Annotated in this window: 170 protein-coding genes and 1 tRNA gene (1 of these 171 cut by a window edge); 67 read left to right on the forward strand and 104 right to left on the reverse strand. The window is 40.2% G+C overall.

From position 1 onward, the window contains the following. Positions 1–1,417: 1,417 nt before the first annotated feature. Complete coding sequence (locus M2408_RS24395) at positions 1,418–2,440, forward strand: LacI family DNA-binding transcriptional regulator (RefSeq protein WP_259187194.1); 1,023 nt, start codon at positions 1,418–1,420, stop codon at positions 2,438–2,440. A gap of 139 nt (positions 2,441–2,579) precedes the next feature. On the opposite strand, the gene uxuA is transcribed toward M2408_RS24395, so the two are convergent. The 9 genes from uxuA to ettA form a co-directional block, all read right to left on the reverse strand. After that, complete coding sequence (gene uxuA, locus M2408_RS24400) at positions 2,580–3,740, reverse strand: mannonate dehydratase (RefSeq protein ID WP_259187195.1); 1,161 nt, start codon at positions 3,738–3,740, stop codon at positions 2,580–2,582. A gap of 12 nt (positions 3,741–3,752) precedes the next feature. After that, a complete protein-coding gene (locus M2408_RS24405) occupies positions 3,753–4,571 on the reverse strand; it encodes an SDR family oxidoreductase (RefSeq protein ID WP_120259989.1) in 819 nt (272 codons plus the stop codon). A 106-nt stretch (positions 4,572–4,677) separates the two neighbouring features. Further along, positions 4,678–4,839: a cbb3-type cytochrome oxidase assembly protein CcoS gene (gene ccoS / locus M2408_RS24410; RefSeq protein WP_120259988.1), complete on the reverse strand. Its 162-nt coding sequence runs from the start codon at positions 4,837–4,839 to the stop codon at positions 4,678–4,680. Positions 4,840–4,844: 5 nt separating this feature from the next. Further along, positions 4,845–7,238, reverse strand: coding sequence for a heavy metal translocating P-type ATPase metal-binding domain-containing protein (locus M2408_RS24415; RefSeq protein ID WP_259187196.1), 2,394 nt, complete (start codon positions 7,236–7,238; stop codon positions 4,845–4,847). 8 nt (positions 7,239–7,246) lie between these two features. Continuing rightward, on the reverse strand, positions 7,247–8,617 hold the full coding sequence (hemN, locus tag M2408_RS24420) for an oxygen-independent coproporphyrinogen III oxidase (protein ID WP_259187197.1): 1,371 nt from the start codon (positions 8,615–8,617) through the stop codon (positions 7,247–7,249). Then, a complete protein-coding gene (locus M2408_RS24425; protein ID WP_120259985.1) occupies positions 8,614–9,033 on the reverse strand; it encodes a lactate dehydrogenase in 420 nt (139 codons plus the stop codon). Before M2408_RS24425 ends, hemN begins: the two co-directional genes overlap by 4 nt. A gap of 215 nt (positions 9,034–9,248) precedes the next feature. Next, complete coding sequence (locus tag M2408_RS24430) at positions 9,249–10,316, reverse strand: response regulator (protein ID WP_259187198.1); 1,068 nt, start codon at positions 10,314–10,316, stop codon at positions 9,249–9,251. Between the two features lie 126 nt (positions 10,317–10,442). Beyond that, the gene (locus M2408_RS24435; RefSeq protein WP_120260039.1) at positions 10,443–11,627 is read right to left on the reverse strand and encodes a PAS domain-containing sensor histidine kinase; all 1,185 of its coding nucleotides are present in this window, start codon (positions 11,625–11,627) and stop codon (positions 10,443–10,445) included. 8 nt (positions 11,628–11,635) lie between these two features. Next, entirely contained in the window at positions 11,636–13,318 is a 1,683-nt protein-coding gene (ettA, locus tag M2408_RS24440; RefSeq protein WP_121127395.1) for an energy-dependent translational throttle protein EttA, read from the reverse strand. Positions 13,319–13,503: 185 nt separating this feature from the next. Between ettA and M2408_RS24445 the strand changes: the two genes are divergently transcribed. Further along, positions 13,504–16,029 (forward strand): ATP-dependent Clp protease ATP-binding subunit, encoded by a 2,526-nt coding sequence (locus M2408_RS24445; RefSeq protein ID WP_259187199.1) that lies wholly within the window; start codon positions 13,504–13,506, stop codon positions 16,027–16,029. A gap of 136 nt (positions 16,030–16,165) precedes the next feature. Next, positions 16,166–16,588 (forward strand): hypothetical protein, encoded by a 423-nt coding sequence (locus tag M2408_RS24450; RefSeq protein WP_259187200.1) that lies wholly within the window; start codon positions 16,166–16,168, stop codon positions 16,586–16,588. 71 nt (positions 16,589–16,659) lie between these two features. Here M2408_RS24450 and recN read toward each other — a convergent pair whose 3' ends face one another. After that, a complete protein-coding gene (gene recN, locus M2408_RS24455; protein WP_259187201.1) occupies positions 16,660–18,321 on the reverse strand; it encodes a DNA repair protein RecN in 1,662 nt (553 codons plus the stop codon). Positions 18,322–18,774: 453 nt separating this feature from the next. Here recN and M2408_RS24460 point away from each other — a divergent pair, with 453 nt between their 5' ends. Continuing rightward, the gene (locus M2408_RS24460) at positions 18,775–19,389 is read left to right on the forward strand and encodes a SprT-like domain-containing protein (RefSeq protein WP_259187202.1); all 615 of its coding nucleotides are present in this window, start codon (positions 18,775–18,777) and stop codon (positions 19,387–19,389) included. A 67-nt stretch (positions 19,390–19,456) separates the two neighbouring features. Next, positions 19,457–19,870, forward strand: a complete 414-nt coding sequence (locus M2408_RS24465; RefSeq protein WP_104385601.1) for a hypothetical protein — start codon at positions 19,457–19,459, stop codon at positions 19,868–19,870. A gap of 270 nt (positions 19,871–20,140) precedes the next feature. Here M2408_RS24465 and M2408_RS24470 read toward each other — a convergent pair whose 3' ends face one another. Both M2408_RS24470 and M2408_RS24475 read right to left on the reverse strand, forming a co-directional pair. Beyond that, the gene (locus tag M2408_RS24470; protein WP_077438329.1) at positions 20,141–20,401 is read right to left on the reverse strand and encodes a hypothetical protein; all 261 of its coding nucleotides are present in this window, start codon (positions 20,399–20,401) and stop codon (positions 20,141–20,143) included. A 381-nt stretch (positions 20,402–20,782) separates the two neighbouring features. Further along, complete coding sequence (locus M2408_RS24475; protein ID WP_259187203.1) at positions 20,783–21,796, reverse strand: YhcG family protein; 1,014 nt, start codon at positions 21,794–21,796, stop codon at positions 20,783–20,785. Positions 21,797–22,072: 276 nt separating this feature from the next. On the opposite strand from M2408_RS24475, the gene M2408_RS24480 reads away from it, so the two are divergent. From M2408_RS24480 to M2408_RS24500, 5 genes are all read left to right on the forward strand, one after another. Beyond that, positions 22,073–22,675 carry an SMI1/KNR4 family protein gene (locus tag M2408_RS24480; protein ID WP_259187204.1) on the forward strand — a complete coding sequence of 201 codons (603 nt, stop codon included), beginning with the start codon at positions 22,073–22,075 and terminating at the stop codon, positions 22,673–22,675. A 107-nt stretch (positions 22,676–22,782) separates the two neighbouring features. Then, positions 22,783–23,337 carry a hypothetical protein gene (locus M2408_RS24485; protein ID WP_259187205.1) on the forward strand — a complete coding sequence of 185 codons (555 nt, stop codon included), beginning with the start codon at positions 22,783–22,785 and terminating at the stop codon, positions 23,335–23,337. Between the two features lie 176 nt (positions 23,338–23,513). Then, complete coding sequence (locus M2408_RS24490; RefSeq protein WP_259187206.1) at positions 23,514–24,179, forward strand: hypothetical protein; 666 nt, start codon at positions 23,514–23,516, stop codon at positions 24,177–24,179. Positions 24,180–24,313: 134 nt separating this feature from the next. Then, positions 24,314–25,135 carry a hypothetical protein gene (locus M2408_RS24495; RefSeq protein ID WP_259187207.1) on the forward strand — a complete coding sequence of 274 codons (822 nt, stop codon included), beginning with the start codon at positions 24,314–24,316 and terminating at the stop codon, positions 25,133–25,135. 417 nt (positions 25,136–25,552) lie between these two features. Next, positions 25,553–26,407: a DUF695 domain-containing protein gene (locus tag M2408_RS24500; RefSeq protein WP_259187208.1), complete on the forward strand. Its 855-nt coding sequence runs from the start codon at positions 25,553–25,555 to the stop codon at positions 26,405–26,407. 25 nt (positions 26,408–26,432) lie between these two features. Here M2408_RS24500 and M2408_RS24505 read toward each other — a convergent pair whose 3' ends face one another. Together M2408_RS24505 and M2408_RS24510 are read right to left on the reverse strand one after the other, a co-directional pair. Next, positions 26,433–28,643 carry a TlpA disulfide reductase family protein gene (locus M2408_RS24505; protein WP_259187209.1) on the reverse strand — a complete coding sequence of 737 codons (2,211 nt, stop codon included), beginning with the start codon at positions 28,641–28,643 and terminating at the stop codon, positions 26,433–26,435. Positions 28,644–28,740: 97 nt separating this feature from the next. After that, positions 28,741–29,706, reverse strand: coding sequence for a helix-turn-helix transcriptional regulator (locus M2408_RS24510; RefSeq protein ID WP_259187210.1), 966 nt, complete (start codon positions 29,704–29,706; stop codon positions 28,741–28,743). 112 nt (positions 29,707–29,818) lie between these two features. Between M2408_RS24510 and M2408_RS24515 the strand changes: the two genes are divergently transcribed. The 4 genes from M2408_RS24515 (at position 29,819) to M2408_RS24530 (ending at position 36,850) form a co-directional block, all read left to right on the forward strand. After that, the gene (locus tag M2408_RS24515) at positions 29,819–32,128 is read left to right on the forward strand and encodes a TonB-dependent receptor (protein WP_259187211.1); all 2,310 of its coding nucleotides are present in this window, start codon (positions 29,819–29,821) and stop codon (positions 32,126–32,128) included. Between the two features lie 6 nt (positions 32,129–32,134). Next, positions 32,135–33,295, forward strand: coding sequence for a PepSY domain-containing protein (locus M2408_RS24520; RefSeq protein WP_259187212.1), 1,161 nt, complete (start codon positions 32,135–32,137; stop codon positions 33,293–33,295). A 542-nt stretch (positions 33,296–33,837) separates the two neighbouring features. Beyond that, positions 33,838–35,355 (forward strand): TROVE domain-containing protein, encoded by a 1,518-nt coding sequence (locus tag M2408_RS24525; protein ID WP_259187213.1) that lies wholly within the window; start codon positions 33,838–33,840, stop codon positions 35,353–35,355. 967 nt (positions 35,356–36,322) lie between these two features. After that, entirely contained in the window at positions 36,323–36,850 is a 528-nt protein-coding gene (locus M2408_RS24530) for a hypothetical protein (RefSeq protein WP_259187214.1), read from the forward strand. 72 nt (positions 36,851–36,922) lie between these two features. Here the strand turns inward: M2408_RS24530 and M2408_RS24535 are convergent, their stop codons facing one another. Further along, a complete protein-coding gene (locus M2408_RS24535; protein WP_259187215.1) occupies positions 36,923–39,274 on the reverse strand; it encodes a BamA/TamA family outer membrane protein in 2,352 nt (783 codons plus the stop codon). Positions 39,275–39,282: 8 nt separating this feature from the next. Between M2408_RS24535 and M2408_RS24540 the strand changes: the two genes are divergently transcribed. Next, complete coding sequence (locus tag M2408_RS24540) at positions 39,283–40,032, forward strand: RNA methyltransferase (protein ID WP_259187216.1); 750 nt, start codon at positions 39,283–39,285, stop codon at positions 40,030–40,032. 22 nt (positions 40,033–40,054) lie between these two features. Here the strand turns inward: M2408_RS24540 and M2408_RS24545 are convergent, their stop codons facing one another. Continuing rightward, entirely contained in the window at positions 40,055–40,438 is a 384-nt protein-coding gene (locus M2408_RS24545) for a VOC family protein (RefSeq protein WP_259187217.1), read from the reverse strand. A gap of 263 nt (positions 40,439–40,701) precedes the next feature. Here M2408_RS24545 and M2408_RS24550 point away from each other — a divergent pair, with 263 nt between their 5' ends. The 5 genes from M2408_RS24550 to M2408_RS24570 all read left to right on the forward strand — a co-directional run bounded on the left by M2408_RS24550 (position 40,702) and on the right by M2408_RS24570 (position 47,057). Then, positions 40,702–41,865, forward strand: a complete 1,164-nt coding sequence (locus tag M2408_RS24550; RefSeq protein WP_259187218.1) for an MFS transporter — start codon at positions 40,702–40,704, stop codon at positions 41,863–41,865. A 151-nt stretch (positions 41,866–42,016) separates the two neighbouring features. Next, positions 42,017–42,931 (forward strand): hypothetical protein, encoded by a 915-nt coding sequence (locus tag M2408_RS24555; RefSeq protein ID WP_259187219.1) that lies wholly within the window; start codon positions 42,017–42,019, stop codon positions 42,929–42,931. Then, a complete protein-coding gene (locus tag M2408_RS24560) occupies positions 42,928–43,605 on the forward strand; it encodes an ATP-binding cassette domain-containing protein (protein ID WP_259187220.1) in 678 nt (225 codons plus the stop codon). The genes M2408_RS24555 and M2408_RS24560 overlap by 4 nt, the downstream gene beginning before the upstream one ends. 27 nt (positions 43,606–43,632) lie before the next feature. Further along, positions 43,633–44,181, forward strand: a complete 549-nt coding sequence (locus tag M2408_RS24565; RefSeq protein ID WP_259187221.1) for a GNAT family N-acetyltransferase — start codon at positions 43,633–43,635, stop codon at positions 44,179–44,181. Between the two features lie 143 nt (positions 44,182–44,324). After that, positions 44,325–47,057, forward strand: a complete 2,733-nt coding sequence (locus M2408_RS24570) for a DNA gyrase/topoisomerase IV subunit A (protein ID WP_259187222.1) — start codon at positions 44,325–44,327, stop codon at positions 47,055–47,057. 187 nt (positions 47,058–47,244) lie between these two features. On the opposite strand, the gene msrA is transcribed toward M2408_RS24570, so the two are convergent. Further along, entirely contained in the window at positions 47,245–47,760 is a 516-nt protein-coding gene (gene msrA, locus M2408_RS24575; RefSeq protein ID WP_120259952.1) for a peptide-methionine (S)-S-oxide reductase MsrA, read from the reverse strand. Between the two features lie 273 nt (positions 47,761–48,033). Then, the gene (locus M2408_RS24580) at positions 48,034–49,062 is read right to left on the reverse strand and encodes a N(4)-(beta-N-acetylglucosaminyl)-L-asparaginase (protein WP_259187223.1); all 1,029 of its coding nucleotides are present in this window, start codon (positions 49,060–49,062) and stop codon (positions 48,034–48,036) included. 538 nt (positions 49,063–49,600) lie between these two features. Here M2408_RS24580 and M2408_RS24585 point away from each other — a divergent pair. From M2408_RS24585 to M2408_RS24600, 4 genes are all read left to right on the forward strand, one after another. After that, the gene (locus M2408_RS24585) at positions 49,601–50,827 is read left to right on the forward strand and encodes a C40 family peptidase (protein ID WP_259187224.1); all 1,227 of its coding nucleotides are present in this window, start codon (positions 49,601–49,603) and stop codon (positions 50,825–50,827) included. Positions 50,828–50,833: 6 nt separating this feature from the next. Then, positions 50,834–51,889, forward strand: coding sequence for a dipeptide epimerase (locus M2408_RS24590; RefSeq protein ID WP_259187225.1), 1,056 nt, complete (start codon positions 50,834–50,836; stop codon positions 51,887–51,889). 125 nt (positions 51,890–52,014) lie between these two features. Continuing rightward, the gene (locus tag M2408_RS24595) at positions 52,015–55,221 is read left to right on the forward strand and encodes a TonB-dependent receptor (RefSeq protein ID WP_259187226.1); all 3,207 of its coding nucleotides are present in this window, start codon (positions 52,015–52,017) and stop codon (positions 55,219–55,221) included. A gap of 18 nt (positions 55,222–55,239) precedes the next feature. Further along, complete coding sequence (locus tag M2408_RS24600; protein ID WP_259187227.1) at positions 55,240–56,709, forward strand: RagB/SusD family nutrient uptake outer membrane protein; 1,470 nt, start codon at positions 55,240–55,242, stop codon at positions 56,707–56,709. A gap of 75 nt (positions 56,710–56,784) precedes the next feature. Here the strand turns inward: M2408_RS24600 and M2408_RS24605 are convergent, their stop codons facing one another. The 8 genes from M2408_RS24605 to alaS all read right to left on the reverse strand — a co-directional run bounded on the left by M2408_RS24605 (position 56,785) and on the right by alaS (position 70,997). After that, positions 56,785–58,374: a RagB/SusD family nutrient uptake outer membrane protein gene (locus M2408_RS24605; RefSeq protein WP_259187228.1), complete on the reverse strand. Its 1,590-nt coding sequence runs from the start codon at positions 58,372–58,374 to the stop codon at positions 56,785–56,787. A 111-nt stretch (positions 58,375–58,485) separates the two neighbouring features. Then, positions 58,486–61,785 (reverse strand): SusC/RagA family TonB-linked outer membrane protein, encoded by a 3,300-nt coding sequence (locus M2408_RS24610; protein ID WP_259187229.1) that lies wholly within the window; start codon positions 61,783–61,785, stop codon positions 58,486–58,488. A 255-nt stretch (positions 61,786–62,040) separates the two neighbouring features. Further along, complete coding sequence (locus M2408_RS24615) at positions 62,041–63,444, reverse strand: M14 family zinc carboxypeptidase (protein ID WP_259187230.1); 1,404 nt, start codon at positions 63,442–63,444, stop codon at positions 62,041–62,043. A 1-nt stretch (position 63,445) separates the two neighbouring features. Next, entirely contained in the window at positions 63,446–64,501 is a 1,056-nt protein-coding gene (locus M2408_RS24620; RefSeq protein WP_259187231.1) for an LD-carboxypeptidase, read from the reverse strand. A gap of 11 nt (positions 64,502–64,512) precedes the next feature. Further along, positions 64,513–65,850, reverse strand: coding sequence for a dihydroorotase (locus tag M2408_RS24625; RefSeq protein WP_259187232.1), 1,338 nt, complete (start codon positions 65,848–65,850; stop codon positions 64,513–64,515). 370 nt (positions 65,851–66,220) lie between these two features. Then, positions 66,221–66,916 (reverse strand): response regulator transcription factor, encoded by a 696-nt coding sequence (locus M2408_RS24630; RefSeq protein WP_120259941.1) that lies wholly within the window; start codon positions 66,914–66,916, stop codon positions 66,221–66,223. A 102-nt stretch (positions 66,917–67,018) separates the two neighbouring features. After that, complete coding sequence (locus M2408_RS24635; RefSeq protein ID WP_259187233.1) at positions 67,019–68,116, reverse strand: TlpA disulfide reductase family protein; 1,098 nt, start codon at positions 68,114–68,116, stop codon at positions 67,019–67,021. Positions 68,117–68,381: 265 nt separating this feature from the next. Then, positions 68,382–70,997, reverse strand: coding sequence for an alanine--tRNA ligase (gene alaS / locus M2408_RS24640; protein ID WP_259187234.1), 2,616 nt, complete (start codon positions 70,995–70,997; stop codon positions 68,382–68,384). 412 nt (positions 70,998–71,409) lie between these two features. On the opposite strand from alaS, the gene M2408_RS24645 reads away from it, so the two are divergent. From M2408_RS24645 to M2408_RS24670, 6 genes are all read left to right on the forward strand, one after another. Continuing rightward, entirely contained in the window at positions 71,410–72,258 is an 849-nt protein-coding gene (locus M2408_RS24645; protein WP_259187235.1) for a universal stress protein, read from the forward strand. Positions 72,259–72,271: 13 nt separating this feature from the next. Continuing rightward, entirely contained in the window at positions 72,272–73,114 is an 843-nt protein-coding gene (locus M2408_RS24650; protein WP_259187236.1) for a universal stress protein, read from the forward strand. 90 nt (positions 73,115–73,204) lie between these two features. Beyond that, positions 73,205–74,542, forward strand: coding sequence for an OmpA family protein (locus M2408_RS24655; protein ID WP_259187237.1), 1,338 nt, complete (start codon positions 73,205–73,207; stop codon positions 74,540–74,542). Positions 74,543–74,686: 144 nt separating this feature from the next. Beyond that, a complete protein-coding gene (locus tag M2408_RS24660) occupies positions 74,687–76,012 on the forward strand; it encodes an OmpA family protein (RefSeq protein ID WP_259187238.1) in 1,326 nt (441 codons plus the stop codon). Positions 76,013–76,380: 368 nt separating this feature from the next. After that, positions 76,381–78,252, forward strand: coding sequence for a DEAD/DEAH box helicase (locus M2408_RS24665; RefSeq protein ID WP_120259928.1), 1,872 nt, complete (start codon positions 76,381–76,383; stop codon positions 78,250–78,252). A gap of 214 nt (positions 78,253–78,466) precedes the next feature. Beyond that, positions 78,467–80,230: a long-chain fatty acid--CoA ligase gene (locus M2408_RS24670; RefSeq protein ID WP_259187239.1), complete on the forward strand. Its 1,764-nt coding sequence runs from the start codon at positions 78,467–78,469 to the stop codon at positions 80,228–80,230. 229 nt (positions 80,231–80,459) lie between these two features. On the opposite strand, the gene rlmB is transcribed toward M2408_RS24670, so the two are convergent. Next, complete coding sequence (gene rlmB / locus M2408_RS24675; RefSeq protein ID WP_409049497.1) at positions 80,460–81,254, reverse strand: 23S rRNA (guanosine(2251)-2'-O)-methyltransferase RlmB; 795 nt, start codon at positions 81,252–81,254, stop codon at positions 80,460–80,462. A gap of 73 nt (positions 81,255–81,327) precedes the next feature. After that, positions 81,328–83,184, reverse strand: coding sequence for a DNA polymerase III subunit gamma/tau (locus M2408_RS24680; RefSeq protein WP_259187240.1), 1,857 nt, complete (start codon positions 83,182–83,184; stop codon positions 81,328–81,330). A 341-nt stretch (positions 83,185–83,525) separates the two neighbouring features. On the opposite strand from M2408_RS24680, the gene M2408_RS24685 reads away from it, so the two are divergent. After that, positions 83,526–84,725, forward strand: a complete 1,200-nt coding sequence (locus M2408_RS24685; RefSeq protein WP_259187241.1) for a hypothetical protein — start codon at positions 83,526–83,528, stop codon at positions 84,723–84,725. A gap of 112 nt (positions 84,726–84,837) precedes the next feature. On the opposite strand, the gene M2408_RS24690 is transcribed toward M2408_RS24685, so the two are convergent. The 3 genes from M2408_RS24690 to M2408_RS24700 all read right to left on the reverse strand — a co-directional run bounded on the left by M2408_RS24690 (position 84,838) and on the right by M2408_RS24700 (position 89,790). Continuing rightward, positions 84,838–85,269 carry a hypothetical protein gene (locus M2408_RS24690; protein WP_259187242.1) on the reverse strand — a complete coding sequence of 144 codons (432 nt, stop codon included), beginning with the start codon at positions 85,267–85,269 and terminating at the stop codon, positions 84,838–84,840. A gap of 107 nt (positions 85,270–85,376) precedes the next feature. Then, positions 85,377–86,834, reverse strand: coding sequence for a hypothetical protein (locus M2408_RS24695; RefSeq protein WP_259187243.1), 1,458 nt, complete (start codon positions 86,832–86,834; stop codon positions 85,377–85,379). 157 nt (positions 86,835–86,991) lie between these two features. Beyond that, positions 86,992–89,790: a TonB-dependent receptor gene (locus tag M2408_RS24700; protein ID WP_259187244.1), complete on the reverse strand. Its 2,799-nt coding sequence runs from the start codon at positions 89,788–89,790 to the stop codon at positions 86,992–86,994. 406 nt (positions 89,791–90,196) lie between these two features. Between M2408_RS24700 and M2408_RS24705 the strand changes: the two genes are divergently transcribed. From M2408_RS24705 to M2408_RS24715, 3 genes are all read left to right on the forward strand, one after another. After that, the gene (locus tag M2408_RS24705) at positions 90,197–90,838 is read left to right on the forward strand and encodes an ABC transporter ATP-binding protein (protein ID WP_259187245.1); all 642 of its coding nucleotides are present in this window, start codon (positions 90,197–90,199) and stop codon (positions 90,836–90,838) included. Between the two features lie 46 nt (positions 90,839–90,884). Next, the gene (locus M2408_RS24710; RefSeq protein ID WP_259187246.1) at positions 90,885–92,282 is read left to right on the forward strand and encodes an FtsX-like permease family protein; all 1,398 of its coding nucleotides are present in this window, start codon (positions 90,885–90,887) and stop codon (positions 92,280–92,282) included. Between the two features lie 107 nt (positions 92,283–92,389). Beyond that, positions 92,390–92,863, forward strand: coding sequence for a hypothetical protein (locus M2408_RS24715; RefSeq protein WP_259187247.1), 474 nt, complete (start codon positions 92,390–92,392; stop codon positions 92,861–92,863). A gap of 79 nt (positions 92,864–92,942) precedes the next feature. Here M2408_RS24715 and M2408_RS24720 read toward each other — a convergent pair whose 3' ends face one another. From M2408_RS24720 to M2408_RS24760, 9 genes are all read right to left on the reverse strand, one after another. After that, positions 92,943–93,656 carry a 16S rRNA (uracil(1498)-N(3))-methyltransferase gene (locus M2408_RS24720; protein ID WP_257092223.1) on the reverse strand — a complete coding sequence of 238 codons (714 nt, stop codon included), beginning with the start codon at positions 93,654–93,656 and terminating at the stop codon, positions 92,943–92,945. Between the two features lie 18 nt (positions 93,657–93,674). Then, on the reverse strand, positions 93,675–94,988 hold the full coding sequence (locus M2408_RS24725; RefSeq protein WP_120259916.1) for a hemolysin family protein: 1,314 nt from the start codon (positions 94,986–94,988) through the stop codon (positions 93,675–93,677). An 8-nt stretch (positions 94,989–94,996) separates the two neighbouring features. Next, positions 94,997–95,539, reverse strand: coding sequence for an inorganic diphosphatase (locus M2408_RS24730; RefSeq protein ID WP_120259915.1), 543 nt, complete (start codon positions 95,537–95,539; stop codon positions 94,997–94,999). Positions 95,540–95,547: 8 nt separating this feature from the next. Continuing rightward, positions 95,548–96,198, reverse strand: a complete 651-nt coding sequence (locus M2408_RS24735; protein WP_120259914.1) for a DedA family protein — start codon at positions 96,196–96,198, stop codon at positions 95,548–95,550. Positions 96,199–96,338: 140 nt separating this feature from the next. After that, positions 96,339–96,755, reverse strand: a complete 417-nt coding sequence (locus M2408_RS24740; RefSeq protein WP_108635710.1) for an HIT family protein — start codon at positions 96,753–96,755, stop codon at positions 96,339–96,341. A 283-nt stretch (positions 96,756–97,038) separates the two neighbouring features. Continuing rightward, the gene (greA, locus tag M2408_RS24745) at positions 97,039–97,512 is read right to left on the reverse strand and encodes a transcription elongation factor GreA (RefSeq protein ID WP_108635709.1); all 474 of its coding nucleotides are present in this window, start codon (positions 97,510–97,512) and stop codon (positions 97,039–97,041) included. Positions 97,513–97,656: 144 nt separating this feature from the next. After that, a complete protein-coding gene (locus M2408_RS24750) occupies positions 97,657–98,355 on the reverse strand; it encodes a response regulator transcription factor (protein ID WP_077438378.1) in 699 nt (232 codons plus the stop codon). A 15-nt stretch (positions 98,356–98,370) separates the two neighbouring features. Beyond that, complete coding sequence (locus tag M2408_RS24755) at positions 98,371–100,029, reverse strand: sensor histidine kinase KdpD (protein WP_259187248.1); 1,659 nt, start codon at positions 100,027–100,029, stop codon at positions 98,371–98,373. A gap of 9 nt (positions 100,030–100,038) precedes the next feature. Further along, entirely contained in the window at positions 100,039–101,880 is a 1,842-nt protein-coding gene (locus M2408_RS24760; RefSeq protein WP_259187249.1) for a S9 family peptidase, read from the reverse strand. Positions 101,881–102,063: 183 nt separating this feature from the next. On the opposite strand from M2408_RS24760, the gene M2408_RS24765 reads away from it, so the two are divergent. Next, positions 102,064–102,354, forward strand: coding sequence for a DUF4286 family protein (locus tag M2408_RS24765; RefSeq protein WP_120259911.1), 291 nt, complete (start codon positions 102,064–102,066; stop codon positions 102,352–102,354). A gap of 50 nt (positions 102,355–102,404) precedes the next feature. On the opposite strand, the gene M2408_RS24770 is transcribed toward M2408_RS24765, so the two are convergent. The 6 genes from M2408_RS24770 to M2408_RS24795 form a co-directional block, all read right to left on the reverse strand. After that, entirely contained in the window at positions 102,405–102,812 is a 408-nt protein-coding gene (locus M2408_RS24770) for a DUF983 domain-containing protein (protein ID WP_259187250.1), read from the reverse strand. Between the two features lie 30 nt (positions 102,813–102,842). Further along, on the reverse strand, positions 102,843–103,106 hold the full coding sequence (locus M2408_RS24775; RefSeq protein ID WP_259187251.1) for a hypothetical protein: 264 nt from the start codon (positions 103,104–103,106) through the stop codon (positions 102,843–102,845). Between the two features lie 27 nt (positions 103,107–103,133). Then, entirely contained in the window at positions 103,134–103,835 is a 702-nt protein-coding gene (locus M2408_RS24780) for an RluA family pseudouridine synthase (protein ID WP_259187252.1), read from the reverse strand. 117 nt (positions 103,836–103,952) lie between these two features. Continuing rightward, on the reverse strand, positions 103,953–104,957 hold the full coding sequence (locus tag M2408_RS24785; protein WP_259187253.1) for an MlaD family protein: 1,005 nt from the start codon (positions 104,955–104,957) through the stop codon (positions 103,953–103,955). Positions 104,958–104,962: 5 nt separating this feature from the next. Continuing rightward, complete coding sequence (locus M2408_RS24790) at positions 104,963–105,736, reverse strand: ABC transporter ATP-binding protein (protein ID WP_259187254.1); 774 nt, start codon at positions 105,734–105,736, stop codon at positions 104,963–104,965. Positions 105,737–105,742: 6 nt separating this feature from the next. Next, the gene (locus tag M2408_RS24795) at positions 105,743–106,501 is read right to left on the reverse strand and encodes an ABC transporter permease (RefSeq protein WP_077438387.1); all 759 of its coding nucleotides are present in this window, start codon (positions 106,499–106,501) and stop codon (positions 105,743–105,745) included. Between the two features lie 256 nt (positions 106,502–106,757). On the opposite strand from M2408_RS24795, the gene M2408_RS24800 reads away from it, so the two are divergent. The 3 genes from M2408_RS24800 to M2408_RS24810 all read left to right on the forward strand — a co-directional run bounded on the left by M2408_RS24800 (position 106,758) and on the right by M2408_RS24810 (position 110,515). Next, a complete protein-coding gene (locus M2408_RS24800) occupies positions 106,758–108,347 on the forward strand; it encodes a DUF6600 domain-containing protein (RefSeq protein ID WP_259187255.1) in 1,590 nt (529 codons plus the stop codon). 292 nt (positions 108,348–108,639) lie between these two features. Next, on the forward strand, positions 108,640–109,821 hold the full coding sequence (gene pncB / locus M2408_RS24805) for a nicotinate phosphoribosyltransferase (RefSeq protein WP_259187256.1): 1,182 nt from the start codon (positions 108,640–108,642) through the stop codon (positions 109,819–109,821). Continuing rightward, positions 109,808–110,515, forward strand: a complete 708-nt coding sequence (locus M2408_RS24810; protein WP_259187257.1) for a bifunctional 2-polyprenyl-6-hydroxyphenol methylase/3-demethylubiquinol 3-O-methyltransferase UbiG — start codon at positions 109,808–109,810, stop codon at positions 110,513–110,515. Before pncB ends, M2408_RS24810 begins: the two co-directional genes overlap by 14 nt. A gap of 122 nt (positions 110,516–110,637) precedes the next feature. On the opposite strand, the gene M2408_RS24815 is transcribed toward M2408_RS24810, so the two are convergent. The 8 genes from M2408_RS24815 to M2408_RS24850 form a co-directional block, all read right to left on the reverse strand. Continuing rightward, positions 110,638–111,519, reverse strand: coding sequence for a DUF4097 domain-containing protein (locus tag M2408_RS24815; RefSeq protein ID WP_259187258.1), 882 nt, complete (start codon positions 111,517–111,519; stop codon positions 110,638–110,640). A gap of 147 nt (positions 111,520–111,666) precedes the next feature. Continuing rightward, entirely contained in the window at positions 111,667–112,488 is an 822-nt protein-coding gene (locus M2408_RS24820) for a HEAT repeat domain-containing protein (RefSeq protein ID WP_259187259.1), read from the reverse strand. Further along, positions 112,478–113,035: an RNA polymerase sigma factor gene (locus M2408_RS24825; RefSeq protein ID WP_257092241.1), complete on the reverse strand. Its 558-nt coding sequence runs from the start codon at positions 113,033–113,035 to the stop codon at positions 112,478–112,480. The genes M2408_RS24820 and M2408_RS24825 overlap by 11 nt, the downstream gene beginning before the upstream one ends. A 240-nt stretch (positions 113,036–113,275) precedes the next feature. Further along, complete coding sequence (locus M2408_RS24830; RefSeq protein ID WP_259187260.1) at positions 113,276–113,758, reverse strand: hypothetical protein; 483 nt, start codon at positions 113,756–113,758, stop codon at positions 113,276–113,278. A gap of 70 nt (positions 113,759–113,828) precedes the next feature. Continuing rightward, positions 113,829–115,424, reverse strand: a complete 1,596-nt coding sequence (locus tag M2408_RS24835) for a SusD/RagB family nutrient-binding outer membrane lipoprotein (RefSeq protein WP_259187261.1) — start codon at positions 115,422–115,424, stop codon at positions 113,829–113,831. A 12-nt stretch (positions 115,425–115,436) separates the two neighbouring features. Further along, complete coding sequence (locus M2408_RS24840; protein WP_259187262.1) at positions 115,437–118,778, reverse strand: SusC/RagA family TonB-linked outer membrane protein; 3,342 nt, start codon at positions 118,776–118,778, stop codon at positions 115,437–115,439. Positions 118,779–118,881: 103 nt separating this feature from the next. Then, positions 118,882–119,985: a FecR family protein gene (locus M2408_RS24845; RefSeq protein ID WP_259187263.1), complete on the reverse strand. Its 1,104-nt coding sequence runs from the start codon at positions 119,983–119,985 to the stop codon at positions 118,882–118,884. 182 nt (positions 119,986–120,167) lie between these two features. Continuing rightward, positions 120,168–120,725: an RNA polymerase sigma factor gene (locus M2408_RS24850; RefSeq protein WP_120259897.1), complete on the reverse strand. Its 558-nt coding sequence runs from the start codon at positions 120,723–120,725 to the stop codon at positions 120,168–120,170. Positions 120,726–120,832: 107 nt separating this feature from the next. Here M2408_RS24850 and M2408_RS24855 point away from each other — a divergent pair, with 107 nt between their 5' ends. From M2408_RS24855 to M2408_RS24870, 4 genes are all read left to right on the forward strand, one after another. Next, a complete protein-coding gene (locus M2408_RS24855; protein WP_259187264.1) occupies positions 120,833–121,972 on the forward strand; it encodes a hypothetical protein in 1,140 nt (379 codons plus the stop codon). A gap of 110 nt (positions 121,973–122,082) precedes the next feature. Further along, the gene (locus M2408_RS24860) at positions 122,083–122,601 is read left to right on the forward strand and encodes an NADPH-dependent FMN reductase (protein WP_223584701.1); all 519 of its coding nucleotides are present in this window, start codon (positions 122,083–122,085) and stop codon (positions 122,599–122,601) included. Between the two features lie 86 nt (positions 122,602–122,687). Then, positions 122,688–122,909: a VF530 family DNA-binding protein gene (locus tag M2408_RS24865; protein WP_223584702.1), complete on the forward strand. Its 222-nt coding sequence runs from the start codon at positions 122,688–122,690 to the stop codon at positions 122,907–122,909. A gap of 54 nt (positions 122,910–122,963) precedes the next feature. Then, positions 122,964–123,416, forward strand: coding sequence for a KTSC domain-containing protein (locus M2408_RS24870; protein WP_259187265.1), 453 nt, complete (start codon positions 122,964–122,966; stop codon positions 123,414–123,416). 156 nt (positions 123,417–123,572) lie between these two features. Here M2408_RS24870 and M2408_RS24875 read toward each other — a convergent pair whose 3' ends face one another. The 3 genes from M2408_RS24875 to M2408_RS24885 are packed head-to-tail and all read right to left on the reverse strand — an operon-like array spanning position 123,573 to position 126,959. Beyond that, a complete protein-coding gene (locus M2408_RS24875; RefSeq protein WP_259187266.1) occupies positions 123,573–125,300 on the reverse strand; it encodes a carboxypeptidase-like regulatory domain-containing protein in 1,728 nt (575 codons plus the stop codon). Between the two features lies 1 nt (position 125,301). Next, complete coding sequence (locus M2408_RS24880; protein ID WP_259187267.1) at positions 125,302–126,429, reverse strand: FecR family protein; 1,128 nt, start codon at positions 126,427–126,429, stop codon at positions 125,302–125,304. Beyond that, positions 126,426–126,959: an RNA polymerase sigma-70 factor gene (locus tag M2408_RS24885; protein ID WP_120259890.1), complete on the reverse strand. Its 534-nt coding sequence runs from the start codon at positions 126,957–126,959 to the stop codon at positions 126,426–126,428. The genes M2408_RS24880 and M2408_RS24885 overlap by 4 nt, the downstream gene beginning before the upstream one ends. Before the next feature lie 443 nt (positions 126,960–127,402). Between M2408_RS24885 and M2408_RS24890 the strand changes: the two genes are divergently transcribed. Further along, a complete protein-coding gene (locus tag M2408_RS24890) occupies positions 127,403–127,966 on the forward strand; it encodes a porin family protein (protein WP_259187268.1) in 564 nt (187 codons plus the stop codon). A 253-nt stretch (positions 127,967–128,219) separates the two neighbouring features. Next, positions 128,220–128,293 (forward strand) — tRNA-Pro (locus M2408_RS24895). Between the two features lie 102 nt (positions 128,294–128,395). Here the strand turns inward: M2408_RS24895 and M2408_RS24900 are convergent. The 10 genes from M2408_RS24900 to M2408_RS24945 all read right to left on the reverse strand — a co-directional run bounded on the left by M2408_RS24900 (position 128,396) and on the right by M2408_RS24945 (position 149,936). Further along, on the reverse strand, positions 128,396–130,258 hold the full coding sequence (locus tag M2408_RS24900; protein ID WP_259187269.1) for a hypothetical protein: 1,863 nt from the start codon (positions 130,256–130,258) through the stop codon (positions 128,396–128,398). Positions 130,259–130,368: 110 nt separating this feature from the next. After that, complete coding sequence (locus M2408_RS24905; protein WP_259187270.1) at positions 130,369–133,431, reverse strand: DUF5107 domain-containing protein; 3,063 nt, start codon at positions 133,429–133,431, stop codon at positions 130,369–130,371. 139 nt (positions 133,432–133,570) lie between these two features. After that, on the reverse strand, positions 133,571–136,579 hold the full coding sequence (locus tag M2408_RS24910) for a glycoside hydrolase domain-containing protein (protein WP_259187271.1): 3,009 nt from the start codon (positions 136,577–136,579) through the stop codon (positions 133,571–133,573). A gap of 135 nt (positions 136,580–136,714) precedes the next feature. Next, positions 136,715–138,196, reverse strand: a complete 1,482-nt coding sequence (locus tag M2408_RS24915; protein ID WP_259187272.1) for an aryl-sulfate sulfotransferase — start codon at positions 138,194–138,196, stop codon at positions 136,715–136,717. Between the two features lie 29 nt (positions 138,197–138,225). Next, positions 138,226–139,788 carry a RagB/SusD family nutrient uptake outer membrane protein gene (locus M2408_RS24920; protein WP_259187273.1) on the reverse strand — a complete coding sequence of 521 codons (1,563 nt, stop codon included), beginning with the start codon at positions 139,786–139,788 and terminating at the stop codon, positions 138,226–138,228. A gap of 27 nt (positions 139,789–139,815) precedes the next feature. Next, the gene (locus tag M2408_RS24925; protein ID WP_259187274.1) at positions 139,816–142,914 is read right to left on the reverse strand and encodes a TonB-dependent receptor; all 3,099 of its coding nucleotides are present in this window, start codon (positions 142,912–142,914) and stop codon (positions 139,816–139,818) included. Between the two features lie 4 nt (positions 142,915–142,918). Then, positions 142,919–143,953: a FecR family protein gene (locus M2408_RS24930; RefSeq protein ID WP_259187275.1), complete on the reverse strand. Its 1,035-nt coding sequence runs from the start codon at positions 143,951–143,953 to the stop codon at positions 142,919–142,921. 64 nt (positions 143,954–144,017) lie between these two features. Beyond that, the gene (locus M2408_RS24935; RefSeq protein ID WP_259187276.1) at positions 144,018–144,545 is read right to left on the reverse strand and encodes an RNA polymerase sigma factor; all 528 of its coding nucleotides are present in this window, start codon (positions 144,543–144,545) and stop codon (positions 144,018–144,020) included. A 792-nt stretch (positions 144,546–145,337) separates the two neighbouring features. Next, positions 145,338–146,909 carry a RagB/SusD family nutrient uptake outer membrane protein gene (locus M2408_RS24940; RefSeq protein ID WP_259187277.1) on the reverse strand — a complete coding sequence of 524 codons (1,572 nt, stop codon included), beginning with the start codon at positions 146,907–146,909 and terminating at the stop codon, positions 145,338–145,340. A 42-nt stretch (positions 146,910–146,951) separates the two neighbouring features. Continuing rightward, positions 146,952–149,936 (reverse strand): SusC/RagA family TonB-linked outer membrane protein, encoded by a 2,985-nt coding sequence (locus M2408_RS24945; RefSeq protein ID WP_259187278.1) that lies wholly within the window; start codon positions 149,934–149,936, stop codon positions 146,952–146,954. Between the two features lie 443 nt (positions 149,937–150,379). On the opposite strand from M2408_RS24945, the gene M2408_RS24950 reads away from it, so the two are divergent. Beyond that, complete coding sequence (locus M2408_RS24950) at positions 150,380–154,345, forward strand: hybrid sensor histidine kinase/response regulator transcription factor (RefSeq protein WP_259187279.1); 3,966 nt, start codon at positions 150,380–150,382, stop codon at positions 154,343–154,345. Positions 154,346–154,567: 222 nt separating this feature from the next. On the opposite strand, the gene M2408_RS24955 is transcribed toward M2408_RS24950, so the two are convergent. The 8 genes from M2408_RS24955 to M2408_RS24990 all read right to left on the reverse strand — a co-directional run bounded on the left by M2408_RS24955 (position 154,568) and on the right by M2408_RS24990 (position 168,355). Further along, complete coding sequence (locus M2408_RS24955; protein WP_259187280.1) at positions 154,568–156,406, reverse strand: alpha-L-fucosidase; 1,839 nt, start codon at positions 156,404–156,406, stop codon at positions 154,568–154,570. A 260-nt stretch (positions 156,407–156,666) separates the two neighbouring features. Beyond that, positions 156,667–158,175, reverse strand: a complete 1,509-nt coding sequence (locus M2408_RS24960; protein WP_259187281.1) for a glycoside hydrolase family 32 protein — start codon at positions 158,173–158,175, stop codon at positions 156,667–156,669. Positions 158,176–158,239: 64 nt separating this feature from the next. Next, positions 158,240–159,844: a glycoside hydrolase family 32 protein gene (locus M2408_RS24965; RefSeq protein ID WP_259187282.1), complete on the reverse strand. Its 1,605-nt coding sequence runs from the start codon at positions 159,842–159,844 to the stop codon at positions 158,240–158,242. A 43-nt stretch (positions 159,845–159,887) separates the two neighbouring features. Next, a complete protein-coding gene (locus M2408_RS24970; RefSeq protein ID WP_259187283.1) occupies positions 159,888–161,000 on the reverse strand; it encodes a hypothetical protein in 1,113 nt (370 codons plus the stop codon). A 25-nt stretch (positions 161,001–161,025) separates the two neighbouring features. Further along, positions 161,026–162,708, reverse strand: a complete 1,683-nt coding sequence (locus M2408_RS24975) for a RagB/SusD family nutrient uptake outer membrane protein (RefSeq protein ID WP_259187284.1) — start codon at positions 162,706–162,708, stop codon at positions 161,026–161,028. A gap of 102 nt (positions 162,709–162,810) precedes the next feature. Then, complete coding sequence (locus M2408_RS24980; RefSeq protein WP_259187285.1) at positions 162,811–165,936, reverse strand: TonB-dependent receptor; 3,126 nt, start codon at positions 165,934–165,936, stop codon at positions 162,811–162,813. Between the two features lie 88 nt (positions 165,937–166,024). After that, positions 166,025–166,981 carry a carbohydrate kinase gene (locus tag M2408_RS24985; protein ID WP_259187286.1) on the reverse strand — a complete coding sequence of 319 codons (957 nt, stop codon included), beginning with the start codon at positions 166,979–166,981 and terminating at the stop codon, positions 166,025–166,027. Positions 166,982–167,032: 51 nt separating this feature from the next. Next, the gene (locus M2408_RS24990; RefSeq protein ID WP_259187287.1) at positions 167,033–168,355 is read right to left on the reverse strand and encodes a sugar porter family MFS transporter; all 1,323 of its coding nucleotides are present in this window, start codon (positions 168,353–168,355) and stop codon (positions 167,033–167,035) included. Positions 168,356–168,647: 292 nt separating this feature from the next. Here M2408_RS24990 and M2408_RS24995 point away from each other — a divergent pair, with 292 nt between their 5' ends. From M2408_RS24995 to M2408_RS25025, 7 genes are all read left to right on the forward strand, one after another. Further along, positions 168,648–171,398 carry a substrate-binding domain-containing protein gene (locus tag M2408_RS24995; RefSeq protein ID WP_259187288.1) on the forward strand — a complete coding sequence of 917 codons (2,751 nt, stop codon included), beginning with the start codon at positions 168,648–168,650 and terminating at the stop codon, positions 171,396–171,398. A gap of 117 nt (positions 171,399–171,515) precedes the next feature. After that, entirely contained in the window at positions 171,516–172,085 is a 570-nt protein-coding gene (locus M2408_RS25000) for an RNA polymerase sigma factor (protein WP_259187289.1), read from the forward strand. A gap of 71 nt (positions 172,086–172,156) precedes the next feature. Next, positions 172,157–173,329: a FecR family protein gene (locus M2408_RS25005; protein WP_259187290.1), complete on the forward strand. Its 1,173-nt coding sequence runs from the start codon at positions 172,157–172,159 to the stop codon at positions 173,327–173,329. A gap of 71 nt (positions 173,330–173,400) precedes the next feature. Beyond that, a complete protein-coding gene (locus M2408_RS25010) occupies positions 173,401–176,829 on the forward strand; it encodes a SusC/RagA family TonB-linked outer membrane protein (protein ID WP_259187291.1) in 3,429 nt (1,142 codons plus the stop codon). Positions 176,830–176,841: 12 nt separating this feature from the next. Next, positions 176,842–178,218, forward strand: coding sequence for a RagB/SusD family nutrient uptake outer membrane protein (locus M2408_RS25015; protein ID WP_259187292.1), 1,377 nt, complete (start codon positions 176,842–176,844; stop codon positions 178,216–178,218). Positions 178,219–178,263: 45 nt separating this feature from the next. Next, positions 178,264–179,361: a TlpA disulfide reductase family protein gene (locus M2408_RS25020; protein WP_259187293.1), complete on the forward strand. Its 1,098-nt coding sequence runs from the start codon at positions 178,264–178,266 to the stop codon at positions 179,359–179,361. After that, the gene (locus M2408_RS25025; RefSeq protein ID WP_259187294.1) at positions 179,348–180,502 is read left to right on the forward strand and encodes a TlpA disulfide reductase family protein; all 1,155 of its coding nucleotides are present in this window, start codon (positions 179,348–179,350) and stop codon (positions 180,500–180,502) included. Before M2408_RS25020 ends, M2408_RS25025 begins: the two co-directional genes overlap by 14 nt. A 72-nt stretch (positions 180,503–180,574) precedes the next feature. Here the strand turns inward: M2408_RS25025 and M2408_RS25030 are convergent, their stop codons facing one another. The 5 genes from M2408_RS25030 to M2408_RS25050 form a co-directional block, all read right to left on the reverse strand. Next, positions 180,575–181,345, reverse strand: coding sequence for an ABC transporter permease (locus M2408_RS25030; protein WP_259187295.1), 771 nt, complete (start codon positions 181,343–181,345; stop codon positions 180,575–180,577). A gap of 1 nt (position 181,346) precedes the next feature. Continuing rightward, on the reverse strand, positions 181,347–182,243 hold the full coding sequence (locus tag M2408_RS25035; protein ID WP_259187296.1) for an ABC transporter ATP-binding protein: 897 nt from the start codon (positions 182,241–182,243) through the stop codon (positions 181,347–181,349). Beyond that, a complete protein-coding gene (locus tag M2408_RS25040; RefSeq protein ID WP_259187297.1) occupies positions 182,243–183,520 on the reverse strand; it encodes an erythromycin esterase family protein in 1,278 nt (425 codons plus the stop codon). The genes M2408_RS25035 and M2408_RS25040 overlap by 1 nt, the downstream gene beginning before the upstream one ends. Positions 183,521–183,749: 229 nt before the next feature. Next, complete coding sequence (locus tag M2408_RS25045) at positions 183,750–185,366, reverse strand: RagB/SusD family nutrient uptake outer membrane protein (RefSeq protein WP_259187298.1); 1,617 nt, start codon at positions 185,364–185,366, stop codon at positions 183,750–183,752. A 9-nt stretch (positions 185,367–185,375) separates the two neighbouring features. After that, positions 185,376–188,489 carry a TonB-dependent receptor gene (locus tag M2408_RS25050; protein ID WP_259187299.1) on the reverse strand — a complete coding sequence of 1,038 codons (3,114 nt, stop codon included), beginning with the start codon at positions 188,487–188,489 and terminating at the stop codon, positions 185,376–185,378. Between the two features lie 436 nt (positions 188,490–188,925). Between M2408_RS25050 and M2408_RS25055 the strand changes: the two genes are divergently transcribed. Continuing rightward, positions 188,926–191,409 carry a glycoside hydrolase family 95 protein gene (locus tag M2408_RS25055; RefSeq protein ID WP_259187300.1) on the forward strand — a complete coding sequence of 828 codons (2,484 nt, stop codon included), beginning with the start codon at positions 188,926–188,928 and terminating at the stop codon, positions 191,407–191,409. Between the two features lie 73 nt (positions 191,410–191,482). On the opposite strand, the gene M2408_RS25060 is transcribed toward M2408_RS25055, so the two are convergent. Further along, positions 191,483–193,738, reverse strand: a complete 2,256-nt coding sequence (locus tag M2408_RS25060; protein WP_259187302.1) for a GH92 family glycosyl hydrolase — start codon at positions 193,736–193,738, stop codon at positions 191,483–191,485. 169 nt (positions 193,739–193,907) lie between these two features. On the opposite strand from M2408_RS25060, the gene M2408_RS25065 reads away from it, so the two are divergent. From M2408_RS25065 to M2408_RS25075, 3 genes are all read left to right on the forward strand, one after another. Beyond that, on the forward strand, positions 193,908–195,740 hold the full coding sequence (locus tag M2408_RS25065; protein WP_310447690.1) for a hypothetical protein: 1,833 nt from the start codon (positions 193,908–193,910) through the stop codon (positions 195,738–195,740). A gap of 24 nt (positions 195,741–195,764) precedes the next feature. Continuing rightward, positions 195,765–197,351 (forward strand): sulfatase, encoded by a 1,587-nt coding sequence (locus tag M2408_RS25070; RefSeq protein WP_259187303.1) that lies wholly within the window; start codon positions 195,765–195,767, stop codon positions 197,349–197,351. A 328-nt stretch (positions 197,352–197,679) separates the two neighbouring features. Beyond that, the gene (locus M2408_RS25075) at positions 197,680–198,804 is read left to right on the forward strand and encodes an MBL fold metallo-hydrolase (protein ID WP_259187304.1); all 1,125 of its coding nucleotides are present in this window, start codon (positions 197,680–197,682) and stop codon (positions 198,802–198,804) included. Here M2408_RS25075 and M2408_RS25080 read toward each other — a convergent pair whose 3' ends face one another. Genes M2408_RS25080 through M2408_RS25095 form a run of 4 tightly spaced genes read right to left on the reverse strand, consistent with a single transcriptional unit; the run spans position 198,805 to position 202,345 of the window. Beyond that, positions 198,805–199,620: an AraC family transcriptional regulator gene (locus tag M2408_RS25080; RefSeq protein WP_259187306.1), complete on the reverse strand. Its 816-nt coding sequence runs from the start codon at positions 199,618–199,620 to the stop codon at positions 198,805–198,807. A gap of 27 nt (positions 199,621–199,647) precedes the next feature. Then, positions 199,648–200,232 (reverse strand): Crp/Fnr family transcriptional regulator, encoded by a 585-nt coding sequence (locus M2408_RS25085; RefSeq protein ID WP_259187307.1) that lies wholly within the window; start codon positions 200,230–200,232, stop codon positions 199,648–199,650. A 15-nt stretch (positions 200,233–200,247) separates the two neighbouring features. Then, complete coding sequence (locus M2408_RS25090; RefSeq protein WP_259187308.1) at positions 200,248–200,958, reverse strand: response regulator transcription factor; 711 nt, start codon at positions 200,956–200,958, stop codon at positions 200,248–200,250. Continuing rightward, the gene (locus M2408_RS25095; protein ID WP_259187309.1) at positions 200,927–202,345 is read right to left on the reverse strand and encodes a sensor histidine kinase KdpD; all 1,419 of its coding nucleotides are present in this window, start codon (positions 202,343–202,345) and stop codon (positions 200,927–200,929) included. Before M2408_RS25095 ends, M2408_RS25090 begins: the two co-directional genes overlap by 32 nt. Positions 202,346–202,475: 130 nt before the next feature. On the opposite strand from M2408_RS25095, the gene M2408_RS25100 reads away from it, so the two are divergent. After that, positions 202,476–203,885, forward strand: coding sequence for an alpha-L-fucosidase (locus M2408_RS25100; RefSeq protein ID WP_259187310.1), 1,410 nt, complete (start codon positions 202,476–202,478; stop codon positions 203,883–203,885). A 179-nt stretch (positions 203,886–204,064) separates the two neighbouring features. Here the strand turns inward: M2408_RS25100 and M2408_RS25105 are convergent, their stop codons facing one another. Then, positions 204,065–204,277 carry a hypothetical protein gene (locus M2408_RS25105; protein WP_259187311.1) on the reverse strand — a complete coding sequence of 71 codons (213 nt, stop codon included), beginning with the start codon at positions 204,275–204,277 and terminating at the stop codon, positions 204,065–204,067. Positions 204,278–204,369: 92 nt separating this feature from the next. On the opposite strand from M2408_RS25105, the gene M2408_RS25110 reads away from it, so the two are divergent. Together M2408_RS25110 and M2408_RS25115 are read left to right on the forward strand one after the other, a co-directional pair. Beyond that, on the forward strand, positions 204,370–205,221 hold the full coding sequence (locus M2408_RS25110; RefSeq protein WP_259187312.1) for an SDR family NAD(P)-dependent oxidoreductase: 852 nt from the start codon (positions 204,370–204,372) through the stop codon (positions 205,219–205,221). A 69-nt stretch (positions 205,222–205,290) separates the two neighbouring features. Continuing rightward, positions 205,291–206,205, forward strand: coding sequence for an AraC family transcriptional regulator (locus M2408_RS25115; RefSeq protein WP_259187313.1), 915 nt, complete (start codon positions 205,291–205,293; stop codon positions 206,203–206,205). 110 nt (positions 206,206–206,315) lie between these two features. On the opposite strand, the gene M2408_RS25120 is transcribed toward M2408_RS25115, so the two are convergent. The 5 genes from M2408_RS25120 to M2408_RS25140 form a co-directional block, all read right to left on the reverse strand. Beyond that, the gene (locus M2408_RS25120; protein ID WP_259187314.1) at positions 206,316–206,843 is read right to left on the reverse strand and encodes a hypothetical protein; all 528 of its coding nucleotides are present in this window, start codon (positions 206,841–206,843) and stop codon (positions 206,316–206,318) included. A gap of 108 nt (positions 206,844–206,951) precedes the next feature. Then, positions 206,952–207,353, reverse strand: a complete 402-nt coding sequence (locus M2408_RS25125) for a hypothetical protein (RefSeq protein WP_259187315.1) — start codon at positions 207,351–207,353, stop codon at positions 206,952–206,954. Between the two features lie 196 nt (positions 207,354–207,549). Continuing rightward, positions 207,550–208,095: a hypothetical protein gene (locus M2408_RS25130; protein ID WP_259187316.1), complete on the reverse strand. Its 546-nt coding sequence runs from the start codon at positions 208,093–208,095 to the stop codon at positions 207,550–207,552. Positions 208,096–208,113: 18 nt separating this feature from the next. Beyond that, positions 208,114–208,566, reverse strand: a complete 453-nt coding sequence (locus M2408_RS25135) for a hypothetical protein (protein ID WP_259187317.1) — start codon at positions 208,564–208,566, stop codon at positions 208,114–208,116. Between the two features lie 167 nt (positions 208,567–208,733). Continuing rightward, the gene (locus M2408_RS25140) at positions 208,734–209,297 is read right to left on the reverse strand and encodes a DUF4468 domain-containing protein (RefSeq protein WP_259187318.1); all 564 of its coding nucleotides are present in this window, start codon (positions 209,295–209,297) and stop codon (positions 208,734–208,736) included. Positions 209,298–209,609: 312 nt separating this feature from the next. Between M2408_RS25140 and M2408_RS25145 the strand changes: the two genes are divergently transcribed. From M2408_RS25145 to M2408_RS25160, 4 genes are all read left to right on the forward strand, one after another. Further along, positions 209,610–210,245: a helix-turn-helix domain-containing protein gene (locus tag M2408_RS25145; protein WP_259187319.1), complete on the forward strand. Its 636-nt coding sequence runs from the start codon at positions 209,610–209,612 to the stop codon at positions 210,243–210,245. Between the two features lie 96 nt (positions 210,246–210,341). Further along, positions 210,342–211,547: a serine hydrolase gene (locus M2408_RS25150; protein WP_259187320.1), complete on the forward strand. Its 1,206-nt coding sequence runs from the start codon at positions 210,342–210,344 to the stop codon at positions 211,545–211,547. A 197-nt stretch (positions 211,548–211,744) separates the two neighbouring features. Next, positions 211,745–211,882, forward strand: a complete 138-nt coding sequence (locus M2408_RS25155) for a hypothetical protein (protein ID WP_259187321.1) — start codon at positions 211,745–211,747, stop codon at positions 211,880–211,882. Beyond that, a complete protein-coding gene (locus tag M2408_RS25160; protein ID WP_259187322.1) occupies positions 211,872–213,035 on the forward strand; it encodes a metallophosphoesterase in 1,164 nt (387 codons plus the stop codon). The genes M2408_RS25155 and M2408_RS25160 overlap by 11 nt, the downstream gene beginning before the upstream one ends. 106 nt (positions 213,036–213,141) lie before the next feature. Here the strand turns inward: M2408_RS25160 and M2408_RS25165 are convergent, their stop codons facing one another. From M2408_RS25165 to M2408_RS25220, 12 genes are all read right to left on the reverse strand, one after another. Beyond that, entirely contained in the window at positions 213,142–213,738 is a 597-nt protein-coding gene (locus tag M2408_RS25165; RefSeq protein WP_259187323.1) for a hypothetical protein, read from the reverse strand. Between the two features lie 287 nt (positions 213,739–214,025). Continuing rightward, positions 214,026–214,751 carry a hypothetical protein gene (locus M2408_RS25170; RefSeq protein ID WP_259187324.1) on the reverse strand — a complete coding sequence of 242 codons (726 nt, stop codon included), beginning with the start codon at positions 214,749–214,751 and terminating at the stop codon, positions 214,026–214,028. A gap of 9 nt (positions 214,752–214,760) precedes the next feature. Continuing rightward, entirely contained in the window at positions 214,761–215,774 is a 1,014-nt protein-coding gene (locus M2408_RS25175) for a hypothetical protein (protein ID WP_259187325.1), read from the reverse strand. Positions 215,775–216,013: 239 nt separating this feature from the next. After that, positions 216,014–216,283, reverse strand: a complete 270-nt coding sequence (locus M2408_RS25180) for a hypothetical protein (RefSeq protein ID WP_259187326.1) — start codon at positions 216,281–216,283, stop codon at positions 216,014–216,016. Positions 216,284–216,371: 88 nt separating this feature from the next. Then, on the reverse strand, positions 216,372–218,828 hold the full coding sequence (locus M2408_RS25185) for a hypothetical protein (RefSeq protein WP_259187327.1): 2,457 nt from the start codon (positions 218,826–218,828) through the stop codon (positions 216,372–216,374). 501 nt (positions 218,829–219,329) lie between these two features. Further along, positions 219,330–222,425, reverse strand: coding sequence for an efflux RND transporter permease subunit (locus M2408_RS25190; protein ID WP_259187328.1), 3,096 nt, complete (start codon positions 222,423–222,425; stop codon positions 219,330–219,332). A 1-nt stretch (position 222,426) separates the two neighbouring features. After that, entirely contained in the window at positions 222,427–223,533 is a 1,107-nt protein-coding gene (locus tag M2408_RS25195) for an efflux RND transporter periplasmic adaptor subunit (protein WP_259187330.1), read from the reverse strand. Beyond that, positions 223,533–224,804 carry a TolC family protein gene (locus M2408_RS25200; protein WP_259187331.1) on the reverse strand — a complete coding sequence of 424 codons (1,272 nt, stop codon included), beginning with the start codon at positions 224,802–224,804 and terminating at the stop codon, positions 223,533–223,535. The genes M2408_RS25195 and M2408_RS25200 overlap by 1 nt, the downstream gene beginning before the upstream one ends. A 90-nt stretch (positions 224,805–224,894) precedes the next feature. Further along, positions 224,895–226,241, reverse strand: a complete 1,347-nt coding sequence (locus M2408_RS25205; RefSeq protein ID WP_259187332.1) for a sensor histidine kinase KdpD — start codon at positions 226,239–226,241, stop codon at positions 224,895–224,897. 2 nt (positions 226,242–226,243) lie between these two features. Further along, on the reverse strand, positions 226,244–226,930 hold the full coding sequence (locus M2408_RS25210) for a response regulator transcription factor (RefSeq protein ID WP_259187333.1): 687 nt from the start codon (positions 226,928–226,930) through the stop codon (positions 226,244–226,246). A gap of 213 nt (positions 226,931–227,143) precedes the next feature. Then, positions 227,144–227,641: a DinB family protein gene (locus M2408_RS25215; RefSeq protein WP_259187334.1), complete on the reverse strand. Its 498-nt coding sequence runs from the start codon at positions 227,639–227,641 to the stop codon at positions 227,144–227,146. 15 nt (positions 227,642–227,656) lie between these two features. Then, the gene (locus M2408_RS25220) at positions 227,657–228,049 is read right to left on the reverse strand and encodes a hypothetical protein (RefSeq protein WP_259187335.1); all 393 of its coding nucleotides are present in this window, start codon (positions 228,047–228,049) and stop codon (positions 227,657–227,659) included. Between the two features lie 169 nt (positions 228,050–228,218). Here M2408_RS25220 and M2408_RS25225 point away from each other — a divergent pair, with 169 nt between their 5' ends. The 4 genes from M2408_RS25225 (at position 228,219) to M2408_RS25240 (ending at position 230,302) form a co-directional block, all read left to right on the forward strand. Then, positions 228,219–228,422 carry a type II toxin-antitoxin system Y4mF family antitoxin gene (locus M2408_RS25225; RefSeq protein WP_108635610.1) on the forward strand — a complete coding sequence of 68 codons (204 nt, stop codon included), beginning with the start codon at positions 228,219–228,221 and terminating at the stop codon, positions 228,420–228,422. Then, on the forward strand, positions 228,422–228,757 hold the full coding sequence (locus tag M2408_RS25230; RefSeq protein WP_259187336.1) for a HipA N-terminal domain-containing protein: 336 nt from the start codon (positions 228,422–228,424) through the stop codon (positions 228,755–228,757). Before M2408_RS25225 ends, M2408_RS25230 begins: the two co-directional genes overlap by 1 nt. Beyond that, entirely contained in the window at positions 228,750–229,676 is a 927-nt protein-coding gene (locus M2408_RS25235; protein ID WP_259187337.1) for a HipA domain-containing protein, read from the forward strand. The genes M2408_RS25230 and M2408_RS25235 overlap by 8 nt, the downstream gene beginning before the upstream one ends. A gap of 164 nt (positions 229,677–229,840) precedes the next feature. Beyond that, positions 229,841–230,302, forward strand: coding sequence for a PepSY-like domain-containing protein (locus tag M2408_RS25240; protein ID WP_259187338.1), 462 nt, complete (start codon positions 229,841–229,843; stop codon positions 230,300–230,302). Between the two features lie 176 nt (positions 230,303–230,478). Here the strand turns inward: M2408_RS25240 and M2408_RS25245 are convergent, their stop codons facing one another. Then, on the reverse strand, positions 230,479–230,686 hold the end of the coding sequence (locus M2408_RS25245; protein WP_259187339.1) for a hypothetical protein. It continues 329 nt past the right edge of the window; 208 of the gene's 537 nt are visible here — the last part of the coding sequence; its start codon lies off the right edge, out of view; its stop codon occupies positions 230,479–230,481.

Below are 230,686 nucleotides of genomic sequence, written 5' to 3' on the forward strand. Positions count from 1 at the left end.
TTTTTCATTGGTCACCCCTTTCGAAGTAACCGCCCCTCCCTTGCGGAGTGGTGCAAAGATAGGGAGTTTTTATAATCACTTCCAAGTCTTTTGTTTTATTTTCTTTCAATATATCCGTAACTCACTGTAACGTTGGTGGATTGTTTTTATCCGGATGAGCTCCGGAAGACAAAAAAGGCCGGCTATGGTCGGATCTGCGACGCAAAGACGGCTGAGGCACACGTGTGGATACCCAACGCCGCAAAGCGGATAGAAACCGCGGCCTCATGGAAAAAGGAAACCCGGGTCAACAAAAGGCCGGTTATAGGAGGATCTGCAGCACAAAGGTGGCGGTAACGGAACGGTGGAACTGCCATGACCGCTGCTGGGCAGCTTCCCTGCTGCCGCTCCCGAGCAGGGATAGCAGCACAGGGTCCGGTATTTATAGCAGTACCCTGCAACTATAATGGAGCAGGGCAGATCGTTATAAAGCGACTGTCCAGGCCACAAGCAGGAAGCAACAGTATCAATAGGACTTAACAGTGGATCTCATGGACAACCCGAGGAAATCCGGCAACACAGAAAACTCCACACTGCAACGGCAGGAGATCCGCCAGATTGCTTATCAACTGTTCCTGTATTAATAGGGATATAACCGGGGGTTTACAGGGGGTTTACAGGGGTATAACAGGGGTAGATCTCTGTTATACCCCTGTTATATCCCAGTTAATACCTAACCATAACTTTTTTAGGTATAAATAAGATAGGAAGCAGCTCCAACGAAGACCTGGAGTGGGTATTGACAACAAGCTATCGTTTCAGATCAGGTTGGCCAAAATGTTCAGCTCCGTCAATATTCGGAAAGCCATCAATTAGTAGAGCAGCTGGGAACCCGATATCGGGGGAATAGGATAACAACAGTCTGCCGCAATCAGTCGGAAAAGGGCTTCGCAAAAAAGAGAGAAAAATTCACGGTCTACCAACAGAAAACATGTTGCTACGAATAACAGCGGTTCCCCTAGTGAAGACACCTCAGGACTCCACCCTGCCTCAGTCGGGACAGTTTCGGAATGAATCCGTACTGCTTCCGTGGTAAGTCCGTGGTGAGTCCGAGTCTAACACGCTAGAACAGCAGTAGCAGCCCGGACTTACATTGCTCAAATCTGCACTCAGACTCGCATAAAGTCCGATTCGGTCCCGAACAGTTCTCGGACCACAATCGAAAAAAACTCCAAAATAGGCAAAACACTTGGACTCATTGGCTGGAAATGCAGTTTTTTAAAATAAAAGCATTCAAAAAATTGCATTTGTTAAACATAAAAACACTATAAACCCGACTATATTATTGTTACAACACAAACCTTTGATAATTATCAAAAACAAGTGGTTTGTCTTTTTTTTTATGTAGATTTATCTTCTTATAACAATCTCCAAAGTGATGAGCAGAACTACCCTGAAAGATATAGCCTTAGAACTCAACATTTCTGTTTCGACAGTTTCCAAAGCACTATCAGACAGCTACGAAATCAGTGAAGCAACTAAAAAAATGGTTCAGGAGTACGCTAAAAAACACAATTTCCATCCCAATAAGTTGGCACGAAGTTTAAAAATCGGAAAATCAAATACCATTGGAGTCATTGTTTCCAATATCAGTAATACATTCGTATCTCAGATTCTCGATGGAATTCAGATCGCTTCCCAGCAAACCATCTACGATGTTATCTTTATGCAAAGTAGAGAGGATGAACGCGTAGAAAAGAATTGTATAGATGTTTTAAGAATGCGAGGCATAGATGGGCTAATGATAGCCCCTGTATCTTCTGGGTCAAATATTGAGGAGCTTAAAGACCTCATTAAAGCTAAAATACCTGTCGTTATCTTTGACCGCATCAATCACAAATTGGATACATTCAAAGTCGGAGTCAATAATTTTCAAGGAGCCTACAACGCTACCCAACACCTTCTTCAACAAGGGAAAAAGAATATATTACATATCACAGGAAAGAACCTAGGTGTTGCCGAAGAACGTTTAAGTGGTTTTAAAGCAGCTCTATCTGATGCGGGCATACCTTTTAATGAAAAGCACTACATCGAATGTAGCTTTAACAGCACAATTGATTTAGACAAGAGTATAAGAGAAATTATAATCAAAGAGTATATTGACCATAAAAATATCGATGCAATTTTCGGTGCAACGGATGTCATCACGACAAGAACATTAGGTATTTTAGCAGAACTTCGGATTGAAGTTCCGACGGAAGTTGCCGTCATTGGATTTTCCAATACACAAATTGCAGCTTCATTAAACCCTGCACTGTCAACTGTCGTACAACCCGCAACTGAAATCGGTGAAATAGCAACCAAAAAACTGATTGATACCATTAATCAGACAAGACCAATTCACGAATTTGAAACCATTGAACTTCCGACACAGCTTGTCATAAGAAAATCTTCATTATAATCCCTTCCCTTTTACATCGAGGGAAAAGAACAAAAAAATACAGTCGGAAAATATCGCTTATGCTATTATCTCCCGACTGTATTTTTTATACTATAACTTTCTCATCAGCGAAAGTAATCACTAAAATTATTACAATAGATTACTCACCAGTAATACCATATTCCAATCCTCGTAATTCAGCTAAACCTCTTAATCGGCCAATAGCAGAATAACCAGGGTTTGTCACCTTGTTAAGATCATCCAGCATCTGATGTCCGTGATCAGGTCTAAATGGAATAGCAGTAGATCGCAACTGGTTTTCGGCAACCAAAATCCGCATAATTTTATACATATTCACATCTCCATCCAAATGATCTGCTTCATAGAAACTACCAATGGTATCTTTCTTAACATTCCGCAAATGGACAAAGTTTACCCGCGCCTTTACCTGCTCTAATATCCTCGGTAAATCATTGGTCTGGCTAGCTCCTAAAGAACCTGTACAAAAACAGATACCATTGAATTGTTGCGGCACTTCACGCAAGATATAGCCAAGGTCTTCACCATTGCTAGCAATACGTGGCAAACCTAAAATCGGATAAGGTGGGTCATCCGGATGGATCGTCATACAGATGCCGTTTGCTTCACATACCGCAGCAATTTCGTTTAGAAAGTAGACTAGATTTCTACGCAAGCCATCCCTTCCAATATGTTTATATGTATCAATACTGGCTTTTAAAGCATCCAATTCTACATTTTTTTCTCCTGGAATCCCCATCAGTACGACATTGGCCAAGCTATCTTTTTGTTGTTCGGAAATTTCACCAAAGCGCTTCGTTGCTCTTTTGACAATATTTTCTGAATAGTCTTTTTCGGCATCCGTTCGTTTTAAAATAAAGATATCAAAAAGCGCAAGGTCAATCCAGTCAAAGTAAAGGGCCTTTGAGCCATCTGCCATCACCAGATCCAATTGCGTTCTGGTCCAATCCAGCACAGGCATAAAATTGTAACAGACTGTTTTAATACCGCATTCCGCAAGATTAGCTAATGTCTGGTTATACTTGGCGATATATTCATCAACTCGAGGTCCTTTTGTTTTAATTTCTTCATGAACCGTTACGCTCTCTACCACCGACCAAACCAAACCCGCATCTTCAATAATACGTTTTCGCTCCTGGATATCGGCAAGAGGCCAAACCTCGCCATGGGGAATATGATGTAGCGCTGTAACGATACCCGTCGCGCCTGCCTGTTTAACATCCTGCAAGGATACTGGATCGTTGGGACCATACCAACGCCATGTTTGCTCTAATTTATTCATCTTAAAATCTCGTTAAACGCCGCACCATGCATTAAAACCACCATCTACAAAGACTGTCTCACCAGTTACAAAAGCTGATGCATCGCTCAATAAATAGATTAAAGTTCCTTTCAATTCCCGTGGATCTCCCAATCGATTATAAGGTGTCCCGCTAAGTATCCGCTTGGTACGTTCGCTATAGCTACCATCTGGATTTATCAATAGATTTTTGTTTTGTTTGGTCAGGAAAACACCCGGAGCAATTGCATTGACACGAACTTGATCACCATAACGTTGTGCAAGTTCCGTTGCCATCCATTTTGTATAACCATCAATACCGTGTTTAGCAACTGTATATCCTAATACCCGTGTGAAAGGCCGGCTTGCTGTCAAGGAGGAGATATTTACGATGGCTCCTTTTCCGCTTTCTGCAATTACACGACCAATGATATGTGTTGGGATAATTGTTCCATAGAGGTTTAGTTCGATCGCTTTAATCGTGTCTTGAATATTACTTGCAAATAGATCTTGGTCAGCTCCTATTGTCGCGCCCGGAATATTTCCACCAACTGCGTTCACCAGAGCGTCTATTCGCCCCCATTTATCAAGGATTTCATCCTTTGCTCTACTGACATCCTGTTCGTCCATGATATCAACCTCTACAAATATGGCCTCCCCGCCTAGAGATTCTACTTGCTGTACACGTTCTTTTCCGATCTGCTCGTTACGTCCAAGAATAGCAACTTTTGCCTCTGCTTCAGCTAACGCTTCCACAAATGCCTCACCAAGAATCCCCGTACCACCTGTGATCACGACAACCTTATCTTTTAATGAAAATGGATTATTACTCATGTATTTCTATTTCAAATTGGTATTTATCCCCAATTTTATTGATAATAACCTTAATTACAAAAAAAAGTAATTAATTTAATTACGATAACGTTTTAGTTATTTCAATTTATTTTTCCACTTCTTCCGTTGTTTCATCATCAAACAGAATTCTTACTGAAGGGGTATAGGTATCATCATGCTGTCCAGATTTATTCGCCCAAAAAAAAGCGCATAAAAACACCAAAGCTAATAAGACACTACAACCGATTAGAATATACATAATTTCCATAACAACTAGAGTTTATGACGTTTTGCATACCATCTTGTCATTAAGCTGGTAAATGAGATAATTGTAACTGTACTTATGGGCATCAAAATTGCAGCAAATAAGGGCGACATAATCCCTTGAATAGCAAAGCTCAACCCGATTATATTATAGAGCAAGGATATCCCAAAGCTCATATGGATTACCTTTACAGCATCTTTACTGAAAGCAAAGAAATCTGATAATTTTGAAAATGATTCGCCATCTAAAATAGCATCACATCCAGGTGAAAAGTTATTGATATCATCACTGACAGCAATCCCCAAATCGGCTTTACGCAATGCTCCTGCATCATTCAATCCATCCCCGATCATACAGACATGTTTTCCCGCCTGCTGAAATTTCTGAATGCGTCCCAGTTTTTCCATTGGAGATTGGTTAAACATCAAGCATGCTTCCGAAGGAAAAATCAATTTTAACGCATCCAGGCGTCGGTCATTATCTCCCGATATCAGATGCAGGTTGTAATGAGGTCTGAAATCTTCAATCAATGCCGACAGGCCGGCTCTCCATGCCTGTTCCATGGTAAAATATCCTTTCAGCTCATCACCGATGTGTATGAATACGACAGCTCCGTCGGTCTTGATATTTCCTATGTTCAAAAAATTAGCGCTGCCAATTTTGACGACTAAACCTCCAATTACTGCCTCCATCCCCTTTCCCGGAAACTCTTTAAAATTTCGTACAGGGATATCTGAGCAGACATCCAGCCATTTCACAATCTCTCGGCTCAATGGATGACTAGAATTTCGACATACCGCATTGACCAACTTTCTTTCATTTGTGGTAAGTGTTCCCTCAAAATAAATTGAGGTTGCTTTAGGCGACGAAATAGTCCCGGTTTTATCGAAAACAAGGATATCTATTGTTGCCATCTGCTCGATTGCCGCTGTATTTTTGACATAGAACTTGTTTCTATCGAAAATACTTAATGCCGCAGACAGGGTAAATGGAGAGCTCAACGCCAATGCACAAGGACATGCGATAATCAGCACTGCCGTAAAAGCTCCCCATGCCCTATTGGCGCTACCATCCACAGCCCAATACAGCGCTGCAAAAAAAGCGATCGCCAATAAAACAACAGTAAAATATTTACTTATAAAGTTCACAAAAGTCTGAAAGTGCTTATCGTAATCTTTATAGTTTTCATTATTCCATAATTTGGTCAGATACGACTGTGAAATCGGCTTTATGACTTCCAATTCGATTGCCTCACCAGTCTGACGCCCCCCAGCGTAAATAATTTCCCCTAGGGTTTTGCTTACAGGACTTGATTCGCCGGTCACAAAGCTAAAGTCAATCGCCGCATCACCTTTTAATAATATAGCATCCGCCGGGATAATCTCATTGTTGCGAACAAGAATACGGTCACCGATATGAACATCGGCCAATTGCACAGGTTTGTCTCCCTCTTCAGTAAGCACAGTTACCGCAACGGGGAAATAGCTCCGATAATCCCTTTCAAAAGAAATATGATAATAGGTCCGCTGCTGCACCCATTTTCCGATCAGAATAAAGAACACCAAACTACATAAAGTATCTGTAAAACCAGCTCCAGTCTGCGTTATTACTTCGAAAGCCGAACGTAAAAACAGGACCAAAATACCCAAGGCCAAAGGGACGTCCAGATTCAACCTTTTTTGTTTCAAACTGACATACGCGGACTTAAAGTAATCTGAAGCACAATACAACAAAACCGGCAACCCAAAAGCTAAATTGATATAACCGAAAAAACTTGCATACTCCTTTTCAAATGCTCCCATACCAAAGTAGTCCGGAAAACTAAATAACATCGAATTTCCGAAACAGAATCCTGCTACTGCAATCTTGGCAACCAAGGGATTCAGATTATTCTTATTTCCCTCTTTAACAACATCCTGCAGCGTAATTTTTGGATCGTAACCAATATTAGCTAATAGATATACTAAATCTTTGAGCGGAAGTAAAGTATGATTAAAAGTGATACTAGCTTGTTTTTTCATAAAGTCCACGCGGGACTGTAGCACGTTTGGGTTTAATTTATAGAGATTTTCCAACAGCCAAATACATGAGCTACAATGGATAGCAGGAATATAAAAGGTAATGATAGTCATCTTATCATCCTTAAAATCCACTAATTTAGCCGCAATCTGCGGCTCATCCAAATACGAAAAATCCACTTGTTTTTCTTTATTGGATTTCCCAGGATGCTGATTATAACGGTAGTATTGTTGCATCCCCCCATTGTGCAAAACCTGATAGACCGTTTGACATCCGAGGCAGCAAAAATCATGATCATCGAGATGGTAACCTGTTTCATCGATCTTGTCTCCACAGTGGTAGCATTTCTCTATTTGTTGTACTTTTTCCTTTGTTACCGCCATATCCCCAATTAAATTGCTTCACTAAATAACTGCATTTTTGTACGCAGCTTCAAAAAACGTTGATCAAAGGCCATACAGATATTCCGTAGAAATGAACGTCCGATCGCAGTGCATCGAATCAGATCTCCTTCTATGCTGACTAAGCCATCTTGGACTAATGTTGACAATTCTTCTTTAATCTGCTCAGTTAAATCCGATGTGGGATCCAATTGTACTTTACCTTTACACATCATATCAAGGATGTAACGTCTTATGACCAGATCTTCTGCATTAAGTATATGTCCTTTCACTACAGGCAATACACCTGATGCGATCAGCTTATGATATTCTTCAACTGTTTTTACATTTTGTGCGAAACCACCCCAGGCATCGCTGATCGAGGACACACCAATCCCAATTAATAAGGGGTTAAACCGATCCGCATACCCCATAAAATTACGGTGCAAGCGTTCCTCTTGGAAAGCCAAATAAAGTTCATCCTCTTTTTTTGCAAAATGGTCCATCCCGATATCTGCGTAGCCTTGTGCCAGGATCAGCTTTTTCCCAAGATTATAAAGTGCTAGTTTGGCAGTACCCTTTGGCAGATCCGCCTCCGTATAATGCCGCTGCCCGGGTTTTAACCAAGGGACATGGGCATAGCTATAAAAAGATATCCGATCTGGCTTGAGCAGCATGGATTTTTCAATGGTATCCTGTACAGATGCTTGAGTCTGCTTCGGCAATCCGTAGATCAAATCGAAATTAATGGATTCAAAACCGATCTTTCTTGCATTCAACATCACCGCTTCCACTTCTTCAAAGGTCTGCTGTCTATTGATCATAAACTGCACCAAAGGGTCAAAATCCTGTATCCCTAAGCTGAGACGACGGAAACCTAGGTCAAAAAGAATCTGTAAGTGTTCGGTTGTGGTATTAGCAGGGTGCGCTTCAAATGAAAAAGAGCGATCTGCTGTGACATCGACATGCTCAAGAATCCCCTCTATCAACAATTTCAGGTTCTCGGCTTGAAAAAATGTCGGTGTACCGCCACCCAAATGTATTTCTGACACGAGCGGTCTTTCACCTTTGAAAACAGCCAGATACATCTCCCACTCCTTTAGGAGAGCAGCAATGTAAGGCAGTTCAACCTGATGATTTTTTGTGATACGCGTATTACAGCCACAGTAGGTGCATAGGCTTTCGCAAAAAGGAAGATGTATATACAGACTTAATCCCTTATCTTTTGACTGTTTGAAAGTACGGTATACCTGATCCGTCCAAGCATCAGTAGAAAATGTTTTATCGTCCCAAAATGGAACAGTTGGATAACTGGTGTACCGTGGTGCTGCGATATTATATTTCTGCACTAGCTCCGCCATAGTCTTGTCTTGTGTACTCATTGAAAATTATTTTTTGCGCAGTCATTTAAACAACAACACGCTTTACCCACACATTTTTCCATCCCCCAGAGATTGAGATTCCGAACAGTCTGTTCTGCCAGTCCTTTTGGGCTTTGATCCTCAAAAGGTGCATTCGCAATCTGAATACTTAGAGCGCCTGCCTTCACCAAATCGATATGGGATGTTTCTTTACTTCTAGTCATGATCTTATTGATCCCTAATTCCTTCAAATTAAGTAGCATTTTATCATCCAAAATATCTCCTCCAGAGATGACAATCGCATCCTTTCCGCGCGCATAATTTTGCGTTTCGGCATTTAATCCGTTTGAAATCAAGGTGAGATCATGCTGTTTCGCATTGGCCAATGCCCAAAACTCTTTTTCAAATGACCTCACATTATATACAACTACTTTCATTTTGAATTCTACAATCAACCACGTATAAGTTTATCCTAAAAACAAAATTAGCTCATAGCTCAGCCTAAAAACATGATACAAGACCATATCCGACAATGATATATATCACAATTACACAAAAAGGGTGTGTCCGAATTCTTCGAACACACCCTTTTTGTATTGATATTTATGAACCGTAAGCCCCAAAGCTCACGCAATATTTACTTGTTTACTTGTTACTGTTTTACATCCCTCAAATTTTTGATCGAGTTGATAAAAATCTTTCCCTTTTCCTTCGAGATCAGCTTTTCCTCCTTAAAATCAGAAAGCATACGTGAAACCGTTTCATTTGCCGTCCCGGCTATCGAAGCAATACCATCTCTGGTAATATCAATTGTACAGGCATTGACCTCATTGATATTAATTCCGCTTTTTTCAGCTACACTGATCAGCGCATTGGCCACACGTTTACGGACAGAATGATAGGCAAAACCCAACAGTTGTTCTTCTTTTTCACGAAGGTCGACAGAAAGCAATTTGATAAATTTGCTTGCTATAGCTGGCTTTTTCCACAAAAGTTCCAAAAAGGCGTCTTTCGGGATTAAAATAACCTCGCTCGGTTCAACAGCCTCTGCATAATCTTCATAGTTCTCATTCAACAACACGGAAGCATAACCAAAATAATTTCCTTCGATATAAATTCCAGTTGACAACTCGCGTCCATCTTTGTACGATTTAAAGCTTCGGATCTGCCCCGATTTGACATAATAGACATAAGTAGGTGAATCGTCTTTCTCAAAGATTGACTGTTTCTTCTTTACCGTTTTCACTCGCGAGTTGGCGAGCAATTCCTGTAGCAATAAAACTTGCTCCTCTTCACTCAGATTTAGATCAGCGTCTTCAGGCGTATCAGCGGATAACTGCTCATGCTTTTTGAGACGAACCTCAATCGCATTCATCAGTTCCACATCGTCAAAAGGTTTGGTCAGGTAATCATCAGCCCCCATCTCCATTGCCTTGCGCATATCTGCACGTTCGGCTTTGGCAGTCAGAAAAATAAAAGGAATTTTTGAAGTACTTTCTATTTTGCTCAACATAAATAGTACACCATAACCATCCAATTCGGGCATCATGATATCACAGAGAATTAAATCCGGAATATGCCGGGTTGCCAAATCAACTCCTATCCGACCATTCTCCGCTGTAATAACATCATACCGTCCTGTCAACTCCAAAATCTCTGTTGTCCCCTCTCTAATGTCAATATTATCCTCAATAATTAGAATCGTCTTTTTATTTTTCATCTTATTTATCCTTCAATGGCTGATGAGAGCTCGCCTGTTTATCTTCAATGGGTCCTCTAATGCCTTGCATTTATTTCATAAGTTCATTAGCACAGATTTTCTCCACTGCTAAGGTTAAGCTTACGCCTATTCAAAACTAACTTTAAATGATGTTCCTTTGTGTACCTCCGATACAAACTCCATTTTACCCTGCATAAGTTCAATATATCTTTTCACGATATTCAACCCTAATCCCGTACCCGGAATATTCCCCGTGTTATGCGCTCTGAAAAAAGGCTCAAACAAATGCACCTGATCTTCTTCAGGAATACCGATACCGTTATCTTTGACTGAAATCGAACAGCCATCGTCATCAATACAGGTTGTAAATTCAATTAATGTATCTTCGCCCGAGTATTTGATTGCATTAGAAATCAAATTCACCAAAGCATTTTTCAATAAATTCTGATCCAAAGAAAAATGTCCGATCTCACCGGTATGCTGGTACACAATATGCTGGTTTTTCTTACAGATCAATTGCATTTCCTCTGTAATCTCCTCAGCCAGTTCCACCAAATTAATGTACTGCTTGTTCATGACTACAATACCCGCCTCCAGTTTTTCCAATGAGAGAAAATCGTTCAAAATACTGGTCAATAGCTGCACCGCACCTTTGATCTTGTTGGTGTGTTTAATTATACTCGCCTTATCATCGGGGCGATCCGCATATTTTTCAATCAGCGAAGCCGACAATTGAACGGAACTTAAAGGTGTGCGAAACTCATGTGAAGCCATGGAAACAAAACGCGATTTAAGCTGGTTAAGTTCAATTTCTTTCTCCAAAGATTTAGAGACCTCTGCCTTTGCTTTTTCCAGTTCCGAAACCATCGATATTAGATCACGGGTTCGCTCACTGACTTTATGCTCCAATTCGGCTGCATGCTGTTTTAGCATATCCTCAGCAGCCTTCTCGCGTGAAAGATCATGGATAAATCCTGTAAAAATATTTTTATCCTTAAGCCAAACTTCGCTGACCGCAAGCCGGAACGGAAATGTTTTCCCATTCTTCTTTAATCCCATCACCTCGCGACCGATCCCGATAATTTTCTTATGACCTGTCGTTTGATAATTATGGATATAATTATCGTGATTCCCCCGATCAGGCTCAGGCATTAACATTGAAACATTATGTCCTATAACTTCTTCGGCATTATAACCAAACAATTCTAAGGCAGCAGGGTTAATGCTTTCCACATTCCCCCTGTTGTCAATGGTGATAATTCCATCAATTGCATGGTCTATTATAGCCGCCAGAAGCCTTCCGCCTTCCATGATCATCGTTATTTCACCAATTTTTTGTATTTGATACGATGTGGAGTCACATCACCCAAACGTTTCTTGCGGTTCTCCTCGTATTCGGTATAGTTACCTTCAAAGAAATACACTTGAGAATCACCTTCAAAAGCAAGAATATGCGTACAGATACGGTCCAAGAACCATCTATCGTGGGAGATCACCACAGCACAACCGCCAAAATTCTCCAAACCTTCCTCTAACGCACGCAATGTATTGACGTCAATATCATTGGTCGGCTCATCGAGTAAAAGTACATTTGAACCTTCTTTCAATGTGATCGCCAGATGGACACGATTACGCTCTCCACCAGAAAGTACACCGACTTTCTTTTGTTGATCTGCACCGTTAAAGTTGAATTTGGATACGTATGCCCTGGAATTCACTGAGCGATTACCTAAGATCATATTATCATTACCACCGGTGATATTTTCCCAAACAGATTTTTCAGGATCCAGATCATGGTGCATCTGATCGACATAACCCAATTTGACCGTCTCGCCTACTTTGAACGAACCCGTATCTGGTGTCTCCTGGCCTGTGATCAAGCGGAATAAAGTTGTTTTACCCGCACCATTTGGCCCGATAATACCAACGATACCGGCCGGGGGCAACATGAAACTTAAATTTTCAAATAAGATACGGTCACCATAAGCCTTGGAAATATCTGTTGCTTCAATAACAGAGTTACCCAAGCGTGGTCCTGGAGGAATAAACAACTCTAATTTTTCTTCACGTTCTTTGGTTTCCTCAGAAGCTAATTTTTCATAGTTATGAAGCCGAGCTTTAGATTTGGCATGACGGGCTTTTGGAGCCATACGTACCCATTCCAACTCACGCTCCAAAGTTTTCTGACGTTTGGTTTCCTGCTTTTCTTCCTGTGCCAGACGTTTAGCTTTTTGATCTAACCACGAAGAATAGTTTCCTTTCCAAGGAATCCCTTCACCACGATCAAGTTCTAAGATCCATCCTGCGACGTTATCCAAGAAGTAACGGTCGTGGGTTACGGCAATGACAGTTCCTTTATACTGTTTCAAGTGTTGTTCTAACCAGTCAATAGACTCTGCATCCAAGTGGTTGGTCGGCTCATCAAGCAATAACACATCTGGTTCTTGTAATAATAAGCGACATAATGCTACACGTCTGCGCTCACCACCTGACAAATTGGCAATTTTGGCATCAGGTTCTGGGCAACGTAATGCGTCCATTGCTCTATCCAATTTGGAATCGATTTCCCAAGCATTTGTTGCGTCAATTTTATCTTGTAATTCACCTTGTCTTGCCAACAATTTATCCATTTCATCTGGATTTTCGTAGACCTCAGGCAAACCAAATTTTTCATTGATTTCTTCGTATTCTTTTAAGGTCGCTGTAATTTCAGCAACACCTTCCTGCACAATTTCCAGTACGGTCTTTTCGAGATCCAATTGGGGTTCCTGTGCCAAATATCCCACAGAGTAACCTGGAGAAAACACGACTTCACCCTGATATGATTTGTCCAAACCCGCAATAATTTTCAATAATGAAGATTTTCCGGATCCGTTCAAACCGATCACACCGATCTTGGCACCATAGAAAAAAGATAAATAGATATTTTTTAGAACTTGTTTTTGAGGCGGATAGATTTTGTTGACTCCCGCCATCGAAAAAATAATCTTCTCGTCTGACATAAAATTTAAAAAAATTGGAAAACTCTTGTTATATTAACATACAAATGTAATCTTTTATACTGACATTTTGGACGTATAATGGTCATGGCTTAATTGTTGATGACATTATTTAAAATAATTTTAAGGTTTGAAATGTAGAATTTACTACATTTATATATCCTTAATATAAAACAGAAAGGTATTCAATGGAAGCAAAATTTTCACCGCGCGTAAAGGATGTTATATCGTACAGTAGAGAGGAAGCTTTGAGATTGCGTCACGATTATATAGGCACAGAGCATTTGTTGCTCGGCTTGATTCGTGAGGGCGATGGAATGGCGATCAAAATCCTTAAAAACATAGGCATTGACACAACTGCCCTACGTCAATCTGTGGAGGACGCAGTGAAGGGGGCATCTGTATCACGTGCACCTATTGGCAACATGCCGTTAACTAAACAAGCTGAAAAAGTGCTGAAAATAACTTATTTGGAAGCGAAAATTTTCAAGTCAGATATTATTGGCACCGAGCACCTATTATTAGCTATCTTGCGGGATGAAGATAATATCGCTTCGCAGATTTTACAGCAATATAATGTGACTTATGACATCTTCAAATCTGAAGTTGAGCAAAATAGAACCACCATCAAGGATGAAGCTCCGGGCTCTCCTACCGGTGACGATGACTTTGCTGAGGATGATCAATATATCCAACCTAAAAAGGTTTCGGATATTAAATCCAAAACGCCTGTATTGGACAACTTTGGCCGAGATCTGACCAAAGCTGCTGAAGAAGGTAGACTGGATCCTATTGTAGGTCGTGAAAAAGAAATCGAACGTGTATCACAGATCTTATCACGTCGTAAAAAGAATAATCCGTTATTGATCGGTGAACCTGGGGTAGGTAAATCTGCTATAGCAGAAGGATTGGCGTTACGTATCGTGCAACGCAAAGTATCACGTGTATTGTTCAACAAGCGTGTAGTTACTTTAGATCTAGCCTCTCTTGTTGCTGGCACGAAATATCGTGGTCAATTTGAAGAGCGCATGAAAGCGGTCATGAATGAACTGGAAAAATCACCAGATGTGATTTTGTTTATTGACGAAATCCATACCATTGTTGGTGCTGGTGGTGCATCGGGCTCTTTGGATGCTTCCAATATGTTTAAACCAGCCTTGGCAAGAGGAGAAATACAATGTATCGGTGCAACTACACTGGACGAATACCGCCAATATATTGAGAAAGATGGTGCTTTAGACCGTCGTTTCCAACGTGTGACTATCGAGCCGGCTACGCATGATGAAACTGTAGAAATCTTGAATCGTATCAAAGAGAAATATGAGGATCACCACAATGTGACTTATACGCCAGATGCGATTGAAGCCTGTGTGTCATTGACAACACGTTATATTACGGATCGTTTCCTACCGGATAAAGCGATTGACGCATTGGACGAAGCAGGTTCACGTGTACACTTGAACAATATTCATGTTCCACAATCCATTATTGATATCGAAAATAAAATCGAGGAAGTCAAATTGGAGAAAAACAAGGTTGTTCGTAGTCAAAAATATGAAGAAGCTGCTAAACTACGCGATACAGAGAAAAAGCTTATCGACGAGTTAGAGAAAGAGAAGATTGCATGGGAAGAAGAAACCAAATCTAAGCGGTACACTGTTTCCGAGGAAAATGTAGCGGAAGTTGTGGCGATGATGACTGGTATCCCAGTGCAACGTGTCAGCCAATCCGACAGCCAAAAACTGTTGAATATGGGTGAACTAATGAAAGGAAGAATCATTGGCCAGGACGATGCCGTCGGTAAATTGGTTAAAGCCATCCAACGGACACGTGCCGGACTGAAAGATCCTAAGAAACCAATTGGTTCCTTTATATTCTTAGGCCCTACTGGTGTCGGTAAAACAGAATTAGCGAAAGAACTAGCTCGATTTATGTTTGATACTGAAGACGCATTGATCCAAATTGATATGAGTGAGTACATGGAGAAATTTGCTATCTCACGTCTGGTCGGAGCGCCTCCGGGATATGTAGGTTATGAAGAAGGTGGTCAGTTAACAGAGAAAGTACGTCGCAAACCTTATGCGGTAGTGCTTTTGGATGAGATTGAGAAAGCTCACCCTGATGTATTCAACTTGTTACTGCAAGTATTAGATGAAGGTCAGCTGACCGATAGTTTGGGCCGTAAGGTGGACTTCCGTAACACGATTATCATCATGACCTCCAACATTGGAGCACGTCAATTGAAAGAGTTTGGTCAAGGTGTAGGTTTCACTACTGCAGCAAAATCGCAACAAACCGATGCACACTCCCGTGGAGTAATCGAAACTGCATTAAAAAGAGCTTTTGCTCCAGAGTTTTTGAACCGCATTGACGATGTTATTGTTTTCAATTCGTTGACAAAAGAAAATATCTTCAAAATCATTGATATTGAATTAACGTCATTGTTTAAACGAATCGCAGATTTAGGTTATACCATTAATCTGACTGAAGAGGCAAAAGATTTCATCGCCGATAAAGGATATGACAGTAATTTCGGTGCACGTCCATTAAAACGGGCAATCCAAAAATATCTGGAAGATCCAATTGCGGAAGAAATCCTCAAGGGAAATGTGCAAACAGGTTCGGTTTTAACTGTCAGCATCAATCCGGAAACCAAAGATATTGAGGTCTCTAGCTCAGATCCAAAGTCTTCAAAAGATACAGCTGAGAAATAATCGCTTGCTGTACTCGAAATAATTTCAAGAAAATGCACCATTATGGTGCATTTTTTGTTGTAAAGAAGGTTGACGTTAAACTTTCGCGCTATTTTATCGTCTTATAATAAAAAATGTCACAAATAACACAAACGATATGAAAAGACTTTTATTCGCAGCTTTAATTGGAACCGCAGCCTTGGTTTCATTCTCTTCTTGTAAAAAGGAGTATGTTACGAACTATTTACCCGGAGTAAGTTATACTACCCCGGTTACATCTTCTTCTTGGGCGGTTGACCAGTCAGGATATTCTTTTTCTAACGAATTAGACTTTTCCAAGGAATTAGATAAAAAATATTTTGATTATGGACATGTAGGAGTGGCCATCTCGTTTGATAACGACCCTGATTATTTCATCAATATCCCTTCGGCGGTAGGCCCTTATAACTATCGTGTAGAATACAAAGTTGGCAGAGTATACCTCTATGCGGATTATGTTGGAAGCGACAATAAACCTGTCCGTCCAACAAACATGATCGTTAAGGTAACTCTGACTGACGCCGATAACGGTGGTAATTAATAAAAAAGATCTCAGAATTCTGAGATCTTTTTTTATTAAAAGAGTTATCTTACCACACTTACGAAAATAAGCTATCCCCTCAACAACAACTCAGCATGCTCTACCGCAGCATCCGTTGGGTTTGCTCCACTCAGCATCTGTGCAATCTCTTTTACCCTTCCGGATTGATCTAAACGAACGATATTTGATATGGTACGATTGGTCTTATCTTCTTTGTACACTTTAAAGTGCGCTGCCCCTTTTGAAGCGATTTGTGGCAAGTGCGAAATAGCAATCACCTGCATATTTTCGGCTAGATTTTCCATGACCTCCCCTACACGTAACGCAACCTCACCCGAAATGCCAGTATCGATCTCATCAAAAACTATCGTTGGTAAAGCTGAAGTTTTAGCAACCAGCGACTTTATCGCCAGCATCACACGAGAGAGTTCTCCCCCCGAAGCTACACGATGGATAGATTGCAATGCTTGCCCCTTATTGGCCGAAAATAGAAACTGAATTGTATCTATTCCAGATTCACGCATCTCGCCTTCTTTTAATGGTTCTAATACAATCTGAAGCATCGCATTTGACATCCCGACATTCGACAGGGTATTTTGCACGTCCTTGGCAATCCTATCCAGCACTAATTTGCGCGCTTCCGATAGTTCCTTCGCATTCCGCAATGCAATCGCTAACTTCTGCACAACTTCAGCTTCCAGTCGTTCCAATTGTTCATCGGAGGAATTGATGGCGATTAGCTTCGCTTCCAGATCATCTCTAAGCTGAATGAGTTCCTCAACTGAATCAACATGATGTTTTTTCTGTAATGAATAAAGTAAGCTCAATCGTTCATTAATCTCCAATAAAGTTCCTTCATCCAATTGTGTATCTTCTTCGAGTGAAGTCAATTCTGCAGCCACATCTTTTAGCTCAATTAAGGTACTTTTCAATCGCACAGAAAGATCAGATGCTTCGGGCAAAAAAGAAGATATCCCCTCAACTTGTGTCATCGCATCTTTCAGTCGGGTCAATATCGCCGTATCCTCGTTTTCCAACAAATGCGAAGCTGCATTTAGTGCCCGTTTGATATCCTCTGCATTTTCCAATTGACGTTGCTGTTGTTCGAGTGTCCCCTGTTCTTCAGCAACCAGTTTCGCTCCATCCAGCTCATCAAACTGAAATTGAAAATAATCCAATTCAATTGCAGCCTTCTTTACCGTCTCTTTCAGTTCTTCCAGCTCTCGCTTAGCCTTTTTATAGGCCGTATAGCTTTCTTTGTAGCTCTGTTTCAATACAAATGAACCAGCAACACTATCAACAACCAGAAACTGAAATTCCTCCGTATTGACCTGCAAAGTCGCATGCTGCGAATGTACATCGATCAATTGCTCGCCCAATTGCTTTAGTATCATCAATGTAACCGGTGAATCATTGACAAAAGCACGGGATTTACCATCTGGTGTTATTTCCCTTCTGATAATGGTATGATTCGCATAATCGAGATCATTCTGCTCAAAGAAGCTATTTAATTGATAAGCTCCAATGTTAAACTCTCCTTCGATCACGCATTTTTTTGACGGATCAAAAAAATGTTTCCCCTCCACTCTGTTACCCAAAATCAGGGAAAGTGCTCCCATAATAATGGATTTACCCGCTCCAGTCTCCCCAGTAATAATATTCAAGCCGCTATCAAATTGGATTTCCAACACATCGATCAGGGCATAATTCTTAATATGTAAGGTATCTAGCATATTCTTGAAGGTCTATTTTACAGTTGAGAGGAAAACCGTTCCTCATCCGGATTAGTCGTATTTTTTATAATCTTTTCTTTAGTAGGTAATTTACCTAAAACTCAACCGATTTCAATGCATTTTATTTCAAAAAAAACTGCATCGGTTTTGAATACTATCTTCTTGAATTTATTTAAAGATACTAAATACTAAAAATAATATCAAAATTCCAAATAAAACTAATTATTATAGCTAAAAACATCCCTTTTTATAAACGAATTGTAGTGCTTTTATCTGTAAATGTTGCTTCAAATCAATCCTATTGAACTAACAAATGATCGTATCTATATAAACCGATCACCGCCAAGCACTTCACAGATCAATACGATCTTTTTGACAAAAAAATGTTCGCCTGTGACAAAATAATGTCCTTTGGTTATTATGTGAGGATGAATAAATCACTATTTTTACAGCATGCAAGATTACAGTGCAACCCTCAAAAAATACATGCCCGAAGAAGCTGCACCGATTATATCCAATTGGATAAATCACACAGCATGCTTATTTAAAATTTCCCAATCCAGAAGCACCAAACTGGGGGATTATCGTGCACCGTTTAAGGGGAGTCCACATCGTATCTCAGTCAATCATGATCTGAATCCTTATTCCTTTTTGATCACCACCATACACGAATTTGCACATCTTCAGACCTGGAATAAGCATCAACACCGCGTAAAACCACATGGGACTGAATGGAAGAAACATTTTAAGGAGTTGATGGATCCTTTTTTAAAACTCAGTATCTTCCCACCCGATATCAATAGAGCGATAAACAGTTATATGGAAAATCCAGCGGCATCGAGCTGTACCGATCTTCATCTTTTTCGTACATTGAAGGCCTATGACAAGACCAAAAACAATGCACTTACAGTAGAAGCATTAGAAGATGGACATTTTTTTAAATTAAAGAATGGAAGGTCTTTTCAGCGGATTGAGAAAATACGAAAACGCTATAAATGTATGGAGTTAACCAGCAAACGCATGTACCTCTTCAACCCAATTGCGGAGGTATTTCTGCTAGAACAATGATTTTTAACAAATACATTCATTATATTTTTATCTTTGCTAACTTAGGAAACAATTAAAGAGAGCTTTTATGTTACACTTACACTCGACAATAGCAATTGTCTTATTGCTGGCCCTGGTGATATCTATTGTGATCACCTTAATGAACTATTTAGGCAACAAACCTTACAACCGTAAAATTGCCTTATTAGGTTTTATCGTATCGCATATTCAATTATTAGTAGGTTTGATCTTATACTTCGTTTTGAAGTACCCATCGATGATCTCTGGCAGCGTGATGAAAGATCCAACATTACGTTTAAAAATCATTGAGCACCCCTTAACAATGATCATCGCCATTGTTTTGATCACTATCGGTTACTCAAAAGCTAAAAAGATGGAAAACTCAAGAAAAGCAAATCAAACTGTTGTGATTTTTTATATCATCGGTTTAATTTTAATGCTCGCTCGTATTCCATGGGGTACCTGGTCATTATTTGCATAGTCTATACAGCATTCATAGCAAAAAGGCATCAATTGAATAATTGATGCCTTTTTTTTGGGCCTACCTAATAAGTAATACCTAGCAATAGTTTTACCCACTTTCTCTCTTATGGTCAAGCCCTCCTTCCTAGTACTTTTCTTTGAGACTGAAAATCGTACCTTTCTAGACTAGCTTTTACTCCTATCAACCTCCTATTAAAACATCACATACAGGCGCAAAAAAAGCCCCAGTAAAAACTGAGGCTTTCCAATATCATTAAATGACTTTTAATTAGTCACGATTTTTTCCGAATCCCAAAATACCGAAAACAGTTTTAAATGCGATAAGCGTACCTATAATCAAGGAGATATTTGCTATTGCGGAGAACAAAAATGTTTGTTGTCCCATTGCAGTACATACATCCGGTACAAAACGGATAAATGTGCCTATTAAACCTAAAGCGATAGCTACTACCAATGTTTTGTAGTAATGAGTTTGATTCGCATTATTATCAGTTGTCTTTGGAGCTCTTGGTTGTACAGTTTCTGCCATTTCTATTTCGATTTTATTCGATACAAATGTACAAAATATTCTATGTTTGAAAAATAAAATTAAAAAAACCAGCAAGGCTCGAAATCTTACAGGAAAAAAGCAGAAGATACCAGTAAAATTTTCAATCAATATTCAACCGAAAATCTAGCAAATCGGCATATTTTTCGCGGTTACTTCTTTTTTCTCGGGTTGCAAATAATAGTGCTCATCGCTCTTAAAGATACGGAAGCACTAACGACAATTGAAAAGGCAATTAAGTTAGCAAGCATCCGATGACAAAATAAGTAAAAATATTTCATCCATTGTGCGGAATGTCATAGCAGGAACACGTCAAAGGCCAACTTTTGAAGATGCAGTAAGGTAGAATAAAATCTCAGTGATCTACTCAACTCCACCTTTGCTTACATAACTATCCAGTTCTTTATTTACCTCATCCAGCAATTGTTTTTCGGTAGGCAGATAAAGCTCGTATTGACTAGCAACGATCTGTTTTTGTTCTTCGGGAAGGGTAAATTTCACGACCGCATCATTTTTACTCGCACAAAGTAAAATACCAATCGTGGGATGCTCATGTGGGAGCTTTTCAATACGATCGTAGTAATTGACATACATTTGCAATTGACCTATATCCTGATGTGTTAATTTATGTGTCTTGATTTCAATGATCACAAAGCTTTGCAATAGACGATTGTAAAAAACTAAATCAACAAAGAACTCATCGCCTTCAATATGTATACGTTTTTGGCGGGCAACAAAGGAAAAGCCATTCCCTAATTCCAGCAAAAACTCCTGCAGATGGGTGATAATAGCGCCTTCAAGGTCTTTTTCATAATACGCACTCTCTCGCTTCAAACCTAAAAACTCAAGTACCATTGGATCTTTGATGATCTCTTTCGCATCGGAAGGCATCTTCTCTTTTTTTGCAACAGCCAACACGCTTTCTTTATCGTTACTAAGTAATAGGCGTTCATATAAATTACTAAAGACCTGTCGTTCCAACTGCCGTGATGTCCAGTTATTTTTAATGGTTTCGGCGATATAAAACTCCCGTTGCTCTTCTGTGTCAAGCCGCATCAATAAGCGGTATTGTGTCCAGCTCAATTGCGAACGCAGTGCGTTCGCAATTGGAAAAACACGAAAGAACTGTCTAAACAATTCAACTTGTCTTCTCGAAAACCCGCTACCATATTCGGGTTCTAATTCTTTGGCGATATATCCAGTCAGATATTTTCCATAATCGGCCCTATCCTTACCTTGTTGCTCCTGTTCAAAAATACGTTTGCCGATATGCCAATACATCAATGTACGCTGATGATCTACCGCACGAATAGCATTGTCTTTAGATTTGGAAATAATCGCCTTTATGTCCAATATTAAAGTTTGATCCGATAACATAATTATCTATTTAATTGGTATTACTTCTGTAAGTGAATAGTACAAACATAACTAAATATAGATTAAAATACTAATTATTTTAGTAAAAAATTATTTTCAAATGCTCATCGTTAAGCCTAGAAATATACCTTAAAAACCTATTAAACAACAATTAACAGAAGCATTACTCCCAGCATCCCTTCCCCAGACACATTAAATAAGTCAATCGTTTAACAAGCTGATATAGCCGCGATATCATATAGTTTAATTAACTTCACCTTACTAGAAGAAAAGTAAATGAAAATAGCTGAAAAATATTTATCAAGCTTAAAAAAGGCTTACTATGACAACAATGGTGAGGAAACTTGGGATCATTTTGACCGGATAAAACATGGGGTAAACAAAACGGATATGGAGAATCTCAAAGAGATATTTCCAGATGTCCCTCAAGCACTCGTAGAACTGCTTGAGTATGTTGATGGAACCTATTGGAGAACCTATGCCGACGAAGAAATTGCCTTCTTCTTTCTAGGATCTGACGTAAATGAATATCCCTATTATCTGCTTTCCGCCAAAGAAATGGTAGATAATCAACATATCGCGTACACATATTATGCGGATTATATTGACCGAAAATATGAGCATGTGGAGATTGATCCCAAAATCACGGATAAATCAGAGCGCATACAATGGCTTCATTTTTCAGATTGTATGAACAATGGTGGCACATCACAGTTATTCGTAGATTTCAGTCCTTCAGAAAAAGGTAAAAAAGGCCAAGTAGTACGTTTCCTACACGATCCTGATGAATTTCGCGTTATCGCAGATAGCTTTGATGAATATCTCCTGCTGCTGATTGACAACAAATATAACTTCGTGAATGAGGAAGATATGTATTAGAAATAAGTTTTATGTTGTATCAGATGGAGGGGAAACCAATAATTTGATATTGTAAATTTAATAATTTCAAAAATGAATACTCAAATATACGGCAAAATCTAGGTGGTATGGATTACCTATTTTACTTGATAATCTTTCTTTTATTTTTTTGTGTACCATGTCTATTTGTCTATTTTCTCTACTGGATCTTGAAAAAATCCAACCGAAAAAAAACTGGCATCATTGCTTCGATAGTTTTGGTCTTATCCTTTCTTTTGTTCACTTCATACATCATCTTCGACGACCTATTACTTTCTAAATCCGAAGCAAGAGAAATACTAAAAGAACATCAGATTGTACTAAACGATGATTTCGAGGTCACTTTCAACCAAAGCGGTGGTTTTAGAGACTATACACATAAATTTGAACTGTCCATCTCCGAGAAAGATAAACGAACATTTATTGAAGGGAGAATTTGGGATGATAAACCGGATGAACGAATACAGGTTCACTCGCAATTAGTGGACAGGTATGAAGGTGATACATTGAGGGCTAATTATACAAACGGTAAGTATATCTATTCTATGTACCGTCCCAATGGAAAAGGAATAGTACCCACCTTCGTACAGATCAGTGTGCTAAAAGATACAAATACACTTACATACGAGGAGATTTTAGATTAGATCTTTTGATTCCTTCGCTTATGAAAAATCATCTTCCATATTTTTCTTTGATTTCATTAGATAATCATACATGGTATAAATCTTCATTATTTTTTAAAAAAATTGACACTTTTTGATTAGATTATAAATATTAGAGTTTAAATCATAGCTTTAGTAAGACTTTTCTCAATTCTCAAATGACAGATCTTAGGTTAAAATATCCCATCGTTCTTATCCATGGTACAGCAGCCAGAGATAACAGTCTATTTTGGGGAAGAATTCCAAAGGCTTTTAGAGACAACGACATTCGGTTTTATTACGGAAAAACAGATGGCTGGGCTAATGTTTCCAATAACGCACAGATGTTAAAAGCAAATCTGTTGAGGCTTGTAGAAACAACGAAGGCTGAAAAATTTAACCTGATCGCTCATTCCAAGGGCGGAATAGACGCTCGGCACTTTATTTCAGCACTAGGTGGACATGAAATAGTCGCATCTCTAAGTACGCTATCAAACCCACATTTGGGCACACCAATAGCAGACTATTTAATGGAAAAACATCTATATGGAGACTCCATTACAAAAAAACTTGTACAACGGATTTCATTCTTACTTGGTGGCCAATCGCCTAATCCTACTGAATTGATACGGGATCTAAGCGTAAAAGAAATGCAAACTTTCAATCAGTCCAACCCCAATAGGGACAGTGTATATTATCAGAGCTTTGCATCAACAATGAATACCGCTCAGGACGATTTGTTATATGCTCTAACCTTTAAATACCTAACACGGATCGCTGGTGAGATCAACCAAAGGTATGAAAACAAGTTATCTATTGCTGATTCTGTTCCTAATCGCTCATAAATTAAAAAAAGATTCTGCTATATATTTATAACGGTATAAATACAAATACCGTTTTGGATAAAATAAAAATGTGATGCAGCAAAATTATATTCTTGTCAGAAAAAAAGCGTATCTTAATTATAAATCACAGCCACATGAAACGCTTATATATCCTATTTGGTTTTGCATTATTATTTTCTGCAACAATAATCGCAAAAGCCGGTCTTTCCCCTGATAAAAATTATTCTAAACAATTGACTGATACGCTTTCAGACAATATCAGAAAGTACATCACACAATTAGCAGTTTCGGACGGTCTAGATAAAAGCTCCATTAAAATAAAAACTGATAGCTGGGGAGGGGTAACCGTCTCAGACAACTGGGGTAAAAGTATCAAATACAGTAAAGACCACTGGGACGGATATACAAAAACGGATAACAGTGGGCATAAAACATCGATAAAACAGGATTTTTCCGGCAATATTGTCGTAAAATATAACAAGGGAAAGGAAACCACAGTCAGAAAAAATATTAATGGTGATTTTGATATTCCTCAACAAGACAGGAGCCCGTCCACTGCTTCCATAAATACCCTCGATAATTTGGAGATCCGTGACAGCCACGGCAACCTCACTACTGTTTCAAAAAATGCCACAGGCGGCTTAGAAATTCGCGACAGCCAAGGAAATAATAGTAGAGTATCAAAGGATGTTTTAGGAAACCTTACAATTGAAAGTAACACTGGTAAACGTACAACCATTAGAACCGACATATTAGGAGGAAAAACGATTGAAGACAACAAGGGAAATCGTGTTTCTGTACGAAAGGATATATTTGGAAATTATGAAGCCAGTGACAATAACGGAAACCGCGCATCTATAAAAAAAGACATTTTTGGAAAAGTAATCATTGATGATCCAAAAGGGATCTTGGAAACTGTAAAACTTCAACTGATCGAAGATTTATTGCAAAAATAAAAGCTATCATGCTTCACAACATTTTAGTCTGTTAATTTGAGTATCCGAGATATGAACAAGAAATTTCTGCAAAACCAATATAACAGTCAAATAAAACTTATCAGAAAAATCATTAAGTTCTGGAACTTAATACCTAGTGCACCATTGGATGAATTTGATCCATTGGCCCATAATTTATAAAACACTTATAAGAGGGGGCTGATAGAACGAAAATCAAGCGATTATCGCGAGCGATCTTGTTGTAAGATATAGATTTTTCAACCATGAAATAGATGCAGAATCATTTGCCAATGAAATCATGGATTGGTGGTATGATTAGATTATTCATTAATTAGATGAATTGGTATATTTGAACTTGAATTTGACGGCATTTAACCACCTAATTTCTGACAATAGAAATAATATCCAGACTGGGAAATGAGAATTTTATTTATTTGGACATGTATGCTCGGGATTTTCGCTTGTAATAGCTCTAAATCCCAATCTTACAAAATTCCTTTAGAAGAGATCGAAGGAATGTTTTCTAAAATGAAAGCAAATGGAGTATATACGGATACAATATTGCTTTGGGGGTATTTTTTCACCTCAGATAGAAAAGATCATTTCGATCAAATCACCAAAGAACTTAAAAAACAGAATTTTGAATTTGTAGAAATTTTTCAGGCTGATGATAAAAGCTATTGGTTGCATCTGGAAAGAAAAGAGATCCACAATGCAAAAAGCCTATTCGAACTGGACAAAGAGCTCTATAAAATAGCTGATAAATATAAAACTACTTATGATGGTTTCGATGTCGGAAATATAAACAAAGGTCAACCAATACAACGGGATACCTACACAGTACCCGAAGAATTTAAAACTACTGATTATTCAAAAGACAATCTTCCTTATTTACTGGTTGGAAATACGGCTTTTGATAGATTCCCTCATAAAGCAGAATTTTGTCACTTTGTAAAAGTAACGACAGCTTTTGTCGGCGATGCTTCAAAGACAATGCTGCCAACGGATGAGGAACTTAATGAATTAGACCAATTTGAGCATACTATTGAAAAGTACCTAAAAGAAAATAACATCAAATGTTACTATATTTTTCGAGATACACACAGAGGAATAAGAAATTTTTATATTGTAACAAATGACAAAATAGGTACGACGAAAGTTTTCAACAGCATAAAGGATTCAAAAAAAATAAGAGAATTTAACTATGAAATTTCAACGGACAAAAACTGGGACTTATATCATGATTTCAGAAAGAAAATCCCAAATGAATAAATGTCCTCAAACAACAAAGATCACATCAGAAAGTCGCGACTTCCTCCAACAAAGGCTGCCAGTCAAAACCGAACGGCATAGCGATCAGCTTCCCGCCCGGTGTTAAAATATACTTGCTTGGATACCCTCTGACTTGAAAGCTTTTTTCCACCCGACCGTCTGACATTAGCACCGGTATGATATAATTGTTTTTAGCAAGAAAGTTTTTCACTTTATCTTCGGTATCTCTACATGCAATACTCATAAAACCAATTTTGTCTCCTCTTGATTTATCAGTCTTCAAGTGCTCATAAAAACTATTGAGTTTAGGCATCTCTGCTACACATGGACCGCACCAAGTACCCCAAAAGTCAACCAATGTCCATTTACCTTTCAGGTCAGCCTTTGCGATTTTGCTGTTCTCCAGATTCGCCAAAGCAAAATCTGGCGCATCGGGCAATTGAGGAACAACCTTCTGAATGAAAAACTCACTAAATTTCTGTTCTGGATAGTAATGTTGATAAAAATCACGCAAGCCCTTATAGCTTGTTCCCTGAACGGTCAAAAATTCATCAATATATTTCTGTAGAGCAACATCTTTCTTACCACCTGCGGCCAATTCAGTAAGATAATCTTCCGCATAGCTTTTCTTAGATTTCAAAAACATAATATCGTAGGACGAGTTGTACGCAGTTTCCGCCTGATTTTTTGGTGAGTACAGAGCCGCTTTCTCCAAATAGTTCAGGGCTTCTTCCTTATTGCTTTTATTGGTCATTTGGTAGGCCAAATAGTTCGCTGTAGCAAGATGTGCGCGGGTTATATTTCGATGCTCGGTCTTATCGACATTATAAAGCACTGTTAATCTTGAAATAATATCCCTTAGCAATTGATGGGTATAGTCCGGATGTACATTAGCCAGCCGCTGGCAAGCCAACAGCGCATATCTCCCAACGTTTCCATTGATCCAATAAGCATCGTTAAGGTTCATTAACTCTTCAAGCAACTTTTTAGCTTGTGACAGATTATCTGCCTGTTGTATAATCCGTTGCCCCAAAATCATCGGATAGGTATATTGCTTCTCAATTTCAGAAAAATGATTTATTAATAAATCGGCTTGTTCTTCAGAAGACAATACTCCTCTGGCAGCTGGACGTCCCAACTGTTGATATAACATATTCTGGATCCAATCATATCGTTTTTCCTTCTCCAGTAAAGGTACTACGACTATAAACTTATCCCCTGATATGACACCATTGTAGAGAAAGTTTGAAAGATGATGTGTACCCGAAAGCAAGTTGAGAGGTACATCGTTCAAACTCAGATCATATAATTTATGGTTTTTAATCCGCTGAAGTAGATCTAACTTTCGCTGTACGAATGTCCTATCATTCGAAAAAATAGCCTCATTTTTAGTGATGTAATTCATTACCTTCACACTATCAATTGCCTCGCCTGTATAAAGTGCCTTACTAACAAAACTACCTGACAGCAATATCTCCGCATAGGCTTGATCGTAAGTACTGGATACATTCGTATCCAACAGTTGCATAATAGTGGTAGTGATAAATGAACGATTATCTTGGATATACTCACTTCTTCGTGAAAGCATAATAGGCTGAAATGTCTTCTTATCAACTACAAGCTCTCCATCCGAAAGACCTGATGTATCCCTAAAAGTTAGGTACAAATTTTTCTTATCGTCTTTAATTAATTGATAACGTTCGCTTTTGACGAGTATAGGTCCAGATTGGAGTCTCTTTATGAGATCATTGTCTAGATACTGGTAATTTAGCTTGTTACAAAGGAACCCTGCTCCTACCGTAACATTGTTCCTTACCATTTCTGCGGCGTCATCTGATAACTGCCAGTTCCTGGCCTTTGACAGGATCTCTTTTCTAAGTGAAGAAGTGTCGACAGCGGTCTCTTGATGTTGTAAATTGAATCGAATAGGCTGTTGTAAGTTCATCAAAATATCAACGAGTTTACTCGAAGATAAAATATTCTGATTACTGTCAGGATGAAAACTGGAAAAGACAAAAGAAAAATAAGGATCCTTGTATTCTACAGCTTTAATCGTTATTTCTGAGGGGAAGTCTTTTTTCGAAGCTGATTTGTTAGCCGACAATGTAAAATAGGTTGATTTGGATTGTATAAGCTTCCCTTCGGACTTGGATTCCTCGGTTATCTTATAATTAACGCTCTTTTGGCCGAAACACACAGAATGCAGCAAAAGAAATACGAATAATATTCTTCTCATCAACAAATAGTTTTACATGGTTATCTCTAAAATTAATAAAAATTCCATATCGATACAAGATATGCTCCAATTAAAAATATATAGAGCAAAATACCACTCAACTATTCTTCAGCTCTTTGGGTGAATAACCAAAATATTTGGTAAAAGCTGTCGTAAAATGCTGCGGATAGCTATACCGTAATAGCTTGGAAACCTCATTGACGCTGTATCCCCTCTCTTTTAGTAAAATGAAGGCTTTTTCCATTTGCAGTTTGCGCAGATATTGTGCGATCGAACAGCCCTCATATTTTTGGAAGCCTGCATTGAGCACTTTTATTGACACATTAAATAATTCTTCAACTTCTTTCAACCGAATATTTCCGATTTCTTGCTGCGCAATCCAGTTTTTGACCTGTATGATCTTCTCATCATTTGAAAGACTCGTAACTTTAGGCGCAACCAGTTGATACTCTTCCAGACAGGACAGTATTAATAATAATAACTCGTCAATCTTGATCCTATAAAAACTTGATTTTAAAACACTATGCAGATTGCAACTCAAAAGACTATACAACAGTTGTTTAATATCCGCCCGGATTGGTAGGGCATCACGAAACAGGAGCGCGGGTTTATTGATTTTGAGCTGGTCAACAAATGCCGCATACCCTGGAAACTTCCGGTATACCTCTCGTTCAAACCAAGCCTTGTCAAACATGATATCGACACATTTACGGTTCTTTTTATAATGCAACTTACCATTGACGCGAGGTAGATAAAACAGATTGAAACAATCCTCATGAATTTCAATCGTGATATCTTCATCGGTATACTTTGAGTATCCTTCCAATTCAAACTGTACTTTAAATACACCGTCTTCCAACAAAACAGGCACAGTAACAGGATGACTAACTTCAGCTGAAGAATTAATGATGATAAAGTCATCATTAATAATAAAACGTTCCTGAATAGGAATATTATAAAAATTTACCTTGAAAAAGCATTCGCTAAAATCGTTTTCCTGATACACCATTTTTTGCTTATTCCGCAAATACTTGAGATTATATCGTTCCTTTAGTGGTTTCATATGCAATTTCTCTTAAGGTAGCAAAATCGTAGGTTTTCAAATCCATATTTCGTAGAAAACTGTGTGAAATTAGGGATAATTTTGCCGTTGTTAATAATTAATCTAAATACAAATGAATAAATCCTACTATATTATATTTCTATTTGTTGTCTTCGCACAGTTGTCCCATGCGCAATCCAGCAAGGTTCTCGTACGTATTCTCGACTTTTCATATAACCCCGTCCCTACTGCTTCAGTAAAGGTAATGGAAAACAATCAAGAATTAGTAACAGACAAGAACGGTCGGGTGGAATTGGAGTTTACAGAATTCAAACCTTACACTTTGTTGATTCGTTACAACAACGATAGTTATGAAGAGAAACTATCATTCAATGGTTTAAAACAATATACTGTCTATATCGGAAATAAACATCATCTTTTGGATGAGATTACCGTCAGTGCTTCAATGAAATTTGCCGAAAAGCAAACCAACACAGTAGGTAAGGTCGAACAGGAAAACTTAGAAACCTCACAAACTTATAATATTATTCCTAGTGAATTGCTCAAGGAACGTTCAGTGACTGATATGAAAGGTGCGTTGCTAGCTGCACCTGGTATTGCCAATGTAACAAATGGCTTAGGTGCAGGCGGGTTCACCGTAATCGCGCGGATGCGTGGTTTTTCCACGGGTGCAGGCTCATTACGAAACGGCTATCGGACCAGTACAACGACGATGGCTGACCTCGCTAACATAGAAGCTATCGAGGTCATTAAAGGCCCTGCGGGCACGCTATTTGGAAGTAGCACAGAGATCTCTTATGGTGGAATGATCAATTTGGTGACCAAGAAACCCAAGCCATATACTTTTGGTGATGTGAGTTTGAGCTACGGTGCCTATGATCTAAGCCGATTGACGCTTGATTTCAATACTCCTGTCAATGATAGTAAAACTGTATTATTTCGTGTGAACGGTGCATTCCAACGTGGGAAGACCTTCCAAGATTTTGGATTAGACAACACCACTTTCATTGCCCCTGCCCTCCGCTTTCTAGTCAACGATAGGTTGACCTTAAATATCGAAGCTGAATTAAGTCAGAACGAGCGTAACATGATTGCTGTAGGCTATCTTCCTAAAGGATTCAATAGCTTGAAGGATTTCAACTGGGATGTCAAGAAATCATTCTCCTCCAATGACCTGACCATGAAATCCAATGTCCTGAATATGCTGGCCACAGCAGACTATAAAATGTCCGATCATTGGAATTCACAAACTGTAGTATCCAGTGCGAATACAACGAACAAATCGGATTATCTATTTGTAGTTCCCTTGACACAAGATACGATTGGGCGAAGAATTATGCGTATCCCCAGCCATTTTGTTTCCACCAGTTTACAACAAAATTTTGTTGGCACCTATACGGGCGAAAACTGGAGAAATAAAGTATTGATTGGTGTAGACTACAACAACGACAAGTATCTCACGACGCGTAAGATGCTGAATTTTTATGACAAGGTAGACCGCTTTGGAACCACACCTACGATCAATATGTCCAAAGTTGAGACAATGTTTGGTTCTGCGGCAGAAAGTGAAATCAATACAAAATTTCAGACTTATGGTGTATACCTCTCAAATGTGTTCAGTCTGAACAATCGCCTTCACCTGAATGCAGGACTACGTATGGACAGCTATAAAAATTTAGTATCTGATTTTGAAGAAACTTATTTTTCACCAAAATTTGGTGCCGTTTATGAGGTTCTTTCAGATCAGCTTTCCCTATTTGGGAATTATACCAACGGTTTCAACAACGGCTATTTAATGATCGAGAGTGTGCAATTCAATGCTGCAACGATCAAGCCGCAGGAGGCCAATCAATATGAATTCGGTTTTAAATACGAACTCTTTAATAAAAAGCTACATGGTAATGCCTCTTACTATAATATCAACGTAAAGAATGTACCTTTCTCTGTTGTAGCTGAAAATGGCAAGACATCGACCGTTCAGAATGGCAAACGACTAAGTCGTGGATTCGAGTTTGACATTACGGCCAATCCATTTGCAGGCTTTCACCTCATTTTGGGATACGGCTATAACGACTCCAAATTTACCGAAGGTGATGAAAAGACCATAGGCAATAGACCTCAAGGCACCCCATTTAATGTAGGCAACTTCTGGACGAGCTATAGCATTCAATCTGGACATCTGAAAGGGTTTGGGCTAGGGATTGGTGGTAACTATTCCGATGGTTTTTATGGAGACGATTTCAATACCTTTAAAATGCCAGGCTACTTTTTGTTGGACGCCAATCTTTTTTACGAAAGGGATCAGTTTAGGGTAAGCTTAAAAGGCAACAACCTAACAAATGTACATTATATGACTACCAATTTCTGGTTGTATGCACAACCTACAAGAACTATTTTGGGAACTGTATCTTATAGATTTTAAGTTTCTATGAACGCTTATAAGAAAAAAGAAAAGAAGAAAAGCACGTTATTACGCTTGGTCGGTTGGTTACACCTCTGGCCAAGTGTGGTATCGGGCTTGGTTGTGTTTTTTGTATGTCTAACAGGAACCATTATCGTATATTCGGATGAGATCATCGAAGCATCTGCAGGATCAGCAAAGTATATTACACCAAACACAGGAAAAAAGCTAACATTAGAACAACTGCTGGAGATACAGAAGAAAGAAATACCAGGGATCTTACCATCCTATGTCCTTTATTACAATGCCCCCGACCGTAGTGTTATAATCAACGGTTTCGACCCCAAGAATATCCGGCTATCGATGATCTACATGAATCCATATACCGGTGAGATCCTGAAATACGACAAGACTATTCATTTTTTCTTTATTATGGCACATCTGCACGCCCATATGAAGTTAGGATCTATTGGGGGTTGGATTGTCATTTTATCGACCATTATTTTCGTCATTAGCACATTAACGGGGTTAATTCTTTGGTGGCCCAGACGTTGGACCAAAACCACCCGAAAAGCCAGCTTTACCGTACGATGGAAAGCCAAATTCAAGCGATTTAACTATGACATCCACAATGTTTTTGGCTTCTACTCCTTAATTTTATGTTTTATACTTGGGATGACCGGATTAATTATTTTCTTTCAGCCCATGATGAACCTGACAATGAAATCTCTCGGGGCTACCGCTGTCGATTGGCATCATGACCTCCCAAAAGCGGATAAGACCAAACATTTTATAGATGCTTTCCCGCTAATGGATCAACTATTTAAAGCACAACCACAGAAAAAAGTGATCAAATATTGGGTATATGATTACAAAAAATCAGGTGTATTTGCCTTCAATGTTGCAGATCGAGCGGGCTTGAAAAGTGACGAAAACAATTATACTTATTACTTTGACAAATATTCCGGATCCCCCTATCTTATAAAAAAAGAAGAGCATATGCACAATAAGGTGGAGAATTGGGTATGGCAGCTCCATATGGGACAATGGTTTGGTCAGATTGGGAAGCTTTCTACCTTTATGGCCGGACTCATCAGTACAACGTTGCCCATCACTGGTTTCTTAATCTGGTGGGGCAAACGAAGAAAAAACAAAGCTAAAAATACAACGGGTAACTTTATCCGCTAATGAACATGCTCTTGAGTCTGTAGAATAAATGCAATGTCTAGCTTATCGTAACGCTGCCCCTTATTGGGACACTAACTAGTTTTTATTGCTCGATATCTATTCCTGAACATTAACCAATTTATTAGCATTGTACCTATAGGGACAGGAATTATCAAAAAAATACGATCTAAGCTCAGGTCAGTATTCTGAATATTTATCTTTTGCATATTCAAAGAGCTACCCCTAGCTTATAAAGTATCACATATCAACTATATTTTTTTATTCTAATGGCATATTGAACCCACAAAACAAGTAATTATCTAAAGTTGTTATATCAATTACCGCTACCCCACAAGATAACTACGCAATAAATCTGCGTGCTCATTTATCTAAAGCCATTTTATTTTCGAAATAAAAAAAATAACAATCTAATAGTCAGATAAATAAAAATTAATCACACATTAACCTCTTATTGCGCACATATAACGCGTAGGTCAGCTTGCAATTTTGTAATGTCAGTTCAGAATAGTCTGGCACAAATGTTTAACGATAATGCAATGATTATGAAATTCAACTTCCTTAACACTAAAAAACAGCTGGTTACGAATCATGAAAAAGCAAAGGCTTATCTCATGACACCAGAACTGGAATTGTATACTACGGTAGTCACAACTGGATTGAATGATTCATTTTATGAAAGCGGCAACAATAGATTAAATCGAATCAAGGAACTGGTCATGACATGCGAATCGACATTTGTTGCCAAACTGGCCATCTACGCACGTACAGTGATGAACTTAAGATCCATCCCGATAGTACTAGCTGTCGAATTAGCGAAGAAAGCCTCTGGGGAGTCGATCGTTAGTAAAGCAGTGAGCCGGGTAGTATTGCGTGCTGACGAGATAACGGAACTTCTGGCCTATTACCAGATTGCAAATAACAGAAATGGAGCGAAAAAGTTAAGTAGACTTTCCAAGCAAATCCAAAAAGGTCTTGTAGCCTCCTTTAACAGATTTGATGAATACCAGTTTGCAAAATATAACAGGGAAGGTGAAATTAAGTTAAAAGATGCGCTGTTTCTTGTACACCCTAGCCCTAAGAACGATCAACAGCAGGCTATTTTTGACAGGATCGCAGCGGATAATCTTTCGACCGCCTATACTTGGGAAACGGAACTTTCTAAATTGGGTCAGGAAAATTTTGATAACGCCCTAACCAAATCTGATGCTTTCGCCAGAAAATGGGAAGAGTTGATCGAAAGTAAAAAAATGGGTTACATGGCCTTGCTCAGAAATCTTCGTAATATACTGGAGGCTAGCGTGTCCGTCCAACATGTCTTGATGGTCTGCAATTATCTATCGAATGAGCAAGCGGTACTCAAATCTAGACAACTTCCGTTCAGGTTTCTTTCAGCTTATAGAGAGTTGAAGACGCTAAAATCGGGCTTAACCTCAACTGTATTGACAGCATTAGAAGATGCTACGTTATGCAGTGCCAGAAATATAAAAGGTTTCGGTTTTGAGACTTCGGTTGTAATTGCCTGTGATGTTTCAGGATCCATGCAAAAGCCTATTTCGGCAAAAAGTACGGTTTTACTGTATGATGTGGGCTTAATGCTAGCAATGCTATTACAGTCACAGTGTAAAGATGTAACAACAGGGATATTCGGTGATACATACAAGATAATCAATATGCCTAAACATCGGGTGCTGACGAATGTAATGGAATATTACAAACGAGAAGGTGAAGTGGGTTATTCGACAAATGGATACCTGGTCGTGGAAGATCTAATCCGTAGAAAAAAGATCGTGGATAAAGTAATGATATTTACTGACTGTCAATTATGGGATAGTAACTATAATGGTAATTCTTTGGAGAAGTCATGGAATAATTACAAAAGTTTAGCTCCCAAGGCGAAACTCTACCTATTCGATCTGGCGGGATACGGAAAACAGCCCATAGATGTTAAACAAAATGATGTTTACCTGTTAGCAGGCTGGTCGGATAAAGTGTTTGATATACTTTCTGGCATGGACAATGCACTATCCGCTGTCGAACAGATCCATCAAGTTGAAATATAAGATCATCCCGTAGTAATTTGGCTGCGGGATTAATAAAAGGAATAAAATAAGCAAGTGTCGTAGAAGAGAGTTACTTCGCATTTGGGTTGCCCGTGTCACAGGTTCGAGCCCTGTCTCTATAGGTATATAGAGTAGCTCAGTTGGTTAGAGCAGGAAAAACAGTCTCTTTTCGTTAGTTACCTTGCTTTATGATAAAATTGGATAAGTGCCGTAGAAAAGAGTTACTTCGGTCCAATGGCAGGTTCAAACCCTGCTTCCGATAAGTTCTAGATAGATGATATCGAAAACGTCGGAAAAGACTCTTTTTGTCAGTTGCCTTTCTGATTCTAAACAGAATGCCGTAAACGATAGTTACTTCGTCACCGTTAAGGGGAGGAATAATGAAGTTGTAAATTCAACAAGATTATCCGGTTCGAATCCGGCAATGACTAGCCCTCACTATTGTTGCTTTTTGCTTCTGTTTTTTAAACTAGAAATTTGTCAAGTACAATGTATTCTCTTACATTGTACTTTTGATGGCAAGTCCTCCCAAAAGACCGGATATATTAGATTCACCACGAATGAAGTTAACGGACAAAATAGATTTTATACCGCTGATTGAACTTCCTACCATAAAGGGAGTCCAAAGCAATATAGTACCTGATTGAACTTCCTTTACGAATACGAAAGAATGGGATCTATATCAAGAAAATGAATTAAAGAAAAACTATATTGATATCCCCTGTCCAATCGCAACAGGAATTTATCAATATAGACTTTTTGACATTGAAGTTTTCGATTAGAATCAGTCCTCGAATAATTTAAGATTTCCAAAAGAAGATTAAAATTCCTAAAATTGCATTCTCATTTTGACTAGATCAGTTTCGATAAGTCTAACATTAACTTATCTCTTCTGTAGATCTCGGCATAAGGAAATTAGTCAAAACTGTTGCTACAGCGGAGTTAAAATTAAAATGTAAATAATAAGATGAAGAAGGTTATATTTTTTCTATTACTGATACCTTTCTGGGCAAGTGCTCAGGAGCAGAATATCCAAGACTTTATAATAAAAGAGAATCTTTCAAAAAACGGAAAACTTGCGGTCGTCGCTTTGGATTCTATTGGCAATACCAATGAGACTATCAATGGAAACTACATGTTTACCATTAACGGTTTCTCTCAGGCGCTCCAATTTCACGATGGTGTAGCTGTTCCAAATCAAAAAATCGAATCGTCTACCTTTGTATTTTTTAATCACAAAAACCAAGAGAAATCTAAAGGTCGCCTGTTTTATATTTATAAGACTGATAATGGGCTTTCTCCCTTTGCCATCAGTGGATTGATGTTTTTGATCATCCCTGCTATTGTGTTAGGTATCGCCTACATGTTTAAAAAAGTAATCATGACAGCCATTGCACTGGCAATCGTTTTCTTTATCTTCAATCACTCACAAGGATTAGATTTAAGCAAGATCTTTGAGTCAATTTTCTCCAGTCTAAAGAATCTCTTAGGCTAGGGCTAGCATTCAATATCAATACATCAAAGTCGTAATCTAGGTTTGTGAGCTTTTTATAAAAAATAGTGTTCCCTAGAACGGCATACCAATCCCAAAATTGTATTGTATAAAATTATAACGGTCCGGTTTATGGGTCTGATAATATTGCTCCTTAAATTCTTTAGAATCAAAGAAATTCTTGATGACCCATTGATTGCTTCCTGAAAACTGTGGGTCTTTTACCTTTAATCCTGCATCCAGACGGATCACAAAGTAATCTGAATCAAAGCGTAGTCCAAAACCAGTACCAATGGCTACCTGTCCCAAAAACTTGTTGAATTTAAATTCGCCGCCAGGATTTAAATCGTCATCTTTTTTTAGCCGCCAGACATTCCCCATATCAACGAATGTTGCTCCGTTCATCTTGGCTCCCAAAAAATTATTTAAAATGCGAAATCTATACTCAGCATTAGCTTCCAATTTAATCTCTCCCAACTGATCTAAATTCCTTAGATTCAGACGAAGATCTTCGCTCAAATTTTGCCTATTGTATGCGCCAGGCCCTAGGGTTCGTGCTTGCCAAGCCCGTATACCATTCATCCCTCCACTATAAAAACTCTTTTCAAATATCAGTAACTTCGAATTGTTACCATACGGAATTGCGATCCCTGGATTAAAGCGGAAAACAAATTGTCTATTTCCGCCAAGGTTACGGTACAAACGATAATCAAATTCGGTTTTCGCATATTGCAAGAACGGTACTCCAAAGATTTTTTTCTCACCATCGGCATTTGCCGGTAGTTTAGCAATACTACTGATCAGATCCAACACATTACCACTGACGTCCACTGTTCCACGGAAATATTGAAAATCTTCCTTGCTCGTCAGCTTTTTCCCGTTCAGAATAAAGGTATATTGCGTTCCCAATCCGAAATATTGACGGTCATTACTACGTACATACAATTGATACCCTTCCTGTTCGAGATTTTTTCGAAAATTTGAATCTAACCTCCCATCCCGATATTCCAATACTATCGGGGTAAAGCTATGATATTTGTTCTCTGTTTCATACCAGGAGTAATTCAGTGAAGTAATAAAATAGCGGTTGGAATAAGTACGATCCTGATCAAACAACTGAAGAGTCATCGAATATGTTGTTTTTGGTAAACCAAATTTCCCACCTGGATTAATATGGAAAGGTACCATGAGTCGTGGAATTACTAAATTGACACCCGCCTGAAAATCATTATTGAATATCTTACTCGAAAGCCCCCCTGCCAAACGAGGATCAAATAGCACACCATACCGCAACTTAACCTCCAATTGCTCAGAGCCACCAAAAATATTACGCTGTGAAAACGTATTTCCGATATTAAAACCACTCATCCCCGAACTAAAAGTATACTCTCCTTCGATCTGGTTACCCATTCGTGGTCGCGGGACGAAATCATAATGAACATCGAGTTTATTGGAATCTTTTTTCACAAACTGCACTTTTACAGACCGAAAACCGTTCATCTCATAAAGCCGATCATAAGACTTATTTTCCTCGGCCAACGAATAATAATTTCCCGATCGTAGGTACATATACCTTTCCAATGGTTTCCAGCGAAAGCTATTTGTTTCATCCACAAAAAGAAGTCGTTTTGCAGAATCAGTTATACGGCGAGGTGGTTTCTTTGATATTGCCCCATAATTCCTAATAGTCATATATACACTATCAATTTGATACTTTTTATGTATCGTTGAATCACTGGGATTTTCTATGTTTATTTTTAAATCGATCAAGTTTCCACTCAATGTAGAGTCAATACCGACACGCATATATTGTCTCAAGTAGTCATAATATCCATTATTACGCATAACAAGATATAACTTTTCCCGTTCCTCCAGCAATTTGGCTGCATCATATTGTGAATTAGGCTTGACTTTAGTTTTTGGTAGGATATCCCGATCAAATAACCATTTGGCATCCCCATCTTCAAATTTACGTTCTATGTTCCTAATTTGATATGCATTTCCTTCATCGACATTAAAATTGATATGCGCTCTTTTTTTGTTAACTGTAATTTCAGGACTGACTTTGACATTAAAATATCCCTTGGTAAACAAAAAACGTCTGATCTGATTAGCGGAAAGGTCAACCATTGCTGAGTCAAGCAAATGTGGTGGTTCGCCAACATTTCGAATTTTCTTGGTCTTATAGCGTCCTTTTGTCGTATTGAAGGTATTGTAAATAAATAGATTGACGCGCGAATTAGGTTTTATCTGATTGGATATATAGGTTTCGGAAGACTCTTTCAATGCTGGTGAAACGCCGGAAATCTGTATTTTTGTAACCAAGGCTTGGTCGTCATCTATATATTTTGAAGATCGGCAAGATGCAAAAAATAGCGTCAAAAGCATTATACTTGCAAATCCGATAAAACGAGGGTACTTAATCATCAATAAAAATGTTGTCAAAAGCGCAAATCAGTCTAATAACGTCTCTACAAAACAAAAAGTATAGAAAACAACATGGTTTATTCATCGTTGAGGGCATAAAGTCCGTCAAGGAATTTATCTCATCGAGCTACCAGGTTGAGTCCATTTTCTATACAGACGACGCAAACACAAAAGTGGGTAAAATCTCGCATAATATAAAATCCCATGAACTGACGGAGGCTGAATTCCAAAAGATTAGTACCTTAAAATCTCCTCAGGGTGTTCTTGCCTTGGTGAAACTCCCGAAACAACAACAGATCGAAATAAGTGATCTAAGAAATTGCTACAATATCGTATTGGATGATGTACAAGATCCCGGTAATTTGGGAACCATTATTCGCACAGCGGAATGGTTTGGGATCAAACATATCATTTGCTCCATTGGCACAGTAGATGCTTATAATCCAAAAGTTGTGCAGGCCACAATGGGCTCATTGGCAAGAATACAGGTTCATTATATAGACTTGCATGAATTTATCTCTTCAACAGATCTACCGGTCTATGGCGCACTGCTCAATGGGCAATCCATTTACCAGACCGAATGGAGTACAGAAGGATTGATCGTCATGGGAAATGAAGGCAATGGTATTAGTGAAGAAATTATAACATTAATAGATCAAGCAGTGACCATACCCCGTATCGGCCAAGCGGAATCGCTGAATGTTGCCGTGGCAACAACGATATTTTGTAGTGAGATCGCCCGGCAGCAGCTGGTTTAGCGAATTTATTTCCAAAAGCACCCTATAACCGTTGATAAAGTCCGATCCGATTTCCTTCAGAATCCTCTATTTCAGCGACTGCAAAGCCCAGCTCTTTATGAAAGGTCGCCGGATATAATTTCCTTACACCAGCTTTTTCTGCCCTTTTTAAGGTATCTTCAAGATCTTCGGTATGCAAATAAAGCAGTACCCCCTGATGTGTTGGCTGGTAGATTTCCCCTTTTGCTAGCGCACCGGTAATCCCCGACAGCTTTTCCTCAAACGGGAAATAAGCCATCTGAATTCCATCAAATTCTTCCTGATCAAAGGTAAAGGCAAACAGCTCACTGTAAAAATGAACTGCCCGCTCCATATTTAGCACCGGAATCTCAAAATAGACCCCTGGATTTCTTTTTTCTTTTGACATACGACCAATTGGAGGTTTCTTAAAGTTCAGCCAATAAAAGAGTTTTCTATCGCTGGCGAAGATCAAATATACAAATTTGTGTCAAGTGGATTTCCGGATGATTATTTTTATGTTACCATTGAAAGGATTTTAAAAATTTCGAACAAAAGAAAAAGTTTAATCGTTTCAAAAGCTGTACATTTGACCTACTCTTCAAAAAGTACAGATATCTTCCACGGTATCGCATACTTGAAGAAATATTCATGTACGACAATTGTTTTAAAATGCCATCTGAACAGAAATCCATCTATACGCTTCAATTTATTTTACTCTGCCTGAGCTCACTACTATTCTCCTCGAGTTTCAATATGATTATTCCAGAGCTCCCTAATTACCTGAGTAGTTTGGGTGGGGCTGAATACAAGGGGCTGATCATCGCATTATTTACATTGACTGCCGGAATTTCACGACCTTTCAGCGGTAAGCTGACCGATCGCTGGGGCCGTGTACCCGTCATGGCCATCGGATCCATCGTCTGTTTTATCTGTGGTTTTCTCTATCCGATCTTAACTTCCGTCGCAGGCTTTCTGTTTCTTCGGTTGATCCACGGTTTCTCGACCGGTTTTAAACCTACATCCACCTCAGCTTATGTTGCGGATCTTGTCCCCCAAAAAAGATGGGGCGAAGCCTTGGGAATGCATGGGCTTGCATTCAGTGTCGGCACCGCAGTAGGCCCAGCAATAGGGAGCGCTATTTTTGACGCTTTTGGAATTAACGTCATGTTTTACTCCTCTTCCTTCATGGCTTTATTATCAATCCTCATCGTCATCAATATGAAGGAAACCCTTGTCAAAAAGGAAAAATTCAACCTTTCCATGCTGAAAATAGACCGAAAGGATATCATTGAATGGCGTGCACTTCCTGCTGGAATAGTTACATTTCTATCCTATACGGCGTACGGTGTGATCCTAACACTTATTCCTGATTGGAGTGAACACCTAGGACTTAAAAATAAAGGTCTTTTTTTCCTGGCATTTACGATCGCATCCGTCATGATACGCTTTGTTTCGGGAAAGGTTTCTGATCGCTATGGAAGGCCAAAAGTTATTATTACAGGCATAGTGATTATTGCCATTGCTTTGGTGGTGATTGGTTTTGGGGATAGCTTTATCGGTATGATGATTGGAGCGAGCATCTACGGTATTGGCACCGGTATATTATCTCCCGCAGTTAACGCCTGGACTATTGATCTAAGTATCCCTGAACATCGCGGCAAAGCGGTCGCCACCATGTATATTTCACTCGAAGCGGGAATTGGTCTTGGAGCGCTCCTCGCTGGATTATATTATGCCGATATCATCCTCCGCATTCCGCAAATTATGTATGCAAATGCCGTCGTATTAGTGATCGCTTTACTCTATATGCTAAATTGGCAAAGAAAATCTTAGTTTTGATATAAGATTAAGGATATGAGATTGATTTTTATAAATCGAGAAAAAGTTTACAATGAGTAGCACAAATAAAAATCATCAGATCTATAGCTAGTACAATTAGCCGACACCAGCATCGCTTGAATGACTATTTATAAAAAGATAGCACATGATAAACAGCTATTTAAAGCTTCAATATAAATTGTTGACACGCCATTTTAAGGCGACTGGTCTTCCGATAATGGTTGCGCCACTTTTGTTACTGGGAGCCTGTTATCTGGCCTATTACCTTCTGCTACAGTATCCTGTTTTTGGGAGCTATGCCCTACTGCTGAGCAACTTCCAATTACTCTTTCTCCTGACCGAAAAAAACAGGAACGATTTTCTAAAAAACACCTTTAGTAAAAAGGATTTTTACACGATCAGACTACTGGAAAATGGCATCGTCATTTTACCAACGCTTGCTATTTTTATATGTCGAGGGCTATGGTTAAATGGCGTCGCGCTAATTGCCTTAGCTGTTATATTTGCTTCTTTGGTCTTTAAAACTTTTGGTAAATCTCTCCCAACTCCATTCGCAAAGAAACCATTTGAATTTATTATCGGGTTCCGAAGGAGCTACCCGCTGCTTCTCGTTTTGTATATGCTAGCAGCAATTGGTTTCTATGTAACGAACCCCAATCTCGTTCTATTTTGCGTAGCCGGTATTACACTAAGCTGTGTATTTTATTACCAGCTACCAGAACCCATATTTTATCTTTGGAACAGCCGGGAAACACCGACCAGATTCCTCCTGGGTAAATTTAGACGTGGAATACTGCAATGCCTTTTATTTGTTTTCCCGCTTCTACTGATGTATGCCGTTATTTTTTCATCCGAATGGTTTAATGCGTTAATTGTTTTGGGTGGTATTTTTCTTCTACTTCCTTTTGCTATTACATTAAAGTATGTCGCTTATCCGAGAGAGATCAATTTCCCGGAGGGTTTTGCACTGGCATTATGTTTCAGCTTCTATCCACTGATATTGGCACTATTACCTTTCTATTACTTGAAAGCCCTCAAAAATCTAAAAAACTATTTATGATCGAGCTTATTCATATCAGTAAATCCTTTGGTCAGCATCAGGTCTTGCACGAGGTCACCTTTACTTTTGAGGACGGAAAGGTCTACGGTATCGTGGGCGAAAACGGCGCTGGAAAAACAACATTATTTCGTTGTATTGCAGGTTTAGAAACAGCTTTGGGGCAGATCAATGCGAGCTTACAGCCACTTAAGAACCACCTGGGTTACCTGACATCAGATCCGTATTTCTTATCAAAACTGACGGGTGAAGAGTATATCTATCTCCTTACTGACGCCCGTGGGAAAAGCATTAAAAACCTCGATGACAGAAATATCTTCGAACTACCATTAAAAGAGTATGCGAGTTCCTATTCCACAGGGATGAAAAAGAAACTGGCACTGACAGCAACCCTGCTCCAGGACAACAGTTTCTACATTCTGGATGAACCTTTTAACGGAATAGATCTACAAAGCAGTATTATCCTGACCGAGATCATACTGCGCCTAAAAGCCATGAACAAGACTATCCTGATCTCATCGCATATATTTTCGACATTAAAGGACACCTGTGATGAGATCTTGGTCCTTGAAGAAGGCCGGATTAGCAAATCTGTCAAAAAAGAACTGTTTGGTGATTTTGAAGAAGAAATGAAGGAAAAAATATTAAAAAAAGATATCGATAAACTCTGGCTTTGAAGCCCTCTAAAACTCAAAACAAATAAGATGGAAAAATACCTACCCACATTAGAAACCGAACGTCTAATCATCCGTCCGATAAGCATGGAGGATAAGGACTATTTTTTTGCTATGGATTCACAGCCTGAGGTACATACCTTTCTCAATAAAGAGCCTGTTCAATCCATCGAAGAAATGGAAAAAGCGATCGCTCTCATTCAGCAACAATATGAAAAATATGGTATTGGCCGACTGGGAGTCGTTGAAAAATCAAGCAATCAATGGATCGGCTGGACGGGATTTAAATATATTGATGAGCTGGAAAATGGACGTATCGGATTCCTGGACCTCGGCTATCGTTTCAGGATGGAATCCTGGGGCAAAGGATATGCTACTGAAGCGGCATTAGCCTGTATGCAGTATTATCGTGAGCATCTGACTCATTTCGAGCTCCATGCCATCACCCATACCGAAAACGAAGGATCAAGACATGTATTGGAAAAAGTGGGTTTTCAGGTTACCGAAGAGTTTCATTTCGACCGTTGGGATATCCGTTGTTTTTGGTATGATTTGGTCGAAGATGCTAAATCAAACTAATTATGTTAGCTTTAAAAACTAATTTTTTTAACTTTTCATAGTTTCACTGGGATAAAACAAAATGGTTTTGTATTTTTACACGTTCGAATAAAATAAAATTTTGAACATTTCTGTATTGTACAATTTAATCTATTGCTGAGTAAATGAGTGACGAAACAAACTTCCCAACGGAAGATAACCAAGAAGAATTAGGATCAGGAAAAACAGAGGGCGGAAGTCAGACAATACCTTTATCTGGACTGTACGAGAACTGGTTTTTGGATTATGCGTCCTATGTTATCTTGGATAGAGCTGTACCCCATATAAATGACGGCTTGAAACCCGTGCAACGCCGTATTCTCCATTCCCTAAAGGAAATGGATGATGGACGATATAATAAGGCTGCCAACGTTATTGGTAATACCATGAAGTATCACCCCCATGGAGACGCTTCCATTGGAGATGCCATGGTACAATTGGGACAAAAAGATCTATTGATTGACTGCCAAGGTAACTGGGGCTTCCCCATTACTGGCGATTCGGCGGCGGCACCACGTTATATTGAGGGACGACTTTCTAAATTTGCAAATGAAGTTGTCTTCAATCCCGAAACGACAGAATGGCAACAGAGCTACGATGGACGTAACCGCGAGCCAGTCACTTTACCTGTTAAATTCCCATTGCTTCTGGCACAGGGAGCAGAGGGGATTGCCGTAGGTTTAGCGACCAAGATTATGCCGCACAACTTTATTGAACTCATTGATGGCTCAATTCAGGTACTGAACGGCGAACGCCCAAATATTCTTCCCGATTTTCCCACAGGTGGTATGGCCGATGTGTCCAATTACAATGAAGGACAACGTGGCGGAAAGATCCGTGTGCGCGCTAAAATCGAGGAGCGGGATAAAAAGACTTTAGCAATTACCGAGATTCCTTTTGGGACCACCACTGGCGGACTTATCGAAAGTGTCGTAACGGCGAATGAAAAAGGTAAAATCAAAATCAAGAAAATCGAAGACAACACCGCTGGAAATGTTGAAATCATCGTGCATTTAGCACCGGGAATATCTCCTGATGTTACGATCGATGCATTGTATGCATTCACGGCCTGTGAGGTTTCCATTTCGCCAAACACTTGTGTCATCAAGGATGAGAAACCTCATTTTATGAGTGTCAATGATATCTTGATTGAGAACACCAAAAACACTAAAAATCTATTGAAGTTAGAACTGGAAATCCGTCTAAACGACCTCCAGGAAAAAATATTCTTCAATAGCTTATTAAAGATATTCATCCAAGAAGGGATGTACAAGCATTCCGATTATGAAAATGCCGGTGACTTTGACACTGTAGTGCAGGTTCTAAATCGCTTGTTTGAGCCATTCTTTGATCAGTTTTATCGTGAAATTCTTCCTGAGGACTATAAGAAATTGATCGATAAACCAATGAGTAGCATTACGCGTTTCGACGTAAAAAAATCGGACGAAACGATGAAGACGCTCGAAAATGAGATCAAAGAAGTTAAACGTCATTTGCGTCAGTTGACCGAATATGCCATTGCCTGGTATGAAAAACTACGCGAAAAATACAGCAAAGATCGCGAGCGCAAAACAGAATTACGCATCTTTGATAAGGTTGAGGCAACGCAAGTTGCATTAGCCAACGCCAAACTATATGTCAATCGTGAAGAAGGTTTCATCGGTTCAGGAATGAAGAAAGATGAGTTCGTATGCGATTGCTCGGATATAGACGATATCATTGTTTTCCGCGAAGATGGCAAATATGTCGTCAGCAAAATCCAAGACAAGGTATTTGTTGGTAAAGGGATTATTCATGTGGCGGTCTTCAAAAAAGGTGACGAACGTACCATATATAATGTCATCTATAAAGAAGGCGAAACTGGTACAAGTTATATCAAACGTTTTTCTGTTGTTGGTGTTACACGCGACAAGGAATACGACGTATCCAAAGGATCTAAAGGATCAAAAGTTTTGTATTTCACTGCTAATCCAAACGGCGAGGCAGAAGTTGTCAATATACAGCTCAAACCGCACACGAAATTACGCAAATTGAATTTCGACATGGATTTCGCTGAAATTGCCATTAAAGGTCGTGCATCCCAAGGAAATATTGTTTCCAAATATCCGGTCAAGAAAATCGCCTTCAAAAGCTCCGGTATTTCAACACTTGCCGGACGAAAAATTTGGTACGACACTATCATGAAACGCTTAAATGCAGATGAACGTGGCCAATATTTAGGCGAATTTGATGGTGATGATAAAATATTGGTTGTACTTTCTGATGGTAGCTACGAGTTATCGAACTTCGATCTTAGCAACCACTTTGATGAGAAAATGATCCGTATTGAGAAATTCTATCCGGAACATGTTTATACCGTAGTACATCAAGATGGTAAGAGCGGCACCTATTTCGTCAAACGTTTTAAATTTGATGACCAGCCTATTGGTAAACGTATTTCATTTATCAATGAAGAGCCTGGTTCAAAATTAGTGCTTATGAGCAATGCTGCTGAGCCAACAGTCAAATTAGATATTTTAAAAGGTAAATCCCAAACGGAGGAAACGCTGGAACAACCATTGACTGAAATCATTGATGTCAAAGGCATAAAGGCGCAAGGTAATCGCCTTTCCTTCCATACTGTAAAATCTGTAGCCTTAGTTACAGTAGATGAAGATCTCAGTGAAAAAGGAAAGAAAAAAACGGAAGTAGCTTCTGTAGATGGAGAAACAAAACCCGAAGAGACAAAGGCTGAGGCTTCAACTGCTGAAATAGCAACTGATCTATCCAATGATAAAAAAGAAGATGATATTAAATTAGAGATCACTAATCCCGACGACATCCAAATTGATGACAAAGGGCAAATGGAAATGTTTTAACAGTATTATTCTATAAGTAATCCGCATAAAGAAAAGGCTCGAATATGATATTCGAGCCTTTTTATATTATTATTGATTACAGATAGTTCTCAAAGGTAACCAAGGCCTTGTTTCAATCCTCTTCCCCGCTAATAAACAGCCCACCATCAATTCGCTATGCTTAACACAAAGCTCTTATATAAAGCTTTTAGGCTTTAAACTCTTTTAGGAATTTTTGAAGTTTCGGCGCAATGACCACCGAACAGAACGGGTTCTCAGGATGATCATTAAAATAATTATGATGATAATTTTCAGCAAGCCAAAATGTTGATGCCGGTTCTACCGCCGTTACAATTGGGTCTTCATAGACATCCTCGTTTTCCAACTCATCAATAAAGTTTTTTGCTAAGATTTCCTGTTCTTCATTGTGATAGAAGACCACAGAACGATACTGGGTACCCACATCATTACCCTGACGGTTTAATGTTGTCGGATTATGTGTCTTAAAGAAAATTTTCAACAGATCCTCATAATTGACCAACTCATCATCATACTCCAACTCCACCACTTCTACGTGATCTGTTGTACCTGTACAGACCTGCTCATAAGTAGGATGGTCTATATGACCTCCCATATATCCAGGCAATACGGATGTTACTCCTTCAGTATTTTGGAAAATCACTTCCGTACACCAAAAACATCCACCTCCAAATGTTGCTTTCATATTTTTATTGTATTTAGTAATGAGTATTGAGAATTTAGACTTTAATTTTAAAAGCCGCTGGCATGCTCGTTATATTATTTTTTTCACTTCCACAACACTCATACAAAGATAATCATTATTCAATTTAATACTCAAACCTAAACGTGTATTCTAGATTTAGTAATAAGTATTTAGACTTTGCTTTTATAAGCCCATGGTATACTTGCTGTCGTATTTTTTCCAATCTTTGACCCTTTGCCTCAAATCTCAGATCTAAAATCTCCTATCTAATTACTAATAATAATGTTTTCCTTTGATCAGTAGATCCTGCTGTTTGCTGTCGCAAACGGCGTAAGAGAATCCCTCCTGCAATGCATAAGCTCCATACTCCCCTTTTTTATTGATCGCCAAAAATCCAACTTGTATCTCTTTGGCAATTGCGGGCTTTTTCTTCACAATACGCATCACGGCTTCCTTGCAGGCATCTTCAGGTGAATAACCCTGGCGCATTAATTCGACCACCAAAAAGCTACCAACATTTCGAATAACTTCTTCACCGACACCGGTCGAAGTAGCCCCTCCAACTTCATTATCCACATAGAGTCCGGCTCCGATAATCGGACTATCCCCTACCCGGCCATGCATCTTAAATGCCATACCACTGGTCGTACAGGCTCCAGAGATATTTCCGTTGGCATCCAAGGCTAACATACCTATAGTATCGTGATTGTATTGATTACCAGGTAGGCGCTCCGCAGCAAAAGCTTTATTCTCGATATTAACGACTGGCTTGTATTTCTTCTCCTTCAACCACTCTTTCCAAGCTTTCTCTCCCTCAGGAGTCAATAAATTCTCTTCCTGAAAACCATTTTCCAATGCAAATTGTAAGGCACCTTCACCAACAAGCATGACATGTGGTGTTTTCTCCATCACCAGACGGGCCACGGAGATCGGATGACCAATTTTTTCCATGCCTGCTACAGCGCCACAATTACCATCAGCATCCATAATACAAGCATCTAGGGTCACATGACCATCACGATCCGGATACCCTCCTTTTCCTACAGTCATATTTTTCAAATCCGCTTCGGGTACACGTACACCCTGCTCGACCGCGTCAAGAGCTTTTCCACCTTTCGACAGTATCTCCCATGCTGCTTTATTTGCCGCTATCCCAAAATCCCATGTCGATATCACGATAGGATATTTCTTCACCTTGACACTAGATGCAATCGTCAACCCTTTTGTATCGAATGCACTCAAGGTACCTATAGCCGTAGCCGCCATAAAACCTTGCTTAATAAAATTACGTCTAGAACTCATATGTAAATTATTTATCTTTTAACACCCCGTTTCATTTGAGTAGCGTCCTACCGTCCAAACATGGATATACTATTTTTTGATTCTCATGAGCAGAATAATGCATCCACAACGATTGATTCTTAACAGATGCTCCTACCTGCTATTGGATCATGGTAACAATTGTTTGATAAAACCGCAGAATTACGCTTCCAATCCAACGAAATCGGGGACAAGAATATCTTCTTTTTGTACCCTATTATCACCCGAACCCGAAATTATCAAAAACTTGACAATATTCTTTTTTTAGCATGCCTATTGGCCCCAAAAAGAGACCTCAATAGCTCCCTGACTTATCTTCAGAAGGAGAATCACCAAAAAAAGCTGATTTCGCTATCAATAAGCAATAATACAAAATGGTTTTAGCAAATAGACAAATTAATTAAAATTAGGCCTAAAGATTCGTTTTTTAGCAACACAATATTCAAATCACTTAAAAATCGACAATAAACATTGATTTATATTGTGAATTAATCCTATCTTTAGAAACAAACTAATCAGCATGAAAAACACACTAAAATTCGCCATTTTAGCATGTGCAAGTCTTATTGGCACAAGTCATGGCCATGCACAGCAGGTAGATTCCACAACATATTTCAAAATCAAAGAATTGCAAGAAAACGTAAAACGTGAATTTGCACCAGATCGCAGAACAAAAATTGTGGCTATTCAAAAAGCGGATATCCCACAAAATCAATATATCCTCGAGACAACCGAAAAAGATGCGAAGTTCGTACTCGAACAAAAAGCGAAAGAAATAGCCGCTAATATCCAAATCCAACTATTACCTGACGCGAGTGTCGAAGGTAAAACTAACGGCGTAATAAGACTGTCGGTTGCCAACATGCGTACCGATCCGAATAATGCCGCAGAATTGACAAGTCAGGTCTTACTGGGCACACAAGTAGATTTATTGCAGAAAAAAAGTGGTGAATACCGTGTACGGACACCCGACGGGTATATCGCATGGGTGCCTAGCTCTTCAATAGCTGTAATGGATAAAACTGAAATTGACAGCTGGAGGCAAGCGGACAAGCTGATCTACACCAATGAATTTGGCAAATCCTATTCCGAAGCCGATGAGAAGAGCCAGCGGGTATCGGATTTAGTTTATGGCGACATCCTAAAATTAACAGGACAGAAAGGTAACTTTTATACAGTTGCTTATCCCGATGGCCGAAAAGGATATATTAAAAAAGCTGAAAGTCTAACGTTAAAAAACTGGTTGGATACACGTACCCCTACCGCCGACAATATTATCGCAAGCGCAAAAACGATGTTGGGACTACCTTACTTATGGGGCGGAACATCCGTTAAAGGAGTCGATTGCAGTGGTTTTACCAAGACAAGTTTCTTTATGAATGGTTTTGTTATACCTAGAGATGCATCGCAACAAGTACTTGCCGGCGAGAAGATAGACATTCTGGACAATGAAGGGCATTTCGATGCGGGCAAAGCACTCAAAAACCTTAAACCAGCAGATTTACTATTCTTTGCTGCAGGTAAAAACAGTAATCCCAACGCCCGGGTAACCCATGTAGCCCTTTATATTGGCAATGGTACTTTTATTCACGCTGCCGGATTAGTCCGTATAAACAGCATGCTAAAAGATTCGCCAGATTACGACGACTTCCAAACACGTACTGTGGTAGCAGCCCGCCGCTATCTTGGAGCTAGAGATAGCGCAATTCAAAAAATCGCTGAAAACAATTATTATATCAACAAATAAATCAAGATGAGCAACCAATCTGAATGGATCAGCAAAGACTTTGGGGCTTTTAAATTACGGTTCCGTCCATATACGTTAACATTGCGGCATGTTTTCACCGTTGCCTCTTACAGCCGAAGTACCACACCAATTGTATTGACCGAACTGGAGTACGATGGCATCGTAGGTTATGGTGAGGCCAGCATGCCACCATACCTTGGTGAATCACAGGAAAGTGTTATCGCTTTTTTAAATCAAATTGATCTATCAGCATTCAATTCCCCTTTCCAAACCGAAGAGATCTTACACTATATAGATCAAGTAGCAACGAAAAATACCGCAGCAAAAGCAGCCGTTGACATCGCACTGCACGATGTGCTTGGTAAGATTATGGGACAGCCGTTTTATAAAATCTGGGGATTAAACCGCGATCTAATCCCACCGACTTCCTACACCATCGGCATTGATACGGAGGATATGATCCGTAAAAAGGTTGCTGAAGCAGATCAATTTAAGATCCTAAAAGTAAAGTTGGGACTAGATACCGATAAGATGATCATTGATACGATTCGTCAGGTAACAGACCGTCCATTATGTGCAGATGTCAATCAGGGTTGGAAAACGCGGGAAGAAGCACTGGAAATGGCACATTGGCTCGCCGAGCGAAATGTTTCTTTCCTCGAACAACCCATGCCAAAAGAACAGATTGATGATAATGCCTGGCTGACGGAACATAGTCCAATCCCAACAATTGCAGATGAGGGCTGTCAACGGTTGGTTGATGTACCTGCCCTAAAAGGTGTTTACAGTGGTATCAACATCAAATTGATGAAATGCACAGGCATGCGTGAAGCCAAACGAATGGCCGAACTTGCACGTTCCCTCGAAATGAAAGTAATGATCGGTTGCATGACTGAAACCTCATGCGCCATCAGTGCTGCAGCGCAATTAGCACCATTGACTGACTGGGCAGATCTAGATGGGGCACTACTGATCGATAATGATATCTACGACGGAATGACAGTAATCAACGGAAACTGCATCTTGCCGGACCGTCCTGGAATTGGAATTTTAAGAAAATAACATTATATTCAATGCAATGTTTTTTGTCTTAAAGAAAAACATTGCATTGAATCGCTATCGGAGTTGTAACCAATAGCCAATTTTACCAAGATATTAACAAACTAAATTAATCAATTCACACTTTTATGAAACAACATGTGCTCACAACGTTGTGTCTCATAGCCTGTAGTTCGATGCAGTCACTATACGCGCAACAGATTCAGATTGCTGGAAAAATCACCGACAGCAATGGAAATCCCATCAGTGGAGTTACCATAAATGTTAAAGGATCCAGCCAAGGAACATCCACCAACGAACAAGGCTTATTCACACTCAATGCAAATTCGAATACCACACTAACCCTATCTGCTGTTGGCTATAATGCGCAGGAGGTTCAGGTCAATGGCCGAAAAACGATCAGCATTACACTCGTCAGCAACGAACAAGCTTTAGATGAGGTTATCGTCATTGCCTATGGTACTGCAAAAAAAAGCACTTATACAGGCTCAGCTGCACAGGTAAAATCTGATGCAATAGATAAACAACCGGTCACATCTTTTGAAAAAGCATTAACTGGACGTGTCGCTGGTTTGCAACTATCAAATGGATCAGGCCAAGCGGGGGCTACCTCGGCCATACGTATCCGAGGAATTGGGTCGATGAATGCGTCCAACGACCCATTATATGTGATCGACGGTGTTCCAGTTCTCTCCGGAAGCGTTGGGCAAATGGGCGATTACATCGTCAATACAAACAATGTAATGAGCACATTGAATCCAAGTGATATCGAATCCATCTCTGTACTGAAAGATGCTGCTGCATCCTCCTTGTATGGATCTCGGGCAGCTAATGGAGTAATCATCATTACAACAAAAAGAGGTAAAAATGGCGACCCAAAGATCAATGTTAAATCCTCAATCGGCATAAGCCCATCCTGGGCCACAAAAAATAATGAGCCTGCATCTGTCCAAGATCAAATCAATATGCTCTATAGCATCCTATATGATTCTCGGATAGCTTCAGGCCAGACAGCAGAGCAAGCAAACAAGAATACACTCAACCGCCTGAATTCGTTGGAATGGAATCCCAATTCTGCAAATTATGGCAAACCAAATCCTGCCTATGGATTTGGTATCCATGGTTACCAATTTAGTACCGATGGCACATCACAATGGGAGAATGTCCATATTTCCGGAAAAACTGACGGAATGGAAAACCGGGACGGAAAATACTACGATTGGAATAAAGCATTATTTAGAACAGGTATATTTAACACCAACGATATATCGGTCAGTGGAGCAACAGAGAAGACAAACTACTATGCATCGTTGAACTATACACAAGATAAAAGCAGGATTATTGAAAATAATTTTGACCGCATTAATGGACGGGTCAATTTGACACAGAAAATCGGAAAATACCTAGAATTTGGATCCAATATCAACTACGCAAAGAACAAATTAATTGGTATGAACGATACGCGAAATACAGGAACAAATTACCTGTATCAAACGCGCAATCTATTATGGCAGATGTATTGGCCAACTGATTATAAAACAGGCAAAGAATACACTGCCCGTTATGGAAGTCTAGCTTATAACCCATTATACTACAACAAAGAATGGGAGAACTCTTCAAAAACGAGCAAAATTTCCGCCATAGAATCCTTGACTTTAAAGCTCCTACCAGAGCTAACCCTGAAAACGATTTTCTCTTACGATAATACAGAGGTTAAAGATCATATTTACTACAGTGCCAAACATTATAATGGTATGGCAGACAATGGTCGTGTCACCGAAGTTTCTACATCCATCGAGAAATTAGTCTCGTCGACTACCGCCAATTATAACAAAAGCTTCGGTCTGCACAATTTGAGTTTATTGGCAGGTTTCGAGGCTGAAAAAAACACCACAGATTTTATTCGTGCCACAGGTAAAGATCTTCCCTCTTCATCTCTTCATACAGTCGCTACTGCTGGTATTTTGGATGCCTCCGCATATTCAGAAGGCTTCAACATGATGTCCATTTTATCCAGAGCTGAGTATAATTTTGATGAACGGTATTTTGCCTCAGCTTCCTTTAGAAGAGATGGTGCATCACGATTAGGCCCTGGTCCGCGATGGGGCAATTTTTGGTCGGTCGCAGCTTCATGGAATCTAGCAAAAGAATCTTTTATAAAGGACATCGAACAAATCAATAACCTGAGATTTAGAGGTTCTTACGGAACTAACGGAACTTTACCCGCAAGTAACTATGCCTGGAGAAACTTGACCAGTTATTCCAATAAATATATGACACAACCTGGCGGTGGGTTAAATAACCTGGGTAATCCTGATGTCGCCTGGGAACTAAATTACCAGACCAACATCGCATTGGAATTCGGGTTATTTAACAACAAGCTCTTTGGTACACTCGAATATTTCAATAGGGATTCAAAAAGTCTGCTACAGGATGTTCCGATTTCTACAATCACGGGTTTTAAGTCCATCCTGAGAAACGTGGGTGAGATGAACAACAAAGGCTTAGAAATTGAACTAGGCTCGGATATTGTTAAAAATGAAAACTGGAAATGGACTTTAAGTGCTAATGCGACTTTTATTTCTTCGAACGTGACAAAACTATACGGTAGACAGGATATTGTCTGGTTTGACCCTACCGGTGGAGATAATAGGGCAAGGTACGTATACCGTGAAGGTGAATCTGCCTTGTCTTTCTTTGGACTGGAATGGGCTGGCACGGACCAAACCAATGGAAAAAATGTATGGTATACCAATGATGGCACCACAGGTGAATTCATGTTTAATGGAAAAGCTGCAACTTATAATTACAAAAATGCAAAGCAGACAATTATTGGAAATGCCAACCCCAAATTATATGGTGGTATAAATTCGGATATTGACTATAAAAACTTTTCATTGGGATTGAACTTTGCCTACAAGATAGGCGGCAAACTATATGATGCTACATCAAAAGATGTCGCAGATGATGGTTATTATTGGGAACGGATCCATTCAGAATACTTCGTTGAAGACTCTTGGTCACCATCCAACACAGGGGGAACTTATCCCATGGTAACTGGTAGAGATCTAGAAGATGTCAACCAGATCAGCAGTAGACAATTATTTGACGCCTCCTATATCAGACTAAAAAATATCTCCCTAAGCTATAGATTACCAAATACATTATTGAGTCGAGCCGGAATTTCAAATGCTAGACTATATTTTAATGGCAGTAATTTGCTCACGCTTTCCAAGTATAAATACATGGATCCTGAGGTTAATCAATTTGGTACCCGCGGTTGGGAAACACCACTGGCAAAAACATACACTTTTGGTGTTGAATTTAGTTTTTAACGGACAAAAAACAGTAATATGAAAAAGCTTTTTATCGCCTCGTGCATATCTATATCTTTAGCAATTAGCTCCTGCAGTAATTTTCTGGATGTCACTCCTACAAACATGGGAGATTCCAATACATCTATACAAACTGCAGCCGATGCAAAAGTTATTATGAATGGACTAATGAGCAAAATGGCAAATGTTGATTATTATGGTAGAAATTTTCCACTTTATGCGGATGCAAAAGGTGGTGACTTTACGATCGCCTCGCAAGGACGTGGTTACGACTACTTATACGTATTTAATCATTCTGCATCATCAAATCCCTATGCTAACATTTGGATTCAAGGATTCCACTCACTGGTACAAATTAATAATCTCCTTGCGAATATAGATAAACTGGTCAAAGCCGGTTCAACGGAAGATTTTGCTTCCTATAAAGGACAAGCATTAACAGCTAGAGCATTAATTAATTTTGATCTGGTGAGATTATATGGCAAGCCATATAATATGGATAAGTCATCCTTGGGTATTCCCAATGTAACCAAAGTACTTGAATACAACGCACAGGAAAAACGCGTCTCTGTCGATGAAAATTATAAGCAGATTCTGCAAGATCTTAAAGATTCAGAAAGCTTATTATCTAAATCAAAAGCAAACGGATATATTAATTATTTTGCGAATAAAGCATTGCAAGCACGTGTCTATCTTTATATGAACGACTATGACAATGCGCTAAAAGCTGCTCAGGAGATAATCGATTCCAAAATGTATACCTTGTACAGCAATGCTGACTGGGTAAAATCCTGGACTAGCATGTTTGGTACAGAATCAATTTTTGAACTTGGTGTCTATCCCAATGAAGCCGATGCAGGTGTAAATTCTCTTGGGGCAATGTTTCGTAGGAAAGGACATGGAAGTGCGGCTATTTTGGGGAATTTTATCGCTGCAGACCCATTCCTAACGAAACTTAAAACTGACGACACTGATGTGAGATGGGGAGTAATGGGGTCTGATGAGGTCGGCAGCACACATCTGGGCGCTTTGTACAAGTATAGTGGAAGCACTACCCTTGCCGGAGACAAAAATTCACCAGCAAATAGTACTGCCGTGAATATCAAAGTCATTCGCCTTTCAGAAGTGTACCTCATCGCTGCTGAATCCGCTTTACTGAAACCATCTCCAGACAAAAACCTTGCAGCAACCTATTTGAATGCTATTCGTCAAAGATCTCCAAAACTAGATGCCGCAAGCTCCAATACAGTTACTTTGGATATGATAGCTGACGAAAGAAGCAAAGAGCTCTTAGGTGAAGGCCATCGATTCTTCGATATGATGCGCTGGAATAAGTCGATCACATTTGACGATGATCTTGGTAATATCAGCACAACCAATAGACCTAAGACAATAGACCGAACTTTTTTCAAAACGATTCTTCCAATTTCCTTGGATGAAATGAATGCGAATCCGGCTATCGCAAATCAACAAAATCCGAGTTACTAGCTGTATAGGTAATCTCTACAATGAAAAAGCACCCCGTTTCGGGGTGCTTTTTTTGATTGTAAATACGCTTTGGATTTACTGTCCTTTAAACGGATTTTGATCACTTTCCTTTAGCTGAGTATTTCTTGTCATTTCTAACTGCGGAATCTGGCAGATAAAGCGGTAATCATTAGAAGGTAATGTCCCTGTCGGATTTGAACTCTTCGGATCATAGCCATCCAAGTTTGTCATTCCCCAAGTATAATGTCCTTCCACATAGGTAGATGTCTCCTGAATACGCAGCAAAGGTTTTTGTAAGCGAAGGAGATCATATAATCCTGTCACACCTTCACAAAGTAATTCTTTGCGTCGTTCAATATATATCGCGTCTAAAAGAGGTTCTCCAGCAGCTACCTTAGTCAGATTTTTCACACCCCGAGCAGTCTGTAAGCGGTTTAGATAGGCAAGCCCCATTCCATTATTTAAGTGAGTAGCTGCCTCTGCCATAATCAGTAGCATCTCGGAACCGCGCATCAGTGTAACCTCTGGTCGTGTATTTCCTTGGACCGCACCATTGGCATCACCATAATGCTTATATTTATCGTAAGCCCATTTGGTAGACCATTCTTTGTTTGCATTTTTGGCGCGTTTCCAGAATTGGTAACGGTCTTCTGTTTTTTCAAACAATTTTTCATACTGTCCATCTGCAAAAAAGTCCAAGAATGCGTAAATCGGCCCATCGGTGTAGCCTTCACCATATTTTTCATCTTGGTTATACCAAAAGTTAAACTGTGTACCACCACCCAAATTATTGGTAGCAGTAAACTTCATTGCCCAGACAACTTCCGGATAGGCATTGGTGATCGCATCATCAAAACCGCTACGGTACTGATCACGTGTCATTAGTTGACTATATTTATTATAAACTGTTGAAGCTTCAGTCAAGGCGCCCTGCCAATTGTTCATCACAAGATAGACTCTCGCTAGTTGCCCAGAAACGATATCCTCATTAATCGTCCATTTATCTGCACGATCAAACCCCTTTAACAGCGCTTTCGCTTCTCCGAGATCAGCCAGGATTTGATCATATACCTGTTGCACGGTAGCTCTAGGTAAGTTGAGTTCCTCTTTCGGATCCAAGCGCAATATTACCCCCTTCTTTTCTTTGGCGAGCATATAAGTTTGTTGATAATTCTGGATCAGGTGGAAATAGCAGATCCCGCGAATAGCTTTCGCCTGACCAAGAATCTGATTCTTTGTAGTCTGATCACCCTGTGCCGCTGGTACGGCGTGGATAATTTTATTGGTCTGATTGATAATCTTATACATCATAGACCAAATTGCGTCGGAAGTACCTGTTGTCTGTGTCCTCCCTGGTTCATATTTATAGGTATCAACCTGATTACCGCCCATATTTGTGTGACTAACAATATCTGCTCCACCTAAATCCACATACATTTGCAATCCTGGCAACCCCGCATAGACACGGTCGGCACCCTGGTCATTAAAATATAGTTGTCGGTAAGCAGAGGTCAGTACCATCTGTAACTGTCCAGCACTGGATAAAGCCGTCCCCTCTTCGGTATCGACCGAAGTATTGGCATCCAAAAAATCCTTACAGCTTCCCATAAAAAGCAACGAAGAAGCTAGAATTGTAAAGTTTATGGTTTTGAATATCTTTTTCATTAAAATGTTTTTTTAACTAGTAACCTTATCATCCAGCATAAACCTATTTCGTTTGACCTATGCGTTAATCAGATAACCGGTTCCTATAATTTTCCTCGATTTAATTTGTCCTTAGAATGTAACCTGCAATCCACCGGTATAGATTCTTCTTGCACCCTGTCGACCATTGTCCGTATCCGCATTACCATTGTAGTTATTACCCGACAAGCCTGTTTCTGGTTCGGTATACCGGTTCTTGGCTGAACCAAAAGTCAATAAATTATCCGCTGACACAAAAAACCGGACATTGGATAATCCCAGCCTTTGTAAGGTATTTTTCGGAATGGAATAACCAAGCGTAATATTCCGCAAACGTAAATAATCGTTGTCGAAAATATAAAAATCAGAAGCCCTGCGCGTCGAAGCATAATTATCGTCCGACCATTTCGGTAATAAGGCCTGATCACCCGGTTTACGCCAACGATCCTGAACCAGATCCTGCGTGACCCCTACCCCACCGCGAAGCGTACTACGCTCAGAATAAGAGTAATCATACATTTTTCCACCGAGTGAATAATAGAACATAAAGGAGAAATCCAATCCATGCAATTTGAAACTATTGGTCAGTGAACCATACACCTTTGGCAAAGCCGATCCGATCCATTGATAATCATCGGATGTGACCTCCCCAACATAGTCTTCGGAAATTTTCCAACCCCCTTTATCATCCTTTACCCAATATTGCATATTGCCGTTATCCGGATTAACGCCGGCATTCTTCACCATGTAGAAATCGTACAATGAATGCCCCTCTTCTAGACGATAACCGGCACCGCGATTATTAAATGTGTAGGCTCCACTAGGCAAATAGGTGACCTCATTTTTTAAGGTCGATAAGTTGCCATCAACCTTCCAGCTAAAATGATCCTTTCTGAAAATATCGGCACCTAAGGAGAACTCGAAGCCGCTATTTTTCAGATTGCCAAGATTAATATTCTGTCCAATCGCATTTCCTGCTTGTGCCGAAAGTGGAAATTCTTTATAGAAAAGCAGGTCCGAGGAGTTTCTTGAGTAATACTCGATTGTTCCATAAAAGCGTTTTAAGAAAGCAAAATCCGCAGCAATATTAAATTGCTTGTTTTTTTCCCATTGCAGATCAGGTGCTGCAACAGTATTAGGTTTTAATCCCGGCAATCCATAGAGATTATCGGCACTATAATACGCCTGATAAGCATATAAGAATTCGCCTCCCGCTACACCATTCGGCTGACGTTGAATCAACCGATCGTTTCCAGTAGTACCATAACTGCTACGGAACGATAGATTATCCAGCCAAGTCGCATCTTTTAAGAAGTTCTCCTTTGAGATCTTCCATGAAAGACCGCCCGATAGGAAATTCCCCCAACGATTATCCGGGTGAAAACGGGATGATCCATCCCGACGGAAAGAGACCGAAGCAAAATACTTATCATTATAGTTGTAATCCACTTTAGCCAAATATGATAATAAGGCATAACGATCTTTATAAGACCCGACAGACCAATTGGTCGTTGTCGAAGCTAACTCATATTGACCTAATTGCATAATACCCTCACCATAAGCATTATCTCCAACAACATTTCTAGTATACGATTCCTGACCCGCCAACGCAGATAAATGATGTGCTCCGAAATCCTGCTCCCAGCTCAGGATATTATTGAAAGTGACGGCTCGAGTTTCATCATTTCTACGGCCCACACTTCCTCCACTGGTCAACACACTCGTTCCATAAGGCGCCTGTTGTCCGGGGCCATGAACCGCCGATCCGTAGGTAAATTCTTTATAAACATTATTATCTATACTGATGCTTGACTTAAATCTTAAATTGTAAGGCAATTTAAGTTCAGCGAAATAGCGGGCGGATATCATGTTGCGCTGGTTATTGGTAAATCCTTCATCGTTCGGATTATCCCAGTAGTCACCACCGTTATTCAACACATGGATACCAAAAAAATTATTGCCATAGGTACCATAATCAAACATACGACGCCCTGTCTTCTCGGAATACACCCAATCTGTATTGTCAGCATTACGTAGCCACGGCGAAGTCAAGGTTGTACTAAAATCTAAAGCTCTACTAGCTCCTGAAAGATTCTGTTTAGAAGAGGAAAACGACATATTTCCGCCGAGCTGCAACCAATCGGTCACCTGCGATGTCACATTAGCCCTAAAACCGTAACGTTTAAAATATTGAGTCATTGCATAACCATTGTCATCCAAATAATTCGAGGATAGAAAGTAATTGGTTTTTCCATCGCCAGCGGTCCCGCTCACATCCAGATTATACTCTTGTCGCAATTTGCGGGAGAATACAGCGCCATAATAGTCGTAGTCAGATTCATTCCATATTTTTTCTAGTTTTGGATTGATATAAGCGTTACCATTTCCATCATGAAGTACATAGTTTTCATTGATGTCTTTAAATGGAGATACGTAAACACCAGCACTACTTTTTTTCAGCAGCTTCCCAAGGACATTGTCAGATGCCCAATCTCCTGCTTCTTTCGAAGTTCTATTATAACGGTAAAACTGGTCATTATACATGCCCTCCCAAGTATTCAACAGTTGTTCTTCAGGTGTGGCTTTGGTGGGATTACCAACAGCATTATCCGAGGTTCCCCAGGCGGACTTAAAATTCAGGGTAGGCTTGGCACTTTTACCTTTCTTGGTGGTGATCACAATAACACCGTTGGCCGCTCTGGATCCATACAGCGAAGAAGCTGCAGCATCTTTCAATACAGTGATGGATTCGATATCTGAAGGAGCAATAGATGTTAGCTGACCGTCGTATGGCATTCCATCCACGACATACAATGGATTAGATGAACCGCTCATGGAACTGATCCCGCGGATCTGAATACGAGAATCGCCGCCAGGATTACCTTCATTGTTGGTTACACTGACGCCAGGGCTCATCCCCTGAAGAGTTTCAGCAAATCCGGATCCCCCTATTTTTTCCAGCTGCTCCTTTTTAACTACCGTTGCAGATCCTGTAAAGGTCGATTTTTTTGCTGTGCCGTAAGCAACAACAATTACCTCGTCTAGATCGGTGGATGTCGCATCCAAAACAATGGAAAGGTTCTTTTGACCCTCATATTTCAATTCTTGGGATTTGTAACCAACATAGGAAACAACCAGAATTGCTCCTGGATTTAACTTACCGATTTTGAAATGGCCTTGCTGGTCTGTATAGGTCGCTATAGCGGATCCCTTTACAGCAACCGATGCTCCTACAATAGGTCCGTTCTTGTCGCTGACTAGACCGATAATTTCTTGCTGAATGACATGATGTTCAATTGGACTTTCAGTATTCGATCTCGCCTGTAAATCGAAAGAGAAACCACTTGAAGCAACTAAAGTCAATACGAAAAATAGTTTTGTTTTTCTTGACATAATTAGTGGGGATGGTTTTAAGTTAGTCGTTCTTATTTAAGTAGATTACTACCGAGGCAAATATAATTAAATAGATACAAATGTAAAATTTTTACCATTTTTTATATAAAAATGTAAAAAAGATAAAAATATATAAATAAAATTAAAGAAAACAAAACAAATACATCCTTAGTTTTGCAAAGACTAAAATGCCCATAATGTAAAAAAACATTATGGGCATAAATCGTAAATCATGTCATCCGTATCAAGAATATGCTATTTCATCTTATTTTTCATATTAAGATCCAATGGTAACATGAAATCAATCAAGTAACCATTGATCAACGCGTATCGTATTTCACTTTCAGATCCAATAAAAAAGTCAGCGTGTTCCCCTATAATGGGCCTCACTGCGCCTTGAAAATTAGCATCCCTCATGAGCTGAATTGGAAAAGTATGCACCTTTGCATCTTCAGTCATATCGGAAATCATTATTGCCGCAAAGCCCTGTTTCAGCAAATCACCTATAGTTGGCAACGTTAATTCCACTAATGAAAAGATCCGGTCTGAATACAATTTTGCGGGAATAAATTGGAGTCCTTTGACATCAAGGTCGGTATATCCATAAAAGTCCCGCAGATCGCCTATATCTTCGATCACTCCCTCCACATAATAGTCATCTACCACAGTTTTTTCATTTTGCCGAATAGCCATATCCACCAGCATCTTCTTACCATTTTTTTCGATAGATAGGTTTCGGATCAGAAGATCATGGAGCTTTTCATCATTAAAAGGAATCGCGTTATAATCAGCGATATCATGTTCCGAATAAGATCCCGCAGCGATTTCCAGAAAGGCCTGTAATAGCGCAATGAAATTATATTTTCGAACCTCCAGCTTCTCAGTATCACCGGCATAGGCTCCTGATTCAATCAGAATGGTGCTGGCACCCCATTTTTGGAAATTGTCTCCGAAACCACGTGGGGTATGCTCGTCGTCATATTTCGCCACAGCATTCGGGATAAATTCCTGTAATATCTTATTGATTCCCACAATTACCCGCATGGCATCTGCCCTAACCGTATTAACACTTCTCGCATAGTCGTATGCCGGGGCCAGCAAGGAAATTGTTACTGGGGTGGCGGTACCTGGAATATTATAGTAATTATTCTGATTATGAAGATTAAAAGCAAAATCTGGTTTCAACAACATCGCTTGCGCTTTCAACAAAGCCCCTTCCATAGTAGCGACTGCACGTGCATCGCGATTCATGTCCACATCCATGGCCGTTCTCCGCTGATAACGCTCCGCGCCGTCAGGATTCAACATCGGAATAAAATATAAGGTCAGTTTCTCTGCGATCTCCTTTCGAAAGGTATCAAAGCCATCCGACTCCCCATTAAAAAAATTAAACAGATCAAATAGCGCCATTGTTGCCGTAGGTTCGTCCCCATGCATCTGCGACCATAACAAAACCTTTATCGGCCCTTGTCCATATTTCAATCTAAAAATTGAACGATCCTCCACTGACCGTCCGATCTTTTCAACAGTAAATTGCTTACTGACCTCTTTTCCTTGCAAAAGTGGCAAGATATCAGCATGCTTAAATCGTCTATGCTGCAAAGCCTTTTCTTTATATAAAGAAAAGGCTTTGATAAAATCGTCTTTCACTAAATTCATGTTAATCTTTTAGGGCTGCCTCAAGTAAGGTAATCGTTCCTTTTGACGCATCCATTCTCACCTTTGCACCTACCGGAAGGATAAATTGCTCCGCAATATGCCCAATGATAGCTCCACTATAAGCAGGCACATTTAAGGGTTTAATATAATCATTGAATAGCTGATCCAATGTCACAGAACCATAGCCTCCTGACGGTTTACAATTGGTACATTTCCCAAAAACAAAACCCTTGATCACAGCCAATATCCCTGCATTTTTCAACTGGCAAAACATCCGGTCGACGCGTTCCATATCTTCATCGACCTCCTCAATAAAAAGTATCTTATCTTTAAAGCCTGGTAAATAAGGAGTCCCACATAAGCCCGTCAATACGGTCATATTTCCGCCCAGCAACACCCCTTCTGCAACACCTGGGGAGATTGTAGCTATCCGGTCTTTAGTCTGTACAATATTATCCCCCTTCGATTTGGGATTTTCAAATACCGTAGGCTTATTCGCTACAAATTGTGCATTAAAGGCCTCGGCCAGCTTCTTTGTCCAAGTGCTTATACCAACCGCACCATGGAAAGTAACAAGTCCAGTTTTCGCATACAAAGCCAAGATTAACGCAGTTATATCAGAATATCCCAACAAAATCTTAGGATTTTGAGCAATCATCTTATAATCAAGTCTGTCCAAAAGACGGGAAGTTCCCGAACCTCCCCTTATGCAGACTATTGCTTTGACAGCCTTATCAGCAAACATATCATGTATATCAGCAATACGTTCCTGATCTGTCCCCGCCAAATTACCGTAACGGCTACGGATATGTTTTCCCTCCTTCACTTTAAAACCCAATGTTTCAAAGATCTCGCGTGCGATAATGATCGATTCCTCATCGTCCAATACACCTGCTGGAGTTATCAAGCCTATTGCATCCCCTGGGTATAGCTTCTTTGCCAGCAAAGTAGCCGCCCCTGCAAACTCCACTGCGACTTCTGTGGCGTGCCCAGCTCCCAATACCGGAATGGCCAATGTGCCCAAAGCAATTGATTTAATAAAAGCCCTTTTTTCCATATTATGACAACTTATCGGTTGAACAACAAACGCTCACCAGCACCTTTCTCAATAATTTGTCCTTTAGAAAATGCGACTTTACCAGATACAATGGTATGTTCAATGGTTGAACTAAACGTGTGTCCTTCAAATGGGGACCATCCGCATTTAGAAAGGATATTTTCTTTGGAAACTGTATATGGCTTATTCAGATCCACGAGTACCAGATCCGCCCAATAGCCTTCACGGATATAGCCACGATCTTCAATCTGAAATAGTGTGGCTGTATTATGTGCTGACTTTTGAACCAATTGTTCCAAGGTTATTTTACCTGCTTTGACCATATCCAATAATGCTTGTAAAGCATGTTGAACCAAGGGGCCACCGCTAGGAGCCGATGCATATCGCTGTGTTTTTTCCTCTATAGTATGTGGGGCATGATCTGTCGCTATCACATCAATATGTCCATCCAATACAGCTTTAAGAATATGGTCACGATCATTGGCCGTCTTAACAGCCGGATTCCACTTGATAAAATTCCCCTTTGTTACGTAATCCTGATCAGAAAACCATAAGTGATGGATACAAGCTTCAGCAGTGATTTTCTTATCCTTTAATGGGATATCATTCCGGAATAGTTCAATCTCTCTTGCTGTTGATATATGTAAAATATGTAATCTTGTATCATGCTTTTTGGCCAATTCCACAGCCTTGGATGAAGACAAATAACAAGCCTCAGCGGAGCGGATCAACGGATGCATTTCAATCTTCAATCCGTCTTCACCATATTGTTCCTTAAATATCGCCAGATTAGCCTTGATTGTTGCTTCGTCCTCACAGTGTGTCGCGATCAATGTAGGCGAATTAGCAAATATGCCTTCCAAAGCTTTTTCATTATCCACCAGCATATTCCCAGTGGATGATCCCATAAATACCTTTATACCGCAGACATCGCGTGGATTGGTTTTCAATACCTCATCTAAGTTATCGTTGGCCGCTCCCATAAAGAATGAATAATTGGCTAATGCGTTCTTTCCTGCAATATCATATTTATCCTGGAGCAATTCCTGCGTCAGGGTATTGGGAACTGTATTTGGCATCTCCATAAAGGAGGTGGTCCCACCTGCTACCGCAGCACGACTTTCATGCCATATATCCGCTTTATAGGTTAACCCCGGTTCTCTAAAATGAACCTGGTCATCAATTAATCCCGGAAACAGATGTAGTCCCTCGGCATTGATTTCCTGATCCGCAGGATGATTTATCTCCTGTGCGATCATTTCGATTCGACCATTACTGATATATACATCAGCAGTCTCAACTTTACCTTCGTTAACAAGTTGTGCAGATTTTATAAGAATAGATGACATGTTGATCTTTTTACGTTGCTATCTTTCAAAAGTAAAGATTTGTTACCGTGATATCAAGTTATCCGGTCAAAGAGTTCCCCAATATAGAAGACAAAAAATAGATCAAGCTTATCCTTATGCACGTTCGAATGATCGTGCAACAACTTTTGTTCAACGAGGCAAAAATCCAGGCTGGAGATAAAACCTTTATGCATTCACAAGAGACCAACAGCTCTAAAAATCGAATGAAGATTCATTATGGCCTATAAACCCTACATAGGGAACTCATTGAGACCTTATTAAAAAACGAATCAATAAAAAATAGGTTTTATATAAATAAAAAAGTCGGAAGATTTTTCTTCCGACCAAGACAGGCCTAAGCCTCTTTTTTTTATTCTTTATCAAATTTGTAACCTACTCCTTTTACTGTAGTGACGTAATCGTCGCCTATTTTTTCACGGAGCTTACGGATATGCACATCGATTGTCCGATTGGTGACAACCACCGAGTCTTCCCAAATACTTTTTAAAATCTGCTCTCTTGTGAAAACTTTATTTGGTTTGGAAGCTAACAAGTAAAGCAATTCAAACTCTTTCTTGGCAAGCACAATCTTTTGCTCTCCTTTGTAAACTAAGAAAGAATCTCTATCAATAACCAGATCAGCTATCTCGATTTTATCCTGTGCGTTTGAATCAGACTCCTCCGATGCGTTTCTTCTTAAGATCGCATTAATACGACTCATCAGCGCTCGGGGCTTAATTGGCTTAGCGATATAGTCATCCGCTCCAACATGAAATCCGGCAATTTCTGAATATTCTTCGCTTCTGGCTGTCAAAAACACCATAAAGGTACTTTTGAATTCAGGCATAGCACGCATGATGCGACAAGCTTCAATACCGTCCATCCTAGGCATCATCACATCTAAGATGATCAGATCGGGGTTTACTTGCTTGGCAACTTGTATTGCCTCTTCCCCATTTTGCGCTGTAGAGACCTGATAACCTTCACGATTTAAGTTGAATGCAATTAAATCCAAGATATCTTTTTCGTCATCAACAATTAAAATCTTTTGTTTCGAAGAACTCATTTGTCTTATTTTTCTGCTAAAATATAAACAAAATGATAACAATCAGTTAATCTAATGTTACCAAATTATTAAGTAATATTTCAATTAACAATAACACATTGATTACTTAATTGTTTTCTTCAAAAAATCAGCTAGCTCTTCGCCACGCAGATTCTTTGCAATGATAATACCATTTGGATCGAGAATATAAGAAGTGGGCAATGCCTTGACACGGTAGTCTATTACTATCGGTGAACTCCAAGCCTTTAAATCAGACACATGTGTCCAAGCCAACTTGTCATCCGCAATAGCCCGCATCCATGAGCCCGGGTTATCGTCAAATGAAACAGACAGGATATCAAAACCTTTGGTATGATAAGCATTATATAACTTGACAAGATTCGGATTTTCCTGACGACAAGGCATACACCAGGAAGCCCAAAAGTCAACCAAAGTATATTTTCCTTTAAAACTAGACAACTTCACCTCTTTATTAGAAGGCGTAAATGACGTCAACTCCGGTGCAGGTTGACCAATGGCCATTTTCTTCAGCTTTTGGGTTTCCTCCTTAAATTGAGTCACATATCTATTTTCCGTGAATTCGTTTTTAATTTTATCTGCATAAGCAATAATTTCTGCCTCTGCTACTTCAGGATCCAAGGTTGAGATGGCATAAAATCCAGCCAGATCATTATTTTTAGCGGAAAAATCGACAGCCTTGTTGGTATAGTCGCGAAGTTCATTCGCAAATTTGGCCTTATATTCTGCACGAAGTTTTTCTATTTCATCAGCAGTTGAATTTGCTGTTAATTTGGAAAAGACACCCTGCAGAGAATCTTGCACATAATCGCGATGATTTCGTTCCTTAGCAAATGGCTGGATCGTTTTCGACAATTCAGACCCTTCAACGAGATAATCATTAACATCCTTATGCAAATCTGCTTTAAATGAAATTGTCTCACCCGGAGAAGTAATTAGGTCATAGCGATTTTTACCGACACGTAGCGACAACAATCTCGATTGACTAGCTTGACGAACAAACTGAAATTTGTTATTATCACCAAAAAACATGGAATCCAGCTTGGTATCCCCCTCATACAAGGAGACAACTTTTATATTACCAGGATTTTCTATATTTCCTTCGATGGTAAACTGCTCTTTATTCTGGCAACCAAACATCAATCCAACCACACCAACTACTAAAAAAATTGCCTTTTTCATCTGTATATAGTTTTGTGAGCGCCATAGGTTCATCTATAATATAAATGTCTTGCACTCGGTTTCCTTTTAAAGTGAAGAAACTATCCTATTTATGCCCCCCTGTGATTCTTCATTCACAATTTGCTCTTCAACAGAATTAGTGAACTCGTTACACTCGGTTTGAATAAATAGGATAGTTTCATATAGTAGAATTCTAGAGGAGACGTCCACTACGTTTGAAGTCTATTCAACAAGCATCCTAAGTCTCCGGTCTAAATACTCAAATTTAACTTAAAAATTCCTTCGCCCGTTCAATGGCTGTTTTTAATCCCGCTGAGTTTTTACCCCCCGCTGTCGCAAAGAAAGGTTGCCCCCCTCCACCACCTTGGATATCTTTTGCCAAATCACGAACAATATTACTGGCATTTAAACCTTTTTCTTTTGCTAAATCATCCGAAATTACGACTGTCAAACTTGGCTTTCCATCGAATTCCGCTCCAATAACCAAAAATAAATTATTGACAGCTCCCTTCAGCGCATAAGCTAAGGTTTTAACCGCTTCTGCATTCGGCAGATCCACCAACGTCGACAAGAAGTTGATATCGCCAACCTGCTCGATCTTCGCTTCCAGATCCGATTTCAATGCTAAAGATTTTTCTGTAATGCTTTTTTCAATTTCTTTTTTCAGCGCTCCATTTTCGTCAATGATCTTACCCAAAGCAGACACAAAGTCCTTCGGACTATTCATCAGTTCTTTTAGATGCTGTACCAATTCAAAATGCTCACGAATTACCGCCGCTGAGCGAGTTCCTGTAATCGCCTCAATACGACGCACCCCTGCTGCAACAGCTGACTCAGAAACAATCTTAAAGAATCCGATCTGCCCCGTCGCTTTCACATGTGTACCACCACATAGTTCTTTGGAGAATTTATCCTCAAAAGTAATCACACGCACAAAATCACCATATTTCTCACCAAACAAAGCTGTCACACCTGAATCCAAAGCCTGCTGGTAAGGTACATTCCGTTCTTCTTTCAACGGGATATTCTCCCGAATTTTAGCATTCACGATATCCTCTACCTGTTTGATCTCATCCTCGCTCATCTTTGCAAAATGAGAAATATCAAAACGTAAGATATCAGCATTGACCAATGAACCTTTTTGATTCACGTGCGTACCTAAGACCTGTTTTAGTGCAGCATGCAATAAGTGTGTTGCAGAGTGATTATTCTCTGTATCCAATCTTTTGGTACCGTCAACCTCCGCGATAAAAGTCCCATTCAGATCCAATGGCAACTTATTGGCAAAATGAACGAAAATTCCATTTTCCTTTTTCGTATCCGTAATGTAGATCTTTTCGCCTGTTTCCTCTGAAATCAATTCACCGGAATCACCGACCTGGCCTCCCCCTTCAGCATAAAACGGACTGACGGAAAGAACCAATTGATACTGCTCTTTATTTTTTGCGACAACTTTACGGTATTTTACGATTTCTGTTTTTGCGGTCAAGGTATCATAACCAACAAATTCAAACCCCTCATCCTCATTGACAAGAATCCAGTCACCGGTGTCAATTGCTGTTGCCGCACGGGAACGATCTTTTTGAACCTGAAGCGCCTGTTTGAAGCCCTCCATGTCAACAGACAATCCCTTCTCTCGTGCTAACAATTCTGTTAAATCAATAGGAAAGCCGTATGTATCGTATAGTTCAAATGCAAAATCACCATTAATAACGCTATGATCTTCCACGTAATTTTCAAAACGCTGTACCCCAGTGGACAAGGTTCTTAAAAATGATACTTCTTCCTCTAAGATTACTTTCTGAACAAAATCCTGTTGTTGGATCAGTTCATCAAATACACCACTGAATTGTGCCGCCAAAACTGGAACAAGCTCATGAATAAATGGTGTTTTGAATCCTAAAAATGTATAAGCATAACGTACCGCTCGACGTAAAATGCGGCGGATTACGTATCCAGCTTTGTTATTAGAGGGTAATTGTCCATCTGCTATCGCAAAACTTACCGCACGGATATGATCAGATACCACACGCATCGCAATGTCAGTCTTCTCATCCAAACCATATTTTATCCCCGATTTCTCTGCAATAAAATCAATAGTTGGCGTAAAGACATCCGTATCATAATTTGAGGTTTTACCTTGAATGCATCTGACAAGACGCTCAAAGCCCATACCTGTGTCCACATGTTTAGCTGGTAACGACTGGAGTGATCCGTCTTTCAAGCGATTGAATTGCATAAAGACCAAGTTCCAGATTTCAATCACCTGCGGATGGTCTGCATTAACTAAGCTTTGTCCTGCAACCTGCGCACGTTCTTCTGCACTACGCATATCAAAATGGATTTCAGAACAAGGGCCACAAGGACCAGTCTCTCCCATTTCCCAGAAATTATCCTTTTTATTACCAAGCAAGATACGATCTTCAGCTATCCACTGTTTCCAGAAATCAAACGCTTCCATATCCCGGTCCAAACCTTCACTCGCGTCGCCCTCAAAAATAGTAACGTATAAACGATCTTTGTCAAGTTTATATACTTCGGTCAATAGCTCCCAAGCCCAAGCAATAGCTTCCTTCTTAAAGTAATCCCCAAAGCTCCAGTTTCCCAACATCTCAAATAAGGTGTGGTGGTAAGTATCAATACCAACTTCCTCTAAATCGTTATGCTTACCTGAAACACGCAGACAACGCTGCGTATCTGCAACACGTGGAAATTTAATCGGCGCTTCCCCCAAGAATAAATCCTTGAACTGGTTCATCCCCGCATTGGTAAACATCAATGTAGGATCATTTTTTACAACTACTGGTGCTGAAGGTACTATCTGATGCCCCTTGCTTTTAAAAAAGTCTAAAAAGGCTTGACGAATTTCTCTACTTGTCATTTAATTATCTAAAAATATGTGCAAACTTACTCAAAATTGGTCTGTTATGCAATGTAGAATACGAGATAATAACCATGACACAATGATTTTAATAATGCCCAGTTTTCATCGTCAACTGACTTTTCAAACAAAAAAATCAGGACATAAGATTCAGACAGACAGGATTGTCCTATTTTCGGGATGACCGTAATCACAAATATGCATTAAATGCAACATTTTAAAAGCATTAAATGTTAGCCAACTTTGTACCATCAGGATCAGTTTTAATACGTTAAACAATAAAAACATTTTGACTGATAGTCATTCACAATTGCGTTTGTTTTATTACATTTGATAGGGAAAGAGGGCTCTAAAAAATTAAGAAAAATAAATTTGATGGCTTCATCACAACTAAACAAACAAATTTAAACAGATGAAAAAAAACATTCTACTACCGGTAGATTTTTCGGCTCATTCTAACAACGCGGTAAATTATGCTGTGGATCTAGCTATTCAAAAAGGCTACAGCATCCACCTTTATCATAATTATACCTCTGCTTCGGCTGTATTTGAGGAAGAAACTGATTCAATTGGAAAGCGAAGCCCCATATTTAAAGCTGATGTCCTTATTAAAAATCTTTCAGAGCAGATAAAATCGACACATGCCACTCTTGATGTGACAACCCAGTGCGAACGTGGCATGATCACGGAAACTCTCCCTGAAATGGCCACACCTGATCGTTTTGACTTTGTCATCATGGGCACAAAAGGTATTACCAATGATGATAGCCAACTTATTGGCAGCACAACTTACGTCATTAGCAAAAAAGCAAAAATACCTGTTTTGGCCATTCCAACAGAAGCATCCTTTGAGCACGTTGACAAGGTTGGTTTATTATCCAACTTCAAAGAAGAAGAAGTACAGACTGTCCAGGATTTCGTCAATATAATGGGTAAAGATTTTGAATTAAAGCTGATGCATGTCCATTATGATCATTCTTCGGAAAACCGGATAGAAGATAAATTGGAAGTATGGAAATATAAAATCAAAAAATATATTGGTGTGACGAACATAGCCATCGAAGTTGACTCGATACAAGGCGACATTGAGGACCTGGACACTGTCCCTGAAGTAATCAATGAAATGATACATACCGAAAAAATCAAGATATTACTCGTAACACGTTCAAGAAAATCCTTTTTTGAACGTACTTTCACTAGATCAGTGGCAAAAGCATTATTTAGCCACCCTTTAGTTCCCATATTTTTTACCAAAGCATAATAAATATATCGCTATGTCTAGATTATTAATACCCGTAGATTTTTCCGAAAATGCGGAAGTCGCAGCAAACTATGCAGCTCAGATCGCTCAGGAAACACATGATGAAATTACACTCTTCCACTCCTTCACTTCACATATAAACAAATTCGCAAATGCGAAGCATTTAATAGACCCTACCGAAGAGGACGCCCGTGGTAAGATGGAGAAACTTGTCGCTGAACTTCTACAAAAATATCCTTCGATAAAAATTTCGACCCTATTTACGAATGGAATTTTAGCCGAATCATTGGAAAAACAGGAGATAAAAGAAAACTACCAGACGGTCATTATGGGTACAAAAGGAGTCACAGGACTTGAATCTGTACTGATCGGAAGCAATACTTATGACGTCATTAAAGAGTCAAAAATCCCCGTATTAGCGATCCCCAAAAATGCCGTAAAATTAAAAAAAGACAACATCGCACTGCTTACAAATTTTAAACCTGGTGAGCTGGAAGTCCTCAAACAGGCAATCCCATTATATGGAAAATATTTTCATTTACAACTCATCCATATCAACAAAAATGAACTAGAAATCAACATTTTAGGATCAAAACTTGAAAAGTGGATTGAACAGATTATAGCGGAGACTGGTATAGAAGACATCTCTTATATCGTTAAAGCACCAAGCTATTTTGCCGGCTCAAGGGAGAATATTGCAAATGGTATACATACGATTATTCGAGATGAAGATATTGATGTGATTTTGATTACAAAAAGTAGGAAAACTTTTTTTCAAAACATTTTTACTGAGAATATTGTTAAGCACATGGCTTTTGAAATTGAGGTACCAAATTTTTTCGGTCGAGTAAGCTGACCAAATAATTTTTGGCAAATTTATTGCAAGAGTAGTCAATGAGTTAATTTAACAAGAATTTTATAGTAGAAAATTTTACAAAAACACATTATGAAAATTAGCCTTAAAAAATCAGGATTACTAGTAGCGGCAGGAATCATCTCGACCGCATCCTTTGCCCAAAGCGCAAAGCAGTCATCAATTGAAGGCACTACCCCATTTGGTCCGGCAACACAATACAGGACTTGGTCTATCGGTGTAGGCGCCGGTGTAACGAGCTTGCAAAACATTGCTAAATTCAATAATGGAGGTTATGACAAGTTGGACTGGAACTTAGGTTACAGTGCCTATATCAAAAAACAAATCTCCCCTTCATTCGGAATCAAGGCAACTTACTTTGGCGGAAAGACCTCAGGATATGAAGCCAGTGATAAACAAGTAGGCTTTGAAACAAAGACACCATGGTCAGTTGCTTTATCCGGTGAGTTTATAGCAGCCAATACAAACTGGCGGTTTTTCAATAGTTTCATTAAACCTTACGCCTCAATTGGTGTGGGTGTAATGAATGCAGAGACAGCAGCAATTGCAGGAGGAACCAAAGGCGAATACGGTGATTCATATTCCAAGATCTTTGTCCCAGCGGACTTCGGTTTGAAATTTGCAGTTGCCAAAGGCATTAACTTCGAATTGGGCTACCAATTGAACTGGGCAAATCAACGATTTGACAATAAAGTTGGACCAACTCAGCAATATAAGAATGACTTATTCACCTATGCTCACGCAGGTCTAGAGTTCGCTTTGGGTAGTGGTAGCAAACCCGCATTGAGCAACTCAAATCCGGTAGCTACGCTTGTAAATGATTACACTGTAAAATATGATGATTTAAAAGCTCAAAATGACGCTCTTAATGCAAAAAATCAAGCTTTACAAGGTCAATTGGATGGAATTAGCAGTGATCTGAAAGATGATGACGGTGACGGTGTTGCAAACAAATACGACAAATGCCCAGGCACACCTTCCGGAGTACAGGTAGATGGATCAGGTTGTCCAATTATTGTTAAAAACGAAACTAGAGTTGTAGAGAAAGTTGTTGTTACGGAAGCCGACAGAAAAGTTGTTGCTGATGCGATTAAAAACTTAGAATTCGATCTAGGGAAAGCAACCATCCGCCCTACTTCATATGCAACATTAAACAAAGTTGCAGCATTGTTGATCGAGAAAAACTTTAGCTTGAAATTAGCTGGTCACACCGATAATACAGGTTCACGCGAATTAAATATGCGTTTATCTAAAGAACGTGCTGAGTCAGTAAAAGCTTACTTGGTATCTCAAGGCGCTAACGCATCACGTATCGAAGCGACAGGTTATGGTCCTGACCAACCAATTGCATCCAATAAAAATGCTGCTGGTCGTCAACAAAACCGCCGTGTAGAATTTACACTTTATTAATAGCTAATAAATTACACGTAATAAAATGGTATTTTTCAGTAAAATACCATTTTATTTACCCTTTTGTCATATTTAAACTACAAACCGATTAGGAATTTAATTTTTAACCTATTACTTTTGCCTCGGTTTATACAAACAAATTCTATGAAACTAAATTTACAATTAGCACTTGCTTTTGCAACTGCAGGCTTATTCGCCAATTCCGCTTTTGCTCAAACTGCAAAGGTGGCATCGATAGAAGGAACTACTCCTTTTGGTTCAGCTACGCAATACAGAACTTGGTCTATCGGTATCGGCGCAGGTGTAACAAACCAAACCAACATCGCGGGTTTCAATCGTGAAGGATATGATGATTTGGCATGGAACCTAGGTTATAGTGCTTACATCAAAAAGCAAATTTCTCCTTCTTTTGGAATTAAGGCAACTTACTTCGGTGGCAAAACAGGTGGTGCTTTCAAAGATGGTTCACAATCATTCGAAGCAAAAACACCTTGGTCGGCAGCTTTATCTGGAGAATTCCTAGCAGCGAATACCAACTGGAGATTTTTCAATAGCTTTATCAAACCTTACGCATCAATCGGGGTGGGTGTCATGAACAGCAAAACAACCTTAACTACGGGTTCTACTTCGGTAGAAGCGGATGGTATCTCTAAAATCTATGTACCATTAGATATGGGTTTCAAATTTGCAGTTGCTAAGGGTATTAACTTCGAATTGGGTTACCAGTTGAATTGGGTTAACCAAAACTTTGATGGTATCCAAGGAGGCCAATACAAGAATGACCTGTTCACTTATATCCACGGTGGTCTAGAATTTGCTTTGGGAAGTGGTAGCAAGCCAGCATTGAACAACTCAAATCCGGTAGCAACACTTGTAAATGACTATACTGTAAAATACGATGATTTAAAAGCTCAAAATGATGCTCTTAATGCAAAAAATCAAGCTTTACAAAGTCAATTGGATGGATTGAACAGTGATTTAAAAGATGATGATGGTGATGGTGTAGCCAACAAATACGACAAATGTCCGGGTACTCCTTCTGGTGTACAGGTAGATGGATCAGGTTGTCCAATTGTTGTTAAAAACGAAACTAAAATCGTAGAAAAAGTTGTTGTTACAGAAGCAGACAAAAAAGTTGTTGCTGATGCGATCAAAAACCTAGAATTCGATTTGAGCAAAGCAACTATCCGTCCTACTTCATATGCAACATTAAATAAGGTTGCGGCATTGTTGATCGAGAAAAACTTTAGCTTAAAATTAGCTGGTCACACAGATAACACAGGTTCACGTGAATTGAACATGCGTTTATCAAAAGAACGTGCTGAGTCAGTGAAGGCTTATTTAGTATCTCAAGGCGCTAACGCTTCACGTATCGAAGCTACTGGTTACGGCCCTGACCAACCAATTGCATCTAATAAGAATGCTGCTGGTCGTCAACAAAACCGTCGTGTAGAGTTCACACTTTATTAATCGATATTATTCGATCTATACAAACCAAAAGGCATCACTTAAGAGTGATGCCTTTTTTTGTGGATTTACAGTAGAGTTACATAAGCCTACAAGGCGCTCCACTACGATCAAAAAATCAATAAAATTATCTTATTTTTGAAATTTCAACAAGAAACAATCCCATACTTCATAAAATTTCTTTTTGGCAATCGCATTTGGTAAAAGAGTCTTTCATCACTTAATCCCTAATACGAATAAATTTATGGTCCCATCCATAGTGCATATTCCGATTTCGCTAAAAATCAATTATTTAAATTCTTTGATTATTCAAATATTATTTTTACCTTTGCAACGCCTTAGGCAATAGTGCCTATTGTATATAATATTTCATGAACCCATTTTTAGAACTGGGAATCCGTGAGGAAGTTGTTAATGCCATCTCAGAATTAGGTTTCGAAAAACCTTCTGAAATTCAGGAAAAAGCCATTCCTGTTTTATTGACTGGTAACGACGATTTTGTCGGATTAGCCCAAACTGGCACAGGAAAGACCGCGGCATTTGGTCTTCCATTATTAGAGCAATTAGACTTTTCTCAAAAACACCCACAGGCATTAATCCTTTGCCCTACTCGGGAATTATGTTTACAAATCTCAAAAGATTTAGAAAAATTTGCTAAATACGTTGACAACGTACATGTTGTTGCTGTATATGGAGGTGCAAATATCTCAGACCAGCTACGTCAAATTAGACGTGGAGTGCAAATTGTAGTAGCGACCCCAGGTCGTATGTTGGATATCATTGGCAGAAATGCGATTGATTTTTCAAATGTAAAATATGTTGTTTTAGATGAAGCGGATGAGATGCTCAATATGGGCTTCAAAGAAGACATCAACAACATTTTGTCAGAAACTCCTGACGAGAAAAAAACTTGGTTATTTTCGGCGACAATGCCTTCTGAGGTACGTCGTATCGCAAAGAATTATATGACCGATCCTGTTGAGCTTACTGTAGGTACAAAAAATACTGGTAACGCCAACATTGAACACCACTATTATTTGATCAAAGCAAAAGATAAATATGCTGCGTTCAAACGTATTGTGGATTCAAACCCTGATATCTTTGGTATCGTATTTTGTCGTACAAAAATCGAAACACAGGATATCGCTGAAGCGTTGATCAAAGATGGTTACAATGCAGACTCGCTGCACGGTGACTTGTCCCAACAACAACGTGATAAAGTAATGAAACGTTACCGTGACCGTAGTTTACAATTATTGATCGCAACAGACGTAGCCGCTCGTGGTATTGATGTAAGTGACGTAACTCACGTTATCAACTTCTCTTTACCTGATGAAACAGAAAACTATACGCACCGTTCAGGTCGTACTGCTCGTGCAGGTAAAACTGGTATTTCTCTCTCTTTGGTAAACGTAAAAGAACTCAGCAAAATCCGTCATCTTGAAAAGATCATCGGTAAACCTTTTGAGAAAAAACAAGTTCCTCAAGGTGCTGAAGTATGCGAAAAACAATTATTCTCTATCGTTAAAAAGATTGAAAACGTTGAAGTAAATGATGAGCAAATCAGTCCGTTCTTGCCTGCAATTATGGAAAATCTAGAATCTCTTTCAAAAGAAGATATCATCAAAAGATTTGCATCCCTTGAATTCAACCGTTTCTTAGATTATTATAAAAACGCTCCAGATTTAAATATCGAAGCCCGTGAAGGTTCTCGTGAAGATCGTGGCGATAGGCGTGATGGTCGTTCTCGTGAAGGTTCAAAAGGTTATACCCGTTTGTTCATGAACTTAGGTTCTGTAGATGAATTCTCTCGTGGAGACATGTTAGGCTTTATCTGTAACAACGCGAATATCTCTGGAAAATCTATCGGTAAAATTGACTTAAAAGGTGTGTTTACATTCTTTGAAGTACAAGATGCTGAAGTTGAGAAAGTATTCCAAGGATTCCAAGGTGTAGATTACAACGGTCGTCAAGTACGTATCGAAGTATCTGGTGAAGCTAGAAGCGAAGGCCGTGGTGGTGATCGTGGAAGAAGCCGTGGTGGTGATCGTGGCGGAAGACGCGAAGGCGGATACCGTGGTGGTGATCGCGGTGGAAGACGTGAAGGTGGATACGGAGGCGGTGACCGTGGCGGAAGACGTGAAGGCGGATTCAGCGGCGAAAAACGTGACCGTGGTAGTAGCAATGGCGGAGGTTTCCGTGATTTCTCAGGTAAACGTAAAGAATCTAAAAGCAAATACTAGATTTAGTATTTAGATAAGCGCATAAAGACTCTGATTTGGAAAGCCCCGGCTTTGCAGATCAGAGTCTTTTTCGTTTATAGTACTTCAGGCAGATCCAAACCCCAAATCCCCTCCACCTTCTCAATACCTTAATGCGCCTTATTCCATTTTTCAGATGCCTTAATGTGCTTAAAAAAACGTAAATTAGCTTAATTACACGAACTGGATTTTCACAATGCCAACAGCAACAAGATTATTTGATTTAGCCTATTTGCAACAAGAAACTGCACCTGGGTTTCCTATGTTTTCCTACAAAGACGGAGCGAATTGGGTAGCGGTAAGTAATACAGAATTTATTGAACGCGTCAATCAGGTATCCAAAGGTCTGATTGCACTCGGTATCCAAGTAGGTGAAAAAGTTGCTTTAATCAGTGAAAACCGCATCGAATGGAATGTTCTTGATTTTGCAATCCAACAGATTGGTGCTGTTGTTGTCGCGATTTATCCGAATATCTCTGAATCAGATTACAGCTTTATATTCAACCATGCTGAGATTAAAAATTGTATCGTAAGCTCAAAAAAGCTATATACGAAGATCACTTCGATCAGAGACTCATGTTCGCTCCTGGAACATATTTTTAGTTTAGACAAAGAAGAGGATATACCGCATTGGCAGAGTTTCGTAGCTGACGGCGTTTCCATCACTGATGAGCAGCTTGAGACACTTCGAAATGCCGTCGGTACCGAGAGCCTCGCTTCTATCATTTATACATCAGGTACAACCGGAAATCCGAAGGGAGTTATGCTGGCTCACCGCAATCTATTGGCCGATACCATGAGCAGTGAGTACTCCTTCCCTGTCGGACGCGGAGACCGAGCTCTTTCTTTTTTACCGGTTTGCCATGCCTACGAACGTGTCTTCCAATATGTCTATATGTATAAGGGTTTAACAATCTTTTTTGCCCAGTCGATGGATACCATTGGCGAAGATTTCAAATCAGTCCGACCACATATCTTTTCAGCTGTGCCCCGTGTACTTGAAAAAGTATATGAAAAAATTATTGCAACCGGTGAAAAACTGACTGGGTTCAAACGCAAGATATTCTTCTGGTCTCTTCGTCTTGGTGAACAATACACATTAGAGAACCGCTCTTGGTGGTATGATGTCAAATTAAGTATCGCACGAAAACTCGTCTTTTCAAAATGGCGGGAGGCCTTGGGTGGAGACATTAAAGGGGTTGCATCGGGCAGTGCTGCTTTACAAGAAAGATTAATCCGTTTGTATATGGCCGCTGGAATCCCTATTTATGAAGGTTACGGTCTGACTGAAGCAGGTCCCTGTATTGCTGTAAACTGCTTTAAAAGAGGGATGAAAATAGGCACAGTAGGTCTACCGTTGATTAATATTGAAATCAAACTTGCCGAAGATGGGGAGATCCTCACCAAAGGCGAAAACAATATGATTGGCTATTATAAAAATGAAGAAGCCACTGCTGAGGTACTCAAAGATGGTTGGCTATATACTGGAGATATCGGTCAATGGGTTGACGGCAAGTTTCTTAAAATAGTAGACCGCAAGAAAGAGATGTTCAAGACTTCTGGCGGCAAATATATTGTTCCCCAACAGCTTGAGTCCAAAATCGTAGAATCTTCTTTTATTGAACAGGTCATGGTGATCGGCGAATCGCGAAAATTCCCAGCAGCTTTAATTGTTCCAAACTATGCCAATTTTTTGGAATGGAGCAAGAACTCCTCTCCTTCATTGGTAAAATTGTCAAAAATAGAATTCCTGAACCATCCTAAAGTTAGGCAGCAGATTGAGTTCGAACTCAATCGCATTAATCAAAATTTTGGTAACTGGGAACAGATCAAGAAATTTGCAATTATTCCAAACGAAATGACAATAGAGACGGGTGAATTAACCCCCACCTTAAAGATGAAGCGGAAAATCATTCTCCAGAAGTATGAAAAAGAGGTTGAGGCGATCTACAATACTTAGCTAGATAAATAGACAAATCTATTTATCTGGGACAAACAATAAAGCATGTAAGATGTCGGGATCTGGATCAGACTTTCGCCTGCAGATTGAAATAAAAATCAGCAAGATCCGTATAAAATTGAACCGAGCCCTCTTGCTTAAACATTAAAGCAAAAATCAACAAGATCAGTATTCAAAAAAATAGCCCTTGTCTCTGACAAAGGCTATTTTATATAGCAGAATTTTGTTCTTACGACTTCTTAGACAGGCGTTGACGAATTGCCTCATAAATAACAACGGCAGCCGATACAGACACATTCAGAGAGCCTATTTCGCCATACATTGGTATCTTGGCAAGATTATCCGCGATACGGATTAAATCATTCGATACACCGACATCCTCAGCGCCCATGATGACACAGGTAGGTGCTGTATAATCCACATCATAGATACTTGACGTTGTTTTTTCTGTACTAACAACCAATTGCACTCCTGAATCTATCAGAAATTTACCCACTTTTGAAAGGCTATCATGGCGGCAGACCGGAATTTTATACAATGCTCCAGCGGATGTTTTAATTGCATCCGGATTTATTTCAGCAGATCCTTTTTTCGGCACAATGATCGCATGCACACCTGAACATTCAGCTGTACGTGCAATAGCCCCCATATTACGAACATCAGTTACACCATCTAACATCAAAAGTAAAGGAGTTTCACCTTTCTCATAAATCTGAGGTAAGAGATCTTCAATACTTTGATATGTAATTGGCGATATAACCGCAATTACTCCTTGATGGTTTTTCCGTGTGATACGATTCAGTTTTTCAATAGGCACTTGCTGAAAAGCAATATCATGTTCTTTCAATAAGGATTTCAGTTCCAGAATCAAGCTACCACTTAATCCGCGTTGCACAAATAACGATTCAATTTCTTTACCACTATCGATCGCTTCGATGACGGCACGGATACCGAATACCATCTGATTTACTTCACGTCTTTCGCCGTGATCGCGATCACGTCTCTGAAAATTTCCTTGCATCATAAAACTAAATATTACCTTCCAAATAGAAGAGATTGCAAAGGTACAAAAATTAACAGGAATTAGAATGGTCGATTTAGCTTAAACCTAAGTTAAACTCCTTACGCAAAGTATCTAAAAGCGGATTTTTGGTTACCATAGCCTGATACTTTTCCTGCGAAGTGTACGGTTTGCGGGAAACCGTGAATTCCATCATAACACCTTGTAAATCTAGCGCAAAATTTTGCAGCTTTACCCGAAGATAATTCAACACATCCACTTTCGCGCTTTGCAGTACATCCATCTGTACACCATTTTCGACATCAATCTCAATCAATGTACCGTTCAAACGAGGTTGCGTAGTCGTCATCATCATATACAGATTGATTTTATTTTCTGTCTTCAACTGCTCAGCATAGGCATTCCAAATGGCTATGAATTGATTAAAGCTTACCTCACGTTGTTCGGTACCTCTTATTAATTCAGGTTCATCACCTTCTTTGGCAACCGAGTTGTTGTCATAAATGGTGTTCAAATCTGGCAATGATGGAATAATCGCTGAGGCAGCTGCCCCCCATCCTCCTTTTTTTACTTTTGGAGGTACATTTGAAACGACATCATTTTTCACCTCAGGTTTGGTAGCCGAAGTCTGGGGATTGGAAACTGTTGTTTGCGGGTTGGATACAGGCGTGGGAGTAGATACAACGGGTGCTGGTGTCGCATTTTGCACTGTATTTCCAGAAGATGCTGCCGCAGAAGGACTTTCCTTCGCCTGCGAGGCTACAGACTCAGGGAGTTTTTTTTTTACTCCTTCAGCAGCTGAAGGAACCTGTATAGAACCGAGCTGACTTAACTTAATGGCACTTGCGATGTGACACATTTTCAACAAAGCAAGTTCTACCTGTAAGCGTTGGTTTTTACTTGTTTTGTAGTTTATTTCACACTGGTTTGAGATATTCAATGCGGACAATAAAAATCCCGAAGAAGCTTTCTGAGCTTGCTGTAAGTATTTTTGACGTATGCTATCGCTAACTTCCAATAATTTTAACGTCGCCGGCTCTCTAGCTACCAACAGATTCCGAAAATGACCTGACAGACCAGCAATGAAATGACTTCCATCGAAACCATGATTCAAAATCTCGTTAAATGTCAAGAGCGTTTGTGCAGCATCTTCAGCCAAGATCGAATCCGTTAGCTTAAAATAATAATCGTAATCCAGAATATTCAGGTTGTCAATAACAGCCTGATAGGTTACATTTTTATTCGAGAAACTGACAATCTGATCAAACATAGACAATGCATCACGAAGACCACCGTCTGCCTTTTGCGCAATGATGTGTAAACCATCTTGGTCATAAGCGATCGCTTCACGATCAGCTATTCTCGCCAGATGGTCTGCCATGTCCTCCACCTTTATACGGTTGAAATCAAAAATCTGACAACGTGAAAGAATCGTTGGCAAAATCTTATGTTTCTCCGTTGTTGCTAGGATAAAAATCGCATAGGAAGGTGGTTCTTCCAATGTCTTCAAGAATGCATTGAAAGCGGCCTGTGAGAGCATGTGCACCTCATCGATGATATAGATCTTGTACTTTCCCGCTTGGGGTGGTATACGGACCTGATCAATGAGGTTACGGATATCATCTACTGAATTGTTGGATGCGGCATCGAGTTCATGAATACTGAAAGAATTACCGTTTTGGAAGGATTTACAGCTGTCACATTCGCCACATGGCTCAGTTCCAGATAAGATCTGTTCACAATTTATTGTTTTGGCTAAAATACGGGCGCAAGTAGTTTTACCAACACCACGTGGCCCACAGAATAGAAATGCCTGCGCCAACTGATTGTTGTGAATTGCATTCTTTAGGGTACCTGTAATGTGTTGCTGACCTACAACCGAATCAAAGGTAACCGGGCGGTATTTACGTGCAGAAACAATAAAATTATCCATTGCACGAAGATACGAATTTTAATACTATTTTTCTACGTAATAACAATCGGAAGAAAAAGGAATTTAGCATTTCAATCAAGGATGATATCCTCTCATGCTGTGTTTGCTAAACATCGCAGGTACACAAAACAATAAGTTCCAATGGCTTTCTTTGGGCATTAACTGAAAATATGAGTTGCCAATGGTGATCTTAAAAAATGACAAAGAACTTCGTTAACAAATAGCTTATAACCAATATAACTCACCCTTTGTAATCCAAAAAACATTTTTCCTAAATCCTTGGAAAAAGCGTCTATAATTGTTAAATTTATATTACACTAATGTTATCAAATTGTTAAGAATTGAATATCAAAGGATGCCATATTGCCTTTTTGACCATTTTATACTGGTTTACTTGCAATCTACAAATTGTCAGGGCACAACATCATGATTTCGATTTTTACGATGGAAAAGTTTCAATTAACGTAAGCCCATCTTTCAATATTCCATTCAATGATAGTTTAACGGGAGCTCGAGTACAGGAGTTCTACCAAACTGCCGATCAGGCAGAATACCATGATCTGATAAATAGTTTACTCGAATACAAAGATAAACAACACCTCAACGACTGGGTATATTATCAGCTTGTGCGTCGCACTGCACAACAGATCGCACCAAAAGCAGATAACTATGCAAGATACACGCTATACAAATGGTTTCTAATGTGCAAATCCGGATACGATGCGCGTTTGGCGGTAGGAAATAATCAGATTGTCTTTTTTATTCAGAACAATGAGGATATTTCCGATATTCCTTTTTTTGAAGTTGATGGTAAGAAATATACATGCTTAAATTTCCATGATTATGGAAAACTATTTCAACGGGCAGACACCTATATCCCTGTAAAGATTAAAGTCCCGGAAGCAACCAACGATTTCAGCTATAAAATCACAAAGCTACCGGATTTTGTACCGGCAAACTACATTGAAAAACAAATTGCATTCAATTATGGACATAAAGCTTATCATTTTAACGTGAAGCTGAACAATGATATCAGTGATCTTTTTAAAAACTATCCGGGAGTAGATTTCGAGACCTATTTCAACATTCCATTGAGTAAGGAAACTTATCAATCATTGGTTCCTGCCCTCAAAGAAAATCTAAAAGAGAAGAAAGAAAAAGAAGGTGTAGATTATTTAATGCGGTTTACACGTTATGCTTTTCTATACGAAAATGATGAAGAGAATTTTGGTACTGAAAAACGGCTATCTCCGGAACAGACATTATTAAATAAATATAGCGACTGTGATGATCGTGCAGCACTATTCTTTTACTTGGTCAAAGAGATTTACAATCTCCCAATGATCACACTCTTGTACCCCACACATATCACCATGGCCGTTCAATTCGAACAGCCCATTGGTGACGCTATTTTATATAATGGAAAATATTATTCAGTATGTGAGCCAACTCCGCAAGCGCAAAGTTTGGCTATAGGTCAATTATCTGATGAACTTAAAAAACAATCTTACCAGATTGTATACCATTATGACCCGAGGTAAAATACTGTTCCGAAAGCTGCCACCAAATTAAATTGTAGAAGAAACCAATAACATTAGGTTCTTCAATCTTCATTTAAGGCTTGTAAAACAAACTAATAAGAACTCTTAGTTATTAAAGCTTATCAATAAAATCCAATAGATCGGCATATTTACCATCTGTGCGGTGAGCTGCAATAGTAACCGTGTTCTCCCTACCTTCGTATTTTATTGTGATCACATAATCCGTTCCATCGACACAACGGGCACATTCCTGAATTTTAGCATCCATTAACTTATATGTATCAATATAGGCAGACAACTGTTTTAATGTGGTCTCACTTGTTTTATAAGTTTTATCTGCTTTGGCTTCTGGAACAAGACTTTTCGGATACCTAATTTCAGTTTTATTTTTATCAATGATGACATTTACAACATCACCCCATCCAGAAATTCCCTTTATTTCTATTTTAAGTCCATCAGGTTCAATATCAGATTTATCATCAGACTTTTTGCACCCAAGAAACAGGAAAATACTTAACACAAATAAATAGATTGTTTTTTTCATAATTTAAAACTTATATTATTTGACTATATAACGAAATATCCACCCAAAATGCGACAAAAAAATCCTGCTCGAGGCAGGATTTTTTTTGATTCTATTGATGTTATATATTATTTAACTTGACCTGGAGTTGTATATGGCAAAGTTTGAGGGTCATAATGAGCCCAGCCTTTTGTCCAATCCTCCGCTCCAAATGCACCTCTAAAAGTCACTTTCTTAAAGAAGCTGTCTGAAAGTTTAGATTGCGTAAAATCCGCTCCTGTAGCTGCCACAGAATTATCAAGAAGAGCAAAATCAGGAGTACCACTACTGTTAGAAATGTCCTTCGCAAAAAGATATGGTGCTTTATACAATGCGGCAGCAAATTGCTTACCGTCAAAAACATTATTAGCTTTTAAGAGAGTTTCAAGCTGTGCGCTCAATGATCCGCCGACAGGGCTAATTTTGATATCAACAAGATTTCCGTAGAAAAGATTATTTGCAAAAACTGATTCCTTATTAATAATATTCTTCGCAGTTGCTTCTGGAGTTTCAACTTTAGTATCATCAACATGTATACCAGCCAATCTGAATCCAGTAATCACTGAGTTTAGTACCGAAATCGAAGAGTTTCTACGAATATGAACTCCATGTTGATTATTCTCTGCAATCGAATTCTTTTCTGTTTGTCTTGGTCCTAATATAGTTACATTCGAAAAAATACCAGACGTTTTAGGATTAACATTCTTTCCGTCCGCATTGTTGTCAGATTCGAAGCCATTTGACCCAGATACATCAGCTAGGGAAGGAACACGTTGAGCTACTGCAAACTGAACTTTACCTGAATAACCAAAATCAGTATCAAAGTCGTCATCCCAAGTACCAACTGTCACCAAGTGTGATGCATTAACAGTACCACCAAACCATTCAAAAGCATCATCACCTGAGCGGTAAACTTGTATATAATCTAAAGTTGTGCCATTACCTACACCACCTAATGTTAAACCATTGATTTCATTATCTGGAGAAAACATAACTCCAGGAAACTCAATACGCACATATTTCATTGTACCAGAATTATCAGCAGCATCTGCACCTCCGTAGTAGATATAATCTTTTTCATTTTTACCTGATGGCGCATTAAGACCTCCTTCGATTTTAGCTTCACCGGCATTTACCGGAGCTTTTCCTAATATAATTACTCCACCCCAATCACCTTTGTCACGGGCACCTGCAGGTAATGCAGATGTAAATACAATAGGCTTTTCAGCTGTTCCTGTAGCATTTATTTTCGATCCTCTGGTTATTGTCAAAGTACCTTTTGAAGCTTTATCGCCTTTAATAATAGTTCCAGGTTCGATGGTCAAAGTAGCACCGTTGCTTACAAAAACAAATCCTTTTAGAAGATAGATTTTATCAGCGGTCCAAGTTGTATTCGATGTAATTTCTCCAGACACAACCACCACATCTTTATCTACTGGATTCGTTGGCGTTTCGGTATCTTTGCCATCATCTGTAATTTTTGTTTCTTTACAAGCTCCAGCAAATAGTAAAGCTGCTAAGGATAAGAATAAAAATCTTTTTTTCATTGGGATAAATTGTTTTACCGGCAATAGAGCTATCATACACTTATTTTTGTTACTGTATAGGATACTATAACCGATTTGTTAAGTTTTATTTTGTTAATCAAAGGACTTAATCTGCTATAACTTCAAGATTAAGACTGCATTAAATATTTGTTATCTATTAAAAAGTATAATTAAATGATAATGAATAATTTGCTCCCATTTTATATTTATAAAGAGTTTCATTTGGTTTATTCTGTGCTTTATTATCAAAATAAACATTCACTGCATTATTCAAAATATCACCCGCATTAAATTTGATCTCACCCTTCTTATTTAATACTTTATAACCTATCTGTGCATCCAATACATTTCGAGGTGCTTCATATGCACTTGTAAATCGAATACTTCCTGCCTGAGCTATGCGCTTACCGATACGGTTATACAGAATATTGATATTCAATCTATTATCTAAAGCACTATGCTGTAGACCGGCATTAATAACATAAGGAGATTGTCCCACCATCGGTCTAGTTTTCTCGATGTAGTCTTGATCAGTAGGATTCTCTACTTTTGAATGAATTACAGACAAATTCAAATAGGCGATTGTGTTCTTAAAGAAATCATTATCCACAACAAAGCTTAAGTTTTTGCGCGCCTCCAACTCGACTCCATACAACGTTGCTTTCGGTGTATTGAAATAAGATACATCTACTGTAGAGTTAACGTCATAACGCAATGGTTCAATTGCATCTGTAAATTGCTTATAAAAAGCGGAAACTGACAATATTTCTCCAGCAGTGGGGTAAATTTCGAATCGCAAATCCGCATTGTTAATTGAACTTCGCTTCAGATTCACATTACCCGAAACCATCCCTAAATTCTCGTAATCATAGAACTGAAAAGGAGCTAACTCTCTCAGTTCAGGTCGTGCCAGGGTACGATAATAGGAGGCTCTCAAATTCATTTTGGAATCTATACTATAAGTAAAATTAACTGAAGGCAATAAATCAAATTTCTTATCATCAACCACTTCTCTTATTTTATTTTGATTATCGACATCATTTGAATTGATTTTCACATTATAATTTTCAACGCGTAATCCGTAAACTATTCTAAACTTATCATCAAATTTTTGATCCAACATTGCATAACCGAAAGAGGTCAGAGAATTCGCATTATATAAATCGCCACTACCAACAATTTCATTGAATTTATAATAGTTCTTATTGATCAAATCTGTTGAAAACAATTGATCGGGAGGGAGAGCGGTAACTCTTCTGATTTCATCTGGATCAACAGTTAACGCATTTATTTCCGCTCCAACAAAACGTGCGTCAAAATTACGTTTACGATATTGGGTACCTCCACCAAACTTCACTGTGGAAGGAGCATCTAAAAAGCTCATTGGTCTGGAATAGCTTGCCTCTCCCGAAAATATATTCTCATTCATATTAGAAAATAAACGGGCATTGTTTTTACCAACACCAGATACATCTGCTAAATATGGAACAGAGGGATCTACGTCCAGATCTCTTCTATAATTAATTTTAGTTTGATTGGGCTGACTATTACCTATATTACTCCATGATGCCGTCCATTTCAATTTATCATTTTTTTCACTCAACGCATGTTCACCCTCTAAAGTTGATTTAAACAACGATTTTTGTAAAATATCGTAAGCAAATAATTTATTATCCCCCAACCTTGATTTATCTGTGCCTGTACGTTCTAAATAGTTATTATCATAGGTACGGTTATATAAATTCTTCCAAGTAATTTTATTTTTTCCGAATGAATAAGCGAAATTCGCCAAAGCACCTAAATTCGTTGAAAATTTATAGACATTGTCATTATAATCGTATTGATACCACTCGCGTTTAAGATCCGACAAAATATTTTGCGAATTTCTATAATTCACGGAGAATAAGGCACCAAAACGATTGTCATTCTCATATTGTTTTACCTTTCCTAACGAAAACTGATAAGTTTGAGAGGGTAAAGCCGATTTATTCTGAACTGCATAGTCATTAGGCAATGATTTTAAAACCAAACGATTCCATTTGCCAGATAACCCAGCCTGAATAGTTTCCCTCGCTGGAAAATTCTTAGCCAACTTGTTAGAACCATCATCGAAACCTAAATAATTTTGAAAATTCTTTTTAGTCTGCAAAAAGTCTTTAAATGTAGAAGCTGTATTGTAACCATACCCTACACCAATAGAGACGAAATCCTTATCTGGAATATCCTTTGTTGTAATCTGAACCGCACCTCCTGCAAAATCCGCTGGAAGATCTGGTGTCGCCGTTTTCGAAATAGTAATCTTATCAATTAAATTTGAAGGTATAATATCAAATGAAAATGCACGACGGTTCGCTTCGGTACTTGGTAACACTGAACCATCCATCATCGCTACATTATATCGGTCACTAAGTCCCCGTACAATTACAAATTTATTATCTTGGATAGTTGTTCCACTTACGCGACGTAGAGCCTCAGAGGTATTTTTATCCGGTGATCTTCTAATTTGCTCACTTGAAATACCATCAGAAATTAACGCACTATTTTTTTGCTGAGCATATAATGCACCAATGGATTCCTTTTTAAACGAACCCGTAACCACAACTTGATCCAACACCTTACCTTCTGAATTATCAAGGACAATATCCAAATTGGTCATATCATCCGCTTTGATCTCAACTTCAGTAATTTGTTTTGTAGCGTAACCTATATAAGCGTACTCCACAGTATACTTACCAGCAGGCAAGGCCGGAATACTATATTTACCAGAAACATCGGAGCTTCCGCCTCTAGAAGTTCCAATAACACGAATAGTTACTCCCGTAATCGTTTCTCCAGTCTTACTATTTGTAATAGTCCCCATTAACTTCCCACTGCTCTGTGCATAAACTGTTGTTGACGCAGCTACGACGAACGTAATGGCAGCAGCGATTCTTTTAAGTTGTAATTGTGGTTCCAATTTATTTTGTTTTTTGTTTCTGCAAAGCTATTGGCAGAATATTATATTAACATTAACAACGAATTACCATTACGTAAACCACTTGTTAATTTAATGTTACCTTGAAAATTATAACTTAAAATTTTAGATAAAATCCTGCCTGAAACAGTATTTGAGCGATTATTCCATCATTTCCATGAAATGATATTAAAGAAGTGTAATAAAATTATTAAGTCGAAAAGTTATTAACATATAAAGGTCGGTTTTAGGTTTTAGTACATTTACTTGTACATATCATTGTAATTCGATAAGAATAGGTATTCGTGCATGTTATTGTTTAGAAGCAAGAATGATCTTATTATTGCAATAATATTGCATATGCAAAGCAATTTCTCTAAGTTTGAATATATTTTCAATTTTTGAGCATATGAGCAATCCGATCGTATCTACTGAGCAGCTAACATTCCGATATACCAATGCAAAAAGCATTGAATTTCCTGACATCCATATCGAGAAAGGACAACATACACTACTATTAGGCGATTCAGGTACAGGTAAAACAACCTTACTGAATATGTTAGGTGGCCTATCCCGACCTGATACTGGTCATGTTAAAATTAATGGTCAAGATCTTTCGCTATTATCAAATAGCAAACTAGATAAATTCAGATCGCAATATATTGGGTTTATTTTCCAGGAAGCTCACCTTCTCAAAAATTTAACCTTGCTAGAAAATATCAAATTGGCACAGTCGCTGGCTGGAAAAAAAGTCAATGTAGATGAGATTCATCAGGTATTAAAACAATTGCAGTTGGACCACAAAACCGCGGCCTATCCAAATGAACTGAGCCGTGGTCAATTGCAACGTGCCGCGATTGCACGTAGTGTCATTAATAAACCGGCCCTACTCATTGCCGATGAACCTACAGCAGCTTTAGATGATAATAATACAAATCGTGTACTAGAACTTCTTTTGGGCATTGCAGATACCGCTGGCTCAACGTTGTTGATCACAACACACGATAAACGAATCAAGGATCAATTTTCAAAAATGTATCTCTTAAAATAATTGCTTACAGCCCATATCTCTCACCCTTTTTTATTCAACATTTGCTATGAACACGATACAGTTGGTTTGGAAAAATTTAAGTAGACAGTTTGGTTCTGTCTTTTTGAGTATCTTACTGACAGCTTTTGGAATCTCCATACTGGCAGTGCTCTCCATCACAGGTGAAACATTTGAAAAGCAACTCGACAATAACAGTAAGAACATTGACCTTGTCATCGGAGCCAAAGGTAGTCCACTCCAATTGATCTTGTCCAGCGTATATCATATCGACAATCCAACAGGAAATATCCCCTTAGATGAACTCGAACCGCTCCGCCAGAATCCTCTTGTCCAATTGGCGGTTCCGCTATCCCTGGGCGATAATTTTAAAGGACACCGTATCGTGGGAACAGATTCTTCTTTTCTGACGATTTACGATACTAAAATAAACGAAGGGCGCATTTGGCAAAAAAACTTTGAAATTGTTATTGGTGAGCAGGTCGCAAAAAAACACCACTTTAAACTAGGCGACCAAATCAACAGCTCACATGGACTGAGCAAAGATGGTCATAGCCATGACGAACACCCTTTTACAATCGTCGGTATTCTAAAGCAAAATAACAACGTAACGGACAACCTCATATTGACCAACCTTGAGAGCGTTTGGGATGTGCATGGTATTGCACATGCACACAACGACCAGGAAACTCCGGCACAAAAAGAACAACGTGAACGCGAAGAAGATAGGCAAGAGACGGTCAAAGCACACCAACATCACCACGGCGAAGACCTCCCGGAAAATTCTTCAGTTCGGACGACAACCGAAGAAAAAGAGCATCACGATCACGCAGATCACGACCATGATCATGAAGAGGAAGGTGTATTTGTCAAATCTATTGGAGCCGATATGATTAAACAAAACGGACTGGAAATAACCGCTATCTTAGTAAAATATCAGTCACCTGCAGCTATTGGTATACTGCCTAAAATGATCGATCAACAAACAGATATGCAGGCTGCTTCTCCAGCAATGGAAAGTACACGTCTGTTTTCACTCCTAGGTGTAGGAATAGACTCATTGGCCATCCTTGCCTATGTCATTATGTTCATTGCGGGGCTGAGCGTATTTATTAATCTCTATAATGCACTGAAACAACGTAAATATGATCTTGCTATTATGCGTACACTCGGTGCCTCTAAGGGCAAATTATTCAACATTGTCCTTCTCGAAGGTTTGACCATAACAATTGTCGGTGGACTGATAGGTTTGCTATTGGCACATTTGGCATTATATTATATCAGCAACCAAACAAGCCAGAGTGCAGATTTTATCGAAGCTTTTAAGCTACATCCAAAAGAATTGATATTTTTGTTAGTAGCTTGTCTCATTGGCGTTCTAGCCGCTTTAATTCCAGCAATCAAGGCTTATAAGACAAGTATATCAGGAACTTTGTCGAACAAATAGGTTAAAAATAAAATAAATGGACAATTGGGGTAAAAGCGTACGAATAACATATACGAGGTAAATCTTAAATTTACGTCATCAAAATCTCAATACTCAATACTAAAATAATGAAAACAATTATTACAGCATTCGCATTTATATGCTTCTTTATACAAGCACAGGCACAGATTGGTAATAATCCCGATGTACCTGATCACACCCCCATGATGAACAAAACATGGGATGCTATTGATAAAATGGCTTACAAAGTAACCTATAATGGGGCAAAAAAGGTCTATACTCCTTTTTATCCAAAAGAGCTCAAAGCGCTTGAAAACAAAGTGGTCGAATTACCGGGCTATATGGTCCCACTACATAGTGGACGTAATCACAAAAACTTTATGATGTCTGTCCTACCTGTTATGCAATGTCAGTTTTGTGGTTCCAACGGGATCCCGCCCATGGTAGAAGTAACCTTAAAGGGTGGGGCAATTAAATTTTCTGAAGATCCTATCAAACTAAAAGGAAAGATGATTTTTACAAAGGATCCTCTTAAAGGAAACTCCGAAATCCAGATCATAGATGCTGAACTTGCAAAATAATAGAAACAGCATATCTTCAATGCTGAATCTTGTCTATCCGAAATAGATTAGGTTCACATTGATCTTTTATCGTACAGATTTATCTATTTATTAGTGAGGTCTCAAGACAAGCCGCCAAAGCTGCTGTCTCGGTACGTAAACGTGCGTCCCCAAGCGATATCGGTTGAAAGCCCGCTGCTAAGGCCAAATCAATTTCCTCTGCTGAAAAATCACCTTCTGGGCCTATCAAAATAATATAATGCTGTCCCGCTTCAACTATTTGGTTCAAATATTTCTTATCGGAATCAACACAGTGCGCAATCGCTTTTTGGGTACCGTCCTTCGGAATATCCTTTATAAACTGTTTAAACGATACAGCGGGATTCAATTGAGGTAAATACGCTTTTAAAGATTGCTTCATGGCTGATACAATGACTTTATTCAAGCGGTCCAACTTTACTTCTTTGCGTTCTGAATGTTCACAGATAATAGGTGTAATCTCTTGAATCCCCACCTCGGTAGCTTTCTCCAAAAACCACTCAATACGATCTATATTCTTGGTCGGTCCAACAGCAATATGCAAATGATAGTTTGGCTGTTGGTAGTTCTCCTTGATACTTAAAATGCGAAGTACAGTACGTTTCGGATGTGGATCTATAATCTCAGCTTCGTACAGGCCGCCCCGACCGTCTATTAAATATAAGCGATCTCCCGTATTCATGCGAAGCACACGAATAGCATGCTTGCTTTCTTCCTCAGAGAGGATAAAGTTTTCTAAAGAAGGATTTAGTTCTGGTGTAAAAAATAACTGCATGTACTGTTCTTTGTGGCCTTATTCCGCTACATCATCGTCAGCGGACTCGACCAATTCCAGTTTGACAAATTCAATATTCTGTTGGGCTTTGCGGATAATTGTAAATACATAACCATATTCTTGTTTCCGCTCACCTACCTCAGGAATTTTATCAAAAATCTCACTGACCAATCCAGCCATGGTATCGTAATCCTGACTTGCTGGTAATTCAATAGGAAGAAACTCATTCACATCATGAATGCTAGCTCCCGCATCCACCATATACTCTGTTTCAGAGATACGTTCGACAACTGGTGTTTCCTCATCATACTCATCTTGGATCTCACCTACCAACTCTTCCACAATATCCTCCAAGGTAGCCATCCCTGCTGTACCTCCAAATTCATCCAGCACAATAGCCAATTGAAGGCGTCGTTGCTGAAACTCAGCCATCAAATCATTGATTTTTTTGGTTTCAGGAATAAAGTATGGTTTACGCATGATGTTTTTCATCACCACTTCTTTGCCTTTTGCCAAAAGCGGAAGGATATCCTTGGTATGCACAATACCAACAATCTGATCGATATTATCCTCATAGATCGGGATACGGGAATAGCCCTCCTCGGTCATCGTTTCAATCAATTCAGAAGCATCTGCGGTCACTTCAACAGCGACAATCTTAGTCCTTGGTACCATAATATTCTTTACGATACGTTCGTTAAAATCGAAGACATTTTTGATCAACTCATGCTCAGAAATATCCAATGCTCCGGATTCTTTTCCTTTATCTAAAAGGTATTGTAATTCCTCAGAAGAATGGGCAGATTCACCTTTTGTTACTTCAAATCCTAAAATTTTAAGCAGAAAATTAGCAAAACCGTTCAGGATCCAAATAAAAGGTCTGAAGATAAAATAGAAAAATTGCAGTGGGACCGCAATCTTCATTGTTGTAGCAACGGGTTTTTGAATTGCAATTGACTTGGGAGCTAACTCACCAAAAACAATATGCAATACGGTAATGATCGCAAAGGCTAACACATGTCCGGCTTTCGTTGCTATGCTACCGGTCAATTCAACACCAAAGAAACCCAATGCGCCCTGCACAATCTGGGTCATTACAGCTTCTCCTACCCAACCTAAAGCCAGAGAAGAAAGTGTAATACCCAATTGTGTAGCGGCCAAATAACCATCCAAATGCTCCGTTATACTTTTGGCAATTGTAGCAACTTTGCTACCTGTTTTCGCCTGAACTTCAATTTGGGAGACTCGGACTTTGACAATAGCAAACTCAGCTGCAACGAAAAAACCGTTGGCCAATACTAAAAACAATGTCCAAAAAATATCGAGCGCCATGCTTGGGGTTATTTGTTAACAAATTCTGTTTTGTACAACTCAATAGCCTCTATCAAGATTCTTTGTGCTTCTTCACGTCCTTTCACCCCTTCTACGATAACGTGTTTCTTTTCTAAAGCTTTATAGCTTTCAAAGAATTGTACAATTTCCTTCATTGTGTGTGGCGGCAATTGTTCAATGTCTTTAATGTAATTGAATACAGGATCATTTTTGGCAACAGCAATGATTTTATCATCTTGCTCGCCACCATCAACCATATTCATCACACCAATAACTTGCGCTTCCACCAATGTTAAAGGTAAAATATCAACCGAGCAAATCACCAAAATATCCAAAGGATCTTTGTCGTCGCAATAAGTCTGTGGAATAAAACCATAATTGGCAGGATAGACAACAGATGAACTCATTACTCTGTCCAAAAGCAACAAACCTGTTTCTTTGTCTAATTCGTACTTTCCTTTGGATCCGTTTGTAATCTCAATGATAGCGTTTACGGCATTTGGCACATTCTCACCTGGAGAAACCATGTGCCAAGGGTTTTGTTTACTCATTTTTTATTTTACTGTATATTTTGTTTGTTTCTTTTGTCTTTTATTCGCTTTTTAAGCAAAGTAATTGCAATAGGTAAAAATGCGACCACGATCATCCCAACTACAACATATTCAACATAATGGATAATCCATGGGAACTCCATCCCCAAAAAATAACCGGAAAGAGTCAATACCAAGACCCATATTAAAGCTCCACTGACGTTATATAAAACGAATTTTTTGAAATCTAATTTTACAACACCCGCAAAGATAGGAGCAAAAGTACGAACTATTGGGACAAATCTACCTATAATTAATGCGGTTCCTCCATATTTATGGTAAAATTCTTCCGCCATCACCACATATTTCCGCTTAAAGATGATACTATCCTTTCGCTTAAATAACATCGGACCGGCTCGATAACCGAACCAATAACCTGTAAAATTACCTAATATTCCTGCCCCCAACAAGCCCAAACAAAGTGTGTAAATACTCACGTCAATCTTATTGAGTGCACAAAACAATCCCGCTAAAAATAATAAATAATCGCCAGGTAGAAAAAACCCAAAAAACAGACCTGTTTCGGCAAATACGATTAAAATAACTAAATAAAACCCTCCCGAACTTAAGAGTTCTTCGGGATTCATTAGTTGTTGAAATGACAACAAAAGTTCATGCATAACTTCCAGTAAAAATCAATGTTGTTTTCTTCATTTTAGAATCCAAACCTACTTTTATCCCTGTATAATTTTAAAACAACAAAGTACAAATATAGTATTCTTCTAAAAAACGAAAGTAAATCAAGTGTAATATAATCTTGTTATTGATTTTGTGCAGTTATGCTGATAATGGACTCACGGATAGTCTCAGCAATCTGATGAAGCTCGTCTTCACCTAGACTTAACTTAGGCCCAGCAAAATTTAGGTCACTTATTTTATTGATCGGAACAAGATGGATATGTGCATGCGCGACCTCCAATCCTACGACAGCCACACCAACCTTAACACATGGAATCACCTTTTTTATCCCTTGTGCAACAATTTTCGCAAATACCCAAAGCGCCATGTATTCATCATCTTCGATATCAAAAATGTAATCTGTTTCTTTCTTAGGGATGACCAGTACATGACCTTTTGCCAAAGGACTGATATCCAAGAAGGCTAGAAAATCATTACTTTCTGCAACTTTGTAAGCTGGAATCTCTCCAGCAACGATTTTTGAAAAAATTGTTGACATATTATTCTATATTGGAATAAATTCTTTTTGTAATAACGTATTGAGATATTAGTATTAAGTATTGAGACTTCGATTGTACCAGCCATCGGCTTGCATAAGGAAAGTCTAATGTCTAATATTTCCCATCTAAATACATTTGATAAAAACGACCATAAACAACATAAATATGACGTTCACAACAAATATAAACAAAAAAGGTCGCGATTGCTAGAACCCGACCTTCTTAATATAAAGTTAATTTGTGGATGTGCGGTTATGGCGTACCGCACATAACCGACATATATTATCTTGAAATTTCTACAATTTCAAATTCGATCTTACCTGCAGGCACTTCAATCTCTGCAGTATCACCTTTCGATTTACCCAATAACCCTTGAGCTATTGGTGACTTAACAGAGATCTTACCTAATTTAAGATCTGCTTCAGACTCAGCAACTAATTGATAAGTCATCACAGCTCCATTTTTTTTATTTTTGATCTTAACAATTGACAAAGCCAATACTTTCGATGTATCCAACTTGGATTCATCAATCAAGCGAGCTGTAGCCAACGTGTTTTCCAAATTGGCAATTTTAGCTTCATGAAGCCCCTGAGCTTCTTTAGCAGCATCATACTCCGCATTTTCAGACAAATCACCTTTGTCCCTAGCCTCTGCAATTGCATTGGCAATTTTAGATCTTCCTTCCGTCTTCAGATAAGCTAGTTCCTCTTTCAGCTTACGCAATCCTTCTTCCGTAAAATAAGTTACTTCTGCCATAATTTTATCTTTTTTCTTATTTTCTACATTTTTAAAAAAGAAACAAGACCATATTACCCTCGTCGGGAAACATGGTCTCGCTTTCAATCTATACGAAGATAATAATTGTTTTCAACAAAACAAATTCTTATCCATCAAATATAATCAAATCTCCTCTTCGTCAACAAATTTATAGCCCAACCCTCTCACCGTTTGCAGATAATGTGGTTTATCAGGGTTTGTTTCGATCTTTTTCCGCAGACGCACAACATGCATATCCAATGTGCGTGTATTTACATTTGAACTATAGCCCCATACCACTTCCATCAACTCCTCACGTGTAATCTCCCGACCCAAATTTTGAAGGAAATGTAATAAAATCCTATTTTCCAGAATGGTTAGTTCAACCTTTTTGCCATCACGTATTAATGAATGGATATTCGGATGGTGCTCTGTCTGCCCAAACTTGTAGATCTCTGGACTATTTTTAGGCAGAAAAAACTTCACCTTATTATCTATCATAGCAATCAACACGTCCATATTAAACGGCTTACTGATATAGTCCGTCACACCAAAACTATAAGCTTCAATCTTGTCCACATCCTGGGATTTAGCGGTCATCATAATAATGATATTCTCAAATCCTGCTTTACGGACATCTTCGCAGATCTCATTACCTTCTTTTCCAGGGAGCATCCAATCTAACAGGACCACATCGGGCCTCTTTTCCAAGATTAAACTTTCTGCTTCATTCCCATTTCCGCTTTGGATGACTTGATAGCCTTCAGATTCTAATCGATGTTTTACCAAGAAACGTAAGTTCTCATCATCTTCAATAACAGCAACAGTGATGTCTTTATTCATATTTAAATTTATTTTTTAAACCGGAAATACCAACGTAAAGGTAGTGCCTTGCCCCAATTGACTTTTGACTGTAATGTCTCCACCTATAAACTCAGTGATTTCCTTACAGAAAGCCAAACCTAAACCAATACTTCCTTGCTGATTATATTGACTTTTTATTCTATAAAACTTTTTGAAGATATTGTTAAACTCCGCCTTCTCTATCCCAATCCCTTCGTCCTTAAAAGTGATAACAAAATTCTTCTTATTTTGTTGTATCGTAATATCCAAGATTTTATGCCCTGCTTTCGAATACTTATAGGCATTGTCTATCATGTTTTGAAACACGCTACTCAATAACACTGGATCTGCCAGCATCGATGTTCTTACATCAATTTTTGTGCTAATTTTAAAGTCAGCATATTTTATTCTTGAAGAAGCAACCAGATTTTCGGTAAATTCCTCCAGATCGACCTCTTCTTTGTTTAATTTAATGGTTTTATTTTCAATCTGGCTAAAAGACAATAATTTATTCATTAAATTATTGAGTCGATCGGCCTCCTGGTCCAATATATTACCATACATTTTCCTTTCCTCGTCGGAAAGTATTTGTGCACTCTTAATATTATTTCCCGCAATTTTTATTACACTAACAGGTGTTTTAAACTCGTGAGTCAAATTGTTGATAAAATCATATTGCAATTTAAAAAGTCTCCCGTTAATTTCTAAATTTCTATAAATTAAATATAGAATTGCTATTAAAATAATGTAAATCAATGAAATACCACCTAATACAGGCCAAAAACTACGATTTATTTCTTCCGAAAGGAAACTTTTACTCGATCTGAAAAGCAATTTATAATCAGCCAAAGCTCCTGGCAATGGCATTTCTGTTGAAATTTCATCGTCCTCAGGTGTAATTGGCGCGCCCACCAATGGCACAATCGCTACCTTTTCATAAAGATTTGTATAACTATTTTTCACCTCCAAATACATTGGGTCAATCTGAAAGTTGAACATATCCTGTTCATAGCCGACAGTATGATCCAGATTCCCTTCCATAATGGATTTATAAACAATCAAATCATTAACCCTGGGTATATTTAAATACGTAATCTGGCCCGGCCTGATCGTATAAAATACCTTTAAAATATCCTTATCAGAAAGCTTCGCATTTGCCTGAAGCTTATCAATATAAGTGGCAAGTTTAACCCCAATATTATTAATTTCCTCAGAATGTAACCCCATTTGAGCACGGTCGAGAATTGTATTTTTATTCAATCCCGATCGGGACACCGTAAAAAAGGTAATGGTTTTGGGTTGAATCCGCAGGTTATTAACGATAAAACCATAGTTCAGATTATGATCATTATTGAATTGCAGATCAAAAAAACCTATTTCACGTACAAAAGGATAAGAACTTAAAATACTATATGCATATTTCCCTGCTTGTACAGAATCCAGAAAACCTTGGTAAAAAGACACCTCGGGGATTCTATTTTGAAAAAAGTCATTAAAGGGAATCAGTGTCTGATCAAAAATTTCAGATTTTCTATTCGTAAATTCATTTTTTATATGCGATTCAGTATAATTTCTAGATAGAAAAAGCGCAAAAATATAAAGGCCACTGATGACGATAAAAAACATCAACAATAATCCGTAGTTTTTTCGATAGCTGTATTTTTCTGCTTTCATATGCTGCCTCTAGTCTGCTAGATATTTTGCCAAAAACCGCTCCAGCTCATTATAATAGCCAAATACATTCTCATCTTTTTTAAAGGTCCTATCTTCATCCTCCTTGAGAAAATACTGTACAGGAACATTATTGTTCTTTAACTTCTGAACAAATTGATTCGCATCCGTCACAGAACTAAACCGATCTTTTCCACCTTGAACCAACAACACAGGGATCCTTACTTTATCGGAATGAAAAACAGGCGATATATTTTTAAACAGCTCCGCCTCCCTGATAGGGTTACCAACGATCTGATACATCTTCTGTACATAAGATTTAAAATAAGGTGGAATGTCTCTAAAATAGGTGAATAGGTTTGTATATCCCGAATAAGAAACCGCACATTTATAAAGATCCGAATTGAAACAAGCAGCATGAAGCGCAGAGTATCCCCCAAATCCCTTTCCGACAATAGCGACACGATTCTTATCCGCTATCCCCTCTTTGATCAGCCACTTCACTCCATCAGTAATGTCATCTTGAATTTTTCCGCCCCATTCTTTAAAACCTGCTGTCCAAAACTTTTTCCCGAATCCTGTTGAACCCCTATAGTTCATCTGAAAAACCAAATATCCTCTGTTTGCCAAAAACTGTGCCTCATTATCAAAGCCCCACACCTCACGCCCATTTGGCCCATCATGTGGCAATACCACCATTGGAAGATCTTTTCGATTGGAATGAACCGGATAGGTCAAGTATCCAGATATCTCTACACCGTCTCTCGCTTTATAAGTAATAAACTCATTTGGAGACAACTCCTTGTCTTTAAGATCAGAATTATTATCGGTTAATTTGGTCAGTTTTTTTGTGGTAAAATCATAAAAATAAATTCCACCAGGATTAACATCTGTATAAGTTTTAATAATCACTTTTTCGCCTGAAGCATCGGTATTAAGAACTTGGAATTCAAAACCATCAATCTGCTTAGACAATTCATCATATTTCCGTTTTGTCTGCTCATCGAAGAAATGCCTGCTTTGCCTGGAGGTTGTATAATTCACAAACAACAAGCGATTTAGCTCCGGAAAATAACCTCCTGGGCTCATGTCAACCTCTTTATGGCTAAAAAGCTCGCCTAGTTCCCTTTCATTGATCAGATCATAACTTACCAAGGCCAATTTATCACGGTTTATATTCGATAGTGCATAGATAATACTATTTGAACTGTCTTTATATCCCAGCGGAGTGAAACTGCTTTCTACATCACAACGTATGACCTCCTTGAAAGGTTCTTTCTCAGAAGGACGGAAAAGAACAGATTGTTGTACGGAATCGTTTGCAATAGCCAAACGTATCTGTCCATCATTAGAAGCAATCCAGGAGCTCATATTACCTGGATTTTGTAAGATCAATTCACGTGGTCGACCATCCAAATAAATACGATATAGATCAAAAAAAGAGGAATCACGATCATTAATCCCCGCAACAAAGCCCTCTCCACCGGACACCGTCGAATGAATCCATCTAAACCGCGCACGAACAGGTTTAATTAGTGCCCAGATTTTTTCGGTGTTAATATCCACAGCATACAAACGCAAACTATCTTGGGAAGATTGTTCTGTCAAAAAAGAAATCTTAGAATCGTTATTCCAGGCAAAAGATTTTACATTGATATCATTCTGATAGGTTAATTGCTTAGAGCTATCCTGATGCTTCAAATCAATCAAATAGATATTTTTGCAATGATTGTCCATTCCGATATAGGCAATAAACCGACCATTAGGGGAAATCTTAAAATTTGATTTTTCAGGTGTGGAAAAGAATTGATTGATGGGTATAGGATCAACCTTATGTTGTTGGCATCCCAACATAGTCAAAGCACAAAAAAATAAAACAGTCCAAAATTGCAACCTCATAATCCCAAATGCGTCCTTATCAATTAACTCAAATATTGTAATTAAATACCAAATTGCAGTCAATGCAACCTTATTTTTACAAGATATAGTAATTAAACGTAATATTCAAAAATAGCGTATAAAACCGTATTTTTGTTTATGTTTTTATACAACGTCTCTGTTATAGCAGAAGAAACGATCCACAATGACATCGTTTCTTGGATTCAGGATAATATCGTGCAATCCCAAAAATTTCAAGTGCATTTCCTCGAAATGCTCCAGTCACCCCATGAAGGAATGACTTATTGCATCCAAGTAGTTTTACCTTCAGAAGAACATATTGCAGACTTCCAACAGGTACATTTGATACCATTACAACAATTTATTTCAGAGCTGTACAAGGACAAAGTTTTCCTTTTCGACAGTACAATGAAATACTTAAAAAAATAAAGAGCTCTAGAGCTCTTTATTTTTTTAAGTATTTATACAAACTAAAATTCTTAATTCATCTTATTTCCCTTGGATTCCTGATCCTTTTCACCAATTTCCAAAGCTAATTCATAGCGTGGATCATAACTTATTTTAGGCGTCAAGAAATGTAATAGGATCAATCGGGCGTACCTAAAATTAAAGGGAGCAAAAACTAAAATAGTAACCGCCAAGCCAACCAAATAGAACCAAGGAGACTCACTTCCGGTTAAAATTGCAATAGCGACAGATACAGATACAATCTCAGCAACAGAAAGAGCATAACTGACATACATCGCCGCATAAAAATAGCCCGGCTCAACTTCATATTTAACACCGCAATGCGGGCAAACGTCATTCATCTGCTGCTTCCGTAGGCTATAGACCTTTCCTTCAAATACTTTTCCAACATGACATCTAGGACATTTGGAATGTATCATTGCGTGAAATTTAGATGTTGGCATCAGATTCTACTTTATCTCGTTAATAAATTTCTTTGTTGGAGGATTCTTTTTACGGTATTTCTTATACCATAGATACCCGAGTCCTGCTGCTGCCAAATAGGGAATCACCAATAAAAATAGGATTCCATCATTCAACCCTCGTCCTTGCATATTACCGTCTTTGGTAGAATTCTCAGCAGTCAATGTACACATTGCACATTGTGCTTGAGAAATAGATACTGCCGAGCAGCTTAGGGTAAATATTACGAGTAGATATCTAAACCATTTCATAGTCCAAAGTTACTGAAAATTTAGCGATTAGCCCACCAATACTTCAAATTTGTCCCAAAAACCATCTTGCGGCAATGAGGCCACCAATTCCATCTTTTCTTTTTTTATGGGATGTGTAAACGCTAACGATCGTGAGTGCAAACAGATACTTCCCATTGAACTTCCTCTTGGATACCCGTATTTGTTATCGCCAACAATAGGACAACCCATTGCTGCCAACTGCGCTCGTATCTGATGTGTACGACCTGTTAAGGGTTCAACCCGCAAGAGGTAGAATCCATTTAATTCACCCACTATTGCATAGTCCAATTCAGCGTAGGTACCGCCTTTCACTTCACGCGGAAATGCTTTCGTTACTCTTGTCTGTCTATTTCGAATTAACCAGTTGATCAATTTACCTTCAGCATTACGTGGGCGTTGCCGCACGATTGCAAAATAAGTTTTTTTCACCATCCGGTCTTGAAAGAACTTATTCATACGTTCGAGGGCTTTACTTGTCTTCGCGAAAAGAATCATGCCACTCACAGGTCTATCTAGACGGTGTATAACACCAACATAAGCATCATTGGGCTTGTCATATTTCTTTTTCAGATAGATCTTCACCATATCCTCCAATGAAAGATCCCTAGTTTCGTCAACCTGCACTATATCACCCGCCTTTTTATTAATCGCTATCAGATGATTATCTTCAAAGATTACCTCTTTATCTGTAATTTCAGATTTATTCATTTCTTCTATACTAAAAGGTTACTCAAACCTCTGTTATTATCTAAAATAATCGGATTGAAATACCGAAAAAAAGGCCCTACGCAAGCGTAAAGCCTTTTCATATCTTCTTACTAAACCTTATTGTGCACTATCTGTCTTAAGCGCTTCTGCTTTTTTAGCGTTCTCTTTCATTTTTTTCTTAAAGAAGCCTCGTAACAAGAAATTATGTTGCAAAGCTTCCATATTTTCATCCAACTTTTCAGTACTAGAATTTAGATTATTAATGGCTGACTTAATTTGATTTGCTGAAGCAGGATCATTCAATAAGACTCCGACCGCATTGTCTTTATCGTTCAATCGACTAGAGGCATTATTCAAGTTATTAATCAATGCATTTGCAGTCTGCGAAACCCCCTGCAACTGCGCTGCAGACTGACGCAAATTTGAAAAGATAGCAGTATCGGTAGTCAGATCGTGGATCAACCCTTTATTGCTGTTCAGCGAATTTGTTAATGTAACCAAATTTGCAGATGCTTTATTGGCATTATTCATTGCAGCACTGATGGACAGTAAACTCGCACGTAATGTATTCACCATCGCTGTATCGGTCAACATTGCTCCAACCATACCTTTACCATCAGCCAAACCACGTGATATCTCGACAAAGTCTGTCGTAATCTTAGCCAAGTTTTCGTTATTTACCTGCAATGTTTCCATCATGGCCTCCATGTCTGCAGTTTTCGCTGATCTTAAAAAATCACCAGTTTCCACAGTAGGTGCATTTTGAGACCCCCCAGTAATAACAACAATTTTATTACCAATCAATCCATCAGAGCCCAATTTTGTGACAGCATCTTTGCGAATATATTCCGCAGATTTCTCTTCAATAGTTAAAACAACTTCGACATCCTGTACACTTTTAAAGTGGATATTTTTAATGATCCCCACTTTAACTCCAGAAAACCAAACATTACTTCCTACTTTCAATCCCGCAACATCAGGAAATGAAGTCGCGATCTCGATGTTTCTTGTAAATTTCTTTTGTTGACTGCCTAAAATAAAAATCCCGGCCAAAAGAATCAATACGCCTAAAAAAACAAAAATACCAACAATGATTGCTCTTTTATTTTCTGCCTTACTCATGTATATTATAGAATAAAATTATAATTATAAAACGCTTTAACACGTGCGTCATCTGTATCAAAAATTTCTTCAAAAGACCCCTGCCTTTCAAACTTACCATCCAATAGCATTACAATACGATCACCTACTTCCTTCGCACAGGCCAAATCATGTGTAATAATAATTGATGATGTCTTATACCGCTCCTGAACCTCATTGATCAATCCATTGATATCCAAACAGGTGATTGGATCGAGACCCGCTGTAGGTTCATCATACATCATGATCTCGGGCCGAAGGATCAAGGTACGCGCGATACCAATCCGCTTACGTTGACCTCCCGACAATTCAGATGGCATTTGGTTGATGGCCTGAGATAAACCTACACCATCCAACACTTCCTCCACAGCATGATTAATCTCAGATCGTGTGAGATTTCGTTTATTTCTCACCAATGGAAACTCCAAATTCTCACGAACCGTCATACTATCATAGAGTGCACTATTCTGGAAAGAAAAACCAATTTTCAATCGTAATTCACGCAACTCACGGTCATTTAATGAGGTAACAGATTCACCCAATACATCAATTGTTCCTTCATCAGGCTTTAATAATCCCGAAATCAACTTGATCAAAACTGATTTACCGGTACCCGAACGTCCTAACACAACAAGATTTTCCTCTTTATATAAATCTAGGTTAACCTCCTTGAGTACATGGTTATCCCCAAAAGATTTACTCACATTTCTGATTTCAATGACCGATTGAGAATGATCTATATTTACTTTAGCCTTTTCCATATACCACTATCCAAAGAACGACAAAATCTGAACAATAATGATCTCCTCAATAAAGACAAGAAACATCGAAGCAACCACGGCCGCATTGGCTGCCTTACCTACTCCTTCTGTACCTTTAGAGGAAAAATAACCACAATAGCAACTTACAGCCCCAATAGTAAAGCCAAATATAACGGCACGTAATACCATAGCGCCTAAATCCTTGAAGGCAATTGTTTCAAATACCTGCGTAAAAAAGCTCAAAAAACTCAAGTCATCTTTACTCATCATACTCAAATAACCACCTAAAAGGCCTATACCTGCCACATAAAAACATAGCACAGGAATACCAATAGTTGTAGCTAAAATTCTACTTACAATCAAATATTTATAAGGATTAGTACCTGACACCTCCATTGCATCTATCTGCTCAGTCACATTCATCGAACTTAACTCGGCCCCAATCTGCGACCCCACTTTACCTGATGCAATCAAAGCTGTCACCAGGGGTGCTAAGGCACGGACAATCGCAATTGAAATTAGCGATGGCAACATGGAGGTTGCACCAAACTCTTCCAAGGAAGGACGAGATTGTTTCGTAAAAACAAAACCAACGATAAATCCGGTTAAACTGATCAAAGGCAAAGATTTATAGCCTATTTCATAGCATTGGCGTATAATTTCTTTGAATTCATATGGTGGAGTTACTAATTCGCGCCAAAACCGTAATAAGAAACGATGAATGTTTGCGAATTCTAGAAAAAAAGTCTGAAGTTTTTTAGCCATTTAAAAATATGTCTATGTCAAATTAATGTGTCATAAAACACCTCATATGCTCAACAAACACGTAACAATTCGAGCGGTAAAGGTAAATAAAAAATATGTATCTAAAATTGTCGTTTATGTAAAAAGATCATCAATTTGACTTTTATATATAAAAAATCAGATTTATAGTGTACCAATTAAACCATTTAATACGTTATGCTGTCATAATAACAAAGACAATAGCATAGAGTTTTGTCTTACTTAAAATATTACGAAGATGAAAAATTTAGGAAACATAAAATATTGGGTACTGGGGTTAATCGGTGTTGCTTCTTTTACAAGTTGCACAACTACGATGGCTCAAAGAGGAGGATATACAGGTTATAATAATTATAACAATTCTGGTGTTTCATTTCAGACGTTCTATGATGAACTTTCACCATACGGACAATGGGTGAATGATCCAAACTATGGATATGTTTGGATTCCTGATGCCGGGCCAGACTTCCAACCTTATGCAACCAATGGTTATTGGTCCATGACAGATTATGGTAACACATGGGTCTCCAATTACGATTGGGGGTGGGCTCCTTTCCACTATGGCCGATGGAACTACAACGATCGTTATGGTTGGGGATGGGTTCCAGATTACGAATGGGGGCCAGCATGGGTAAACTGGCGCCAAAGCAATGATTATTATGGTTGGGCTCCATTAGGTCCGGGCATGAATATCAACGTCTCGGTCAATATCCCAATGAACTTTTGGACCTTTGTTTCGGTCAATCATTTTATGAACCGAAACATGGATAGATATTATGTGAACCGTCGAAATTATAACAATATTTATAATAGAACCACAGTCATCAACAATACAACAATCATCAATAATAACTATTATGTGGGCGGCCCGCGTAGATCTGACATCGAACGTTATACAGGTAGAACTGTCAACGTAAACCGTATTAACAATGTAGATCGACCAGGATCGGTGCGCAGTAGCAGCAGCCGTACAAGGTCAAACGAAATCAATATGTATCGTCCAAGTGTAGACCGCAACACTCGCTCATCTGCACGTCCGACCAATGTTGTTGACGCTTCAACTCGAACACGTAGTAATAATAGTGAAATTTCGGACCGCAACAATCGTGTCATTTCCAACCGGGATAACATCAATACCAGATCTGGAAATCGTGAGTTATATATTGACAATAGCGGTAATGCTTCGGTAAGATCACGCAATGATGCGAATAATAATAGCGGATCTACACGTAGCTCTAGTAATACTAATGGACGCACAAGAGACAATAGCTCGAACAACAGAAATAATGTAGGTACAACACCTACTTCAGACAATTACGATTTTAGAACCCGATCCGGCAGAGAGTCGAATCCATCAAATACGAATAACCCTACTTCTACCAGTAGAACCAGACAAGGAAATGCTGTTGACAACGGCGGCGTTGTCAACAGCCGAAATTCGGACTATAATACACGAGTAAGAACAGGCACCAGCAATACAGGTGACGCAGGTTCATCCCGTAGTGGGCAGCCAACAACAATACCGCAACGAAATGGAAATTATGATGCTGGCAACACTAGAACACGTCCTAGTCAACCTGTATCACAACCTAGTCAACCGGTGCAAAATAGAAGTTATGACACTGGCAACAGCAGATCACGCTCTAGTCAACCTGTATCACAACCTAGTCAACCGGTGCAAAACAGAAGCTATGAGAATACCAGAACACGGTCCTCAGCTCCCGCAGTTGAAAGATCGAGTTCCTCGAATACAGGAAGTTCTTCGGCTCCAAGAACCAGGTCATCTGAAGGATCGACTCGTTCAGGAGGTAACTCAAGAACACGATAACAGATCAAATTAATAAAGTAAAAAAACGGGTCAGCACATCACTGAACCCGTTTTTTTCGCCCAACTACTATTATTCCTGTTTATCTTATTAGAAACTTCTGGTTCATCCCGCCCAATAATTGATTTGTATTTTCCTCCTTTGCCCATTAGTGAGTTTCTTTCCCTCTTTAGTGATTCAAAAAAACTATTCCATTTTTCGTCATCATGAAAGTTTTATTTATGATGAACAATCCGCACATTTTCATGTTAATTAGTAAATTTACGGCTTCAAACAAAAATCAGATTAATAAAGATGGCTTCATTCACCTCTATATTAGATAACGACTTTTACAAATTCACGATGCAGAATGCGGTAGTCAAGCTATTTCCAAAGGCAAAAGCACGCTACCACTTTATCAATCGGGGACATCATAAGTTTCCGGAAGGATTTGACATTCTTTTAAAGGAAGCTGTAAATGAAATGGCAGACCTACGGCTTACCAAGGCCGAGAAAACCTTTTTTGCGCGGACTTGCCCCTACATTGATCCGACCTATTTTGATTTTCTACAAGGTTATCGTTACGATCCCGATGAAATAAAAATCACGCAGGATGGTCCCGATCTCGAAGTTGTTATCGAAGGATATTGGTATCGAACGATTCTTTGGGAGGTACCGCTCATGTCACTGATCTGTGAGCTTTTCTATGAATCTCAGGATTTGGTCCGCGCATCAGATGAAGAGGTTATTGCAACGGCCAAAGATAAAATCGAAAAATATAAAAAACTACATATCACGATTGCCGATTTTGGCACCCGTAGAAGACATTCCTATGAAGTCCACGACTTGGTTGTCCGTACATTAAAACAATATGGCGAAAAAACCTTTATCGGAACCAGCAATGTTCACCTGGCCATGAAATATGAAACCAAACCAATTGGTACCCATGCGCACGAATGGTTTATGTTTCATGCGGCAAAATATGGATACAAAATGGCAAACCTATTAGGATTGGAACACTGGTCGGATGTTTATCGCGGTGATCTTGGAATTGCGCTTTCTGACACCTATACAACGGAAGTTTTCTTTCAGCAATTCGATAAAAAGCTTACCAAATTATTTGACGGAGTACGTCACGACAGTGGTGACCCACTAGAGTTTACAGACAAGGTTATTGCACACTACAAGAAAAATGGTATCGATCCATTGTCAAAGACAATTATATTTTCCGATGGTCTGGATTACGACAAGGTCGAAAGAATTGCAAGTTACTGCGAGGGCAAAATATTACACTCATTTGGTGTGGGGACCAACTTTACAAACGATGTAGGACTTAGACCCATGAATATTGTCATCAAAATGACCGATGCTCTTCCCGAAGATGATCAATGGACCCCAGTCATCAAACTATCCGATGAACCTATGAAGCACACGGGTGATGAAGATTCTATCTATATCGCAAAAAAAGTATTAATGATTGATAATGACAATTTATAGAGACGTATATGGTGAGGCCCTGGATGATTACTTTATCCATCAAGAAGAAAAATTCCCTTTAATACTGCATACAAGCTATGGCGACCAAGACGAAATGCCTGTAGAAGTTTTCTTCAGGGATGCTGACGATTTTCCAGAACTGGAATTCATCGGATTATCGCTCTGTGACGGTCGGGTATTGGATGTGGGGGCCGGCGTAGGCAGTCACAGCTTATATCTACAAGAAAAGGGATTTGAGGTCGATGCGCTGGAAATATCGCAAACAGCTTGTCATATCATGCAACAGCGTGGTGTGCAACATATCATATGCCAAGATTTCTATGAATTCAGTGGACAAAAGTATGATACACTTTTGTTTCTCATGAATGGCGTAGGCATCGCTGGCGACATTGACGGTTTTAAAAAGCTGTTGCAGCATAGTAAAGAGCTCCTGACCGATAGGGGGCAGCTTATTTTTGATTCATCCGATATCGGTTATCTCTACGAAGATTATAACATCCAAAAACCAAACCATTATTTTGGGGAGATTCAATATCAATACGAATATAAAGGACAAAAGGGAAATCCCTTCAAATGGCTTTATCTAGATCAGGATAAGCTGATCAAAATAGCCCATGAATTAGGCTGGGTTGTTCAGATTCTATATGAAGATGAACATGATCAATATTTAGTTCGTATGGAACCAAAAAAATAATCTAACTATTTCAAGGCATTACTTAGAACAAAAAACGCACAAAAAAACCTTAAATAACCGAACAAGTATTTAAGGTTTTTTGTGAATCAAAAAATAGCCTACCTATTTCAGGACTTCACATACTATTTTTGGGTTCTAATATAAATATCCCCCATAGAAGTTTTCAAGATCACATCCTGTCCGCCACCATTCATTTTCCCTTTCACCGTATTTGACATATTGTAGGTACTTTTAGGTTCCTCAACAGGCTTTTCAAATTGAAATTCATCCGCAGCATAAATATTACCCATTGAGGTCTTCATATCTACGTTAGCGCCGAATTTTACGGGGAAGGCTACGTCTACCGCACCCATTGCTGCGATGAGTGAAATAGGTCCTCTGACTGGCTGCACAAACTTAGCAACAACATCTCCTTGGGCGACTTTCACATTGAGCGGCCCAGTGACATTGATCACCTTAACATCCCCCATTGTACTAGAGATCTCAACCTCGGCTTTAATATCTTTTATTTCAATACCCCCGCCATTAAAGAGCCCTCCATGGCCACCTTTTACACTAATCGATAGATCAAAAGGAACCCGAACATGCACAGAATCTTCCAATGGCATTCCAACCATACTGATTTCCGTAACACCAGCAATATTTTGAATGTTCATTCCCATTCCCGAATTATCGGACAAGCCAGAACCATTGACCACACGCAAGCCTTTAGCCCGGTCGTTCTCTTCCTGCTCCTCCACCTTTGCTGTAATCACAACATCTTTTCCGTTATAGCCTTCAATAGAAACATTGTCAAATTTCAGTAATAGCTTCTCACCAACATTGGGGACTTTAATTTCTTTCCAAACTCTCTTCTCACTATCACCATAAGGCATTCTCATTGTCTTAGGAGGTCTAGGTGCCTTTGGCGGAACGGCGTTTTCTGCATTCTCCGTTATTTGGGCCTGCAATGCATTAGCAAAGAGCAGTGCCATTCCCATAATCATTATTCTTATCTTTTTCATCTTCATAATTATTACTGTCTAGTCCATTTTTTCAATGGTATTTATGAGCTCACAAGCCCCTTTTGTTTTTATTAAGGTGATGAAGCCTGGAGGTTTATTCCATTAGCTTAGCACGTCTCTACAGCTTCATCGTATATATTATTTGTTCTATTGGTGCAACAGTACCGCATAAGCTTGTTCTTTTACAAATTTCAATGTAAAGGGATCCTCTACAATCGCGTTCAGCTTATCCTTTGTACTATTTTTTATTTCCGGTTCATCTCTTTGTGCAATCATCTGCATCAGCTCAACCTGTAATGTAGGATCATTCTGTGCGACAAAAAAGTCCTGAACCTTTTGTTGCCTAACTTCTGGTGTCATTCCGTCCAACAAGGTCTCAATCGCTGCCATACGCACATTACTGCTCTCATCCGAAACGGCTATTTTCTCTAATGCTTGTGCTGCATCCGCTTTCAGATTTCCTTGTTTTTGAAGTGCGAGTACGGCTGCTAATCGTGTACTTGCCCAAACAGAGTCCTGAAGCATTTGCATATAATCTTTTTCAAGCCCTTCTTTCTTATCTACAGTAACCTTTTGCGCCGTTCTGTTAACTGCACGATGCATTTTTTGCGTACTTGTCATCGTCTGTATTGACCGTATCGGTTCCTTCTGACCAGCTTCTACTGCTACCTCTTGTTGAGATGGGCGCAGGATGTCCACTGGCTCTTTTTGAACAGGGACAGATTTCAAATCTGCTACTCTGCCCATATGATCATCCTTTTTCTCCTGATTTAAGATGACAAAAGCCGCAGATCCGACCAATAATGTAGCTGCCGCAATACTTGCCCATCGCCACAAAGGTTTAATCTTCTTTTCCTGTACCGGAGGAACAACCTGTGGTCTGATTTTATTCCATAAATCCGCTGACGGTTCTTTACGGTCAAATGCATCCCGATTGGCGTTCACAAAATCTTTCAAATTATCCCGCATAATTATACCTCTCCTTCAATTGTTCGTAAATTTTCTTTTTGGCGCGATGGTATTGACTCCGCACCGCTACCGCTGTCATTCCCAAAGATTCCGCGACTTCATCGTGGCTCATATCTTCAAAAAGATACAGATTGATCACCATCTTGGGTATCCCGGTCAGCTGATCAATGACTGATTCCAAATCAGTAAGCCGACATTCTCGCCACTCCTTTTCCAACAGTTCATCTTCGCCTTCATCCTGGATTTCCAGATCATCAATAGGTGTATAATACTGTTTATTTTTTCGTAAAAGAGAAATAGCCTTATTCACACCCATCCTTCTCAACCAAGCTTCAACACTAAGTACCGCCTGCCATTTATCTGATTTTGAGAAAAACTCTACAAAAGTCTCCTGCAAAATATCCTCACTTTCCTCCTGATTTGACAAAATCCGATAGATCGAGTTAAAAATCTTCTTCGCATAGCGATGATAGAGTTGTGCAAAGCCCGACTCGTTACCGGATTGGCACATCGCTAATAAATCTTTATCGCTAAGTTGGTTTTGCACGTTTACTATTTAATACTGTTAATTCCTATGTTTCTATTGTATAGTCGGATCGTTTTGGAAAATGTTGCAATTTAATTTTATTTTTTTTCTAAAATAAATAACATGCTATTTGTGAGCAGTAATAAATATGCTTTTTTAGGTTTTAAATCCACAAAAAAACACCCATGGAAAATACCGTGGGTGCTTGCATTAACAAAATATACTTAATGAAGTTTTGTGAACTCCTCAATAAGAGCGCTTTTATTTCACTTTCAGATAAGTTTCAATAATCGTATGTTTTACCCCCAGTTCGGGCAAATTCTCTTCCCCATGTTGGACAAGTGTGTCCCCTTTAAATTCCAATTCAAAATCAAACTTCTTACTTTCCCAATCGCGTAGACTACAGTATTGCAATCGCTCCTGATACTTTTTACCATCAAAAGAATAAGTTCCGCCCCCCGCAATAAAATGAGGTTCCTTTCCTTTCCCTTTTTCCTTATCATGATTGAAAAATGAAAAATGATCTTCATTAAACATTTTAAACATTTCGGTTTTACTTGTATCAGTAAATGCAGTCACCGTATCTTTCCCTTTGATAGTTTTAGCCTCTAAGAGTCTGTACGTTCCGGTCAATGTTTTGTTTTTTGAGGTCTCATTTTCTTTCGTTTTATCAACTGCGTTATTACAGGAAAGAGCAATACATGGCAAGGCCACGATTAGTAAAATTTGATTTTTTAGGTTCATAGTATTTTATAAAGGGTTTAAAGAGGCCAAACTACGAAAGTTCAGCCTCATAAAAAACAAACCATTGTGATTATTTGTCCCACCAAACGCGACCAGCGAGATTATCGCCTCCAGGTACTGCTGAAGAGGCTGCCTTATAGTTTTCTCCATTGATAGCCGCTTCATTTGCAGGGTAAGGAAAGCGACGTGGAATAGTGGCAGAAGTTGCATTCCCTGGATAATTTACAGGAGTTAACACTGGGAAGCCTGTTCTACGCCAGTTACTCCAAGTTTCATAAAAATCAAGCATTGTGATCGTATGTGCCCAATACTGTGTGTTTATTTGCTTCAACCCCTCCGCAACATTAAATGGATGTGCCTTCAAATAAGCGTCTGCATCCGCTTCACTGATTGCCATTGAACCATCATATTGATCGAGGAAAGTTATACTACCTTTAACCCCTTTGTTGTAATGATCACTAGCACTCCCCCCTATTCCCCATCTTTGTGCAGCCTCAGCTAGAAGTAACTCGGACTCACCGTAGGTTAAAATAAATGTAGCACCTGTTCGTTTAACCATATTGGGATTAGGAGATGAATAATCTGGAAAAGTAGTATAGCTCGGATCTCCGTTGATATTATACAATGGATTGGATCCAAGATCCTTACCATTAGGCATACCTTTTTGTTTTGCTGGATCAGTTATAAACCCAGCATTTTGATCTTTGCTTTTCTCAGACAAGTATAGTTGAGTCACCGCAACCTTTCTCAATCGTGGATCATTATTTGATTTTAAATAATCAATAAAAGTCTTGGACCATTTTACATAATAGTTTTCCTGTCCACCATCGCCGAGGAGTACTTGGCTATTTCGGTTCTGGGTAACCCGGGAACCAGACACATCATGCAAGATAAAGGCATTATCCGCATTGTTGGTCATCGTCTTCCCAATTGCCTTTTGGGCATATTCTTTGGCTTTGGCTTCATCTATTTTCACTAAGCGCATTGCTGTCCGGAGCAAAAGTGAATTCCCAAATTTCCGCCATTTCGCAATATCGCCCTTGTAGATAACATCTCCGGTTATTTTATCACCATCATCTTTTAAGGCTGCAGTAGCCGTTTCAATTTCCTTCAATAGATCGTTGTAGATGTCTTGTTGTTTATCGTATTTTGGTTTATAGATTTTATTGTAAAATCCCACACCTGCCTCAGAATAAGGAACATCACCATACAGATCTGTTAAACGGGCAAATATCAACGCCTTCCAAATTCTTGCGACATGATGAAGATTTGCATATTTTGGTTTATCTTTTGTAAACTCTACAACGTCAACAATATTTCTAACCTGCTCAATATAGGCGCCGACAGTTCCATTGCCCCAATAAGCTGCCGTATAACTTTCGTTTAACATATATTTATCTCCTGCCCAATAACTTACTACAGTAGACAAACCCTGCATCATTGTAGCCGAATAGATTAAATTTCCACGCCAAGTATCATAGGCAAAATCAAAACTTCCTGTATAAAACAATTGAGCAGAACTAAATGTATAATTAGGATCCCAATTATCCTTGCTATAAGAAATTGGGTCTGTATTTATTTTTTCAAAATCTTTTGTACAGCTACTTACAATGAGTGAAGCCACTGTAACCAAGCTAACAAATGCTGGTTTTATATATCTTTTCATGATTATTTGCAATTAAAATTTAACACTTAAATTAACACCATACGTACGTACAGCAGGAACACCACCGAGTTCCAAACCTGGAAAAGTAGCATTGTAACTTGATTCAGGGTCAATATTGTTTGTCTTTTTCATAATTATCCAAAGATTTCGTGCTACAGCACTAACTGTTATCGCCTTAATCTTGTTATTAAATAAATTGGATGGGAAAGTATATCCCACAACAATTTGACGTAGCTTAACAAAATCAGCATTGTTGACAAATATCTTCGATACATTGTTTGCAGTATTGGTATAGTAGGTTGCTGCTGTACGGCCCAAACTTTCGCGATCTGCTACTGTTTCTTGATGTAATCCAGCAATATATCCGTAATAATCCGTTCCTGAAAACAGCTTTCCACCCCATTTTCCATCAATCAAAAAAGAAAAATTGAAGCGTTTATAATTGAATTCATTGTTCCAGCCCGCAAACCATTTGTTCATTGCGGAACCATAAGGTTTTAAATCACCACGTACAGGAGAGCCATCATCAGCCTTAACAATATTGCCATTATCGTCGTATTTATAGTCAAATGCCATAATTTGGAAAGCAGGCATCCCTACCCGATTCATTAAATAGCCTACTCCTGAGCGTGAAGTTGCAACAGATTGCTCATCCATTCCCTCGGCCAAAGACAATACTTTATTATCATTATATGAACCGTTCAATGAAGAAATCCATTTAAAGTTTTCTGATTTGAGAATTGTTGCTGAAATTAATGCCTCAAACCCCTTATTTTGCATTTCACCCGCATTTAACACAGCACCGGTGTAACCACTGGAAGAAGGTGTCGTTATAAACGAAATTTCATTTTTTGACTTTTTATTATACCAAGTAAGATCTAAATTCACGCGATCATTGAAAAGACGTAATTCAGTTCCAATTTCCAACTCTGTTGCTGTTGAAGCTTTCAAGGAAGAATTGGGAATGTTTGCATTTGAAATTGTTCCCAATGGTTGTCCGTTCAGCGTTTCGCTCCTAAAATTATAAGTTAACAAGGTTTGATATGGATCTGTAGCTTGTCCCACTTGCGCAAAACCGGCCCTCAACTTTCCATAACTCAACCAGGATGGTTTTAAATATTCTGAAAAGATAAATGAACCCGAAACAGCCGGATACACAGAATTCAATTTATTGTCAAATCCGGGTGTTGCTAAAGTAGAAAACCAATCTGATCGTAAACTTCCGGTCAAATAAGCGACATCTTTATAGGCAAATTCCAATGTACCATAAGTGGATTGTGTTTCTGATTCACTCTCAAGATAACCAACAGACTTATTCTTTGCATTTAATATATTATACACACCAAATATGGCGAAATCCGTACCTAAATTCGTGGTCTGTTTGATTTTCGTATTTCTGTAACTCGCTCCAATATTGGGGGTCAATGTATAATCTCCTAGTACAAAAGACTTGCCAATCAATATATCTGTGTTGACATCCGCAAATTTTGTTTCTTGCTCCGCAATCTTTCCACTTGGGTAATATCCCGCACCTGAGGGAACTACATTCTTATAGTGATCGGAATATCCGTCCCGTCCCACGCGTCCCTGAAAAAACAGGCCATTATTCATTGTGTATTTTGCAGTTACGGAAGCGATAGAGCGATCCCGATTGGTATTGTTGATAAATTCATTTGCAGCAAACCAAGGGTTAGTTGCATAAACATTACCAGCGTTATAGAGAATCTCATTGCCATCAGCACCTTTCCATGGTTTTAAATCATTGATATTAATACTTGTCGGTAAAAACATTGCGTTATAATTGGCATTTCCAGCACCATCAGATACCATCGGACGGTTTTTCACCTGCTCTAAAATCATATTATAACGTGCGTCAACAGTCAAACCTTTAAGTGGCTCAAACAATCCGACCAAATTGAAAGACTGCCTCTTAAGACCCGAATTAGGTACAACAGATCTATTATTTACGTCTGTTCCTGATAGACGGATTGAACCACCCTCAAAAGATTTGTTCAATGCCAAAGTATTTGTCCATGTAGAACCTGTTCTATAAAACCTCTTAAGATTTCCCTCCTGTAACGAATATGGTCTTTCCTTTCCATCAAATTGCACAACTGGTGTACCATCCAACTTCGCACCCCAACTGGAACCACCAACCTGAGCGGCACCCGCTTGAGTATTTGGCTTCTCGCCATTAGCACCCTGGCCATATACAGTTTGCCAGTTGGTATTATCTATAATTTGTTCTCCTACGAAATTGCTATTAAAATCTATCGAATTCCCCTTCCCAGATTTTGTTGTAATCAAAATAACACCTGCTTTTGCCCGCGAACCATATAATGCTGAAGCCGCAGCCCCTTTTAATACCGAAATACTTTCGATGTCGTCAGGATTGATATTGCTGATTGCATCACCTAAATCTGGGGCATTGTCCCACTGACTGCCAGCGTTTCCTTTAGTATTCGCATTACCTATACCTACCGGCTTACTCTCCATAGGTATTCCATTAATCACATATAAGGGTTGATTTGTTTGATTCAGACTGGAAACACCGCGTATAGTTACATTCGAAGCTGCTCCCGCACCACCAGAAGTTGAACTAATATCCAAACCTGCTACTTTTCCGACAAGTGAATTCATGACGTTATTTTCACGTGCTGTAGTCAAAGATTCTCCTGCGACCTGTGTCACCGAATACCCCAAAGAGCGTTTTTCTTTTTTCATACCCAATGCTGTCACCACCACCTCGTTTAACATGCGGTTGTCTTCGATTAAGATGATTTTCATATCGCCATCTTTAGTTACAGCCGCTTCCTGCGATGCATAGCCCGCGAAAGAAACGATCAACGTATTGCCGGTAGCGGCGTCGATGGAAAACCGTCCATTAATATCGGTCGCCCGCCCTACAGCAGTACCTTTAACACGTACACTGGCTCCCGCTAACGGATTCCCTTTATCGTCTGTTACCGTACCCGAAACGACAACTTGTTGTTGTTGACTGACCACAACAAGTCCTTCTTTGGATACTGAATAAGCCAGTCCACTTTTATTGAAAAGCTTCGCCAACACGTCCAATACCTTCGTATTATTGACATTGACAGACACTTCTTTATTTAAATTCTCGTTTGTCGAATTATAGACAAAATAATAATCACTTTGCTCTTCGATCAGTTTAAGTACCTTGCTCAGTTTTGTTTTTTGAACATCCAAGGACACTTTTTGTTGGGAAAATACAGATGCTGAAACATTGATTACAGCACACGTAGTCATAATTAAGGCTAGTTTCATCCGGATAATGAATCTAAAATGCACAATATATCCATTGCGCATTTGCAATAAGCAATTTTTAATCATATTTTAGTGTTGGTTAAAATTAATATTAAGCAGCACGCCCCAATGTTGCTGCTTTTGGTTAATCATTTTTTCAATGAAGGATGGTGTTGGTCCACCATCCTTTTTATTTTTCTGAGATAGTTATTTTTTTCCCATATAGTTCAAATTTAAATGGTTCGACTTTTTGTAAAGCACTCAGTACCTGAGTAATATTTTCTTTGCTAAAGGTTGCCGTGAAGCGATAACTTTTCAATTCTTCACTTTGAAGCTGAATATCCACATCATACCAGCGCTCCAGGGTTCTTCGTAAAGATTCGAAATCTTGGTCCACGATTTCCAATCTATTTTCTTTCCATGCGATATCTGGTATTTCGGTGGTATTTGACTCCACTACAGGGATATTTTCGATTGCAATTTCCTTAATGGGCAACTTACTTAAGGTTGGCTTATTTCCTTTACTTACATTTACCGCAAGCTCAGTTTGGTTTTTAAATATTGTAATTTTTTGATTTGGCTTAATAACAACGGAATTCTCGCGCTGTCCTTTGCTTTTCATCTCAATAGACCCCTCCACCAATAGAGCTTCCGCCGTTGGTTCTTCGGGATAACTTTTCACGTTGAAGGTTGTTCCCAAAACTTTGATATCAAAATCAGAAGCCTGCACCATAAATGGTTTTTCTTTATTCTTTGCGACCTGAAAATAACCTTCACCGACCAACCTTACCAAGCGCAATTCACCATTAAAATCCGAAGACAGCTCCAATTTACTTGCTGAGTTGAGGGTAACAGTACTGCCATCAATTAACTCAAAGGTCTTCTTTTCACCTTTCTTTGTCTGATACACCTGACCAACGTTTGTTATCGTTTGTGGGGCAATAGCATTCGTCGGACGTGAATAGTACCATAATCCGCCCCCGACCAAAGCAGCAAATACCGCAGCAATAGCACCCCACTTTTGCCATGTAATCTGGCGGATAGGTGCAGATTCAATTGGCGTATTTTGGAGGTCAGTCTTCAATCTCTCCATCTGTTCATGGATAGATTTTCGGTTTCCGACCAAAATTTGGTAAAGACGTTTTGCTTTTAGGATCATTTCGACCTGCTCTGGATGATTTAAGCAGTATTGTTGCCAGTAAAGGATACAGTTTTTATCTTCTCCAGAACAGTACTTTTGAAAAGTATCGTCAATCAAAAAATCTTCTAACTGTTTATAATCTTTTTGGCTCATTCTAATGGGTATTTACCCTATAGTGCCCAAGAAGAGGTCTTTTTCCTAAGAAAAAAACAAAATATTTTACAAAATACTGATAATCAGATTGTTTATTTTAAAAAACAACACAAAAAAAATGAGGTATAATACGCAACGAATAGGCTATTATTACCCTGTAACATTGATTATCTCTGCTATCATTAAATGTCCTTCAGCTCCTCCCGCAATATTTTTAGCGCATCGTAGAGCGTATTATACGCTGTTTTGACAGACATCTGCGTGATTTCAGAGATCTTTTCATACGAATAACCTTCAAAAAATTTTAGATTGACCAATTGTTTTTGGCGAAAAGACAACTTCTCCAGTGCTTCTTTCAAACGGATCTGAATAATCTCATTGGTTTGCACTTTGATTACAAACTCTTCATAAGGCATCTCAATCCATTCATCCTCCGCTTTTACATTCTGAAGCGCAGTATTAATTTTATGTTGCTTTTCGATCAGGCGTAGAATACGTCTTTTTAGAAAGGTAATAAGGTAGGACTGTACATTTTCAACGCGTTCAAGCTGCGTTCTTTTTTCCCAGATCTTGACAAAAACCTGATCCGTCGCTTCACTTGCTAAATCAGTATCCCCACAGGTACGGATTCCAAAATTAACAAGTTCTTGATAAAGTGCCCCATACAGATCAAAAAATGCAGCCTCGTCCCCCGTACGAATACGCTCCCACAACAGGCGGTACCCCATTTTATTTCTCATAACAAAGCATATAATCTGTATTCAAGCTATTTTACGTCCCTGTTTCCAAAAGTATAAACTTAATCCGTAAAAGGAAAAAGTTTTTATCTTTAGGTATAGTTATTTGTATGTGGTCAGAAATTATAATCACCCTATTTATCTGTATTGTACTGAACTACTATGTATTGAAGTGGCTTAAAGATAATCGAAAAATGCGTCCGAAAGGAATTTTGGCCTACTTAATCACGCCAATACTTTACCTATGCATCCGCTTATTGATGATGAAATGGGTATTTATTACTGTCTTTGCATTGGCCTGGATCGCGATTATTATCTTTTTGCTCCGGAAGTCTATTCACTATTTGACACCACAAAAATTTCATCAGGAAAATGAAGAAGTACTAGAGGCCGAAATCGTTGACCCAAAAATTGATGAACCTATTGCCTATCCTGAGAAACCAACCAATTCCGAACGGGTATCAGGTATAGCTGAAATCCAGACCGTTCATTCAAATCCTCCCAGTGTAGGACCTGATAGCCCACAGCAACTCAATTTACAACACAAGGCTATTTCTATTGACGAAGCAGCTGAAATACAGGCTGAACAACACAAGAAAGATCGAAAACTTCTAATGTTACAACGTGTCTCTTTTTACGCGACTATTTATAACCTTATTTTTTGTCTCTTTCTTATTATTAGAAGAGCTTATTTACAGACAGACGCAGAGGATGATATCATTGACCTTTTTGGCACTTTTCAGATCAACAGTATTGTATGTTTGGTCATCACTGCCATCATCTGCAAATTGTTTGATACGCTGAATAGATTAACCAATCTGATCCAAATGGAAAAAAGAGGTTATAAGTTTTCACTTTTTATCTTGCTTGGTATCGTCTGTTTTTTCTATTTCCGCGCAGATTTCATCACTTTAGAATCGCTAATCACTCAATCCTATACTAACCAGGGTGTCTTTTTTCTTGTCGGAATAATCACCTTCCTACTCGCGCAACTTGCCTTTATGACGATCGATTATCCCAGTTTCATTCGGTATCAATTTGCGCGAAAAAGAGATTTAAAAGCAATTATTATACTCAATCTATTTCTATTTGTTTTGGTCATGATTATCTGTGAGGTCCTATTGTCGGGACATAAAAACAGGTTCGATAGTAGCCATATTTTCACGCTGTACCCCACTGTACTGTTATTTTTTCTAGAGCGGAAAAATTACCTTCAGGCAAAAAACTATGTCAACCGTATGGATCTATAATCGTAAATTAGTCGCTTCAAAATCTTACATCGTAAAATTGACATGGAAGTGTCAGCAAATTAATAGATTAAAAAATCAGGGTCTTTAGTCCCAGCAAGTAAATATATTCAATGAAAACCATTTTCGCGATAATAGGCAGCGCAAGCGAACATTCATCTAATCATCAGCTCGTACGTCATCTCCAACATAAAGTAAACCCCGAGGTCAATCTTATTCTCTTTGACCGCCTGAAGGAACTGCCACATTTCGACCCTGAGGAAAGTACATCCCGTCCGCCAATCGAAATCATCGCTTTGCGCCAGGTCATTCAGGATGCAGATCTGGTATTGATCAGCAGTCCAGAGTACATTTTCAGTGTCCCAAGCGGATTAAAAAATCTACTCGAATGGTGCGCAGCAACGACCATTTTTACAGAAAAACCCGTCAGTATTATTACCGCATCAGCACAGGGCGAAACGGGCCATGCCGAGCTACAACGTATTATGCAGGGACTTGGTGCTCAACTTGATCCCGAAAGGAACCTTCTTATTCAGGGCGTGAAAGGAAAACTTGATGCAGTAGGAAATATCTGGGATGAAAAGCTCGATCAACAGCTTGATTTGCTTGCAGAACAGCTCAAGAACTCTTAGTTAAAATACCATTGGATTAAGCTTAATGGTATAACAACACAATAAAAAGTTATTATAAAGTATATAAAGATTTCTAACTTTACAACATGCAAGAACAAGTCAATAATCCATTACACGGAAAACGGTTGGATACAATCATCGAGTATTTAGTGGAATATTACGGATGGGAAGAACTGGGACAAAGGATATCCATCCGGTGTTTCAATGAAAATCCGAGTGTTAAATCCTCGCTAACTTTTCTGCGAAAAACACCCTGGGCCCGTGAGAAGGTTGAACAGCTCTATGTAAAAACCTTAGGTAAAAAATAATCTTATTTCTAGGATAATGCAAATAATCTGATTATTAAGCATATCTTTGCCGCCATGAAAAAAATTGCCGACTACCGTAAGTTGTTAAATGTGGATAAATCAGTGGATCTCAAAACCCTAAAATCCACTTACCGGACGATCATGAAAGAATGTCATCCGGATAAATTTGTCAATGACGAAGAAGGTCGTTTGGCTGCTGAACAAAAGAGTGTAGAAATGATTGAAGCTTATCATTTTTTGGTAAGCATCTGCCCCGAGACAATTGAACAACAATTACCGATCTATACAGAGACAATCACGAATTCAGGTATTCAAGATATTGATTGGAAAGCCCAGATATTGACGATCACCTTTCACGATGGCAGTCAATATGAATACTTTGGCGTCCAACGCAATGACTATGTAAAATTTGTCAATGCCGATTCTTTGGGACGATTTGCACGTAGACATATTTTCCACTCCTATCCGTATCGGAATGTATTGAAGACCGCTACAGTTGTTGCATAACTAAAATATAGATTTACAACTCAAAGATACATACTGGTATATAGACCAGTTAACACATAAACGCCCTTTGTTGAAATAACAAAGGGCGTTTATCTAAAATGTTAAATGTTTAAAAGCTACTAATATAACAGCTGTACAACCCAAATAGTTTTAGTTTTATAATTTTAACATTAACCCCGCTGTCCCACCACCATAAAACGTATTTCTCGTACGGTCTCTTCCCCAGGCTTTCCATTGGGTACCACCGCCTGATACAGCATCTTCATCACGCTCAGCATAATTGAAACTTGGTGCCACAAATATCGATAACGCATCGGTCAATTTATATGCTGGGATCACACGAAAGGAAGATTGATGATTGTCCAATGATTTAAATTTTTCCGTTAAATGATTACGTGTGGTAATTTCCGTGCGGAGTGCAAACTTGGACTTATTCAACAGTACAGCACCCAATCCTGCTTCAAAGGCATATTTCGCAGGACCATCGTTGCCAAGAGCCACTCCGATAGATAAGACACTATAGAGTACCCGACCTCCGGAACGAAACTGCAACGAAAGATAGCTATCCTCATCTATGGCCAACGACAGATTTTTTTCTCCGTTTTTGATTAGATTTAACAGACCGATCGGGTAATCACTACTATCGGCAATATTAACTATTCCTGCTAGCTGAAATCCCTTTACTTTTTTCGCTTTATTTGCAATACCCGCTATTTGGATGCCCACATCTCCGCTGCTATTGTTTAATACACCAGCTAATTGGGTTGTTCCGATAGCTTCCTTTGCGGTATTAGCGACACCAGCGATCTGTACACCCCTTACCGTATCAGCCTTGTTCAATACCCCGCCAACCTGAACACCTTTAACGGTTCCAAAAACCCGATTGCCTACCCCCGCTAATTGTACCCCACCTACATTACCGCCGACAGTATTAAATACCCCCGCCACCTGGAATCCCTGCATATTATATTGGTTGATATTGAATACACCCCCGAGCTCAACGCCCTTCACTCCGGCGGTTGCACCACCGATAATATTTAATGAAAACTTATTGACAATCTGTGAACGAATAAAGCCGTGTGAACTTAGTCCCGGTGTCATAGATATTTGATAGGGACTGTACAAGAACATACCACCCAGATTCATGCTCTGTATCTGTTGGGCAGGAGACAGGAATATCCGTCCAAAAAAAGACTTATAAAGGCCATGATCTTCTTCATAGCCTTCGAAATAACCGTATTGCCGTTTCTTTTTGTCTCCTATTTTTGCTTCAATAGGAAAAATAACCATTACACTGGTATCCCGAAACATCTCCTTACTCACATTCACTGCGATCAGATTACTTTTTTTCTTGACATCCAATTCAAAATAACCATTTTTGTCTGTTAACGTAGATAGTAAAGCGCTTCGGTCAAAAATACTGGCATTGGATATCGGATTATTGGTTCGGATATTTTTGATATACCCTGTGATCACAACCTTGTCTTTCCTCGGGGTCTGTACCTCAAAATCAACGGACATCCGTTGCGGCGTATATTGAACAATGATATGTTTCCCTAATTCTTTAAAGCTATACTCCTTACCCAAAATCCCATCGAGATAATCATATAAATTTCCCTTATAAGCCCTGGGGTAAATGACACTATCCATCTGTAAAATATTTCCATTGAAGGAAAACAATACATCTTGCCGTTCCTTTAGTAGCTGAAAGACTTCGCCAACTGTTGCTTTAGAGAAAGCGGGCATTTGAACTTCCGCGGCAAGCTTTTGCTGCGCTAGCCCCAAATGAAAGGAGCATAGCAGAGAGAATAGGATATAAAACCTGATTCGCTTTATAAAAAATAGTATCATGATGCTATCTGTACAATTTTGTTTCGAAAACATGTTATTGCTTTTTATTACTTGTTAAGTGGATTTCTTTGCCCCGAACCTCAATCTTTAAGTCCAAGCTCTTTGCCATCACCTTGAGTATTTCTGCCAAACTATTTTGTTTAAATTCGGCTGTATATGGTATTTTTTCAAGAGCAGGATCGTCTATTATAACCTTATAGTCATATGCATGACTAAGTACCTCAGCAACCCTCTTTAAAGGTGTATTTTCAAAATTAAACTCACGGTCCACATAGTATTTGTAGAATTTATCCTGAACGGGTTTCTTTTCAACTTTCATGGTATCTGCATCTCTAATCGTCAGCATCTGATCAGGCCGCAGGAAAATCTCTTTATCTGCATAGGCCACTTTGACCAAGCCCGTAGCGACGATGACCTCCGTTGCATTGAGAATGCGACGCACATTAAAACTTGTCCCTAGGACTGTTATATTCGTATTACCTGTCGTGATCACAAAAGGATGCTTTTTATCTTTTTGCACCTGAAAAAACACCTCTCCTTTTTTCAATTCCACATTTCTGTTTTTATTGCTCCAGCTGCTTGAGTAAGCTAACTCCGTATTTTTGTTGAGTGTCACCATAGACCCGTCGGGTAGTGAATTTTGAAGTACTGCCTCTTGGCTAGCAAGATGCATTTCTTTTCGCTGTGAACGGTCAAATACATAGAATCCCACCATGCAGACCAACAAAATGCTCGCCGCAGCCCACCAATTCCATTGGATCAGGTGTGTTTTCCTGTTGGGGATTTCAGTAGCTTCCGATGCTCTCCTGTCCCTAACAACTTTAAAACCCATCCAAGCCTTATCCACATCCACTTCTGGAACCTCCAGGGGTTTAGGTAGACTATCCCATAACTTTTTCATTTGCAAATATGCCTCCCTATTATTAGCGTCTTTTTCCAACCATTCCTCTACGATCATACGCTCAGCGTCATTCGTTTCCCCGACCATATGTCTTTCTAGCAATTCCTTATTCATAGCATATAGATAAGATAGAAATACATTTTTTACTTTTAGGTATTCCGCTTTATTGTCAGGATCTTCCTCCAACCAGCGCTGTACCAAATTATTCTCTGCTTCGTTAGTTTCCCCAACGATATATCTTTCTAGTCGTTCCTTATTCATAGCATATAGATAAGATAGAAAATAATCAATGTTAAATAATCCATAAGCTCAACCCGCAGATGACGCAAGGCCTTGCTCATATGTCCTTCGACTGTTTTTATCGAAAGATCCAATGTTGTTGCAATATCCTTGTATTTCATCTCCTGAAAACGACTCAGCTCAAACACCGTTCTGCTTTTTTCGGGCAGTTCAGCCAAGGCTACCCTTAGTTTTTTATCCAAGTCCTTACTGCTTTCATCCACCGCAGGCTCCCATTCCTGTCTATGTTGTTCATAAGACTGATATTTGAACTTACGTTGTTCCTTTTTGAGGACATTCATGCTCTCATTATAGATAGCACGATAGAGGTAAGCTTTCAGCGAAGTATGAATCTGCTCTTCCCAATCTTTCTCCCATAACCTCAGAAATACTTGCTGTACGACTTCCTCAGCACCATCACTATCCCCCAAGTATCTAAAAGCATAACGATGCAATTCCTTGTAATGCGCTCGAAAAAGCTGCTCGAAATTCTTTTCTTTATTTTCCGACATTGGCCAAATCTACCATTTGATTAAACAATCTACTTTATACTAAGACAACACAAGTAGTCATTACCCTTATTTATTTTTTACTTTTTTTTCTCACTGATAATAGCCCTCCATCAACTTACTAATAACCAGCCATTACACGCTATCTCTATACCTGAGGTCATATATCAATATGTACGATCGTCCCCCTATCCTCCATATATACCCGAGAACATAATTCTTCCGTATAAACTGCCATTATCCTCTCTGTATACCCGAGTTGATCCTTCAATATTTACAGCCAGTCGAATTAAATTAAGACAATGTGCTATCAGCTATGTAAGATTGGAACTAAAGTTAATTATCTAAAAATAGAAAAATGTTTTTTTTCTAAGGGTATACTGATTTTCCGTTGTCATAGAATAAAAGAACACGAAAAACTAGATAACAAAAAAATAGTATCACAGATGAAAACAACAATCAAAGCGGCCTTAGTGGCATTGACATTACTAGGAATAACAGGTACAGTACAAGCACAGGAAGTTACCTATGGCATACAAATAGGGAGCAACTATCACATGACGTCATTTGGCAATAAATCCGTTAAAGACAATAACGGCAAAGTAGGTGTTTCTGTTGCTGCATTTGCACGGATTGGAGATCGTATCTTCTTCCAACCAGGCATTGGAGCTAGTCTATTGCGAAAAGAATATACTTTTGAAAACACACAAAAAACGCCTAAATTCTATCAGATCAATCTCCCACTCCAAGTCGGTTATACATTTTTGCAAAATGGTGATTTCAGCCTTCGTGGCCTATTGGGACCACAATTAAATTATGATCTAAAGACTGTCAAATCCAGCACAGCTACAGATTATAAGAAATTCTCTCTTGATGGAAGAGCAGGAATCGGCATTGACGTCAGTTGCTTTACAGTAGACGCTTACTACAGCCATGGATTCACAAGTGTGGACAAAACTTTGGATGCCAAAAACAAAACGGTCGGCATTATGGTTGGGTATAAATTCTAACTGCAATTTCTCAAGAAACAGTTTCAAAAGAAGTTGTTACCATAACAAAAGTACTCTAAAAATGGACTTTTTGAAAAAAGTGCACAGGAGGATACGAATAAAATTAAAAAAACAGGATGTCCGACCATTTGTTTGGACATCCTATTTTTTATTTAGATTTTATTTTTTGTCAATAATTATTATTTTAGCACCACCAAAAATTATTCCTGGAAAAACAAGTTTAGGATCATCAGATCTATATATTGGAATAATTCGGGATGTAGCGTAGCCCGGTATCGCGCCAGCATGGGGTGCTGGAGGTCGTCGGTTCAAATCCGGCCATCCCGACAAAAAAATAAAGCCCACTTAATTTTTTAAAATTAAGTGGGCTTTATTTTTATAACTTATAGTTCAACTGTCCATTAAAACAATCGAAGACCATCTGATAAACTAAATTTCCGTCACGATCAGCTCCTGTTCCAACATAAAAGTAACAATCCATTTCTTTCCAATTTTAAAAGCTTTTAAATTATTGGGTGTATTGTCACTGGATTCTGTCTCCAAGGGAACATAAGAATAAACACGCTCGGCTTCTCCTTCTTGTTTAAATGTAGCCCCATTAATTAAAATAGTCTTTATCCCATGTGTAAACACATCCCCATATTCATAGAAAAAACGAAAATCCCCCCCATCTGGAACCAGCGTAAAGCGATCAAAAACCTGATCCGCTAGTTTGACTGATGGCATAGACTCTTTGTGATCGACCGAATAGAACTGCAGCTCATTATCGACTTTATCAAAATAAAATGCATGCTTATCAACAGACAAAAAGCTTGGATGCCACGGTAAATTCGCTGGCAACTTTGCTATTTCAACGGGCATTAATTTGTTATTGAGTGACATGTGGTATACAACCTCATTTAATTTAAACAGCAGGGGAAAGTTTTCGGTAGTTCGGTTCATTGTAGCAAATGGCAAATACTCTATTTTTCCTTTGGCTATCTGTGCTTCTGTCAAAAATCTATCTAATGATTTTTGCGCAATTATTGCTCCTGTCCTACTGTTAATACATAACATTTCATAATTCACTGTCCTGTCCTTATGATAGAGGATATAACTATACTCCTGAGTCATATAACAGTGATCGATAATCATATCCTGTACCACCGGCAGTAACTTTTTGGAAGCCCCTTCCCTATAGAATGTGGTTTTCCCATTACTCGGCTCCGCGATGTAATATCCCCATTGGAATAGTTTATTAATGGTAAATAGCGTTCCATTCTCAATCCTAAAATCGAAGAACTCCTTGGCATTTGGTTGTTTTGAAGAAGCGATTGTACTGACTTGAATACTTCTGTCACTTGGATTGATAGACAACAGTTGCTGATCCTTAAAATTAAGATAGTCTGGTTGTGGGTGTAACCTGATGATTTTGCCGTTTGTTTCATCTAAGGCAAATAGCCCATTCGTATTTTCCTTAAAGGTCTTTGTCCATACCCTCGCCCCTCCTTTTGGGAACTGATCTTTCACATTAAGACTAATCACCTTATCTAACCAAGTTTTCCATTTATATTTTGAAGCCTCCTCCTTCGGCACTTCCAATGATTCCATCTTATTACCGACGTCATTCAGCCGTTTTCTCGCAAGATCAGCCACCGATGTAGGCCTATAATCATGGATTGCATGACCTCCATCAGGCGTTTCCGCGCAGCCCACATAGTGAACTATAACTTCTTGTTTGTTGTCTAAGTTATCTATCCATTGAGGCAGATCTCTCAGATCGCGATAATCCGTAAAAATTGCCCACTCTATGGTATCCTTCAATGTAGGCTTATTAAAAATAGAGGCTGGATAACGATCATTTTCAGACGCAATCTTATCCTTGTTATGCGCGTTGAAAAACGCTACATTCTTTGTATAATAACAGTTTTCCATCTCTGGTACAGCAATTATTTCAAACGTAAAGTCCTGATCATAATTATACAGTAAACTTCCTCTATCGGGGAAAAGGGGGATCAATAAAATATAATCTTTGCCAAGACGCTCGGCATCCTTCGGACTCAATTGCAGAAAAAAGCCATTTTCGGGAAGATAAATATCCCCTTTATTGAGCACAAAAAGCAACTTTTCCATTGCTGAGCTTAACTGGACAACCCGATAGTTTGACTTGAATTGCCCTGTAACAGATTGCACTTTTTCCATCGTATCCACTCCTAGCTGAAGCTTTCCATTATTTGCTACAGCATTGCTATTACCACGACATTGGCAAAACGCGATGACCAACAATATCAAGGAAAGTTGCCTAAAGACCATTATCACTATTTATTTAATCTTTTACTTAATTAAATTTACATCTTTTTTACCAACTAAAAAAGAGCAATAAATCCTTCCATGTTTTCACATGCACCAACAGCTATGAAACATTAAAACATGCGTTGATCTTGCTCAAAATAAATTCGTCGGATCAACTCCGGCCAATATGCTGTTAAATTATCTTTTTGTATCTGATCAAAAAAGTTTGCATTTGATTGGTCTATTAAGGGGATAGCTTTCCCTCCGCTGCCAGTAACTCCCTTATTTGCTAATTGCTGTATAGCCGCCTGTTGAAGTAAGGATTCGTACCTATTTTTGGGCTGTTTACGCTGACTTACCTGCCGTAAAAAATTTGTTTCACCAGTACTGTTACCCATTTTCTTTTGCAGATATGCTGCCAGCCAATCTGCCAGAATTTCGTTTTTTTCATCCGGATAAGGCTCACCTACACCGAGTTGAGATGGCCAAGCTCTTGACTCTTCCACCTTCAGGTTTGCTTCCTTATACTTTTTTTGCTGCAGGTATTGATAAGCCAGCATTAATTTGGTCTGTACATAGTAGTTGTGTCCTTCGGTTGCCCCTTCAAAAGGAAGGATTTCGATCTTTTGCAATTCAGCTTCAGCGCGCTGATATTCTTTATTCAACAACAAAGTCCGTACATGTGCCAAGGTCAGGATGTAGTTCTTTGGAAACGCGCGGCGATACTTTGTACTGACCTGGAGTGCCTGATCATACTGTTTTCCTTTATTTAATAATTCTACTAAACGAAGACCATATCGCCATTCATTCGGTTCGGCGGTTACCGCTTGTCGCATAGCTGTAATAGACATATCGATCTTTTTATCTTCCGCAAGACTGGATTTCAGGGCAAAGTAAGCACCAAAATCCGACGGTTCAGTCGCCACGGTATGTAATAGTCGCTTCGCTTTTTCGCCTTGATTTCGGAAACGATAAAGTAAGGCTTTCAAATAAGCTACTTTCCAGTTTTTGAGCTGTTCTCCGGCCCATTCAAACACAGGCTCACTTTCTTCTCGAAAAGGAAACACAAAGGCAGGACTGCTTGCTGCAGCACGTGTCAAATAGCCCTGGCTCACTATAGGTTCATCTTTGGTCAGCCAAGCCAACCACAATAACATCTCCGTATGCGGCTTATTCTTACTGAGTAGTGTAATAGCACGTTTATATTCGTGTAGATCGGCATACCAAATAGCCAGTTCAAAGCATTTTTCCGAAGCGAATTCCTGCTTTGATAACACTTCATTTTTCTCTTCAAATTGAATAAAGGCATTGAAAGGATCATAGCTGGCAATCCGTCTGAATGATGCTGTATCCAAGCCTATTCCTTGCCGTTTTTGAATGAGTAACTGCATTTGCAGTGCATCTATATTTAACGGATTCGCTAGTATCGCTTTTTCGGTATAGGCAAGCGCAGGCTCATCCTGCTTGATCCGGTAGTGGTACTTGGCAAGCTGTAGATAAGCCGCACTGCGCCAAGCTGGATCTAAGGATGCAACTTCAAATCCGTCCAAAGCATCATGTGTCTTTCCCAACTTAATCGCAGCCAGACCATAATAATAATTAGCGGGAGCATGGTATGTATCAATCGCTAACGCCTGACGGGTATAGTCATAACATTGCCTATAGTCCATTCTGAACCAAGCAAGTTTGGCCTTTTCCAACAAGAAATCCAATTTGGGAACTTGCTTTTCCATCAACCCATTTAACAAGTCTTCCGCTACACCATATTGCCTAAACCGGAGCAAGTCCCGTACTTCAAATAATTTGGTTTGATTGCTATCTATCGCTGCTCCACTATTTGATCCAGTAGGTCGATTCAATGCAGCAACAAGCTCATTCTGTCTTAAATCAAAATAATCTTTCCCTATTTTAAGATAGGAGGGAACATCTTCACTTTTTAGTTCCAAAGCAATGTGTTTTACTTCCCCCACCTGCGCGGACAGATAGTTTCCCCCCAGCATCAAACCATTACTGTCGAGTGCAAAGATACTGTCCTGTAGCGGTCGTTTGGGATCAACAGTCAACAATAGCTTTTTTGCTTCTTGCTTTACCTGTAACGCAGCCGATAATTGAAAACCTTTCGGTTCGCCTATCCCAGCAAAAGGCATCCAATACTCTGTCCATGCATCACTCTGATAGGGCGCAAATCCGATTTGTTTGAATGGCGTTAAACTACTTGACGGTACATTTTGATTGAATAATCGACCACTTTGGATCTCCACATATTGACCACTCTGATCTGTCAGCAGCTTCTCCCAGATCTGCCCATCGCCTGCTTGTGACCAAAGAAATATTTTCTTGCCCAATTTATCTTCACGCAGGGCATATCGCGCCATGCCATTATCGCGATCTTTATAATATACCCCAAAGGCCTTGCTATGTGCCCCAAAGACGTGGTAAGATTTCGAACTGCCGAATGCATTTTCACGATAATTGGATAGGTCACGTCCTTTATCGTCAATGGGCCATGGATGTGCATCTCCATCATGACCGATGTACTTATTCCCTGGATACAAAAACTTCAAATCCTCACCAGCCGCCACTCCCAGATTCATCCAGGTATAGTAAGGTTGTTCGACGGCATTGCTATTGGACCAGAAAGAACGCGTGGAGAAATAACCTTTGTCTTTTTCTAAGCGAATTTCCATAGTCCAGTTGCTACGGCTCAAAAGATCAAAAGCATGGACAAAGCAACTAACACTGCCATCTGCATGCTCCTGTAACAGATAATCCACAGGAGTAGACGTATTGGGGGTATGGCCAATAATTCCATAATTCGCTTCAATACCTCCGCTTGTCCATGGTCCCCGCATTGCAATATCTCTGAATTTCACGACCCCATTGTTATAGATATAATCCCGCTTTCCTACTTTATCATAGGCAGACCAGATCTTGCCCCCTATTTCGGGCATAACCTGAACACGGATATAATCATTTTCCAAGATCACGGTCTTCCATTCCTTTTCAATTGCAGTATTTGTAAAACCGTCAAATCGAAAATAAGGATAAAGTTTCTGTGCTGAAGCGATCGGGTCTGGATCCGAAAACGGATATGTCGTATAACGCTTTTTTACTTCAGAAATCCTAGCGGGCTGCTGTGCCAATACAGTGAGCGCACAATTCCCCAACAATAGTATCACTATCCATTTTTTCATTGAAATATGTATTTATTCATTAATTCACTAGCTACCAAAAGTTTTCCTATAACTTCAGGCAATTTAGACAACAATATTCCCCCGCGCTCACTCCCCATAGAACCTAAAATAGCTCCACGTTATATACAGACTACGCCTATTATTCTATTAAAAGAATGATTCCTTTATTCTTAGCAATAGAAATCTTATCTCCAAATTTATATGCTTTACCCGATTGAAAATCGGCTATTGTTGGAATCGATAGTTTCGCCTTTTTTGGATCAATACCTAATTTATCCCAATCAATAGTTAGTTGCACATCAACGTCCGTATCGGTCCAGCTAGCTATAGCGACCATTGCTTTTCCAGGTCTGCTATAAACTGTTGTCAATACCTTCTCGTTATCCGTCTTTACCGGGATGTTTGGTGACCAGTAGCCAATCATATTGCTCCCTTTGATACCAAAGTTATCCCAGGTCTTCCATAAATCTTTCGGTGTCAGCTTTTGGTAAGGCATCCGATTAGTCATTCCATAGATCATTCCGCGCCAAGGATTACCGCCATCCTGAAGCATTTCGCCCATCAATCCAAAAGGGATCCCACTTACTTCTGTTAAGAAGAAATCAGGTTGGTTATTTTCGTAATCAAAATATTCTCCAAACCATAATCTATTGATATAAGGAAAATGCTCGAGATAGAGATTTGCACTGTTGTTAAAGCCATCGCTTTTATTATATTGATTCGCAGAATGCAAATCAATCAGACCGGATTTCCCATTTTTGGTCAACACTCGTTTGATGCGCTTCATTGTTACCCGGTCAAAAGCAACATCATCCAGATAGATCCCATCAATACCAATATGATCGACCAGCCAGTTCATACCCTCTACATAATAGTTGTGCCATCTATTCATCCCACTGTTGATAATGGCAGCATCTTTAAATTCGGGCACATACCAAGCGGCAAGGTAATTGTTCCCCACATGTTCCTGCAACCAAGAATAGCCGCCACCCTTGCCCGGTGAAAACACCTCCGTGCCTAGGCTCCGCAAAGGATAGAGCTCGTACATTCTGTTGGAAACCTCGCGTACCGTATTGTAAATCTTCACTTTCAATCCTGCATGATGTGCCTGATCAATATATTGCTTCATCTCTTTGGTCGCGATAAATGGATAATTGATATAGGGATTGATCACATTAGCATGGTGGATATTAATGACATTGGATCCACTTGCCACGACCGAATCTACCGGTTTATAAGCGTGATAATAGCGTTCATTCCATTGTGCTTCAGTATTTATCGGATGGAATGGTGTAATTAATAGATTAAAATTATAATAAAGTACTGCTCCTTTTTTAAGCTGACGTTCACCACTATAGCTATTGACCAAAACAGATTTGCCCTTAAGACCGATATCTATTCCACCTTTATTCTCATTTCCCCAGGAGGTTGGTAGCACCAATGGTTTTTGAAGATAGAAGTTTGTGTTAAGTGGCCGTGAATAATGTTCATCGCGCAGTGAAAACTGAAGTCCTGCATTTACAGCACCAATCCAGCCGCCGTCTTGATTCTTATTTGCGACATCCCATTTCCACGAAAGCTGTTCCGGTCGCTTTCCCCCCTTCTGTCCTAGCCCCATAAAATAATTTGCTTTGTCAGGCATTACCGGAATATGCATATTGATATCTTTTAAAGTGATATCATTTAATGCTGTTAGTTTAACCACATAATGTAGATAACCATCAAATTCCAGTTTCCCCTCCACTTCCATCGTCAGGTCGGCCGATTCATTTTTGGCTATCCAACGATACTCACCTTCATTTTTCTCTTTAAATTGAACGCCCGAAGCTTGTAGCTGTATTTCCTTTCCGTCTGAGGCACGATAGAAATGAAAATGTACAGGTTCATACAACAATGTATTTGGCTTTGTTGAGATCGATGTCATTTCGGGCGTAAAAAATGTACTGATCTGTTTGGGCAGACCACTTGCGCTCAACTTAACTTCACGTCCCAAGAGCTGTAAGGTTGAATCAGCTGTCAAAGCAATTGGCGTATAGGGTGCTATGACAGTATTCTTTTGCGCCAGCGTTGAATTCAGCCAGGGCAATCGAGTCATTTTCCAGGGTTGGTCAACACTCGCCAGTCCACTGGCGTTGTCCGACACATGAAATACAAGCTTGACCTTCTTGGCTGTAGCATTATTCGCTTTTACCGTGGCTGTGCCGACATAAGTCCCCACCGGAATATTTTCCGGCACTTGCATGCCACACCAAAGGGCTTGTATCTTGTTAGCAGGTACATTCACAGTCAAATGCATCGCCTCTCCTGTATAAGCCGTGCCTTGCGTATTTAAACAGTTCAAGCTATTGGCAGCAATAATTACCCCATCGCTAGACTTAAAATCCGAAAATGATACCTGAACTGTTTGAAGGTCTCGCTTCGGCGACCACAATCCCAATTGAAAAGCATAGTATTCGCCTTTTTGTGCATTTCCCTCCAGTTGATTCGGAACCTTAGTTTTCGTCATCCACAGTTGTGGGAGGTTATTTTCCATTTTTATGGGAGACTCCCGTCTTTCAGGAAAAACAAAATAATCTTCTTTTGCATTGCTGTTCAAGAAGCTTTTGATCTCCGCTTTAGTAGCCAGCACTTCCATGGGATCATTGCTATTATACTGATCTACCGCTTCAAACCTTTCAACAGTGATACCTTTGGAACTAATAGCGCCATTTTTTGCCGCTTGAACGGGTGCTGGCGTTGAATTTTTCAAGTAGATCGCATCCGGATAATTTCGGCTACGTCCACCCATTTTATAAGGTAAATAATAAACATAATATATTCCCTTGCCTGAAGTCGGACGAAAACCTAAGCCACCCGATTCTGCATTCATCCAGAGATAATTAATCGACGTTACCTGTTTATTACTCGCACTATCAACAATTATGACCTCTTGATTATCCTCAACCCATCGGTTACGCCAAGGAATAACAGCTTGAACCTCTTTTTGATCTGTATTTATCTTGAGAACCGCACGGTGATTACCAAGTTGATCCGCATCCCATTTTTGCTTTTCAGGCGGATAAGCCAGCTGTCCATGGACAGCGTTTACGAATAATGATACGGCAAGGATTGTTGCCAGCTTACTATAGGCTGTTCTTTTCTTCATCATACAAGGTGTTAGGTGTACACAAAAGCCAGTACACGTAAATAGTTATTAATTGCCATTAAAGTCACCTTGAGCGAAAGTGATTATACCGGATATATACCACACTCAGCTCAAGGTGATCTTATGCTTTTTTATGCATTAGTTTTTTCGATATTTATTCCAAATTTCTTCGGGGACATACAGGGCACGATAAGGTATAAAATAGGCATTTAACTCCCAGAGTACTTTACCTTTTTTATCTGTTATGAGCACCGATCCGGTCTTTGAGCTTGTTTGCAGCAGATTGCCATTCTCCAATTCATAAGCACTTCCCATTCTTGCAGTAAATTGTTTTTTAGGAATAGGGGCTGCATAAGCTAATGTTGCCGTTTTGTTCTTTTGGTCAAGGTTGAAGGCGATGGCACGGGACTGTTTATTGGCCGTTGTACTATCACGAGGGGAGAAATCGCCATTGTCAAAAAGAAGTAGTTCACCAGTTTTGGTGATATGCGGTGCATGCTGAAAATAGAACAAGTCTTTTTCCTTCAATTTAAAATCACCGTCCTTTCCTAGTTTCCAAAGGATATCGCCCGTTTTCGCATCAATTTTCCAAACTTGATTTTCAATTGGTGAAGAAGTGAGGTAATTGCTGTCCCTGTCAAAGGAAATGGTATTAAAGTGGAATCGGTCATGTTTTAGGCTATCCAATTTTTTATCGTTCTGAATATCCCATTTTTTCCAGGGGGACCATTTTTTCAACACATTGCCTTTGGTATCCATGGTCAATATAGCGTCTCCCCAAAGCGTATCTTTTGGATGACCGGGTCTATCATCGATTCTAAAATCCCTGACGATACCAACGATATTATTTTGCTTATCCATCTGTACGTCGTGATGCATGACGATCCCCTTTTTATCCAGATCGATCCGGGTAATTTCCTTTCCTGTCAGATCAATCTCCACCAATACAGTCCCACCTACAAATCCGATCCTTCCGCTGCGCAGATAATAACTGGCATTGGTTGATTTCTTACTCGGTTGGTTGGGCTTATTGAACTCATCTTTACTTGCAGGCGCCAGTAAGGCTAAAATTGTTCCCCTAGGTGTTAATGAAGCCAGGCGTACACCCAATTTCTCATCTTGCCAATACCATCGGATCGTTCCTTTCCCATCGACCATAGCCATATAGCCTGGATAACCGCGATAGCATAATAATACCAGGCCATTCCCCAGTGCTTTTTCATCATGCGGGTGGTCGGCTTTGATCCAATCATGCACCATCCATGGCGATTGCGGTCTTGTCTTAAAAGATCGTTCACTGGATTTGATGGGGATTACTTGATCGATGACTATCCGAAATTTGTAGCTGCTATTAGGTTCCAGCGTCAAGAGATGAAAGTTATGATTCAGTGACGATTTCGACACAACAGTTTGATGGACCTGCCCACCATCCTCTTTCCAATATTCGACATAAGCATCCGCAGCTTTGTTCAGACGTACGTGAATATCCTCATCGAGGGGCAGGTTATTGGGTGATGTGAGTTCAACCGTTTCGATTTCTACCTGATTGCTGTAATAATAGTAACCGGCAGAGGCAGCCACTATGGCCGTTAATACGATAATTGCTTTGAAGAATTTCATCTGCACATATTTTTTATTCCGTCTTATTATTATTTAGGCAATCGTGATGGATTTGCTGCAGTCATTTCCTGATGTAAACGGGCCTCTTCCAATGGATAAGGAAAATACCGCATTGCTTCAGTAACATTCTCCCTCAATCCGCGACCTTTAAGATAGGCATTACTCACTTTTTCATAACGTCCCAATCGGATCAAGTCTTGGCGTCTTTTATACTCGAATACCAGTTCAAAACCACGTTCATCCACCAATGCATCAATCATCTGTTCCTTACTTGTCGGTACTGGGAAGTCTGGATGATCACCGTAAGCTGGTGCACCAGCCCGTTTGCGAACTTCATTGATGTAAGGCAATGCAGCTGCGGGCCCATTCAATGCATTTTCAATTTCCGCTTTACACAAAATCACATCCGCTAAACGAAATACTTGTATGGTCCGTCCATCAAGATAGGAATTGTTGACCATATCGTAGGAGTATTTTTTTGTAGCGACATTTTGCAAAAACTTCACTGTATCACTAGGCGGCGTTGTCTGCCCTTTTGCTGGTAACATGTAAAAAAATCCATGTTTTGTATTTTTATCACGTGCCGCTTTACCCTCGTAATTGTAATAGAAGAATTTTTTTCGCGGATCGAGATCACTATACTTCCGCCAAAAATCCAATGATACACCGTAATATTGCCATCTATCCGGTACTTCTGGATTATCGGTTGGACCAAAGTGGTTTGTAATCTCGCCTCCATTTAATGTAGGTTCATGTAGGACCCCAAAGATCAAACCCATATCCACCTTATTGTCATCAGACCATTCTTTCTTAAAGTCAGGGTTTAATTTATATATACCTTTGTTCCGCAGCGCCAGTACTTGATCAATATAAGTCTTTGCTTTTTCATAGTTATGTGAACGCATATACATCTTGCCCATCAGTGTAAGCGCGGCACCTTTTGTCGCACGTCCAATTTCGGCGGCCCATTTTTCCGGAAGGTTATCCATTGCATATTGACAATCTTCTGCAATCTGTGCGTCAATTTTTTCAACGGGAGCCAAGGGCTCATTGTAGCTTTCTGTAGGGTTTTTAACCGTAGTAATTAGCGGCACAGGCCCCCAAGCATCAGTTAGATCCATATAGGATAAAGCGCGCAGAAATCTCGCCTGTGCAATAATTTCCTTTTTTCGCCCCTCAGAGATCGTTACATTTTCAATACGGTCAATCAGCATATTCGCATTACTGATAACCTGATACATATTTTGGTAGTTGAACTTAAAATACCGGTTATTGTCATCGTATGTAAAATTACTCATCCGTGTAGGATCTCCAGCTGCCGTAGAAAAGCCTATGTCAGTCGCGTAATCTGTAATCATTACCAGATATCCCGCATAATATAAATAAGCATCACCGGGATAAGGTGACAAACTTGTATATATACCCGTTAAGGCTGCATTAATATCGCTTTCTGTTGAATAGGCGTTTTTCGTTGTTAGATCGCTATATAACTTTGGTTCGAGCTTGGTGCAGCTTTGCAAACTTCCCGTAAGAATAGAGGCTAGCCCAGCTATCCCCAGCATATATTTTATATTCGTTTTAATCTTGTTCATGTCGTATAGAATTTTGGGTGTTACATATTAAAATGTGGCACTAACGCCAAAAGTAAATGAACGCATTGAAGGATAGGAATTGAAGTCCAATCCCACACCGGCATTAGCACTCTGGTTATTTCCGGATCTATTCTTTACCAACGCATCATTTTCATAACCTTTGGTATCCACCTCGGGATCCCAACCGGAGTAATTACTGATTGTAAATAAGTTTTCCGCCATGCCGTACACACGGATGGATTGAATTGTTTTCGTTTTCAATGGAATGGTATAACCCAATGTCAAGTTCCGTAAGCGTAAGAAAGATGCATTTTCAACAAAATGATCATTGATATACCCGCCATAACTCATATAATAAAATCCATTTCTTGGGATATCCGTGTTGGTATTGGTCGGTGTCCATCGGTTTAACGCTTCTGTACTCCGTTGCCATTCGAGATTCATACGCGTCATATTGAGCATATCATTTCCTATATTTCCATAGACAAACGCAGTTAGATCGAAATGTTTATATGTAAATGTATTGGTCATACCAAAATTCAATTTCGGATACCCCCGACCAATGATTGTACGGTCAGCTGAGTTAATCGTGCCGTCACCATTGACATCAGCAAATTTCGGATCACCGGGATCTGCGTTAGGTTGAGGGGCATACTTCTCCCCTTGTTGAATTACACCAAGATATTTATAACCAAACAAGGATCCTAACGATTCACCTACACGGATTACGGAATAAGCCTCTTCCGAGACATTGCCCATTGGTTTTGAAGAAGTCAATAGTTGATCGGGTTCACCACCGAGACTGGAAACTTTATTGCGGTTCATAGCTAAGTTCAATTTTGTTTCCCAGGTAAATTCACCCGTCATATTCTTGCTTGTTACCGAAAACTCCAATCCTTTATTATTCATCGTACCCAGATTGCGTTGTCCAGAACTATATCCAGTGTAGTATGGTAGTATACTTCTTATCAAGAGATCGTTTGTCTTCTTATAATAGGCATCCAGGGTAAATGCCAATCTATTTTTAAAGAACGAAAAATCGACCCCTACATTATACTGTGTAGTGGATTCCCATTTTAGTTTATCGTTTTCGGGGTAATTCGGATTTTGCTTTACACCACCCGCATTATTGACGCCATCAAAAGTATAGTGTCCATTATCCATTAAGCCATAGGAAGCGTAGTCCGCCACGCGGTCATTTCCGGTCTGACCGTAGCCCAATCTAAACTTTAAATCTGAAAACAACTGTTGTTCTTTCATAAAGTCTTCATTATTGATTTTCCAGGCAAAGGCCGCCGAAGGAAAAGTTCCCCAACGGTGATTGGGACTGAAACGTGAAGAGCCATCCCGCCTTAAGGTCGCCGTCAACAGGTATTTGTCGTTATAAGCATAATTTACACGGCCAAAGAAAGAGATCACGAGATTCTCAGATTTTGCAGAATTCACACCAGTAATACTTGAGGCCATCCCTACATTATTGTACTCTAATAAATCAGTCGAAAATCCTTTAACGTTTATGCCCTTATTGTTACGCACATATTTTTCGTACGAATAACCGCCCATCACATTCAAGCTATGCTTTTCGTTAAATACTTTTGCGTATGTCGCGTAAAAGTCAATAAGATTATGTGTTTCATTATAGTCAGCCTGACTAGCAACCCCATCGTCGATGCCCCCTTGATAAGAATCTCTGGTCAGATAGCTACCTAATTGGTCATGGGTAATCTCTGTCCCAGCATTCATACGTAATGTCAATTCTTTGATCGGATTGACTTCGACGAAGATATTTCCATTTAATTTGTCGCGTTGCACATCGTTGATTCGAGAAATTAAGTTGGCCAATGGATTATCACCCTGTCCACCCGGAGGCCTTCCAAAGCTACCATCAGCATTGTACACTGGAACCGTAGGATCATAAGTAAGGATGCTATACAATACATTGGAATTCAAAATATTTCCATCATAAACCTGCATATTGGATTTCTCTCGTTGGGCAGACAACGTTGCACCAGCTCGAATAAAATCGTTAACTTTTTGATCCACATTGATACGCCCCGATACCCGATTAAAATCCGTTGTCTTCAGAACCCCTTTTTGATCAAAATAGCCTAGGCTTGTCAATACTTTTGTTTTCTCACCACCTCCAGAAAACTGTAGGTTATGATTCTGCAAAATGCTATTGCGCATCGTTTCTTTTATCCAATCGGTATTGACATCCGACTCAAGCTGTGATTTTGTGTATACTGCATATTCCTGATTTTCTCGTCCCTTAATTTCTTTATACAATGCATTAGCCAGATTCATATATTGCTTGCCATCCAAAAAAGTGAAGGGATTAATCGGATTTTGCGTCCCCACATAACCACTATAAGTAATATTATTTTGATCTGTCTTACCTCGTTTCGTCGTAATGATGATAACACCGTTTGCACCTCTGGACCCATAGATCGCTGTTGCGGATGCATCTTTGAGAATGTCCATGGAGGCGATATCATCTGGGTTGATATTGATCCCATTATTTGTAGGGAAACCATCAATAACATATAATGGATCATTACTTCCACTAATGGAATTTGTTCCTCGAATCCGAATAGATGTACTCCCACCCGGAGCTTTCGAGTTTTGTGTTACTACTACTCCTGAAGCTTTTCCTTGCAATGCTTGCCCGACATTACTCACAGCACCGCCTTTTGTTAGTTCACTGCTCGAAAGCGAAGCAATGGCCCCCGTCAGATCACTTTTTTTCTGCTTACCATAGCCGATCACCACTACATCTTCCAATTGGTTGACCTGATCCTCCAGGATAATAGACAGGGTTGTCGCGCCCGAAACTGACACTTGTACATCTTTTTCTACATAAGTCTGATAACCTATATAGGAAAAGGTCAATTCATAACCTTTGGCATTGGGGACTTCCGCAAAACGAAAGCTCCCGTCTGACGCACTAGAACTGCTCGTCGAAAAATTACTTCCCGCATTTTTCAATACGATACTGACCCCAGCTAGACGCTGTCCGGCAGCATTCTTGACAATACCATTTATCGTTCCAGCCAGACATTGAAAGGACATCAGTGTCAGCAGCAGCAAAACAAAAAATGGTTTCTTGGTTAAGTTGAGTTTTACCATAATTCTATTTTTTAGGTTTGAGTATATATGTGTTCTGTTGTTTTTCCAACTTAAACGGATTTACCTCAACAATCAATTGTAGAATGGATTCAGCCAATTGTGTTTTATCCTGTAAATCCATAGCCGCGTTCCTTCGGAAACGTCCTTTTAAACGATAATTCCTGACCAGCAACGAATCATACGATACGGGCATATCTAGTTCATGATTGATATATTGGATAATTTCAGACAGGGAAGTTTCTTCCATTTCCAACCAGTTTGTCGATTGATGAATCGTCATTGGGTAACTATATTCTTTTTCTTTCGCTGTATTTATAAGTCGTGGTAAGAAATTAACTAAACGGTCAGCTCCTTTACTAGTGTTTCCGAAGTCGGAAAGAACCATTTGCGAAGCTGCAGAGAAGTGAATCTGCTGTCCAGGTTTCAGGATTTTTATATGTTCTGCACTTTGCATGATATGTGCCACACGTACCTTCCCCTCCAGCAACTGTACAAGGACGTCTTTAGAGCGGCTTGTATAATTTACAATAAATTGTGTTCCGAGTGCGGTTGTCGTCAATTGGTCGCTCTCCACAATAAAAGGCTTAGATGGATCTTTCGCTACCTCAAATTGAACTTTTCCCTCCAATACCTTTACATATCTGAAATCAAGATTTGATTTTATTCTTACCTCAACTAATGCCCCCGGTGCAAGAATAAGATGAGATTCATCGTCAGTAATGATTTCTTTGGGCCGAGATAACGGATTATAATAGGTCTTTTTGATGGTGTCTTGTGCAAATTGAGCTTGTCGTTCCCGAAATAGATTCGAGCAAAAAAACAGCAAGCCAAAGACGATAAAAACCGTAAATATCTTGGAGATATTACTGTTCCTGCCCTTAACATTTTTCTCCTGTGCAATATAGGACGTCCAATCATCCTCCGAAATCAGGTCATCCAATAATTTCGGATTCTCATTAAGCCAAGAGAAGACAAGTTTAGCCTCTTCCGCTGAGCATTGGTTTGCCAGGAATTTATCCAATAATTGCTTACGATTCATAACAGTTGCTGCCCAGTTGCGAGCAGGTATTTAACTGTTATACGAATAAAGGTTACCTTATCCCCTAAAGCAATTTGAAAAATTTTTTAATAAATTTTAAACCAATACTGATGTGGTTCTCTACGGTTTTAGGCGAAATGGATAATTTGACGGCAATTTCTTTGTAACTCAACTCTTCAAACTTATGCAGATAAAATACCTGCTGCCTCATAAATGGCATTTGCGCAATTAGCCCTTTGACATATTCCAACTCATCTTTGTAGGCGATTCGTCTTTCCATATCTTCATACTGGCTTAACACAAAAGGTCTCTCAAAATCTACATATTTTCGGTTTAAAGCTCGTCTGCGAAGTTCGTCGATCAACTTGGTACGCGCAATCTGAAAGAGCTGTGTGCTAAATCGTACCCGCTGATCTGCCTCATTTTTACGTTCCCAAACGATCAGAAATGTTTGTTGGACAACATCTTCAGCAAGATCCGAACAGTGCGTTTTGTGGTATAAAAAATAATATAATTTTCTATACCAATAACGGTAGACCAGAAAAAATTCTTTTTCATCAGTCGGTGCACGCTGTAGGATGTCATTAATCATATTCTACATTTAGATGGTCTTGCTTCCCTGCAATCACTGTTCACAATCATCACATCGGAACTCGGGTCCTGATAGATTCTTAAGTTTCGTCCATCAAGCTACCAATCTTTTTTGGCTAGTTATCCACAACTAAAGTGACTATTTTTTGTCAAAAAAACAAGATAATATTTTCATCTTCAAGAAGTCACATCAAAAAACTTCAAAGATGAGATTCAATTTCTCTATTTACGCAATAATTTTGGAGATAGGAGTAATAATTTCATGTGCGGAAGTAAAAGATTCGTATAGATATTCCGGCTATATTTATGCATTAAGCTAAATAATTTATTTTTATCGTATTTATTTTCTATCTAAATAGAATAAATAACAAAACATTTATATATTTTTATAATACATATAAATAGTTTATATAAATAGAGTCCGCGTAATATACCTTTTTCGGCATTAATTCGAGTTTGCATCGTACCTGCTATCGTCCTTCTTTAGGGCATGGAGCAGGTATGAGCAGGGTAAGGTCATATTGTTTACGTGGTGAGTCCATGTTTAACTCGGACTCACCACGGACTCAACATCGACTCATGTCGCTCACATACCGAAACAGCTACGACCATATCCCGAAGAAGTACTATTCGTCGTACGATAGCTTGTCGAGCAATTCTGCACTCCCCATATACCAATTCAGCCAAAGAAAAAGGTCTTTAGATTATAAGGGGCACCTTATAACCCAAAGACCTTCAATACAACATCAGAACTGCTCTAGTTCGATATTTACCGCAACTAGAGCAGTTTTTATTAATAACCTGGATTTTGTTTCAGGTTAGGGTTCACCGCAATCTGTTGGCTAGGAATTGGATAAATCAAGGTTTTTGGATCAGGATCCGCGGCCTTTTCTTGCCATGCTAATAAGAACTTGCCGAATCGAATCAGATCTTGTCTCCGCCAACCTTCCCAATACAATTCACGTGCACGCTCATCTAAGAGATTGTCGAGCGTCAAGGTCGTGAAGTTAGTAACGCCACGATTAGTACGAATTTTATTGACTAAATCTAGCGCTTCTGAAGCAGAACCTGTCCCACCTCTCAATACAGCCTCTGCTTGCATTAATAGCACATCAGAGTAACGAAATACAACCCAATCGTTATTCCGTTGTCCAGTCACCGCATAGTCAAATGCATACTTCATTGGGCGGATACCTGCGGTTTCCAATGTGGCCCCGGAAGTCCTGATTGTTACTTCACGTGTGAATGATAACGGTGCTGTTGAAGGGTTTCGAGCCATTAGCGGCTTATTGGTACTCCAATTATATTGCTGTCCCGCAAAAAAGCCTACATTCTGACGTTGGAATTTCTTGGTTCTATTTGAGGTAGTATCTGCTGGATAGTCATAGTAAATACCTCTACGCTCATCTGCCGCCCCAAATTTATCATAGTAATCCGAGAGTGTACACCAGCCATTCCATCCTCCTGGATTCAGATTATAATGGGCAACTGTATTCCAGGTCCGATCCACGTTACCGCCTCTTTCTCCATTTTTATTGAATAAAGTATAGATATTCTCGGTTGATTTTTCATCATTATCCGGGGCAAAATTATCAAAATACTTTCCTTTTGCAGATACCGTATATGCTCCACTTGCGGTGATTTCTTTTGCTAAAGTAACGACTTTATTCATGTCCTCTGCCGCAAAAGTCGGTGTTTGCCTAGTTAAAAATGCGCCCTTATTCAAGTAGATTTTCATCAATAATGTTCTTGCGGCATTCCTATTCGCTACATAAGCTGCTCTTGGCCCATTTGCGGGCAAACTACTTAAGATTTCGTTGAGTTCTTTTACCATAAAATCAATGGCTGCCTGCGGCTGTAATACATCTGGCGCTATTTTAAAATCTTCTAGTGAGGGGCCCTGTCGTAAAGGCACTACTCCATAGAGATCCAAGAGATCAAACATGGCCAAAGCGCGGATAAATCTTGCTTCTGCAGCCTGCTGTGCATTTGGATTGCTACGTACGACAACACCCGCGTTGTAAACTGCAGTACCTAAACTAACAAAGGTATTATTCATATAACCATTATCTGCATTCCAGGTATGAAGATGAATTGCCCGGTGCATTCCGTTATCATCCCAATCACCACCACGCGTAGGGGCCATCGCCGCATCTGTTGATATTTCCTGCATCACCCAACGCTGCTCCTGTTGATAAGGCGTATTCAAAGAATTATAAGCAGTCACTAAGAGTGCCCCCGGATCTATAGCCGATGTCCCCTCCTCCAGTTCGCCTCTAAATTCTTCCTTCAGTTTTGTACAAGAGAACGTACTTGTAACAACTGAACCGATTATTCCGATATATAATAAAGTTCTTAATTTCATCTGTCTTATATTTTTGTTATCCAATGACATTTAACAATATACTTATAGTGAGAAGTTCACCCCCAATAGAATATTTCTGGCTGGAGGATAAGGCAAATACTCGATACCCAATGATGGGATACCATTATTAGAACCGTCGGTGTTAACCTCCGGATCGAAGCCTGTATATTTAGTTATGATAAAGAGGTTTTGTCCGGTGAGGGAAACATTTAAATTTTTAAGTGTTTTCCCTACGTTGCCCACCTTATAGCTCAATGTCAAATTAGCCATTTTTAAATAATCTCCTTTTTCCAGATAACGTGTTGAGGCTGACGCTGAATTCGATGTGGATTCTTTAACAGATGTATTAAAGAAAGCCGAGCCAATATTACGGGAAGACAAATTACTGATGCCTAAAGTTGTCGCGGCAGTGTTATTGAACAGGTAATGCCCAAGTGCACCATTCATATTGGCCGCCAAAGAAAATTGCTTATAGCTAACATTGGTCGAAATACCTAGCAAAGTAGTAGGATTAGGACTATTCATGTAGAATTTATTACTAGCGGGGTCATTCGTTGTATTGATGCTCCCGTCGTGACCACGATACATACTTGTCCCTGTCTGCGGATCAATACCCTGATAATCGGCCAAATACCATACATTTAATGGTTGTCCATTGACCATGCGCTGTCCCAATACACCTGAGAAACCTTGTCCTCTCAATGCACCAGTTTCATAATAACCGACCAAACCACTCACACTATTTTTTAGGAATGTAGCATTACCGGTCAAATCCCAAGTCCAGTTGTCATTTTTCACAATTGTACCTGTCAATGCAATCTCTACCCCTTTATTGACAATTTCACCATCCAAATTTACCCAGATACGTCCAGCAGGGCCATCCTGTGCTAATGTCTGTTCAAATAAAGCATCCGTAGTTTTCTTATTGAAATAGTCTATTGAGCCGTACAAACGTCCTTTTAATACAGAGAAATCAATACCAGCATTGAGTGTTGTGGATGTTTCCCATTTTAGGTCTCTATTTTGAAAGTTGGCTCTACCTACACTTTGATTGCCGAACGTAAATCTATTCAAGGAGGCGCCTGAAGGGAATTCTTGATTCCCTGTTTTTCCCCATCCTATTCTAACTTTCAACTGATCAAAAATTCCGCTGGATTTCAAAAACTCTTCCTGCGCCACATTCCAAGCGATTGCAAGGGATGGGAACATTGCATATTTGTTGTTAGCACCAAATTTAGTTGACCCATCTCGTCGCGCTGTCGCTGTAAATAAATAGCGATCCAAATAATTAAATCCACCGCGTAAGAAAAATGACTGCAATTGATTGGTCGGACTTCTGTAAGAAGCTATTTCCCGGGTTGAAACTGTGGAGTATTGCAAATAATCAAAGTAATCTAATCCCATATACTTAAATCCGCCACCGAATGAGATGTTGTTGTTGTAGTTATAGTCCAAATACTCATAACCAGCAACAGCGTTTACACTCCAGTCGTCGTTGATTTGTTTGTTGTAAGAAAGCATATGTGTCATCTGCAAATTTGTCTCGCCATTATTAGAGATAAATGCTTGCTCATTATTCACTGCCGATGGATCAATTAACCCAGCTCTATACATACCCTCACGGTTACCTGTTTGTCGCATGGCACTATAAATAAATCGGTATTCTAAATCATCCGTAATTTTATAGTAAGGTGCCAAATTGACCACCATGGTGTTTGTCGTTGCTACGTCCTTGAACGCTTCGATACTGGTCAATGGATTACGCGTGGTTGAACTAACAAAGGTTAAATTGCCTTTATCATCGCGCAATGGTCTTGTTGGATTCCATTGTAGCGCCTGGGAGATTACATTACCTTCTGACCCGACAGTTGCGTTGATTGGCGCATATTTGTTATCCATTTGAGTTAAAAACACAGCGAAGTCAAGTCCTAATCTTTTGTTTTCCAAAAAGCGAAAATTACCGCTAAAATTTGCTGTATATTTCTTCAATTGGGATCCACGGATAATACCATTTTGGTTTAAATATCCACCAGATAAACGATATTTCCCGTGCTCAGTACCCCCGGCTACATCTGCATAGTAATTTTGGGTAATTGCTTTTCTTGTAATTGCTTTAAAAGCATCTTCATTACCGCCAAAGTCAGAATTTGCTACTTCAGAAGGCGTATAATAATTTAATGCTTCTCTAAATCGCGACGCATTTAGCACATCTGGATATTCACGCATCGTAGATACCCCCGCAGATGCACCAACAGAAATTTCCGGCGGTCCGACTTTTCCTTTTTTCGTTGTGATGATAACAACTCCATTTGCTCCACGTGACCCATAGATTGCTGTAGCGGAAGCATCTTTCAAGATATCCATGCTTGCAATATCACCTGGATTCAGGTAAGTCAATGGGTTCCCTCTATCCGAGGAAAATCCGCCCCTGCCCTCCGGTAATGGTGAATTACCTGACATTGGCACCCCATCAAGTACAAATAGCGGATTATTACTCGCCCGGATCGACGAGTTACCACGGATACGTACTGTGGTTGATCCACCTGGCTGCCCCGTGTTGTTAATAACCATCACACCAGGAGTTTTTCCCTGGATCAATTGATCAGGGCTCGTCATTATACCTTTATTAAAATTCTTGGCACCAATCGTTACCATAGATCCCGTCAGGTCTCTTTTGCGAGCAGTACCGTAACCAATAACAACCACTTCATCCAACCCTTGATTAGAGCCCGGTTCAAGTGCAATGGTCATATCGTTGCCTGCAATTGGTACGTCCTTGGTTGCATAGCCAATATAGGATACCTCAAGTGATTTCGCATCAGTACTGATATTTATTGAAAATCCACCGTCAGCATCGGTGGTTGTTGCTGTAGTACTCCCTTTTACTTTAATGGTAGCACCAGTCAATGGACTTTGGGTCTCATCCACGACCTTCCCTTTCAGCACCCTGGTCTGGGCTACCGCAAAAAAGGTTGTAAGCAGTAATGCTGGCATCATTACACATTGCGCAAGTAGTTTGTTTTTCATACGCTTCTAAATTGGTGGTTTAATTGATTATATTATGTTGAACTTTGTCCTGTTCAAATAATGTTAAGTGATTTCAAAATCTATCGCAATCAAAAATTTCGTGCTTCATTAAGCACCCGTCAAATAGCGACAACTGACCTTCTTAAAACAACATACTTCGAGAGAAACCAAATTAGAAACAATGCAAAAAGTTAAGACATTGAAATATAGCATCGTCAACGCTAAACATTGAGAAGAAACTCGCTGAAAAATAAGATTACAGGTTTTCACTGTCATAATTTTAGGGCAAGACATACGTTTATATTTGGTTATTATCGTTCCATAAAAATGAGAAAATCTTTACTGCAACCCCAATCATAGCGTCTCAATTTTATATCACAGTGTATCAGCAAAACTCTTTTTTTTCTTTTTTATTGACTATTTTTAGAGATACATTATCAATTTTGCGCGTAATAACCCTTATACCTATCCTCTATCTCCTACTTGTATGGACTAACCTACAGGCGCAATCGTTCTATTTTAAAAATTATCAACCCCACGATGGTCTCTCCAATAGTTCTGTTAAGTGTATTACGCAAGATACCCAGGGCTTTCTTTGGCTAGGGACTAGGAATGGTCTTAATCGTTTTGATGGCAATCAATTTAAGATATTTAGGCACAATGCTTCAGATCCCACAAGCATCGGGAGTTCGTCTATTTTAAGTATCCTTACTGATAGCAAAGGTATACTATGGGTGGGAACGACACGGGGGACCTATTGTTACAATCCGGTTAAAGAAAACTTCCAGCCATTCAATAGAATACCGATTGGAGAGGTAAATGCCATACATGAATACGCCGGTTTTATCTGGCTGCTTTCTGCGGGAAAACTCTATCGTTATAATCCTTACACGACGGAGATCGTTCCTTTTGATCAAAACAAAAATACCCTAGTGGCCATTACCAGTAGCAAAAAAGGCGGGCTGTGGACCACGGATATTAACAGTACGATAGAACGGTATCAGGTCAACGAAGGCAAGTTTGTTCAAATTGCAGTTAAAAAAACAAATCGGAAAGCACTGGCCAACACAAAGACCGTCTACGCCATCAACGACTCCCTGCTCATGGTCGGCACCATCAATTCATCCTACCTGTTTGATTTTAAAAACGGAACTTTAAAAAACTTATTTGCAAACCATTACCCCCAAAAAGTCATCCAGGCAAATTGTATTATCCAACAGACAGAGTCGGTATACTGGATCGGAACAGAGACGGGAATATATACCTATGACATTCATACAGGTCAGAGCCAACACATCAAAAAAGATCTGCTCAATCCATTTGCCATATCGGACAATGCTGTTTTGAATTTCTATCGGGACCGTGAAGATAACATCTGGTTTGGAACATTTTTCGGCGGTTTTAACCAATACAGCAACCAATTCGACAATTTCAAAAAGTACTTATATGGATTTGGAAAATCTGCTTTATCAGGGAATATCGTACACGATATAAAAAAAGATAACTATGGAAATTTCTGGATAGGTACAGAAGATGGTGGTCTAAACAAAATAGATGCTCAAACACAACAGATTCAGCATTTTGTTGCCAATGGAAAAAAGGGAAGTATTGCGCATAACAATGTCCATGGCCTGGCAACAATCGGCGATGAACTCTGGGTAGGCTCCACAACACATGGATTGGATATACTCGACGTAAAGACCGGAGAATTAAAAAAGCACTACGACCGCATCGGTAGAGGTCCCTTGCAAAGCAGCTTCGCCGTTTGCATCTTTAAGTCCAGAGACAACAGCATGTTTGTAGGAACAGACCGCGCATTATATGCCTATAATAAACACAGCGACAGTTTTGACCTCCTCCCCATTAAAGCTTGGATACAAGGGATTTACGAAGACGAATATGGTATACTTTGGGTCAATACGTATGGCAGTGGAGTCTACCAATATAATCGCGGTACAGGCGAAATACAACATTTAAGCTCCGAACAAGGTAAGCGCAATACGCTCGTCAATAATTACGTCAATGGTTTATTTGAAGACAGCAAAAAAAATCTGTGGTTTTGTACCGAAAGTGGTCTTTCAAAATACCGTCGTGACGGGCATTTCACCAACTATCTGACCGAATCGGGTTTACCTTCCAATCAAGTATTTAAAGTACTGGAAGACGATAATAACAGTATTTGGATATCAACAGGTGGCGGATTGGTCAGACTGGACGGAAATATCCCCCATATGGTCATCTATACATCGAGAGACGGGCTTCCCGCGGATCAGTTTAACTATAATTCAGCATTTAAAGATAAGGACGGTACATTATATTTTGGTACCATAAAGGGAATGGTAAGCTTTAACCCAACAAAATCCATTAAGAATAGCTTTATTCCACCTATATTCATTAGTGACATTCAGATCAACAACGAGAGCATACCAGTTCGTGAAAATGGCATACTGAAACAATCCATCTCGCTATCAAAAGAGATTCAACTGTCCTATAACAGTTCCAATATCAGTTTTAATATCGCAGCCTTGAGCTTTGTTTCCCCAAAAAGCAATGCCTATCGTTATATCATGGAGGGGTATGATAAGGGCTGGACGGATATTACAGGCAACCAAAAGATATATTACAATAAACTTCCTCCCGGAACCTATACCTTTAGATTTAAAGGGGCTAACAATAATGGCATCTGGAATCCAACTGAAAAGGAACTACGTATTGTGGTGTCGCCCCCCTGGTGGTTGTCTTCATGGGCATACTTTGCTTATTTCTTCGCTGTTAGCACCATTGTTTTGTTGATTTTAAGATATTACTTCCTGCTTATTAAGGCAAATAATGCCCAGAAAATGGACAACTATGAACGTAAAAAAGAACAAGAAGTATATAATCTTAAGCTTGAATTTTTCACCAACCTCGCCCATGAGATCCGGACGCCATTGACTTTAATAAAAATGCCACTCGAGAAAATAATCCGTACACAACAATTCACGGATAGCGAAACAGCGAGCGATCTTGCTCTTATGGAGAAAAATACAAGCAGACTTATCCGTCTCACCAATCAACTTTTAGATTTCAGAAAAGCAGAAACAAATAATATGAGCCTTATTTTCACTAAAACGGATATCAACAGTTTGTTGTCCGATGTATTCAATGATTTGAACTCCCTGGCAAAAGAAAAACTGCTGCATTATGATCTTTCTTTGCCCCGTATTACATTAACAGCCTTTGTAGATGAAGAGGCTCTGCGCAAAATTCTCACAAATTTAATTCATAATGGCATAAAATACGCCGACAATCATGTACATATCAAACTGCTTCCATTCAACAGTGATGATATCATGTTTAATGTAGAGTTTCGAAACGATGGCGAAATCATCCCTTTTGACAAAAGGGAAAAGATCTTTGAGCCATTTTATCGCCTTAATGAATCTGATAAAGATACTGGTACTGGCATTGGTCTTCCACTCTCCCGCTCTCTAGTGGAGCTTCATCAGGGTTCCTTATCGCTAGTTTATACCGAAGAACACAGAAATATTTTTCTACTTTCACTTCCTATCTTTCAGGAACAGTCGCTCGATATCAAACCTTTTCTCGAAGAAAATTACAAGACTGAAGATCGTGGAATGTACACCAAAGAGGAGGAAACTACTGAAAAACCAGTAATTCTTATCGTTGAAGACAATAAGGAAATACTCGCTTACCTCAATAAGGAACTCAAAATAAACTATACCATCCTAAGAGCTAACAATGGAGCTGAAGCTCTTGAGATATTGGACCGCGACAATGTACAGCTTGTTCTGACAGATATCATGATGCCTATTATGGATGGCATTGCACTATGTAAGCGCATTAAGACAGATATTCTCTACAGCCATATTCCAGTGATATTCCTGACCGCAAAAAATGCATTGGATGCTAAAATTCAAGGGCTGAAGATTGGAGCAGATGCTTATATTGAAAAGCCTTTTTCCATGGAATTTTTAATGGTACAGCTACGTAATATTTTAAACAATCGAAAAATAATTAAAAATTATTTTACCAACTCTCCAAGTGCGCATTTAGCCGAAATTAATGTTTCAGCACCTGATAAAGACTTTATAAGTTTGCTCAATACCATAATTTATGACAATATCTCAGATATCGATCTAAATGTCGAAGAACTGGCCAAGTTAATGAATATGAGCCGTCCGACTTTATATCGTAAAATTAAGGGGCTCTCTGATCTGACGCCAAACGAACTGATTAACATATCACGTTTAAAAAAGGCTGCCGAACTGCTTACCCAGAAAGAATATAATATTACACAGATCTCCACGATGGTAGGTTATACCGTACAGTCAAATTTTTCCAGAGATTTTCATAAACATTATGGAATGCCACCGAGTACGTATATAATCGAACACAGTAAACAATAAACGGAACTCAATTTTTACCTGCGGTATTTATTGCAATAAGAAAATTGGAGACCAAGTGAAGGTAAAATAAAAAGCTAGAAACGTTCCAGACAGAGAACGCTTCTAGCCTTCAATTATCGCTTACTTTTTGCAAAAAAAACAACCCCGGCAAGATATATTTGCCGGGGCTACTTTGGCTCAACGGTTAAAAACAGCTGGCACAATTGTACTTATCCAAGTAACTTATTCCTGGACTGGCACCAACGTAAGCGATGCAATTTCTGGTAACATATCACCTTCAATTGCCGCTGCATGTAATGTTACCCTGGTGCTCGGTTCGCCAATAATCTGCTGCGATACTTCTACCATACCCAGTTCCACTTCTTTAAATCCTGGTCCATTTTCTGCCCCAAAAGCAAATGGAAGCTGCTGTCCAAGCGCCGAAAGTATCACCTTACCTTTGTGTTTTGCATTTGGCAAATAACTGATCAATACATGGTATTTACCCGGTTTTTGGATTTTGATGTCCCAATAGATCCGGTCATTGCGATCTTTCCATTGTCCGATGGCATTTGGACGATTGGGATCATGTGTCGTTGCACCAATGATTTTAAGTCCTTTTCCATCTAGCAATTTAGCGTTATTTGCATTCATCACAATACGCCCATCCGCCTGAGTCTGCGTCAGATTCTCTTCCACGTCCGGTTTGCCCTGAATTTCGACAACAATTACTTTCGGTCCTTTTTCTATGTCAAAAACATCAACCGGAATCACGGGTCTTCCCTTATCTACCGCAACCTTTAGCTTGGTTTTAGGACTTGCCATTGCATAAGCGATGGTGACTTTGTTTTTGATCGGTAGATCAATTTTTCCACTGGCAGGTCGATCAAATATATGTAAATACAATTTACCTTCTTTTTGGGTGCAATAACCCCAGTCCAATGCCTGAAAAGGGCTTGCTTTAGTACCATAGATTGCCTCCTTATTGACCTGCATCCAGTCACCTATACGCTCCATAATTCTAATTGCGGGTGCGGGAATGGCTCCATCCCCATCCGGCCCTACATTGAGCAGAAAATTACCGCCTTTGCTTACCGTTTCCACAAATAATTGCATGATTTTAGGAAAGCTCTTCCAATTTTGATCGTGTGCACTATAGCCATAACTTTCGTTCATGGTATGGCTGACTTCCCAATCCATGCCCGGAAGTCCTGTTGGTGGAATATATTTTTCAGGGGTTCCAATATCACCATTTTTGTTTTCTAACCCATCCCAAAACCGATTGTTGATAATGATATTGGGTTGCCATTTGATCAGATCTGTCAACATGCGTTTTGTTCCCCAAGCCTCACCTTGGTGCTGTTTGCTGCTAAAGTCGGGCCATAGCATATCTAGCTGACCATAATTCTGAGCAAGTTCTTTGACCTGTCCATAGAGATACTCCTTGTAGCGGTTATGATCAGGTTGATGATTATCTGTGTTAGGATTCAGATTAAAAGCTTCGTAGGAATCCGGATGCTGCCAATCGAGCAAAGAATAATAAGCACCTACTTTCAGTCCTTCCTGACGGAATGCTGTCATGATCTCTTTATATAAATCCCTGCCTTTAGGGGATAAGTTGGCACTTCCCGTAATATCATTTTTAACAGCGTATGGTTGCTGGCTATTAAAGAGGCTAAAGCCTTCATGGTGTCTGGAAGTCAACACCATATATTTCATTCCTGCTTTTTTAGCCAAACGTGCCCAGGCTTTAGGTTCAAACGAACGCAGGGTGAACTTTGGTTTCAGCACGGCAGCGTACTGCTTGCTGGGAATTTTCCCCCAGGTCTGGATCCATTCAGCGTAATGTTGAGGATATTGCTTTCCCTCAAAACTACCTCCGGCAGCACTATACAGCCCCCAGTGGATAAAAAGTCCAAAACGTGCCTCTCTAAACCATTCCATCCGTTTATTCTGGCTTTCGGTCCATCCGGGCACACCTTCATAAGGTATTGATTTTGTCTGGGCAAATGATCCCTCGGTCATACACAAAAGCATTCCCACTGCTGCTGCGCATTTCCATTTAAAAAAATTAAGTGTCATTATTATATTGTGTTATACATAAAAGTTCATCGCAAAAGAGCCTTCGCTAAAAAGTAAATTGGCGTTACAAATTAGGTCTAGTAATTGTCATCCCGCAAAACAACTGTTAAATATATCAAATCGAAGCTAGTCTTTAAAATTATTCTAGCTAATCAGGTATTTATTTTACAATGTGATAGTAACCTGATTGCGATGAGATTAAGCCATAAAACAAGCGGGCCTTTTAAAAAAAAGGCCCGCTTGTTTTATGCGTAATTGGTTTATTTGTCCCTGAATGTGGCAATGTTTACATCCCGAAATATTAAATTATTATCGCCCACAATACGTATCCGAGTCATTGGTTCCTCCGGAAAAAACAAGCTGGTCATTGCGGTTAATCCATTATCAGCAAAGAGCTCTACGGAACTGACATCAATATATAGGCTTAATGATAATGTTTCGCTATTGGATAGTCGCCCCGCTATGCTTCTTTTTGGAAAATCTGCATTGAAAGCAATTTCCCCAGATTTTGAACGATCAATATAATAGGCATCCTGACCTTTGTCATAACCGACAACCAACTCATTTCCAACAGCATTAGACAAAATAAGTTTAAAATTCTGTACTTTTAGCTTATTGATCTCCAACCGAAATGCTTGTGGCAGCTGCTCTTGCACCGTTAGTTCTTTTGATTGATTTGCCTGATATTTTTTTACAGACTGAAATGCTTTAGCCACCTCGGGTGCTGCTGTGCTGCTTACATAATATTTTTGATCTACCTTTTGCAAAGTCAATTCACGTGGGATTGTCGAAGATGAGCGCCAGCGCGTCGTTGGCACCACATTGGCATATTGCCAGTTGCTCATCCAACCGATCATCAGGTGCCGTTCTCCTAAATTGCTCCAGGTTACACCAGCGTAGTTATCTGGCCCCCAATCTAACCATTTGACTGATGTATCTACGGGCTGAAATTGATGTCCATCGAAATCACCGACAAAATATTGTGTTACCGAACCACCATTGGGCCCTCCCGGATTGATGCTGACCAATAATACCCATTTGGTTTCACCGTTATATTTCATTGGAATCAGGTCAGGGCATTCCCAGACTCCACCATGTGCTCCCACTTCCTTACCAAATTCGCTCTCCTTTTTCCACTCTTTTAAGTCTTTGGATGAATAAAAGGTGATGCAATCTTTGGTCGCTAAAGTCATAATCCAGCTTTTTGTTTTTTCGAACCACATCACCTTTGGATCCCGAAAATCCCAGATTCCTGGATTTGGCAATACTGGGTTACCTTTATATTTGGTCCAGGTTGCTCCCTGATCCAAGCTGTAAGCCAAGCTCTGATTTTGGTGCAGACCTGTTTTTCGGTCTTCCTCCTGATGGTTGTGATGCGTAAAAATAGCGACCATAGCCCCTTTTCCAAACCCAGCGGTATTATTCTTATCAATCACTGCACTTCCCGAAAAGATCGTCCCCAGGCTATCGGGATACAACGCAATTTTTTGTTCGTCCCAATGAATCAGATCCCTACTAATGGCATGCCCCCAGTGCATGGGACCCCAAACAGATTTTTCGGGGTTATGCTGAAAAAAGAGATGGTAATTTCCATTAAGATACACCATTCCATTGGGATCATTCATCCAGCCCTGCTTGGGGGTAAAATGGTAGATCGGCCGGTATTTTCCAACAGGCTCATTCATGTCCCGCTGCCCTACTTGAGCAAAAGCTGAACTCAACAAACTCGTAAAGAGCATGAGGGTTCCATATTTCTTTATTCTATTCATATCTTATTAAGTTTTATATCACATTATCCTCACCGTGCCTTAGCCAATAAAATAGCTAAAATTCCTATGATTTCTCGACTTTCATTGTATTGACTTTAATCGTACCCTGATCGGCATAAATGGTCCATGGGTTCTGATCCATTTTATAGATCCGATTGGTAAAAGCGACGTTATTATTTACGTAAATCACACAGATCGATTTCTCGATTACAATTTTCACATCAAAGACCTTATTGGCGGGTACAATCAACGGCGTAAAATTAACTTCTGTTTTACCGGCTGTTCCACCGAGACCCGTTTCACGATTCATAAATAATGCAGGCATACCCCAACGGTTTGAAGACGTCAGATCAAAGGCAATACTATACAGCTCCGAAGGATCGTCACAGGCACCAAAAGAGAAACCGAAATGATCTGATTGCGAAGCATCTATGGTCAGCGACATTTTAACGCTAGCTGTATTGCGGTTGAATCGTGCATAACTTCTGGCGCCAGACTGTGCAGTAATACTATATGTTTTATTATTTTCAGAAACATTTCCAACGACATTCAGCTTTTCAAAAGCCAGTTCCTTATTAAATTTATTGTTTATTGCAGCAGGAATGGTTGGATATAATCTCCCCGTCGGTCCCTGAACTAATTTATGCGAGATTAAACTTCCTGACCAAGGTAATTCATTGTTGGTGTTCACCGTCTGACCTGTTGAACACCAACCTGAGAGATAACGTGTCGTTCCATCCGTAGCCGTCTTGCCAGCATACAGAAATAAACCATCGAAAGTTTCATGATGACCATCTGCATCACGACAGATCCTCCAGGGACCATCCGGCGAATCAGCAATTCGATAAAAAGTCTTCCGGTGCTCATCCCTATTGATTCGTGAAAATGTTAAATACCATTTACTGCCCATTTTAAAGATATCGGGACATTCCAATATTTCAGCATCCGTTTCAATCTCATGTTTACCCACTGCGGGTGCTGCAGTCGCTAACAGAGGATCTATGATAGACCAACTGTTCAGATCTGTGGACACATACCGTGCTATCGCCCCTTTGCCGTCCTTACGGGTCGTGACCAGCATCACATAACTACCGCGACTTTCGTCCCAGTATACATGTGGATCCCGAAAATTATTCTGATCATAGCCTACACTGGCCTGTATTGTCCCACCAGGCTGTTTCGTCCAGTTCAGCAAGTCTGCCGATGTTGCGACCATCACTTTTTCAGCCGGATTCAGGTTACCGTTATGACCAGTATAAAAACAGTAATAAGTCTGACCTCTTTTCATAAAGCTGCCTGTTCCAATCCATTCATCCTGACTTCCGGCAGCACCAGCGGGCAATATTTCCGTAAAGCCTTCAAATGTTGCATAATCGCTGGTTTTGGTAACATAGATCGGGTGGCGATTTGCATTTTCGTAGAGATAGAACAAATAGTACTTTTTGTCATCGACATTATAATAAGACATTGGATCACCGACAAATCCTTGCTGCGGCTTATAAAAAGTCTGAAACATACCTGTCTCCTGTACCATGGTACAGGAGGTGGATCGGTCTACCGAAGCAGGGCCATCAGGTTTGTCAACAGGCAGGGTCTGCTCCCCACTTTTACAGCTCGTCAGCAATGCTATAAAGCATAATGCTGGAAATAAATACAAGTTAGTTTTCATTTAAAATCTCCTAATAAAACCATATTCCAATTATTTACTCCGGCTATTCTTTTGGCAATGCCTTCAACTCATCCCAATACATCCGCTGGGTCGGGAAAACCACAGGTTGTCCATTGGGATGTTCATGGGGCATTACAAGAATATTATTGATGTTTGCTGTTCTCCCAGCAGGAATCTCAAAGATCAATTCTTGCCATTCACCGACATGTGCTTTCACATACCTTGCCCGTAGCCAATCTTTATTCTGTTCGCCATCCGACTGGATCTCCAGCTGTACATCTCCTTCCACATCCTTCAATACCATGATAGAGAAACGGTTGTACGCTGCAGGGTTAATATTTACCTTATTGGCATTCCATAATGCGCCACCGTGCCAGCCAGCACCTGTTTCAGCATCTCTGATAAAGGATGCACAGAAAGGAGTGGTATTGGTACCTTTCGTTTTTGGATTAGCATAAGGTGAGTCTACCCCACTTACACCCAAACCATCGAAATGCGGCACAACAGTTTCACCATTATAAATTGTCAGTACCTGCTTTGGCTCCTCGCCGAGTATGGCCGTTATGGTATATTGAAATGTTTGCCCCATGTAGGTTAGCGTATATTTTACTGGGGAACTCAGATTCACAAATCCGCCCAATCCCGGTGCAATACTCGCTCCTGATGTAAACTCGACAGATGGTGTGAGGCTTTTCAAGTCTGTTCCTAATGGCAGATAAATTTTGATTTGCTTATTTTGCTGATCAATTAGTCCTGATCGGTCTCCGATACGAAAAGCCGTTATTTCCGCCTTTATTTCTTTGACAGTAACCTGATAAGTATTATACAAGTTACCGTTATACACACGATAGGTGACTGGTGTCGTGGAAGAAAAGGAAAAATTTTGCGCCAGACCCGAAGCTGGAGATACCCTCGCTTCACTGGACAATTCAATTACAGGAGCAAGCGCTGAAAGATCTGTTCCTGCTGGTACCAACACGCTGATGCTGCCTTTCTGCTGATCTATCGTCCCTATGGCGGTACCAACTTTAAAAGACAAGATGTCTACGTCAGCATTTAGATCAAGAGCGCTTTCAACGTCCTGTTTACAAGCTGAAAACAAGCCTATAAACAGAAGCATAAGCCCCAATCCGATGTTATATTTTAATGTTCTCATTGGTATAAATTGGTTAGTATGTTAGTTAATATCCCGGATTCTGCTTGTATAGGTATTTGCTCAGTCTGATTTGTGCTTCCGGAATAGGCAAATATTCACTCTTATTCGCTGTAAAATGAGCTGCAGCATAATAAGAACGACGCGATTTCTCTGTTTCATAATAAGCATTCATGGTCTGTTCTGCGATTCCCCAACGTACCAGATCGAAGAAGCGTCCATTTTCCATGGCTAATTCCAGACGACGTTCCGCACGTAAAGCCTTCCGTGCATTTTCCTCATTCCATATAATGTTATCTCCATTTTTATAGGTTTCTACCAACATTTTATCCGTTGCATAGCCCGTCATGGTGGCACTATTTTTTGCACGGATACGCAACTGGTTGATCAACGGCAAGGCTTCGGCAGAACGGTGCAATTCAATCAGTGCCTCAGCACGCATCAATAGGACATCGGCAACACGCAGTACAATACGGTTTTTTGTATTTGCAAAGAATGGTGCCATTGGAACAAAACAATCGCAATCTGGATCGACATTTTCCTTCAACGATGCATACACCGAATAGTCCGCAGGATTGCGGTTCCAGCTCTCCTCGTAAATGCGTTTGGTATTATATTTATAAGGTAATCCCGGAATTGCCACAGTATGGAATAGTCTGGGGTCGTATTTTTCCGATGCATTGAAGCTATTCAATGTATTGTAATTATCCAGCGGTACCCCTTTTCCCGTTGTACGGAATACGTTCACCAAATTCTGGCTAGGTTTATTGAAATCACAACAGCCCAGACCCATAGGAACAGAGAGCAGATCCGAGAAATTCACACGGCCGAATTTCGTACCATCATCTTTTGAAAATTGGATTGAAAACAATGCTTCTGTACCATTTTCATATTTCCCCGGCAAAAAGTTGAAGGCAAAATCTGCTTCAAGAGCATGGTTTGATGCAAGTACGATGTCTGCATTCTGCAATACTTTTTCCAGATCTCCTTGATTGATTCCGGTTACCGCATGGCGTTCCTCGCTATCCTGACGGTAGGCTTTGTACAGGTATGTTTTAGCAAGATAAGCTGCTGCCGCGATTCGATTTGCACGACCGACTTCCGTCTGTACAGCTGGCAAATGATCTACTGCATATTGAAAATCATCGACAATCTTTTGCCAGAGAGCATCATTACTCAATGCTCTATTTGACACAGTCTCATAGCTATCTACCGGCACATTTTCATCAATGTAGGGTACATATTTAAACAGCGTTTTGAGCATAAAATAGAAGTGCCCCCGTAGGAATTTCGCTTCGGCCAACTTCCCTTCCTTGCCATCAAAATTGTTCATTTCCTGAATCGTTTTGATGGTGGTATTGGCCCGTGAAATAGCGACATAAAGCTGAAACCACAGTTTATCCACCTCAGCAAAATTGGTCGTGACATTATTGGAGACCTCAAGAAAATGGAAGGTCTGTATATCCTGCGGTCCCGATCCGCCTTTATATGCATCATCAGATCGTACTGTACCATAAGGCCATAAGCTAAAAGGTACATCATAATGATCATTGCCTAAAGCTGCATAAGTGGCTGTCAGTAATCTTTCGGGTTCCTTTACCTGGTCGGAGCTCAGTACGCCATTAGGTGTCTGATCCAAGAACTTGGTGCATCCGGACAGCAGCCCCGCAAACACCATCATTATCGCGATTTTATTGGTTATTTTTTTCATTGGAATTCTGTTTTTTATATCCCATATTTCCATGGATTTATTGTTTTGGTCCCTCGTTTCCTCCATTCCCGTCTCATCCGCTAAGGCTTTTGGTTCTTTCTTCTAAAAGCCAATATTTACCCCCGCTGTCCATGTCGTTGGGATCGGATAGCCCCAACCTACATTCTCGGGATCTACGCCTGTGAAATTCTTCGATTTAACTGTAAACAGGTTCTGGCCGGTAACATACACACGTAGGCGGTTCATCCGCAAACGAGAAGCTGTTGCCGTTGGTAAGGTATAGCCAAGCGACAGGTTTCGAAGTTTCATATAGGATCCGTTTTCGATAAAGTAATTGGACAGACGCCCCTCATCATTATTGTTTGTTGTCTGCAAAGCCGGAATTGTGGAGGTCGGATTCTGTGGAGTCCAGGCATTAAGTAACCGTACACCTTTATTGGAGTTCACATCATCGACACTCCAGAAATCAGTCTGTTTTTTCAACCAGTTTTCAACGTCTATGCCCTGCACCCCTTGAAAATAGGCGGACAGATCAAATCCTTTATACTTCAATGCAATATTCAAGCTATATGAAAAATCGGGATGCGGGTTGCCGATCCAGGTGCGGTCCATATCTGTGATCTGCTGATCAGCACCATAGACATTAAGATAACGCAAACGGCCAATTCCTTTACCGGTCTGGTTGACATGATCATCCACCTCCTTTTGATTCTGAAAGATCCCATCCGTTAAGTAGCCATAGAATGAGCCCAATGGTCTACCGATAATATTATCGCCCTGACGACCACCATAGGAGTTTTCCACGGCTTCGGGCAAATGGGTCACCTTATTTTTATACGATGAAAGGACTGCCGTCACATCATAATCCAGACCAAAGGAAGTCTTATTGCGGTAGCCTGCCGTAATATCCAGACCTTTATTTTCCATCGAAGCACCATTAGCCCAGCGATAGCCGCCTTCACCGACGACACCGATGTAAGCAGGATTGATCAGCATATCTTTTGTCGCTTTAATGTACCAGTCGACTGATCCGTAGAGACTCTGGCCGAATAGCGTGAAGTCCAAGCCGATATTGGTCTGTGTCGTTGTTTCCCATTTTAGATCATTATTTTCAGTCTGGATTTTTCGGTACCCAGAAGGGAGAGTCCCTGTTCCGTTACCTGAAAGATCATAAGCGGTACCATCGACAATATTCCAGGTGGGATCCCCCACCCCATATTCAGGTACAAAGAGCCCATAGGTCGCCAAGTTGCCAATTCCCTGATTACCGGTCTGTCCCCAGCCGGCGCGCAGTTTAAGATCGGAGACATAATCTTTGGTTCCGGCCATAAATCGTTCAGATGAGATTCGCCATCCTGCTGTTACGGCCGGAAAAGTCGCAAAGCGATTGTTTTTTCCAAAACGGGAAGAACCATCATGTCTCACGGTGAATGAGGCCAGGTAGCGGTCATCAAAGGAGTAGTTTGCCTTTCCAAAGTATGAAAGGAGCGAAAAACCTGTGGAACCACCGCCAACGGCAGCTGTGCCTGTACTTACACCGGGCCACATATATTCTGGTGTTTCAATGGCGAAAGCTCCATCTCCCGCGGTATATGCATTAAAATTAATATCGTTCTGTCGGTTCATTTCTACACCAGCCAGTAGATCTATCGTGTGTCTGTCAATCTCTTTTCTGTATGTTGCAGTATTCGACCAAGTCCACTTCAATCCCTGAGACTGTTCCATATTAACAGCACTTCTGTTGCTGCTCATAAAACCTGAGCGATAGGAAACTTCCAGGTTACGTTTGTAAAAATTACTATAGTCTATGCCATAGCTTGTGCGTATATGCAAATCTTTGATAAGCTGCAAATCGGCGTAAGCATTTCCGAATAGGCGCCAGTAATTGTATTTATTATTCCTGTTATCATGCAACAGGCGCATCGGGTTATGACGATCATTCATCCCAAGGGCAGGACCGCCCCAACCTATTCCATCTACGGTATGTACAGGTATAACCGGCAATGCCTTCAAGGATAGATCGAGCACATCCCCGGGCACCTGCACCTCTCCCGTGTTGTTCACTGTAAAATTCTCGCCGACAACCAACTTACCATCAAACAGTTTATAATCGGCATTCATCCGGGCTGATATACGCTGGAAATCCGTATACCGAAGTGTTCCACTATTATGCAGATAACCTACGGAAAAATAAGAGCTTGACTTTTCCGTAGCCGAACTCAACGTCGCATTGTACGATTGGAGTAGGCCTGGTTTGGAAACTTCATTGAACCAATCGGTATCTGCGGCATACATCGTACGTTCACGATCGATATATTTGGATACAAATACATTGTTGAGCTGCGGCAAGCCATTGGCATCGTTGTTCCACTCAAACTGATAACCGATATTATTGCTGTTCGGATTACCGCCGCTATTGATCGTTGCCCGCCACAGCGCCTGACCATACTGCTGAGCATTGAGCACCTTCATACGATTATTAAAATGTGTACTGGTCACATAAGCGTCTACAGTAAGCTTTGGCGCTCCGAGTTTTCCTCTTTTTGTTGTGATCACGATAACACCATTTGCAGCGCGTGAGCCGTAGATACTTGCCGAGGAGGCGTCTTTTAATACCTGAATGCTCTCGATATCGTTGGAATTGAGCTCATGCATCCCACCTTGTGTCGGTATACCATCGATAACATAGAGTGGATCTTGGCTGCTGTTGATCGAGCTGATACCACGCATCCGTACAGTAGCTGCGCCACTTGGGCTACCATCAGAAGTTACTGTCATACCCGCTACGCGCCCCTGAAGCGCCTTCATGGGATTATTTTCAGGGGCTTTCATCATTTCGGTCACATTGACGACGCTCACAGCGCCGGTCAGATCCTTCTTGCGCTCTCGCTGATAGCCGGTGACAACCACCTCATCGAGTCCTTTTTCGGTACTGACCAACCGGATATCCAAAAATTTCTTGTTCCCCAATAGTATTGTCTGGGATTCGTAGCCAACATAGGTTATTTCCAATGTACCGTTGTTGCCCGATAGCTGGAGCACAAATTCCCCTTTTTCATTTGTCTTTGTTGCCTGACCGGTTCCCTTGACCACTAACGACGCTCCGACGATGGGAGCGGCTGTTCCGCTGTCCGCAATCCGCCCCCGGATTTCTGTCTGTTGTGCAAAAGCAACAACTGAAAAGAGAGCCAAAGACGGAAGCAACATAGCTTGCTGTCTTGTAAACATAATTGGTTATTATAAGTAGATTATTAATTTGATTATTTTTCTTACGGTTGCTTATTTCGCATTTTCCCTTTTTTGCATCATAAGCTCTTTACTGTTTCATTTTCCGTTCGCTATCACGGAAGATGGGATTCAGCCAGTGAAAGCGGTTGATATCCGCCGTATTATAAGCAGGACATGCACCACTACTCTGCGTCACAAATCCACTTAAAGTGGCTGCAAATTCGAGCACTTCCTCCAAGGCTACTCCTTCTGCCATCTGGAACCGCTTGGTCAAAAAAGCGGCTAAAAACGAATCTCCGCTTCCGATGGTATCTTCCACCTGTACTTTCAATGCAGGAAAATGATAACTGATATTTGCTTTTTTATGATGGTATACCGCTCCTGCAGCGCCGTAGGTAACGATAGCTTCCTGAATAGAGAAACAATCTAACAGTAGATCTACCCGCTGTTGATCTGTGTACGTTGAGGGTGCCCCACTCCATTCAGCGATAATATGCAGTTCCTCTGCATTCATCTTAACGAGATCCGCGTAGCGTAATAGTTCATGTACCCGATGAGGTGCGAAAAAAGGAGCACGCAAATTGACATCCATGACCCTGAAGGAAGCCTCCTTTAACAGGGTCAACAAGCTTTGAAAACTCACATCATCGCGACAGGCCAAACTGCCATACACCAAAAAGTCAGCTTTGGAAACAGCTTCCAGTACAGCCGGTTCCGCAGTAATTCTGTCCCAGGCAACAGGGTATACAATATCGTATTGTACATTACGGTCTGCATCGATTGTCACTTCAACGGTAGAGGTCGGCAAGCTGTCATCGTACTGAAAGAAGGCCGTCGGAATCCCCAGCTGTTCGCATACAGTAAGCAGTTCATATCCATTTTCATCCCTTCCGATACGGGTAAGCATTTGTGCGACAACCCCCAGCTTATTAAGATGATAAGCAACATTTAGCGGAGCACCGCCCAATTTTTTTCCGGTCGGCAGATTATCCCAAAGAACCTCTCCGAAACAAACTCCTTGTATTGATTTATTCAGGTTTTTCATTGTCATCATTATTTGTACACATAAGCGATTGGATCAATAATAGCGTGATACTTAATGCAGATTGATCGTCTGCCCCATATCTTCCAGCGACCGTCCTTTTGTTTCAGGCATAAATTTCAGCACATAAACAAGCTGCAATACCATAAATAGCGCAAAAATCAGGAAAGTACCGCCGCCACCGAGCATCTCTGTCAACGCCGGAAAACAAAATGTAATAATCGCAGCCATTACCCAGTGAATCAAGCTGCCAAATGTCTGGCCTTTGGCACGCACATCATTCGGAAAAATTTCAGAAATAAACACCCAGATCACAGCTCCCTGAGAGAAGGCAAAGAAGGCAATAAAACTCATCAGATAGATTGTAATAGCAAATCCTGTTGTTTGCCCTGTATAGAAAGCCTGCGATACCAGTGCGAGTGATACGATCAATCCGATAGAACCCACCAGCATCAGTTTTTTGCGACCTACCTTATCTATAAAATTGATAGCCACCAAAGTGAAAATAAAGTTGATCACTCCGATCCCTACCGTGGAAAGCAAGGAACTTTGGGAACCGAGGCCTGCCATTTCAAAGACACGCGGTGCATAATAGATAATCGCATTGATACCCGAGAGCTGATTGAACAGCGCAAAACAGAAGGCCAATAAAATTGGTCTGGCGTTTTCCCGTATAAATAATTTGCCTTCACCTGCCATTGCATCTTTCGATGCCTGAATTTTCTCGATTTCAAGCTCATAGCCCTCAGAATTGATTCGCTGCATGATTTTTGTTGCTTCAGGTAGGTTGTTCTTATGTAATAGCAGCCATCTGGGACTTTCGGGAATAAAGAAAATCAACACAAAAAACAGCAACGACGGAAAACACTGCACACCCAACATCCAGCGCCAGGATTCTTCCCCTACCTGTCCGATAAAATAGTTTGATAAATAAGCAATCAAAATACCCAGTACCACATTGAATTGGAAGAGCCCCACCAGCTTACCCCGGGAAGCGGCGGGTGAAATTTCGGAAATATAAATAGGTGCCGTTACCGAAGAAACACCGACACCAATACCGCCCAAAAACCGGAATAAAATAAAAATTGTCCAGTCATTGGCCAGCGCACTTCCGATCGCTGAAATAAAATATAAGGCTGCTACAACAAATAATGTATTTTTCCGGCCGAGCTTGTCCGAAGGCAACGCGCCCAATGCCGCACCGACTACCGTACCTATTAACGCGATGGCCATCGTAAGCCCATGTTGAAACTCACTCAAATGCCAATGCTCCTGTACTGCCTTTTCAGCTCCTGAAATAACAGCTGTATCAAAGCCAAATAAAAATCCGCCTAATGCCACTACAAAAGACCAGGCTAATACTTTGTTTTTGTTCATCTTATCATCTATAATTGATTAACCCAAATTTAACCCTGGCTTCACGGTTACTTAAATTTGAAGACAGCAAAAACATTTATTTATGTAACATTTTCAGAAACAACACAAAACACTACATACCAACAACTTATACTAATTCATATTTTTTAGACTTTCAGTTTTTAGACATATCTTATAGAAAATGATACATATTTCAACCATCTCTTTTTAGTGTAAGGAATACACTAACCTTGGGCTTATTATCTAAAAAAACTGAAATGATGTATATTCGGATAGTAAAGGGGAAATAAACATGGGAAAATATACCTTCTATGGCATATTGGTCCTGTTGCTTTTTTTGGGGTGCCAATCGGCAAGTCAGAAAAAGAAGCGGGTCATTGCTTTTTCACAGTGCATCGGGAATGATGCATGGAGGCAAACTATGCTTGAGGAAATGAAACGGGAACTCTCCTTTAATCCCGATATTGAATTCTTATACCGCGACGCCCAAGGCAATAATGCTGTTCAGATTGATCAGATACGCGAGCTGACCAAAGCCGGTATCGATCTGTTGATTGTATCACCCAATGAGGCCGAACCGCTAACACCTATCGTTGACTCTGTATTCCAGCGCAAAATACCGGTGATCGTAACAGATCGCAAAACCTCTTCGGGTCAATACAATGCTTATGTGGGTGCCGACAACCTTGCTATTGGAAAACTAGCCGGTCAATATAGCCAAGCTGTCCTCCAGGGTAAAGGTAGGGTCGGATTGGTAACCGGCTTATCGGGGACCTCCGCCTCGATTGAGCGTGAAAAGGGATTTATGCAAAGTATTTCAGCAGTAAGTGGCATGCAGGTCTGTGCTGTTATCCACGGTGGGTGGGAAAAGAATATAGCCTATACTGAAATGCGCGAGCATATCGCCCAAATGGCACAAAGTGATATTATTTTTACCTTCAATGACCAAATGGCCATGGGCGTAAAAAAAGCATTGGATGAGACGCCGCTTCAAAAAGATATTAAAATCATTGGTGTAGATGCACTGCCAGGACCGGGTAATGGTCTTGAGCAGATTATACAAGGTCATATGTATGCTTCTATGCTCTACCCTACTGGCGGAACTGAAGCGATCAGAACGGCACTGGCGATTATCAACAATCAACAATATCGACGTGAAAACATTCTCGCTACTGCCGTGATCGACAGAACAAATGCCGAACTATTGGCGCTACAGTCACAAAAGATACAACAGCAACAAGTAGACATCGACAAAAGACAGGAATTTATCACTGAGCAGAACCGGATTTATCAAAATCAAAAAAATGTTCTCAATGTTCTTGTTGTCAGTTTGGTGCTTGCGGTTGTGTTTGGCGGTATTTCTATTATCGTTATCAAAAGCAATTGGGAAAAAAACAAACATCTTGAACTCCAGAATGGCGAGATCTTATCTCAGCAGAAACAGATCGTTGAAATGAATAGCCAGATTCAGCAGGCCGCAGAAATCAAAAACAATTTTTTCACCAATATCTCCCACGAATTTAAAACACCCCTCACCCTTATCTTGGCGCCCATTGAGGATCTCGAAATGCGAAAAGATCTATCAGAAGATATCAAAGAGCAATTATCACGGGTCAAAAGAAGTGCAAAAAAATTACAGCGACTGGTCAGCGACCTAATCGACATTCATCGGATCAGCAAAGCAAAAATAAAGCTTCAGGTATCAGCTGTACCTATAGACCCTTTTATCCAGCAGGTCATCAACAGTTTTAAACCACTGCTCAAAAAAAGCAGAATATCGATCAGCTACATCAATAAGAGTATGCTCAAAGAGGTCTGGATTGACGAATATCTGATGGAGCAGGTTTTATCCAATCTCCTTTCCAATGCGATAAAACATACCGCTACCAGTGGTAGAATTGAAATTTCACTCGAAGAAAATAGCTTCAAAGATTATTTCTACTTACGTGTGCTGGATAATGGTCTAGGGATAGCGCCCATTGATATCGAGCATATTTTTGATCCCTTCTATCAAGGAACAGGCAGCCGGAACGGATCCGGAATCGGTCTGGCCTACGTCAAACAGATCGTCGAACTGCATCATGGCCAGATCACAGCCAGCAGCAAATTAGGCCATGGTTCGATCTTCACCCTTCGGATGCCTATCGGAAATACCCATTATGAACAGGAGGAGATCATAACAGCTGTATCTGGTGTAAAACCGGTGTTCAAGCAACAAGATTTTCTGGATACTGAAGTGAAATCTTCTGATAAGAATCTATCTTTTCATTCCAATAAATCGAAGAGCATTATGATTGTTGAAGATGACGATGAAATCAGGGATTACCTGAGATCTATCTTGAAAAACGACTATAATCTTTTTTTAGCACGAGATTCGCATCAGGCCGGCACTCTGATGAAAGCACATTTCCCAGATTTGGTGCTCACCGATATCATGTTACCCGACGGCAGCGGACTAGATATCCTCAAAGACATCAAAACATTCTACCAGACAGCCCATATTCCTGTCATTCTGTTGAGCGCATTAGCCAATGAAGAGACGATCCTTGAAGGAAGTCTCCTGAAAGCAGATGATTATATAACCAAGCCCTTCAATGCCGCACTCCTTCGGGCAAAGATTGCCAATATGCTACAATCACGGCATCAGCTTAAAGAAAAATATAGTAGTAATGTCGAGCAATTTGATTCACCCCAGTCAGATACCATCAATGAAAGCGACAGACGGTTTCTCAATAGCTTTTCGGCTATTGTCGAATCGAAACTGTCCGATCAGCGGCTGAGTGTCGACGATATTGCTGGCGAGCTCAACCTCTCACGTGTGCAACTTTATCGCAAAGTCAAACAATTGCTCGACTGTAGCATCAGCGAATATATTGTCGAAAGGAGACTCAAAAAAGCAAAAAGCCTGATGGCTGACGGACTCAATATCAATGAGATCTACAGCAACGTCGGTTTCTCCTCAGCCTCCTATTTTGCCTCGGCATTTAAAAAGAAATATGGACAGTCACCAAGTACCTTTAAGAAAGAATTGGATCGAAAATAATGGCAACAAATGCCGTAAACTAAAGAAAAAGAAAAATAGAATTAAATTTATAAATTTGGCAGTATTAACAGGTATTGACGATATTACTCCTGAATAACAACGCTACCAATAAAAAACATGCAAGGGGACCAGATCAAAGAAGAGCATCTATTTCAACTGATAAAGGCCGGAGACCATACGGCTTTTGCCCTCTTATTCCATCAATACAAAGAAGTACTTTTCCGACATGCCTATCAAATTCTTCGCGATCTAGATGAAACGGAAGATGTTGTTCAAGAACTATTTGCTGAGATCTGGGAGAAACGAGCTCAACTACCCGAGCTGGCATATGTTTCCTCCTACCTCTATCGTGCTACCCGCAACAAGGTATTGAATAAACTAAACCGAGGTAAAGTCATCGATAAATACCTTGACCATGTCATTCAGAACAATCCTCCTTTCCATGAGCAGACTGAATCCTGGATACTCGAAAAGGAGCTCCGCGCTATCATCGAACAGGAAATCGCTCATCTCCCCGAACGCATGCGCCATATCTTTCAGTTAAGTCGTCAAGAGGGATTAAGCCACAAAGAAATTGCAGCATTACTGAATATTTCTGAGGGTACTTCAAAGCTACAAGTCTCCAATGCACTCAAGATTTTAAAAAGCAAGCTCCTAAAGGCGATCGTTGTTTTAATAGCCGGATAAAAAAAAATAAAATTGATCTATATCCTCGGAGACTTTAGATTGTCATATAGCTAAAGCATTAATACGATCCAATGGAGGCTAAGCGAAAAGAAGAGCTGCTAGACAAATATCAGCATGGTAAAATTAAACAAGCGGAACTTGAAGAACTGTTCGATTGGTATAATCAGACGGCATCGGAGCAAGTACCTGTCGATGCGCAGGAAGTCCAGTTCCGATTGAACCGCATTGCACAACAGCTACCTATCCTTAACAAATCTAACAAAGTTTCCGCTCCTATCCGAAAACTTTGGATCAAATGGACCGCAGCGGCCGTTTTACTCGGTGCTATAGGCTTAAGCTTATGGCAGTTAAAGACTGTCGAGCGACAGGGAACAGAAAAGGTACTCACAAATATTCTTCCAGTGAAGAATGCGCAGCCCATTTGGACAAATAAACAGGGCCAGCGCATCGATCTCGCTCAATTAGTGGTAAAAGATACCTTAAAAACAAATGGGCTCCTTATCTATAAAGACAAAGCTGGATTCCTCATCTACCAATCCGTTGCCGCAGCGACTGCTAGCAATGATATCCAGACCATTCAAACCCCAGCAGGAAGTAATATCAAACTTATTCTAGCCGATGGAACAAAAGTATGGCTCAATTCAGCTTCCACACTTCGCTTCTTTGGCAATATGGACCAAAATGAACGCCATGTCGAACTACAGGGAGAAGCCTATTTCGAAGTCACAAAACAGGTCAATGAACAAGGGCAAAGAAAACATTTCCTTGTTCGTTCGGAACATCAGACAGTCGAGGTCTTAGGTACAAAATTCAATATCAAAAACTATCAAGAAGATCCTTTCAGTACAACGAGCTTATATGAGGGATCTATCCGTTTGGAAACAAACCAGCCCGACCGCTCAACCAGCAAATCCGTTCTTCTCAAACCTGGTCAGCAGAGTATTCTAAACAAACATTCACTACAACTGGATTTCAGAAGCCTACTGGACATCGATCAACAGTCCTGGCGGGAAGGCTACTTTAATTTCGACGGTGAATCTATCCAATCCGTATGCCAGCAGCTTTCACGCTGGTACCCGGTAGATTTCGAAATTGATCCCCATATACCCGCTGGAGAATATCATGGATCTATTTCCAAATCCTATAGTTTAAATGAAGTACTCGATATATTAACCAAAAACAAACTAGATGTCGAATTTAAAAACAGAAACGACCAGATTATTGTCCGATTAAAACAAAAGTAAAGAAACCCTACCTAATCAATCTTATGAATCAAAAAACTACCCAATTAGCTTGGAAGAGCGTGCGCAGCCCTATGGCAAAAAAACTTGGTATTGCTTTTCTCAGTCTGTACCTACTGCAGTCTAACCCAGCCTATTCCTTTGGTCAGACCATTGAAGTTCATGCCAAAGAGCAAAAGCTCGCGAAAGTATTTGAACAGTTAAAACGCGAAAATGGCTACCATTTCTTTTGGGAGGGTAAAGATTTCTCCCAGACGTTGATCACTGTCGATGCCAAGGGTGATATTCACGAAGTACTGGACAAGCTTTTTAGCAAGCTACCTCTAAAGTACCGAATCCAGCAAAAGACTATTATTGTCGAGGCCGATCCGAACAAAAAGATCCAAGAAAGCATTTATCGTGGCCGTGTACTTAACGAAACTGGGAATCCCATCCAAGGCGCCACCATCATTTATGACGATGGGTCTGGGCAGAAGACTGTAGTGACAAATGCGAAAGGACAATTTGCATTTACTGCCCCTCAGGGTCCAGTCCATGTCATTATCAGTTCCGTGGGTTATCAGCCACAGGAATATAGTGTCGATAATCCCGAAAAATCCATCTTTGTCCAGCTGGAACTTAGCAATAACCGTATTGAAGAAGTGGTTATTAGTACAGGTTATCAGCGGATCAATAAAATCAATGCTTCGGGATCCACCGCCAGCTTAGATTCCAATTACTTCAAAAAACGAAACAACGGCAGTTTAGAAGCCGCATTGGAGGGCGCCGTACCGGGTTTAAGTTTTTATAAAGACGAAAAAGGGAACAGTGATATGCGCATCCGGGGAGGTAGTTCACTACGCGCCGGCACACAACCGCTGATCATCGTAGATGGCTTCGCCTCCAGCATCATACCCAATATCAATGAGATTGAGGGAGTAACGGTACTAAAAGATGCCGCTGCTGCGGCAATCTGGGGATCACAGGCTTCGAATGGGGTCATCGTGATTACAACAAAAAAAGGAAACAGAGGCAAGACAAGCATCACCTATTCGGGCAATTTACGTGTGCAGATGCGCCCAGACTATAAGGCTTTGCAACGCGCTAATTCCGCAGAAATTATCGACTACGAAAAAGAACAATATGACAAAGAATTTGTCATCGATATCTATGATGGTAACTCCTCAGGCTACACCCAATCCATTGGTATATTTACGGCTTACGATCGTAAGGAAATCAGCCTGGAAGAACGCGATCGCCGACTAGCAGCTTTAGCAGGGCTCAATAATCAGGAGCAAATCAACAAACTTTTGCTCCGCAAGGCCATTAACCAAAGTCATTATATTGGTATTTCTGGCGGTTCAGACAACTTCCGTCATATGACTACTATCAATGGACAGTTTGATCTTTCGGGATTGCAGGGAACAAGTACCAAAACCTTCAATTTTAACAATCGTCTGCAATATGATCTCGCCAAATTTGTTAGTCTAACGACCAATGTGGGATTTCTTTATGGTTGGGATCAACAGGGTATGGATGATCTAGCAGGCGAAATCCGCGCTTTGCAGCCCTATCAAATGCTGATGGATGAACAGGGAAATTATATCCGGAGCTATGCAGACTATAACAAGGTCGAAAATGACCGATTAATGTCTCTGGGTTATCGGGATAATGGACTCAATCTATATGAAGAAAATCAGCTGGCAAATAACAAAAGTCGCAGTTTAGCTATACGCAGTCTCTTTGGGCTCAACTGGAAAATCATGGATGGCCTCCGACTTACCAACAATTTTGTCTATGAAAGGGCAACGACCAATGGACGAAATCAATACGATAAGGATAGCTACGCGACACGCAGTTTTATGAACCGATATACGGTACTTGACAAAAACAATAGCATAAAAGCCTATATCCCTTATGGTGACTACCTTGATACAAGAAGCGATCAGTCGACCTTTCTATCGACGCGCAATTTTCTCAATTACGAAAAGAAATTTAATGAGAAACATTATATCAACGTTCTTGCCGGTTTCGATTTGAATAGAAAGATTAGCGAAGGAGACCGCAACCGACTCTATGGATACAACGATCAATTGCTGAACTCACAAAATATAGACCTTATAGCCTTAAATGTTGGGATTAAAGATTGGGAAGGAAAAACATATGTTTATGATCATAGTAGTTACGTCAGAAATAATTATGTCGAAAATCGGGAATATTCCTTCTATAGTACGCTAGCATATACTTACGATAACCGCTACACAGTCACGGGAAGCTGGCGTAATGATCACTCCAATCTTTTCGGATCAGATCCAAAATTCAAGCGGACACCCCTTTGGAGTATCGGTGGAAAATGGCTGATTGACAATGAACACTTTTTCGATATCGACTGGATTTCCCAATTAAACCTACGGGCAACCATGGGCTTGACTGGAAATTTCGACCGCAGTAACCAATCTTCTACCTATCTAGTGGCAAGGAGGTTTTTTAATGCAACAGCCAACGATTATGTTGCTCGGGTCGATAGTCCACCAAATGCCAAATTACGCTGGGAACGTACCAAAACCTATAATATCGGTTTAGATTTAGGGATTTTAAAGGATAGAATCACCCTCAATGCAGATTATTACCACAAGTTTAGCTATGATCTATTGGGGAGCCAGGATCTAGACCCAACGGTAGGGATGACCAATTCCTATATCAATGGTGCGGACATGATCAACAAGGGGATTGAGTTTGGCTTGAATGCTACCATCTTAAAAAACAGTGCCTTTCAATGGAGCAGTACCTTAAATCTTGCCCTCAACAAAAGCAAGGTGACCAAAAATAAGATTACAGATAGCGATCCGACAAATAATCGTCCTAACAATACAGTTCCCTTCCTGGAAGGTTACCCGAGAGAATCCCTTTGGAGCTATCGTTGGGCAGGCCTAGACGAGCAAGGTCGACCACAGACTTTTGATGCCGAAGGAAATAAAACCAGAGTTCCTGTACTGGAATCACTCATCTACCATGGTAGCTCACGACCACTCTACACAGGTGGCTGGTCCAATGAATTCCGATACAAGGGATTCCAGTTATCGATCTATACTGTATTTAATTGGGGACATTATGCGCGGAAGGAAATGCCTGAGATGAACAGTCTCACTTGGTCCAGTTCTTATAATAATCAGATCGCCAAACGCTGGCGTTTTCCGGGAGACGAACTGATCACTGACATACCAACTTTCCCAGGCTGGGAAGATTTAAGCAATGAATACTTCTTTTTAACAACCAGATCCAGTAACTCTGTTATTGATGCGGCCTACCTGCGTGTGCGGGAAATGTCTTTAAGCTACACCTTCAAACGGCCACAGTTGCAAGGAAAACTTCCTTTTTCCGAAATCCGTCTGGTTTCTCAGTTCAACAATCTCTGGGTATGGAAAGCCAATAAATCCGGTATTGATCCGGAGGCTTTAGTAGCTGCACGGCTCGATTTGCCACAACCAAGAGTCTTCACTTTTGGTATTAATGTAACCCTTTAATTTAGACTTCAAATGATGAAAAAAATAAGTAGCCTCATTTTACTCTTAGTCAGCCTCAGTAGCTGCAATAAATATTTGGATATTATCCCCAAAGGAAAATTTATTCCTGAATCCGTTGATGACTTTGAAGATCTATCAGCCAACCCATCCTATAGTTCATCGGGTTATGCACTACTCGAACGCATGTCTGATGGAATTTACATGCCGGAGACCTATGTCAAAAGTGGCTTCAATACCAGCAGCTCCAAAACTTATATGTGGGCCGAAAGCTTCTATGTTAATCCTGAAACTGACAACGGCTGGGATCCGAATTACGCAAATATCTTCAACGCGAATATTATTCTGCAAAATATTCCTAAACTACCAGCTAATGAGAAAACGCGTATAGACCAGATTAAGGGTGATGCCTACTGCAATCGTGGATCCGCTTACCTCAATCTCATCCTATTGTATGCACCGGTATATCAAGCATCTACCGTTGCAAGTGATCTCGGGGTACCTATTCTTACAGAACCGGACCTGGAGGCCAAGCCCAAACGTGCTTCGAGTAAGGAAGTATATGATTTTATTTTAAATGACTTGACACAGGCCGAACAATTGCTACCAGAACAAGCGGAACATATGCTTCGCAACGATAAGAAAACTGCACAGGCCATCCTTGCCCGTACCTATCTTCAAATGGGAAATTACGTAGAGGCATTGGCTTACGCCCAAAAAGTCCTTGCTGTCAAATCCACGCTTATCGACTATAACACCTGGTCCTTCGTCAATCCGGCACGACCTCATGGCGGCACAACCAACAGGCCACTGCCACAAAATGACAGTGAGCGCATCGCTTATCGTACCACTTCTTTTGGTACCGCTTTGACGAATACCTGCATTTCACCGGATCTATTGGCCATTGTCGACAAAAACGATCTCCGTTTCAAATTCTTTTGGTCCAATCTGGAAAACAATGGCAAACCGACGACCGAGCCCTACCCTGTGTATATCCGTAGCGAACTAAACTTCAACATCGGTGTTCCCGAAATGATGTTAATCGCTGCAGAATGCCAAGCCCGATTGGGAAAAGTTAACGAAGCCCTCTCCTACCTAAACAAGCTTCGTGAAAAAAGATTTGCCCCCGCTGATTTCAAAGCTCTTCAGGCAGCAACGGCCGCAGCCGCAGTTAAACTCGTTATTCAAGAACGTCAGATCGAATTATTTGGCCGTGGCCAACGCTGGTTTGATATGAAACGTCTGGACAAAGATCCCTTGTTTAAAAAAGATTACAAGCGCGCAAATATGGAGGGCAGTTATACCTTAAAACAAGGATCACCAAAATTTGTCTGTCAAATTCCACCTAAAGTGCTTTTGATGAACAGTAATATCGTACCTAATCCCAGATAAAAGAGATAGTGAAAATAAAATTTTAGCATAATGCATTATTTAAAGATGAAATTATACAATACACTTTTAATTTGGGTATTCCTTTTAAGTACCCAGATTTCCAAAGGACAGACCTCCTATCAGATAGCAGGTCAGATCCACAGCGCCAAATCCGTCAGCAAAGTCTATTTATATCAAATGGATAAAGGTCGAAAGTTGTTGGATTCAGCGACTATCGTTGATGGCAAATTTTCATTTAAAGGACAAACAGCGGTCCCCATCGCTGCTAGCGTACAAGTCAAAGGCATCAGAAAAAGCCAGGACCTTTATCTGGAAAATGCGGTGATCAACCTTCAGCTTTATGAAAGTTGGAACCGGCCTAATATTGTCATTGGTGGACTTGAAAACAGCATCAAAAAGGGGTATGAACTCGACTCCCAGTACCTCCAGGATACACTTTCAAAAATCGGTAGGAATTACGAAAAAGCTGATGAAGAGGGTAAGGTCAGTCTAGGACTACAAATGCAAGGATTTAACAGTCAGCTCGATAGTATTCTTACGAGCTATCTTGCGGCTTTTCCACAATCACTAGCTGTACTTGACTGGTATCGACCTTACCTCGCAGTCATGAATTACAATCAACTGGAAGAGCTGCACGCCAAACTAGATAAGCGCCTTGAACGATACAGTACCTATCAGGAACTGTTGAAATACCGCCTTGAGAAAAAGAGTCAATACCTCGTTGGCCAGCAAGCACCAGCAGTTACTTCAAAAACCAGTACGGGAAAGACATTTAAACTTGAACAGCTGAAAGGCAAACTTGTGCTGTTGGATTTTTGGGCAAGCTGGTGTGCACCATGCCGTATTGCCAACCGTAAACTAGTTGCAACCTATCAGCAGTACAAAGACAAAGGATTTGAGGTGGTGTCCTATTCGATGGATAACAAAGAAAAACTATGGTTAGATGCAATTCAAAAAGATGGTATTCCCTGGATTCAGGTATCAGATTTAACAGGTTTCGACAATAATACGGTTGCGCAATCCTATTACGTTAAACAACTGCCAACATTATTTTTGATAGATGAGAATGGCACAGTTGTCCAACAACATATTGATCACGAAGAATTATTAGCATACTTAAAAAAGAAATATGATCACAACTAAAAAAAGCTATTTAAGCATCGGCGTCGCGCTACTGTTTTTCACAGCACAGGCGCAGGAAACAAAAGTTAGCATTGGGGGTAGAATCGAGGGCTTGGGTAATCGCGAGATTCGATTGTTAGATGCAGATATGAAAACGATCGGTACATTCCAATCCGTACAAGACAGTTTTCGGTATGAAACAAAATTAAATACCACAGATCAGCGTTTTTATGGTATCCATGTACCGAGCTTGGGCGATCTTGGCCCCTCGATGAAGCGCCCTGCCATACACTTTTTGGTTAGTTCAACCAACACAGTTATACATGCCAAACTAACGAACGGAAGCCTAGAGGAGGAAAAAATCATCGGTTCACCGGCCATGACGGCATTTACAGAAACTTATGATAATCTTCCCAGCACGAAACTGCTAAAAAACAGCAGCGAAGCTTACAATCGTGCCTTCGATGCTTATAATAATCAGGCTCAGACGGAAGAAAATAAGCTGTGGTTAAAACGCGAAGGACAAAAGATTGATTCGATCTATGATATACAACGTAAGGAGGTTGCGGAGAAAATCAGTAAAAATCCAAATGCAATGGTCTATGCGATGATTGCCAGCCAATATTTTGCTCCACGCAACAATGCTGCTGAGCTTAAAGAATTTCTCGGACAATTTGGGCCCAAGGTACTTCAACAAAGCTATTACCTCAAACAGATGCAGCAGTCTCTTGCACAACTTGGAAAAATAGAAATTGGGAAAAAAGCACCTGATTTTGCGCTGACATCCGACCGCGCTGCAACAGTTAAATTGAGTGATTATAAAGGCAAATATGTCTTGCTCGATTTTTGGGCAAGTTGGTGTGGCCCATGCCGAAAAGAAATGCCGCATGTAAAAGCTGCCTTTGAAAACTTCAAACATAAAAACTTTACGGTGCTTGCCGTATCCATCGACAAGGATACCGAAGCATGGACAAAAGCTTTGACAGAGGAAAAGATGCCATTCCCCCAAGTTATCGACAGCAAAGACGATCAATCAGCTGGAAAGCGATATATGGTCGAAGCTATTCCAACCAATTTCCTGATCGATCCCAGTGGCGTTATTATCGCCAGAAATCTACGGGGTGCAGAATTGGAAAAATACCTCAAGACAATATTGAATTAAAATAAATAACAATGGTCGTCATTTGAAAAATAGACGACCATTGCTGTAAATTAAAGTGTGTAAAGAATCTTGTTAAAACTGGCCCTTTCGTTTGAAAATGTAAAAACTGATCAGCATAAATAAGACTATCATAACGATATTACTGTAATCAAGCCTTTCAAAGCTTTCATTTTGGTACATGATGTTAATAAACGCATCATAGGCGCCGATATAGGGTATGAAGTCGGAAAATTCTTTTTCGGCGACAAAAAGTGAAAACACCAACATAAACATGCTCACGCCAATAGGATAAATAAAGCTTCTGAATAGCAGACTTAATGCCAATTGTATCATTGAAACAGCCGATAGCGTGGCAAAAAGCTTCAGAAACGTCAAGAAAATCACCATCCTATAATCGTGATTCTGAAAGCCGAGTACCGGGTAGATCAAACTCAGTATATACCCGCTGATCAAGAAAGCTGCATAAGCAAATAATATAGAAAACAATATAGTTAGCAGTATAAAAACAGCCTTTGAAAAGAATATCTTTGACTTGTCAAGCGGTAAAGTAAACAGTACCTTATAATTATTATTCTTATACTCGACATCACAACAGGCGTAAACAAACAGTGCAACTAGAATCGGGTACAGCAAATAAAAAAACTGAAAGACATATCTTCCTAGCAACACCTTCCAAGGGTTAGGTACCGCATTTATACTGCCCGACCGGATGATATCGTATATAATATAACCATCAATCGCGAAAATAAGCAATACCGGAGCGATAAGGACGCCAAAAATCTGCCGGTTTCTGAGCAGTTTATATTTTTCAGACAAGAAGGCTGTATAAAATGTATTAGTCATTCTAGCGGGCAATTAAGTTTATAAAAATCTGTTCAAGATCTGCACTATGGGAATCCAGTCCATAGATTTCAATGTTATGTTGCACCAGACATTTAATCAACTGATTAAATTGGTTGTCATCTACTATTTTCACCACAACAGTTTGTCCGTCGGTTCTTAATACCGAAAATTTGGCATTATTTAAAACATTGGTCGTGCGTGTAGCGTCCGAAGTCCGCAGTAAAGCCTCCCGTTCTACCTGACGCAACAGCTCGTTTTTAGTTCCCTGAAAGATCATTTTTCCCCCTTCGATGATGCCAATATGTGTGGCTATCTTTTCGAGCTCGCTTAGAATGTGACTTGACAGAAATATGGTCTTCCCTTGTTCATTGAGCAAGCGAAACAGATTTCTCATTTCGACAATTCCCTGTGGATCGAGCCCGTTTAGTGGTTCATCAAGGATTAGTAATTGTGGATCATGAAATATAGCCATGGCAATTCCGAGCCGCTGCTTCATCCCCATAGACAAGGTACTGGCTTTTTTCTTTTTTTCTTTTCCAAGATCTACCATTTCGAGCACCGCATCGATTCGTTTTTCTCCCTTTTTGTGGATGATATCCAAATATTTTAAATTCTCAAAAACGGTTAATTTAGTGTAATAGCAAGGGGCTTCAATGAGATTGCCCACATTTGCATAAATGTCGCTACGATTGGCTTTTAAACTTTGTCCCCGAATAAAAATAGCATCAGTGTTATCCTGCAAGAGTCCAAGTAGGAGTTTGATCGTAGTAGACTTTCCGGCACCATTTCGTCCAAGGTAACCATAGATACTTTTGTCTGGGACATGGAGGTCAATGTTATTTAAAATGGTTTTTAAACCTATTTTAAAGCTGAGCTGTTGTGTTAGGATACTTTCCATTATTGTTCGAAATAGGTGGGACTTTTATTTACGTCGATATAAAAAATGCCATCAATATAGTCAGTCCATTTTCTTTCCTCTTCCATACCTTGGTTGATCGTAGAGACAAACGGCCTCCTGAGCAAAGCTGTATCAGGCAGGCCTCGCAAATCCAGAAAGAAATAAGGTACCCCTGTTTGATGGAATATATTTTCAATGGCCAATTTACTAGGTTTATCCACTGTCTGACCGGCATCATTTTTCTGTTCGTAAGAACTAAAATCAAGCATATAAGCCTGACGGTCATATTTCTTTTTAATATAGGCGCCCAAAGGAAGGTATTCTTTGTTATTAGCTGCTGAAAAAGTATGGATATTGGCACACCATACAATGATTTTTTTTCCAGCATATAAAGAATCTATTTGGTACTGCAGATTTTGGGCCATCAATGAATCGCGTAGATGCATACTCTGCATTGATCCTGGAGTATAAGACCAGGACTTTTCATAATTAGCTTTTATATCGGCTAGGTATAAGCTATAAACTCGCTGTTCCTCGTCCCTGCCCAAGGTTCGTAATCTATACCCCAATTTACCTATTTCATTTAAAAACTGTTTTTTAGCTGTAGAATCAAGGGTTCTATTAGCATACCTGGCTAGGGTCAGATACTCCAGATTGTTAAGTTCTTTTTTTAATAAGGGATAATCTTTTAGATTGATCTTATTTTTAAGGCAAAAATCCTCGAGCAACTTTGCTCGTTTATCAGCAAGTAAACGACCAGAAAACTGAATATCAAATCCACCGAGAGTAATTGGCTTGCCTGATAATTTGGACTTTTGATAGTAGCTTATCAGTGGATCCGTTTCGTTGTTCCGCCACCAAAAATCAAACAAACCCAGACCAGCCAAAGATTGTTTAGGAAGCTGCATAGTTGGATTTCCCATTTCCTTATTCATGACCCACATATCATATTGTCCGGCTTCATAGAGTACAATGTTATAATCTAATTTTTCGTGGAGATAACGGATCAACCTCGATTTGGCCCGAAAAGTTTCCCCATCGTCATGCTGCATCTCCCCTAACATCAGTATCCTATTATCCTTTAAAATACGATCGAATATTTGAAGATCGGAAAAATTACTATCAGTCATCAAAATACTACTGATTACCTGCTTATTTTGATTTACCTCCCCCCGCAAAGCCTGATAATTCGACGGAAGCCGATCATTATAAATAAGTTCATTAAAAACTAAAATAATGGCAATAAGAGCCGTTATTGCGAGAAGTATATGCTTCATTTTGCACGATTAATTCGGTTTATATTTCCAGAAATAGGTAATTAAAGATACACTACTCCGAACAACTTCTAATATAAGATGATATTTTTAGTCTTTTCCATAAATAGATAATAAAAAAAATCACCTATTATTTCAAAAATAAAAAAACGGTTAAGCATCTCATGCTTAACCGTTTTTAGGAGCGCGTTATAGTTTCAACAAACCTTCCTAAATCTAGCTTATCGCGCGATCAGTAACCTGAGTTTTGTTTCAGTGTTCCTTTACTGTTGTCAATTACAGCTTGCGGAATTGGCCATAATTCATTTTTGTCAGCTTTGAATGTTCTGTTCTCAGAGAAAAAGCGGTCAGTCAAAGAAGTGTAGGTTACCTTTCCTGTTTTAGGATCAACCGTTCCTTTTGACAGCGCACCGTTTACAGGGCCATTCATCACATCGTTGGCAATCCCCCAACGGATAATATCAAAACGACGACGGCCTTCACCAGCCAATTCGACACGCTGTTCACGGCGTACCAGTTCCCGTAATTTACCTTGTGCAGCATAAACAGCTTTATCAACTTTTGGCATCTTAGCGCGCTCGCGTACCAAATCTAAATTTTCATATACGCTATTATCAATCTTGCCCAGCTCAATTTTTGCCTCAGCATTTAATAATAAGATCTCGGCATAACGCATCACAATAATATTGGTCCCTACATTCCATATGTTAACAAAACTCTCTGGATTTTGGATATATTTTCTATAGTTGTACCCAGTACTGGAAGCATTATCAGCCGCAGAAGGGTAATCTTTTGAATCAGGGTTCAATGGATCAAAATATTTACTCTTGTAGAGAGCTCCCGGATAAACTATCGTTGCTGCTAGACGTGGGTCCCTCTTTTCATAAGGATTTGCCGGATTATAACTTGTCGATTCTCCAATTGTTTTTCCCTCAGCTGTTTCATAAGCATCAACTAAACTTTGGGTAGGTACAATAGACCCCCAGCCCCCCATAGAATTCGGTAGCATTATGCCCAACATTGTATACGGCTGATCATTCGCTAGATATTCGATGTTCATTATCACTTCACTATTATTTTCATTGACCTCCTCAAATAAAGCAGCGTAATCATTGAATAGTTTGTAAGTTCCAGAGGAAATAATTTCCTGTGTAGTATTAATGACATCCTGATGCTTCTTTTGAAAGGCATAACAACGTGCCAACAGGCCCAAAGCAGCACCCTTTGACATTCTTGCGCCACCTTTTGAATAAGTCAAATCAGCCGCTGCTTCTTTTAATTCCTTTTCTACAAACTCGAGTACCTCTTTTTGAGTATTTGCTGGAATGTAAGCATCCTCCTTGGCCATTGTTTTGGTAATAATAGGCACCGCACCGAATAAAGTAGCCATATCAAAGTATCTATAAGCGCGAATCACACGTACTTCAGCAATCAATTTCTTTCTTTTTTCTGCCGCCATAGGAGCTTTGTCAATATTCTCCAAGATATAGTTAGCCCGACGGATATGTTCATAGGTATACCTTGCGTCAGCGTTTCCGGAATTTGTAGGAGTTGCTGTACCATTCCCTAAGGCCTGAAAGCCTTCCCATGGGAAATCGCTATTGGAATTATCCGAGGTACAATCCATATAAAAAATTTGCGTTCCATCTTCCCAGGCAGAACCCTCGTTAATTTTTCCATCCGAATTGCTTGTACCACTATACAGACCAGTCACAGCAAAATCCGCCTCAGCTTCTGTTTTCCAAAAATTATCAGCATTAAAAGCATCTAGAGGTTCCTGATCAAGTTTTTGACAGGACGCCATCAATGCAGCCACACCCAATGCGATTGTTATATTTCTAAGTTTCATGATTTTCAATTAAAAGTTCACATTTAGACCAAAGACATTTGTTTTCACCTGCGGGTAGTAGTTACCACGCGAATCTGCCGGAGCCTCCGGATCGAATCCCTTCGCAAAGCCCGTAAATGTCAACAGGTTTTGGCCGCTATAATATAATTTCGCCCCCTTGATTCCGATTCTATCCGTAAATGTTTTTGGCAGTGTATAGCCAAAAGTGATATTTTTTAAACGTACGTAACTCGCATTTTGAATCCAGAAGTCCGAAGGGGTTCCCGAAGGACTATTTTGCGCCCAGCTGGTCAATGCGCGTGGCATAGATCCATTTGGATTTGTTTCGGCATTAAAACGATCAGCATAGATGGTGGTTGGTTTGTCCGACCCGGAGATACCGCCAATGGCTTCCCCCCACAGATATCCTTGTACTTTTGCAGCCCCTTGGAAAAACAGACTCAGATCAAAGTTTTTATAGCTCATATTTGATGTCAAGCCAAAGATGAATTTAGGATCCGGTGAGCCCAAATACACCCGGTCATTGCCATCAATCTTCTTATCGCCATTTTGGTCTTTGTAAATAATATCACCAGCACCAACAGTACCATTTACCCCTTGAATTCCACTGTTTTTATATTCCGCATCCGACCTATAAATTCCAGCCGACTCATAACCGTAAAACGAACGGATAGGTCTCCCTTGTTCATAGACATAAAACGTTCCATTCACCTGTGGTTCATCGCTCGCCCATTTTTTAATCTGGTTATTAATATATGAACCATTGGCAGCAATGCTGTATTTAAAGTCACCAATGCTATTTTGATAATTGATCTGCAATTCGACCCCATTATTTTGTACTTTACCTGCATTTTGGTATGGAGATGGAAGGCCGTATAGTTCTGATACAGGCAGCTTTAGTAATACACCATCTGTACGACGGTCAAAATATTCAAATACAAAACCTAAATTATTCTTTAAATTCAGATCCAAACCGATATTGGTACTTGTGGTCGCTTCCCAGCGCAATAATGGATTGGCAGATTGTACGGTAGCCCCACCAGAGCTAGGTTTGGTTCCAAACGGATAATTAAACCCCGGAGTAATTGTAAATATGCCCGGATAAAAAGCATCGCCCGTCGGGTATAAATTGTCCGAGGTTGCGGACAACTGCTGATTTCCTAATTTACCCCAGCCTCCTCTTAATTTCAATTCTGATATTCCATCAGCTAGCGCAGATTCTTTAAAAAAATCTTCCTGTGAAATACGCCATCCTGCCGAGAACGAAGGGAACGTACTCCAGCGACTATTTCCTAGGAAACGTGAGGTTCCATCACGTCTCACATTTGCCTCCAATAGATATTTGTCCGCAAAAGCATAATTGATCCGGCCAAAGAACGAACGTAAGATCAATTTCTTTGCACCGCCATCCACCTTCATTCCGTCTCTGCTTCCTAAATTAAGTTCTGGAAATTCTTGATTCAAAAAACCTTGTGCATAGGCACTGGAATAGTCAGCCTTGAACGTCTCATCCATAAATCCACCTAAGACATTAAATTGATGATCACCAATTTTTTTGTCATACGTCAGCAAAGTTTGGAAAGTCAACCGTTCCGATTGGAAATTATAGACAGTCAGGTTATTCATCCCCTGCTTAGGTCCTACACCACCATTTTGATCATAGTATTGAATCTCCTTGACAAATTTGGACGACATATTATCAATAGGTTGAAACCCGATGACTTGCTTAATTTTTAACCCTTCCAAGATTTTAAATTCACCCGAGAAATTGACCTGTGTATGTTTATATATCATATTGTCTTTTGACTCCATGTCCATCCAGGCAATAGGGTTACCATCACTTCCACGACCGTATACACCATTGCTATATTTGTATGGAATAAACCCAGGAATCCGGTTGACCTGTCTAAAGATCTGTGCCATATCACCTGTATATGGATTTACCGGCTCGGTAATCCGTTGATAATTATAGGCCAATCCCAGATCAAAACGCAATCTTTCTGATACTTTAGCACCTACATTCGTCCGTAAGTTATATCGATCAGAGCCAGCTACTTTAATCACACCTTTTTGGCCTAAATAGCCACCGGAAGCCATATATTGTACATCTTCAGTTCCACCTGTTACCTGCATATTATGAGACTGTTGAAATCCCGAACCTTTATACAACATACCTAACCAATCTGTATTGGGATGCCCATCCGGATCGGAGCCATTTTTGAAGAGTTCGAGATCTTGAGCTGAAAAACGAGTGTCTTTTCCCTCGTTCTTTAGCGCTTCATTTAAGATCACAGCATGATCGTAAGCATTCATATATTCTGGCAGACGCGTTGGATCCTGAATACCGGCATAGCCTGTATAATTCAGCTGAGGTTTGCCGCTACCACCTTTTTTTGTTGTAATTAAAATAACCCCGTTGGCTGCCTTCGAACCGTAAATTGCAGCACTCGGACCGTCTTTCAATACGGATACACTTTCAATATCATTTGGATTGATATTGTTCATCGAACTTTCGATTCCATCCACAATCACAAGAGGGTTGGCATTATTGATGGTACCCAGACCGCGAATCCGTATGGTGCCATTATCTTTACCTGGCTGACCGGAATTTTGTGTAATTGTTACCCCTGAAAATTTACCTTGAATGGCTGATGAAACATTCGTTACCGGACGATCCTGTAGATCTTTTGAGGTAATCGCCTGCACCGCACCGGTTAAATTTACTTTTTTTTGCTTGGCGAAACCGACCACGACAACTTCCTCCAACGCCGAATTATCGCTTTCCAATTGAATGGAAATCGTATTACCGGTTACTGTCACTTCTTTGGATTTATAGCCCACACTACTCACAACCAAGATATCGCCTGCCTTTGCCTTGATCGAAAATGCACCTTTCGCATCAGTTGATGTTGATACGGAGGTACCCTTCACCGAAACAGTAACACCCGCCAAGGGCCCGTCCTCTGCAGTGACTTTACCGGCAATCGGATTTTGTTCAACTACTTTAGCCATATTCATAAATACAGTAGGTCGATCTACCGCAAATGTATTTTGCGAAGACGCAACAAGAAGGGCAACAGCAAGCAAGCTTACCTTTTGGTTACTTGTAAATTTTGAAATCATAATTAAATAGTTAGTTATTATTGCGTCAGCCTGTTTTTTCAGTTTAAGATTGACTAGTTTAGTCCCTTAAATTAGAGGGATATTCCTTGAGAAAAAAGTATTTAGCTATAAACAATCGATTGCGCTATTCACGCAATCGATTGTTTATAGCTAAAAAAAGAAACATTTGTCACTTGTTCACCTGTCTATTGCCAATAGATCTGAGGGAACTGTGCCCTCCCATTTTGATGCCATAGAGCGGTAACTTCTACTGAAACAGCTAAAGCACAATCCTACTATTAGTACCGAAATATCCGATATTGCGATGTTTGATAAAAAAAAGAGATCTAACACAATGGAGAGGGCATTTGTCTCAATTGGAGAAAATTCCCCAAATGATCATTATCTTTAAAACTAAATGCTGTGCTGCAATTGAATATCCAAATAAAACTAAAATATGAACATAAAAATTAATGCGTTCGTCATTGTACTGTTGTTGGGATTATCCCAGTCCCGAGGGCAGCAGAACAGTAAAGCCACTGTTATTGCAGCCAGTCAGCGGCAACAAAAAATTGATCAGTTCTGGGCAGATCGTGCTCACATTAATAAGGAGGGAACAGTATCTGTAGCCCCATTGAAGCTTACCTATACGCGACCCGCAAAGGTCTGGGAAGAAGCCTTGCCTCTGGGAAATGGGCAGCTCGGCGCGATGATTTTCGGTGGAATAGCGGATGAGCGCATTCAGTTTAACGAGAGTACACTTTGGGCGGGAGAACCGCAGAATCCCAATAATCCTAACGGAAAAACCAATCTTCCCCAGATTCAACAACTTCTTTTTGCTGGAAAAAACAAGGAAGCCGTCGAACTTGCTGATAGCACCTTAATGGGTATCCCAAACCGTATCCAGCCTTATCAATCCTTAGGTGAACTATGCCTGGATATGCCGCATCTCCAAGTGGACCGATATCAACGCTCCTTAGATCTGGAAACCGCCATACAACAGACCAGCTACCAATCTAATAAAATCAAATATACACGCGAATCCTTTATTTCCGCCCCCGCCAATCTTATGGTCATTCGGTACACAGCAGATAAGAAACAATCGCTGGATCTAAATTTCACCTGGAGGCGGGCGCAGGATTTCCACTGCATATCCGATCCCAATGATGCCTCGCAATTGATTCTCCAGGGACAAATAGGGCAATCAAGCAATATCAACCCAAAAGGAACCAAATTCGCAGCTATTGCAAAAGTCTTTTTAAAAGGAGGAAAGCTAATTAACAGCGGAGGGCGTGTAACCATTACCGGAGCTGATGAGATCACTATACTGATTACCGCAGCAACAGATTACCCCGGCCTAAAACAGATCAGTTATCCACAGCAAGGACGCATGATCGATCCCCGGGCCAACTGCAATAAGGTAATCCACGCATTAGGCAAGCTAGACTACGATCAACTGAAACATGCGCATATCGCAGATTACCAAGGTTATTTCAACCGTGTCCAACTAAAACTAACAGATCCGCAGGAAAAACAATGGCAAACCATTCCGACAGATTCATTGCTCCGACTGACCAAGGGAAAACAAAAAATCCCAACAACATTAATCAGCAAATACTTTCAATTTGGTCGTTATCTATTGATAAGCAGTTCACGTCCGGGACATATGCCAGCCAATCTACAAGGCTTATGGGCCTGGCAAATGAATCCACCGTGGAATGCCGATTTTCATACAAATATCAATCTCCAGATGAATTATTGGCCTGCCGAGTTAACTAATCTTTCTGAATTGCATCAACCTTTGTTTGATCTTACTTCCGCCTTGATCCCTTTTGGAGAGCGAACGGCAAATACAGTGTATGGTGCCCGAGGCTGGGTGGTCCACCATCTCACCGATGCCTGGGGTTATACTGCTCCCGCAGATGGTGTGTGGGGAATTTGGCCGATGGGTGGAGCATGGTTGGCGCAGCACCCCTGGGAGCACTATAGCTACACTGGAAACCGCCAATTTTTAAAAAATCAGGCTTATCCTATTATGAAAGGGGCGGCTACCTTTATCCTGGACTTTATGGTACAGATCCCTGCTGGCAAACCATTTGCAGGTTATTGGACCACCAACCCATCCCATTCACCTGAAAATAGCTTTATTTTACCCTCAGGTGAGGTCTCCAGTTTTACCTATGGTGCGACTATGGATACGCAGATCATTCGGGACCTCCTGCAAAACTGTGTGGAAGCAGCAACAGTCTTAGATTGTGATCCCGATTTCAGGCTGCAGTGCCAAGCCGCCTTACAAAAACTGATCCCCACCCAAATCAGCAAGGAAACTGGTCGTATTATGGAATGGATAGAAGACTATAAGGAAACCGAGGTAAACCACAGACACACCTCCCATCTGTTTGGTCTACACCCTAGTAATCAGATTTCAGTAACCAGTACCCCTGATCTGGCTGAGGCAGCAAAAAAGACATTACTGAGCCGTGGTGACCACAGTACTGGTTGGAGCCTAGCTTGGAGAATTAATATGTGGAATAGACTACATGATGGCGAACATGCTTACAAATTGCTTTACAATCTAATCAGTGATAAAACCCTGCCCAATTTATTTGACAACCATCCTCCTTTTCAGATCGATGGTAACTTTGGTGCTACAGCCGCTATTGGCGAAATGTTATTACAAAGTCAGGTGCGTGATAGCAACAACAATTATCTCATCGAGTTACTCCCAGCGCTAAGTAAACACATGGACGGGGGAAGCATTACCGGACTTAAGGCAAGAGGGAATATCAGCGTCAATATTGACTGGGAGAAAGGAAAGCTCGAAAAAGCAGAATTAATCCCTGGTAAAACAGGCCCGATCACAATCAGTTATGCGGGCAAACAGATCCAAGTAGAAGGAACTCAAGGAAAATCTATCCAGATTACCCCAAATATGTTCTAAGCAGAATCCAAAAATTGAGAATTATATCATGATTCAAAAAAAAATGGGTTGGTCAATTGACCAACCCATTTTTTTAATTTCCCCAATTTTTATTGGCCTTATCTCCCATCACAAACTCAAGCGTGCCACCTTTCAGGATATCAGCATGGTTTAGTTGTGTGCTATTCAATGGTTTTCCATTGAGGGTAGCCGACTGGATATATTTATTTTTTGCCGAAGCGTTCTTTCCGATAATTACAAAAGATTTGCCGTCAGGCAAGCTGATGCGTGTTTTCTCGAAAAATGGAGATCCGATACTATAGGAAGCCAGTCCCGGAGTAACCGGATAGAAACCCATCTGAGAAAAAACTACAAAAGCCGACATACCACCGCCATCCTCATCACCCGGTACCCCCATCAGATCATTTCTGAACCATTCACCGATCAGCTTATGGATCCGTTTTTGCGTCATCCAAGGCTGTCCAGCATAGTTGTATAGGTAAGGAATATGCAGCGCAGGCTCATTTGCCATCGAAAACTGACCGACATTGCCTGTATGATCTGGCAGCTGTGCATAGAAATCAAATTTAGATCGCCCAAGTGACTGCTGAAACATTTCATCCAGATACTGTACAAACAACTGGTTTCCCCCCATCAATTTGATCAGATCTGGAATATTATGCTGTACATCCCAACGGTATATCCAGGCATTATTTTCACCATAATATTCACGGGCTCCCTGTCCTCCGGCAAAAACATAATCAAAAGGCATGATAAAATTACCTTTGTCATCTTTAGGATGGAAAAATTTGGTCTGCTCGTTGAATAGATTCCGATAATTGAAAGACTGCTTCATAAACAGATCATAATCTGCTTTTATACCCAATTCATTAGCCAGTTGCGCCAGACACCAAAGGTCATAAGATGTACCGAGTGTAACGGCCACCGGTTGACGTCTCTCAAAGCCATGTACTTCAGGATAAGTTTCCTGTTCACCAGGATGCAAAGCTGGGATATACCCTTTTTCCTTAAAAAAATCGTCCATTTTTCCGGCAGGCTTATCAGACCATGGTGCCAAAGTCTTTTCAGTAATCGCCCCTTTTGCTGCCATATAAGCCTTCTGTATATCAAAACCACGGATCCCCTTACGGTAGGCATCCAGCAAGGTTGCAACCCCATGGTTAGAATTCATCCTTCTACTATCACCCGTGATTTCCGGAAAGGTCGGCAACCAAGGTTTGTCCATCTGCTCTGACATCCGCACAAAAGAATTGAGGATATTAGATTCTGTCGCTGGCTCCAACAGGACCCGTAGCGGATGGTGCGCACGATAGGAGTCCCAGATCCAGTCATCTGTAAAAAATGGCTTTCCTTCATCCGAATGGATCTTGCCATCAAATGCACTAAAATAACGTCCGCCTTCGGAGATATTTACCGGGCGCTCATAAGTTCTATATAAGGAAGTATAAAACACATTTTTGTCTGATTCATTGCCACCTTCAACGGCGATTTTCCCTAAGGCCTGATTCCAGATTTTACGTCCCTTCTCCGCTAGTTTCTTTTGATCAAAATCAGAAATTTCACGGTTCAGATTTGCTTTGGCTTGTGCAGCATCAATAAATGAAACACCATATTTCATTTTTAAGTTAGCTCCAGGCTGATCAAATTGTAGTACCAGACAAGCATTTCTTCCCTTGGCATCCATTCCTTTTTCTAGCTGTTTTCCCTGCAATTTGCTTACAGCGCTAGGTTTTGTCTCAGGAATCGCATAGATATACACACGTGTCCCATTGCCAATTTCCTGTGTTCCCGAAAGCGCTTGTCCATCCCATTTCAGTTCCCCATCACGTGAATTGAACTGCAGGTATTTAGTAGACGTATTCGGAAAGGTAAAAGTATACATACCCGACTGATGCGATAGTGCATAATCCACTTTGATATCTTCCTGATCCAAAACAACGGAATAACTATAAGGCTCGATCTCTTCCTGATCATAACTATACAATTGTACCGGACTCAATTGGCTTGGCAAGCGCAACATTGGGCTCAGATTAAAAGCCGACGACCCTCGGTGGCTCGTTACGATAAGCGGAAGACCATATAAACGATCCGAAGTAAAATCTCCTCTTTCAGGATATACCCGCAGTATACTGTTCGGTAGGTGAACAGTTGGGTAAGTTGGAACCAATAGATGGCTGATATTTCCCATGTATGGATTGACATAATCCACAAAGTCTTTTGTGTTTTTGGCTTGGGAAAAACCTTTTAGCAAAAAGATTGAAAAAAAAGTACAGCAACAGATTGTGCGTAAAATTGCATTAGATTTCAAATTGAGGTTCTTATTTAGCATTATAATTAATTAAGTGATCAACGGTTTAAGGGGAAACTAAGGTTTCGTCCCTAAAGTTAGTTTTTTTTGATGAAATATCAGGATGGAAATTTGCATGTTAAGTGATAATACCTATATTCGGCAAGCATTCATCCAATTGGCTATAATAGCGCGTAAACCAACAATCAATATGAAAACACCCACCTGCTGGATCCGATCAACACTGATTATTTTACTGACAACATGCTTTTACCTGAGCAGCATTGCTTCACAAGTCCCCAAGATCATTTATCTTTCCGACTATGGTATTCTTCCCAACACCGGGACCAACAGCTCCGCAGCAATCAATAAAGTTCTTCAGACAATTCTTGGGAAGATCGATAGAAAACAAGCCCTTGTTTTAAAATTCAGAAAAGGACGCTACGACTTTTATCCTGAGGGCGCATTATCAAGAACATACTATATTTCAAACCACGATCAGGACAATCCTAAAGCAGTAGGTATCGCATTTGAACACTGTAACTACCTCACGGTCGATGGCCAAGGCTCCGATTTCATTTACCATGGTCGAATGTTACCGATTTCCTTGATCGAAAGTAAAAACCTGACCCTTAAAAATATCCAAATTGATTTTGAACGTCCGCAGATCTGCCAGGTCCAGATCCTGAAGAATGACACAATCAATGGTACGATCGTTTACAAAACAGCTCCTTGGGTGACCTATACAATCAAAGACAGTGTATTTTACAATACCGGCGAAGGCTGGGCTATGCGCCCAACATCTGGAATCGCCTTTGAGGAAAAAACCAAACGCATTGTTTACAATACCAGTGATATTGGGGTAGGAACAAAAAAAGTAACCGAACTTTCGCCAGGTGTTATCCAAGCCGAGCAATGGAAAAATCCAAAGCTTATTCCGGGCACCGTCGTTGCTATGCGTGCAGGGTATCGCCCCAGCCCAGGTGTTTTTGTCCATAAAGGAAAAGATATTCGACTTGAAAATATCAGCGTGCATTATGCGGAAGGCATGGGCTTATTGGCCCAGCTCACCGAAAATATCAGCCTCGACAGATTTCAAGTGGCCCTGCGCGGGGATCAAGATCCCCGGTATTTTACGGCGCAGGCTGACGCGACCCATTTTTCAGGTTGTAAAGGCGTCATCGTCTCCAAAAATGGGCTGTATGAAAATATGATGGATGACGCAATCAACATCCATGGTACTTACCTTAAAATCACCAAGCGTCTGGATGATAAAACACTGATCGTCCGTTATATGCACGACCAATCCTACGGATTCGACTGGGGCGAGGCCGGCGATACCGTCCAATTTATCCAGTCAGGCACAATGGAACTTTGGGATCAGAAAAACCAGATCCAATCCATTCACATCTTACGGGATAAAGCAGATGATCCGATCCGTGAATTTAAGATTACGTTTAAAAAAGCCCTGGATCCTGCAATAGACCCAGCGACAACAGCGATGGGTATTGAAAATCTGAGCTGGACGCCCCGTGTGGTTTTCAGTGGCAATACCATTCGTCACAATCGTGCACGCGGTGCATTGTTCAGTACGCCGAGAAAAACCCTTGTCGAAAGAAACCTCTTTGACCATACCTCCGGCACCGCGATCCTGCTCTGTGGCGACGCCAATGGCTGGTACGAAACGGGCAGTTGTCATGACATTGTGATCAGACAAAACACATTTATCAATGCCCTAACCAATATGTTCCAGTTTACCAATGCAATTATATCGATCTATCCTGAAATTCCGGATCTTAAAAATCAACAGAAGTATTTTCATAGCGGTATTATCATTGAAGACAATTTCTTTGAGACCTTTGATAAGCCCATACTTTATGCGAAGTCTGTTGATGGTCTTGTTTTTCGCGGCAATCGAATCAAGACAAATACGGCTTATCCAGCTTTCCATTGGAACAAAAAAAGGGTATTCTTCGAGCGTGTTACGCACAGTCAAATTTCGAACAATACCATTGATGACAAGAAAAGTGAGTTAACAAATTAGATCAATAGCAAACCATTTGTCTCTATGTTATCCTTCAAAAACTATAGATTACTGATTTTATCGCTGTTATGCAGCAGCATAGGATCAGAGGCCTTTGCCCAGAGTGTCAATCGCAGGCAGGAACGCCAAGCAACCGAACGCCCCAATATTGTGGTATTCTTTGTTGATGACCTGGGTTGGCAGGATATGTCCGAACCATTTTATACCACCAAAACAGCTATTAACGAGAAGTTTCATACGCCACATATCGAATCACTGGCCAAAGATGCCGTCAAGTTTACCAATGCTTATGCCACGCCTGTGTGTACACCTTCACGGGTGAGCTTTCTCACAGGTTTAAATGCTGCACATCACCGAGTCACAAACTGGACAAATCCCAAAGCCAATACACCCACAGATAGTAAAGATGAATTGCTGAATCCACCGGACTGGAATATCAATGGATTGAGCCCCGTACCCAATATTCCCCATACGATCTATGCTACACCATTTCCAAGTATTCTCAAGGCCAACGGCTATTATACCATCCATATCGGTAAAGCCCACTGGGGATCCGCTGGTACTCCAGGTGCCAGTCCGCTCAATTTGGGATTTATGGTCAACGTAGCTGGCCATTCGGCCGGGCATCCACAAAACTACTACGGAGAGCAGAACTACGGGAATCTTCCAGGCAAAACCAGTTATCAGGCTGTACCTGACCTCATGGAATACCATGGTTCATCCACCTTTCTGACCGAGGCATTGACGCAGGAAGCATTGAAAGCACTTGCCGAACCTATTCGCCGCAAAGAACCCTTTTTCCTTCATTTCTCCAACTATGCTGTCCATGTCCCGATTCAGCCCGATCCACGATTTGTACAGCGATACCTTGACCAGGGACTGGATTCTACCGAAGCAGCTTATGCCTCTTTAGTGGAAGGCTATGACAAAAGTATGGGTGATATTGTTCAGTTTCTAAAGGACAAAGGCGTGTACGATAATACGGTGATTATCTTTTTGAGTGATAATGGCGGGCTCAGTCTCAGCCCACCACGTTCGGGGACTCCCCATACGCAAAATCTGCCACTGAAGGCCGGTAAAGGCTCTCTTTATGAAGGCGGCATCCGTATTCCACTGCTGATTAAACAGGCCGGTGGACATATTGGAAGCAGCACTTCGACACCGGTCATGGTCGAAGATCTATTTCCGACTATTCTCCAAATGGCAAAAGTAAAAGCGTATCAACTTGTACAGCAAGAACCAGACGGCAAGGACCTGACAGGCCTGCTAACGGGAAAGAACGACGCAAGTTGGAATAGTCGCCCCCTTATCTGGAATGTCCCCAACAAATGGACTGTTCCCGATGGTCCGGGTATCAATTTTTTCTCCGCTGTACGCCAAGGTGACTATAAGCTGCTTTATGACATGAAACAGGGAAAACTGGAACTCTACAACCTTCAGGATGATATCGGTGAACTGAATAACCTTGCGCCCAAAATGAAAGGGAAAACCAGCGAGCTCAGCAAACTACTTTCTGATCAGCTGCGGACATGGCAAGCCCAGTTGCCGACCTACAAGACGACCGGACAACAGATCCCCTATCCCGATCAGCTCAAATCCGTTGACAAATAGCTTTTATTGTCAACAAAATAGTTTTTTTAAGTTGGTGTCAACTTTTATAGAAAGCCTTTGCGATCAGATCGCAAAGGCTTTTATTTTAAACCTTATAAAACTGATACATCATTAACATGGATAAAAATACTGGATAGCCAGAAAAACCTATTACCTCTAGTTAGTCAGCTTCTGTAACCACCCGAATAGATCTACAGCGACTTTATCTCGAACAATGTAGTATGCCCATATGGAGGATCATGAGCCGTACAGAACATAAAAATTGAGCTTTACACAAAAACAATAGATGGCTCAGCTACCTATTTTTGTATTGTAAAAACAAGTAAAGATGAAAACAAAGCACAAAGCCGCAGGCTTCTTCCGATTTTTGAAATGGTCAGCCCTAACGCTTGTTGTTCTCATCGGCTTAATCACTAGCTATATGATGCATCCCCAATTTGGCAAGAGGCCCTCAGGTGAAAGACTTAAACGTATCCAACAATCGAAGCAATTCAAGGATGGAAAATTTCGTAACAGCAGCCCAACACCACAGCTGACACAAAGCTGGACGGTAGCCCTTTCCGATTATTTCTTCAAAAAATCAGGCGAGACTAGCCCCAAACATAAGATACCTTCGGTTCCAGTCAATTGGGATAGTCTTTTTACCAGATCCCATGGTTTGGTTTGGCTGGGGCATTCCTCCTATCTGCTGCGTGCAGACGGAAAAACTATCCTTGTCGATCCCGTACTAAGCGGCAGCATATCGCCTATATCGGGCAGTGGCAAAGCCTTTGCGGGCACTGATGTAACAACAGCGGATGCGCTTCCAGCCATCGATTACCTATTTATTTCCCATGATCATTACGATCATATGGATTACAAAACGCTCAAAGCACTGCAACCCCGAGTCGGCAAAATAATCGTCGGACTTGGTGTGGGTGAACATCTGGAATATTGGGGCTACCGCAACGATCAGATTATCGAAAAAGATTGGTGGGATCAGGTGGATCTAGGAAATGGATTTCATGTAACGGTCACACCGGCACGACACTTTTCCGGTCGAAGCATTTGGTCAGCCAATACACTTTGGGCCTCATATGTCTTGGAGACGCCGAGCCTGAAACTGTATCTAGGTGGTGACAGTGGTTATGACAGCCATTTTAAAGAAATCGGCGATAAACTGGGCCCATTTGATTTGGCCATACTCGAAAATGGACAATATGACCTGAGTTGGAAATACATCCACATGATGCCCGAAGAAGTGGTACAGGCGGCAAAAGATTTACAGGCAGCAAAATTATTACCCGTACACTCCTCCAAATTTGTCCTTGCCAATCATGCCTGGTACGAACCCTTGGAGCGTATTTCCAAAGAAGCATCCATACAGCAACAAACCTTACTTACCCCACGCATCGGTGAAGTGGTTGATCTGGATGCCCCCCACAACAGCCCCAACTACTGGTGGAAAAACTGATTAAACGATGGAATTAATTGTCGCTGGCGTTATTCCAAATTTCTCTTTAAAGGAAGCGTAAAAATGAGAGAGGTTTTCAAACCCAAGATCAAGATAAATATCCACGGGTCTTTTCCGCTTATTCTCAATCAGAAAATAGGCTTCGGAAAGACGTTTCTCCTGTAGCCATTTCCGGGGCGAAGTGCGGAATATTTTTTCAAAATCACGTTTAAAACTCGCCAGGCTACGACCGGATAATTTGGCAAAATTCTCCAAAGGAACATTATACTTATAATTTTTTAGCATAAATTCCTCCAGGTCAATCTTAAAGGGTTCGGAGAAATCAAATAGCAAATTTTTTAACGAGGGATATCTTTCCAATAGTAAAGTGATCAATTCGTATATTTTGATAGTCTCCATTTGCGGGCTGACTCGATCTGAAGCTTCCGCATAGGGTGCCAGCGACTCAAAATAACTTTTGATAAAAGCATCACCTTCCAGAAGGATATTGGTATCTGTCGATTGCTTTCTATCCGAAGAGAGCTGATGATCCAATGCATACTTCTTGAGCCGGTCGGTGTGGAGCAAGATTGCGATAGACTGATAGTCCGTATTTTTCGATGGGTATTTGAATGCCTTTGCCAATTGATTTCTTCGGGCAACCAATAGCTGGCCTTCCTTTGTCACCAGCTTTCCCTTTTCATGATCAAAATGTGTTTCCCCGGATAGCTGGAACATCACCACATGTTCGGGAATAAACTGTTCATGACCAAAAGCCTTATCTACGTAACAAGAATACAAAAAGGCCTTTCCAAAATCTTTTTCTTCGATACTCATAATCACTTTTCTTTGATAGGTTGACAACTACTTTCTCGCGGCGAGCCGCTTGCGGATAATACTGACAAATTCGGGCGAAACACCGAGGTAAGACGCAATATAATATTGCGGTACCCGCTGTGATATCGTGGGGTATAAGTCGATAAATTCAAGATAGCGTTCAGCGGCAGGCTTGGCCATGGTATGGATCAGCCTATTTTGTAGCACGGCAAGCCGACGCTGTACCAACATACGAAAGACACGTTCAAATTTCGGTATTGTCTCCAGTAGTTTCTCTTTAGTCTCAGGTGTCAGCATCAAAAATTCACATTCTTCCAATGTTTCCATATAGAGGCTCGATGGTGTATGATAATGGAAGGAAGCGATATCACTGATCCACCAGTCTTCGACCGCAAAGGCCAAAGTCACCTCAAAACCATTTTCGTCAAGATAATAAATACGTACACAACCTTTCTGAAGATATCCTTCAAACTGGCAGATCTCCCCCTCTTGCAGAAGCATCGTTTTCTTGGGTTCTTTCCGTATGGTCAGCAGATCGGTGAACCGTTCAGTTTCCTCATCTGTCAAGGTTATACACTTTGATACATTTTTGAGGATATTTTCGTATAGCATAGCAATTCGTTAACCTTAATTATTTTCGTGTAAAATATAACCCGCACCATAGATACTTTCAATATGAAGTTTATTATCGAGCTGAAGCAATTTACGGATACGCGAGATAAAAACCTCCAGGCTTTTACCATTAAAAAAATCCGTGTTTCCCCAAAATAATAATAAGAGATCCTTCTTGTTGACCAATACGTTTTTATGAAGAATCAGATGATGCAGCAATTCCGCTTCGCGGACGGTCAACTTTTGCGCTTTGCCCTGCTTATCAGTCAAGCTATGGCGCTCCATATCCAGCGATAACTGACCGATCTGTAGCATACGCTCGGACGCTATTTCGGGAGCTGAGACCATAGCCAATAAGTTCCGGATTTTAAGCAATATTTCATCCATGTCAAAGGGTTTGGCGATATAATCAACCGCACCCAACGAGAGTCCTTTTAGACGTGATGTACGCTCATGCAGGGCTGTCAAAAAGAAAATCGGCTGCCCGGCTCTAAGCTGCAAGATCTCCCGGGCCAGATCGAAACCATTTCCATCCGGTAATTGCACGTCGATAATCACCAATTTGGCTATATACTCCCGAAGGGTTTCCCATCCTCCTTTCGCGGTACATTCCCATTTCACGGTAAATCCCTTGTAACGGAGATAGCGCGAGAAAACCTCGCCCAGATCGGGTTCATCTTCGATCAAAAGAATATCAATCCTGTTTTTTGCTATTGAAAGGCCCATTGTCCATGTAAATATAAAAAATAGTACCGCCACTTAGGCTATTTTCGATGCGAATTGTCCATCCCAACCGATCCAAACAAGATTTCACATAGTATAATCCCAATCCGAGTCCTGGCTTGCCAACCGAAGACTGTCCACGATAGAATGCCGTAAATAACGTATCCTTGTCCGAAGAGGCAATTCCTCGCCCATTATCCTCAACTTTGAGGCAATACTGTTCAGCTTTCTGTTCCCAGCTCAATCGAATAGTCTTGCATGGGTGGTCATTAAATTTGATGGCATTTGAAATCAGATTGTCCAATATAGAGAAATAATACCCTTCGTCCAGCCGTATGAGCAAATCCTGTCCAAGTGGGATATAATCAATTTCCATCTCCCCTTGATAACGAAGACACAATTCATCCAGGATCTCCGTTGTCAATAAGTCGATAGGGGCCTGTATAATTTTAGCCTGCTGTTCTTGTAACGCAACAGATCCCATTACCTGCTCAAAATAATCGCGGAGCTTTTTCGCCTGTCGTTCCACAATCCGTCCCAATTGCACCACCTCTTTATTGTCCAGATTAGTGTCCCTATCGATCAGGCTATGTGCACTGACCAGGATTGTTGTCAAAGGAGTATTAAATTCATGCCGCATGTGGTTTAAGAAACTCGTTTTCAGATCGGCCAGCTTACGTTGGTTGACCCAGTTTTTGTATGTTCGAAAACTCAGCAGTACGATAACAGCAATACAGGTCAAGGAAAGCAAAAATACGGGTGCCATTTGCCGGATGATCCGCCAGTTCCGGTTCTCATAATCCACATAGAGACTATAGGTAAATCGATAAGGTATGGGCTCCTTATCACTGACCGCCAGCTGGAATACCCGATTGTTGAGCGAGGTCTTCCTGAGCGAGCCACTGATAGTTCCTGCTCGATTGTCGCCGGAGCTTTCATAAAAAGTCATCCATATGCTGTCTTTTACGTTGTAAAGTTCCAACTTATCGAAATGGAACAAGTAAATGAGTGCAGGATCGAGCTTTTGTTGCTGTACGATTTGCCCAAAGATGCTGTCCAAGGACTGTTTCGTACGCATAGCTTTGAGAAATAATTCCATTCGGGTCTCACCATACTGTACTGCATCGGGCGACTTATCGGTCACTTTCTTGAACCAGGTATTCAGGTAAGGTACCAGTTCCGTCTGGAATAAGGCATCTCCTCCCGGAAAGATCTTGTCATCCATAATGACTGTACCATAGGCATTCTGGACCAAATTGAGCTGTCCAATCTGATAGTTCTTGTCTTCGAGCTGATAGGTCTTAAATATCAGAAAGCCGATCAATACAGCCAGAATTAGGAAGCTGGTACCAAATGCCCAAGGGTATATATTTCTATCGGCGCTGTTCATCTGTTAAAAATAGCATCTATTTATCTATTCGGAATAGCTATTAACCTTTTATTAGGCATTTGTTAGGTTTCCGTTAAGCAAAGTATAATCTCTTGCATCGTATCTTTATCAGATAACAAATTAGCAAATTATGTCCAAAATTTTACAGACCTTACTTTACGGCTTATGTTACCTATTGCTGAGCAATATCGTATGTGCACAGTCAAATTTCTCGAAGAAAGTACTTGAACAGAGCCAGCTTGATTTTGTCAATCTGGGGTTCGGAATGTTTATTCATTACGGCATGCCGACCTTTATGGAGCAAGATTGGTCCGATCCCAATGCCCCTTTGGGGCTATTCAAATCACCGAAGCTCAATGCCGACCAATGGGCCAAGGCAGCCAAATCGGCCAATATGACCTATGGCTGTCTAACGACCAAACATCATAGCGGTTTTCCGATCTGGAACACAAAAACCACCGATTACAATGTCATGAACACCCCATTGCACCGCGATGTAGTCAAGGAATTTACAGAAGCCTTCCGTAAAAATGGTCTGCGAGTCATGCTCTATTATTCCATCCTAGACATACATCAGGGGATACGTCCACATACCATCACCAAAGCTCACATCCAGTTGATCAAAGATCAGCTGACCGAATTGTTGACGCAATACGGTGAGATAGATGCTTTGGTAATCGACGGCTGGGATGCTCCCTGGTCACGGATCTCGTATGATGACGTTCCTTTTGACGACATCTATTATCTGGTCAAGTCCCTACAGCCCAAGTGCCTATTGATGGATCTCAATTCAGCAAAATATCCTGGGGATGCGCTATTTTACACAGATATCAAATCTTACGAACAGGGAGCGGGACAGTTTATCTCCAAAGAACATAATAAGTTGCCGGCAATGGCCTGTTTACCGCTACAACAGAGCTGGTTCTGGAAAACATCATTTACTACGACGCCGGTAAAAGATGTGAAGGAACTCGTAGAGAAATTCGTCATTCCCTACAACGATGCCTATTGTAACTTTATGCTCAATGTAGCACCCAACAGTGACGGTCTGATGGATCAAAATGCTTTGGATGCGCTAAAAACCATTGGAGCACTTTACAAGAAAACACCCAACTACAAAGCATTGCCAAGTTACCAGGCACCGATTGTAGATCATAACCTCGCAAGACAGATTCCTTCTAATAGCAGTTGGGGAGAAGATATGAGTATTATGGATTTCGCCAATGATGACAATTTCGGTAGCGCATGGGTATCCAATCCGTCTACCAAAGGAGAGATCTGGTATGAATTGGATTTCGAACGCAGCAAAAACTTCAACAGTATTGTCATTACCGAAGGCAAGGACAATCCCTCCACTTATAGTCTGAGTTATTTGAAAGATGGTAAATGGTATCCCCTTGCGGCAAGTCCGGTAATACAGGGGCGTATCAAGATCTTTCGCTTTGAAGAAGTATTGGGGCAAAAATTACGCTTGAGTATCCGACCTGAAAAAGAGCGTGTGGTCCTGAATGAGGTCGGTGTTTATCAGGAGCGGCGATAGTTTTTTTTCGATACAAGTGCTATGGAACCAGCTTCCAGGGCCTTCGCATCATCCCGATGGAAACCTGCGCCCAGTAGGAACGTCATCCTGAGCAAGCGTCGGAAGCGCTAAGCCTTCCATGTAAAAAAAGGGTTCGAAATAAATTCGAACCCTTTTTTATCGTTTTACCATCCGGGATTCTACCCTAACTTGTTATTTAAAACAAGCGCCGAAGACGGAATTGGGTAAAAATATTGTTTATCGTCCTCATACCATATCCTACTCATGGTCTTACCCCACTCCAAGTGGTTGTCAGCAGTCATTGTCTGGGAGTTTTTAGCTCCTCCCACTTTGACTTTGGTAACCCCCTGGGCGTTAGTTTCAGGTTTATTACCGTCAAATAGATTACCCACGATTTGACTACAAGATCGATCGATTTGACTACATCCAAAAAACACCAAATCATCAACTTTGTAATATCAAATTATCTAAAACAGAAAAATACATGAAATCACAAAAAGTATGGTTTGTCACTGGTGCCTCTAAAGGGCTTGGGCTAACCTTAGTAAGAGAATTGCTCGCCCAGGATTATCTTGTTGTGGCGACTTCACGAACAAAACAAACACTGGAAGATAAAATTGGCGATCATGAAAATTTTCTACCCCTTGAAGTTGACATCACCAACGATGCAGATGTCAACCGGGCGGTGCTCTCGGCCATTGACTATTTCGGTAGGATCGATGTTCTCGTTAACAATGCTGGATATGGGCAAACAGGTGCGCTAGAGGAACTCAGTGATCTGGAGACACGACGCAACTATGATGTTAATGTCTTTGGCTCGCTCAATTTCATCCGTCATATTACACCCTATCTCCGGCGCCAACAATCCGGACATATTTTCAATATTGCGTCCATCGGCGGCCTGGTGGGTAATTTTCCGGCATTCGGAATATACTGCTCCACTAAATTTGCTGTCGCTGGTTTTACGGAAGCTCTGGCGGTCGAAATGCAGCCTTTTGGAGTGCATACAACACTGGTCTATCCGGGCTATTTCAGGACCGAATTTCTATCTGAAAATTCCATCCATACCGCAGCAAATCCAATAGCAGACTATATCTCGGCTAGGGAAACCGAAGCCGCACATCTACAGCAGATTCACGGCAATCAAGCCAATGATCCACAAAGAGCAGCCATGTTATTGATCGAGCTGAGTACAATGTCCAATCCCCCATTTCATTTTCTGATGGGTGAAGATGCTTATGAACTCGCTAAAAATAAAATCAATGCGTTGACTGCTGAGATTGAAAAATGGAAAAGCTATACGGTATCCACGGGTTTTGAGCGATCCGTTAAATAGCACTTTAAAGCCTACGGTATCGAAGAACACCTCGTAATAACAAAGGATAAAATACGTAAATTTACAATTATGGAGAATACATTTCGCTTTCATTCCCTTTCGGAGTTCCATAGCTTTTGCGGACTGCCCAAACCTGAACACCCATTAATCAGTTTGGTTGACTATAGTCAGGTACACTACCCTATCAATGACACAAAATTAAATTGGATCCAGCACTTTTATTCGATCGGATTAAAGCGAAATGTAAACGCCAAATTTAATTATGGACAACAGCAGTATGACTTTGACTCAGGGGTACTGACCTTTGTGTCGCCCTTACAATTTCTAAAGGTCGAGATCAATCAGGAGATCCGTACCGAGCCTAGTGGCTGGATTCTCTTGATACATCCTGATTTTTTGTGGAACAGCGAATTGGCAAAGCATATCCATACGTACGATTTTTTTCAATATGAAGTCAACGAGGCCCTTTTTCTTTCGGATAAGGAAGAAGCTACTATCGTGGATATTCTTCAAAACATCGAAAAAGAGTATCAGTCTAATATCGACAAATTCAGTCGCGAACTGATTCTCAAGCAGATCGAACGGCTGCTGATCTATGCCGAGCGTTTTTACGAGCGTCAGTTTATCACACGAAAAAAATCAACCCAAGAACTTGTCACACGATTTGAGCAACTCCTTTCAACACAGTTTGACCGGGACAAATTGCAGGAGCACGGTGTTCCAACGGTCAGTTTTCTGGCGCAGCAGCTCAACTTATCCCCCAATTATCTGGGCAGCGTCCTCCGAGTCTACACGCAACAAAGTACGCAGCAGCATATCCAACATAAAATGATTGAATATGCCAAAGTTCGTCTGAGCACCAGCTCCATGTCAATCAGCGAAATTGCTTACGAACTTGGATTTGAGCATCCACAATCTTTCAGCAAGGTATTTAAGAAAACTACGCAACAGAGTCCTGTTGAATTTAGGCAGCTGTTTCATTAAATATCCTCTCAAAAAAACAAGTTCATGCGCATCCATAAGTTTTACTTTAACTTTTTCTCAGCCTAAGTATACTTAAATCCTTACGGCAAAAAGCGACACTAACCGCTGTTCTATTGACCCGAATAATACCCTTTCACGCCAATTCCTATTGTCCAGAAGAATTTAGATTTTTCCAGGTCTTCGAGTAACATATCCACATTATCTTCATACTCACCCTCAGCCTTTATTGCTTCGATGTCTTCCTGGATATCCTCTTCGGTCATCTGTCGCCAGACACCAACTGAACTATTCAGAAAGGTATAGCAGTATCCCGCTTCGGAATCATCTACGGGGCCACTGTTCTTTTCACTCAGGATATTGAGCAATTCCTCGGCCTCCACCTTAAAAGGGTTCAGCCCATAGATGCTGATCTCCGTTTTTTCCGGAAATGGTCCGTTAATACTTTCGATAAATTCGAGTTGCCCACGATCATTGAAGTCCAGCCTCAATTCGAGTTCATCATAATAATACTGGCCATCCAGTGCCTCCGAAGGCGGTCCAAGAATAGCTTGCACCTCCATCTGCCCTGCGCCCAAAGCCACTGACCCTATATTCTCAATATCAATCCCTACAAGCGGGATAAGTTCGATCTTTTTCATAACTATTAACCTCGTTTGCATTTATATCGTATAGAACATAAACTATTATACTAAAGTTAGGAAAAAAGTAAAGAACAGACCAAAACACAATCAAGATTACGATTCGTTTCATTTTTTCTCTTCGTAAAACTTCTGAATTTTCTTTAGATAGGCGATCGATTTAGGAGGAGAAATACTATCACCAAACTCCTCATACACGCTATAAATGGCATTTTTTTCACCAAGTTCATAAGCCTTGAGCAGATAAAATAATGCTTGATTTCTTGATATACTATCCTTACCTGCAAGCTCAATGCCATCTATCGTACCCTCCCAAGTAAGCATATCATATAGGTTCATGTAAGCTTCTGGACATTGATGTTTATTCGCCATCAATAGCGCATAATAATATAATTCAGGTATTTTTAAGACCAGCTGATAATTAATAGACACTTCATTGTAAGCCTTAAAATCGCCCTCATTAATAGCTTTACGCCAAAGTGAATCAGCCTCCCTTTTAGGTAAGTCCAAATCTTTCCAAGGTTGATCAATGCTCGCTATTTGTTTTTGTTCAACATTATGATTGGCAGCTCACGAAAAACAAACCAAAAAGAACTATAAGCAACGATAGTATATCAATCTCTGTTTTTTTCATAATCAACATACTTCAATTTATTATTTACCACTACATCTGACAAACGCATTAGTTCTCTAAAATTTTATCCCCTTAATTAACATTCCCCTTGTGATCATTGAACATCACTTTCTTCACATAATCACTTTTTCCACTAGCCATAAAAACTGCGGAATCCTGTGATATATAATTACGAAAAAAGGAAAGCAATTGCGGGCTGGCTTCATAGACCAAATAATTTAACCTTACGGTTTTGTTATCTGGGTTCAAACACAATTGACATAATGATTTTTCATGATCGAAAAACTCGACATCCAGATTTGAACAATAATTATGTTTGTGTAGGATATCATCCATTTCGGGCTTGTATCGTTTTAATTTGGACATTTCATCCAGGAGGCTATACCATTTTGCTAGCTGAACTGTATCATTTTCTGCAACAAAAAATGCAGTGGAATCATGCCTATAGGAATCGCTCAAGTATCTTTCCTCACCATACTGTTCATCGACGATTTCTCGATTAAACAAAATCCGCAATTCCTTTTTCCGCTTCTTTTTCTTAGGTCCACAAGAAAACAATAACAAAGCAGAAAAAGATATCGCATAAAAAAATAAAAATGTAATTAGATTACTCTTCATAAAAGAAAAAAAGTTTCATCAATACCCAAATCGTTTGGTTTTAAAAGGGTTAAATTCATTCGGTATTTCATCAGAAATAATTGAAAAGAGGTCACCAAAATCAGATGAATACATTTTCGTATCATAGTAAAGGGAATCATTTAGAAAAATCTGCGCTCTACTATAGCCTTGGGCACTCTCAATTTTCGGCTCTTTGAATTCCCCTAATTTTTTCAAAAAGATATCACCATTTTTCAACATAAATTCAATGCTATCGGTCATTGTCGCAGGCTTAAAGTGATTAGCATCTAAGTCGTAGAGTCTTCCCGCTCTCGCCTTCGCATTTCCGGTCTCATCAAATTTTAGACTAATATATCCAAACCCTATGGTATAAATAACATGGCATACCTCAGATTGCGCCTGTTTTGAGCGACAGCTAAGGACAAAGATTACAATACACACAACAAGAAATAGCCATATACCTTTTATCATATTTCTGTTTTGAAATGATTAATTATTTCTAATAAGATAACTAACGTAATATTATTCCATAATTAAATTAGCAAAAATATCCAACAATCTGAGGGAATAAATCCGCCTGCAAAAAAAAAGCCTCCATCCGGAGGCTCTCTCATTATATATTATTTGGTGGTTTTTTTCTACCAATTGTCATTGGACTTGCTATCGTTGATGCTCTTTGAGAATTCATTGATATACTTATTGATGAATACATCTAATCCCTCCTGTAAACTCTTCCTAGCTACTTTGCCACTGCTCCCATACAGCGCATTTTTTGACATAAAGTTGTTTCGGCCATTCAGTGGATATTCGATTCCACCAGGCGAGACAAAGTATTTGTAATTAGGCGTAAACCTGATTTTCCCATCCTTGAAGTCCAAGGTAATTTTATAATAAAAATCATAGTACGTTTTAGCGGCCAGATATGTAGTGTAGACAGCTTTCTGCTCCATGGCATCTATCACGATCTGCTCACCTTCGATTTTCGTCGTAACTTTCTCAGGATTATTATAATATGAATTCACATATTTTAGCACCGCTTTATAGAGATCATTCTGTGATCTATCGCCAAAATTCAACACAACATAGTTTTTGGACTCATCGCTAGCATCTACAAAATCCTTCGGTGTTATTTTCATTGATTGCGCCTGCACAAATGCTGCAACGATACAAAACAATAAAACGGCAAAAAACTTCTTACTCATAACTTCTAGTCCTTTTCTCCATTTAAGATTAACTATATTAATATATATTGCTATGCCAACAGATATTATGCCAAAATCGTTAATTGGCATTTAAATAATCATTTTAATCTTTATCTTTTAAGATAAATGAACCAATCGGTAAGGGATACGCTCTTTAAGCTATTGATGATGTTATCCTCGACCGCGAGACTTCGCAATCTCGTTTTCAGTAGATCCACCCGATCCTCCGAGGAGTCAGACAAGTTGCGGAAAACTCAAAATATGGTTATATTTAGCTGGCTGTAGTGCCTATTCCAACTGCGATCAACAATAATGGATAAAGGAAAGCAAACTTTTGATCTAGCTAGTATAAGACTGGAGAAAGGACTGACACAACAAGAACTGGCGGACCAGTCTGGTCTTACCAGCCGCACCATTCAACGTATAGAGAAAGGTGAAGTGATTCCCTATGGCGATTCTGTCCGGAAACTTGCGCAGGCACTGGGGCTTTCTGTGGCGGAACTTTATTCCTCCTCCGTAAATATACAGCCGGCAGATACTCTCCAAACCACTACAACGATCGAAACAACCGACACGATAGAAACCACGGTAGCTGTAGAGACCAATATTTTGAGCTACTTCCATTTTATGCCACTAGCTGGAGTTATATTTCCATTTTGCAATCTATTGCTTCCGCTATTTCTTTGGATCAATTACAGAGACCGGAATCGCTTATATGACTATCATGGTCGAATATCCATCAACTTCCAGTTGACCATGAGTCTCCTGCTAATGCTGTTGATTATGTTGCTCGTATTCTATTTTCCTGTAGGCTTCGCGTTGCTCACAATTGTATATCTCTATACCTTAACCAGCTGCATTATCAACGGCATCCGTGCACTCAGCAACAAGCTCCCCCGATACCCAGTCGCTATTCCATTTTTAAAGCTTCCATCCCGCTATTTTTAGGTTTTTATGTCTTTCATGCGACATGTCGCGCAGTTGTCGTGTAGCTGTCGTCCCTATCTCAATAGGCTTATTCAGATATTTGAAATAAAAAAAGCCATGAAAAAAATCTATCTTTTTGTATCCCTGATCGGTTTGTTATGTAGCAGCCGACAAGCGATCAGCCAAAGTCATGTTGTCACACGGTTGGATGGTTCAACTATTCCTGGAAGCGTTATTGATAGTACTGTAACTACACTGATGGATCAGGCAAAAGTACCAGGAATCGGTCTCGCGATTCTCAACAACAAAAAAACTGTCTACCTCAAAACCTATGGTTATAAGAATAAGCTCTGTGGGGAATTACTCGATACAGCTTCCATTGTCTACGCAGCATCCTTCAGCAAGGCTGTCTGCGGATTTCTCTGTATGAAATTGGTCGATAGTAAAGTTTTAGATCTGGACAAACCACTTTATCAATACCTCAAAAAACCTATCCCCGAATATGCTAATTTCACTGGACTGAAGGGCGACGACCGATGGAAAAAAATCACAGCCCGTATGTGCCTCAGCCATACCTCAGGTTTTCCCAATCTGAAGTGGTACGACCCTAGGGCAGTAAATCCCGATTATGATTCGCTCGGTATGGTCAAGATCTATTTTGAACCGGGTTCACGCTATGCCTATTCCGGAGAAGGGTTCAAACTTCTCCAATTGGCACTGGAGGAGCTCAGTGGTAAGACTTTTGACGACCTGGCCAGCGAACTTGCTTTTAAACCCATTGGCATGTACAGATCAGGTTATGTCTGGCACAGTAGTTTTGGTGATGACCTAGCTATAGGCCACAATGCTCGTGAACAGCAGAATATAAAAAGCAAAAAGACTGTTGCTGTCGCCGGCGGTTCTATGGTCACTACCATTAGTGATTACGCAAGGTTTATCGAATATGTTATCCAGGGCAAAGGAATCAAGGAAAACACGTTTGCGGAAATGATCCGTCCACAGATCCGCATATTCTCTAAAACACAGTTTCCACCGATCAGCACCGAAACAACAGATGAAAATGAAGGGGTTCAACTTGCCTATGGTCTAGGTTGGGGATTGCTCAACACACCTTATGGCCGGGCCTTTTTTAAAGAAGGTGGTGACGATGCCTGGAAAAATTACAATATCAATTTTATTGACCGTGGCATCTCCATTGTGATGATCTGCAATAGTGTCAATGGCAGCATACTATTTAAGGACCTGCTCGCGCAGCTGATCGGTGATACTTTTACCCCCTGGAAATGGGAACAGTATTATCCCCTTGGTTACAAAGTGGATTAAAGGTTCAAAAGAAACTGTCTTTAAGCAAGAATAGACTTCTGATTCCTATGCAAGAGATCGACAATCTAATCCTGAAGCAGAATCCCGGATATTAGCCTTGGGAGGATATGCCATTTACAATTCGCGTTTTACTTAACGGCTTGTAAATGGCACTGGACAATACACCGAAGAAGCATTATTTTTAAGGCAGATTTTACATGACCGATAAAAATGAAGATGCGGTAGAAATCTCCTTCCAGGGAGACATACCGCAGACTTATATCCGTCGGTCACAAACAACATTTAACAAAGCATCATTAGCTCCAGTTTACATTAACCCATTTTATGAAACTTAAAAAATTCTTCCTTTATGCATGTGCTATCATTGTACTTTATTTTGGTATTGGTGCATTGTTATTAAACTTTGAAATTATCCAGCGGCTTTACATTTTTCCGGGCTGGTCCATCAAACATGGAGCCACGGATGAAGACAGTTCGACAGTCAGTGCCGACGGGCCGATCATTATCTATCGTGATGGTAAGATGTTAAATTATCAAGTGGTTCCTTCCACAACAGAATTTACAGCATCCGTTGCTGAGATAAGCGAAAATGACAGCCTACGGTGCTATGTCGATGAAACGGGCGACCAGTTCCGATTCTCGCTGAACAGCAGCGTTAAGACACAACCCAGTGAATACCCCCACCCTCCAAAGATATTGGCGCTATCCGATATCGAAGGTAATTTCAAAGGATTTAAATCTATTTTACAGGGTAATGGAGTTATAGATGGTCAATTTAACTGGACATTCGGAGCAAATCATCTCGTTCTGAATGGGGACTTTTTTGACCGTGGACTTCAGGTCACAGAATGCCTCTGGTTGATCTACAAACTGGAGAATGAAGCCGAAAAACAAGGTGGGAAGGTTCATTTTATACTCGGAAACCATGAGATGATGAATCTCAAAGGGCAGCTAAAATATGTCCGTGACAAATATGAGCATAATGCCGATACGCTAAAACTACCCTATGCAGACTGGTACGCAAGAGAATCGGCGCTCGGACGTTGGCTGCGGACAAAGAATGCCGTAGAAAAAATCGGCGACCTGCTGTTTGTCCATGCCGGAATCCGAAAAGATTTCCCCAAGGAGTACACGATACAACAGATCAACGAAAATGTGCGGGCAGGTATTGACAAAACCTTCAAAAAAGGCGAGCAGGCCAAGGATCTCTTTATCGGTAATGAAAGCGCGATCTGGTACCGCGGCATATCAACCGAGGAGGAATCACAACAGGATCTCGAAAATACACTGCTCAGATTCAAGGCAAGTAACATGATCGTTGGCCATACGATTGTCGATCAAATCAAATCCCTCTACCAAGGAAAAGTCATTGCTATAGATCTGGATCACAAAACGAATTCCGATCAAGGAAAAATGTATGCACTATGGATCGAAAACGGTGCGTTCTACAGCACGAATCAACAGGGGACAAAAGAAGTTGTCAAATAACACTACCTTATTAAAAAACATGAACCAATAAAAAACAGATCATTCCGAAAAAAGTGTTACGCACTGCCCACAGGATAGTATCCAAATTTTGGGGCAGTGCAACGACCTAAGCTTTTACTTTAGGATCAATCCAATACACCGTCGCGTCTGCATGGCTAAAAAACTCCATCGGTGTCAAGTGGCAATCCATGGTATCCTGCAGCCCACCATCGGTGTAACTAACCACTTCTTCGGAAGGTATGACCAATCCGGTCACGATCGCATCCTCATCAAGGCAATTTAAATCGGACAACAGCACATTAATATGGTTGGCCGTTACCCATTGTTCCATTTCCTCTTTATTTACCTGTCGCACACGTTCGGCAAGGAATTTCGCTTCTTCAACTTCTTTTTCGACACTATTTGGGTAAAATAAGCGTAAGAACGCTTCGTACTTATCAAATGATTTCAACCGGATGGCCTCATTACGCAGAAACTGCTTCTCACCCAATTGCCCGTATTCCTGAGCGTATTTTCGCAATTCGATCTGGTGCAATTCGTGGTCGGCACATTTCGCCAGTTCGGATAGCGCATAGACATCCGTACCATGGCCATCGTGATTATTCAGATATTCCCAGAGATCGCCTTTGACGACCTTGGGTTTCTTATGTTCCAGGACATTATATCCTTCAGCAATCCATTGTTCTATTTGTTCCCTTCTCATACTGTTATTTTTTTAAATGCGTAAAACCCATGACTAACTCATAGTCATCGACGCCACTCCTAGCAGTGCCAACCTGTTTATAGCTAAACAAATGCACGATAGAGAAAGTTTCCGATTTAATAGAAAAAGGCCAGGACACCAATAGGAACCTGACCTTCTATAACTAAGTTATCCAAACTATGGATACCTATAGGACAATAAATTAGCGTAGACAGTTTGCCTATTTAGCTATTTTCTTTCGCCCATTCTACTGCTACCTAATGAATTTAATACGCAAAAAGTGTTCTTTATTGCTTGATATAATGTTCAGCATATATTGTTTCAACCCCTTCAGATTGATCTTGACTACGTTTTAACCCCATATACTGCCGATAGGTAAGTGTTTTATATTCGGGTTTCTCCTTTGCCTCCAAATAATAGTGATAAAACCGAAAATAATGACCGTCAGGAGCTTCATCGTTGATGAGTGTATGACTGTTTTTATTGACCACAAACAACAGCGCTGTTCTAAGGTGCTTCTTTATTTGATCGGGGTTATATACATCGAAATTTATTCCTAGAAAGTATAATATACCCTCCTTTTCCCAGACTCTGCAACTCACATCTGCGTCTTTATAGTAAAAATCCGTTTTCCCGAACTGCTTATCAAAATAGTTTTCCAATTGTTCCGTTTCTTCGCTCGTCTTAATAGCGACTTCATAAGCCTGAATGGTCTTATCTGTTCGGTCCTCCAAAAATCGCACAGTATTGGATAAATAAATATTGTTATTGTATCGATTGAGATTACCGGCCAATACTATTCCGCCGAAGCGCATGACCGAACTGCTATCACTGATAAATTTGACGGTCTCATTTTCAAGATATGTTTTGTAAGGCGCTGTTTCCACACCCAGCATATTGAGCTGTTTCTTGTCGATTGGAAAACGGAGATCCGCCAAATCAAACTCCTTCTGCTTACAGGAAATACACAGGAGCAAGATCAGGTTAAAAATAAACAGTAGTTTTTTCATCATTAATCGTTATTAATTTTCGCGTTTCGGCATGCTTCCTCTGTCTCCCTGTTCTTTGATTTCCCTTCCGCTCAGCTCCATAATCCCCAGATCCGTGTTGTAACTAGATTTATAGCTTTTCGAAAAGATAAACCGGAAGTATCTTAATGTCCCTTCGGCTTGTGCGAAACTCTTGGGGTCATAAAAAAAAGATTCTGTTCCCATATCTCGCTCGTCTGGAACATGGAGCGCCCGCCCCGTTCTATCTCTGTCAGACCATTCACCACCATCATAACGAAAGAAGATGTCAGATTTATAATTTTGATATGTCCCCCGATATACATGTGCCTTTTTCTTTTGATCTATATAGGTTATTTTAAAATTTATGTCATCCACAAATTCAATTTTATTGGAGCCTTTGGTCTTTTCTTTGCTGAATATAACACTGATGTCGTTGTATTCCGAGTTTGACTGTGCCCGCTCATAGTTCGCTGTAAAATACCAGGTTGTGTGTTGAAGTGGATAAGTTTCCGTAGCCGGAAAGGTACAATGATCGGCGGAAAAGGGAAATCTTTGCCCCCTGTCATAGATTAGCAGATATTTGATCGTATGAAATCGCTTATTATCGATGACCGTATCCTTTCCGATCATAAATTTATTGACCGGATTTTTAAACGGAAGCTGGTAAGTATTGTCATCGACCCTCTCAAACCCAGCCCCTTCACCTTCTAACCGTTCCCTGAAAACTTTTAGATCACTGGCTGTCAGGTAAGTCAGCAGCAGTTCATTCTTATCCCCCATCCGTCTGGCGGATAGCACTACTCGCTCCTTATTCTGCGGATGCAGGTAAAGTGTGTCATTCACATGCTCGAATCCTGTAGGCAACAGATAATTTTCATTTAATCGGACAATTTCATTTTCCCGTACCCCTTCATCGGTAAAGAGCTGGATGAAATGCATGGGATAGAATTGTTGTGCTGAAAGGCTTTTGCCCATACAGCAGGCAAATAACATAAGGGTCAACAGCTTGACTATTTTTCTGTTCATTTTTTGCTTTTGTGATCTATTTGACCGTAAAGATAGGGATAGTTCGTATGCAGGCAAGACCGCTTTAATATCCGTGCAGGACCGCTTACAATTCGCTATCCCTAGCAAAATACCACAAATAATAGCACTGAAGCTTTTTATCTTTTGAAGGATGCTTGGCAAAAAACAAAATTTCCACTGCGTATCACTCCATACACTGTCACACAAAAGCCCAACTGATTTGGTTAATTTTTATGGTGTTAGACCCTAAAGGTAAACGTGAGCGCAAAATATAACAGCACAAGACTGATCATTAGAAAGATGCTATTGGCAACCAGCATGAGCACACCTAATGTCGTCTGTCTTGATTTTATCGCAAGTATAAATGCCAATATCACCAATCCAAATACGAGGAGTATCCCCAACTCATCGAGATCAATGCTACTCAACTTTTCGAGATAGCTAAATACCAAAATAGCAAGTGAAATATGAACTAGCGTAACGATCAAACACAATTTGGACGTGGACATAGCTTTATTTTTTATACATAAACAAGTATTCGCCCCGATGGTTTCTGTCTTAACAGAAAAAGGTTCTCTTTTTCTCGCCCCATAGCATCTACTCTCCTTTACGTTGTATCAAACGTCTATAATAGACAATTTTACCTGTCTCGGTAAGTCCTTGAATGGTTATCCATACCCCCTTATTGCGACTATTATTATAAAATACAAATTCCTTGGGGGTCGTCAGCTCAAGATCAAAAAAAGGATCCCAATACAGGGTCATGCGTGTATCTACTCCCGAAGACAGACGCGATGCAGCGGTAGGATATCGCTTACTCTCATATTCCTTCATCGGCATATAGCCTGCTATTGTTTCATGATACGCTACGGCACCTAGATCACGGTCTATCTCCCCTGGACTATATTCGAAAACTACAAGGACATTAAGCCCCGAATATACAGGAGAATTATAGCTGCGATAAAATTTCAGATAAGGGTAGTTGGACACATCTTCATCCAGGAAAGACAGCTGCGACTGGGTGTCCAACTCCTCTGATTTACTCGGTTGATTATTTGATGTTTTTCCCATGTTGGACATTACATTAGCATCACTGCCCCGCTTGTTGGGTGCTCCCGTTCCCCCCATCAACTTTCCATTGAGTATGACAACGACATCTCTCGCCGGCACCTTTCTGGTGATATACTCGCGTAACGATTGGCTTGTTTTGATCACTACGCTATCCATTAAGGGTAATAAAATCGAATCTGGCTCATGTACTGTCGGCGGTTCAACCGATCTAAACCGACGCTGTAGACGGTCTATCTCCCGCTGCCTGCGCGTCCGCGTTACCTCGGCAACCTGCAGTACACGGTTGCCACGTGCATCGATGGTGAAATACGCAGATCCCAGCCCTTTAGTAATTCCTTGCTCGCTGTGGACATGTGCTGTGTTATACACCGGAACGAGCACGGGATACCGGTAATTGTTCGGATTTGCAAAACCATACTGAACACTAAAGGGTGTGAATTTCAGTTTACTGTAGACTTGAATCATCCTGGTCTCCAAAGAGTCAAATACAATCAGATCAGGAATCACAAACTTTCCCTCTTTGTCAAACAGCTGTTCGCTGTACTGCATTCGGGGAGCCAGGCGATCCTGATAACCAAACGAGATCCCTCTAGCCGGCGCATTCCTTTTTTTCCCTTTATTGACCTCATCGGTGTAGTCTGCATAAAACTTGGACCAAGATCCCTTTTTCAGTTTAATCTGGCCACTGACCCTGATCAGCGAATCCACAAGCGGTGTTGTATGTGTTCGACAATAGCTATAATCCCAGTTTTGGAGCTGGATAAATGCATTCTTGTCTTTTGTTTGCCCCCACAATAACTGCGGGTATAATAGCGGCTGCCTACTTAAGGGCTGGAAATAAATATCTGTCAGCATGCTCTGTGTGCTGTCTACCGGAACTTGGGCATCAACAACCGAAACCGAAAGTTTTGCAAACTTCTCCCCATCCGGCAGGGCCACCGCAACGCGCCCTTCCGACTTTTCCTTAAATGTACTACTAACCGTGACAGTGGGGACGACCTGAATCTGATTAGCCCCTACCAGGAGGCTAGCCTGGGAAATTACCTCTTGCTGGCTATCTCGCAATACCGCTTGCAGGATTCCATATTCTACATCGCTCTTTTTTAACGGAATATTGATTTTCTTTCCTGCTTTGAGCGTCAGTTCCTGATCGAACAATCCCCTTTTTCCTATCCCTACCGCTACTTGAACCGTTTGGGACGCTTGGTTGGTCTGGAGCTGGACAAGCAGTAAAGAATCTTGCTCTACCAGTACCACCCTTGTACCCTGTACGCTTTTCGGAATTTTATCCTGGTGCTGTAGACCTTTCGGATCTGTCCAGTGCAGTGTATAGTTGCGATCTGCATCAAATTTATCCCGAAGCGTCGCCAAGCCCGCGGAATCTGTCACAAACTCCGCTGAACTATGACCTTTGTCATCTATTATTTTACCCCTGGCCATCACTGGGTAGCCTCTACTGTCCAAAGCCTGCACCAACAGACTATTGTCCATGCCGCCGAGTAGAATACCCCCCTCAGGCCGGATCGAAAGCCTAAAATCATCCGTTTGCACGGTCTTATTTCCCCTTTCGCTATGGGCGATACTATCAGCGGCAGTCGAGAGCTGGAGAATACCCAACTTTTTATAATAGGGTCTGCTATCGGTACAGGAATCCATGATGGTATTCGCATTGACAAAAATTTCGTTACCCCGGTACCCAGTAGGGATTTTAAAATAGCTGGCTGTCACCCCCTTGTTAATCAAGGCTACAGATCGCCAAAGCTCGCTACCCCTTTCGTCGATAAGTTTCATGTACATATTGTGTAGATTTTGGACTACCGCACCATCTTTTATAAAGTAGCCCTTAAACCAAACCGTATCTCCGGGTAGATAATAATCCCGGTCTGTATGTAAATAGAGGTGACTGGACTGCGCGTAGCCTGTAACATATGTTCCGATCAACAATAGGCTACATTGTAAAACTTTCAGTATGTATTTTATCATTCAATTTGAATTAGAACTAGGGTACGATCAATAGGGCAAATTATTCAACAGCAAGAGTTACAAAACTCAGGAGACGGCATAGCTTAAAAAAATCGCATTCACAGCAATTGGTTACTTACTGAAAGTTGAAAAGAAAAACGCAATAAAAAAAATATATTTGATAAACAATCGATTGCACTATTTAACTTAGCAGATAAAATACAAGGTCACCTGATCCTTCGATTGCGTTGGTTTTTATAAGTTCCGCAAAAGATTTACGGTCGTTTGTATTTATAAGTATGGACAGATCTCCAAATAGGGTACGCTATTTTCCTATTTTTTTAAAAAATTTATTGATGAACATCAGGAAGGAGGAATAGCAGTCTCAACGCATATGAAAGTAACTGGAAGCAAGCCCTTGGCGGAGCTATAGAAAGGCGATGTATAGAAAACAACAAAGGCTGCACTGTTTTATTGACAGGCAACCTTTATCAAGTATATAAATGAATAAAAAATGGGTGCTTAATCTTTATTTTCCTTTTTGTAAGCATAATAGAAAACAATCGGCAGAATGGAGAATGATAGAATCATACAGATAATCAACCCACCGACAATCATAATGGCCAATGGTTTCTGGATTTCGGACCCCATTCCATTGGACAGTGCTGCCGGTAATAAGCCCATCGCGCCCATAAGCGCAATCATTAAGATCGGCCTGATCCGACTTTTTACGGCTTCGTAAATTGCAGGCATCAAGCCCATTTTATTTAACAGATTTTCTTTCATGACACCGATTAAAACAATCCCGTCGATCGTAGCGACACCAAAGAGAATAATAAAACCAATACCGGCCGAGATCCCAAATGTTGTCCCCGTCACCCACAGGGATACAAACCCACCGATAAATGCAAAAGCAAGCGTCAGGGAGGAGATCAGCGTATCTTTTAGATTTCCAAAATTAGCATAGAGCAAAAGCAAGATCAATAGCAGTGAAACCGGGACTACCTGCATCAACTGTTTGGTGGCCCGCTCCTTACTTTCAAACTCACCGGCCCAGACAACCTTATAGGATTTGGGTAATTTAACGTCAGCCGCAATCTGTTTTTTTGCATCCGCAATGGTACTGCCCAGATCCCGACCTTCGATATTAAATCCAACCCCGATATAGCGGGAATTTCCGTCGCGATAGATAAAGGCTGGCCCTGTATGATAGTCTATGGTCGCTATTTCCCGCAATGGTACTTTCTGATCGTTCATCGTGGGGATGATGATGTTTCCGATCTTTTCAGGGCTATCGCGATACTGCTTCTGAAAGCGGAGACGGACGTCAAAGATACGTTCATTGTCGTAAAAATGCGTCACCGATTGCCCCCCGATGGTCATCTCAATAACCGATTGTACATCCCTGGTCGATACCCCATACTTTGCCATCTTGGAGTCATGCAGCTGAATACGCAATTCGGGTAAGCCGATATTTTTAAACACATTTACATCCGTGATCCCATCGACCTTTTGAAGTGATTCGGCAAACTTGTTGGCTTTATTCTCCAGATCCTGGAGGTTCTCACCAAAAATTTTGATCACCAACGGACTTTTCACGCCAGCCACATATTCCTCCACATTATCCTGAATGGGTTGACTAAAGCCAAAATTTATTCCGGGGAAAGTCTGTAGGCTGTCACGCATCTGCCCGATCAATTTTTCCTTGGATATTTTCCGCTTCCATTCTCCCTCCGGCTTCAATTCAATATTAAATTCGATATTGAAAAAGCCCGTTGGATCAGTTCCATCATTGGGTCTACCCGTCTGTGTCATAATAAAATCAATCTCGTCAAACTGTTTGATCAACTTTGTTTTCATCGTTTTTGTTAGTTTGACGGATTCCTCCAGATTGACACTATTTGGCAATGTCGCCCGGACATAAATGGCGCCTTCATTGAGTTTTGGCAGAAATTCTGAACCGTAATAGCTAAACCGCACCATACAGACAACCAACGCCAAGACAAAAATCCCCAAGGTCCATTTGGGATGATCAAAAGCTTTCTTAAATCCTTTAAAAATTACCCTTCGGCTTACTCGCGTTATTTTATTTTCATCCTCTTTGATATTCTTCTTCAACAAATATTTACACATTGCAGGCACATAGGTCAAACTCAGGACCAAAGAGCCCAGCAGGGCGTAGCCAAGCGTAAAGGCCAAAGGTGAAAACATCTTTCCTTCCACCTTTTGAAAAGAGAAAATCGGCGTCAGGGCGACAATCAGGATCAATAAGGCAAAAAAGATATATCCTGCCACCGAGCCTGCACTTTTTTTAATGATACCTAGCTTGGAGACTTTGTTGAAACGGGCCGTCCCCAGCCGATGTGCCTCCTTTTCCAGGGAGACAAAAACCGTCTCCACGATCACCAGTGTTCCCTCGAGCAATAGGCCAAAGTCCAATGCCCCCATGGAAATCAGATTCGCGGGCAAGCCCTGGATTTTCAATAAGATAATCGCAAACAGGAAGGCCAATGGAATTACCGAGGCCACAATAAAGGTTGTCTTCCAGTTGTTCAAAAAGATAAAGACAATGATCGAAACCAGGATAACGCCCTCGATCAGGTTTTTCGACACCGTATGCACGGTATTGTTCACCAATTTTGTGCGGTCAATCACCGGTTCAATCTTGACATTTTCCGGTAAGATACGGCCGTTCAATTCCTCAATTTTTTCTTTCAGGCGTGTCACTACTGCCGATGGATTTTCACCCCGGAGCATAATGACAATGCCCTGTACCAGGTCATCTTCCTCGTTGAGCCCCACCTGTCCAAGCCGCGGTTTGGCACCCAATTCTATTTCAGCCACATGCTTGACCAGAATAGGCGTATTGCCTACCACTTTGATCAAAATATTGCCAATATCATCTATTTTATCCAGCAGTCCCACGCCACGCACGACATAGGCCTGATTTCCTTTTTGGATTACATCGCCTCCCACATTGATATTTGAGCGGGATACCGCTTCATACACATCCAATGGCGAAAGGTTATAGTTGGCCAGTTCCGTTGGATTGATCTTTATTTCATAGATCTTTTCTTCACCACCAAAGCTCACAACATCCGCCACCCCCGGCACACCCACAAGTTCCCGTTCGATCACCCAGTCCTGAATGGCAGACACCTCCTTGATCGGCAGGTTGCTTTTGACCACATAGCGAAAGATTTCCCCTGTGGCCCCCGAAGGCGGTTCAATGGAACTTTCGGCCCCTTCCGGCAGCTCAATGGAGCGCATCTTATTACCCGCATATTGCTGCGCATAGAAGTCTTCTACCCCATCCTCAAACTGCACCGTCACCACAGAGAGCCCAAACAGGGAAATCGACCGCACATTCGTCTTTTTGGGAATGGTGTTCATTTCCTTGGTGACGGGCAGTGTGACGAATTTTTCAATTTCTTCGGCACTGCGTCCCGGCCATTGTGTGATGATCCGAACACGGGTATTCGTTACATCTGGAAATGCTTCGATCGGGGTATGCAGGTAAGCGTAAATTCCACCGAACAATAAAGCCAGCGTAAAAAAAAGCACCACCAAGGAATGTTTCAATGAAAATGAAACGATATTTTGTACAACCTTCTTCATCCTATCTATTCATCAATTCATCAAATACAATCAATTCATTTTCTGTCAGCACACGGTCCCCTTCCTCCAATCCTGTTTCGACAAAAGCATAAGTTTCGTTTTCCGACACGATATTAACAGTCCTTACGGATAGATCACAGTCGCTTTTGTAGATCACGACATAATTCTTGTTATTATGCAAGATAATGGCGTTTTTGGGGATTGCCAGCAAGTGTTGCTGCTGCCCTGCGGATCCCTTCTCGACCAACACATCCACGCTCATGCCCGGTTTCAACCTCAAATCCTTATTGAGCAGCTTGACGCGTGCTTTGACCACCCGCTCTTCGGGATCAAAAAAGTTGGCCACCTGATCAATATAGCCATCAAAATATTCGTCTTTATAAGCCAAGGTTGTGATCCTCACATGAGCGCCATTTTTGACAAAGGGTAAGTTATTTGCGTAAATATTGACGGTCACCCAGACCTCATTCAGGTTACTGATGGACAGTAGATCCGTATCGTCACCTACGGTCATACCCGGACTTACTTTTTTGTCAACGATATACCCAGTTTTGGGTGCACGGATATAAAAAACACCATTCTCGGAGGATCCGTTCAGGAGTTTCATATTCGCCTTCACGTTCTGGATCCCAATCTGCACGGATTTCAGTTCGCTTTCCATCTCTTCCAGCTCACGCTGGGAGGCCATGCCATCTTTCAGCATGCTACGTAAACTATTCACCTTGCTTTCGTTCAGGCGTCTATTGTTTTCCAGTTCGCGAAGTTCCTTTCCCAGATCATTGACCGAAGTCCCTTTGAGTGATACCAGCACCTGCCCTTTCTCCACATAATCACCCATTTTTACGGCGACGGATTGTACCATTCCCTGAATAGGGCTCTTCAGCGCAGCGAGCTCATCCTGGTTGTATTGAATTGCGCCGTTTAAGGCGATCTGTTCAGACACATCCCGCATTTGGATCGAATCAATTTTGATATGGCGTTTGAAATCATCACTTAAGCAAAAGCCTTTTGTCTCTACAACATGCTTTTCCTCCTTTTCCTTTGACTGACAGCCCCACAAAAGAGAAATGGACAAAAGCGTCAGTGGTATTAAAAAATTACCTTTCATTAGACGATATCCTTTCCAACTAAATAGGTCAGTTCTTCGCTATACTGAAGATATTTAGCCCTGCGTTCCAATATTGATTCTTTGTTTTCCATATAATTGTTGATAAAGTCTATAAACTCAATGATGGTCAGCCTGCGTTCCTGGAAATTTCGGACATAGCGTTCCAGGGCAACATCCAGCTTACCGTCAAACCCTTTATCCATAGCTTTCAGGCTAGATTCCAAGTTGCTTAGACGTGCGGAAAGAAAATCGATCTCCCGTTCGATATCAATACGGAACTGCTCGATTTCAACCTTATTTTTTTCCAGCTCCAGTTTCGCGATCTTGATGTTCCCTTGGTTTCTATTAAATAGGGGCAGATCCATAGAAAGCCCCAGACCAATAAAATCACGCATGATATTTCCGCCCCGATCATAATTCACGGAGACTTCCAGGTTTGGCACACGTTCGGCTTTCTCTATTTCCAGTTGGGCCTGGCCTTTCTTAAATTCATTTTGAATGATTTTATAATCGCTTCGATTATCCATGGCCATGATTTTCCATTCGTTTTGTCTATTCGCAATAAAGGCAGGGCTGCCGATGGTATCCGCGATGGAAAGCGCCGTTCCCTTTGCCCCGAGATAACGCGCAACATCATTCATTTTTGCTATTTTCTCCTGCTGTATTTCATTCAGCTTATTCCCAAAAGCCATGGATTCACTCTGGATCCGGAGGTAATCCATTTCGCTGACATTGCCTTCTTTCCACTGGTTTTGATAAGACTGCGTTAGTTTCTGGAAGATTCCGACCTGATTGCTATAGAGACGCTCCTTTTCCTGCAGCACCTGCAATTCCAGACATTGGCTGCGGAGGTCATATTTCAGGTTGCGGAGCAATTCCTCAAACTGAAGTTGTGCATTCTCCTTTTCAAGGAGTTGCAGCTGTACCCGTTTTTTCCTTTTACCGGCCAGTTCGATCGTCTGCTCCAGCTCCATTTCCACCTGTTGGTATCGTCCGTAGTTTCCGATCAATGCCGGCAGCTCCTCACTGGAAGAGTTTTTCCAGAGGTTGACCTCACCGATGGAGATCTTGGGGTTGGGCCACAGCTTGGCCTGCAGTACCGCTGCTTCAGCCTGTTTCATCTGGAAACGCTGCGCCATCAAGGACAGGTTATGTGTTAGGAATACCTGCTCAATCTCCGATTTTTGCAAATGCTTTTCGGGCATTTCCTGCGCAAATAGTCTGCTATTCAAGCCAAGAAGAAGAACTAATGTAATGCGTATTTTTCTCACTCTATTTTGTATTTCCACAAAACTAAGAGACAGGGATTACAGGCAACTTTAAGGTAAATTAAAGTTTGATTAGAAGAGATTAGAGAATGGTTAGAATTTTGGGAACAGCAGCGATACCGTCGTTCCCAGGTCATTGGAACGAATCGCAAAGTCTACCTCCTGGTCTTTAAACACGATCTGTGCAAAGGAAAGGCCGATACCACTACCTTTGACAGTACCGACATTCATTCCACGGTAAAAGGTCTGCTTCACTGCCTCCAGCTCCGCCTGTGGAATACCGATACCCTGATCAATAATTTCTAGCGATAGACGCTCATTGAGGGTCGTCATGCGCACCACTACTTCCTGGCCATTGGCATATTTAAGAGCGTTTTCTATCAGGTTGGAGATCGACAGGGCCACAAGCATGCGATTACCCCGAAAATTAAAATAATGTGGTTCATCCACCTGTAGCTCGATTTTCAAGGGCACGTCAAATGTCCGCTTAAATTTAGGTACCAGGTCCCAGACCACTTCATCGATGCGAAAGACCTCCATCGATCGCTTCAAGGCTTGATCTTCTGTAAGCAATAGAAAATTTCCGATCAGGTGATTCAGAAAATTTACATGCTCGGTGATTGTCGTTGCCAGTTCCTGATACTCCTCCTGGCTGCGGGCTTTCGTTCCAAAAACCTCCATGGACCCCAAAATACCGGCGAGAGGTGTACGAAACTCATGGGATACATAGCTCACAAAATTCTTTCGGATAATCATATTTTCACTGATCCGACGCAGGAGTGCATTATAGCTTTCGATCAGGTCCTGCAGCTCATCTTTTGTCTTGATAACCGTCAACGGCTCCTGGATACTATTTAAATCCTTATGTTGGATTTCCTGAATGACATTCCGGATGGGCAGATAGGCATATTTACTTAGCCAGACCGATAACAAGACAATGCTGATCAAGGCAACCAGAAAAACGAGCACGAGAATAAAAAGCAGGCGATTTAGCTGCTGATTAAAGTCCGTATTAGACTCTTTGACAAAAACAAAAAAATCACCCTGATTATCGGGATAATACAGGCCAAAATAAAAGCTATCCTCCGTTTTAAAATAAACAGTTTTTTTGGATTTCAGCTGCGTCAACAAGCTTTTACTGATTTGATTATCGTATTTCAGGCCACCATAGCTCACTTGGCCTTCGGCATTATAGACCGCTACCATAGCCCGCTTGACCAGACTTTCATATTGATTTTTGGACTCCAGGTGTTTTAAAGGACTCTGTTCATCCGCCTCCAGGTAATAGATACCGGCGATTTTCGCATTTTTTTCCAGCGAGCTGATCAGATGCCGTTCGGAAGAATTATAGAATATCCAGTAAATGACCAGCGTTGCAAGTCCAAAAATGATCGTGAAGACCAAGGAAGAAAAAAGTGTCAGTCTGATCTTGAGGTTCATGGTCAGTCCGTTTTGAGCATATAACCTACTCCCTTGACCGTCCTGATAATGGATGTATCACTTCCGTCATCCACTTTCCCTCGCAGATAGGAGACGTACACATCCACGACATTGGTATTGTTATCAAAATCAATACCCCAAACCGCCTGGAGGATTGCGGTGCGTGAAAGGGTCTTATTGCGGTTTTCAATCAGATACTTAAATAGCTTAAATTCTTTAGGTGAAAGATCGACATTTGCACCACCTTTATAGACTTCATACCGATCCAGATCCACTTTGAGATCGCGAATTTCGATACAGCTATCATTTACATGGCTTGTATTTTTATAGCCGTCCCGGCGTACCAAAGCTTTGATTCTGCTGACAAGCTCCTTAAACGAAAAAGGTTTGACCAGGTAATCATCGGCACCACTTTCCAGGGCATCGACTTTATCTTCAATTTCACCGAGTGCGCTGAGGATCAAAATGGGAATATGGTTTTTGCGGTAGCGCAGTGTTTTTGTAAACTGGATTCCATCGATTCCCGGCAGCATAATATCCAGTACCACAATATCCAGGGAATCGGCATTGACCCATTCCCGCGCTGCTTCAGCGGATTCCGCCAAAATAACCTGATGGCCCAACTCTTCCAGCCCTTTCACGACAAAGCTACTAATACGACGATCGTCCTCTACCAAAAGTATCTGCATAAACTGAATTTATTTTTATACGGGATTATAAAAATTATGAATTTCCTAATGGAATCTACAAGTATACGAATTTACAAATTAATCCTTAGACAGGCCACAGCCCCATATCGCCCGGCCTATCCATATCTTAGGCAGCAGCCATCTGAGATCAGTTTCTTCGTTGAGACCTTCGCAGGAATAAAAGACTAAATTGGATCAGGTTGTAGCCTCCCTTTATTTCAAGCATCGGGCAGTGACCAGCAGTTGGCCGACATGGCGCTGTGCATGTTCAGCAGCATGAAATAAGAGGCCGATCAGGGTGGTTGGAATCTGCTTTCTCCCCAGAAAGCGTTCTTCAGTCAACGTTGAGGGATCAGTTAACGATAAGACATCTAAAGCCTGTCCGATCTGCAGCTGTAGGTTTTCGACTAGCGTTGCGACGCTGAGCGTTATATCCACGACACCTTCTTTTTGGAGATAATCAAACTGCTCGGCAGACAAGGATTTGCCTGCAGCATAGGTAAACATACGATCAATCACGCCGCGGATATGCAACAGATGAAATCCAATGCTAGCATTGCCACAGGGGCGTGCCCAGAGCTGCTCAGACGACAGCTGGGCTGTATATTTTGCGCTATCCTCTTCCACTTGTAGCAGCACGTGTGCCACCGGCTGCAAAAGATCCGGAATCCCAGAGATTGGTCCCCGCATCCATACTTCGACGTTTTCCATACCTGATTTAATAAGCTATTTTCGTTTACTTGTGCTCTTTAATGCCCATAGTACCAGTATTGGTTGAAAAAATAAACGGGCAAGCCGTTTCCCATCACTGTCCAATCCGAAACCATCCCGATATTCTTTATATTGGGCGATATTGCCTGGGAACACCGCAAAAAAAAACAGCGCAGCAATTTTTCCAACTGTAGCACGCTGTTTGCCCTTTGCCAATAGCAGTGCACTACCCAGCGCAATTTCAGCAAATCCCGAATAGACGACCGTATCATCTTTGGGAATCGGTACCCAATCAGGTACCTGTGCCTGAAATTCCTTCCGAGCAAAGGTCAGATGTCCGATTCCCGCTACCATTAAGAAAGTACCTAAGCCATAGCGTGCAATCTTTTGAATACAAGATTTTTCCATACTACTTTTTAATAGAAGACAGTATAGGGCGAAAATAGTTTGATAAGGACAAATAAGATCTAAAAAATAATCCCGCTAAGGTATAAAAAATGGCATCAACAAATTATTTATACCACTTCGGGTATAAATAATTTGTTTTACTTATATTTATATCAGAAAAGGTATAGATATGGATTCATTGCAATTATTTGTGAAACAGAAACGAAAGGAACTAAAGCTTACTCAAGAAGATTTGGCGTTTAATGCTGGAGTAGGTTTACGTTTTGTTCGTGACCTTGAACAAGGAAAAAAAACACTTCGGTTAGATAAAGTAAATGATGTATTAGCATTATTTGGTAAAGAGGTTGGCGTAGTGGATAAAATTAGAGCATAATGGCGCGTGAAGCAAAAATATATTTTCAAGATCAATTAGCAGGATATCTAATTGAAACTGATCGCGGTTATTCATTCAACTACGATCAAAATTACATCGGAACAGCCGATCCTAAACCTATCAGTTTAACCCTACCGATTTCGGAACACGCATACCACAGCAATGTGCTTTTTCCCTTTTTTGACGGTCTGATTCCTGAGGGATGGTTATTGGAAATAGGTGAAAAGTATTGGAAACTCAATCCCCGAGATCGTTTTGAATTATTGATTAATCTATGCCGGGACACCATTGGAGCCGTTTCCGTCTATCCGATGGAGGCGGAAGATAATGCCTAATTGTTTATTTTGCTACCAGCCAGTTGAAAGTGGGGAATACCATATTGCATGCTCAAAAAAGTTTTTTGGCACAGTCCAAGTTCCTTATCTGGAATTAGATAGGGAAAAATTAAATAAATTAGCTCAAATAACTGTAAATGAAAGGCTAGCGTTAACAGGCGTGCAACCCAAGATATCACTTAGTTTAAATGGAGAAAAGGGTAGTAAACGACTAACACTTGTCGGCTTATGGGGCGAATATATCCTTAAGCCCCAATCTACAGATTTTCTTTTTATGCCTGAAGTAGAGGATCTAACAATGCATTTGGCTAAGCTATTTAAGATAGAAACTGCTGAACACGCACTGATACGAACAGCTACTGGAGAATTAGCATATATAACAAAACGATTTGACCGAAAAAAGGGGAAGAAAATTCATATTGAAGATTTATGCCAATTATCGCAGCTACTGACAGAGCAAAAATACAATAGCTCTTATGAGCGAGTGGGGAAAATCATCAGACAATTTGCTACAAATTCCGGACTAGATGCTATCAAATACTTTAGATTAGTGCTATTTAGTTTCCTCACTGGTAATAATGACATGCACCTAAAAAACTTTTCATTAATCCATCATAATAGCAATATTATGTTATCACCTGCATATGATCTCCTAAATGTGAACTTAATCTTCCCAAAAGACAAGGACGATATGGCTTTAACTTTAGGAGGTCGCAAAAGAAAGATTAAGCAATCCGACTTTAGCCAATTAGCTGCAAGTTTAGGAATTTCTGATTTAGTTCGGAATAATATATACAACGACTTTTCAAAACATGCCGATAAAATTCCGAAATGGATTGATCATAGTTTTTTAACCGATGAATATAAGGAACAATACGCAAAGGTGGTTATTAACAAATTCAATCAAATCGGATTGTAGATTTATCTGCTTATAAATTTAGCTTCCAAGTTTCTTTCCCAAATGTTTCCAGAATCTATCTGAAACTTTACCCTGTGGCATTTTTTGTTTCCGAGATAAAGACAGCCGGGACGACAAAAAATAAGCCGACGACGGGTGTAATAGAATTTAGTAAAATAGCGAATATGAAGAAATTAACTCGGTTAGCAGCTGTACTGATAACAGGCAGCGTATTGACATTCACAGCATGTGACAAAGATGATGCAAGGGAAAGCCATGTGGGCTATGCTGAACTACCCCAGACAGGCAAAACGATGATTGAATCTCATTTTGGGGCAAACGCAGTAGCCAGCATTACACGAAAAAACAATGCCGATACAGACGGTAGTCTATATGAAGTCAGATTGAACAACGGCATAGAAATCGATTTAGATAAAGATGGTAATTGGACCGATATTGACGGCAATCATCAAAAATTGCCCGACGCGATTATCCCCTCGCCTATATTGAGCTATGTCGTTAAGCAATACCCAGCGCCTATATTTATCGAAGGTATTGACAAAGAACCCTATGGTTACCAAATAGATTTGTCCAATGATCTGGATTTAAAATTTAATGCCGATGGCAGTTTCATAGGTCTTGATTAATCAAGACCTATGAAGTATTTACCAATATCGCTGTGAATAAAAATCGAAATAGCCTTCAACCAGTCATTTCAATGGCACCAACCAAGAAAATTCAACCAGCAACTATTACCGCAGACAACAACAATCGTCAACAAAATCCCAGGGATACAAATCGACAGATGTAGTGATGCCCCGCTTTATATCGAAAGATTGAGATCCGCGATGCCCCCCAATACCTGAGCATCATTTAGATCAACACTTTTTGCTGTACGCGCTACCTGATACAGGCCCGCAATAGGCAAAACGACAGTAAAATCTTTTGGGCTCCCCTGTTTAAAGTTGAGCACTCCAGATATACTGATAAGAACCCCTTTTAGATCATCAATCTTTGCCCCTTTCTTTACG

It is taken from the genome of Sphingobacterium sp. BIGb0165, from assembly GCF_024810095.1.
Classification (GTDB): Bacteria; Bacteroidota; Bacteroidia; order Sphingobacteriales; family Sphingobacteriaceae; genus Sphingobacterium; species Sphingobacterium detergens.

Bases quoted from the DNA above. Each gene is read 5' to 3' on its own strand.
- M2408_RS24395 (WP_259187194.1), top strand. From the start codon at position 1,418: ATGAGCAGAACTACCCTGAAAGATATAGCCTTAGAACTCAACATTTCT.
- uxuA (WP_259187195.1), bottom strand. From the start codon at position 3,740: ATGAATAAATTAGAGCAAACATGGCGTTGGTATGGTCCCAACGATCCA.
- M2408_RS24405 (WP_120259989.1), bottom strand. From the start codon at position 4,571: ATGAGTAATAATCCATTTTCATTAAAAGATAAGGTTGTCGTGATCACA.
- ccoS (WP_120259988.1), bottom strand. From the start codon at position 4,839: ATGGAAATTATGTATATTCTAATCGGTTGTAGTGTCTTATTAGCTTTG.
- M2408_RS24415 (WP_259187196.1), bottom strand. From the start codon at position 7,238: ATGGCGGTAACAAAGGAAAAAGTACAACAAATAGAGAAATGCTACCAC.
- hemN (WP_259187197.1), bottom strand. From the start codon at position 8,617: ATGAGTACACAAGACAAGACTATGGCGGAGCTAGTGCAGAAATATAAT.
- M2408_RS24425 (WP_120259985.1), bottom strand. From the start codon at position 9,033: ATGAAAGTAGTTGTATATAATGTGAGGTCATTTGAAAAAGAGTTTTGG.
- M2408_RS24430 (WP_259187198.1), bottom strand. From the start codon at position 10,316: ATGAAAAATAAAAAGACGATTCTAATTATTGAGGATAATATTGACATT.
- M2408_RS24435 (WP_120260039.1), bottom strand. From the start codon at position 11,627: ATGGAAGGCGGAAGGCTTCTGGCGGCTATAATAGACCATGCAATTGAT.
- ettA (WP_121127395.1), bottom strand. From the start codon at position 13,318: ATGTCAGACGAGAAGATTATTTTTTCGATGGCGGGAGTCAACAAAATC.
- M2408_RS24445 (WP_259187199.1), top strand. From the start codon at position 13,504: ATGGAAGCAAAATTTTCACCGCGCGTAAAGGATGTTATATCGTACAGT.
- M2408_RS24450 (WP_259187200.1), top strand. From the start codon at position 16,166: ATGAAAAGACTTTTATTCGCAGCTTTAATTGGAACCGCAGCCTTGGTT.
- recN (WP_259187201.1), bottom strand. From the start codon at position 18,321: ATGCTAGATACCTTACATATTAAGAATTATGCCCTGATCGATGTGTTG.
- M2408_RS24460 (WP_259187202.1), top strand. From the start codon at position 18,775: ATGCAAGATTACAGTGCAACCCTCAAAAAATACATGCCCGAAGAAGCT.
- M2408_RS24465 (WP_104385601.1), top strand. From the start codon at position 19,457: ATGTTACACTTACACTCGACAATAGCAATTGTCTTATTGCTGGCCCTG.
- M2408_RS24470 (WP_077438329.1), bottom strand. From the start codon at position 20,401: ATGGCAGAAACTGTACAACCAAGAGCTCCAAAGACAACTGATAATAAT.
- M2408_RS24475 (WP_259187203.1), bottom strand. From the start codon at position 21,796: ATGTTATCGGATCAAACTTTAATATTGGACATAAAGGCGATTATTTCC.
- M2408_RS24480 (WP_259187204.1), top strand. From the start codon at position 22,073: ATGAAAATAGCTGAAAAATATTTATCAAGCTTAAAAAAGGCTTACTAT.
- M2408_RS24485 (WP_259187205.1), top strand. From the start codon at position 22,783: ATGGATTACCTATTTTACTTGATAATCTTTCTTTTATTTTTTTGTGTA.
- M2408_RS24490 (WP_259187206.1), top strand. From the start codon at position 23,514: ATGACAGATCTTAGGTTAAAATATCCCATCGTTCTTATCCATGGTACA.
- M2408_RS24495 (WP_259187207.1), top strand. From the start codon at position 24,314: ATGAAACGCTTATATATCCTATTTGGTTTTGCATTATTATTTTCTGCA.
- M2408_RS24500 (WP_259187208.1), top strand. From the start codon at position 25,553: ATGAGAATTTTATTTATTTGGACATGTATGCTCGGGATTTTCGCTTGT.
- M2408_RS24505 (WP_259187209.1), bottom strand. From the start codon at position 28,643: ATGAGAAGAATATTATTCGTATTTCTTTTGCTGCATTCTGTGTGTTTC.
- M2408_RS24510 (WP_259187210.1), bottom strand. From the start codon at position 29,706: ATGAAACCACTAAAGGAACGATATAATCTCAAGTATTTGCGGAATAAG.
- M2408_RS24515 (WP_259187211.1), top strand. From the start codon at position 29,819: ATGAATAAATCCTACTATATTATATTTCTATTTGTTGTCTTCGCACAG.
- M2408_RS24520 (WP_259187212.1), top strand. From the start codon at position 32,135: ATGAACGCTTATAAGAAAAAAGAAAAGAAGAAAAGCACGTTATTACGC.
- M2408_RS24525 (WP_259187213.1), top strand. From the start codon at position 33,838: ATGAAATTCAACTTCCTTAACACTAAAAAACAGCTGGTTACGAATCAT.
- M2408_RS24530 (WP_259187214.1), top strand. From the start codon at position 36,323: ATGAAGAAGGTTATATTTTTTCTATTACTGATACCTTTCTGGGCAAGT.
- M2408_RS24535 (WP_259187215.1), bottom strand. From the start codon at position 39,274: ATGATTAAGTACCCTCGTTTTATCGGATTTGCAAGTATAATGCTTTTG.
- M2408_RS24540 (WP_259187216.1), top strand. From the start codon at position 39,283: ATGTTGTCAAAAGCGCAAATCAGTCTAATAACGTCTCTACAAAACAAA.
- M2408_RS24545 (WP_259187217.1), bottom strand. From the start codon at position 40,438: ATGTCAAAAGAAAAAAGAAATCCAGGGGTCTATTTTGAGATTCCGGTG.
- M2408_RS24550 (WP_259187218.1), top strand. From the start codon at position 40,702: ATGCCATCTGAACAGAAATCCATCTATACGCTTCAATTTATTTTACTC.
- M2408_RS24555 (WP_259187219.1), top strand. From the start codon at position 42,017: ATGATAAACAGCTATTTAAAGCTTCAATATAAATTGTTGACACGCCAT.
- M2408_RS24560 (WP_259187220.1), top strand. From the start codon at position 42,928: ATGATCGAGCTTATTCATATCAGTAAATCCTTTGGTCAGCATCAGGTC.
- M2408_RS24565 (WP_259187221.1), top strand. From the start codon at position 43,633: ATGGAAAAATACCTACCCACATTAGAAACCGAACGTCTAATCATCCGT.
- M2408_RS24570 (WP_259187222.1), top strand. From the start codon at position 44,325: ATGAGTGACGAAACAAACTTCCCAACGGAAGATAACCAAGAAGAATTA.
- msrA (WP_120259952.1), bottom strand. From the start codon at position 47,760: ATGAAAGCAACATTTGGAGGTGGATGTTTTTGGTGTACGGAAGTGATT.
- M2408_RS24580 (WP_259187223.1), bottom strand. From the start codon at position 49,062: ATGAGTTCTAGACGTAATTTTATTAAGCAAGGTTTTATGGCGGCTACG.
- M2408_RS24585 (WP_259187224.1), top strand. From the start codon at position 49,601: ATGAAAAACACACTAAAATTCGCCATTTTAGCATGTGCAAGTCTTATT.
- M2408_RS24590 (WP_259187225.1), top strand. From the start codon at position 50,834: ATGAGCAACCAATCTGAATGGATCAGCAAAGACTTTGGGGCTTTTAAA.
- M2408_RS24595 (WP_259187226.1), top strand. From the start codon at position 52,015: ATGAAACAACATGTGCTCACAACGTTGTGTCTCATAGCCTGTAGTTCG.
- M2408_RS24600 (WP_259187227.1), top strand. From the start codon at position 55,240: ATGAAAAAGCTTTTTATCGCCTCGTGCATATCTATATCTTTAGCAATT.
- M2408_RS24605 (WP_259187228.1), bottom strand. From the start codon at position 58,374: ATGAAAAAGATATTCAAAACCATAAACTTTACAATTCTAGCTTCTTCG.
- M2408_RS24610 (WP_259187229.1), bottom strand. From the start codon at position 61,785: ATGTCAAGAAAAACAAAACTATTTTTCGTATTGACTTTAGTTGCTTCA.
- M2408_RS24615 (WP_259187230.1), bottom strand. From the start codon at position 63,444: ATGAATTTAGTGAAAGACGATTTTATCAAAGCCTTTTCTTTATATAAA.
- M2408_RS24620 (WP_259187231.1), bottom strand. From the start codon at position 64,501: ATGGAAAAAAGGGCTTTTATTAAATCAATTGCTTTGGGCACATTGGCC.
- M2408_RS24625 (WP_259187232.1), bottom strand. From the start codon at position 65,850: ATGTCATCTATTCTTATAAAATCTGCACAACTTGTTAACGAAGGTAAA.
- M2408_RS24630 (WP_120259941.1), bottom strand. From the start codon at position 66,916: ATGAGTTCTTCGAAACAAAAGATTTTAATTGTTGATGACGAAAAAGAT.
- M2408_RS24635 (WP_259187233.1), bottom strand. From the start codon at position 68,116: ATGAAAAAGGCAATTTTTTTAGTAGTTGGTGTGGTTGGATTGATGTTT.
- alaS (WP_259187234.1), bottom strand. From the start codon at position 70,997: ATGACAAGTAGAGAAATTCGTCAAGCCTTTTTAGACTTTTTTAAAAGC.
- M2408_RS24645 (WP_259187235.1), top strand. From the start codon at position 71,410: ATGAAAAAAAACATTCTACTACCGGTAGATTTTTCGGCTCATTCTAAC.
- M2408_RS24650 (WP_259187236.1), top strand. From the start codon at position 72,272: ATGTCTAGATTATTAATACCCGTAGATTTTTCCGAAAATGCGGAAGTC.
- M2408_RS24655 (WP_259187237.1), top strand. From the start codon at position 73,205: ATGAAAATTAGCCTTAAAAAATCAGGATTACTAGTAGCGGCAGGAATC.
- M2408_RS24660 (WP_259187238.1), top strand. From the start codon at position 74,687: ATGAAACTAAATTTACAATTAGCACTTGCTTTTGCAACTGCAGGCTTA.
- M2408_RS24665 (WP_120259928.1), top strand. From the start codon at position 76,381: ATGAACCCATTTTTAGAACTGGGAATCCGTGAGGAAGTTGTTAATGCC.
- M2408_RS24670 (WP_259187239.1), top strand. From the start codon at position 78,467: ATGCCAACAGCAACAAGATTATTTGATTTAGCCTATTTGCAACAAGAA.
- rlmB (WP_409049497.1), bottom strand. From the start codon at position 81,254: ATGATGCAAGGAAATTTTCAGAGACGTGATCGCGATCACGGCGAAAGA.
- M2408_RS24680 (WP_259187240.1), bottom strand. From the start codon at position 83,184: ATGGATAATTTTATTGTTTCTGCACGTAAATACCGCCCGGTTACCTTT.
- M2408_RS24690 (WP_259187242.1), bottom strand. From the start codon at position 85,269: ATGAAAAAAACAATCTATTTATTTGTGTTAAGTATTTTCCTGTTTCTT.
- M2408_RS24695 (WP_259187243.1), bottom strand. From the start codon at position 86,834: ATGAAAAAAAGATTTTTATTCTTATCCTTAGCAGCTTTACTATTTGCT.
- M2408_RS24705 (WP_259187245.1), top strand. From the start codon at position 90,197: ATGAGCAATCCGATCGTATCTACTGAGCAGCTAACATTCCGATATACC.
- M2408_RS24710 (WP_259187246.1), top strand. From the start codon at position 90,885: ATGAACACGATACAGTTGGTTTGGAAAAATTTAAGTAGACAGTTTGGT.
- M2408_RS24715 (WP_259187247.1), top strand. From the start codon at position 92,390: ATGAAAACAATTATTACAGCATTCGCATTTATATGCTTCTTTATACAA.
- M2408_RS24720 (WP_257092223.1), bottom strand. From the start codon at position 93,656: ATGCAGTTATTTTTTACACCAGAACTAAATCCTTCTTTAGAAAACTTT.
- M2408_RS24725 (WP_120259916.1), bottom strand. From the start codon at position 94,988: ATGGCGCTCGATATTTTTTGGACATTGTTTTTAGTATTGGCCAACGGT.
- M2408_RS24730 (WP_120259915.1), bottom strand. From the start codon at position 95,539: ATGAGTAAACAAAACCCTTGGCACATGGTTTCTCCAGGTGAGAATGTG.
- M2408_RS24735 (WP_120259914.1), bottom strand. From the start codon at position 96,198: ATGCATGAACTTTTGTTGTCATTTCAACAACTAATGAATCCCGAAGAA.
- M2408_RS24740 (WP_108635710.1), bottom strand. From the start codon at position 96,755: ATGTCAACAATTTTTTCAAAAATCGTTGCTGGAGAGATTCCAGCTTAC.
- greA (WP_108635709.1), bottom strand. From the start codon at position 97,512: ATGGCAGAAGTAACTTATTTTACGGAAGAAGGATTGCGTAAGCTGAAA.
- M2408_RS24750 (WP_077438378.1), bottom strand. From the start codon at position 98,355: ATGAATAAAGACATCACTGTTGCTGTTATTGAAGATGATGAGAACTTA.
- M2408_RS24755 (WP_259187248.1), bottom strand. From the start codon at position 100,029: ATGAAAGCAGAAAAATACAGCTATCGAAAAAACTACGGATTATTGTTG.
- M2408_RS24760 (WP_259187249.1), bottom strand. From the start codon at position 101,880: ATGTTGGGATGCCAACAACATAAGGTTGATCCTATACCCATCAATCAA.
- M2408_RS24765 (WP_120259911.1), top strand. From the start codon at position 102,064: ATGTTTTTATACAACGTCTCTGTTATAGCAGAAGAAACGATCCACAAT.
- M2408_RS24770 (WP_259187250.1), bottom strand. From the start codon at position 102,812: ATGATACATTCCAAATGTCCTAGATGTCATGTTGGAAAAGTATTTGAA.
- M2408_RS24775 (WP_259187251.1), bottom strand. From the start codon at position 103,106: ATGAAATGGTTTAGATATCTACTCGTAATATTTACCCTAAGCTGCTCG.
- M2408_RS24780 (WP_259187252.1), bottom strand. From the start codon at position 103,835: ATGAATAAATCTGAAATTACAGATAAAGAGGTAATCTTTGAAGATAAT.
- M2408_RS24785 (WP_259187253.1), bottom strand. From the start codon at position 104,957: ATGAGTAAGGCAGAAAATAAAAGAGCAATCATTGTTGGTATTTTTGTT.
- M2408_RS24790 (WP_259187254.1), bottom strand. From the start codon at position 105,736: ATGGAAAAGGCTAAAGTAAATATAGATCATTCTCAATCGGTCATTGAA.
- M2408_RS24795 (WP_077438387.1), bottom strand. From the start codon at position 106,501: ATGGCTAAAAAACTTCAGACTTTTTTTCTAGAATTCGCAAACATTCAT.
- M2408_RS24800 (WP_259187255.1), top strand. From the start codon at position 106,758: ATGAAAAATTTAGGAAACATAAAATATTGGGTACTGGGGTTAATCGGT.
- pncB (WP_259187256.1), top strand. From the start codon at position 108,640: ATGGCTTCATTCACCTCTATATTAGATAACGACTTTTACAAATTCACG.
- M2408_RS24810 (WP_259187257.1), top strand. From the start codon at position 109,808: ATGACAATTTATAGAGACGTATATGGTGAGGCCCTGGATGATTACTTT.
- M2408_RS24815 (WP_259187258.1), bottom strand. From the start codon at position 111,519: ATGAAAAAGATAAGAATAATGATTATGGGAATGGCACTGCTCTTTGCT.
- M2408_RS24820 (WP_259187259.1), bottom strand. From the start codon at position 112,488: ATGCGGGATAATTTGAAAGATTTTGTGAACGCCAATCGGGATGCATTT.
- M2408_RS24830 (WP_259187260.1), bottom strand. From the start codon at position 113,758: ATGAACCTAAAAAATCAAATTTTACTAATCGTGGCCTTGCCATGTATT.
- M2408_RS24835 (WP_259187261.1), bottom strand. From the start codon at position 115,424: ATGAAAAGATATATAAAACCAGCATTTGTTAGCTTGGTTACAGTGGCT.
- M2408_RS24840 (WP_259187262.1), bottom strand. From the start codon at position 118,778: ATGATTAAAAATTGCTTATTGCAAATGCGCAATGGATATATTGTGCAT.
- M2408_RS24845 (WP_259187263.1), bottom strand. From the start codon at position 119,985: ATGAGCCAAAAAGATTATAAACAGTTAGAAGATTTTTTGATTGACGAT.
- M2408_RS24850 (WP_120259897.1), bottom strand. From the start codon at position 120,725: ATGAGAAATAAAATGGGGTACCGCCTGTTGTGGGAGCGTATTCGTACG.
- M2408_RS24855 (WP_259187264.1), top strand. From the start codon at position 120,833: ATGTGGTCAGAAATTATAATCACCCTATTTATCTGTATTGTACTGAAC.
- M2408_RS24860 (WP_223584701.1), top strand. From the start codon at position 122,083: ATGAAAACCATTTTCGCGATAATAGGCAGCGCAAGCGAACATTCATCT.
- M2408_RS24865 (WP_223584702.1), top strand. From the start codon at position 122,688: ATGCAAGAACAAGTCAATAATCCATTACACGGAAAACGGTTGGATACA.
- M2408_RS24870 (WP_259187265.1), top strand. From the start codon at position 122,964: ATGAAAAAAATTGCCGACTACCGTAAGTTGTTAAATGTGGATAAATCA.
- M2408_RS24875 (WP_259187266.1), bottom strand. From the start codon at position 125,300: ATGTTTTCGAAACAAAATTGTACAGATAGCATCATGATACTATTTTTT.
- M2408_RS24880 (WP_259187267.1), bottom strand. From the start codon at position 126,429: ATGAATAAGGAACGACTAGAAAGATATATCGTTGGGGAAACTAACGAA.
- M2408_RS24885 (WP_120259890.1), bottom strand. From the start codon at position 126,959: ATGTCGGAAAATAAAGAAAAGAATTTCGAGCAGCTTTTTCGAGCGCAT.
- M2408_RS24890 (WP_259187268.1), top strand. From the start codon at position 127,403: ATGAAAACAACAATCAAAGCGGCCTTAGTGGCATTGACATTACTAGGA.
- M2408_RS24900 (WP_259187269.1), bottom strand. From the start codon at position 130,258: ATGGTCTTTAGGCAACTTTCCTTGATATTGTTGGTCATCGCGTTTTGC.
- M2408_RS24905 (WP_259187270.1), bottom strand. From the start codon at position 133,431: ATGAAAAAATGGATAGTGATACTATTGTTGGGGAATTGTGCGCTCACT.
- M2408_RS24910 (WP_259187271.1), bottom strand. From the start codon at position 136,579: ATGATGAAGAAAAGAACAGCCTATAGTAAGCTGGCAACAATCCTTGCC.
- M2408_RS24915 (WP_259187272.1), bottom strand. From the start codon at position 138,196: ATGAAATTCTTCAAAGCAATTATCGTATTAACGGCCATAGTGGCTGCC.
- M2408_RS24920 (WP_259187273.1), bottom strand. From the start codon at position 139,788: ATGAACAAGATTAAAACGAATATAAAATATATGCTGGGGATAGCTGGG.
- M2408_RS24925 (WP_259187274.1), bottom strand. From the start codon at position 142,914: ATGGTAAAACTCAACTTAACCAAGAAACCATTTTTTGTTTTGCTGCTG.
- M2408_RS24930 (WP_259187275.1), bottom strand. From the start codon at position 143,953: ATGAATCGTAAGCAATTATTGGATAAATTCCTGGCAAACCAATGCTCA.
- M2408_RS24935 (WP_259187276.1), bottom strand. From the start codon at position 144,545: ATGATTAATGACATCCTACAGCGTGCACCGACTGATGAAAAAGAATTT.
- M2408_RS24940 (WP_259187277.1), bottom strand. From the start codon at position 146,909: ATGAAATTAAGAACTTTATTATATATCGGAATAATCGGTTCAGTTGTT.
- M2408_RS24945 (WP_259187278.1), bottom strand. From the start codon at position 149,936: ATGAAAAACAAACTACTTGCGCAATGTGTAATGATGCCAGCATTACTG.
- M2408_RS24955 (WP_259187280.1), bottom strand. From the start codon at position 156,406: ATGACACTTAATTTTTTTAAATGGAAATGCGCAGCAGCAGTGGGAATG.
- M2408_RS24960 (WP_259187281.1), bottom strand. From the start codon at position 158,175: ATGAATAGAATAAAGAAATATGGAACCCTCATGCTCTTTACGAGTTTG.
- M2408_RS24965 (WP_259187282.1), bottom strand. From the start codon at position 159,844: ATGAAAACTAACTTGTATTTATTTCCAGCATTATGCTTTATAGCATTG.
- M2408_RS24970 (WP_259187283.1), bottom strand. From the start codon at position 161,000: ATGAGAACATTAAAATATAACATCGGATTGGGGCTTATGCTTCTGTTT.
- M2408_RS24975 (WP_259187284.1), bottom strand. From the start codon at position 162,708: ATGAAAAAAATAACCAATAAAATCGCGATAATGATGGTGTTTGCGGGG.
- M2408_RS24980 (WP_259187285.1), bottom strand. From the start codon at position 165,936: ATGTTTACAAGACAGCAAGCTATGTTGCTTCCGTCTTTGGCTCTCTTT.
- M2408_RS24985 (WP_259187286.1), bottom strand. From the start codon at position 166,981: ATGAAAAACCTGAATAAATCAATACAAGGAGTTTGTTTCGGAGAGGTT.
- M2408_RS24990 (WP_259187287.1), bottom strand. From the start codon at position 168,355: ATGAACAAAAACAAAGTATTAGCCTGGTCTTTTGTAGTGGCATTAGGC.
- M2408_RS24995 (WP_259187288.1), top strand. From the start codon at position 168,648: ATGGGAAAATATACCTTCTATGGCATATTGGTCCTGTTGCTTTTTTTG.
- M2408_RS25000 (WP_259187289.1), top strand. From the start codon at position 171,516: ATGCAAGGGGACCAGATCAAAGAAGAGCATCTATTTCAACTGATAAAG.
- M2408_RS25005 (WP_259187290.1), top strand. From the start codon at position 172,157: ATGGAGGCTAAGCGAAAAGAAGAGCTGCTAGACAAATATCAGCATGGT.
- M2408_RS25010 (WP_259187291.1), top strand. From the start codon at position 173,401: ATGGCAAAAAAACTTGGTATTGCTTTTCTCAGTCTGTACCTACTGCAG.
- M2408_RS25015 (WP_259187292.1), top strand. From the start codon at position 176,842: ATGATGAAAAAAATAAGTAGCCTCATTTTACTCTTAGTCAGCCTCAGT.
- M2408_RS25020 (WP_259187293.1), top strand. From the start codon at position 178,264: ATGAAATTATACAATACACTTTTAATTTGGGTATTCCTTTTAAGTACC.
- M2408_RS25025 (WP_259187294.1), top strand. From the start codon at position 179,348: ATGATCACAACTAAAAAAAGCTATTTAAGCATCGGCGTCGCGCTACTG.
- M2408_RS25030 (WP_259187295.1), bottom strand. From the start codon at position 181,345: ATGACTAATACATTTTATACAGCCTTCTTGTCTGAAAAATATAAACTG.
- M2408_RS25035 (WP_259187296.1), bottom strand. From the start codon at position 182,243: ATGGAAAGTATCCTAACACAACAGCTCAGCTTTAAAATAGGTTTAAAA.
- M2408_RS25040 (WP_259187297.1), bottom strand. From the start codon at position 183,520: ATGAAGCATATACTTCTCGCAATAACGGCTCTTATTGCCATTATTTTA.
- M2408_RS25045 (WP_259187298.1), bottom strand. From the start codon at position 185,366: ATGAAACTTAGAAATATAACAATCGCATTGGGTGTGGCTGCATTGATG.
- M2408_RS25050 (WP_259187299.1), bottom strand. From the start codon at position 188,489: ATGATTTCAAAATTTACAAGTAACCAAAAGGTAAGCTTGCTTGCTGTT.
- M2408_RS25055 (WP_259187300.1), top strand. From the start codon at position 188,926: ATGAACATAAAAATTAATGCGTTCGTCATTGTACTGTTGTTGGGATTA.
- M2408_RS25060 (WP_259187302.1), bottom strand. From the start codon at position 193,738: ATGCTAAATAAGAACCTCAATTTGAAATCTAATGCAATTTTACGCACA.
- M2408_RS25065 (WP_310447690.1), top strand. From the start codon at position 193,908: ATGAAAACACCCACCTGCTGGATCCGATCAACACTGATTATTTTACTG.
- M2408_RS25070 (WP_259187303.1), top strand. From the start codon at position 195,765: ATGTTATCCTTCAAAAACTATAGATTACTGATTTTATCGCTGTTATGC.
- M2408_RS25075 (WP_259187304.1), top strand. From the start codon at position 197,680: ATGAAAACAAAGCACAAAGCCGCAGGCTTCTTCCGATTTTTGAAATGG.
- M2408_RS25080 (WP_259187306.1), bottom strand. From the start codon at position 199,620: ATGAGTATCGAAGAAAAAGATTTTGGAAAGGCCTTTTTGTATTCTTGT.
- M2408_RS25085 (WP_259187307.1), bottom strand. From the start codon at position 200,232: ATGCTATACGAAAATATCCTCAAAAATGTATCAAAGTGTATAACCTTG.
- M2408_RS25090 (WP_259187308.1), bottom strand. From the start codon at position 200,958: ATGGGCCTTTCAATAGCAAAAAACAGGATTGATATTCTTTTGATCGAA.
- M2408_RS25095 (WP_259187309.1), bottom strand. From the start codon at position 202,345: ATGAACAGCGCCGATAGAAATATATACCCTTGGGCATTTGGTACCAGC.
- M2408_RS25100 (WP_259187310.1), top strand. From the start codon at position 202,476: ATGTCCAAAATTTTACAGACCTTACTTTACGGCTTATGTTACCTATTG.
- M2408_RS25110 (WP_259187312.1), top strand. From the start codon at position 204,370: ATGAAATCACAAAAAGTATGGTTTGTCACTGGTGCCTCTAAAGGGCTT.
- M2408_RS25115 (WP_259187313.1), top strand. From the start codon at position 205,291: ATGGAGAATACATTTCGCTTTCATTCCCTTTCGGAGTTCCATAGCTTT.
- M2408_RS25120 (WP_259187314.1), bottom strand. From the start codon at position 206,843: ATGAAAAAGATCGAACTTATCCCGCTTGTAGGGATTGATATTGAGAAT.
- M2408_RS25130 (WP_259187316.1), bottom strand. From the start codon at position 208,095: ATGAAGAGTAATCTAATTACATTTTTATTTTTTTATGCGATATCTTTT.
- M2408_RS25135 (WP_259187317.1), bottom strand. From the start codon at position 208,566: ATGATAAAAGGTATATGGCTATTTCTTGTTGTGTGTATTGTAATCTTT.
- M2408_RS25140 (WP_259187318.1), bottom strand. From the start codon at position 209,297: ATGAGTAAGAAGTTTTTTGCCGTTTTATTGTTTTGTATCGTTGCAGCA.
- M2408_RS25145 (WP_259187319.1), top strand. From the start codon at position 209,610: ATGGATAAAGGAAAGCAAACTTTTGATCTAGCTAGTATAAGACTGGAG.
- M2408_RS25150 (WP_259187320.1), top strand. From the start codon at position 210,342: ATGAAAAAAATCTATCTTTTTGTATCCCTGATCGGTTTGTTATGTAGC.
- M2408_RS25155 (WP_259187321.1), top strand. From the start codon at position 211,745: ATGACCGATAAAAATGAAGATGCGGTAGAAATCTCCTTCCAGGGAGAC.
- M2408_RS25160 (WP_259187322.1), top strand. From the start codon at position 211,872: ATGAAACTTAAAAAATTCTTCCTTTATGCATGTGCTATCATTGTACTT.
- M2408_RS25165 (WP_259187323.1), bottom strand. From the start codon at position 213,738: ATGAGAAGGGAACAAATAGAACAATGGATTGCTGAAGGATATAATGTC.
- M2408_RS25170 (WP_259187324.1), bottom strand. From the start codon at position 214,751: ATGATGAAAAAACTACTGTTTATTTTTAACCTGATCTTGCTCCTGTGT.
- M2408_RS25175 (WP_259187325.1), bottom strand. From the start codon at position 215,774: ATGAACAGAAAAATAGTCAAGCTGTTGACCCTTATGTTATTTGCCTGC.
- M2408_RS25180 (WP_259187326.1), bottom strand. From the start codon at position 216,283: ATGTCCACGTCCAAATTGTGTTTGATCGTTACGCTAGTTCATATTTCA.
- M2408_RS25185 (WP_259187327.1), bottom strand. From the start codon at position 218,828: ATGATAAAATACATACTGAAAGTTTTACAATGTAGCCTATTGTTGATC.
- M2408_RS25190 (WP_259187328.1), bottom strand. From the start codon at position 222,425: ATGAAGAAGGTTGTACAAAATATCGTTTCATTTTCATTGAAACATTCC.
- M2408_RS25195 (WP_259187330.1), bottom strand. From the start codon at position 223,533: ATGAAAGGTAATTTTTTAATACCACTGACGCTTTTGTCCATTTCTCTT.
- M2408_RS25205 (WP_259187332.1), bottom strand. From the start codon at position 226,241: ATGAACCTCAAGATCAGACTGACACTTTTTTCTTCCTTGGTCTTCACG.
- M2408_RS25210 (WP_259187333.1), bottom strand. From the start codon at position 226,930: ATGCAGATACTTTTGGTAGAGGACGATCGTCGTATTAGTAGCTTTGTC.
- M2408_RS25215 (WP_259187334.1), bottom strand. From the start codon at position 227,641: ATGGAAAACGTCGAAGTATGGATGCGGGGACCAATCTCTGGGATTCCG.
- M2408_RS25220 (WP_259187335.1), bottom strand. From the start codon at position 228,049: ATGGAAAAATCTTGTATTCAAAAGATTGCACGCTATGGCTTAGGTACT.
- M2408_RS25225 (WP_108635610.1), top strand. From the start codon at position 228,219: ATGGATTCATTGCAATTATTTGTGAAACAGAAACGAAAGGAACTAAAG.
- M2408_RS25230 (WP_259187336.1), top strand. From the start codon at position 228,422: ATGGCGCGTGAAGCAAAAATATATTTTCAAGATCAATTAGCAGGATAT.
- M2408_RS25235 (WP_259187337.1), top strand. From the start codon at position 228,750: ATGCCTAATTGTTTATTTTGCTACCAGCCAGTTGAAAGTGGGGAATAC.
- M2408_RS25240 (WP_259187338.1), top strand. From the start codon at position 229,841: ATGAAGAAATTAACTCGGTTAGCAGCTGTACTGATAACAGGCAGCGTA.